This is a genomic window from Bradyrhizobium sp. 26S5, from assembly GCF_036923295.1.
GTDB classification, from domain to species: domain Bacteria; phylum Pseudomonadota; class Alphaproteobacteria; order Rhizobiales; family Xanthobacteraceae; genus Bradyrhizobium; species Bradyrhizobium septentrionale.
The window spans coordinates 1,717,104-1,944,666 of record NZ_CP145948.1; the positions used below are offsets into that span (position 1 = coordinate 1,717,104).

Here is a 227,563-nt window from a genome sequence, read left to right on the forward strand (position 1 = left end):
CACGACACTTAAAGATCACCCGACAAACGGTCGGTTGGTTCAAGCCGGCCAAACCGGAATTGGTGCGTTACGGTGAGTTTCCGGCGTTCATTGTCGAAGGGGAGAAAGGAGTGGTATACGGCTTTCCCGATTTTGAGGGACGAGGCGTGAAGGCTGCACAGCATGACCATGGGCCGGTCGTGGGGGCAGACGCCTGGCACCCGCAGCCGACCGACGCAGAACTGGAGACTGTTGGATTGACGCTCGCCGAATTGGTCCCCGGAGCGGCGGGCCCAATCGTCGAGCGCGATATCTGCCTCTACACGAACACGCTCCGAGCAGACCTGCGACCGGACGAGGGCAACGAATTCATCATTGACCGACTTCCGGCCGATCCCCGCATCATCGTCGCCTCGCCTTGCTCCGGTCACGGTGCCAAGTTCGCCAGCGCGATCGGTACGATGCTCGCGGATTTGGCGCTCGATGCGAAGCTGATAGCGCCGAAGGCATTCCAATTAGACCGGTTCAGCGGCGTCGAGCCGCCAAGCTCCTGACATGTCAATGGCGTCCAATTCTGGTATTGCAGACAATGGCGTAATTGCGGTCGTGGGCTCGGGAACCAATGGAGCTCCCGCAAACAACCGAGTCGCCCGCAGCTCTTGCTGGCCGATTCTAGCGGTTGATCTTGAGAGCAGCACGAGATGATGCAGGTTGCTTACAGTCCAGCGCAACTCTTTGCTCGGCGTAAGACGTCCGTTCGCAGGACGTTCGCGGCCTCGAACAGATAGGTCCGAACCTGGTGGTTGCCGCGCTTGGAGATGCCGCCAGCGCGATCGATCCCGCCGATTGATAACGTGCCGGTGTCAGGCCGGGGCGGACCTGTTTCAAGGATTCGAAGTACGAGCGCCAATCCTTCGTTCCGTTGCAAGCCATCTGGAGCCGGGCCGCAGCAATCTTCGCGCCAATGGTCCGAACCGGTCGTCGGTGGCCCTCAGGATCTGGTCCTTGAGCGCGGTTCCGGCGCGCCGACCGTCCGCGATGGCCGGACGCCTTCGGCGCCCCGGTCGGTCAAACCGCGGCTGGCGATCTCGATCTCGCGTTGAAGCGCCTCGATCGTGCGAGTGTGCCTGGCCTCTTCCTCGCGGCGGGCGTTCCGTTCCGACTCGAGAAGGATCTTCAACACCCGTATCTCGCGGCGCTCGACCGGCAGCATCCGCGCGACCTGTTCGATGTCCGCGATCTGCTCGCCAACGAAGGCATCACGGACGATCTCCGCGAGGCATTCATCATCTACCTCATCAGCCATGACAGGCCGATTTCCGAGGTCGTGGTTCCTCGTCGCAAGGATATCGAGCACGAGTTCACGCACGGCTTCGAGGGCATGAGCGCCGATGAAGTAAGTCTGGACGAGTTGCTCGAAGCCCGAGAAACGCTGATCGCCGAGATCGCGGGAAAAATGCCGCAAGCTCATAAGGATTTCCTCATAGGGTTTAACCGCGGCGAGCCGGATTGGAGACTGCTGGGCGTCCCTGGCGCGACGGAGCTGCCGGCGGTGCGCTGGAAGCAGATCAATCTGGACAAGCTTCCTGCCGAGCACTGGGCGAAGCTCGTCGCGCAACTCGAGGAAGTCTTGCGTAATGCCTGAGGTCGGAGGAGGGGGATCTCCGTCGAGCACGCGCGTGGCAACTCGTTCAGACGACATGTCCAGGGAGCACTCCGCCGCCCAGCAGGACTGGAGATTGCGGCTTCAGCTCAGCCGGCGCGAGCCTGACTGCGACGGTCTCATTGCCCGCATGAAATTTCTGAATCGCTGGCCCGGATTGATTCATTTATTTAATTGGACGGTCGATTCGGTAATTGCGATTCTGGCGCATGTCCGAACTCACGGTGCAATATCTCGTGCTCGAGCGTCGCGATCCGGCCCGCAACATGGCGCGGTTCTATGTGCTCACGATCGAACCGACGCTGTTTGGCGATACGGCATTGGTGCGTGAATGGGGTCCTCTCGGTGGGCGCGGGCGACGGCGGCTCGATCTGTTCAAGGGGCGCGTGCAGCTGTAGAGGCCATCGAGTCTTGGCTCAGGCGCAAGACCCGCCGTGGTTATGTCCAGCGAGAATTTCCGCGTTTGGAGCCAGCGTGCGACATACCGCAAGCTGGCTGATTGGCCCGCATGCCTTTGATCGCGCTTCGCGTCCCCGATGAAGTCGCGGTGGAATTCTCAATTCTTGCCGCGACCCAGGGCGGCAAGTGCGCGCTACTGCGGCGATTTTGGAGAGTGTAGCTATCCACCCCGGGGCCGACATCTCGTTCTGTGAAACCGTCTTGTGGGCAATCGACGATCACGCCAAACCACTCCGCGATAGAGTCTCATGGTCCTCCATGAGGAGCGTCCGCCTTTCAGAAGCCACTGCCGTACCCGAAATAACTGCTATGTCCGATCCAGATGAAAACGCGCCGTATATGAACGCGCTCCGCGCCTACGAGACGGAGCGGCAAGAGCAATTCGCGGCTGAAGTTGACGCGATCCAGTTCGACGTTTCGGATTTGCGCTGCGCCATGAGCCAACTTGTGCGAGGACATGGAAAAACTCGTCGCCGAACTTGGCGGGCCTTCCTTTCGGCCGATTTCAACCTCACACCAGAGGTGAGGGAAGTGCACGCCGCCTATATCGGATCGTGGATTAAGATCTCGAAGAATGTTAAAAGGGTCCTCTTCACCACTTGCTCGTACGCCCAAAAGGCAGCCGAATATCTGCGCAGCTTGCAGCCCATCTGCGGCGAGGCGCCTGCGGCTTCACCGCAGGACCGGGGTCTGCAACTGGTCGGCTAAATCCCGCCGCCAGCTTCGATCTGGTGCGCCCACTGGCGATCGGCAGGGTCGTGCGTCCACAAGGACTAAACCTTTGGGTGATCTGGCAAAAGAAGGGCTTGCGGTCCCCAAACCTAGCGCCACTCTATTTTCAAAGGGGGGCGGGTGCCATGGCGGCGGCGCAGGGCTACAGACCAAGATCTTGCGGCGAGCGAAATCGTACCAGCATTATACCGTCTATCGGGCCGCGCTTGAGTGGGGGCTGACCGATCCAATCGTGATCGAAAGCCGCGACGATTTCAAATCCGAGTTCCGTTGGAAGGACCGACTTGAGCCCTTCCACCACCAGGTACAAAACCTCATCACATTTTGCCGACGTTTGCCGGTGACCCTACTCGCAGACGATGTCGGTCTCGGCAAAACGATATCCGCTGGGCTTGTGGCAAGCGAGCTCATGGCCCGAAATCGGGTGGCGAAGATTCTGATCGTTGCGCCCAAACTGCTTGGCCCACAATGGAAGGACGAGCTCGGGACAAAGTTCGATATCCCGGGCGAGGTCGTTACCGGAGGCAAACTTGTTTCAGCTGACCCTGATGAAATGGGCGCTGTCATTACGACCTATCATTCCGCGCGCGTCCATCTCGACAAGATTCCCGATGACCGTTTCGACATGCTTGTGCTCGACGAAGCTCACAAGCTTCGTAACCTCTATGGCGTTGATCCCACGCCGCAGGTCGCGAAGGTATTTCACAGGGCGCTGCAGCGACGCCGCTTCCGCTACGTGCTGATGCTGACCGCGACACCAATCCAAAATCGGCTATGGGATCTTTATTCCTTGGTCGAACTCCTCACGGTTGCGCGCGGACACGAAAATCTATTCGGCAACGAAGGCGTCTTTGCCCGCCGCTTTATCGACGATAAGCGCGAAAATGCGCGCGTCCTCAAGCCAGAGGCGCGAGAGGAGTTTCGTAAGATCGTCTATGGCTATATGTCGCGCGTTAGACGGGGCGACGCCAATCTGGATTTTCCCGAACGGAAGATCCAGTTGCACAAAGTCACCCCATCGGAGGAGGAGCTTGCGCTCATCAATGCCATAGCCAAACCGATCCAGAAGCTCAATCGGCTCGCCCAGATCAGCATTCTGCAAGCGTTGACGAGCAGTCCACACGCGCTCATGGCGCAACTCCAGACGATGGCCCGTAACGAGATGGTGCCACGCGAACTAGCGGAAACCGTCAAGCGATCGTCACGCCCATGAGAACGAGCGCGAAGCTCGAAGGGCTTCGTCAACTCGTTTCGATGCTCAAGCAGCAAACTCCGACCGGCTGGCGAATGGTCGTCTTCACCGGGCGGCGCGAAACGCAGACCACAATTCAGGCATTCCTCGAAGAACTCGGGCTCAAGGTTGGCATTATCAACGGCTCATCGGGCCAGCGGAACCAAGAGACCATCGCGCGGTTTCGTGCCGACCCGCCCGAAATACGCGCCATCGTCTCAACCGAAGACGCCGCGCTTCTGGCCGGCAGATGAAGACGCGGCGCGGGTTCTGTGCGTCATGGCCGCGAAGCGTGGCCTTGTAACGGAACGTCTTACCGGCGCGACATTTATCCAGCGTCGCTTTCGCGATGCTGAAGAGTTTGAAAGTTGTTTGGCCACCTTGGCGGCTCTTGGCGTCGATACTACCGGTCTTGAGTCGGAAGGGCTGTTTCACGCCGATTTGCTCTTGTCCCGCCCTGAGATGGATGCGCGCGCCACCCCTCTCGAAAACATTGTCACCGTCGCCAGCGGCAGGGGTCGGCCTATCGGGCCCCGTTATGTGCATATTGGAGGCAACGCGGGCTTGCAGGTTGCGTTGGAGCCGTGACGGGTTCCTTTTCCGAGGATAGTTGTGGGTATGCCCCAAGGAACTGTACACCGAAGTGGATCATACCCTGACTTCCTGAATGATTACTTTCTATCAGGTCGGTAGTCTTACAGAGAAGCCTTGGTTATGACTACTTCGCCGATTGCGAATCCATGTGTTGCCGTGCCGTATGATCGAGGTCGCCGCTGCGTCAGATTTCTACGATCGAGTGCGGCGTTGCCGTTTCCAACGTATCGTTCGAAGTGCGGCAAGCGAAGAAGGTCGCACTGCGGCCGACGCCAAGGCTAGGGCGAAATCGATAGCAAGGGTCAGCACGAGCCAGCCGATTAGCGCGCCAGCCAGAGCCTGTTCCAGGCCAGCCAGATCACGCCCGCAATCGCGGCCCAGAAATGGAAGCCGTCGCGTACGAAGACGAATTTGTCGGCCGCCGCAAGAGCCGCGCCGTTGGCCGCGGGGGTATGCACTGTATAGACCGGCTTCGAACGCTCCGCCGAGGATGGACTCTTACTTACAGCATGATCTTCCGGAAACCGGCACGACCTTTTCCGGATCATGCACCCGGAGATCAGCCGCCGAGCTGCCCCTTGGTTGAGACGCCAGCATGCATTCGCTGTGGTCTTCCATGCGAGCCTGCAGGAAGACGCCGTCTTGAGGTCTGAGGTCGCATACCCGAGCTGGTCTCGCATCGGACCCGCCTGACGACAGGAGGGGGGCGCTCCGATTCTGTCGGCACCTCTTCACCGGCCTTCGGTTTGAGCCGACGAAATTCATCGACCGACATCATAATCGATCTGGTTTGCCGTGGTTCATGATTGCGACGCGGCCGGATACGGCAGCCCGCTGCATCTCCCCGGATTGCTGCTGCAAATCCTGAGAGGAGAAGGTTCGAATAAGCGCTCAATGATCTTCACGTATTTATGTATTTTTCTCGAGTAGGTGCGCGGCGCCATTCGAGCGCCTTGCGATCCCCATTCAAGATGCGGCAGGAAGATGTACTACCACTCTGCTTTTTGTTGGGCCGCCAAGCCGAAGAATCCGTCATTGGAGGGATCCTTCGTCGGCGAAGTCTTCTGAGCAGTTTCGAACCGGCTGCACGCCGACCATTTCTCGCTGCCGCACACCGGGCGATCTTCACGGCGGTAGATGCGTGCGGCCCTCAACGGGCCGCGCCTCAGCCTCTGGCTCGAGCGCCAATCGTCAGCTCAAGGATGATGTCGATTGCGGGAATCCATCTTGAAGCAGCCCCATAGAGCAATGAAAATATCCCTGCGGGACTCTTGAGTCTCATTGTTCTAGGCCACGCTCTGCGAGCAGCCGGTGCATGACCTCGCCTTTTATCTCGGCTGCGATTTGGTTTCGGACTTGGGCTCCGAGCACCCGCTCGGCATCGACGTCGCCTACCAGACCATGTTCGGCCAGTCGCTGATCCAGACGGCTTTGAAACTCTTCGCCCATGGCTTCGACAAGCCGGTCCTGCATCGCTGCATGTTCGTCCGGTGCGATGCGCCTCAGCACCGTCTCCCAGGGTTGCCAGCGGGTGGCCATATAGTCGGTGAATTGGTTCGCTTCCCGCTCCCGGACCAGGTCCAGCGCCTCCGTCGCATCATCCTCGCTTACGCGAGAGACCGCCAGGAAGCGCATGTCAGGGGCGACGTGACTGAGCTCCAGCGGCTCGCGCAGCCGATGTTGATAGGCCAAGTAGACTTCCACGTCGTCTATGTCTGGGTCGAGGCTGAGGAGCGAGTTGACCCTGTCGCGCGCGATCTCGTCAAGCGCCTCCAAGCGGAACGCAACACGGCCGCGCTGGATCAGTTCGCCAAGACGATCGTCATATACGCCGCCTTCGACATCAGCGTTGAGGCGCGCGGTCTGCATACCGTTCCAGTGCAAGGTAACTCGATCCTCGCAGCTCGCGTTGGCCTCGGAAGCCTGTGCAAAAAACTGCTCGCGCAATCTCGGATTGGCCGCCGCCTGCCGCAGATCATCAGCCACTCTCTGCCGAAACTCGTGATTGCCATAGTTAACGGTCTCTCGTAGCCTCTCTAGGAGCCGTGCGTAGTCCTGCGCGCCGGGCTCATCCGCAAAGTGCTGCCATTCGGCCAGTGCCGAGGGGGCGTCTCCCAGCCAGTGCGCGGCAGCCTCATACAGAGATTGCTGCGCAAGCTGAGGTGGCGCTTCAGCCGCCGCCAGATTAGCGAGGACGTCGTCCGGCAGCGGGTTATCCCCGAACTCGAGGTTCTCCAAATGCGGGTAGCTAAAACTCGATAAAAGACCCTCAGGTAGGCTGGTCAGCCGGTTACCGCTGAGATTGAGCGATTGGAGCGTGCTCGGAAGAGGGGCGGGGAGGTTGGCCAATTGATTGCTGCTGACATCGAGTTCAATGAGCCCCGATGGGAGGGAGTCGGGGAGGTCGGTCAGCTGATTGCCACTAACCGCGAGCGAGGTGAGCCTGCTCGGGAGAGCGTCCGGCAGGCTAGTTAGTCGGTTGTCGCTTGCGTTCAGGATCTCGAGCCGAGCCGGAAGGTTGGCCGGCAGACTGGTCAAGCTGTTATCGGCCACCTCCAGCCGAGAGAGGGTCGCCGGAAGAGCGTCCGGCAAACTGATCAACCGGTTATGGCTAATGAGAAGATGCTGAAGACCGGTTGGGAAGCTAGCGGGCAGGCTGCTTAGCTCGTTGTGCCTGGCGCGCAGTTCAAGCAATCTTGGCGGCAGGGCGGCGGGCAAAGCGGTCAGGGAGAGGGAGGACAAATCCAGCAAGTGCGAGCCCGCGTTGTCCGAAACCCTAATTCGTGTGCGCCCCTGTCGCCGATTCTCGGCTTCGCCCTGCCCCTCTTCGGCAACCCAGTTGTCCAGGATCTGCGCGCGCGCGGAGGCCGGGGTCCGATATCCTGTCATGGCTTCGACCAAATCCGCCACGGCTCGGCTGAAGCCGCTGAGGTAACTTTCCTGCTCCCCCTCTTCAGAAGCGTCCGAGGAAGAACCTGCACTCCGCTGTGCCTGTCCTGTGTTCATCAATTTCTCCATCGTCAGAACAAGAATGCCCCCGCTTCTCAAGGTCGCGAAGCAGGCTGGTTGTCATGATCATTCGAGAGCCAGCGCACGTGCGCTGCGGCTCCCGCCCCGACTCGAGCCGGTACAGGTTCACATGAGCCCAAATGCGGCAAATGGATCGCTACTGCTGCGAGGCTTCCTGCCATTTCGTTGACCAGATTAAGTCCCGGAGGACCGTCAACGTGGCAGCGTTCTGCCCTTAGCAGGCCTACCTGTCGATCAGCTGACGAGTGTCGCTGCAGAACCCCGGGTCGCTCGGTTGCCAGCGGTGACAGAAGTAAGCCCGCCTCTTTATTCCGAGGATGCTCGCCTTATTTCGGGGCTTGAGGAGGTCCTCCGCAATGGAAGCAGCGCCGGCGCCCGCTGCCAGGGCTCGCTCAGACACTACGGCGGTTTCCATTGGTTGATCTGACTGCGCCCACGCCGTCTATAGCGCGACAATCAGGATGAGAGCGGCGCGTCAATCAAGATGAGACGAGGCGGCCGAGTCAGGAGATAATTGACGCTGGCCGCCTACTTGGCAAGCGTTGATTGACGCTGCGCGACAATCAAGCGGCGCTGCCAGCGTCAATCACAGTCTTGTCGAGTTCGTTGGGGGTCGTGTGAACAGGTGGCCGGCCTGGACCGCGCTTGCGATCGAGGGCAACTTTTCGACGGTAACTTTCGACGTTCATCTCGAGGATCGTGGCGTGGTGGACCAAACGATCGATGGCAGCCAACGTCATTGCCTGGTCCGGGAAGATACGCCCCCATTCGCCAAATGGCTGATTGGCCGTGATCAGCAGCGAGCGTCGTTCGTAGCGGGCGGCGATCAACTCGAACAGCACACTGGTTTCCGCCTGATCCTTGCTCACATATGTGATGTCGTCGAGGATCAGGAGGTCATAGCGATCGAGTTTGGCGATCGCGGACTCCAGCGCCAGCTCGCGCCGCGCGACCTGCAGCCGTTGCACCAGATCAGTGGTGCGCGCGAAGAGAACGCGCCAACCGTTCTCGACGAGAGCCAGGCCGATCGCCGTGCCGAGATGGGTCTTGCCGCCGCCCGGTGGACCGAACAAGAGCAAATTGGCGCCGGCCTTCAACCAGGCGTCGCCAGCGGCGAGCGCCATCGCCTGTGCCTTTGATAGCATCGGCACGCTTTCGAAGTCGAAGGTGGCGAGCGTCTTGCCGGCGGGCAAACGCGCTTCCACCATGTGTCGCTCGATCCGACGGCGGGTGCGATCGGCCGCCTCGTGCTCGGCAAGGGCGGCGAGGAAGCGGGCGGCAGGCCACCCTTCCTTGTCCGACTGTGCGGCGAGCTTCGGCCAGATCGCCTTGACGCCCGGCAGGCGGAGCTCATTGAGAAGCAGCTCGACACGGGCAGCATCGACGGAGGTAGCGATACCGGTCATGCTGCCTCTCCCAGGTTCGAGCGGCCCGACATGACGCTGACGGAGGCGAGTTCATCGTAGACGTCGAGCGGCGCCAGCTTGACGGCGACACGCGGGATCGAGGCCGCCTCGGGTCGGAAGCGGTCGCGCAGCGCGGCAAGATCGGGTAACTGTCCGGCGTCCAGATCCATCGCGATCACCTCGGCGAGTTCTGCTTCGCAGGCGCGCTCGTGAGCCAGCGCCAGAAGCTCGACCGTCACCTTGCAGGCGCGCCGGTCATCACCATGCTCCCGCAAGGTCTCGAACAGACGTTTGTAAGCTGCACGCGGGAAGAGTTGGTCGCGATAAACGAGATTGAGGAGCGCCATCGGCTTGCGCCGCAGGGCATGGATGACGTGCCGGTAATCCACAACATGACCGCCCTGGCTCTCGGACACAGGCCGACCGCGCCGCAGCGTCACGACCGGCGTGACGCCAAGGAAGCATTCGAGCCGGTCGTCGAAGATGCGCACACGCAGGCGATGGCCGATCAATCTTGAAGGCACGGTGTAGAATACGCGCCGCAGGATGAAGCCGCCTGACGACGTCACCGGGATCACTTTCTCCTCGAAGTCGGTCGTGCGGCCTTTTGGCAGCGGCGCCAAGGCCTCCTTCTCGAGCGCGATCGGCTTGGCGAGGTTGGCGTTGCGCCGGCCGACAATCTCGTCGACAAAAGCCCGGTACGCATCGAGACTGGCGAACTCGCGCGTCCCCCGCAGCAACAGCGCATCTTCCAGTGCCCGCTTGAGATGGCCGTGCGCGCTCTCGATCGAGCCGTTCTCATGTGCGATGCCCGCATTGTTGCGCGTTGGCGCCATGCCATAGTGGCCCATCAGCCCGGCGTAGCGCTGCGTCAGATCCCCCCGTGCGTCGGCGGCCAGATTGCGGAATGCTGCCGACAGGCTGTCGCTGCGATGCTCCCGCGGCACGCCGCCAAGCGCCCACAGCGCGTTCTGCAAGCCCTCCGCCAGGGCGACGAAGCTTTCGCCGCCGAGCACGACATGGACATGCTCGAAGCCGGAGAACGCCAACCGGAAGTGATAGAGCCGGTGATCGAGCGGCTCACCCGCGATGGTAATACCGAGCGCGCTCACGTCGGTGAAGTCGGACAGACCCAGGCGGCCGGGCTCGTGCTGCTGGCGGAAGATCACGTCCTGTTCGGGGCCGTTGAGCGCCCGCCAGGCGTTGATGCGCCGCTCCAGCGTGCGGCGGATGTTCGGGTTCAAGTCATGATGCCGTCGGCGCAGCTCGTCCAGCACGCCGATCACGCGGATGCCGGGCGCAGCCTTCAGGATCGGAACGATCTCGGCGTCCCAATACTGCCCGAGCGGATCGGACCGGCGCCGGCCCCTCGGCGTCTTCTTCTGCGATGGCGGGCGACAATCGCCCTCGATTCGATACGCGCTTGCCTTCGAGAACCCCGCCTTGGCCGCGGCGGCCTCGGGGGACAGTGTCAGTCGGTACGTCATGTACAGCCTCATCTGGTGGTCGGTGATGTGGAGGCCAGGCAAGGCATCGATTCCCTCTTGTCGAGACGAACCAACAGCTTGCACCAGCCGCACCCGGCCGCCAGACGGGTCCAAAAACGCGCGACGCCGATGGGGACGGTCCTCCGGTCGGGCTGCGCCCTCCCTTCGGTCCGTCCCCATCGGCGCAGTCTCACCTTGATTGTCGCTGGAGTCTCACCCTGATCGCCGCCGCGCAGCCGTCTGAATCACGCGACGATGCTAATTCTGTACGGCCGTTTCCGAGCACCTCCGCTGATGCTCAGATCGGGGCTTTAGGTCCGACAGCCTCGTCCCACGGCCGCGGGCTGGTGCTCGAGGACACGGAATGGCTGGGCGACGAGCATATCGACAGGGATTACCGGCTCCAGGAGCAGGATTTGCAGAGGTACCATCCAAATCTCGCCGCCCGGACGCGGTTCGTGAATCCCCTCATCGTTCTAAATTATCTGCGCTCTGACGACGATGGCGTCGTGCGAACCGAATTCCAGCGCATCGTCGATGATGATAATGGTAATGATGCAGCCGACTTCCTGTTCCTGCCCGTGATTAATGCCGATCCTGAAGATCCTAATAGCCTCGGCAACCACTGGTCGCTGCTGTTCGTTGATCGCAGCGACCGGGGCCGGCCGGTCGCCTATCACTACGATTCCTACGGCGGACTCAACAACAAGGATGCAGAACATCTCGCAAGTCGGCTGGACCTCCGCCTGGAGCCGGCATGGCCCGGCAGCGGAACGGCTATGATTGCGGCGTCTTCGTGGTGGACGGCACGCGGGCGCTGGTTAGGCAATTGGAGCAAGGACGGGAGCCACACCTGCTGAACCTCAGCAACCTCGTTGCCAATCGGCAGGCACTGCAGAACCGACTCAGGGGCTGATGTCGCCGTGGGCGGATAGCTCGTCGACGATGCCGCCAACGTCATCCTCTCCGCCGTCGGTTACAATTTCCGCCGCATCCTCGCCTGGCTAAGGGCTCTTTGGTACCTCTTCCTGGCTGCCTTCTTCTCAGTCACCAGCCACCGCACACCACTCAAATCGGCTTCTTAACCGACGCGCCGCGACGACGACGATACTGAAGATCTACTCCCTCTCAACTTCCGCAGCGCCGAAAACCCGGCCTGCGCAGCCGCCTGGGCCGGATCATCCGCGACATCCGCCGCAAGATCGAAGGCCAGGATGCGCTCGAAGAGGCGTTCGCACTCCCGTTGAGCCGGGCCACGCAGATCCGCTCGCAGCAGCAGCGCCAGCGCGGCTGGAAGCTGGATTCCTTCCATGCCCCCGAGGTGGAGTGCATCGGCAAGGGTAAGGCCAGCGGCCTTACGAGTTCGGCGTGAAGGCTTCCATAGTCACCAACAACCGGCCTGCTCCCGGCGGCCAGTTCGTGCTGCACGCCAAGCGCTGCCCGATAACCCTTACGACGGTCACACCCTGCGGGACGTCATCGACCGAACCGAGACACTCACCGGCTGCGCGATCGAGCGCGCCTTTGTCGACAAGGGATACCGCGGCCGTGACGCACAGAACCCGCGCCGCGTCTTCATCTCCGGCCAGAAGCGCGGCGTCTTCGGCACTATCAAGCGCCAGCTGCGGCGCCGTTCCGCTATCGAGCCCCGTGATCGGCCATTTGAAGGCTGAAGGACACCTCGGCCGCTGCTACCTCAAAGGCCGCGCCCGCTGGGGCAATTCGGTGAGGACATGTCGCAACCATGCGAAGGGCTCAACGCTACAGGCGCGACAGGTCAGCACCAGGCTATAGACAACGGCACTGGCGCTGGCTCCATCAACGGTATCGCTGAAGAGCCAATTTTTCCTGCCACAGGCGAAGATTCTGATGTCGCGCTCAAGAAGGTTGTTGTGGATCGGCATCTCGCCGTCCTCGGTGTAGCGCGTCAGATATTCCCACTGATTGAGCGTATAGGAGACAGCATCGCCGAGCTTGGTGTCGGGCACGACCTTTGGGGCGATTGCTTCGAGCCATGCCTTGAGAGCGTTCAGGACAGGAATGCTGTGTTGCTGGCGGAAGCGGCGCCTGTAATTGGCCCGCGTTTCGCCGTCATCCGGTTTTTCTTCGCGCACCTGTCTTTCAATCCGGTAGAGTTGGTCGAAGAACTTGAGGGCTTGCGCCGGCGGCCCGCCGGGTTTCTTCCTCGCTTTGAGGGCGTCGACAAAGCGCCGCCTGGCGTGGGCCACGCATCCGATATGCGTGGCGCCTTTCAACGTGCGCCAGGCCGAGTAACCGTGACTCATCAAGATGCCGCGGTAGTCGCCAAGGAAGGTCTGCGGGTGTTCCTGCCCACGACCAGGCTGATAATCGAACAGCACAATCGGCATAGGCCCACATGTACGAGGTGCTGGAGGCTTCCTTGTCCTTTTCGTTCAATACCTGAACCGTTGTTTCGTCGCCGTGGATGAGGGCCTGGCACCTGAGCCGCAGTTTCAGTACATCGTAGATGCGCACATTGATCAGCATCAGGTTCATCGCCCCGCGACCGAGCCAATCCTCCTGCGCCGCCGTTTCCCAGCTCGGGATCGTGACCTCGCCGCCATCCACGCCCCGGACCCGCGGGCGCTCGACCTCGATCTTGCCGCCGTGGAAGCCGATCCGTCCCCGCGTTCGGCCCAAGGTGCGTCCGCCGCGCCGCCTCGCGATCGTGGCGCGGCCCGCCACAACATCCGCCTCCATCATCGTGCCGAGCGCCTCGATCCCTGCCGCAAGGCAGAACCGATCGAAGCTCGCCCGCACTTCTGCAAACGCTTCGTCCACCGCCCCGGTCGCCGGCCAACCAGCCGGTGTGATATCTCTTGTCATGGCGTTGCTCTCCTTTGTGGAATCAGCACCCCGAGCCTACCGGCTCAAGGTGGGCAACGCCGACCTCTTCAGAAATTCAACAGAACCCGGGACATCCCCAGTTCTTGTTCTAAATGGGCGATCTTCTCATCCAGGGACTGCAACTGGTCGACAGCAATCGTAGGATCGATTGGGCCATCGCGGGGGTATCTGCTATCCTATTCAGGAGTTTGGCCGGATTGATCCATCATTCCGATCGCGGCGCCCAGGGCGAACTCCGTCGGAACACCTGTTCTCACTCATGACAGCAACTTGTCCAGCACCTCTGCCGGTTGGCAACATGATAAGGGTCCCAGAGCGGTCGGATCGAAACCGGATCAAATAGTCCTATCCACGTGGTCCACTTCAGATTTCCACCAGATCGGTCGTGTGTGTTGCAGGCGCGCGGATTCTTGAGCGTCTAAAAAGGTGCTTGATCACAGTCTGCAACCAAATTCCAATTTGCAACCGCTTGGGTCACCAGACTGCCTATTTTGTCTTGCCCAGCTGAGGCGCCCGCGCGCCGGTTTTTGCCCGACGCGGCTGCCATTGCGACACGAATCGTAGCTTTGATCGGCCTGGGCGGCAATCAACATCTCGCGGTCGCGCAGCGCCTTGATGTTGTAGGCATAGGCTGGTCCACGGCGGTTACCTTTCTGTTGGGGATGTCCGGCTTGAAGTTGCATCGCGCGGGTCTTGTTGGCGACCAGCGCCGGGTGCGGATGCGCACGAAAAAAGCATGCAGTGGACCGGGCGCCTTGGCCGCTTCCCAGGCCGCCTCGACCAGCATGGCGCGCGCGTGACTGCGCCCGATCTCGCTGATGCGACGTGATGGGCGGCTCCCAGTCCCGACTGCCGCACCCGCGGGTTCAGCCCGAAATAGCTCGCTAGGGGGCGCCGGCCGTCCGGATCGCGGTCGGCACCAGGCGCATACTCCTCCATCCTTCAAGTCAGAGGGACAAGCAGGACTCGATCGCGCCGGGGCGGGATGACAACCGAAGGACGGCTCACGCCATTTAAGGGGCAATCCGTTCTGCGGGTGAGCCTTGGTGTATGTCGTCCGGCAACGTCGTCGCCAAGAATAGGCGTCTCTCCCGCAGGGCCCTGGGGGCTTGGGGCAGCTCAAAAATACCGCAACCCCGTAGGATCCCGCATTGCCAAGCCGCCAATAGAGCAGCATGTTTCCTCTGGAATTGGAGGGAGAACCGTAGTGATCTTCGCAAGCGGACGTCGGAGCGGTCGGCCGATCATTCAGCCGTGCCGGACGATTGAGGAAGCAGAGGCCGTTGCCGCGGAAATGAACGGCGCCGGGTTTAAGAATGTTGCGATCGGGGACACAAGCCGGCCCGCGAAATGAACAGTCGGTGAGCAGTCTTCTCTAGTATGGAAATGCTGCATAGCTTGGGCACCTTGCCCACCGGCGCGTGGTGAACTCATCCACTGATAGGACCGATCCCTCGGGATCACCGAGCGCACGGCCGATGAGGGAGCAAAGCTTGCAGCCGTCTGGCGCTCTCCGCTTCTGTTGCCGTCTGCCGACCAGGGTGATCTGGTTGCTCTCGCTGTGGGTACGGTTTCGCTGTGGGGGACGGTCTGGAGCACGACACGGGATACCGCGCGCAATTCGGGCGCGTGCGAACTGTCGATGATCTGTTGGTAGGTGAGGAGTTCGAGCGCCGCCAGACAGAGTGCGACCTACTCGATCTGGTGCGAAACAACTACGGCTTAAAGAAAGGAGTAGCCACATGCTGTTCTTTGTCGATCTCGCCCTCGCGCCTCTGCAGTTCATGGCCTCGTTTTGCGACGAGATGGTGAGGCCGCTGACGCGGTCGGTGCGCCCTGCCATCGCGGGCCCGGCCCAGATAATCCATATCACCCCAGAGCGTCGGGCGCGCCGAAAGCGGAAGATTCTGCGTCGCCTGCAGCTCGGCTATTGAGGAGGCTGCGCTGATGACCGTGGGGATGTCCCGATCGGTGTTGAACTACGTCGGGCCGACGGGAGTGAATGTTACGCGGGCCTCGAGACGTGGGCAATGGGCTTGATCGTCATGCGATCGTGGCGAGCTTGTGGGCCGCACGCAGAACCGACAATTGCGGGCAGCCGGGCGGCGCGGCTGGCTGACTTCATGGCTGCCGATCTGTCCGCGCTCGACCATCTGGTGGTCCAAATCGACGGGCTGCATCTCGGCGACGATCTCGTGCTGGTCGCCGCAATCGGAGTTGACGGCGAAGGCAACAAGCGTAAGCGCGAAGCCGATACCCTGGCTTCAGAGTTAGAATGAATGTGCGAAGAAGCCTCCGGCTTGGAACGGAGGTTTGGATGGGATTGGACAGCAAAAAGGACGTCCATTTGGGCGGCTCACCGGTAGGGCTGGTGAGCCGGCTGGAGGTCCTCGAAGGACCGTCGGGGCGCCGTGTGCGTTCGGAGGCTGAGAGAGCCCGGATCGTCGCCGAGAGTCTGCTACCTGGTGCCCAGGTGTCCGAGGTGGCGCGCAAGCACGGAGCGACGCGCTGGCATATTTACGATTGGCGACGCCGCTTTCGACAGCGAGGCATGTTGGCGCCGTGCGAGGCATCGCAGTCGACATTCGCAGCGCTGGTCGTGGAAAGCGCGTTGGAGGAGCGTCAGGTTCCGGCGATCAAGCTTGAGATCGCGATCGGCGATGTTGTGCTGCGGACGGACACAGCCATAGATGGCGAGCAGCTGTCCCGGGTGATCCGCGCAGTCCGAGCGTCACGATGATCGCGGCCGGTGCCGATCTGAAGATTTACATCGCGACGCGGCCGATCGACTTCCGCTGTGGCCACGATGGGCTTGCGCGAAGGTGCAGGAGATGCTTCGTCTCGACCTGTTCAGCGGCGCAGCCTTCGTGTTCCGATCGAAACGAGCACAGCTCGTTTCATTGTACGTCCCTTTGTCAGAAGAGCTGGCTCCGCAAATTCGGACAGTAGCTTGAGTGGATTTTCTGCCTGAGAGCGGCGAGGATTCTTGCCGCGAAACAGGAGCGAAGATGACGAAGAGGAGTCGCCGGACGCATTCTCCGGCCTTCAAGGCAAAGGTGGCTTTGGTGGCCGTGAAGGGGGAGAAGACGTTGGCCGAGCTGGCGCAACTGTTTGATGTCCATCCGAACCAGATCACGACCTGGAAGTCCCAACTCCTGGAAGGCGCCGCCGGAGTGTTTGGGCAGGACAACGGACCGGCCGAGGCGCCGGTCGATTTGAAGCGTTACATGCCAAGATCGGCGAGCTTGCGTTGGAGAACGATTTTTTGTCCGGCGCGCTCACCAAGGCGGGCCTGCTGAGCGCAAAGCGATGATCGACCGCGACCATGATCTGTCTGTCGTGCGCCAGGCGAAGGTCCTGAACCTTGCCCGCAGTACGGTTTACTATGAACCTCGGCCGGTTTCGGCCGAGGACTTGTCTTGATGCGCCGGCTCGATGAGCTGCACCTCGATTATCCCTTCGCAGGGGGGCGCATGCTGCGATCGCTGTTGCAGCGTGAGGGCATGCAGGTTGGCGGCCGCCACGTCGCGACGCTGATGAAGCGCATGGGGATCGAGGCGATCTATCGCCGTCCGAACACGAGCAAGCCCGCACCGGGCCACAAGATCTACCCGTACCTATTGCGCGGATTGAAGATCGAGCGGCCGAACCAGGTCTGGGCAATGGGCATCAGCTACATTCCGATGCGACGTGGATTCGTTTACCTCGCGGCGGTCGTCGATGTGTTCAGCCGAAGGGTATTGGTCCATCGCGTATCGATCACGATGGAGACGATATTCTGCGTCGAAGCGCTCCAGGAGGCGTTGGCGAAGCACGGCAGGCCCGAGATCTTCAACACGGATCAGGGTAGCCAGTTCACCAGCCTCGACTTCACCGGCGTGCTGCTGGACGCGAACATCGCCATCAGCATGGACGGCAAGGGTGCCTGGCGCGACAACGTGTTCGTCGAGCGGCTGTGGCGCACTGTCAAATACGAGGAAGTCTATCTGCGTGCTTACGACAGCGTGCTCGAGGCGCGAGCATCGATTTCCAAATATCTGGCGTTCTACAATCGAGGACGTCCTCACTCGAGCCTTGACGAACGCACGCCCGACGAGGCTTACTTCGGCGCGCAAACGATGGTGACGGCCGCATGATCGTCGCCAACGATTTTGCTGCGGCTCTGGTCGGGCTTGCGCCCTCCCGACGCCACAGCAAAATCGTAAAGCCCCGCGTTCAGCATAACCCGGCAGGAATCCACTTAATTTTCGCGGGGCCCTGTCCAAACAACCGAGACCAGCTCTGTTCTCTCAGGCCTGCTTTGGGTTCAAATAGAAAGGGGAACTGTGGTCAACCTCCAACCTTCAGAGCGGCGACCGTACGACTGACTTGCGCAGTATCGGGGATAGGGGCGCGGAGGCTCAAGACGACTGCGTTATTTCCACCACGCATCATTGCCACCACGCATCGCTCGTCGAGGATCCGTCCCTTCTCCGCTCGTTTGGCCGACCGGTAACGCTCCGTTACCGCCGACACCACCTCGCGCCGCGCGCGCATGCTGATCTTTCCCGCATAGACGCCACCGAACCAATTCGATGGCACCGCCCCAATCATCGGCGAAAAGTTGTCCAGTAACATTCTGGGTGAGGCAATGCGGGGGTCAAATTTGCAAACGATGACGTAATTGCGGTCGGCGCCCGCGGCTCGAAAGGTCCGCTATCTTCAAGCCTTCCCGCAATCTCGCGAATCGGAGGGGGCTATGAAGCAATATGTTGGGCTGGATGTCTCGCAAAGAGAAACGTCAGTATGTGTGGTCGACGAAGTGGGTCAGGTCTTGTTCGAGGGAAAGGCCAAGTCCGACCCGGGGGCGCTCACGGCACTGCTTCGCAAGCGGGCGCCACAAGCGGAGCGCATCGGATTTGAGACCGGGGCGATGGCGAGTTGGCTATGGCATGAACTTCGTAGGGTTGATCTTCCGGTGGTCTGCATCGACGCGCGGCATGCCCACGCGGCTTTGTCCGTACGCATGAACAAGAGCGATCGGAATGATGCTCGAGGTCTGGCCGAATTGGTGCGGGTTGGCTGGTATCGAGAAGTCAAAGTCAAGAGTGAGGAAAGTCAGAAGATCCGCGCGATACTCATCGCGAGATCTCGGCTCGTGGCCATTCGTCGAGATATCGAGAACCAGGTCCGCAGTCTTATCAAAGAATACGGCTTGCTCTTCCCACGCGCGATCGGACTGAAGTTTCGCAATCAGGTCTGCGAGCTATTGGGCGAAGATCATCAACTCCTCGGTGTGATCGCGCCGCTTCTGTCGATCCATGAGCAGATCTGCAAGCAGCAAAGCAAGTTCGACGACGAAGTCCGCCAGTTGACGAAGTCGGATGAGACGACGCGCCGCCTGATGACGGTTCCTGGTGTCGGCGTGGTGACCGCCTTGGCCTTCCGCCATACGATCGACGACCCATCGCGCTTCCGATCGGCATCAAGCGTCGGCGCCTATCTGGGTCTTACGCCCCGACGAAACCAGTCTGGTGAAACTGACATCAATGGCAAGATATCACGATGGGGCGACCGTCTTCTCCGAACGTACCTGTACGAGGCGGCGACCGTCCTGCTTTATCGAACGAAGAAATGGTCCTCTCTCAAGGCTTGGGGCATGAAGCTCGCCAATCGGATTGGCATGCGAAAGGCAAAGGTCGCCATCGCGCGCAAAATCGCCATCGTTCTTCACTGTATCTGGGTCGACGGCACATCGTTCGACTGGGGCCAGGCGAAGGAAGCCTGATCCGATCTTGTAAAGTTCCTGGTCCGGGCTGCCGGACTGGCGATGTCCCGCTGGGACGGTGTTGTGGCGACCTCGGTCAATCGGCTGGTGGCGGCTCGTCCGCACTCCGCTGCAAACGTTGAGGCGCCCGACCCGGACATCATCATGAGGCGCTGCGCGACCTCGGAAAGGACCGTGACCCCAGCGAAGACATCAACCAGCCCCGGCGATCCAATGCCTGGCCGGCAAAGCACGTATCAGCCGCGCCCGAGCCGTCTCCGCAACCCGGACCAGCTCCGACGGCGCGAGCACTACCTCCGTGCCGTGGGCGAGTTCAGAAATGTAAGCTTGACAACAAACCGCAATTAAAGGGCCGATTGACAGGTGCGAAAGCAATTCGATGAGAATTTCACGCCCCGTGCACTCCGACATGGGCTTATGCACGAAGTTACCCGACATGTCCGGGTAGAGCCCATAGCCCCACCACACCCACACATTATTCGGCTGTTCGTAAAAGTGCGGTTGCCGATTTAAGGACAATGGTCCCGAGCCAATTGGGATTCTCGCCTTTGACGGCCTTACTGCCGGAGAAGGCTTCTAGCCGGTCGAAGAAGCTCGAGTCGTCCGCGGTGACTGTGAACGATTCCCATTTGGACTGACCGATCCTGGAAGCGAAGGCGGCGGGGTGGCCGAAATCCGGACTCTTGGCAGCCAGGCGCCCACGCCCTCCGGTTCGCTCCGTATTCAGCACGGGAACCGTGTCCATCGAACCGTAGCTCGTATCGGATGTCATTGACCCGTTGGTCACGAACACAAGATCCCGTTCGGCCAGATCGATGGCGCGATCTTCGCCGCAATGCCGATAGCGCAAGCGCGTCGCGGCCTTCTTCCCGCCTTCGGTGACAATATCAACATCGGTCACTTCCGTCCCCATCTCCAGCCGCACGCCCCGCGCCGTCAACCATGCGACGGTCGGACGGACGATGGCGTCGAACTGGTTGAACTGGGTGCGGTAGATCCCCGCGAAAGTGTCGATCGTCGAGAACAGATGCAGGAAGCGCAGACAGTATCGCTTGAACTCGACGGCACTGTGCCATGGCGCAAATGCAAAGGTTGTAGACCAGATGAGCCAGAACTTGCTGCGGAAAAGTGGGGTTCGAACCAGTTCTGGATCGTCCTGGCGTCGAGCACCGATTCTGGAGCCGCGCAAAGCGCGATCAGGTCGAGCCGATCTTTCTCAGTTCGTCCTTCGCCGATTTGGTCTCGTCGGCAATCGAGGGAATGAAGGATAACAAGTCGTAGGTACAGTTGAACTTTTCCTCGAACATGCGCCCGCCGCGCATGACATATCCGTCCTTCGGATCGCCATGTGCGTCGAGGCTTCCGCCGAACTGCTCCATTTGCTCGAACAGGACGACATTCGGGCCGGATAGCCCGCCCTCCTTGACGAGGTAAGCCGCTGCGGCCAGGGCAGGCGATGCCTGTTCCGACCAAATAGGCCTCGCGAGGAGCCGCCTGCTTCGGTGGATTAAGGCGAGAAACGAGAGAAGCAGAGGACATAAAGTTCGCCAGCATCTAGCGGTTGGAATGTCTATGCAATCGGCGCGCCGATGGCGCCGTGCAAAACAATATGATCGCGAAGCACAGCTCCCGGACTGCATCATAATCAACAAGCGCCAGAAGCCCTTCGGGGTGCACAGCCACATGCAGTCGCCGTCGAGCGCCTGACCATAAGCAGCAACGGCGCCGCGATCATCGAATTGGATCAAGCCATACCAGCAGCGGCTGCGCGGCGCGCAAAAGCTGATTGCGGGCTTTGCTTGAAGACGGAATAGGAGCGCCGTCATGTCGGGCTTACAACCATCTCCGTCTTCAACCAGACAAGACAGAAAGCAACCGGACAAGACGGAAATTGAGACGGTGCCAGTTGTCGCTTTTGCCGAAGTCGACCATACGTCAGTACGAAGATGCCCAAGGCGACCTTACAAGGTGCTTGGCCAGCGGCCGGGTTGAGTTCGAGCGCAAGCACGTACCGGTCTTTGCGCATCGCGAAAGTCTTTCGGGATGGCGTGCGCGGCGGCGATCAGGGTGAGACTCCAGCGACAATCAAGGTGAGACTGCGCCGATGGGGACGGACCGAAGGGAGGGCGCAGCCCGACCGGAGGACCGTCCCCATCGGCGTCGCGCGTTTTTGGACCCGTCTGGCGGCCGGGTGCGGCTGGTGCAAGCTGTTGGTTCGTCTCGACAAGAGGGAATCGATGCCTTGCCTGGCCTCCACATCACCGACCACCAGATGAGGCTGTACATGACGTACCGACTGACACTGTCCCCCGAGGCCGCCGCGGCCAAGGCGGGGTTCTCGAAGGCAAGCGCGTATCGAATCGAGGGCGATTGTCGCCCGCCATCGCAGAAGAAGACGCCGAGGGGCCGGCGCCGGTCCGATCCGCTCGGGCAGTATTGGGACGCCGAGATCGTTCCGATCCTGAAGGCTGCGCCCGGCATCCGCGTGATCGGCGTGCTGGACGAGCTGCGCCGACGGCATCATGACTTGAACCCGAACATCCGCCGCACGCTGGAGCGGCGCATCAACGCCTGGCGGGCGCTCAACGGCCCCGAACAGGACGTGATCTTCCGCCAGCAGCACGAGCCCGGCCGCCTGGGTCTGTCCGACTTCACCGACGTGAGCGCGCTCGGTATTACCATCGCGGGTGAGCCGCTCGATCACCGGCTCTATCACTTCCGGTTGGCGTTCTCCGGCTTCGAGCATGTCCATGTCGTGCTCGGCGGCGAAAGCTTCGTCGCCCTGGCGGAGGGCTTGCAGAACGCGCTGTGGGCGCTTGGCGGCGTGCCGCGGGAGCATCGCAGCGACAGCCTGTCGGCAGCATTCCGCAATCTGGCCGCCGACGCACGGGGGGATCTGACGCAGCGCTACGCCGGGCTGATGGGCCACTATGGCATGGCGCCAACGCGCAACAATGCGGGCATCGCACATGAGAACGGCTCGATCGAGAGCGCGCACGGCCATCTCAAGCGGGCACTGGAAGATGCGCTGTTGCTGCGGGGGACGCGCGAGTTCGCCAGTCTCGATGCGTACCGGGCTTTTGTCGACGAGATTGTCGGCCGGCGCAACGCCAACCTCGCCAAGCCGATCGCGCTCGAGAAGGAGGCCTTGGCGCCGCTGCCAAAAGGCCGCACGACCGACTTCGAGGAGAAAGTGATCCCGGTGACGTCGTCAGGCGGCTTCATCCTGCGGCGCGTATTCTACACCGTGCCTTCAAGATTGATCGGCCATCGCCTGCGTGTGCGCATCTTCGACGACCGGCTCGAATGCTTCCTTGGCGTCACGCCGGTCGTGACGCTGCGGCGCGGTCGGCCTGTGTCCGAGAGCCAGGGCGGTCATGTTGTGGATTACCGGCACGTCATCCATGCCCTGCGGCGCAAGCCGATGGCGCTCCTCAATCTCGTTTATCGCGACCAACTCTTCCCGCGTGCAGCTTACAAACGTCTGTTCGAGACCTTGCGGGAGCATGGTGATGACCGGCGCGCCTGCAAGGTGACGGTCGAGCTTCTGGCGCTGGCTCACGAGCGCGCCTGCGAAGCAGAACTCGCCGAGGTGATCGCGATGGATCTGGACGCCGGACAGTTACCCGATCTTGCCGCGCTGCGCGACCGCTTCCGACCCGAGGCGGCCTCGATCCCGCGTGTCGCCGTCAAGCTGGCGCCGCTCGACGTCTACGATGAACTCGCCTCCGTCAGCGTCATGTCGGGCCGCTCGAACCTGGGAGAGGCAGCATGACCGGTATCGCTACCTCCGTCGATGCTGCCCGTGTCGAGCTGCTTCTCAATGAGCTCCGCCTGCCGGGCGTCAAGGCGATCTGGCCGAAGCTCGCCGCACAGTCGGACAAGGAAGGGTGGCCTGCCGCCCGCTTCCTCGCCGCCCTTGCCGAGCACGAGGCGGCCGATCGCACCCGCCGTCGGATCGAGCGACACATGGTGGAAGCGCGTTTGCCCGCCGGCAAGACGCTCGCCACCTTCGACTTCGAAAGCGTGCCGATGCTATCAAAGGCACAGGCGATGGCGCTCGCCGCTGGCGACGCCTGGTTGAAGGCCGGCGCCAATTTGCTCTTGTTCGGTCCACCGGGCGGCGGCAAGACCCATCTCGGCACGGCGATCGGCCTGGCTCTCGTCGAGAACGGTTGGCGCGTTCTCTTCGCGCGCACCACTGATCTGGTGCAACGGCTGCAGGTCGCGCGGCGCGAGCTGGCGCTGGAGTCCGCGATCGCCAAACTCGATCGCTATGACCTCCTGATCCTCGACGACATCACATATGTGAGCAAGGATCAGGCGGAAACCAGTGTGCTGTTCGAGTTGATCGCCGCCCGCTACGAACGACGCTCGCTGCTGATCACGGCCAATCAGCCATTTGGCGAATGGGGGCGTATCTTCCCGGACCAGGCAATGACGTTGGCTGCCATCGATCGTTTGGTCCACCACGCCACGATCCTCGAGATGAACGTCGAAAGTTACCGTCGAAAAGTTGCCCTCGATCGCAAGCGCGGTCCAGGCCGGCCACCTGTTCACACGACCCCCAACGAACTCGACAAGACTGTGATTGACGCTGGCAGCGCCGCTTGATTGTCGCGCAGCGTCAATCAACGCTTGCCAAGTAGGCGGCCAGCGTCAATTATCTCCTGACTCGGCCGCCTCGTCTCATCTTGATTGACGCGCCGCTCTCATCCTGATTGTCGCGCTATAATGGCGCCACACTTCTGAACCAGGGTCCGTGCTACCTCCTATCTCATCTGTGAGGCGCTCCATACCCTGAGAGCCCGGGCTGTGAGGCTGGCGTTCGCCAGTTCTCTCCAGGACTTCCGTACTTCCATCCAACGGATTTTTCGAGCGGGCAAGGTATCAAGCAGTTTTCGGGCAATTGGTACAAACCGCACAGCTTCCGAGTTCGGGTCGCGCTTGGCATCTTCGAGAATTTTGAGAGCGGCCGCTTCGGACCGTCTCCAGCCCGACTCGGTGAACCTGCTCTCCGCGAAATACTCAAAACAGGTCCGGAACCTCAAAGCGCGGCCGATGATCGTATGGGCTGGCAATCCCGCCTCGCTCAGCCACCTCCGAAGATGGTCACACCACCCTTTGCTGCTGCATTCGAGAAGACCACCACCTTCCAAGACCAGAAGCGCTGCCATGCCAGCGATCTCGCATCGTACCTCCTCATTCTGGCCTTCGAACCAGTTCCGGACTGCATGCAGTGGCGTCACCGGCCGATTCACAATCGATACCTGTGCCGCGCCGGCGCGATAGAACGGAACCACGTTTTTCAGCGATGGCAGGCGCGGCCACGGCCTCCCTTCTGCGTCCCACAAGACCCAGCGCTCAGCGATCCTCTTTGCCTCGTCGGGCGACCTGCTTCGCCAAAGCTCTTTGAGCGCCTCATTGACGTAATATGAGACGTCAGCTTTCAGACCGCATGTACGTGCTATTGCTGCGAGGCGACCGGCGTCAATGAGCCGCGCCGCGAAGTTGTTCTCCGCGTTCATTTGCCGACGTGCTTGGTTCGCTGCTCAGTTCCGATCATCAACCTTCACAAGGTACCACAATCTCCAACTTGTCATACCCACCTCATTCGGCACGGCGTGGACGTATGCAAAGCCAATGGAAGTGGGCTGGCTGGGCCTTCGCGCTCTTATTGATTTTCGGAGAAGTCACTGACGGCGAAAAGGACAATCCACTTTCAGGCTAAGAAGTGCCACTTGGACTTTGCCAAGAAATCCTGGTCGAGGTCGTTCCGCGAGGGATCGAAGATGCTGGATCGTCGCAAAACACAGCCACCCTCTGCGGTGAGGTAAGCTATTCACGCATCGCCGCACGAAGGGGACGATTCGCCCTCCCGACCTCGTCGGCCCGCGTCCGTCAAAAAACTTGGGCTTCTGAATGCAAAGACCCCGCTGCTGTCCCGCTCAGAACTGAACGCCATGCCGAATTCGGTTGCTACGATACAGCGCCGCCTCAGGAGCGCGTTGGTTGGGCGTATAGCTAGGACGACTCCACATTCATTGAAGCCAAAAGCAGATTGCGGCGAGGTGGACAAACGCGAGGAAGTTCGGCCCGTCGGTCGAATCGCGTAGCGAAGCGGCGGAAGTGTTTTGAGCTTGTTGAGCAGCGCTCGATGCGGTTTCTCAGCTTGTAGATCGTTTCGTCGTGGGGGATCGGGACCTTGCGAGAGCGGCTGAGGAAATCTGCTTGGGAGTTCCTGTCTGCGATGGTTTTGCGCAGATGTCGTTGTAGTCATAGGCCCTGTCGGCTAGCACGGCCTCGGCCTCAAAGCCTTCGAGCAGGGCTTTCGTAGTGAGATTGCCGTGTCGTTGACCGGCCATGAGACGACCGAGGCCGTTGCGGAGCATCTGGATCTTGGTCGTCAAACAACCTCCGGAGCGCCCGAGTTCTTGAGTTTTGGCCCCCTTCTCCGCTCGCGGCCTGCTGGTGGACGCGAACCAGAGTGGTGTCGAGCATCAGGTATTTATTGTCGCGATCCCGGATCAGTTCGGCAAACACTTTCTCCCACACGCCGCTTTGGCCAGCGGGAAACCGCGCAGGCACGCTGTTCCACTTGCCATAGCGCTCCGGCAGGTGCAGGTGCTGCCAGTAGGCGCCGGACCGCGGAACCCACAACCCCGTTCACGAACAGACGGTTGTCGACACTGCTGCGGTCGCGATCACCCACCTTGCCCGCCAGCATCTGCCCGAGGATCGATAGAACGCGCTGTCCAGGCGCAGGATCACGCAATTGATGAATGGGCGATTGCGGCCGACGTTATGATTCTTCTTCGACTCTTCCTCGACCGGCTGCGCGACTCCCGAGAACCGTCCCAGTTAAGCCGCGCTCCACCTAGAAGGTGCCGGCATAGTCGCTTGCCTGGGTTAGTGCGGTATAGGCGATCTCCGGCAACTGGATTTTACCGAGCTTTTTGAGCAACGAAGAATGCGGCGCGCCTGCTCTACCAGCTTCAGCGCGAACTTTCTGACCGAGAAGCCATTGTCCTGCTCCGGACTCATTCCGAAAAACTTTCTCGCTTTCGCGATGGTCGACGAAGAGAAATTGGTAAGTGGAGCTTCGGATCTGACCTGGAGAATGACAGCGAAAATGAGCGCCACGGCGCGGAGCGCCTGAGGCTAAGCGCGCGAATGAATGAAGCTTACGCGGCAATCACACGATTGCGACCTTCATGTTTTGCGCGATAGAGCCGCTGATCGGCGACGTTCAGCAATCCGTCAAGCGTGTCTCCATCGCGCCCGAACTCCGACACCCCAACGCTGATGGTGACGCCGACCGACGGCTGAGCTTCGACGTCGAATGCAGTGCCTTCAATCGTCGATCGAAGGCGTTCGGCTACCGCGTAAGCCGTGTCGAGCGTCGCCCCGGGCAGCAAGACCATGAATTCTTCACCGCCCACGCGTGCGACAGAGTCATAAGGGCGAATTGCCTCCAGACACTTTCGCACAAATGCGCGGAGCACCCCATCGCCGACGCTGTGACCACGTGAGTCATTGATATCCTTGAAATGGTCGAGATCGAGCGACAGCAGAGATAATGGAGCACCGGTTCGTTTGGCCCGCGCGATTTCGGCGCCGATATGGTCGAGGAAGTGTCGCCGATTTCCGGCACCGGTCAGTGGGTCGGTGGCGGCAAGGCGTTCTAACCTTTGATTGCTCACCTGCACTTGCTGTAGCGCCCTTTGAGTGTCGGCCATCGAATCGGCCAGGCGGGCCATCATTTCTTCCTGGCTATAGATGGTCGAGAAGGATTGCGTCGTTCGGAAAGCCTGGACAACGCCATAGCTGAGCAGGAAGAACCCGCCAGCAAAGATCGCGTGGGCGAGCCACCACATATGATTCCACGGTGCCGCCAGAATGAATGCGAGCGACGATAACGCAAACCACGCGACCGAGATGCCGAAAACAAGCATGAGCGGCGAGTGAATCCCTCGCATGAGCATGACCGCGACGTTCAGCGCGCTGAACACCAGTGCACCGCCCTCCATGGACAAGCGTACCGCCGGGTGTCCCGCATAGGGGGAGTAGGCGATCAATGCGACAGCTATATCCACGGTCAGGAACAGGCCGGTCCACATCAGCCATGTGCGCGCATCCGAACGCTTCTCGACCTCGTCTGATGGCTGGTTATAGCTGAGCAGCCCAACGAAGAGAAGAATCGACATCGCGAGACGCGACGCCGGTCCATAGAGCAGAAACAGCCAGATGTTGCGGTGTGCCATCCTGGTGAAGGCGCCGTGCAGTAAATAGATCAATACGAAGCCGAGAAAACCCAGCGTCAACCAACGCAACAGAGGTTCGCCGGAAGACCGGTAGCAGCGACACGTCACATAGGTGACGAACAGCCCTTCGAGGGTGGCGAGGGCAATCGCGAATTCATGGAATGGGTGATTTTCGAATTTTAGCGTGGAATCCTGCTGGAAATACAGGTAGGCAATGAACTGGGCAGGCATCAAGGCGAAGGCGATGAGGAGAAGGCTCATATACGCCTGTGTCACCAGCCGGAGCGCGTTGCTCGGTTCGTGTACCGCAAGATTGGTGCTCATATGCAATACCGTCTCCCATGATGACGTCAGATCGTTTCGTGGACACTTGAGCGTCTCCGAAGGATACTGTCCCAGAGCACCTTCGGTCCTTGTGTACTAGCCAGTTGAAGGAACCAGGATGCGTCGCGGCCGGAGGCCGTTCAACAACTCGGAGCCCGCGATCACCGCTGCGACGGAGGCATGAGCTTGACCTTTCCGTCCTGCGGCACCCCATCGAGCAGGCGGCGGCGCGGATAGGGTCGGCCTTGTCGTCCAGCAGCGGCCAGCTCCCGCCGCCGCCGGGATCAGCAGCGCCGCGGACTGCGTTTATGTTTCGAGCCCACCGCGTTCAGGCCGCCCGCTCCGCTGGGTCAACGTGTCGTGTCTTCAGCAGATTATTCCGGCCCCTCCCGCGAGTTGTCACGGTCTGCGAGGCGCTCGAAAACGTCCATCGAAAGACAAGGAAATCACGATCCCGTTGGAAAGGAGTCTGCGTATTACCGTACTCAATCGTCTGCCTACCGCCCCCCGGTAGTGCCGCCGCCACAATCGGTCCGTTACCGGTTCGGCTCCGAGTCAACACGCGTAATGAGCAAAACCGTAAGCGTCAGCCCGCTTTGATTGGCGAGTTTCTTGTAGGCCATCTGCGATCTCCTTCGTCTGGGATGTCCCCGCACTGCGCGACCGGGGCCGTAGGATACCTAAGCTGGTTGAGTTAGCCGCCTGCCAAACCTTGTAGGTTCCCTAACGCAACCTGTGAGATTGGCTTACGGCAAGGACGAGTTACTCGATCCGTCATGGATCACGCACGAGGATATATCCGCGAGAAGGTAATCGCCGGTTGGCTCTATCGAATGCTTGGGCGGGGCGGGCAAGTGCTTCGGCCGAGCGGATCTACGCGCGCTGGGCGTTCAACATCTACGACTATGACGATAAAGGTACGCTCGAGATCGGGTTCGTGCTGTGCCCGCTGCATTTGCCGGAAGAGAGGCTCATCGCTGGCGACGCGTCGGTCCGTATCCTGATGGACCGCGTCGAAGCCCATCGACCGTGAGGTCGGCATGCCAATTGGTTGGTTCTTCTTGATAATTCATGGTCATCAGGCTAAGCGAGAGGTTGGCCAAGCGATCGCCAAGGGGCTGCGTAATCTTTGACAGTCACTTCGGAGGAAGGCTCCTTGCTGGTCGATGCATGGATCTGGATCTTCCTCGAGGCCTTCTGCGATTCCAGGCCTGAGAGTGGCAAGCGGGAGCTGCGCCGCCGCTCCGCCATTCTTCCGATTTCGCGTCTGCTCTCCTGACGGCTCAATCGAGCGGTGCAAAGGTCGTCGCTTTGCCCGATTCGGGGGCAGACTTCGCCAATGCCCTGAAGCAGGCTGAGGAGTTCGGGCTCACGCAGAAGCAGCAGCTAGCTCCGCTGGGATTGATGATCAATCAGACGCACAGCATCGGCCTGCAGCCGCTGCAGAATGTACGTCTGACCACCACGTTTTACCGGGATAGGACAGACGAGACGCGCGCCTTCGCGAAGCGCTACGAGGCAGCATTCGATGGCTGATCCCGAACGAGGCGCACGCGAGCACCTACAGTGCAGTTATGCACTATCTCAAGGCGATTGCCGCGGCGCAGACGGACGAAGGCGAGGCGGTGGTGCGACAGATGAAGAACACCCCGGCTAATGATTTCGAGATGAAGAATGTTAGGATCCGCGCCGACGGTCAGGTGATGCGACCGCTCTATGCCGCGCGCATAAAGGCGTCGATCGAGTCAAAATATCCTTATGATTACTACGAGATCACGCGGACCATTCCGGCCGAAGATGCTTGGCGCCCGGCCGCGGACAGCGCCTGCAATCTCCTGAAGACGCAGTAAGTCGGGCGGGCGGGCCAGCCCGATCTGTCTCGATCGGGCTACAGACAGTCAATCCGCCAACAACAATAGTTCTGCCCGACAACAGGGCGCTGGATAGACAACTTGTTCATCGAACGCCTGTGGCGCGCTAAAATATGAGGACATCTCAAGGGTTATTCGGATGGCCATGAGGCTGTAGATATGACGCTTCTCGCAAGCGAGACGCTTGGACAACGCTGCGCGTTGCCCACATCCCCAGGGCCACAACAGCAGCAAGCAAGAGTAGCGTAAGGCTATTGAGAAGAACGAACGGCAGCGGCTCCACTTAAGAAACCGGACCCAGCGGTCCTCAGTGTAGGGTCCATTTCAGTTATCCGAGCTAACCGGGCGAGCGGCGTAAGCGCGGCCGCTGATCCGCTGCAAACTACCATTTCTCATAGGCTTTTCAGGTCACCGAATGTGGTCGAATGGGTATGGCGGAACGCACCATCGCCGGAGACCACCGATGTATTTCCACCTCTATCAGGACGACAAGCGAGAGTGGTGTTGGTCGCTGCACGGCGGGAATCACCATAAGATTGCCAGCTCTGGTGAAGGCTACCATCGCAAGACCTGATGCTGTCCCTGCCCTTGGACTAGTCCAAGGGACGAACGAACGGTAAAGGACTGAAGACTTCGAATTGACCATCGTCGGAGACTTACGATGCATTTCGAATTGTACCGAGACGAGCACCAGGAATGGCGTTGGAAGCTTCACGCGCGGAATGGTCTCTATATCGTCACCTCCGGCGAAAGCTACCACAAAAAGGATGATGCTATTCGCGCCATCAGGCTCGTCCAAGCCACGACTGACGAAACTCCGATCCGTATATCCGCTACCTAGCGTCGGTAGCGTGTCAACCTATCACCTCTCGCTGTTGATAGGGAAATCGACACATGTAACCGTAACTCATCGGCGATCATCAATGCTGCCGATCAAAATCAGGGGAGACGCCTATGCCGATCCATATTAGCTACGCTGAGAAAGAGCTAACCAACGAACGGCGCGCGTTGCAGCCGGCGAACGCCGCGCTAGCTCAAGGAACCCAATACTCGCTGTTGCTCAAGAATCGATCCGCTCAGCCCTGGATATTTTTCGTTTATCAGAGGTTGCCGCGCCTGCACGCGGGATATCTTCTCCTTGGCTTGGTTCTGCTCCCCCTATCAGATCCAAGTCGGCGATCAGATCAGGTTCACGTGGGAAATCGACTAAGTGCGGGGTCAATGTTCAGCGTCGATTCACAATCTAGGTCTCCGGCCTCGACCGCCCCGGCCTGCTCTACCAGCTGACCACCGCGACCTCGAAGCTCAACCTCAACATCGCCTCGGCGCATGTCGCGACCTTCGGCGAGCGCGCCCGCGACGTGTTCTATATCACCGACCTGCTCGGCGCCCAGATCACCGCGCCGACCCGGCAGGCCGCGATCAAGAGCGCTGCTGCATCTGTTGTCGACCGAGGACCAGGCGGCGAAGCCGGCGGCTTGACGCGTCGCCTCTCTCCACTCGTCATTCCCCGATGCGCAATTGCGCATCGGGGAATGACGACGGATGGGACTGCTGCAGGCCCACCTCATTCATACCGCTCTAGCCGAACAGCCGCATCAGCAGGGCCTTGCCGACCGGCGCTGCGCGGACACTGCGGAAGGCGCGGACATATTCGCCGGCATAGAATGCGCGCACGACATTGATCCGCGTCGCAACCGCGTCCTCGAAACGGACGCCGAAGCCATCGCGGGTGCGGCGGACCACGAGCGCGGCCACGTTCTGTCCGTAGACATTGCACTTGATCGAGGCGCCGATTGCGGGAGGGGCGGGATCGATGAAGCGCGCGCCCGAGATCGAAATGTCGACCATCCGGACCAGCCGCGGCTCCGTACCTTCGTGAATCAGGATCGGCTCGTCACGCTCGAAGCGCTCGGCCTTGCGACGCCGCGGCTGCTCGATGCAAATGAAGCACACGATCGCGAGCGCGACGCAATTATAGAGGCTCCAGGCCAGCGCCAGCCCGCCATAGGCGATGCTGTCGCCGCGCAGATGCAGGATGAATGCGTAGGCGATCGCCAGCAGCGTGATGAGCAAGGCGCTGCCATAGAGCCGCAGCAGCGGCCACTCGATGAAGCGGCGATTGCGGTCGCCGCCCTTGGCCGTCACCTTGAACTTGTGGCCTTGCGGCTTGGCGAGGCCGGTCACGACCGCCTTCAAGACCGCGGGGGCTGCGATGTATTGCGACACGTCGGTCATGATCGCGAGCGAGCGACCGCGCGAGATCCAGGCCATGGTGAAGGCGTGCCAGACATAGAACGGCATGAAGTACTTCAGAAGCTCGAACAGATCGGCGTGAACCGCCTTGATGCCGAACAGCAGATAGAGCCACGGCACGACGAGGCCGAAAACCTTGGTGCCATAGACCGCCGCCCAGCTCATGAAGGCGTCGACCAGCGACAGCCGGTCCATGAAGGCGAGCTTCGATTGCCGCGAGAACGGCCCGCTGCGACCCCTGAAGATCTGCATGAAGCCGAGACACCAGCGCCCGCGCTGCGTGATGTATTCCTTCAATCCCTCCGGCGCGAGGCCGATGGTCAGGCGCTCGTTGAGATAGACCGTGCGCAATCCCCTTTCCTTCAGGCGCAGCGTGACGAGATAATCCTCTGTGACTGAATCGGTCGGAAAGCCGCCGATCTGCATCAGGCCGGAAAAGCGCATCAGCGATGAGGTGCCGCAGCAAAATGCCGTGCCCCAGGCGTCCTTGGCCGGCATCAGGATGTCGAAGAAGAAACGCTGTTCGTCGGGCCAGACGTCGGTTGCGGCGAGATTGGTCTGGATCGGATCCGGATTGATGAAGTGCTGCGGCGTCTGCACGACGCCGACGGTGCCGTCCTGCATCAGGCTCATCGCCCGCGTCAGGAAGTCCGGCATCGGGACAAAATCCGCATCGAGGATCGAGACGAACTCCGGCCGGTCCGGCAGCCCGGAAACGTGCTGGAGCGCATGATTGATGTTGCCGGCCTTGGCATGGCGGTTGTCCGGACGGGTCAGATAGTTGCAGCCGAGCTCCTGGGCGAGCCGGCGCAGCCAGAGCCGCCGTCCGTCGTCGAGCACCCAGACGCGATAATTTGGATAGTTCAGCCCAGTGGCGCCGATGATGGTTCGCTCGAGGATCGCCTTCTCTTCATTGTAGGTGCAGATGAAGACGTCGACGCGCGGCGCATCCGTCAATGCCTTGGATTGACGCAGGATGGCATTGACCGCGGGCGAACGGTCGATGGTCCGGCTGAGGAACAGCAACGACAGGCACACCGCGATCATCGAGGCCGCCTCGGCCGCCACGAAGGGATAGCCGACCACCGCGTCGGCGGTGAGCCCCAACGGCGGCAAGGTCTGGGTCACCCGCCAGACGAAGTAGTGCAACAGCAGCAGGAACGATATGCCGGTCATCATGACGCGCCCCAGCGTCTGCTCGCGCCGGAGCATCGGCAGGATCGCAAGACAGGCGCCGAAGGCGACCAGCCCGGGCGCGAATGCCGCCATCATGGCTTTGCCGCGTCCGTGTTGAACACCACCCGCCCGGTGCGGCCGACTGCGCATTCCTTGCCCGTGGTATCGAGCTCCGGCATCGAGACCGTCACCCGGTACGGTTCCTTGTTCAGCGCATCCGGATTGATCGCAAGGTTCGCGGGCGCCCCCGATGCACCGGTGAGGTTGACGATCTCACCCTTGATCGAAGCGCTGCCGTCGTTCGGCTCAAAGCTCGCCTGCTCACCAAGCCTGAGGCGGTTATAGACGCCTTCGGTGACATTGGCGGTGACCACCGCACCGCTGCAATCAAGCAGCTTGAGCAGGGGCTGCCCGGCCCTGACGTCCTCGCCCGGCGACGTCATCATCTCCCAGATGCGCCCGGCGACCGGCGCCTTGATGTCGGCTTCCGCCCGGTTGATGTAGTGCAATTGCTCCGAGGCAATCTCGTGGGTAAGCCAGTCGATCTCCGCATCGGAATGCACCAGATCGGCGCGCAGATCGTTGACACGCTGGCGCATCTCCTCTTCGCGTTGCACGGAACTCGGCCGGTCATTGTAGCTGTCGCCAAGATAGGTGCCGTTCCTTGCCGCGGTGAGTTCGACCTTGGCGGCGTCGAGCCGGCGCTGCGCGCCTATCTCGGTCTGATGGGCGATCGCCTGCTCGCGCGTCAGCCGGGCCATTTCGACCGTCGAGACGCTGCCCGATTTGATCAGCGACGAGGCGCGTTCAACCGCCGCCGTCGCTTCTTCCCGTCGCGCGGCCGCGGCCTCGATCGCGGTCTGGATTTCCGCGATGCGCGCCTCGAGCTGGAGGATGCGGCCGTCGCGGAACTGGGCCGCCTGGCGCGCGAGGTCCTGTTGCGACGTCTCGGCGGCCGCAAGCTTTGCGGCCAGACTCGGGCGCTCATTCTCCATCCGGGACATCTGCCGCCGGAGATCGTCGAGCCGCACCCGATCGCCGCGCGCGTTGACGACATGAAGGATCGTATCGCCTTCGTGGACCACACTGAGCTGCGTGGAGCTCTGCGGCTTCGCACTCACGGTGCCGTCGATCGGCGAGCGCAGGGTCACGATCCTGGCATTGACCACGGCCTCGACGCTCGAGGTCTGCAGCACGGCCTTCAGCGGCAGCCATCCGAAGATCGCGACGAGGGCGAGGCCAATGCCGACCTTGAGCAGGCGTCGAACCCACCGGCCCGAGCCTGCAGGCGCTTGGGGATGGGGGGCGCTATCATTGACAGGCTCGCTGACCGGCTCGTCGTCCGCCGGCTGCAAGCGGTCCTGCAAGTCGCGCTGCAATCCCCGCGCGCCCGCTTCCTCGTCCTTGATGACGGATGTATCGCCTTCGGGAAGCGGCTTCTGCGGCTGTGCCTGATTCATGATGACCGGACCTGAACTGTCAGTGCGCGCGGGGTTCAGAAACCATAATCCTGAACGGCCAATGTGCTTTTGGGGTGCCCCTTAGACATAGGCGCACCGTCCCACCGAACGGGGCCGTTATACGCTGGCCCATTGATGGCCACTGATGCTATCTTAGGTTTCTGAGGCCCAAGCCGAGGGTTGCAAACAACCTATACGTTTGCAACAGTTGGTTTCTACTTAGGGTGCGACGAAACCGCGCGCTCTCGTAAAGCGGTTGCAAGGCTCGACGCTGACGGAAGCCCCTGTGAATCGGCGTGGAATCCGGACGCCGATCGGCGTCCCAAGTGCTTGATTGACTTCGCGCGTGCGGAGTCAATGTTCAGCGTCGATTCACAAACAGGCAGAGCGCTTGTCGTCTCCCTCACACCTGTGAGCGTGCCGCGCTCGATGCCACTTGCAGCGGCCGTTCTCGATTACGTCAAAGCACCCTGGATGGGCACCTGCCGTTCCTGGACGCGCAGTGGTCGTGCGTAGTCCTGCGCGCCGGGCTCATCCGCAAAGTGCTGCCATTCGGCCAGTGCCGAGGGGGCGTCTCCCAGCCAGTGCGCGGCAGCCTCATACAGAGATTGCTGCGCAAGCTGAGGTGGCGCTTCAGCCGCCGCCAGATTAGCGAGGACGTCGTCCGGCAGCGGGTTATCCCCGAACTCGAGGTTCTCCAAATGCGGGTAGCTAAAACTCGATAAAAGACCCTCGGGTAGGCTGGTCAGCCGGTTACCGCTGAGATTGAGCGATTGGAGCGTGCTCGGAAGAGGGGCGGGGAGGTTGGCCAATTGATTGCTGCTGACATCGAGTTCAATGAGCCCCGATGGGAGGGAGTCGGGGAGGTCGGTCAGCTGATTGCCACTAACCGCGAGCGAGGTGAGCCTGCTCGGGAGAGCGTCCGGCAGGCTAGTTAGTCGGTTGTCGCTTGCGTTCAGGATCTCGAGCCGAGCCGGAAGGTTGGCCGGCAGACTGGTCAAGCTGTTATCGGCCACCTCCAGCCGAGAGAGGGTCGCCGGAAGAGCGTCCGGCAAACTGATCAACCGGTTATGGCTAATGAGAAGATGCTGAAGACCGGTTGGGAAGCTAGCGGGCAGGCTGCTTAGCTCGTTGTGCCTGGCGCGCAGTTCAAGCAATCTTGGCGGCAGGGCGGCGGGCAAAGCGGTCAGGGAGAGGGAGGACAAATCCAGCAAGTGCGAGCCCGCGTTGTCCGAAACCCAGTTGTCCAGGATCTGCGCGCGCGCGGAGGCCGGGGTCCGATATCCCGGAGGACCGTCAACGTGGCAGCGTTCTGCCCTTAGCAGGCCCACCTGTCGATCAGCTGACGAGTGTCGCTGCAGAACCCCGGGTCGCTCGGTTGCCAGCGGTGACAGAAGTAAGCCCAGTTTGAGGTTGAACCGGTCAAGATTCGCAAAGACCAGCTTGGCTGTGAATAAGCACCGAAGCGGGACCCCAACTCAGATGAACGCAACGCTCTGATGTCGCACGAGGAAATTCGTTCACGATGAGGTCCGGATCGGCGCCGATCGGCCTCCCGCTATCTTCCAAAGTCACGAACCAGATCAATAGGTTGGCCTCACGTCGCCCCGGAGCGCATTCTGGGGCTTATTTACAGCCGCGTCCCGCGGGCCCATGATGGAACGATCATGACAAGCCGCTCCAATGAGCGCTGGTGTTCAGACGCGATCGAGTTCACCTGCTGGAATGGCGAGATCGCGCGCGGTTGCCTTTGCTCTGGACCGCCATGACTGCGAGGTCATCGCTGAGTGACCACGACGGCCGGGATTTCCGGCGAGATGATCAGGGGCATGATGATCCACTGTGTCGAGCAGCGGTTCGAGGACATCCAGGCTCCTCGCAAGGTGCGATGGCTGACCAATCGCCATTCTTGGCGCGGGTGATTATCGCCAATCCCTTGCAGGTGAAGGCGATCGCCCAGGCTCACGTCAAGACCGACAAGATCGACGCTGGCACGCTCGCCAGTCTGCAGGCGGCGGGATACCTGCCGGAGATCTGGACTCCTGACGCGGAGACCGAACGCAAGCGCAGACTGGTGGCGCGGCGATACCAAATCGTGCGGCACCGCACGCGGCTCAAGAACGAGGTGCATTCGATCCTGCATGCGCACCTGATCCCAAAGTGCCCGCATGCCGATCTCTTCAACGCTCGCGGCCGAGCGTGGTTGGCTGCTCAACAGCTTCCAGACGATGAGCGAGCAGCCATCGATCGGCACGTCCGTGAGCTTGACCGGCTGGCGGAAGATCTGGCCCTGCTCGACCGCGACGTCGCGCAGGATGCCATCGACGATTCCGCGGTCAACAGATTGATGACGATCACCGGTGTGAATCTGGCGGTTGCCGCCGGGATCGTCGCAGCGGTCGGCGACATCAGCCGATTCAACAGCCCGCAGAAGCTGGTGAGCTATTTCGGGCTGAACCCGCGGGTGCGGCAGTCCGAGCTGGGAGCGGCCCACCACGGCCGTATCAGCAAGATCGGCCGCAGTCATGCGCGTGCCATGCTGGTTGAGGCGGCCTGGGCAGCGGCCAAGGCGCCCGGTCCACTGCATGCGTTTTTCGTCCGCATCCGCGCCCGGCGCGGCCATCAGATCGCCGCGGTCGCCGTGGCTCGCAAGCTCACTGTGCTCTGTTCGCATTTGTTGACGAAGGCGGAAGGTTACCTGTGGGCGCGCCCAGCGCTGGTCGCCAACAAGACCCGCGCGATGCAACTTCAAGCCGGACATCCACAACAGAAAGGGAGCCGTCGCGGAGCAGCCTATGCCTACAACATCAAGGCGCTGCGCGACCGCGAGATGTTGATTGCCGCCCAGGCGGAGCAAAGCTACGAACGATTAGTGTCGCAATGGAAACCGAGGCGACCAAAACCCGGCGCGTGGGCGCCTCAATCCGGCAGGACAAAATAGGCAGTCCGGTGACACTTGCAGCCGACGCGTCACGCTTCGCCACGAGGTCGCCCGCGCCCGACAACCATAATCGCGGCTGACGGGAAGATCTAGCCACGCCAGGAACGCAGCCCCGTTCCACGCCAGCGTGCCGTCGTGCTCGGGCCGGTCAAGGCCAAGCCATGCAGTGGCCGCAAACGCGGCCAGCCTTGACCGGCCCTGCGCGCGGCGGGTGCAAGATCGGTGGCCGGGACGGAAGAATGGCCCGCAGCGCGACCGAACAAAAGAATGGACTTACGGCGATCTCCGTAATCGTCGTCTCGGCCATGAAGAAATGGCTTGTCCATCTCATCCGTCGAGTGGAGCTTGGTCCGGTGTTGCGGCGGGAACGCCATATAAGCGAGCACATCGGTCTCGGCTCTCGTCGAGGAAGCCGGCAAGCTTGGGCAGCTTGGGACGAAGCTGGTCGGCGACCTTCCGCCACTTTGCTTGTGCGGCCTCGGCATCGTCCTGGGCGAACGCCGTGGCAATGAAGGCGGAGACGACGCGCCGCCCGCTCTTGCCGGCGCGCGCCAGCGCGTTGCGCATGAAGTGGACGCGGCACCGTTGCCAGCCGGCGTTGAGCACTTGGCGACGGTGGCCTTGATGCCCTCATGGGCGTCGGAGACGACCAACTTGACGCCACGCAAGCCCCGGCGAGCGAGCTTGCGCAGGAACGCCGTCCAGAACGTCTCGGCCTCGGAAGGGCCAATATCCATGCCGAGAACTTCGCGCCGGCCGTCGCTGTTGACGCCAACAGCGACGATCACTGCGACCGACACGATACGCCCCTGCTGGCGTACCTTCACGTAGGTGGCGTCGATCCACAGATACGGCCAGTCACCCTCGATCGGCCGGGCGAGGAACGCCTTCACCTTGTCGTCGGACGCGCTGGCTCATGATCGCCGTGTGCAAGGCGTCAAGCGCCATATGAGGATTCCGCCCGGCCGAAAGCCGTAGGAGAACCCGAGGAAGTCGGCCTCGTAGACGGCGCTCAGCACCTCGGCTACCGCGCTTTGGACAATCTTGTCCTCTAGCGCCGGCACACCGAGAGGCCGCTTACCGCCGTCGGCTTTGGGGATGTAGACTCGTCGCACCGGCTGTGGCCGATAACGACCAGTGTGGACTCGTGCGCAGAGGTCGCGGAGGTTATCCGTGAGCTCCTCTTCGTACTTCGCCACCGTTACCCCATCGCCCACCGCGCTTGCCTGCCGCTTTTGTCGTCGAAACGCCCGAAGCAGAGCGTCCTCGTCGATGTGGTGCAGCAGGGCCGTGAACCGGGTTTGGGCAGCCTGCTTGGCCGCCGCGTTGACCCGTTCGAGGTTCGGCGGCAAAGCACCCGGCTCTCTGTCCGGACTCTGGCCTTCTCGCGCGGGCTCCCCTCGGCTGGTCCTTCTCCATACGTCTCGTTTCCTTCCACGACTTCACAGGTAGTATGGACAAGTCCGACTCCCGACCTCAGCTCGGACGACGGCTCTGGCAGTGCCTTGCCGCTGTCCCCCACTGGAGACCAATCCAATGGACCCGGTCGGGCCTCTCATGTTCCGATGATTACCTTCCAACTGGGTGCTCGATGCCGACATACGCAGCTTCTTCGACTCGGTCGACCACGAGTGGCTGTTGCGGATGGTGGCGCACAGGATCACCGATCCTCGCATCTTACGGCTCATCGAGCTGTGGCTGCGAACTGGCGTTCTTGAGAGCGGCGAGAAGCAAGATACAGACAGGGGTACGCCGCAAGGCGGCGAGCATTAGCCCGCTCCTTGCCAACATCTTCCTGCACTACATCCTCGATCTCTGGTCCACCAATGGCGTCGTCGCCATGCACGCGGTCGCGTCGTGACTGTGCGTTATGCGGACGACTTCGTCATGGGCTTCGAGAACAAGGCAGATGCGCAGGAAATGCTCTTTGCCCTCAAGACGCGGCTGACCGGCTTCGGCCTAACGCTCCATGAGGACAAGACGCGGCTGATCGAGTTTGGCCGGTTCGCGGCCCTCTCGCGTCAGCGGCGCGGCGAGCGGCGGCCAGAAACCTTCGCCTTCCTCGGCTTCACCCACTACTGCGGGCGGACCAGGGACGGCGGGTTTATCGTGAAGCACAAGACGGAAGGGAAACGCCTGACGCGCAAGCTGACGGCGTTGCGCCAGGAGGCCAGGCGGCTCATGCACGCGCCACTGCCTCGCAGCACGAGTGGTTCGCCGCTGTGCTGCGTGGACACTACGGCTACTACGGCAGGCCGCACAATTATCCAGCGCTCAACGGCTTCTACCGCGAAGTGCGTCGGACCTGGATGCGCTGTCTGAGACGGCGCAGCCAGAAAAGTCGGCGCATGGGCTGGTCCGAGTTCGAGACCCTGACGGCACGCTTCCGTCTGCCCGTTCCATGCATCACTCGCACGTGGGCACAGGCGCGGATATGACGCGGGTTACCCTCGGGAAGAGCCGGGTGCGGGAAAGCCGCCTGCCCGGATCTGTGAGGGCAAAGCCAAATGGCCGAGCTACTCGACCACGACGCCGCTCAACTTTGATTGGAGTATGTGGCCGATGCTGGAAGCATCGCCAGCGCACTCTGCCAGGGTTCACTCAGACACCTATGGCGGTCTTGAAGCAGCGGTTAATCCGAATTCGCCCGCATCATTTGAGTTGCGTGACAACGCTTGGAGCCCGCCGCCCGACTTTGCGCCGCCGTTTGCCGGGCCGGTACCGGGTCATCACCATGGCGCTCGACAGCTCGGCTCGCCGCAGCGGCTTTCTCCGATGCCAGCCTCCTCGGACGATGAAGCTTTGGCGTGGTTGAGCGAGGAGTTGTCGCGGCGGCAGATGCAAGCACCGGCGTCACCATCAACTGCGAGGGTTCAGTATCTCGCACTGGTGGATCCGAATCCGTCCGAGTTGCGCGACGATGCTCACTTTGAGCCAGCGCAGGCTGCCAGGGCTCGCTCAAGCACCTACGGCGGTCCTCCATTGGTTGATCTGACTGCGGCCACGGGGGCGCTCTATGGGGCTGACATTAAGGGATCAATCCGCAAAAGGCTGTTTGCGGTCCTGGAAAGGCGAATGTTGGATTGATCGAGAGAGTAGTGGATGCGAGTTTAGGGACGCGGGCTCGGCGACAGATTCCGCAAACAGCTCACGCAGATTGGAAGCGCCATGGGACAAAGCATCCAGCTCGTCTGCCAGGATTGGGCGAATACCAAGGCAGCCTACCGCTTCTTCTCCAATGACCGGGTCAGCGAAGCGGACATTCTGACCGGCCATTTCCAATCGACACGTGATCGTGTCGTCGCCGCTGAAGGTTTGGTTCTTGTGCTGCACGGTACAACCGAGTTCAGCTATCAACGCGAGAAGTCAGAAGCGATCGGCATCACCAAGAGCATAAACAGTGGACGGGATAAGGCGGGAATTGCGTCAAATTCCGCTTACGAAGCTTCTCGCCGAGACCGTTGACGAGCTTCGCGAGGACGTCGGAGAGCCAGTGCTCGGCGCTGACGCTATTGAGCTTACAGGTCTCGATCAACCAAGCTAACCCGTCCTATTCGTGAGAGTGCGTTTTTTTTGGTCCGATTGATGTGGCCGCACATCTGCTCTGACGAGGCGCGCGGGATTGCCTTCGGCTTTTCACCGCCTGACGACCGGTACTTTGCAACGCGCTTGAGGGATGGGTTGGGCGAACGGGGGGTGGACGCCCCGCCGGTCAAGGACCGAGCGGCAGCAGCGCGCCTGGCAAGCCGCGGATCAGGTCGGCTTCGGGACATGCCGCGGCAAACGCAAGGCGAATGCGGCTCGTGGTCTCGACGACACGGGCAGCGAGTTTCAAGAGACGAAGACGCAGCGTCGCGAACTCGGCTGTGGCCAATTCCCGGGCTTTGGGAATCGCGTCGCGCACGGTCAGCATCAGCCAATAAGCGGCGGTGTGGAGAACGAGGCGGACTTGATTGGCGAGCGCCGAACGGCAGCTGGTGCGATCGGAGGCGAGCTGCGTCTTATGCAGCTTGATCAGATTCTCGGCTTGGCCGCGCGCGCAATACAGGCTGTCGTAGATCCACTCGGCCGAGCCGACATCGAGGCTGGTGACGACGAAACGGATGTCGAGGCCGAGCATCGTCGCCTCAGTACGGGCGACGGTACGTCGTTCGCGATCCCAGGACTTTGCCTTGTGGCGCGTCTCGGTATAGCCACGCAGAACCGGCAGGTCCTCGATGGCACGGCGCGTGCGGATGCCGTCGGCGGCCTCGTCGACTTTTCTGGCGAGCGGCTTGGTGCCGGACAGACCGAAGATGTAGTCGATGCCGTTGGTCTCGCACCACGCCATTGCCTCCGGCCGGGCATAGCGCCCGTCGCCACGGAACGTAATTCGCGTGTTGTGCCACCGCGTCCGGATATGCCGTATCAGGCGGCGCAGATGGGCACGCACCTCGACGCCGCCCGGCGTCTTGCCGGGCCGCAGCACGACCGCCACGGGCCGGCTCTTCTCCGTGTCGTAGACGTGGATCGGCAGGAAGCAGCGTTCGTCATAATGAGCGTTGAACAGCGAGAGCTGCTGATGGCCGTGGACGACATCGCAGGTATCATCGATGTCGAGCGTGACGGATGCCGGCTCGCGCGGGTAGCTATCCATCCATGCGTCGAAGGCGCGGAGCATTCTCCAGCCGCGACAGCGTCGGTTGGGAACACAGATCGCGACCCGTGTCCGGCAGCCGTCCGCAGGCCAGCTTGAATGCGGGATCGGACCGCAGATGATCGAGGTCGTCGGCGTCCTCGTAGCCGCAGCAGATCGCGAACATGCGCGCGCGGAACATATCGACAAGGCTGTGCACGACCCGCGTCGGATCGCGCCGATCCGGGAACACGCGGGCCAAATTGTCGGCCAAGCCGAGACGCCGCTCGGCCATCGCCAGAAGCATCACGCCCCCGTTCGAGGTCAGCCGACCGCCATCGAAGGCAGCTGTGACTTTCTTGGCGTGAACGGCTGGAAACGAGAAGGGCAGAATCGTATCATCGGTCATGGCGGGCGTGGTGTTCGCGGCTAAAGGTGATGGGGTTGGCTTTGCAACCGAATCCTACGCCGCATCAGCGCTTTACACCACGCTCGCCAGCCTCTCAGGCGCCAGGCGCCCTCTGACGAATAAGACGGGTTAGCTTCCTTGCCATGGTTGTCGGCACCCCCGCGGCTTTGTCCTAGCGCCGGCGCGCGACCCAGGTGCCGAGTAGGAACGCGACGAAGAGCGAGGACAACGGGGCTTTCGCCGCCACCTTGCGCAGCCGTTCGGCCCAGCGCAGTGCCGCCTCGTTCGGAGGCTGGCGCCGCGAGCTTCGGGTCCCGGCCGACTCCGTCTGGCCGCTCGGCGCGGTGCGCCGATAGCGTCCGGGTCGTCGACCAGGCCAGAGGCTTCGGTCATCGCGGAAGCTTCTTTCACATCCATGCGGCCCTCCTATTCCGACCTCAGGCTGACTTCCGCTGCGGCTTTGCCGCCGGCTCTTCGCCGCCGTCTCCTTCGGCTTCTTGCCCTCGATCGGCATCAGCATTTCCTTCTGCCCGCTCGACGCCTTCCGAGGTTTTTGGGCGGGCTTGGCCGCCTTCGCCGGCGCTGCTTCCCGGCCGACGCTCCGCCGCAGCGCCTCCATCAGATCGACAACGTTGGTCGCGGCGGGCCGCTCCTTCGGCGTGATTGGCTTGCCGGCTCGCTTCTGTTTGATGAGGTCGATCAGCGCGGTCTCATAGTGATCCTGGAACTTCTCCGGCTCGAAGCTTCCGGATTTCTGGTTCACGATGTGCTTGGCGAGATCGAGCATGTCCTTCGTCACTTTGACGTCCTGGACCTCGTCGAAATACCCTGTTCGCCGCGCACTTCGTAGGGGGAGCGGAGCAGCGTGCCGACGAGACCGCATGCCCAGCGGCTCCAGCGCGATGATGTACTCGCGGTTGGTCAGCACCACGCGACCGATCGCGACCTTGTCCATCTCGCGGATTGTCTCGCGGATCACGGCGAAGGCATCGTGGCCACGGATCAGGTAGCGCGGGTCGATGTCGGCCTTGTCGACGAATTCGTCGATCTCGATGGTCCGCGTGGACTCGAGAGCGATCTCCTCGAGCTCGTCTTTGGTGACCTCGATGAACTGGTCCTTCTCGAGCCGGTAGCCTTTGACGATGTCCTCGTTGGGCACCTCGTCGCCGGTTCGGCATCCACCTTCAGGTACTTGATCCGGTGGCCAGTCTTCCGATGGAGTTGGTTAAACGAGATTTTCTCGCTCTCCGAAGTCACCGGATAGAGCGCGACCGGGCAGGTGACCCGGGATAGACGCAGAAAGCCTTTCCAGTTGGCACGGGGGGCAATCAAATCCTACGCGAGGCGCCCCGTGGCGCCTTTCATCCAAGCCTGAAGAATGCCTATCTGATCGGCCGGTGAGTACGTGAAGAAGACGTTCTTGAAGAGCTCCGTCAGTTGTGTGGATTCGGTTTGGAGGCACTCCTGCCAGTGCCAATAGGCATCGAAGTAATTTCTGGAAAGCTCCGTCTGCGCGGCGATAACCTGCTTCGAGAGGTCCTGAAATACGCCGACTGCTATGTCCGTGCCGTCGGTAATGCTGGTTTCGTTTATCATGATGATCTCCTTACGATCTCCATGCGAGGCTGTATGTGCTTGATCAGCCATTATCCTTTATGGAGGTGCTAGTGTCGTGGCTGGCGAACGAATAGCTTCAACTGTGTCGCGGCGTCCGCCAAGGAAGAGGGAGTCGGGCTATTTCTGACTCGAGCTCCCGCCCGCCATTTTGCGACTTCTAAGGACCTCCTGATATTGCGCGTCGCTGACGGTCTCCAAACGGTCCAATACGCGCTCAGCTTCGTCGCGCACGGCGGCGCCATTACGTCGCTTTATATCCTCTATGTTCATGGTCCTCTTCTGGAGGCGTTATATTGCCGGTCCGGTACTCGGCGTTCCCGCATGTTGCGTTCCTATCGACATCTGATACCGCTCTTCCAGCTCCGCCACCGCTGCGAAAAGGGCGTCGAGTTGTTGGCCTAAGCCATACTCCTCGAAGACTTTCTTTTGTGTTTCCGTAATTTTGAGCACTTTCGTTTCGATGTCCCGGGTAACGGTTCCGCTAAGTGGCGCAAAAAACGGAAACATTAGCACGAGTATCAATTCGGGTTCGACATCAGATATCCTCTCAACCTTCGAGGAGGGAGCGCTCTTTTTTGAGGTCGCGCGCGTGCTATCTACGTAGCCCAATCGGCCGCAAAAAGCCGTCACGCGGTTTCGAATTCAAGACATCGGAGGCTCCCGACCGCCGTGAAGCGGTCGTGATTTGCCGACCATACTCGCCCAGCAGCGGCTGGAAATGCTGTCCGCGAGTGAGTGCCCCGACGGGGCACTCATAAGCGCGGCAGGAGCTTTGGTTGGCCCTACGGGGCGAACGTCGCCGAGGTTCCCTGCTTATCGATGCAAGTTGTCCCTATCTTCGGGCCACCGATTGGACCAACCTGATATTCGCCAAGCACGTTGATTGCAGCAGCATGGCTTAGATTCTGCACCAGGATGGGAGGATTGAAATTGCCGTCAGCAACATAGCCGGTGGAGATAGTTGCAGTCCCAGCTTCGTTCAGCACCTCGGCATTTGTCGCGGTTGTACCTTCGACAAGCCTTCCGCGTCCATCAGCGGCGCGTACGACGGCAAAAGGCTTGATTGTCCACGTACCGTCAGCGTTGTATACGACGCTGAAGCTTGAATAGCCCGGCGTCGCATCGCAAACGGCGGCGGTGGCCGAAGATGCCGTGAAGTTCATCACCGTACCAGCGGTGTAATTGCCGGTCTGGACATAGAAGATGCGAATGGGCTGACAATCCAGATTGGTATTCGGCTGGGCTGTCACAAAATTGGATAATGTGACGCCACCGGTAAGAGTCTGCAGGGCCGATCCTGCATTGTAGTTCTCCAGGGTAGGGTTGTAGACCGGCGTTATAATCCGGAAAGAGCCGGCTTGCGGTCCGGACGTGGAAACCGGCGACGAGAGCCCGAGCGATGGAGTTACGGTCATCGTCGTCGTATTCTTGGTTGGTGTTCCGCCGGCCGCCGGCGTTACGTTGATCGCCTGCGTGGCCGAAAGTTGACCTGAGGGTTTACCGACCGTTGGGGGAGTCACCTGCTGTTGAACACCTGCGTAATCCTGCAGAATTAGTGAAAAGGTCAGGATCGCGCCGGATGTCGCATAGGGTAGGAGCGCTTGAGAATACAGACTATTCGTATACACCTCAGGCCCGCCCGTGTAGATAGCCGGCTGCTGGAAGAAGAAGAAGTTCTGAAGCGAGGGGCTGTTGTTTTGCACGTTGATTGTGATTGTCGTAGCCATGACGTTCCTCTCAATTCCGATGTGTTAAGTTTCTGAGACCGGCCATCAAGCATGTGAGCAGGGATCGTCCTCACACCCTGGCTCTGAGTTGGCTCATCTGAGCTTCAGCCCGCAATTGTGAGGCCGAAATGGTCGCACGAATCGGGTCCCAGCGCTTGATCAGCAAGCGGTGTGCCATTGCGGATACTGAGATGCTGTATTTGAAGAGAAGGGAAAGCATGTGCTTAGCCCTACGCTGCCGAAGCGCGTGCTCCGCCAAGTTGGACTTGTGCCATCAAGGTATTAAATCGGACAGGGTAGATTGCGACATGGTCCAAGCGCCAAGGGCGCGCGCCCATCGGAATTGGCGCGCGCATACCGGTCGAGAAGTCTAGCTGAGAAGGTCGTTGTGCCGATCAACTCGACGTGCTCGAGATCGAAGCAAATCCTAGGGCGCGACGGCCTTGCTAGTTCACTGCCAGAATCATTACTCAGGTTATGCGGCCGTTAATGTCGGTTCGGCTCATCAATTTCATGTCGTTAAAGAAGGGGGAGGTCTGTTGACCATCTGCCCCTTGGATAACAACGCCAAAACGGCCCACGCTCCTTACGACGCCAAGGCCCGCCTCGGCAGTCCCTAGCCCTCAAACATAGTCGCCCCGCTTCAATTGCCTTGCCTCGTCTACCGTCATAAGGCATTGACCGCAGAAGTATTGGGTAAAAAAGCACCGGCTAAAGCTGTTGGATGGGCGGACGTCCTCGCCCCGCATCGCCGATCTTCCCGCATCGCGTCTGCTCACGAACTATGCTGCCCTGGGAATGGAAGCTCCTGCGCAAAGCCGACAAACCCGCCGATCAGCAGGCGGCCTGACCTTCACGCAACAAGCCATCATAGAGCTCGACGCTCTCACGTGCATGTGCCAATCTGGCGGCCTTCGTCGTATGCGTACTCTTGATGTGAGCGGCGTAGAATTTCTCAATCATCATGGTCAAGCGCTGGCTGCCCGGACTGTGGGCTTTGAAGGCGCGCGCGATTGCATGTATGCGATCGATCGCAAGGCATTTGAATGGCAAATCACGGCGCTGCTGGACGGCGAAGAATACGATTTGCCCAAGCCGCGAAACGGACGTGCCATAACGGCTGTCGCCTATCCGGCATGTCCGCCTCACTAGGTCTATGGTTCGAATTACCGTTTTTCGCAGGATTGAAGGGCCCGGCTTTGGTCTAGGTCGAGACGGATGCGCGCCACAATCGGATACAGCGGTCCATCGACCCTTTCGCGTGCGCGCCGGGTCTTCTTTGCGTTCGCTCTCTCAAAGGCGCCGTCGGGCTCCTCCTGCCCCCGGCGGCTTGGCCGCCGACGCGGACACTGTTCCGCATCAACATCCCGAACTGCCGTCCGATCACCCGCATGTGCGTGGAGAAGCATCCGGACATGCGCACGCTTATCTGATCGATGACCTGCACCACCGATGGCCTTAGCCAGACCACAGATTAGCCTTGTACGCCAGAAGGCCAAGCGCGACCGTCATCATACGGAGCGGCCCTTTTCCAACTTAACCTCTGGTCCCAAAATCGGGGTCCATTTCAGATGCCCAATGCGGTACCTGCACCAGAGATTTAGTTGCGGCTGTTCTACGCCAGCGCTTGGCCGGCCTTCCAATCCATGACGCCCGGCACAAGCCTTAACTATAGATGAACTGGTTTCTCTCAGGGGGCCCGGCCGGCCCTGCCCCCTGAGGTATGCTAGCGCTCCATCTCGCCCATAAGGATTTCATCTGAAGCGTATCGTGGATTGGAAATGAGAGTCCGCATTTCCGCATTCTTGTCCTCGTCCGTAAACCGGAATCCCTTCTTGTAGAAAAATTCTGAAGCTCCCTCATCTTGAGAGAGAAGGGATAGCGTGGAAAGTCCCGCGGACTCCCTAATGTGATCGGCGACTTCGATCATAGCCGTCCCGACCCCCTTGTACCTCGACCGGCCAACATTCTCTATGGTAAGAATTCGCAAACTGTCGCGCACCGGCGCCACGGTCATAGTCCCCACCTTATTGTGTTGACTGGCATCAGAAAACAAAGAAAGATTTTGGACGTTGCCAAAATTGCTACTTGCTCTGTGTAGCCTGACTGACTCACCTGTCCTCTTCTCAACAGCAAAAGAGGTCGGCCCTTCAGCAGCTAAAGCGGCCGTAAAAGCAGTCATATCTGCGCCAGAAGTGCCCGCCAACGCATCGCGCTGCTGGTCCACACTTTGCCCGTAGGCATTGTTGTAATTGGTTCTCATCGCAACGAGTTGTTATGTAGACAAGCTGACAAAAAGCTGACAAAGCCGACATTTCTTGCCAATGCGCAGGCGTCGCCTGACACGCTCGCTTTGCGTCGTCCAAAGCAGTACTCAGCGCTCTAGGTGTGGACTCTAAGGATTCCCTTTTAGGCGCAAATCAGATTCAAGACTGCTTTTGGGTAGGCAGTCTTGGGTGTGCCGCCGCATTGCCTCATCATTCAGTGGGCGCGCTTGAAGACCCGATGGAATCCGACGAGATCAAAGGGTGGCTTTGCGGGCTTAAGCCATACAGGGATTTCTGTCGCCATCAAAAAGTACGGCCCCCCAGAGTGGGTAGGGTCCCGATCCACTGCTGATGCAGTACCGTCAGTCCTCGTTAGCCTTTTCGAGCTGACTCCGTGGGGCTTACCAGCGGGCAATGTGGGAAGGCCGAGCAAACTATGACAAGCGAAAGCGCGCCTTCAATGCCGATTGAAGCCGCGTGGGAGGCGGTGACACTCGGAGAGGCGGCCAACGTCGCGCTAGCCATCTGGGCCGCAATAGTCGCGGCCCACATCACCGCAGCGTCGGTGTATTTTTGGCGGGAGCAGCGCAGCCCAGCATGGTTGGCCGCTCTTGCGATTTTGGCATACTGGCCGATCTTGGTGCTGATCACATGTCTCGGCCTTGCTTTTAAACATCTAATCCGGCCTCTGATTGAGCAAGTCAAACGAAGAAGGCCCGGTACCAAAAGCCGCCCATTAGTAAGGGCGCCTCAATTGGCGGCCTCTTCGTCATCATCGATGTCGTCGCCGTATTCAAATGATGGCTGAGTTGGTTCAGTAATCGTGGATGCAATCGATCAAGCTTTGCTTTGAAGGCCGTTTCGATTCGGCGCGGGTCATGGACAAACAACCGATACCCATCGGTGAACAGATCATCACCATCGTCTTGCTGGTGATCTTCGCGCTCGTGATTTGGTACGGCACCATGATCTGAGACTTCTTTCTTTGGAGTGGGCCTTGTCTAGCCAGAGACGCCTTTGGCGAAATTGATCACAGAGCTGGTCTCGGTTGTTTGGACAGGGCCCCGCGAAAATTAAGTGGATTCCTGCCGGGTTCTGAACGCGGGGCTTTACGATTTTGCTGTGGCGTCGGGAGGGCGCAAGCCCGACCAGAGCCGCAGCAAAATCGTTGGCGACGATCATGCGGCCGTCACCATCGTTTGCGCGCCGAAGTAAGCCTCGTCGGGCGTGCGTTCGTCAAGGCTCGAGTGAGGACGTCCTCGATTGTAGAACGCCAGATATTTGGAAATCGATGCTCGCGCCTCGAGCACGCTGTCGTAAGCACGCAGATAGACTTCCTCGTATTTGACAGTGCGCCACAGCCGCTCGACGAACACGTTGTCGCGCCAGGCACCCTTGCCGTCCATGCTGATGGCGATGTTCGCGTCCAGCAGCACGCCGGTGAAGTCGAGGCTGGTGAACTGGCTACCCTGATCCGTGTTGAAGATCTCGGGCCTGCCGTGCTTCGCCAACGCCTCCTGGAGCGCTTCGACGCAGAATATCGTCTCCATCGTGATCGATACGCGATGGACCAATACCCTTCGGCTGAACACATCGACGACCGCCGCGAGGTAAACGAATCCACGTCGCATCGGAATGTAGCTGATGTCCATTGCCCAGACCTGGTTCGGCCGCTCGATCTTCAATCCGCGCAATAGGTACGGGTAGATCTTGTGGCCCGGTGCGGGCTTGCTCGTGTTCGGACGGCGATAGATCGCCTCGATCCCCATGCGCTTCATCAGCGTCGCGACGTGGCGGCCGCCAACCTGCATGCCCTCACGCTGCAACAGCGATCGCAGCATGCGCCCCCCTGCGAAGGGATAATCGAGGTGCAGCTCATCGAGCCGGCGCATCAAGACAAGTCCTCGGCCGAAACCGGCCGAGGTTCATAGTAAACCGTACTGCGGGCAAGGTTCAGGACCTTCGCCTGGCGCACGACAGACAGATCATGGTCGCGGTCGATCATCGCTTTGCGCTCAGCAGGCCCGCCTTGGTGAGCGCGCCGGACAAAAAATCGTTCTCCAACGCAAGCTCGCCGATCTTGGCATGTAACGCTTCAAATCGACCGGCGCCTCGGCCGGTCCGTTGTCCTGCCCAAACACTCCGGCGGCGCCTGCCAGGAGTTGGGACTTCCAGGTCGTGATCTGGTTCGGATGGACATCAAACAGTTGCGCCAGCTCGGCCAATGTCTTCTCCCCCTTCACGGCCGCCAAAGCCACCTTTGCCTTGAATGCCGGAGAATGCGTCCGGCGACTCCTCTTCGTCATCTTCGCTCCTGTTTCGCGGCAAGAATCCTCGCCGCTCTCAGGCAGAAAATCCACTCAAGCTACTGTCCGAATTTGCGGAGCCAGCTCTCTGCGTGTGTGTCGCTCTCGCAACGTCACACTTGTTCGCTTGAGTGCAACCAGCCTAAGGCAGGAGACCAGAAACGTCCCGATTACGTCCGTGGTGCTCTTAGCCGTCGCGGGTTTATGCAGCGCAGTTAGGAGACCTTACGCATGTTAACGAGCGATGACATTTATGGAAGTCAGCGCTCGCTGACATTTTCAATTGTCGTCGAACGCGGACATATGGTAATGTAAGCGAACGACAACGTTTTGAATTGCCATGCTCATACGCACATCGGCCGATCTCGGGGCCATCATTCGGGATACCCGCAAACGGCACAAGCTTGATCAGTCCAGCCTCGCCAAGCGCATTGGCGTCAGCCGTCAGTGGGTCATCGAGGTCGAGCGCGGCCACGCGCGCGCCGAACTCGGCCTCGTACTCCGCGCTCTTGACGCTCTCGGCATCCATCTAGACGCAGGCAGCGAACAACCACATGGCCGCGGTTCAGAAAAGTCAGCCGTCGATATCAATGCAATCGTGTCAAAAGCCAAAAGAAGCAGACCATGACCAGCGAACTCGTCGCGCTCCTGGACGGCAGGGAAGTCGGCCGCGTGCACAACGACGCTCGTGGCCGCCTCACCTTCGTCTATGACAGCGATTGGCGTCAAACGAGGGGCGCGTACCCCATTTCGCTCTCCATGCCACTCGCGGCCGAGGAACACGGTCCCGCCGCTGTTCAGGCCTTTCTATGGGGCCTGCTCCCGGACAATGAGCGCGTTCTCGATCGTTGGGCGAAGAAGTTTCAGGTCTCGGCTCGCAACGTCTTTGCCCTGATTTCCCATGTCGGCGAAGATTGCGCCGGCGCCATTCAATTCGTCACGCGCGATCGTTTGGAGGAATTGCGAAGCGGTACGAATGACAAGGTTGAGTGGCTTGACGAAACCGCCGTCGCAAAACGTCTGCAAGCATTGAGAGAAGATCATGCCGCGTGGCGGTTGCCGCGTGACACGGGGCAATTCAGTCTTGCCGGCGCCCAGCCGAAAACCGCGCTGCTTCTGCAAAAGGGGCGATGGGGGATACCGTCTGGAGGCATTCCGACAACCCATATCCTTAAGCCGCCGACCGGCCATTTCGATGGCCATGCCGAGAACGAGCACATCTGCCTCAATCTCGCGCGCAATCTCGGCTTGCCAGTCGCCGGAACCAAAGTCGTGCGGTTTGAGAAAGAGATCGCCATTGTCGTCGAACGCTACGATCGGCAGTTCAGTGGCAATGACGTCATTCGCGTCCATCAAGAGGACGCGTGCCAGGCACGCGGCATCATGCCAACCAAGAAATATCAAAGCGAGGGCGGCCCGTCCGCTGCGGATATTATCGAACTTTTACGCACCTACTCCACCGACAGTGTTGATGATCTCGATACATTCATCGATGCCCTCGGCTTAAATTGGCTCATCGGAGGCACCGATGCACACGCTAAGAACTACTCACTACTCCTAGCCAGCGGCCCCACGGTGCGACTTGCGCCACTCTACGATGTTGCCAGCATCCTTCCCTACGACGATGTCGACTTGCAGAAGATGAAGCTCGCTATGAAGGTCGGCGGGGAATACAGGCTAGCCCAGATAGGTGCGCGCGAATGGCAGAAATTCGCCCGCGAGACCCGTTTCGATGCGGAAAAAGTGATTGCTGGATTGAACTCGCTGGCCGAACTGCTCCCCGACAACGTGAGCGACGTGTGCGCTGCCGCGCAAGCGGAAGGGCTAGATAACGTCATTATCGAGCGCCTTTCCGCCAAGTTGATCGAGCGAGCCAAAGAATGCCAACGCCTTCTGAAAAGGTGAAATGGACCCGCGGAGCGGGGCCGCTTGAGCCGGTTTGTTAGTTGGAAACTGACCGCTCCTGATTACTTCCTATCACGCTGCCAGAGACACTGTCTGCTGCTGTTGCTGTGGGCATGTGGTCAACGCGTCAGCGTTGTCCACCATTCCACAGCCTTCGCGGCCTGCATCCGTTCGCGCCAGACCGCCATCGGCGTGCGATAGCTGAGCGCCTGACGAAGGCGACGATCGTTATAGAAGGCGATCCAGCTCGCGATCCCTGCCTTGGCCTCGCGGCCGTCGGCATAGCCCTTGAGATAGATGTCCTCATGCTTGAGCGACCGCCACAGCCGCTCGATGAAGACGTTGTCCGCGGCCATCCATGGAGATCTTGATCCCTGCGCCCGCCAACGCGCCGGTGAAGGCCGCGCTGGTGAACTGGCTGCCTTGGTCGGTATTGAAAATCTCCGGCCTGCCGTACTTCGCCAGCGCCTCTTCCAGAGCCGCCACGCAGAACGAGACGTCGATCGTGTTCGATAATCGCCACGCCAGAACCGCTCGGCTCGCCCAGTCGATGATGGCGACGAGATAAAGAAAAGCCACGGCCGATGGGCAGATACGTGATGTCGGCGGCCCACACCTGGTTCGGCCGGTCGATCGTCATGTTGCGCAGCAGATAAGGATAGATCTTGTGGCCCGGCGCCGGCTTCGTCGTGTTCGGCTTCGGTCCCAGCGCCGCGATGCCCATCTTGCGCATCAACCGCTGCACGCGCTTGCGATTGACCTGAAGCCCCTCAGCCTTCAGCATTGCGGTCATTCGCCGCGAGCCCAGGAACGGCCAGGCGATGAACAGCTCGTCGATCCGCCGCATCAGGGCAAGGTCGTTGTCGTTGGCCGGCCGGGGCGGCCGGTAGACCCCGGAGCGCGCGATGCCAAGCAACAGGCATTGCCGACGGGATCGACAGCGCCTTGTCGGCGCGATCGAGCATTCCTCGACGGTCCGGCGTGCTCATCTTCCGGACCTCCGCGCTAAAAAATCGCGCTCGACCGTCAGTTGTCCAATCTTGGCGTGCAGCTTCTCGATCTCGCGTTCGCGCGTTTCCTCGCTCTCGCGCCCGACACCCGCATCAAAGGCCCGCGCCGCCTGGTCCAGCAGTTGCTTCTTCCAGGCACAGATCTGGTTCGGGTGAACCTCATAGCGCTGGGCCAGATCGGCCGCCGTCGCCTGCTCCCGCACGGCTTCCAGCGCAATCTTTGCCTTCAGTGCCGCGTCGATCTTGCGTCTCGTCTTCGTCGTCATCATGCCCTCCGTCTATCAAACGGAGCGGCCCTTTTCCAACTAACCTCTGGTCCCAAAATCGGGGTCCATTTCACTCGCGCCCCGTTCGCCCAACCCATCCCTCAAGCGCGTTGCAAAGTACCGGTCGTCAGGCGGTGAAAAGCCGAAGGCACCCGCGCGCCTCGTCAGAGCAGATGTGCGGCCCATCAATCGGACTAAAAAAACGCACTCTCACGAATAGGGCGGGTTAGTCCCGGCATTTGCTGGAGCGGGTTGAGTGTGAATCGTTCTGGCTGGCAAGTCCAGCATTTGCAGATGTGTTCGTAGGGCGTGAGGCCGTTCAGGGTCTTCAAGCGCCGAGCGTAGTTGTAGGCGGTGATGAAAAGGTGAGCTTCGAGCTGATCGTGTCGATCATAGTGGTAGCGTTGGACGGTCGCTTCCTTGATCGTGCGGTTCATGCGCTCGACCTGGCCATTGGTCCAGGGATGCTTGATCTTGGTCAGCCGATGTTCGATCCCGTTTTCTTGGCATCGCATATCGAACATATGCGTCTCGTATCTTGCCGTCGGGCCGTCCGCATAGCGGGGCGGGAAGGTGAACTGGATCCCATTGTAAGTGAGCACTGTTTGGATCTTGTAGAAATAAGCGATCGGATAAGCCTTGAACTTTTTCTTCGAAGGCTTGCCGCCTTCAACCTCCGGCAATCGGCTGATGCCGTGGCGCTGGAGGCAGCGATGCAGGATGACCGCGTCAGATGCGGGATGGTCAGCTGCAAATTCCGTTTGCTATCCTACCCCAGCTCGTTGAGCCGGAGTATCGCCGAAACCTCGTCCAGCTCCAGCGTGACCTCCCTCCGGGGATCTTCGAACCGCAGAGGACCTGAACTGATTCGCTGCATAAACCCCGTTCTGACCGTGTCGCGAGGGGATCAATCCCTCGTCTCGTCAGGGAGCAATTTTCCACGTCGCCCGACAGCGCTCGTCAGGTACTCGACAGCTTCCTCTCATAGCAAAAATTGTGGGGAAGAACATCCGAGTGTCCGACTGCCTGCGGCGCGGACGGTTCGGACCCACGCTGGTTTGTTGCTGGATCCAACGTTGAGAGCACATTCTGTGCTGTGGATTTGGTCGCCGCGCTGCCGTCTCGATTGCCCCGCGCATGAGATCCAAACCGAGCTCTGATGCGCCTATATCTTCGAAAGTGAGAACGGATGGATTTCACCTCAACTAGCCGACTGCAGCAACAATCGAACAGCGCCGCCCAGCAAGAGACTGCACCGGTGTCCCCGTCGACAGACGCGGCGGCCTTTGAGCGGCAGCTAAGCGAGATCACCCGTCCGGGTGATCGTGTGCTGATGCAGACCCCCCCCCATCAAGTCGCCGCATCGCCATCGGAGGCGCAGCCCATCATGCAGGCGAGCGGGCGCGAATGCCCTCCAGCGTCGCAGGGTAAAGGCGGCGGGCCGATGCCAGGCGCCTCGGCGCTGCAGCCTGGCCAGTCAACAGAGGTTTACATAGGTATCAGCAGGCGTCCTCTTTATTCCCAAGATGCTGACCTTATTTTGGGGCTTGAGGAGGCCCTCATCAAAGGGGGGGCTGCCGAGCGCACGGCCAAGAACAATGTGAGCAATCTTCTCACTCTCGACCGCTGGCTCTTTGAAAACAAAAAGCAGGCCATTGCTGCTCGGCTTAACGACGAGTCGCTGACCAATGATGTCCAGGAGTTCATAAGAAAGGGCGGTACCAAGAAGGTCCGTACAGCACTAGATCATCTCCGGACCTCGCAGTCGACGGGCGGAATCGTGCCGATCGCAGGCCTCACTGAGTTGAATCCTTATCCCAAGGACGCGGCTCTCATCAAAGAGTGCAAAAACGAAACACCAACACATATCGTCCAGAACTATGCAACTGCTCTTCGCAGTTTCAGTGACTACCTGCGTGAAAATGACAAGAAGGGCATTGCTGCTCGGCTTTCCGACAAGTCGTTGGATAAAGATGTCGACGGCTATAAGAAAACGCCCGGTCGAGACCCGAAGATCGGGGCCGCTCTAACTTATCTCCGAGGCTCGCGAGCGGGCGCCCGAGCGATGGAACTCGAGCGCGTTATCTCACCCGTTCCTGATTCTGAAGACGCGGTCCTCATGGAGCCGACGCGAGTTAGGGACGCCGCCGCGCCGCGCAGCGCGTGGGAGAGATCTGGCAGCTGGCCAGAGGTCCTCCCCGTGGAAGGTCACGATCAAGATTTGCCTTTGGGGATGATGGACGAAACCCGCCCGTCGTCGCCTCCCGGACCAACCGCGCAAGTCGGTGCATCGCCATCGGAGGCGCAGCCCATTATGCAGGCGAGCGGGCACGAATACCCTCCAGCGTTGCGGGGTGGAGACGGCGGGCCGATGCCAGGCACCTCGGCGCTGCAGCCGGGCAAGTCACCTGGGGTTTTGGTAGGTCGCAGCAAGCGCCCTCTTTATCTCGAAGATAAGCCCCTTATTTTGGGGCTTAGCAAGGCACTCACCGGGGTCGCCGAGCGCACCGCCCAGGACAATGTAGGTCATCTTCTCAGATTGGGCCGCTGGCTCTTTGAAAACAAAAAGCAGGCCATTGCTGCTCGGCTTAACGACGAGTCGCTGACCAACGACGTTCGGGAGTCGATAGGAAAGGGTGATCTCAAGAGAGTCCGTAAGGCACTAGATCATCTCCGGACCTCGCTGTCGACGGGCGGAATCGTCCCGATCGGAGGCCGCGCTAAGCTGAATCCGCACCCCGGGGACGAGGCCCTCATCAAAGAGTACAAAAACGAAGCAACGACAGGTACCGGCATTACCTATACGGTTGCTCTTGGCAGTTTCAGTGACTACCTGCGCGAAAACAACAAGCCGGGCATTGCTGGTCGGCTTCCCGGCACGTCGTTGGATGGAGATGTCGAGGACTATAAGAAGGACGCCGGTGGTTACCGCAACATCAGTGCCGCACTGGCCCATCTCCGAAAATCGTCGGCCGGCGCTAAGGCGATGGAGCTCGATCGCCATATTTCCCATCCTGATCCCGAAGACGCGGCCCTGATGGAGCCGAGGCGGGTCGGCGACGCCGCTGCGGAGCACAGCGCGTCGCAGGAAGCTGGCAGTTGGCCAGAGGAGCTTCCTGCGGAAGCCCACGATCAGGATTTGCTTTGGGGGCTGATGGACGAACCCGGCCCGTCGTCCTCGGCGCTGCAGCCGGCTCGATCAACTGGGGTTCGCAGGAAGCAGCCTCTTTATTCCGAGGACGCTCGCCTTATTTCGGAGCTTGAGAAGGCCCTCATCAAGGGCGGGGCTACCGAAATCACCGCCAAGGCCAATGTGTGGCCCCTTCGCAGCTTTGGCCGCTGGCTTGTCGCAAATAAAAAAAAGTCCATTGCTGCTCGGCTCGACGACAAGTCGCTGACCGATGATGCTGAGTTCTTTGGAAAGGGTAATCCCACGAGACTCCTTACGGCAATTGGTCATCTCCGGACCTCGCAGTCGACGGGCGGAATCGTGCCGATCGGAGGCCGCGCTAAGCCGAATCCTCCCCCCCAGGACGCGGCTCTCATCAAAGAGTACAAAAACAAAGCTGCGACAGGTACCGTACGTACCTATGCAGTTGTTCTTAACAGTTTCAGTGACTACCTGCGTGAAAACAACAAGAAGGGCATTGCTGCTCGGCTTTCCGGCAAGGCGTTGGATGGAGATGTCGAGGATTATAAGGACGCTGGTGGTAATCGGAAGATCGGTGCCGCACTGGCCCATCTCCGAAAATCGCCGGCCGGTAAGGCGATGGAGCTCGATCGCCATATTTCCCCCATTCCTGATCCCGAAGACGCGGCTCTGATGGAGTCGAGGCGGGTCGGCGACGCCGCTGCGCGGCACAGCGCGTCGCAGCAAGCTTTCAGCAGGCGAGAGGAGCTTCCTGTAGAAGGCTACGATCAGGATTTGGTTTTGGGGCTGATGGACGAACCCGGCCCGTCGTCATCTCTTGAGCCAGCCGCGTGCCATGACCAGGCACCGGATCCCGGAGAGTCCGACCGCCAGCAGTTCCCGGACGAGCCGATCGGTGCACTTGCCAAGAGCAACCTCCTGCCAAGCGAGGAGGTCCTCATCAACGATGAGCATGACACAGCTGAATTGAGGCCAGCGAAGAGGCCGAGGACCCTAGACAATCTGCACGGCGTTGCCAGCGAGCGGCAACTGAGCGAGATCGTCGCTTCAGGCGGTCGCCTGCTGACGTCGGCCCCCACCCATCAACCGGGTGCATCGCCATGGCAGGCGCGGCCGACGATGCAGGGGAGTGGGTACCAAGATGCCACGGCGCCGCATGCGGTCGCGACGAACGTCGCCGACGCCCCTGCGCAGCACAGCGCGCCGCAGCGAGCTGTCAGTCGGCCATTGGTCCTCCCGGAAGGTTATGATCAGGATCTGCGTTTGATGGTGGAAGACGGCCCACCGTGGCCCGGGGTTCCCCCGGAGCAGGCGCAGGACATAGTCCAAGCTGGACAGCAGGAACCTGCCTGGTCCGCCTCAACCTGGTCGCCGCAGATGCCGCTCAACTTTGATTGGGGTATGTGGCCGGTCCTGGAAGCATCGCCAGCGCACTCTGCCAGGGTTCACTCAGACACCTATGGCGGTCTTGAAGCAGCGGTTAATCCGAATTCGCCCGCATCATTTGAGTTGCGTGACAACGCTTGGAGCCCGCCGCCCGACTTTGCGCCGCCGTTTGCCGGGCCGGTACCGGGTCATCACCATGGCGCTCGACAGCTCGGCTCGCCGCAGCGGCTTTCTCCGATGCCAGCCTCCTCGGACGATGAAGCTTTGGCGTGGTTGAGCGAGGAGTTGTCGCGGCGGCAGATGCAAGCACCGGCGTCACCATCAACTGCCAGGGTTCAGCATCTCGCACTGGTGAATCCGAATCCGTCCGAGTTGCGCGACGATGCTCACTTTGCGCCAGCGCCGGCTGCCAGGGCTCGCTCAAGCACCTACGGCGGTCCTCCATTGGTTGATCTGACTGCGGCCACGCCGTCTGAATCACGCGACGATGTTAATTCTGTGCCGGCGTTTCCGAGCACCTCCTACGATGCTCAGATCGGGGCTTTAGGTCCGACAGCCTCGTCTCACGGCCGCGGGCTGGTGCTCGAGGACACGGAATGGCTGGGCGACGAGCATGTCCTGAGAGATTACCAGCTCCTGGCGCAAGAGTTGGGGGGGGACAATCCGAATCTCGCCGCCCGGACGCGGTTCGTGGATCCTCTCATAACCCTTGTTAGCCTGCGCTTGGGCACCGAGAGCGAAATGCTACGCGCATTCCAGCGCATCGTCCATGATCAGAATGGTGACGACACAGCCGACTTCCTGTTCCTGCCAGTGAACAATGCCCGTGCTACGAATCTCCCCGGCACCCATTGGTCGTTGCTGTTTGTTGATCGCCGCGACCGCGAAAGGCCGGTTGCCTATCGCTACGACTCCATGGGGGAATACAACAACACGCCCGCAGCAGAGCTCGCAGCAAGGCTGGGCGCCCGCCTGGAGTCACGCGGCATGACCCAGCAGCTGAACACTTATGATTGCGGCGTCTTCGTGGTGGACGGCACGCGGGCGCTGGTTAGGCAATTGGAGCAAGGACGAGCACCACACCTGCTGAACCTCAGCAGCCTCGTTGCCAATCGGCAGGCGCTGCAGAACCGACTCAGGGGCTGATGTCGTACGCATACGACGAAGACCGCCTGATTGAAGCGTGCGCGCGGGCACGACGAACTCTATGATGGTTTGCGTGAAGGTCAGGCGGGCTTGCTGACCGGCGGGCTCGGCGCAGGAGCTTCCATTCCCAGGGCTGCAGTTCGTGCAGATGCGATGCGGGAAGATCGGCGATACGGGCGAGGACGTCGGCGAGTCAGGCCTTGGGATCGACTTTGTTGAGGCGACAGGTCGCGATCATCGTCAGCATGATGGCGGCACGGTCGGCGCCACGCTGGCTGCCGGCGAAGGTCCAGTTGCGCCTTCCCAAGGCGATGCCTCTCAATGCGCGCTCAGCACAATTGTTGGTCAAGCAGATCCTGCCTGTCATTCGGCCCAAACAGGGCTCTGCGTCGAGGGTAGAGGGTACCGCCGCGCTACCGGACAGGGCTGGTATCGGTAGGGTCACGAGATCGGGACGAAGCGCGAAATTGGTTTGCATTTGCACGCCGCCAAGCCGCACCGATCGCGTCCAAGACAAGCCGCCCGAGATCGTATCGCCCCAAGATTGCGCGGCGGCGATCAGGGTGAGACTCCAGCGACAATCAAGGTGAGACTGCGTCGATGGGGACGGACCGAAGGGAGGGCGCAGCCCGACCGGAGGACCGTCCTCATCGGCGTCGCGTTTTTGGACCCGTCTGGCGGCCGGGTGCGGCTGGTGCAAGCTGTTGATTCGTCTCGACAAGAGGGAATCGATGCCTTGCCTGGCCTCCACATCACCGACCACCAGATGAGGCTGTACATGACCTACCGACTGACGCTGTCCCCCGAGGCCGCCGCGGCCAAGGCGGGGTTCTCGAAGGCAAGCGCGGATCGAATCGAGGGCGATTGTCGCCCGCCATCGCAGAAGAAGACGCCGAGGGGCCGGCGCCGGTCCGATCCGCTCGGGCAGTATTGGGACGCCGAGATCGTTCCGATCCTGAAGGCTGCGCCCGGCATCCGCGTGATCGGCGGCTGGACGAGCTGCGCCGACGGCATCATGACTTGAACCCGAACATCCGCCGCACGCTGGAGCGGCGCATCAACGCCTGGCGGGCGCTCAACGGTCCCGAACAGGACGTGATCTTCCGCCAGCAGCACGAGCCCGGCCGCCTGGTCTGTCCGACTTCACCGACGTGAGCGCGCTCGGTATTACCATCGCGGGTGAGCCGCTCGATCACCGGCTCTATCACTTCCGGTTGGCGTTCTCCGGCTTCGAGCATGCCCATGTCGTGCTCGGCGGCGAAAGCTTCGTCGCCCTGGCGGTGGGCTTGCAGAACGCGCTGTGGGCGCTTGGCGGCGTGCCGCGGGAGCATCGCAGCGACAGCCTGTCGGCAGCATTCCGCAATCTGGCCGCCGACGCACTGGAGGATCTGACGCAGCGCTACGCCGGGCTGATGGGCCACTATGGCATGGCGCCAACGCGCAACAATGCGGGCATCGTACATGAGAACGGCTCGATCGAGAGCGCGCACGGCCATCTCAAGCGGGCACTGGAAGATGCGCTGTTGCTGCGGGGGACGCGCGACGCGCGACTTCGCCAGTCTCGATGCGTACCGGGCTTTTGTCGACGAGATTGTCGGCCGGCGCAACGCCAACCTCGCCAAGCCGATCGCGCTCGAGAAGGAGGCCTTGGCGCCGCTGCCAAAAGGCCGCACGACCGACTTCGAGGAGAAAGTGATCCCGGTGACGTCGTCAGGCGGCTTCATCCTGCGGCGCGTGTTCTACACCGTGCCTTCAAGATTGATCGGCCATCGCCTGCGTGTGCGCATCTTCGACGACCGGCTCGAATGCTTCCTTGGCGTCACGCCGGTCGTGACGCTGCGGCGCGGTCGGCCTATGTCCGAGAGCCAGGGCGGTCATGTTGTGGATTACCGGCACGTCATCCATGCCCTGCGGCGCAAGCCGATGGCGCTCCTCAATCTCGTTTATCGCGACCAACTCTTCCCGCGTGCAGCTTACAAACGTCTGTTCGAGACCTTGCGGGAGCATGGTGATGACCGGCGCGCCTGCAAGGTGACGGTCGAGCTTCTGGCGCTGGCTCACGAGCGCGCCTGCGAAGCAGAACTCGCCGAGGTGATCGCGATGGATCTGGACGCGATCTTGCCGCGCTGCGCGGCCGCTTCCGACCCGAGGCGGCCTCGATCCCGCGTGTCGCCGTCCAGCTGGTGCCGCTCGACGTCTACGATGAACTCGCCTCCGTCAGCGTCATGTCGGGCCGCTCGAACCTGGGAGAGGCAGCATGACCGGTATCGCTACCTCCGTCGATGCCGCCCGTGTCGAGCTGCTTCTCAATGAGCTCCGCCTGCCGGGCGTCAAGGCGATCTGGCCGAAGCTCGCCGCACAGTCGGACAAGGAAGGGCGGCCTGCCGCCCGCTTCCTCGCCGCCCTTGCCGAGCACGAGGCGGCTGATCGCACCCGCCGTCGGATCGAGCGACACATGGTGGAAGCGCGTTTGCCCGCCGGCAAGACGCTCGCCACCTTCGACTTCGAAAGCGTGCCGATGCTATCAAAGGCACAGGCGATGGCGCTCGCCGCTGGCGACGCCTGGTTGAAGGCCGGCGCCAATTTGCTCTTGTTCGGTCCACCGGGCGGCGGCAAGACCCATCTCGGCACGGCGATCGGCCTGGCTCTCGTCGAGAACGGTTGGCGCGTTCTCTTCGCGCGCACCACCGATCTGGTGCAACGGCTGCAGGTCGCGCGGCGCGAGCTGGCGCTGGAGTCCGCGATCGCCAAACTCGATCGCTATGACCTCCTGATCCTCGACGACATCACATATGTGAGCAAGGATCAGGCGGAAACCAGTGTGCTGTTCGAGTTGATCGCCGCCCGCTACGAACGACGCTCGCTGCTGATCACGGCCAATCAGCCATTTGGCGAATGGGGGCGTATCTTTCCGGACCAGGCAATGACGTTGGCTGCCATCGATCGTTTGGTCCACCACGCCACGATCCTCGAGATGAACGTCGAAAGTTACCGTCGAAAAGTTGCCCTCGATCGCAGACGCGGTCCAGGCCGGCCGCCTGTTCACACTACCCCCAACGAACTCGACGGCGGCCAGCGTCAATTATCTCCTGACTCGGCCGCCTCGTCTCATCTTGATTGACGCGCCGCTCTCATCCGGATTGTCGCGTTATAAACGATAGGCGCTCGGTATCCGAATACGCCCATTGGAGGCGAGGCGCGTCAGACCGCCAAACTCCTGTGATACAAAACCGCCCCGGGTTTGCCGGAGGCCATTTAGTTTAAGTTCTGCCGCCATGGCGGATTGTTCCAGCATGGCGTAGTAGCGTTTTCTCGGCTTCGGCCGGCGGTATGTTGCCGATGGGCTCGAGGAGCCGTCGGTTGTTGAACCAATCCACCCATTCCAGGTCGCATGTCGCAATCTCGACGGCCTCGAAGCTGCGCCATGGGCCGCGCGGGATCACCTCGGCCTTGTAGAGACCGTTGATGGTTTCGGTGAGAGCATTGTCATAGGAATCTCCGAGGCTGCCGACAGAAGGCCCCACACCAGCTTCAGCCAAGCGCTCGATGTACTTAATGGATACGTATTGGCTGCCTCTGTCGCTGTGGTGCACGAGCCCGCCACGATGGACCGGCCGTCGATCTTGCAGTGCCTGCTCCAGCGCATCGAGCACGAAGCTGCATGCGCCGCGCGCGAGGCTCGCCAGCCCACAATCCTGCGGGCATAGGCGTCGATGACAAAGGCGACGTAGACAAAACCCGTCCAGGTCGCGACATAGGTGAAGTCGGAGAGCCAGAGAACGTTCGGCCTTGGCGCCTTGAACGGGCGATTGACGTGATCCAGCAGGCGTGGCGCATCTTGTCGCTGATCGTGGTCTTGATGGGTTTGCCGTGGATCACCCTTGCAAACCCATGTTCCGCATAAGTCGCGACACCGTGCAACGGGCAACATCGAAGCCTTCGCGCTTGAGCTGGCGCCAGACCTTGCGCACGCCGTAGAGGGAAAAGTTTTGATCGAAGGCGCGCCGAACCTCGATCTTCAGTGCGGCGTCCGGCTTGGCGCACGTCGACAGCCTGGCGGGATCGCGCCGTTTGGCCCCGTGGGCGTGGTAGGTCGAGGGGGCGATCAGGCAACACCTGACAGATCGGCTCGACCCCATGCGCCCCACGATGATCGTCAATGAAGGCGATCATGGCTTGGACCGGCGGTCGAGCTCCGCCATCGCAAAATAAGCGCTCGCCTTGCGCAGGATCTCGTTGGCCTGTCGAAGCTCACGGTTCTCCCGTTCCAGGGCCTTCAGCTTCTCGGCCATCTCCGTCGGAACGCCGGTCCGCTGCCCGCTGTCGATCTCGACCTTCTTGACCCAGTCATGTAGCGTCTGCGGTGTGCAGCCAATCTTGGCGGCAATCGATCTCACCGCCGCCCACCGCGAAGGGTGCTCGCTTGGCGTGATCCGGAACCATCCGAACCGCACGGGCCCGAACCTCGGGTGAAAACTTGTTCGTCGTCTTGCTCGTCATGGCTCCATCCTCTCGGGAGTTGGAGCCTCCGGCAAACCCGGGGCGGTTCAGACTGCAACAAAAGTGAGTCAGAGCCAATTTTTACGTCGCCCGACAGCGCTCGTCAGGTACTCGACAGCTTCCTCTCATAGCAAAATTGTGGGGAAGAACATCCGAGTGTCCGACTGCCTGCGGCGCGGACGGTTCGGACCCACGGTGGTTTGTTGCTGGATCCAACGTTGAGAGCTCATTCTGTGCCGCGGATTTGGTCGCCGCGCTGCCGTCTCGATTGCCCCGCGCATGAGATCCAAACCGAGCTCTGATTCGCCTACATCTTCGAAAGTGAGAACGGATGGATTTCACCTCAACTAGCCGACTGCAGCAACAATCGAACAGCGCCGCCCAGCAAGAGACTGCACCGGTGTCCCCGTCGACAGACGCGGCGGCCTTTGAGCGGCAGCTAAGCGAGATCACCCGTCCGGGTGATCGTGTGCTGATGCAGGCCCCCCCCCATCAAGTCGCCGCATCGCCATCGGAGGCGCAGCCCATCATGCAGGCGAGCGGGCACGAATGCCCTCCAGCGTCGCAGGATGGAGGCGGCGGGCCAATGCCAGGCGCCTCGGCGCTGCAGCCTGGCCAGTCAGCAGAGGTTTACGGTACCCGCAGGCGTCCTCTTTATTCCCAAGATGCTGACCTTATTTTGGGGCTTGAGGAGGCCCTCATCAAAGGGGGGGCTGTCAAACGCACTGCCAAGGAGAATGTAGGTCATCTTCTTAGATTGGGCCGCTGGCTCTTTGAAAACAAAAAGCAGGCCATTGCTGCTCGGCTCGACGACGAGTCGTTGACCGTTGATGCGTGCGAGTTCTTCGGAAAGGGTAATCCCACGAGACTCCTTACGGCAATAGGTCATCTCCGGACCTCGCAGTCGACGGGCGGAATCGTGCCGATCGCAGACCGCGCTAAGCTGAATCCTTATCCCCAGGACGCGGCTCTCATCGAAGAGTACAAAAACGAAGCAACGACAGGTACCGCCAGTACCTATGCATTTACCCTTAGCAGTTTCAGTGACTACCTGCGTGAAAACAACAAGAAGGGCATTGCTGCTCGGCTTTCCGGCAAGGCGTTGGATGGAGATGTCGGAGACTATAAGAAGGACGCCGGTGGTAATAGGCGGATCGGTGCCGCACTGACCCATCTCCGAAAATCGCGGGCCGGCGCTAAAGCGATGGAGCTCGAGCGCCATATTTCCCCCGGTCCTGATCCCGAACGCGCGGCCCTGATGGAGCCGAGGCGGGTCAGCGACGCCGCTGCGGAGCACGGCGCGTCGCAGCGAGCTTTCAGTCGGCCAGAGGAGCTTCCTGCAGAAGGCTACGATCAGGATTTGGTTTTGGGGCTGATGGACGAACCCGGTCCGTCGCACTCGGCGCCGCAGCCGGCTCAGTCAACTGGAGTTTTGAGAAGGCAGAGGAAGCAGCCACTTTATTCCGAGGATGGTCCCCTTATTTCGGGGCTTGAGAAGGCCCTCATCAAGGGCGGGGCCACCGAAATCACCGCCAAGGCCAATGTATGGCCCCTTCGCAGCTTTGGCCGCTGGCTTGTCGCAAATAACAAAGAGTCCATTGCTGCTCGGCTCGACGACGAGTCGTTGACCGTTGATGCGCGCGAGTTCTTCGGAAAGGGTAACCCCACGAGACTCCTTACGGCAATAGGTCATCTCCGGACCTCGCAGTCGACGGGCGGAATCGTGCCGATCGCAGACCGCGCTAAGCTGAATCCTTATCCCCAGGACGCGGCTCTCATCAAAGAGTACAAAAACGAAGCAGCGACAGATACCGCCATTACCTATGCATTTACCCTTAGCAGTTTCAGTGACTACCTGCGTGAAAACAACAAGCCGGGCATTGCTGTTCGGCTTTCCGGCAAGGCGTTGGATGGAGATGTCGAGGATTATAAGAAGGACGCCGGTGGTAATAGGCGGATCGGTGCCGCGCTGGCCTATCTCCGAAAATCGTCGGCCGGCGCTAAGGCGATGGAGCTTGAGCGCCATATTTCCCCCTTTCCTGATCCCGAAGACGCGGCCCTGATGGAGACGAGGCGGGTCGGCGACGCCGCTGCGCGGCACAACGCGTCGCAGCGAGCTTTCAGTTGGCCAGAGAAGCTTCCTGCAGAAGGCTACGATCAGGATTTGGTTTTGGGGCTGATGGACGAACCCGGCCCGTGGCCGGGGGCCGCGCAGCGCGCTCACATGCGCCTCGCATCGTCCTCGGCGCTGCAGCCGACTCGATCAACTGGGGTTCGCAAGCAGTCTCTTTATTCCGAGGACGCTCCCCTTATTTCGGGGCTTGAGGAGGCCCTCATCAAGGGCGGGGCCACCGAAACCACTGCCAAGTACAATGTAAATCGCCTTCTCAGCTTTGGCCGCTGGCTCTTCGCAAATAACAAAAAGTCCATTGCTGCTCGGCTCGACGACGAGTCGTTGACTGTTGATGCGCGCGAGTTCTTCGGAAAGGGTAATCCCACGAGACTCCTTACGGCAATAGATCATCTCCGGACCTCGCAGTCGACGGGCGGAATCGTGCCGATCGCAGACCGCGCTAAGCTGAATCCTTATCCCCAGGACGCGGCTCTCATCAAAGAGTACAAAAACGAAGCAACGACAGGTACCGCCAGTACCTATGCATTTGCCCTTAGCAGTTTCAGTGACTACCTGCGTGAAAACAACAAGAAGGGCATTGCTGCTCGGCTTTCCGGCAAGGCGTTGGATGGAGATGTCGAGGACTATAAGGACGCCGGTGGTAATAGGCGGATCGGTGCCGCACTGACCCATCTCCGAAAATCGCAGGCCGGCGCTAAAGCGATGGAGCTCGAGCGCCATATTTCCCCCGGTCCTGATCCCGAAGACGCGGTACTGATGGAGCCGATGCCCGCCGGCGGCGCCGCTGCGCAGCACAGCGCGTCGCAGGACGCGGGCAGTTGGCCAAAGGAGCTGCTTCCTGTAGAAGGCTACGATCAGGATTTGCTTTGGGAGCTGATGGACGAACCCGGCCCGTCGTCATCTCTTCTTGAGCCAGCCGCGCGCCATGACCAGTCATCGGATCCCGGAGAGTCCATTCGTCCCTTGAACTGGGGCTACGACCGCCAGCAGTTCCCGGACGAGCCGATCGGTGCACTTGCCAGGAGCAACCTCCTGCCAAGCGAGGAGGTCCTCATCAACGATGAGCATGACACAGCTGAATTGAGGCCAGCGAAGAGGCCGAGGACCCTAGACAATCTGCACGGCGTTGCCAGCGAGCGGCAACTGAGCGAGATCGTCGCTTCAGGCGGTCGCCTGCTGACGTCGGCCCCCACCCATCAACTGGGTGCATCGCCATGGCAGGCGCAGCCGACGATGCAGGGGAGCGGGTACCAAGATGCCACGGCGCCGCAGCGAGCTGTCAGTCGGCCATTGGTCCTCCCGGAAGGTTATGATCAGGATCTGCGTTTGATGGTGGAAGACGGCCCACCGTGGCCCGGGGTTCCCCCGGAGCAGGCGCAGGACATAGTCCAAGCTGGACAGCAGGAACCTGCCTGGTCCGCCTCAACCTGGTCGCCGCAGATGCCGCTCAACTTTGATTGGAGTATGTGGCCGATGCTGGAAGCATCGCCAGCGCAGGCTGCCAGGGCTCGTTCAAGCACCTACGCTGGTCTTGAGCCATTTCTTGCTCTGAATGCGCCGACACCGTCCGAGTTGCGCGACGACGCTCACTTTGCGCCAGCGCACTCTACCAGGCTCCCTCAGACATCTACGCTGGTCTTGAGCCATTTCTTGCTCTGAATGCGCCGACACCGTCCGAGTTGCGCGACGATGCTCACTTTGCGCCAGCGCCGGCTGCCAGGGCTCGCTCAAGCACCTACGGCGGTCCTCCATTGGTTGATCTGACTGCGGCCACGCCGTCTGAATCACGCGACGATGTTAATTCTGTGCCGGCGTTTCCGAGCACCTCCTACGATGCTCAGATCGGGGCTTTAGGTCCGACAGCCTCGTCTCACGGCCGCGGGCTGGTGCTCGAGGACACGGAATGGCTGGGCGACGAGCATGTCCTGAGAGATTACCAGCTCCTGGCGCAAGAGTTGGGGGGGGACAATCCGAATCTCGCCGCCCGGACGCGGTTCGTGGATCCTCTCATAACCCTTGTTAGCCTGCGCTTGGGCACCGAGAGCGAAATGCTACGCGCATTCCAGCGCATCGTCCATGATCAGAATGGTGACGACACAGCCGACTTCCTGTTCCTGCCAGTGAACAATGCCCGTGCTACGAATCTCCCCGGCACCCATTGGTCGTTGCTGTTTGTTGATCGCCGCGACCGCGAAAGGCCGGTTGCCTATCGCTACGACTCCATGGGGGAATACAACAACACGCCCGCAGCAGAGCTCGCAGCAAGGCTGGGCGCCCGCCTGGAGTCACGCGGCATGACCCAGCAGCTGAACACTTATGATTGCGGCGTCTTCGTGGTGGACGGCACGCGGGCGCTGGTTAGGCAATTGGAGCAAGGACGAGCACCACACCTGCTGAACCTCAGCAGCCTCGTTGCCAATCGGCAGGCGCTGCAGAACCGACTCAGGGGCTGATGTCGTACGCATACGACGAAGCTTTCAATTACCCATAATTTCGTCGACTCGCGCTGATCCGCGAAATCTTGAATCGAAAGTATCACTTGTGATTCGGGGATGTCCCGGGTTCTGTTGAATTTCTGAAGAGGTCGGCGTTGCCCACTGTCAATCGGCGTTCGACTGGGACCCCCTATCGGCATCCAAAAGGGACCCCTTTGATCGGCGTGCTCTGCTGGTAGCGCTCGGGTCGTCGGAGCTGGTCGGGGTTGCGGAGACGGCGCGAGCGCGGGTTGTTTGAACATCGTCGCGGCTTTTGAATCGCCAGCTGTCGTTGCCGGTCTCGACGATGTCGCAGTGATGGGTCAATCGGTCGAGTAGCGCGGTGGTCATTTTGGCATCACCGAACACACTGGGCCATTCGCCGAACGCAAGATTGGTGGTGACAATGATGGAGGTGCGCTCGTAGAGCCGGCTGATGAGATGGAACAGGAGCTGACCGCCGGATTGCGCGAACGGCAGATAGCCCAGCTCGTCGAGAACGATGAAGTCCATGCGGGTCAGATGCTCGGCGAGCCGTCCCTGCCGACCGTTGCGGGTCTCGGTCTCGAGCCGGTTGACGAGGTCGACTACGTTGTAGAAGCGTCCTCTGGCGCCATCGCGGATGCAACTTCTGGCGATGGCAATGGCCAAGTGGGTTTTGCCTGTACCGGTGCCGCCAACCAGCACGACGTTGCGTTGTTGGGCGATGAAGCCGCCGCCAGCGAGATCATTGACGAGAGTCTGATTGATCGGCGTGCCGTCGAACTGGAAGTCGGCGATGTCCTTGGCGAGCGGCAGCTTGGCAATGGTGAGCTGGTATTTGATCGACCTGGCTTGCTTCTCGTTGATCTCGGCGTTGAGCAGGTCGCCGACAATGCGTTGAGGCTCGTGCTGGCGCTTGACGGCAGTTGCCATGATCTCGTCGAAGGCAGCCTTCATGCCGTAGAGCTTAAGTTCGCCCATGAGGTCGAAGATTTGGGTTCGTTCCATCAGATGGTCCTCCGGAGGTTGTCGTAGCGGGCACAATCGGCGATCGGTGCATGACGGAGCGTCAGTGCGGCCGGCGTCATGATGTTGGCCGGTGGGGCGGGTTCACGTTGACGGGCCAGGATATTGAGAACGACATCGGCGGAATGGACGCTGTGACTGAGCGCTTCGGCACAAGCCGCTTCCACCGCGGACAGACCGTCAGTCAGCACCGCGGTGAGGATGTCGACCATCTGCCGATTGCCATCGTCGGTGCTGGCCAGCTTGCGCCGGATCCGCTCGATCGCGGCCGGCAGCACCCAGTCTTTGAAGGGAGCACCGTTGCGCAAGGCGCCGGGTTTGCGGGCGAGCACCGGCACATAATGCCAGGGGTCGTAGACGGTATCGCCGCGGCCAAAGGATCGCGGGTGCTCGGCAACGATACGTCCATCCTGACGGATCACGATGCGATCGGCATAGGCTTGAACCTCGACCGGTCGTCCGACTGCACTGGCTGCGACCGAGTACTTGTTGTTGTCGAAGCGCACCAGGCAGGTCTTCGAGACCGATGCTGTCACCGCATGGAAGCCGTCGAAGCGGCCGGCATAGGGAACGAGTTTGGGGCGTTCGGCTTCGAACACGTCCCAGATCGTCTGATCGACCAGCTCCGGATGGCGATGAGCCTTGGCGTAGGCGATGCACTTGTCGAGCAGCCAGGCGTTTAACTCGTCGAGGTTTTTGAACCGCAGCCGCGGCGTGAAGAAGCGCTCCCGGACCAGCCCGACCTGGTTCTCGACCTGCCCCTTCTCCCAGCCCGACGCTGGCGTACAGGCGACCGGATCGACCAGATAGTGGCTGCACATCTGCAGGAAGCGGCGATTGTAGAGACGGCCTTTACCGACAAAGATCGTCTCCACCGCGGTCTTCATGTTGTCGTAGATGCCGCGGGTGCAGGTGCCTTTGAACAGGGCGAATGCCCGGTCGTGGGCGTCGAACACCATCTCCTGCGTCTCCCGCGGATAGGCCCGCACGAACAGCATGCGACTGTGACAGAGCCGAACATGAGCAGCCTTCACCATCACCGTGGTGCCGCTCAGCAGGACCACCTCGTGGCTCCAGTCGAACTGGTAGGCTTCGCCTGGTGCAAAGCTCAGCGGCACATAAGCCGACGCTGTCGAGGTGCCGCGTTCCTTGGTCCACCGTCGGGCGTATCGACGAACCGCATCATAGCCGCCGGCATAACCCAGGCCGCGGAGTTCCTCGAATAGCCGGATCAGCGTCAGCCGTTCCCGCGCCGCCTTGCTCTCATTCCCTGCCAGCAACCGATCAAGCTCGGCACTCCAGGCACCCATCTTCGGGAGCGGCTGCGTCTCGCGCTCGTACCGGAACTCCGTCGCTTGAGAACGAATGACCTTGCGAACCACCTTCCGCGATACGCCAAGTTCTCGGCAGATCGCCTTGATCGGACGACCATCAACAAAGTAGGCGCGACGGATCTTACCAATCGTCTCCACCACCAGCATCCCAACCTCGGCTTCCATGACTCGATGGAAGCCACTGTGGACCCTTATCCCGGGGTCCCGATTGGATGCCGATCACCCCGAAACGGGGTCCTTATTCCATGCCGAAACACAAATCAGAAGCTGAAGGCGTGGATCATGCGAAAGTACAAGCGCTTCCGGCTCCACAAAACCGGTGCTTCGCTGTTCTTGCGAAAGCTGGCTCGGAATAACGCGGAGCTGTTCGTACACTGGCAGTTCTTCGGAACGACCACGTTCACCTGACGGGAGCGGTGTGAACCGAGAGGTTCACGCACCGTTCTGCGAGAGGCCGGGGGTGAAAATCCCCCGGCCTACTCACCCCTGGGCCAAAACCAACATGGCCGCTGGCGGACGCTGACCTTCCTAGCCGCCTGCGCCATGATCGCATCGACGCGCCCTGCGTGATCGATGGTCCCATCAACGGTGAGAGCTTCCTGGCTTACGTCGAGCAGATGCTGGTTCCGACGCTCAAGCCTGGTGACATTGTCATCATCGACAACCTCGGCAGTCACAAAGGCAAGACCGTCCTGCGCGGCGGCGATCAGGGTGAGACTCCAGCGACAATCAAGGTGAGACTGCGCCGATGGGGACGGACCGAAGGGAGGGCGCAGCCCGACCGGAGGACCGTCCCCATCGGCGTCGCGCGTTTTTGGACCCGTCTGGCGGCCGGGTGCGGCTGGTGCAAGCTGTTGGTTCGTCTCGACAAGAGGGAATCGATGCCTTGCCTGGCCTCCACATCACCGACCACCAGATGAGGCTGTACATGACGTACCGACTGACACTGTCCCCCGAGGCCGCCGCGGCCAAGGCGGGGTTCTCGAAGGCAAGCGCGTATCGAATCGAGGGCGATTGTCGCCCGCCATCGCAGAAGAAGACGCCGAGGGGCCGGCGCCGGTCCGATCCGCTCGGGCAGTATTGGGACGCCGAGATCGTTCCGATCCTGAAGGCTGCGCCCGGCATCCGCGTGATCGGCGTGCTGGACGAGCTGCGCCGACGGCATCATGACTTGAACCCGAACATCCGCCGCACGCTGGAGCGGCGCATCAACGCCTGGCGGGCGCTCAACGGCCCCGAACAGGACGTGATCTTCCGCCAGCAGCACGAGCCCGGCCGCCTGGGTCTGTCCGACTTCACCGACGTGAGCGCGCTCGGTATTACCATCGCGGGTGAGCCGCTCGATCACCGGCTCTATCACTTCCGGTTGGCGTTCTCCGGCTTCGAGCATGTCCATGTCGTGCTCGGCGGCGAAAGCTTCGTCGCCCTGGCGGAGGGCTTGCAGAACGCGCTGTGGGCGCTTGGCGGCGTGCCGCGGGAGCATCGCAGCGACAGCCTGTCGGCAGCATTCCGCAATCTGGCCGCCGACGCACGGGGGGATCTGACGCAGCGCTACGCCGGGCTGATGGGCCACTATGGCATGGCGCCAACGCGCAACAATGCGGGCATCGCACATGAGAACGGCTCGATCGAGAGCGCGCACGGCCATCTCAAGCGGGCACTGGAAGATGCGCTGTTGCTGCGGGGGACGCGCGAGTTCGCCAGTCTCGATGCGTACCGGGCTTTTGTCGACGAGATTGTCGGCCGGCGCAACGCCAACCTCGCCAAGCCGATCGCGCTCGAGAAGGAGGCCTTGGCGCCGCTGCCAAAAGGCCGCACGACCGACTTCGAGGAGAAAGTGATCCCGGTGACGTCGTCAGGCGGCTTCATCCTGCGGCGCGTATTCTACACCGTGCCTTCAAGATTGATCGGCCATCGCCTGCGTGTGCGCATCTTCGACGACCGGCTCGAATGCTTCCTTGGCGTCACGCCGGTCGTGACGCTGCGGCGCGGTCGGCCTGTGTCCGAGAGCCAGGGCGGTCATGTTGTGGATTACCGGCACGTCATCCATGCCCTGCGGCGCAAGCCGATGGCGCTCCTCAATCTCGTTTATCGCGACCAACTCTTCCCGCGTGCAGCTTACAAACGTCTGTTCGAGACCTTGCGGGAGCATGGTGATGACCGGCGCGCCTGCAAGGTGACGGTCGAGCTTCTGGCGCTGGCTCACGAGCGCGCCTGCGAAGCAGAACTCGCCGAGGTGATCGCGATGGATCTGGACGCCGGACAGTTACCCGATCTTGCCGCGCTGCGCGACCGCTTCCGACCCGAGGCGGCCTCGATCCCGCGTGTCGCCGTCAAGCTGGCGCCGCTCGACGTCTACGATGAACTCGCCTCCGTCAGCGTCATGTCGGGCCGCTCGAACCTGGGAGAGGCAGCATGACCGGTATCGCTACCTCCGTCGATGCTGCCCGTGTCGAGCTGCTTCTCAATGAGCTCCGCCTGCCGGGCGTCAAGGCGATCTGGCCGAAGCTCGCCGCACAGTCGGACAAGGAAGGGTGGCCTGCCGCCCGCTTCCTCGCCGCCCTTGCCGAGCACGAGGCGGCCGATCGCACCCGCCGTCGGATCGAGCGACACATGGTGGAAGCGCGTTTGCCCGCCGGCAAGACGCTCGCCACCTTCGACTTCGAAAGCGTGCCGATGCTATCAAAGGCACAGGCGATGGCGCTCGCCGCTGGCGACGCCTGGTTGAAGGCCGGCGCCAATTTGCTCTTGTTCGGTCCACCGGGCGGCGGCAAGACCCATCTCGGCACGGCGATCGGCCTGGCTCTCGTCGAGAACGGTTGGCGCGTTCTCTTCGCGCGCACCACTGATCTGGTGCAACGGCTGCAGGTCGCGCGGCGCGAGCTGGCGCTGGAGTCCGCGATCGCCAAACTCGATCGCTATGACCTCCTGATCCTCGACGACATCACATATGTGAGCAAGGATCAGGCGGAAACCAGTGTGCTGTTCGAGTTGATCGCCGCCCGCTACGAACGACGCTCGCTGCTGATCACGGCCAATCAGCCATTTGGCGAATGGGGGCGTATCTTCCCGGACCAGGCAATGACGTTGGCTGCCATCGATCGTTTGGTCCACCACGCCACGATCCTCGAGATGAACGTCGAAAGTTACCGTCGAAAAGTTGCCCTCGATCGCAAGCGCGGTCCAGGCCGGCCACCTGTTCACACGACCCCCAACGAACTCGACAAGACTGTGATTGACGCTGGCAGCGCCGCTTGATTGTCGCGCAGCGTCAATCAACGCTTGCCAAGTAGGCGGCCAGCGTCAATTATCTCCTGACTCGGCCGCCTCGTCTCATCTTGATTGACGCGCCGCTCTCATCCTGATTGTCGCGCTATACCGTCCGTCGCGCCATCCGCGCCGCTGGCGCAAAGCTGTTCTTCCTGCCGCCCTACAGCCCAGATCTCAATCCGATCGAGCAGGTCTTCGCCAAGCTCAAGACCTTGCTCCGAAAGGCTGCCGAGCGAACCGTTAAAGCAACCTGGATGCGCATCGGCGCTCTATTGGACTGCTTCACGCCGCATGAATGCGCAAACTACATCTCTAATGCCGGATACGCATCAACATGAAGCAATCACGCTCTAAGCAGCGTACTCGCCGCCGAGGTATCGGACTTGAACTGGGGCGGGGGCGAGCGCCTCTCTCCTGACTATTAAAAGCCCCGACCCCTCGCGGGCTACCTTGAACTAGGAATGGACTCCGGCTGCCTCCTGGAAGAAATCCGGGCGCGGGCCGGCGCCAGCATGCCCCGGCCTTTGGGCCGGTAAGGCCGCGACGTGTTCTGCCCAACGTTCGAGCGCCTCGCGCATCTCGGCTGCGTACCGCGCGCGGTTATATACACCAGCAACGCCCGCCCGGTGGCCGCTGACGTGGTTTAGGATCGCCTCCACGATGTGTGGCAACACGCCTAGTCGGTCGGCCATCACAGTGGACGCCGATCTGCGAAGATCATGAACGGTCCAATGGGGTAGGGATTCGCCCAGGGCCTCGGCGATGCGCTCATCAAGCGCTGCCTTCGACTTTGACCAGCCGGAGAACCCACGATGCGGGTCACCGCCGCGTCGGGGTCCGTCACCAAAGAGGTAGTCTCGGCCGCTTCGGCGGGAAGGGAGTAGGGCCAAGGCGGCGGGAACCAACGGTATCAAGTGCTCGCGACGATTCTTGGTTCGGGCGCCTGGCAGCGTCCAGAGCCCCGAAATAGTATCAAGTTCGGCCCATTGCATGCTGCCTACTTCATCACGGCGTTGGGCTGTGAGTAGCAACAAACGTACAATGCGTCCGTAATCGTCATCGCCACAGGCGTGCCAGATGGCTGATAGTTCCGTCTCCGTGAGGACCCGTTCGCGACTTCCAGGCTGCGCGGGTCGGTTAGTGCCGAGAACCGGGTTCGCAGCGATCTCAAGGCCCTCGCGTATTGCCCAGTTGAACATTGAGGACAGGGCTGTACGGGCGCGGGCTGCTGAGACCGCTCCATGAGCTGATGCGAAATCAGCGATACGTGCCGAGATATGGCGGCGAGTGATCTGGAAGACCGAGACCGGATGCAGGGGCTTCCAACTGACCAACAAGTAGCGTTCTATCTCCGAATAGGTCCGGGGCTTCAGCCTTTGTTTGGCGTTCCGGAGATATTGATCCGCGATTGCTCGGAGGGGGTCGGCCGCCTGCAGGCGCTTCTTGGCTTTCTCGTCCGCCGGGTCTTTGCCATTGGCAACCACGCCCAAAAGCCGCTTGGCCTCCTTGCGTGCAAGCTCTGGTGTCCAAGGGGCTCCGTGAGGACCGATCGTCACGAAGCGCTGCCGACCGAACACTCGGTACTTGAGAACGTAGGTCGCTTGATCGCGTTGACGCCTAACGCCAAAGCCCCGCACCGCTTCGCGGTGGTCTGCGTCCCAGATGGTCTCGCCCGGCTTGAGTGCTTGCACGGCGCGGATCGTTATATTTGAGACAGCCATCGATCACCTCTGTAGCTACCACATAGCTACCACCATAGCGCCAATTGCAGCGCAGGTAAGGCGGGAGGCGGCGGCCTTGTTTGGTGATAATGCTGTGATTTTTGTGCGAAAGGCGGGATTGGCGTAGTATCGGCGAAGCTCTCGCGCTGTCTGTGGAACAGGAGGTCGGTGGTTCGAGCCCACCCAACTGTACCATTGCAGTTGAGTTACCCGCATCTCCAGCAGCTTTGCTGATAAGCCTGACGGATTTGCGCGGCTTGTTCCCGTTGACAAAATCTGATTGCCTGAAGGCTATGGGCATCGGTCGCAAACTGGAAGGTGATTTTCCACCAGGTGTGAGCGACGTCGCCGCACTCATTCGCGCCTTCGATTGGTCCGCCACAAGCTTGGGGTCGATCATGGAGTGGCCTGCGCACCTCAAGAGCGCAGTCAGCCTCATGCTGCCGGCCAAAGCACAGATCGTGCTGTTCTGGGGGCCGGAGTTTGTGGCGCTATACAATGACGCCTATGCACCGACGATAGGCCAGAAGCATCCGAGGGCTCTTGGACGACCTGCTCGCGAGAATTGGACCGAGCTGTGGGAAGACTTGGAACCCTTGCTCCGACGCGTCCTCGACAATGGCGAAACAGTCTTCGCCAAGGATCGCCCCTTCTACATCGAGCGCCATGGCTACCCGGAGACAGTTTACTTCGACATCTCCTATTCTCCTGTTCAAAACGAAGCCGGTGAAATTGGCGGTGTTCTTTGCATCGTTAGCGAGACGACCGAGCGTGTAGTTGCGCAAGAGCGCCAACGGTTGCTCGCGCGCGAGGCGAACCACCGCGTGAAGAACATGTTCGCCGTCTTCCACGGCATCATCAATCTGAGTGCTCGGTCAGCCCGAACGCCGCAGGAAATGGCTCAATCGCTACGGGGCCGTCTGAACGCTCTCATGCAGGCTAAGGATCTCATCCGTCCTGGGATCATGGGTACGGAGGCGCATAGCGAGCGAACAACGGTGGGTGACGTCGTGCGAACGGTGTTGCGGCCTTACGAAGATGACGCGTCTCGCGAACGCACCATGGTGAGAGGACCTAATGTGCCCGTGGGTGCGATGGCCGTGACAAGTCTCGCTCTCGCCCTGCATGAAACAACGACGAATGCGGCCAAATACGGCGCGCTATCGGAGCCGACTGGTTCGGTCAGCATCACATGGGAGACGCATGGCGGGGATCTCCATCTTGAATGGGAGGAGACAGGCGGGCCCGTGATTGTCGCCCCACCGTCAGCTAAAGGCTTTGGTAGCGTGCTTGCCGAGCGCAGCATTGCTGATCAGCTCGGCGGCAAGGTTGAGCATGATTGGCTGCCTAGCGGGCTCAGGTTGAGGGTTTCGGTCCCTTTGGATCGTCTTGCAGTCTGAGGCCCTGCCTCAAAGTGGTAGCCCGCAAACGACGGGACTAGTTGAACGCAAACCAGGCCTTGGCAACGAAGGCCGCGCCGCACCAGTTCGACACCAGGCCGCCCGGGTTGGTGGCGAGATCGACGCGGCCGCCCGGCCGCGCGTTTGGATCGCCCGTGAAGACGAAGCAATTTTCCTTCGACAGATTGGTGTCGTAGTAGCGCAGGTCGAGGTTGAAGGCCTTATGGGTGAAGGTCACACCCGCCTGCCAATTGAGATAGGCAGGTAGCGGGAAGCCGCCGAGTTGCGAACTCTGGTTGCCGAACCAGGAGTAGCCGGCAGCGGTCGTGAATGATACTGCCAGGTCGTTCGGCAGCAAGCGGCCCGGCACGTCGAAGCCAGCCCCGGCCGCCACATATTGACTCCAGGCGCCGGTGTTCGAGACGTTCGGCGAGTAAGCGTAGCCGGCGGCGATGCGGACCTGTTCGCCGATCTTTCGATCGCCGCGGATAACCGCCTCCCAATAATTGATGCCGTTGGTCTCGCCGGGAAGCCGTTCACCGGGGTAGGCGAAATAGGTCACGCCAAGATCAAGATCTATCGTAGCGATCGTCGGGCGGATACCGCCGGCGAAAGTGAGTTCAGCCGCCGGCTGGGTCGGCAGCTTGACGGTGGCGACCGTGGTGCCGGCGTAGAGCGAGCCAAATCTTGCTTCGAAGGCGGCGCCGACCGCAGGCCCATGATCGGACAGCGTGGTCCCTCGATAGATATAGTCGGACGCAGCCCCGGCGCGGGCGCTGAATTCGAACTCGTTCGGAGACGTTGCCTGGTTGGCGCCGGCTGCCGACCAGCCGCGATTGCCAAGGCCGATCGCGCCGCCCGGACTGGGGTTTTCTGTCTGCGCAAGACCCGCGGCCATTGGTGAAAGCCACAACCAGATCAACGCAGCGATCGAGGCACCACTTGCACGCCGAACAGATGCAATGCCCCGCTGCCGCACTGTCGATCATCCTCCAAGAGCCACCGCGACACCTACCAGCGCACTGCCAACCGCCACCATCGCAAGACCCGCCGCCCAAGGCCGCAGCCCGCTACGAACTCCGAACACGTAACCACAGCCGAAAAGCATGACGATGGCAATGGCGTAGGAGATGCGCAGCGCCAATCTGGCGTCACTAACGAACAGGAACGGGATCACCACAGGGAAGGTCGAAAGGAAGCTAAGCAGGCAAAGCCCCAGCGCTCCGGTCCAGTCGCGCTTCGTCAGTCCTCGACAACCCGACGGTTCGGGCGATTGCAGCAGTTTCTGCCGCATCAAATCGATCTGGTCCGGAGGCAACAGCGCCACCAATTCGGGCGACAGCGCGTTGGCGATGACGCGCCGCGCTGTTTCGGGATTCGGTGCCTGCCGTATCGCGCGGAGCGTCAAGAGCTTGTCTCCCCGATCGTTGATGCGAGCCAGCAGATAAAGGCCACCGTCGACAATACCCCACGCCAGATTGCAGCCGAGCGCACCGATCAGCAGTGTTTGAACATTGACGCCGGCTCCCGTCGCGACACCGAGCGAGCAGATGAAGGTGAGCGCCATGATCAGGCCGAACAGGGTTTCCGAGATCCGCTCCATCGGATCAAGGATGCTACCGGCAGGCGTATCTGAAATCTGCGACATCCCAGCCCCGAAATTCGCTCGATAGGCGACTATGCGAGCGAATGCGTCGGTCTGATGTGTTGATCTATCTCAAACATTCTGACACCGGATCAAAATGTCTATCAGAAAATCTTGCTTCTCTCGCCACTCACCAGGAGGCCGGAAAGGCCTTCAAGCCGCGGCGGAATTCGCGCAACCGCGAATTCGAGCGCAATCGTGGTGGTGGTCGGGCCGGTTCGCACGTCGCAATCCCCGCCGCCCCCTCAGCTGAACTTGAACATCCCCGCGCTCAGCTGTCCGGGGGCTTCGCCGATCAGCCACACCGCGTTGCCTGCGGCGTCGGTGATGATGGTGGTGTTGATGCCGGCCGCGTAGAACTCGGCGGCCTGGACGTCCGCGAACGAATGCAGCGACGTGCCTGCGAAATTGACGAAGTCGTTGACGCCGCCGGCGTTGAAGTCCTCGACGACCATCACTTCGGTATCGGACGCCTTGTCGTTGAGGTTGAAGATATCGCTGCCGCCGCCACCCCAGGCGTAGTCGACGCCTCCGCCGCCTGTGATGTTGTCTGCGCCCGAGCCCATCAGGAAGACGTCGACGCTGGTGCCGCCGGTGACGGTGTCCCCGCCGTTCGAGCCATAGACATAGTTCTGGCCGGAGCCGCCATAGATCAGATTGCCGTCGGTCTCGCCCGACGAGATGAAGATGTTCAGGCCGGAGCCGCCATACATCGTGTCGACGCCGGTGCCGCCATAGAAGTAGTTGGTCCCGGCGCCACCGAAGAGATAATCGGCGCCGTCGCCGCCATACATCACGTTGACGTCGCTGGCCGACGTGCCTCCCGCGCCGACCAGCGTGTCGTTGCCGCTGCCGCCGAACAAATAGTTGAAGCCGGTGCCGCCGTAGATCGCGTCATCGCCGTCTTCGCCGAGCAACACGTCGTTGCCGTTGCCGCCGCTCAAGACGTCAGCGTCGGCGCCCGCGTAGACGTAATCGTTGCCGTCACCGCCATCGATGGTATCGAAGCCGGCACCCGCAACGATGATGTCATTGCCCGCGCCGCTCGAGATCAGGTCGTTCAACGTAGTCCCGTACAGCGAGTCCGCGCCGGCTGTGCCGTTCATGGTGTCGTCGGCATAGCCGCGCACGCTGTATCCGAGGTCCTTCAGCACCCCGAGATCCAGCGGCGAGATGGCGTATTGGTAGTCGTCGAAGAAGACGATGCCATTCATCAGATCCAGCGTGAGCGGATCCGCGACTGTCGATGGCGAGGCGGTGAAGTCGGATTGCTGGTTGCCGAAGTGATAGTAATTCTGCGTGGTGCTGTCCGTCGTCAGCGGCACCGGGCCGCCATACGCGGCCTCCGCATGCGAACCGGTAAAATAGGCCAACGTTCCGGACTTCTGGATAAAGGTATCAAAGGTCGATTCATAGGCGCCGGGGAGCTGGCCGCTCTGGCTGTACCAGCCCGTCATACCGAGCCCGTGCATCACCTCGTGCAGGAATACGTCGATGGGGTTGAGCTTATTGTACGGGACTGAGCTGCCCCAACTCAAGCCGTAGTCCAGATCCAGATATTGCAGATAAGCGGTATCGACATTGATGGTGATATCGCTCGTCGTGCCGCTGACGTGTTGTCCCGTCGTCAGCTCGTACTGGCTCGAAGGTTCATAGACGGCCAGGCCATTGCTTGTTCCGACGTAGTAAGACGACGTCGGCCCGCCATCTGCCCGCCCCACGGCGGTGGTCGTGATATTGAGATCGACAACCAGATTCCCGATGCCGCCGACGTACTGTTGCCAGACGCTTAACGCCTGTTGCAGGTCGTAAACCAGGGCCGAATCCGTTGCCGCTCCAGCGCCACCGGCGTCGTTGAGCTGAACAGTATAAGTCCACGCCATCTCATAGTCCCTTTAATCTAATCGCCCGTCTAATCTAATCGCCCGTCGAAAGATGCACTTAAATAGTCTGGCCTTACTGGCGCTTGGTACCATTTTTGATTGATTGTAGGCGAAAAAATTCTCTCAACGCGCGAGACTTTGGGGGTGCCCAGAACGGGCAATCCCCCCTTGAACAAGGGTGACTTTAGCTCACGATCGAGAAGTTCGAGGCCGGGACGATGCTGATCGTGGCGCCGTTCATCTAGACGACAGTGCAGCCATTGAATGCACCACGGAATTGCACCACGCCGCGGGGCGAATCCCGGTCCTGGATCACCCGGACGCCCGGCGCATCGTTGAAGGCGTGATGTGAGGTCATCCGCAATGCGCAGCAACGAACAGCAACATTTGCCCGCAGCCCGTAGATACTTCGTCCTGGCCGAAGCGCTCAGCTGAACTGAAACATGCCCGCGCTCAGCTGTCCCGGCGCGACACCGGTGAGCCAGACCGCATTGCCCGCGGCATCGGTGATGATGGTGGTGTTGGTGCCGGCCACGTAGAATGACGCCGCCTGGACATCCGCGAACGAATGCAGCGAGGTGCCGGCGAAATTGATGAGGTCGTTGACACCGCCGGCATTGAAGTCCTGGATCACCATCACTTCGGGGGTCGAGTCGTTGATGGTGAAGGTATCGCTGCCGAGGCCGCCCCAGGCGTAGTCGACGCCGCCGCCGCCGGTGATGCTGTCCGCGCCCGAGCCCATCAGGAAAACGTCGACATTGGTGCCGCCCGTGACGGTGTCACCGCCGTTCGAGCCATAGACATAGTTCTGGCCCGAGCCGCCATAAATCACATTGCCGTCGGTCTCGCCTGTCGAGATGAAGATGTTGAGGCCGGAGCCGCCATACATCGTGTCGACGCCGGCGCCGCCATAGAAGTAGTTGGTGCCGGCGCCGCCGTAGAGCAGATCGGCGCCATCGTCGCCGTACATCACGTTGACGTCGCTGGGACCGGCGCCTCCCGAACCGACCAGAATATCGTTGCCGTTGCCGCCAAACAGGTAGTTGAAGCCGGTGCCGCCGTAGAGAACGTCGTTGCCGTCTTCGCCCAGCAGCACGTCGAGGCCTGCATCGCCGTACAAAATGTCGTTTCCGGCACCGGCATAGAAATAATCGTTGCCGTCGCCGCCATAGCCGATGTCGTCACCGCCCTGGCCAACAAGAATATCATTGCCGGTGTAACCATACAGCGTGTCCGCACCGGCATGGCCGTAGACCGAGTCATTCGAAATGCTGCCGACCGCGGTCGGTTGCGCGGCTGTCGCGAAAAACGTCGTCGTGTTGCGATCGTCGTAGATCGATTCCTGCAACGTATCGGCAAAGCCGGGCTGGCGCTGGTCCCAGATGATCTGTTCGCGTCCGTCGCCGTACATGCCGATCGCGGCAGCGCCGATCGCGGACGTGTTGGTCGACGTGGTCGTCACCGTGCTGGCATCTGCAAGCGTTCCGGTGCTCGCAATGTGGTAGCGGCTGACCGCGGTCAGGCCAAGGAACGCATCATTGTCGCTATAGGTCACGGTCACGCCGCCGTCGGTCGCCGCGGCTGCGTCGATCGACGTGATGAAATAGCCGGTGCCGACGCCGTCGATCTGGAGGGCCGGTGCGACCGCCGTTCCCGTCGCGTCAAAAATCTGGACGTCGATCACGGGATTGAGGGCGATGATGATCGAATTGGTGTAGTCGCGAACCAGCGCGAAGCCGCCGCCTGAGAGCGCGACGACCTTGTTATAACCGACCGAAGCGCTGGGCCCGGGCGCAGTCGACAGCGTGATCTCCGTCCCGACAGGGACGCCTGCCGAGGTGTAGATCTGTGCTTCGACATTGGCGCCGCTGATCCAGCTGACCAGGATGTTGCCATTGGTGAGCGTCGTCGCCGAAGGGGTGGTCTGACTCCCTGCGGTCGTCGTGTTGACGGTGAATTGGGTGCCGACCTTGTTTCCGGCGGCATCGAACAGCTGCGCGCTGATGCCCGAGCCGGCGCCGTCGCCGCCGACGCCGCCCGGTCCAGAGGAAACAGCGTCTTGCCAGACGGCAAGGAATCCGCCGCCTGCCACGGCCGTGATCGTTGCGTTGGTTTCGTTGCCCGCGGTGGTATTGAGTTTGATTTCCGCTCCTAGGGTACCGTCGGGCGCGACAATCCTCGCGAACACATCGGTCCGCAGCGTGCCCGCGTTGTAGGATCCGAACGTGTAGGAAACGGCGACCGATCCATTGGAAAGCGTGGTCACGTCGGGCGTCGAAACGACCGAGCCGATCAGGGTCGGGCTGACAGCACTGCTGGCGATCGTGATCGGGGTCCCGCTGGTATTGCCGAGCGGATCGACCCGCTGCAGCACGACGGATTGGTACATGAGGTCCGGGAAGTTGGCATAGCCACCTTGCAGGTAGACCATCGCCATCTGGTCGTTGCCGATGGCGGCCAGCGCGGTTGAACCCAGGCCATTGGTGCCGTTGTCGACGCCGTTGGCTGGAGGGTTGGGCTGCACGCTCGCGATGAGCACCGGGGGCCGCCAAACGTTACCCATGACTCATTCCTCCAGCTAGGCACGGTCGATGCGATCAAAAATGGGGTCGCAATTTCTTGCCGTGCAGTGAGACCCGCCGGCCTTCAAATTCACCAGCGGGATGATTTCGAACATGCTTGAACACTGTTTGCAACGGGACGCGCAATATCCAGGGTAGTTTTGGTCCCGATGAGCGACCATGGGTCGCACCAACTTTCGAATGACGATTGCTCTCGGCGACGACGAAACTGCCGATGGTGGAGGTGAGGCATCCTCGTGCGGTGCAGCAACTGTTCCGGCCGTGTCATCTCGCCCGCTTGCGATTCAATGTGTGTTCACCCACTATCGGTGAAACGACGCCTTAAACGACGCCTTTATGACACCTTTGGGGGGACGCGCATGGGGACCGCCGGTGCAAGGAGTTTTTCGTTTGCGTTGATGCTCGGGCTTGCAGCGCTGCTGCTGCCGGACCGGGGCGAGGCTTACACACCCGACCAGCAGCAGGCCTGTACGCCTGACGCGTTTCGGCATTGCGGGCCGGAGATTCCCGATGTCGATCGCATCACCGCCTGCATGATCAGGAACAAGGCGCAGCTTTCGCCGGCCTGCCGCGCATTCTTCCGCGCCGGTCCCGAGGCGCGCGAGCGCGTGGAGCGACGGCCTGTTGCCGCCAAGCGCAAGGTCACGAAGTCGCGCAAGGCGAAGAAGCCGGTCAACTGACCCGGTTCCCATCCTGCGTACGGTCAATTTCCTTGCTTGACGCGTTTTCTTCACGCGAACCGGCGTCCATCCCGCATCACGTGCGGGGCAGGCTCCGTTCGAAAACGCTATGGATTACGTGGCGGCCATTTCAAGGCCGCGATGCGCGACAGACTGACGCCTTGTGACGCTGTCACGCAGCATCATCTGTGGGGCTGTGTTCATTGCAGACTCCGTTTCCGCGATGGGCGAAACGGGTGGAGTGGGACGGGTGAGCGAATACTACAAGCAAGAGATCGATCGGCACTTCGCCTGGTTCGAGGCCAAGCTTCCGCGTGGCCCCTCGCGCTTCGTCGCGTGGCTGCGCAAGCCGTCGTCGCGCTATGTGCGGATTCCGTTGGCGTTCCTTTTGATCATCGGCGGCATCTTCAGCTTCCTGCCGGTGCTTGGACTCTGGATGCTGCCGCTCGGACTCCTTTTGTTCGCACAGGATGTGCCGTTGCTGCAGAAACCCACAGCGCAATTGCTCGGCTGGATCGAGCGCAAATGGACAGAGCGCGAGCGGGCCAAAGCTGCCGAAAAACGCTAGCGATGAGTCAAATCAAGCGCTTAGCGCTTCCATTTGCAGTTGTGTCATAGATGAAGTGTGACTCAAAAAGCAGAATGCACCGGTAATCTTGGCCACTTTGCGGATTGCAAGAAGTTTCTTCTTTCGCGAATCAGCGCGCTGATTCATTTTCGCCTCCTGGGGTCAATCTGGAGGCCAAGGTATGAACGTGATTGTTTTCGCTTCGCGTAAGGGGGGCTCGGGGAAAAGTACCCTGGCTGCTCACCTCGCCGCGCAAGTGCACAAGGCAACGAAGCCATGTCTGCTGATCGACGCCGATCCGCAGGGCTCGCTGACTCTCTGGCACAAGCTGCGCGGCACCAACGAGCCCGCGATCAAGACGGCGGTGAATTCGGTCGCCGGGATCATCGCTCAGGCCAAGCGTGACGGCATCGAGTGGGTGTTCATCGATACGCCGCCGAATCTCTCGGCCGTGGTCGACGACTCCATCAAGAACGCCACGATGGTGATCATTCCGGCGCGGCCCGGCGTGTTCGACGTCAACGCGGTGCAGGAAACGATCCAGACCTGCCGCTCGATGCGCAAGCCCTACGCCGTCGTGATCAACGGCGCGCCCGCGCAGCGTGACAACGCCGAAAGCCGGATCGTCGCGATCGCGCGCGAGGCGCTGGCGAAATTCCGCGCTCCGGTGTGGAGCGGCCAGATCACCAACCGCGCCGACCTTCTGATGGCGCTCGGCCAGGGTGAAGGCGCCCGCGAATATTATGCGGAAGGCCGCGCCGCCGCCGAGGTCACTCGGCTGTGGGCCGCGATCGAACGCTCGATCAAGGCGATCCGCGGCACGGCGTCGGCCTCCGGCGCGATGCACAAGCAGGCGGCGTAACAACGCCGCTTCCGTTCGAACTGGAAGAACGCGCGGCTCTCGCGCGTTTTTTGCGCGATCATGCTTGAACAGTGAGATGTCATTCCGGGGCGATGCGTGAGCATCGAACCCGGAATCTCGAGATTCCCCGATGCGCAATTGCGCATCTGAGGTTCATGCTTCGCATGCCCCGGAATGACAGGGCGCTACGCCACCATCAGCAGATAGAATACGATCACCGGCGCCAGGGTCAGGATCACCGACCAGATGCCGACAGCCCATAAAATATCCTCGGTCGTAAAGCCCGGCTCGGCAGCCGGCCTCACGGCAAAACCATTCCTCGAATTCACGACGCCCCCGCGTTGGTCTTAAGCGCAATGCAGAGGCTGATACGCGAGCGGCTTTAAAATCCCGGTCGGAAATTCGCGGGCATTTTCGCGCTTGTGCTACTTCGGATTAACCAAGGCTCGCCCGGCAGGCCGCGTCGGGCCGGAGGCGTTGCGCCTCAGTGCATCGCTCCGTCCCGGTCGCGGATCGCGCCGAGATGCTCGTTGATCCGGAACACGATCAGGATGAATTCGGCGGCGATGCGCGAGAACACGATGCCGACGAACATGCTGGCGATCGACGCGAGCAGCTGGATGAAGCCGACGAACGGGCTGATCGCCATCGCGGTGAGGCTCCACAGGATGCCGGAGATCCCGAACAGCACGATGACCGCGATCACGAGCCAGTAGAACGTCTTGATGATCGTGGGCGTGATGAAGCGGTCCCACTGAAACAGATCCTGGAAATCGAACATCGTGGTTCTCCCGGCCGCCGAAATATGATTCGCATCGCATCCTACTGCGTCATCCCCGGCGTTAGCACTTCATCCCCGCCGCCTGCGGGGAAGCGTCCATCAGGACGAGGCCTTTGGCCGGACCAACGGTTCGGGACGGCGCCACAGCGCCGGCCGCACCATCGGGATCGATACCGCAGAAGCCCAGTCTGTCCCGCCAAAGGCGAGCCCCGGACCGGGCGCCGGCAGTCCAGGGGCGAGCTATGCGAGTGGGTCGGTTGTGATTGCCGCAAATAACGGCCACAATCGGGCTTCCTTCCGGCATATCCTCACCCCATGACCACACTGACCTTCGAAGACTTCAAGCCCGGCCATTTCGGTACCTTCGGCCCGCGCCATGTGTCGCGCGAGGAAATCCTTAGCTTCGCCACCGAATTCGACCCGCAGCCGATGCATCTCGACGAGGAGGCGGCGAAGAAGTCCATGCTCCGCGGCCTGTCGGGCTCAGGCTGGCATCTCGGCTCGCTGATGATGCGGATGCTGTTCGACGGCTTCATCGGCCGCACCGCCTCGCTCGGCTCGCCCGGGGTCAACGAGATGCGCTGGGTGGCGCCGTTGCGTCCGGGCGACGATTTGACGCTGGATGTCGACGTGGTCGAGGCGCGCGTCTCGAAGAGCCGGCCCGAGACCGGCATCGTCACCTTCAAGGGCACGATCCGCAACGCGAGCGGCGAGATGCTGTGCGAGATGGAGTCGCCGATCATCGTCAGCCGCCGTGACGCTGCGAGCGCATAGGAGAGGTCATGCGCTTTTTTGAAGACATCGAGATCGGCGCGCGCCGCGAGTTCGGTTCATTCACCTTCACGCCTGAAGACATCAAGCGCTTTGCCGCGCAGTTCGATCCGCAGCGCTTCCATCTCGACGAGGAGGCGGGGCGCAACTCGCTGTTCGGCGGGCTTGCTGCGTCGGGCTGGCATGTCGCCAGCGTCTGCATGAAGCTGCTGGTCGCCGACGGCAAGCGGCTCGCCGCGGAAGCTGCCGCGCGCGGCGAGACGGTCGCGGTCTGGGGACCCTCGCCGGGCTTCCGCGAGCTGCGCTGGATCCGTCCGGTGCTGGCAGGCGACACCATCAGCTTCACCAACCAGATCGAGACCAAGCGCACCTCCGAGAAGCGGCCCGAATGGGGCATCCTTCAGGCGCGCAATACCGGCGTCAATCAGCGCAATGAGGTGGTGTTCTCGTTCCTGGCGACCGCCTTCGTGCCGCGGCGCAATCCCGGTTCCTGATGTTGCCCGCACGCCTCTGATGTTGCACGGACGCCATGGTTAGCAGATTACTTCTGCTGGCCGACGCAGTTGTGCATTGCCTGGAACTCATTTTTTGCTAACGCATTCTGAACCTTTGTCCCTGCCTTATGGTTTGAGGGCACGAACTCCTGACAAGACTTTGGGGATGACAATGGCAGATCGCAGCGCGCTGAAACTCGTCGGCATTATCTTCGCGACGGTCACGGTTGTGGTGATGCTGGCGACCGGAATGGTCGTGAAGGGCTTCGCCGACGGCAATTATTCCTTCGAGACCACCGCGAGCATCGATCGCTGATTCAGCGTCCATAGCCCTCGGCGCTCAGGGAGCGCCCGGTGGCCGAGTTTACTTTTTCAATGTGATCTATCGGCAGGCTGCATCACACTTCCCCGGATCAAGCTCAGCTTCTCGTCGAGCGCATTCCAGTCACGCGAAGCGCTTTTAGCGATTCCAGATCAGCACCATCACGACGGTCGCGGCCGCCAACAGTCCGATAAACCGGATCATGATCGTGCCAATGCCTTGCCGCGGCTGGCGCAGCGGAATCGGATCGGCGTTATCCGGCCGGACGCTCTGCATGAATTGTCTCCAAATGGGCGCCCCACCAGGCGCGGTCCGGACGTCTGCTCCGGATTGGACGCGGGCTCGGCATCTAAAGTTCAAATCAAGTTCTGCAAGAATTGACGTCGCGGAATTTACACCGCGCTGAATAACGAACCGTTCTGCGTTGATATCAGGGCATGAAATACGAAGCCGCCGCCTCCGGTTCGGGGGGCGGCGGCTTTCAGTCTTGACGACTGGTCCGGATCAGCTGTTGCGCAGGCCGTCGGCGGCGCGCTTCCACTGCGAGACGTTGTCGGCGATCATGCGCGTCGACTTCATCGCGGCCTGGCTGAGCTGGGCATAGCCGGAGATCTCGCGCTGGACGCGCTGGCCCTCGGCGTGCAGCAAATCGCGCAGGCTCTCGAGCTCGCCGATCAGCTTCTCGATCTCGGCGAGCGAGGTGCCGGCGACGCGCTGGATCAGCGAGTTGACGTTGTTGACGGTGGCATCGGTGTTCGGATCGGTCGGCGCGGTCTCCGGGCTCGCCACCGGGCGGCGCAGATAGGCGATGTCGTTGCGGACGAAGTCGCGGATGCCGGCTTCGACCTCCGAGACCGCGGCGAGGTTGGTGTCGACCTCGGAAGTCTCCGTTTCGGCTTCCTCGGTACGGTTGGTGGCGTTCATCGGCTTTCCCCTGGTTCGCAATAGCGAAGCGCGGCTTGTCCCCCGCACGACGAATTGATGAAGTTACGGACCTATCAGTGCCGCCGAATTTGACCGCATCTGGGCCAAGTTGGGGCAATGCCTGATCATTAGCGCGACAGGGCTAACAGATCGTTCACCACGTTCGCTTGTAGCCGGCGCTGATGCTCTTGCTGGTCGTGCCCTGGGAGGTCTCGCCGACCGAGCCGGAGACGGTGACGCCGTCGAACAGCTTCTGCTCGGCGCCGATCCGGCGCAGCCATTTGTCGTCGGAGGTCGACTGCGTCTGACCTGCGGTGATGCTGGTGCCGGAGTCGTTCACGGAGAGGGTTGCCGACTGATCGGTGTCGTAGCTGCGCGACGGGTGGCTGGCGATGCCGGGCACCGGGACCACGCCCTGCTGGATGACGTTGTAGCCGTTTTGCAGCGTCAGCGAATACTGCTCCGACAGCGGCACCGACTTGCTCAGGGAGGTGCCGATCTTGCTCTGGTCCGCGCCCGGATCGACCCGTGCCTCGACCGAGGTCTTGTCCCAGATCGAAGCCACGCCGCCCGCCGAGATCGACGCCCAGGCCGAGCCGCCGGATTGCGGCAGGCTGCCGCCATTGGCGAGCCGTTCCGACAATTGCTCCGATGTCGTCATCGTGCCCTGTTTGGCGACCGTCATGTCGGCGCCGATGCGGGTGTCGAGGAACGGCGAGACCGACTGCTTGACCGACACCGCCGACGAGCCGTTGCCGTTGCGGTTGGTGGACCAGGACGGATCGTTGGCGGCGACGCTGCCGCGCTTGGCCGCGTTCTTCGGCGCCAGCGCGGGCAGGCTGGTGGAGTCGGTGTCGAGCTGGCTCCAGTCGAGCTTGCTCTCGTCGATGTCCTTCAGGATGTCGGCGTCATTGGCATCGGCCGCCGGCGGTGCCTCGTCGGCCGCAGCCCCGGCGTCGGCCGCAGCGCCATCTTGAACGTTATCCTGGGCCGGGGGAGTGATCTGCAAGGGCGGGCTCTGCGCGGCGGCCGCAAGCGCCATCGCCATGCTGAAGCCGGCCGCCGCTACCGGCAGCCGCGCCCAGCCAAATCGTGATGTAGAGGTCATTCCCAGCCCGCAATTCCAGAGCCGCAGTATGCGGTTTTCGTGGTGCGAAATTGTGGCAACGGGCCGCTGGAGGCAAGTGAGAGCGGCGTGATCGCAAGTGACTGCCAATGTGACCGCCAATGTGATCGTCATGTCCGGGACGAGCGCGAGCGCGCCCACAAGGCGTCCCCGTGCGGCCGGTTCGGGGCTGGCAAAACCGGCCGCGTGCCGCCCGGAGCGCCGAACGCGAAGGCGCGCTTCGCGCTTGAGCCCGGACATGACGAAGGCGTGAAGCCGGGGGCGGCGTTAGACCGCGATCCGGGGCAGGTGGATCGGATAGCCGACGGTCTGCTCGACCAGGTCGAAACTGTCGACCAGGACGCGGAAGCTCGTGAGCTTGCCGGCCTTGAACTGCGCAAAATGCGCGATCCGGAGCGAGATCGGCTTGTTGGAGTCCAGGGCCGTCAGCGAATAGCGCAGCATCGAAGCCGCCGTATCCGCTCCCAGCATGATGGACTCCCGGTCGAAGCGGTGAACCCTGAGGTTCTCACCGATCTGCTTGATCACCTCGAGGACCGCGGCCTTGCCGCGGCGCGAGCCGAAGAAGGAAAACAGGTCGATCGGCCCATAGATGGCCCATTCGACCTCGTCATCGAGCAGCGGCTCGACGTCTGCAAGCTGGCGTTCGTTGATCGCGCGATGCAACGCGCGCGAAAAACGCCAGAGGCTGTGCTCTGTCATTTTGATCTGGTCCTGGAAACTGGAGTTTCAAAGCAAACGAATGGCAGGAGGTCAGCGCCGACGCCCGCCAGGTTGCTGCACATCGCTATTGCTGCCTGAAATAGTCCGGAAGGGCGAAAACGCAAATGACATTTTTGCAATGCACAATTGCGCGGAATTTTACCGGAATGTGACCGCCGCCTGCTGGCGCATCAGGCGGGCCAGTGAGGGACGCACCGGCGGCAGGGTTCCCTCCCCCCTTGCGGGAGAGGGTTAGGGAGAGGGGTGGCCACTCGGCAATCTCTCTCAAATTGCATCTCAACGATGCGGGGCTGGAATTGCAACATCGACGCTGACGTCGACCGTCTCGCCCGGGACTCACCCCTCTCCCCAACCCTCCCCCGCAAGGGGGGAGGGAGCCTGACGTGCGTGCTCACCTTACGTAACGAGTGAGATTCGCTTTCGCAATTCAGCGGTCGCGCTGCCGCACCGGCTGCCGCTCGATCACGATCTCGGCGTCGCGGATCGCGACCACCGCGAACAGCAGCGCGCCGCCGACACCGCCGATCGCGGCGCCGAGCGGCATGAAGGTGAAGAACACCAGCGTTCCGCTGTCGATGCCCGAGGTTCGGGCCAGTCCGATCCAGCTGAGCCCGGCGCCGATGCCGAGCGCGGCGCCGCCAAGGGCGCCCAGTGCAAGACCAAGCACAGCGAGCAATGCGATTTTCATGGTGATTTCAGCCCCGACCGCAACAAGCCCAGTGATAGGTCTTTGCCGGGCCTTCGAGGTTCAACGCCGGCGTGCAAAATTGCGTGCCTGACGGCGCCGGGATCTTCTCTGGCTTTCGGGACTACTCCGCGTTCTGGCCGAGCAGCGCCGCGGCGAGATCGCGCTCCAGCACCTGCTGGATCAGGTCGTAGGTGTCGATGATCTCGCGGATCTCGATGATCTTGCCGTCGCGCAGCGTGTAGAACACGGCGACGTCGAACTGCACCACGCGCCGGTTGTGGCGCTTGCGGAAGAACACGCGCAGCTGCGCCGCCACCCGGTCACCCTGGGCCACCACGATCGGCGCCTCGTAGCGCATCTCGGAATAGCGCTCGTGGATCGTGGTCCACATCTGGCGCAGCGCGGGCTTGCCGCGGTGCTGGCCCATATGCGGCAGGATGTCGATCGGCGCATTGGCGAGAAAGGCGACGTCGTCGCTGCAGTGCTCGAGCGCGCCCTCGATGCCGCCGGCATAATAGACGTCGAGGAAGTTCAGGATACGTTGCCGGTTCAAATCCTCGCCCATGATCGACTCCGCCGGTTCCATCCGACTCGCCCTCGGCTCACATTGTGAACCGAAGCGTTCCACAATCAACCACATGTTTGACGCGCGAAACGCGATTAGGTTCGGCAACTTGCGCGTGCATTGTGGCGCAAATCCATGCGGGGCGCCGCGCCGCTCCCGGCGGCCGTTATGGCGCGGCATCTCATCCGACGGCGTGGCTTTAATCCGACGGCGCGGCCTTGCCGGTCACGAGGTCGATGATGAACCGCTTCTTCTTCTCATAGCCTTCCGGCACGAAGGCCTCGCCGGGCAGCAGGTCGTGGTACAGCTCCTTCGGCTTCGGAAAGCCCTCGCCGCAGGCGGTGCGGATGGTCTCGTCGTCGGCATAGTCGACGTCGACTGCCACGGTGTTCTGGCGCGGGCCGGCGGCGAGGTTGGAGAGGCCGAAATATTTCGGCCCTTCGTTGCACATCACGACGTTGGAGCCATAGGCGCTGACCGCATCCTCGGCCCTCATCAAAAAGTCGGGCGCAATCTCGATGCGCTTGCCGGACTTTTGGGAAAACGCCAACCGCGCCACGGCGCTTTCGAGGATGCCCTGGCCCATGTGACCGACCGCGCAGATCAGCGCATCCTGCCGCTCGTCCTTAGGCGTCACGATGCAGTCATGGCCCTGCGCGCCGGGCAGGAAGCGGATGAAGCGGGCCGTCTTGCCGCCCTGCTCGAACAACGCGACGCCGCCGAAATCGGTCGCGTGTGGCTCGCACTCGCTTTCATAGTTGACGACAAGCAGCGCATGATCAGCGAGGAAGCGTCCGGCATAGCGCTCCTCGGTCAGCTTGACGTCGCAGGCTCGGCCTTCGCCGTGCGGATAGGATGTTGCCCGCGTGCAGGCCGATCCCTTGATGTTGGCGGCCGCGCAGAATGTCGAAAGCAGGGCGCGGTCCTTGTCCTGTGCGCGGGCGGGGCTCGCGATGAGGAGGATCGCCGCGCAAAGTGCCGGCGCGAGGAGGGCAATCTTCGATTTACGCATGTTTCTGAAACGCGATGTCCGCAATGCGGTGGCATTTAGAGCATGATCCGGAGGAATCCGCAGCGCTTTTTCTGTAGAGACGGGGGCGGGAACCGGCGGGGCCGCTTCGCCGTTGATGCGGCAGCATTGCATTGGAGCCACATCATGAAATCGATCGTTCTCGCGTCCGTCATTGCCGCCACTGCGCTTGCCGCCACGTCGCCCGCCGACGCCAAGGGCTGCATCAAGGGCGCGGTCGTCGGTGGTGTCGCCGGCCACTATGCCGGCCATCACGGCGTACTCGGCGCCGCCGCCGGCTGCCTCTACGGCCGCCATCACGCCAAGGAGCAAGCACGTCAGCAACAGCAGCGCCAGGCGCAGCCCTCGCAGCAGGAGAAGCTGTAGAGCACGATCCGTTGTGAAGCCGCGTTTCCGGAACGTGAAGTTACGTTCCGGGAACGCCGCCCGCATCGGCGGCGTTGTCTCGTTGCGTAACGGAGACGATGATGACGAAACCAAAGACTGGAAACATCCAGCCCGTTCCCGCCGACAACCAGAGCCACAAGGGCCCGGGCAGCGCCCCCGGCGTTCCCCTCGACACCACCAAGGGCCATCGCGACGACGAGAAGCACAACATCCGCGAGCAGGCCGCGCACGGCAATCTGATCCAGAACACCAGCAACAGGCGGTCGGGGTAGAGCATAGCCGCGCGACACCCTCCGCTGTCGTCCTGGCGAAGGCCAGGACCCATAACCACCGCATTTGGTGATGAGCGGGATCGTGGCCCCAGTGTCGCGCAGCAATCGAGATTTGGGGTAATGGGTCCTGGCTTTCGCCAGGACGACGATGAGATTCCGATTTACATGTCAAACAGCTTGTACGGTGTCATCACCCGCGAAAGCGGGTGATCCAGTATTCCAGAGACGCCGGTGCTTGAGCCGAATGGCCGCGGCGTACTGGATCGCCCGGTCAAGCCGGGCGATGACAGATGTGGTGGGGACGCGCCTTCGCATTCTCGCGACACGAATTGCCCGAGCTTTGCTCTTCGTCTCACCCTCTCTTGCAGAGGGCGCAGGGAAAGCCGGGTGCCGATCGCACCCATGGGCCCCGAGCAATGGGTAGAAAGCTCGGGGGTAGGACCACAGGTGAACCGGAAACAACCCGGCTTTCCCTGCGCGATGGCTTACGGCTTACTTCGTGCTCTCCCCGGCGAGACTTGGCTTGTTTGTCACCGCCTTCACAAAACGCAATTGCGTCTTACAAGGGGACACCTGCCACTAGGGCGTCGGGACCACACGACTTCACCGTCCGCTTTGCGTACTCTCGTCAGCACCACGCTCGGCGTCCACCGCATCCCACACCGCGTTCGTGACGACCGCGAAGCGCCCCTCGATCGGGTGAGACGGGAGCATTGAACATCTGAGTTGGGTCAGGTGTCAAGTTAAATTCTGAAAAGCCGAACAATTCAGCGAGGATTGACGGCGGCGTAGCTCGTAGGAGGGTAGAGCCCAGCGAAACCCATCAAGCTGCTGACCTATGGCGGCGCGCCGAGCACGTACTTCTGGTGCTGGAAGGCGAGCCGCCCAAGGGGATGTCAGCTATCATCCGGCGTTCCACGTGAACTGAGCACGCGAGACGTTCCCACACCTAAGTAGAATCAGTCGATGCCAGAAACTCTTCCGCTTGCGCACGTGTCGGAAACCGACCCAGTTCGCGATAATCCGGACCAAGCTCGGCTGAGGCCGGTGACCGAATAGCGACGAATTCATCACCTTCTTGCGCGACAAGTTCGGTCAAGTCTTCGCTGTTGAACGGTGACATATGCCGCGCGCCGCAATGCGGGCAATCGTCGTCGCAAGTGCAAGACCACTCGTCAGTCCAGATTTTCTTGCAGCGCGCGCATCGATAGAAGTTCAGAAACCAGGCCATGGTTGCCCTCACGATTTCAGTCGGTAATTGCCTCGCGACAGGAACTCGATGAATCCGCGATCACGCAAATACTGGAGTTGTTGGCGTATCTTCGGCCGGACATTCTGGTTGCCCGGATACAGATCGCCGAGATGACGCTCGAAGGCGTAGACTTCGTCAAGCGCAAAGTCGCGCTTACCCAGCGACTCCACGCATTTCATGACGTCGAGAAGCCAGCCGCGCGATTCCAGCGACTCGCTTCTCAGAAACAGCGTCTTCTGCCATTCGGCAAGAACCAGCTCCTTGTCACGTATGACGCCGTTTCGGACGATATGGATTTTTCCCGACTCCGGGACCTTTCCGAGCAGGATATTGGACCCGATCCAGCCAGCGCGCCTAGCGGTCGCCTTGAGCGGCTTCCGCTCTTCGATAATGTCTCGTACGAAGAAGTGTTTCGGGACGATCAACAGATCGACGACCGCGAGCGTCTTCAGGTCGTAATTCATCAACAGAAGATTCGGATTGTTGCTTGCCGCGAGACGCTCGCACTTCGTCTTGTATGCGCCATCAGCGACACTCGGGCCAAACCTTCGCTTCTGGCTCTTGAGTTCGAACTCCTCGCTGCACGATCCGCATAGGAAGTCGGCCAGCGGACTGTTATTGGGAAACTGCGACATCTTTGCATTGCCGCAGTGCGGACAATATGCCCAAGTCTTGACCCAGGCCTCCGTCCAGGTACGGGCGCGTTGCGAGCCGCTGGTGTAAGAGGTTTGTGATTCTTCGAAGCCGAGTTTCATGGGGGTAGCGTAGCGCAACCGAACTAAATTTCTAGCGCCACGTATCTACCCTAATTCGACCTCCTCGATCCGCGCTGGCACCGCACCAAAATCGCTAAATCGCACCCACGTCGGCCGCACCCGTACGTATCCGATATTCGGCCACGTCTCGCGCTCTGGCCCATCGGGCCACGCTGCGAAATAGACCTGCTTGCACGCATCGAGCTCCGCGCCGGTTGGAAAATCAGCTACGCCTTCAACCTGCGCGGTCTGCTCGGCGTCCCAGCCGATCACCAGCGCGGCACGAGGATCGGCGAGCAGGTTCTGGTATTTGCGCGAGGTGGTCAGGGTGTCGAAGATGATCTCGAGGTCGTCGCTGACGGCGATGCCGACGACGGCCGCCTGCGGCGCGCCATTGTTAACGGTGCTGACGACCGCGAGCCGGTGTTTCCTCAGGAATGTGAGAATCTCGGCGCGCGTCATGGCTCTACCGCTTCTTCCACCCACCCCGCTTCCCCGGGGCACCTCCGCTGCTCCGCGGCGCCGGCCCGAACTCCGGCCCCGACTGCCGCGAGTCGGTCGGCTGGATGATCCGGCTCGTCGTGCCGAACGGTTTTGCCGGCAGCGCGCCGCTCGGGCGGAAGGGCAGTGATTCCGGGCCGTGCATCTCGTCCAGATCGGGCTTGTGCACCCGTGAGCCGGACTTGCCGCCGCGGCTTGCCTTGATCGAGGTCTGCGCGGTCTTGTTCTTCAGCGCGGCCACCGGCAGGTTGGCGGCGTCGCCGTATTTCCTGGTGCCGGCATAGGCGCCGGCCTGCTTCTGCACGTTGCGCTGCTTGGCGGTGGGGTCGTCGACCACGGCCATCTCGGTGGCGCGCAGCCGCTTGACCTCGTCGCGCAGGCGGGCGGCTTCCTCGAAGTTCAGATCGGCGGCGGCCTCGCGCATCCTGGTTTCGAGGTCGCTCAGCACGGCCTCGAAATTGTGCCCGATCGAGATCACGTCGTCGGCCATGCCGCCGTCGCCGATCTCGACCAGCACGTGGTCGCGCTCGTAGACCGAGTTGAGGATGTCGCCGATCGACTTCTTGACGCTCTCCGGCGTGATGCCGTGGGCCTCGTTGTACTCGACCTGCTTCTCGCGGCGGCGGTTGGTTTCGGCGATGGCGCGCTCCATCGAGCCGGTCATCTGGTCGGCATAGAGGATCACCTTGCCGTCGACGTTGCGCGCGGCGCGGCCGATGGTCTGGATCAGCGAGGTCTCGCTGCGCAAAAAACCTTCCTTGTCGGCGTCGAGGATCGCGACCAGCGCGCATTCGGGGATATCGAGGCCCTCGCGCAGCAGGTTGATGCCGACCAGCGCGTCGAAGGCGCCGAGGCGGAGGTCCCGGATGATCTCGATGCGCTCGATGGTGTCGATATCCGAGTGCATGTAGCGGACGCGGATGCCCTGCTCATGCAGATATTCGGTGAGGTCCTCCGCCATGCGTTTTGTCAGCACCGTGATCAGCGAGCGATAGCCGGCCTGCGCGGTGGCGCGGACCTCGCCGACGAGGTCGTCGACCTGGGTGCGCGCAGGGCGAATATTGACGGGAGGATCAATCAGGCCGGTCGGGCGGATCACCTGCTCGACGAACACGCCGCCTGACTCGTTGAGCTCCCAGCCGCTCGGCGTCGCCGACACCGCAACCGACTGCGGCCGCATCATGTCCCATTCCTCGAAGCGGAGCGGGCGGTTGTCCATGCAGGAGGGCAGGCGGAAGCCGTATTCGGCCAAGGTCGCCTTGCGGCGGAAGTCGCCGCGGAACATGCCGCCGATCTGCGGCACAGTGACGTGGCTCTCGTCGGCGAACACCAGCGCGTTGTCGGGCACGTATTCGAACAGCGTCGGCGGCGGCTCGCCGGGAAGCCGCCCGGTGAGGTAGCGCGAATAGTTCTCGATGCCGGCGCAGCTTCCGGTCGCTTCCATCATCTCGAGATCGAACGTGGTGCGCTGCTCGAGCCGCTGCGCTTCCAGCAGGCGGCCCTGGTCGTTGAGCTGGTCGAGCCGCATCTTCAACTCGCTCTTGATCGACTTGATCGCCTGCACCAGCGTCGGGCGCGGCGTCACATAGTGCGAGTTGGCGTAGATCTTGATGAATTCGAGCTCGTCCTGCTTGTGGCCGGTGAGCGGATCGAACTCCTCGATATTCTCCACGGTGTCGCCGAACAGGTTCACGCGCCAAGCGCGGTCCTCATAGTGCGCCGGGAAGATGTCGATGACGTCGCCGCGGACGCGGAAGGTGCCGCGGGTGAACTCGGCCTGGGTGCGCTTGTATTGCAGCGCCACGAGATCGGCGATCAACTGCCGCTGGTCGATGCGCTCGCCCTTCTTCAGCGCGAACGTCATCGCGGTGTAGGTCTCGACCGAGCCGATACCGTAGATGCAGGAGACAGAAGCGACGATGATGACGTCGTCGCGCTCGAGCAGCGCACGCGTCGCCGAGTGGCGCATGCGGTCGATCTGCTCGTTGATCGAGGAATCCTTTTCGATGTAGGTGTCGGTGCGCGGAACGTAGGCTTCCGGCTGGTAGTAGTCGTAATAGCTGACGAAATACTCGACCGCGTTATCGGGGAAGAAGCTCTTGAACTCGCCATAGAGCTGGGCGGCCAGCGTCTTGTTGGGCGCGAGGATGATGGCGGGGCGCTGCGTCGCCTCGATCACCTTGGCCATGGTGTAGGTCTTGCCCGAGCCGGTGACGCCGAGCAGCACCTGGGTGCGGTCGTTACGCTCAATGCCTTCGACCAGCTCCGCGATCGCGGTCGGCTGGTCGCCCCTCGGCTCGTAGGACGACTTGATCTCGAAGCGCACGCCGCCTTCGGATTTCTCCGGGCGCGGCGGGCGGTGCGGGGTCCATACCCGCGTCGAGCCGTCGTCCTTGCGGAATTCCGGACGGCCGTCGCGGATCAAATTCTCCAGCGCGTCGGCGGTGGCCTTGACGCCGAGCGCCTCCATCTTGCTGCGCGGCGGCCGCGCCAGAGCCTCGTCGTCATCCTCGGCGGTCGGCAGCCCAAGCTGCCGCGCCAGCTCCGGATCGAGGGTCGGGATGGTGGCCGAGGTGCCGTAATTGGCCTGCGGGGCCTCGCCGAGGCCTGTCGTATCGCGCCTCGCCACGTCTTCGCCGGTCTCGCGCGTCGAGGCCCGCGCGCGATGCGCGGCGGCCTCGCCGCCGGCGCGGCGGTCCCAGGAATTGTCCGGCGGCGGCTGCAGGCCGGTGCCCGAACCCATGCCGGCATCGCCGCGGTTGATCGCGGGATTGAGCAGCTCAGCCAGCGCCGGCCCGATCGGTTGGACGTCGGGCCGGTGCGCCTTGGATTTGGGGGATTTGCCGGGCTTTTTCGGAGTGTTTGGTGTCTTCGCCATACGCCGAATATGGGACGAGTCCGGCAGCGAGAAAAGGGCAAAGGGGGCTTGGATTGGCGTGTTGGCGAGGCTGCTGACAGCAGGGTGTCAGCAGAGCTTCGGTCCGTGATGCCGCCGCATCGGAACTCGGCTCCCTCTCCCGCAAGCGGGGGAGGGCTGGGGTGGGGGCTCTCTCCACGGTACAGACCGGATAGATACCCGACAGTTTAGACCGGCATGATTGCCGACAGGTTTCTAGAAGCATCGGCGGGAGGGCCCGACGATGCCGTTCAGAGAGACCAGTCGGATGGAAGAGCGTATCCGGATGCTTATGGAGTACGAGAGCGGGAACTGGAGCGTGTCGGAGTTGTGCCGCCGTCACGGTATCTGCCGCGACACGTTTTACGCATGGCGCCAGCGGAAGCAGAGCGGCGATCCGGAGTGGTTCAGGGACCGTTCGCACGCGCCGCAGCAATGCCGACAAACGACCGATGCGGCGATTGCAGAGAAGGTGATCGCGGCTCGGCAGCGCTTTCCCTATCTGGGACCGCGCAAGCTGCTCGCCCTGCTTGACCGCCAGGCGCCGGAGATCGATTGGCCGGCGGCGTCGACGATTGGGAGCATTCTCAAGCGCGCGGGGCTGATCTCGCCGGTGAAGCGCCGCCGCCGTCCGCTCGACCAGCGGCGTCCCTGCACGCCGGTGCAGGAGCCGAACGACGAGTGGAGCGTGGACTTCAAGGGTTGGTTCCGCACCCGCGACCAGTGCCGGATTGATCCGTTGACGGTGGCTGACAGCCACAGTCGCTTCCTGATCGAACTGCAGATCGTCGCACCGACGACCGAGGGCGTCCGCCCCCGCTTCGAGAGGGCTTTCCGCGAGCATGGCCTGCCGCGGGCAATCCGCTGCGACAATGGTTCGCCGTTCGGCTCGCGCGGCGCCGGCGGTCTCACCACATTGTCGGTCTGGTGGCTGAAGCTCGGCATTACGCCGCACTTCATCCGTCCGGCCTCGCCGCAGGAGAACGGTCGCCATGAGCGCATGCATCGCACCTTGAAGGCGCAAACATCGAGCCCACCGGCAGATAATGCGTCCGAGCAACAGGCCCGCTTTGACGCCTTCCGAGAGCATTACAATAAGGAACGTCCTCACGAAGCGCTGGGCCAACGGCCGCCGGAGGACGCCTATCGAGCATCTCAACGCACCATGCCGGATCGCGAGCAAGACCCCTGGTATGACGCCGATCACCAGGCCCGCCGTGTTCGCGGCAATGGGGAGATTAAATGGAAAGGCAAGTTCGTCTTTATCGGTCAGGCGCTGGTGAACGAACTTGTCGGCATCGCCGAACTCGATACCGGTGACCACGTCGTCCGCTTCTGCGACCTCGACGTCGGTCTCATCGACCGCCGCGGCCTGTTCACCCGGTTCGCTCCGCCTCGTGAGGGGCTGCGCGAACCGGGCGAACAGACCGCTTAACCCAAACTGTCGGGGATCATGCCGGTCCAAAATGTCGGGAATCATGCCGGTTGAACACACGAGTCGCGTTGTGGAGAGAGCCCCCACCCGGATCGCATCTTTCGATGCGATCCGACCTCCCCCGCAAGCGGGAGAGGTGCACGGTGTGCGTGGTGAGAGTTGGTGGGCCTCAGGCCCGCGGCCGGTCGACGATGTCGAGATGGATGCCGCCGCAGCCGTCGCAACGCATGGTCCAGTAGTCGGCGGCGCGGCCGGGAATGACCCGCAGCAGCGACAGCGGCGCGGCGCATTCCGGGCAGCTGGTTCTGACCTGCGCCGGCCAGACCGGATCCGGCTCGCATTGCGGGACGACGGCGACCACCACGTTACCGGTCACGCCGATACCTCGGCCACCGGCAGTGTCATGCCAGACCGCTGTGGGAACCGGTCGATAGTTTTCTTCGCGTCGGCGATCGCCGCATCCGGATCGGACCACGCAAAGCCGATGTCGAGCATCGGAAACAGAATGCCATCGATGACGACCGGCCTTTGATCGATCCGTTGAATCCTGGCGTGCCATTGCCCCTTCCCCACCTCAAACGACTTGATCTCAAAACCGCTGTAAATCATTGCGCGACCTCGGGATGCCCTGCTCAAGGGAAACACGGGCGCGCGGGGGTAAATGTGAAGCAGATCACAAGCCGCCGGGTTTATTTGTGCGGAGCAATGGAACCCGGACTCCAGCTTTCGTTTTGACGTTTTCTTCGCGCGAACCGATACCCACTTCGCTCGAAAATGCTCTAGCCGCGGGCGGCGATGTGATCGGCGAGATCGGCGGCATCGTCGCCGACGCCGGACAGGAACGAGGATTTCATCCGCGACAACCATTGCAGGCCGAGGAAATAGAGGCCGGGCACGTCGGAGACGCCGTGGCGGTGTCGCGGTGTTCCGTTGGCATCCAGCACCGGTATATCGATCCAGTTCAGATCGAGGCCGTAGCCGGTGGCCCAGATCACGGCGGTGATGCCCTCAGTGCGCAGGTCGAGCTCGCGCAGCGGCGCAGTGAGGCAGGCCGGGTCGGGCAGGCGGGCGCGGGCGGCGGGATCAGGCGGGCAATCGAGCCCGCGCGCGGCGATGAAGTCGTCGACCATGGCGAGGAACGTCGCGTAATACGCATCACCATTGCCGATGTTCTCGGCAAGGTCGGGCGCGATCGTGATGACGCCGCCGCGAGTGGCGCTGACGCGGCCAAGCAGGGTGATGCCTTCGGCCGCGAAGCGGCGGAAGTCGACGGTATGGCCGCCATGGGCGCCCGAGATCACCGGCAGCAGGCGCGACGGGCCGCGTTCCTCGACCGGCCGCTGGTCGATGCCCATCTCGGCGAGCCACCAGATCAGGTCGCGGCCGCGATAGCGGCGCGGCAGCCGGCTGTGCTGTCCGACCGACAGCAGCACGCGGCGGCCGGCGCGCGCGAGCTCCTCGGCGATCTGCGCGCCGGAGGCACCGGCCCCGATCACCAGCACGGCGCCGTCGGGCAATTGCGTGGGATTTTTGTAACCGCTGGCGTGAACCTGGAAGATGTCAGCGTCGCGCAGGATGTCCGGCCGCAGCGGCCGCTGGTAGGGGCCGGTGGCGACGACGACGTTTCGTGCGGTGACGCGTCCGTCCGTGGTCTCGGCGATGAAGCCGCCGCTGTCGTTACCGCGCAGCCGCGTCACCGCGACGCCGCAGCGGATCGGCGGCGCGACGAAGGCAGCGTAAGCCTCGATGAAGTCGACGATCGCTTCTGCCGGCGAGAAGCCGTCGGCATCGCTATGCGGAAACGCAAACTCCGGCAGCCGCACCGACCAGTTCGGAAACTGAAACATCAATCCGTCCCAGCGTTCGCTGCGCCAGCGCTCGGCGATGCGCTGCCGCTCCAGCACCAGATGCGCGATGCCGCGCTGCTTCAGGTGGTGGCTCATGGTGAGCCCGGCCTGGCCGCCGCCGATCACCAGCGTATCGATCGTCTCGTCAGGCACTGCGCGTCCCCTTGCGGCGGGCGGCGGGCTCCGCCGCGGCGCGGATGATCCAGCGTCGGAACGCGGCGAAATCGCGCTGCTCGGCGTGGAAGCCGCGATAGACCAGATACCAGCGCATCCCCTTCGGCACGCTGAGCGCGAACGGCGCCACCAGCCGGCCGGCGGCGAGATCGTCATCGATGTAGGGCCGGATCCCCATTGCGATGCCGAGCCCGTCGACCGCGGCCTGCAGCGCCTGGCCGTAGAACTGGAATTCCGGTCCGCGCGCATTCACCCGCGATACGCCGGCGGCCTTCAGCCAGGACGGCCAGTCGTCGGGCGAATGCGCGACGCGGATCAGGCTCGGCCCCTTGAGGTCGGCGGGGCGCTTCAAGCTGTTGGCGAGCCGCGCGGTGCACACCGGCATCAGGTCGGCGGCGAACAGCGGCTCGGCGACGAGGCCCGGCCACTGGCCGTCGCCAAGCTGGATGCCGCAGCTCCAGTCGTCACCAAACGGCGCCGCCATGCCGCCGGTGGTGATCCGCACCTCGATGTCGGGCTCTTCTTTGCGGAATTCGGCGAGGTGCGGGATCATCCATTTCATCGCGAATGTCGGGCCGACGCCGACGGTCAAGACGCGCGCGCTGGCGGACGCCGTGACCTGCGCGGTGAGGCTCGCCAGCGCGTCGAAGATCGGCGTCAGCCCGCCTTGATAGGCGCGGCCGGCCGGTGTGGTGACCAGGCGGTTCGCCTTGCGCTCGAACAGCGCGACGCCGAGCCGCTCTTCCAGGAGGTGCACCATCCGGCTGATCGCAGCCGCCGAGACGTTGAGCTCGTGGCCGGCGGCCGCGAAGCTGCCGGTCCGCGCCGCGGCTTCGAACGCCTTGATGCCGTTGAGAAAGAGCAGCCGCCGCATGAACCCTCAGGAAAACTGATGCAACGGCAAGATAACTCAGTTTGCGGGAGTTGGCCAAGCGCGGCAGAAATATTGGCGGAGATACAGCATGAGCCCCCTCCTGATCGCAGCACTCGGTGCCCTCATGGTCGCGACGGCGTTCCTGTCGGGACTGTTCGGCATGGCCGGCGGGCTGATCCTGATCGGCGTGCTGCTGGCGATCCTGCCGCTGCCGTCGGCGATGGTGCTGCATGCGATCACCCAGATGGCTTCCAACGGCTGGCGCGCCTTGCTGTGGCGGCGGCACATCCGCTGGCGGCCGGTCGCGGTCTACCTGATCGGCTGCGCGCTGGCGCTTGGGCTGTGGTCGATCACCCGCTACGTGCCGGACAAGCCGGTCGCGCTGCTCCTGCTCGGCGTCACGCCGTTCCTGGCGCGGCTGGTGCCGAAGGGCATCAAGCCGAATCCGGACAGCCTCTGGCAGGGCACCTTCTACGGCTCGGTCTGCATGGGGTTGATGCTGATGACCGGCGTCTCGGGTCCTTTGATGGACACCTTCTTCCTCGGCGGCAATTTCGGCCGGCGCGAGACGGTGGCGACCAAAGCGACCTGCCAGGTCGCGAGCCATTTCACCAAGCTGATCTATTTCGGCGGCATCATCGACCAGGCGGCGTCGCTCGATCCGGTGCTGGCGCTGGTTGCGGTCGCGGCATCGATGCTCGGCACCTCGCTGGCGCGGCGGATCCTGGAGGCGATGAGCGATCAGCAGTTTCGCAGCTGGGCCAACCGCCTGATCACGACGGTGGCGAGCTACTACATCCTTTACGGCGGCTGGCTGATGTTCGCGGGCAATAGCGCCGTCGCGCAGTAGCAACGGGAGACGTCCGATGGCCGAGACCACCGATGCCCTGGTACTCGACCTCGTCGAGTGGGTCGCGCGCGAGCCGCGGCGCTATGCCGAGGTGCTCGAGGTGTGGCGCACCTCATGCCCGCGGCTGACGATCTGGGAGGATGCCGTCGACCGCGGCTATGTCGCGCGCCGCCCCTCGGTCGAGGGCATGCGGGTGATGGTGACCGAAAGCGGCGAGACGTTTCTGCGCGCGCATGGACGGATGCATTGAGCGGATGCATTAAGAGGTGCGCGGCCTATCCGCGAACTCGCTTCACCTCTCCCGCTTGCGGGGGAGGTCGCATCGCATCGAAGATGCGATGCGGGTGGGGGCTCTCTCCACGAAGCGACTCGCGGTGATACCCCCACCCCGACCCTCCCCCGCAAGCGGGAGAGGGAGGGCGATCCCGTTGCGGCACTAGGTGGTGTGGACACTAGCGCATCCATAGAACGATGGCTGCGAGAGTGACGACGGCCCGGTAGTTCCGGGCCGTTTTTTCGAAGCGGGTTGCGACGCGGCGGAACTGCTTGAGCTTTGAGAAGCAGCATTCGACGAGATGACGCTGGGCATAGAAATGCTTGTCGAGTGGATATTTGAGCGCGCGTGACGGGTTGTTGGGGATCACGGCGAGCGCGCCTTTGGCGGCGATGGCTTGGCGCAAGTGATCGGCGTCATAGGCCGTATCGGCCATGACGACCTCGGCGGATAAGCCTTCGATCAATGCGGCGGCTTGCGGTGCATCGCCCTTCTGACCTGCGGTAAGCGTGAACCGCACCGGACATCCCAAGCCTCGAACGGCCATATGTATCTTGGTGCTCAGGCCGCCGCGCGAGCGGCCGATCGCTTGATCTTCCGCTTGATCTTCAGACCCCCCTTTTTGGCGCCGGCGGCGTGCTGATGCGCCCGAACAATGGTGGAATCGACGATCAGATATTCGAAGTCCGGATCATCGGACATCGCCTCGAAGATCCGCCACCAAACACCCTTGATGCTCCATCGACTGAAGCGCCGGAACACGCTGTTCCAGTCCCCAAACACCTCCGGAAGATCGCGCCAGGGAGACCCCGTACGCACGATCCACAGCACACCTTCCACGAACATCCGGTTGTCGCGCCCGGTGGAGCCCTTCTGATCGGGGCGCCCTATGATCAGCGGCGCTATCCGCTCCCACGCCGCGTCGCTCAATACCAAACGGTCCATCACACCCAAGGCGGCCTCCCCAAAAGCAGCCTTGAATCTGATTTGCTCCTAAAAGGGAATCCTTAGAGTCCACACCACCTAGCGCGCCGGCTCGGCGAGCCTCGGCCGGATGATCTCGACCATGCGGTCGGCCGACGTGCCCGGCGGGAAGAAGCCCAGATAATTGCCGTCACGGTCCATCAGATAGATGTAGGCGGTGTGATCGACGGTGTAGTCGCCGTCTTTCAGCGGCACCCTGGCGTAGTAGACCTTGTAGGCATCGGCCACCTGGCGGATTGCGTCGGCGCTGCCGGTGAGGCCGATCAGCCGCGGATGGAACAGCGGCACATATTCTGCCAGATGCGCGGCGGTGTCGCGCTCGGGATCGACCGTGATGAAGATCGGCTGCACCTGATCGCCGTCAGGGCCGAGCTTGTCGAGCACGAGCGCGATCGCCTGCAGATCGGTCGGACAGACGTCGGGGCAATAAGTGAAGCCGAAATAGACCAGCATCAGCTTGCCGCGGAATTCCTTGTCGGTGCGCGCATGCCCGGCCTGATCGGTCAGCGCGAACGGGCCGCCGACCGGCTCCCGATTCCACATCAGGATGTCCATGATCTCGGCAGCCGAGCGCGTCGATTGCCCCAGTGCATCGCCGGCGAGTGCTGATGCCAGCGTCAGCCACAGGCCGGCGCCGGCGCACGCGATGACGCGCAGGATGTTTCGGCTCATATGCCGAAGGAGAGGCGGCTGCCGGTGGTGGTGACCAGCACCCTGTCGCCCATTTGCGCGGTCGCCTCCTGCACGAAGTTGAGCCCGGAGCAATGCATCGGGATCAAGACGTCGGGGTCGAGCTTCTTGATCTCGGCGACCACCTCGGTGAGGTAGTCCTTCGGCGCCGGTCCGAGATGGAAGCCGCCGACGATCGCGTGCACCTTCTGGATGCCCGAGACCTCCTGCGCCTGCTTCACCGAATTGACGATGCCGACATGGCCGCAGGACGAGATCACGACCAGGCCAAAATCCTTCACATTGAAGCAGGTGGCGTGCTCGTGGATGTGCTCGTCGGGCACGATCTTGCCTTCCATCTCGGCCGGCAGATAGTGGCTGGCGTTGCAGCCGAGCCCGTCCTTCATGCTGAACTCGACCCAGGTCTGCGGCAGGATGCGTTCGATGCTGCGGCGGGTGATCTTGCCGGTCGTGAAGGCGTGGCCGGCGATCACGGTCGGGGTCTCGCACAGCACCGTGGTGACGCGCTGCGCGGCGAGCTGGCGGCGGTCCAGCGTGCCGAAATCGGCGAACTGGCCCTTGGTCGGCGTCGCGTTGACGCGGTGGCAGAAATTGTCCTCGCCGCCGGCATAGAGCTTCACATCGGCCGGCAGTCTGTCGCGGAATTTGTCGAGGAAGCCGTTGAGGCCGCCGAAATGGTCGTAGTGACCGTGGCTCACGATCAGTGCGTCGAGCTTGGCGGGATCGACGCCGACCAGCTCCATGTTGTTGAGCAGAACCTCGGGCGTGTAGCCATAGTCCAGCATCAGCGTGCGCTGGCTGCCCGCGGCCTCCGATTCCAGCCACAGCGACAGGCCCCATTCATTGTGCAGCGATTTGCGGAAGTCGGCGCCGCGTGCCGCCGGCGCGATCGAGACGCCGTGCGCCTGTTTGGGCCGCAGGAACAAGTCGAAGCTGGAATCGACGAGGACGCGGATCGACAGCTTGTCGACGGTCGGCACCTGGATCGGCGCCGCGCTCGCGATCTCGACGCAGGAGAATGCGCCCGCGGCTGCGGCGCCGGCGATCGCCGCCGAGCCCTTCAGGAAATCACGTCGTGCCAAATCTCGTGTCATTGCAATGCCCCGTGTTTTGAAAATTCATCAGCGCGAACCGAGGCGGAGCCTAGGAGCAATCGAGGCGCGGCTCAATCGCGCACTTGCGTTGTCTGCAGATCACATTCGCGCGCGGTGCAATGCGCGCGCCATTGACTTGGGTGCGGCTTTGCGGGCAAATCCATGCAATCGCATCTTTCTCATCAGATGCACGATATCAGCAATCTCTGGAAACGCAGGATCGCGCCATGATCGACCTCCATTACTGGTCCACGCCGAACGGTCACAAGATAACGATGTTCCTCGAAGAGACCGGATTGGAGTACAGGATTTTCCCGGTCAACATCGGCAAGGGCGATCAGTTCAAACCGGACTTCCTGCAAGTCGCGCCGAACAACCGCATCCCCGCGATCCTTGATCACGCGCCGAAGGGCGGCGGCAAGCCGATCTCCCTGTTCGAGTCCGGCGCGATCCTGCTCTATCTCGCCGAGAAGACCGGAAAATTTCTGCCTGCGGATCTCTACGGCCGCTATGACGCGATCCAGTGGACGTTCTGGCAGATGGGCGGGCTCGGGCCGATGGCCGGGCAGAACCATCACTTCCGCAACTATGCGGTCGAGAAGCTGCCTTACGCGATCGACCGCTATGTCAACGAGACCAACCGGCTCTACGGCGTGCTCAACAAGCGGCTTGCAGACCGCGAATTCATCGCCGGCGACTACTCGATCGCCGACATGGCGAGCTATCCCTGGGTGGTGCCCTACAAGAATCAGGGCCAGGAGATCGAGAACTTCCCGCATCTGAAGCGCTGGCTGGAGACGATCGGCAAGCGTCCCGCGACCGAGCGCGCCTATGCCAAGGCGAAGGAGGTCAACCCGAATTTCGGCCAGCCCGCGATCCGCACCGAGGAAGAGCGCAAGCTGCTGTTCGGGCAGACCGCGGCGGTGGTGCGGTAGGACACACTCTATCCCTCGTCATGGCCGGGCTTGTCCCGGCCATCCACGTCTTGGGGCATGCGCGGGAGGACATGGATGCCCGGGCCATAGGCGAGCGGAAGCGACGCCGTCCTTCGGACGGCTGTGCCCGGGCATGACGAGTTGATAAAGCGCGCCTCACGCCCCGACATACTTCGCCGGCCGCCGCTCCTTCCACGCCGCCAGTCCCTCGGCAAGATCACGACCCGGCACCAGCGTCGCGAATTGCTCGCTCTCGATCAGCAGGCCCTCGGTAATCGGCATGTTGAGCCCGCGCGTCACCGCGGTGATGGTGCTGGCAACGGCACCGGGTGAATGCCTGATGATGCGGCCGGCGAGCTCGCGCGCTGCGATCAGCAATTGATCGTGCGGCACGATCTGGTTCACGAGTCCGATCTCGCGTGCGTGCTCCGGCGAGAACGGATCGCCCGCCAGCAGCAACTCCAGTCCGCGCTTGCGTCCCGCCAGCCGCGGCAGCCGCTGCGTGCCGCCGAAGGTCGGGGGCATGCCGAGCTTGATCTCGGGTTTTGCAAATAGCGCGCGATCGCTGGCGATGGCGAGATGCACGGCTTCCGTGATCTCGCAGCCGCCGCCGAAGGCGAGCCCGTTGACCGCGGCGATCACAGGCTTCCTGAACGCCTCCAGCCGCGCGGTCATCGTCTGTCCGCGGCGGACGAAGTCGCGTACCGCGACGGCCGCCCCCTGTTTGACGCTACCGGAGAATTCGTGGATGTCGGCGCCCGCCGAGAAGGCGCGCTCGCCGGCGCCGGTCAGGATCACGGCGCGCACCGCGGCATCGCCCTCGATGCGGTCGAGCGCCGCCATCAGCTGATCGATCAGCGCGTAGTTCAGCGCGTTGAGCTGCGCGGGACGGTTCAGGGTGATCAGTGCGATCCCGTCTTGGGGCTCGAGCAGGATGGGTTCGGGCATAGGCAGTCTCCGGCATTGCTGTCGCGGCGCCGAATGTAGGGTCAACCGCGATTTGTGTATATTCACTGGTCAGTATACATACGGGCCATGCCCAGACCCTCCGAGCTCACCCGCGCGCGCATCGTCCAGGCGGCAAGCGCGCTGTTCTACAATGAAGGCATCCGCCGCGTCAGCGTCGACGAGGTCGCCGCCAAGGCCGGCCTCACCAAGCGCACGCTGTATTATCACTTCAAGAGCAAGGACGACCTGGTCGCCGCCTATCTCGCCGCGCGCGACCAGCCTAACCTCGCGCTGTTCCGGACATGGTTCGCCGAGGCCGAAGGCGGCCTGCCGGCGAAAGTCGAGGCGATCTTCAAGAACCTCGCGCGCTCGGCGCGGCATCCGAAGTGGAAGGGCTGCGGCTTCCTGCGCACCTCCGCCGAGCTCGCCAACCTGCCCGGGCATCCCGCGATCAGGATCGGCGCCGCGCACAAGAAGAAGTTCGAGGACTGGCTGCGCGCGACCTTCGCGGAACAGGGGATTGCCGATCCGCCAAAACTGGCGCGGCAGATCCTGCTGCTGCTGGATGGATCGTTCGCGGTGGTGCTGCTGCATCGCGATGCGAGCTACATGGAAACGGCCGGCGAGGCCGCGCGCACGCTGATCGAGACGGCGTTGGGCAAGCCGGGGCGTAAACGAGGCTAGGCGTGTACCATAAAGGCCGCGTCCGCTGCGCTCTGAAATGGCGACATAAAATCCGGTCTGAGTGAACGTCGGCATTGGGCCAAACTCGGAAGTGGCACCGGTATTCAACCGCCTCGTCGATTGACGGGGCAAGAGGGGACAGGATCACGCGCTTCAGCCCAGCATCCGCCGCGGAGCCCGCTGCTTCGAGAAAAGTGGAATCCCCGATGGTCATCGACCCGCGCGAGATTGATGAACATCTCAGCGTTCGTAGCTTGCTGCTGTTTCATGATGGGATACTTGAGGCTTGCCGTTCCTTCGCTTCGTAGTATTCGGCCGAGAACTGAATTGACCATCGCGAGAAGAACGAACGCAATTTCTGAGTGGGCTTTTCGACGCCGAGATGTTCGGTGACATGCGCCTCGCGCAGCCACCTTACCGCCGTTGCAAGGCCGGCGGTGCGCTCGAGCCTCTCAACCGCCGCGACGCCGGCGGTCTCTGCCTGCCGATAGCGAAAACCGGCCTTTTTGATCACATACAGGGACTTGATGGTTTCATAGCTCTTGAATGCGAGCTGAACGAACGAGTGTTTTTTGGCCTGTGGCCAGGCTGCCGGGTACACCGGCAGCACCAAAAGCTTGCTCTTGGCGATGACCGTTGCCAGCGGATGCAAGAGCTGCATCCAAGCTGGCCAGGACGTGACCTTGGCAAACAATACCGCGTGCATCGCCGTTGCAGCCCCGAAAGAGATGGGGAGCCAAAGTACCGCGCCCAGGATCACGAGCAATGCGGTGTTCGGCGTGAGATGCCGGCATTTTCGGAACACCCATGCCATGCCGCTTTCAAATGCAATGTACACAGCATGTTCGAACGCCCGATAGCTAATCTTCCGCCGGAGCCACGACCAGTTCCGGCGGATCGATGTATTCCACTGTCGACGTTTCGACTCGGAAAGGGGAAGGAAGCGCAACGCGCCGTTCATGACAGTAAAGATGACATTGCCAAGAACCCTGGCCGCGAAGAGCGGAAGCCAGACAATCTGCATTGCTAACGGGAAGGCGTAGTCGAGCAGTCGCATCAAGATCGAAAGAATGAAACGCAGGATTTTGTTTGCGGCGAGCGCGACAAAAACAAGTGGGATGATTATCACATCGTCGAGGGCACCGCGGAAGCGGCTTTCTTCGGTCCATGCCGGGTCATGGTAATGGATCATGGTGCAACGGTTCCGGCTGGAGACGGGGGAGCGTGCCGGCTCAAAGTAGCACATTGTAAGGGTCAGGGCGTGGCCCCAGGTACCGGTCGTTGAGCGACAGCCCGATGTCCGCAACGGGGTTTGCAGAACATCCGCTTTGCGCCACTAACGTTCGGCCGCGAACAATCTGACGCTTTCTGTGAGACCCTTCAGGGCATGACTACCTTCGTCATGAAACCTGATGTTTGATCCTGCGACAAGATCACGGACTGTATTCGACACCAGAACCTGCCCGGGCTTTGCCATCGTCGCGACCCGCGATGCAATGTGGACCGCGATGCCGCTCAGATCATCATCGGCCATTTCGACCTCGCCGGTATGAAGGCCGGCCCTTACCTGCAGCCCAAGAGCTTCAAGGCCTTCATTGATCGCCAGAGCGCACCGGATTGACCGAGCGGGCCCGTCAAAAGTTGCCAGGAAGCCGTCTCCCATTGTCCTCACCTCGTGCCCTCTATATCGCGAAATCTCCCGCCGCACGAGCGCGTTGTGCCGATCAAGCACATCGTGCCATGCACGATCACCGATCGTCTCGGCACGCCTGGTTGAGTTAACAATGTCAGTGAACAGAACGGTGGCGAGCACGCGATCAGATTCGATTGCGGACCGTGAGCCTGTCAGGAACTCTTCAACCGCATCCAATACCCGTTCTATTTCGCCAGTCCACAACGCGTGATCACTGCCGGGCAGTTCGAGATATTTCGCGTTTGGGATTTGCCGGGCCATGAACCGCCCGGCTTCAACGTTGACGCGAACGTCCCCTTGTCGATGAATAATGAACGTCGGCACCCGTATCGACGGAAGGATTGGACGAATATCGATTTCGCTGTTCATTCGCATAAGCGCGACAACTGCGGAAGGACTTGCACCCAGACGTTCAAAACGGGCCCATGACAGCTTGAACGTCTCATCTGATGCCATACTGGGGGCGAACAAACGGAGGCTCTCGCCGGTCCCCCAATTTTTTTCCATGCGATCCAGGGCGGCATCTATCATGTCCGGGGGCACAACCCACGAACTGAAGTGGCCATAGGCGCCGTACAGGACCAACGCTCGGGTACGCTCTGGGTAGGTGGCCGCGAACAAGACTGACATCGCACCGCCTTCAGAGATGCCGAACAGGGCAGCCTGTTGCGAGCCCACGGCATCCATGACCGCGCGAACATCGTCCATGCGCTCTTCCAAGGTTGGCACACCAACCGCTCTGTCGGAAAGCCCGGTGCCGCGCTTGTCGAACATGATCAGGCGTGCGAAGGCCGCCAAGCGGGTCCAAACCCGCGCACGATAGGGCTCCTCCCAAGCGACATCGAGGTTTGAGATGAAACCAGGAACGAACACGAGGTCGAAGGGCCCTTCGCCGACGACCTGATAGGCGATGCGAACATCACCGCTCTTTGCGTATTGGGTTTTCGGAACCATTGCACATCACTTCACGTAGAGTGGCGTGATCGGCTTCGTCGACTTCCCGGTGAGCAGGTTCGATCTGAATCTTACCAGTTTGCCGCGGTTCGCGGAAGCCAAAACCGCGTAGCCAGCCTTAGCATGCGCTAATCGGCTGCTTTCTCGACCAGGTATCACACAAGCCAATAGCGCCGCTGGTACGTCCCACGCGCAGCAATGTGAGGGACCACATCAATTCATGCCTTCCGCCGGTCGTGCAACTGAGATAGGCTGCTCATGAGCTGCCGAGCGGGACGTGCCGAAGTCCCTTTTCTCTTAGCCGCAGCGCTCATGCCGTCGGCAGGCGTGCATCGAAATTAAGCCAGCGTCTGTGTGTGCGGCCTCCCGTGCGGCTCCGCAGAGATTCCGCATGCCAGCAGTTTGGGGAGGCCGCAATGAAACTTCCACGCCGTCATTCCTGCATCTGGCAGCGGCCGCTGCCACGCTTCCGGCATTATCCCAATTCGCTAGCGCGCAGAGCTACCCGACCCGACCGGTGCACTTACTCAAAGGCTTTGGCGTCCGCGCAGCACCTGACATCGTCGCGCGATTGATCGGTCACTCGCTGTCGGAGTGACTTGGACAGTCATTTGTCATCGAGCCCGTAACGTCCGCTTCACCGCCGATACCGGACTTTCGATAGCCAGCGCGGCACTTGCGAAAGGAGCCCACTTTTAGACCTATGTAACACCTTGCCGCGACAGTCTGGATTCCCGCGATAGTTGGGATAAGGTTACGCTGCCTGCGCAGAAAAAATGTAAACGACATCCGGGAGGAAGTGATGCTCGACACCACGCTTAGCGCGCGCGTCCAGGTTTTCCTCGACAAGTTTGAAGCCGCGCTTGCGGCGGGCGATCTCGATGCCGCCGTCGAAATGTTCGCTCCGGAATGCTACTGGCGCGACCTTGTTGCCTTCACCTGGAACATCAAGACACTGGAAGGCCGCGATCAGATCCGCGATATGCTCGCGCATTGCCTCGCGTATGTGAAGCCGCGCAACTGGAAAACCGTCGAGGGCGAAGCGCCAACCGAGGCTGGCGGCGTGACCGAGGCTTGGATCTCGTTCGAGACCGAGGTCGCGCGCGGATATGGACTCATCCGCCTGCAGAATGGCCAGATCTGGACGCTCTTGACGACCGTAGCCGAACTCAAGGGCCACGAGGAAAAGGCTGGCTTCAGTCGACCGCTCGGCGCCAGGCACGGCGTCAATCCCGGCGCCAAGACCTGGAAGGAGCTGCGTGACGAAGAAGTCGACAAGCTCGGCTTCAAGACCCAGCCCTACGGACTTATCATCGGCGGCGGGCAGGGCGGCATTGCGCTCGGGGCGCGGCTGCGCCAGCTCGGAGTGCCGACGATCATCGTCGAAAAGAACGCACGCGCGGGTGATTCCTGGCGCAACCGCTACAAGTCGCTCTGCCTCCACGACCCCGTCTGGTACGATCACTTGCCCTACATCGATTTCCCCAAGAACTGGCCAGTGTTCTCGCCAAAGGACAAGATCGGCGATTGGCTGGAGATGTACGCCAAGGTTATGGAGTTGAACTACTGGACGAACACCACAGCCAAACACGCCAGTTGGGACGAGACCAGGAAGGAATGGACCGTCGTCGTCGAACGTGATGGCGGGGAAATTGCGCTACGGCCCAAGCAACTTGTGTTCGCGACCGGCATGTCGGCCAAGCCGAACATGCCAAAAATCAAAGGTATGGAAACCTTCAAGGGCGAGCAACACCATTCCTCACGTCATCCCGGTTCCGACAGTTACAAAGGCAAGAAGGTGGTGGTGATCGGCTCGAACAATTCCGCCCACGACATCTGTGCTGCGCTGTACGAGACCGGCGTCGACGTAACGATGGTGCAGCGCTCGACGACCCACATTGTGCGCTCGGATTCGCTGATGGAGAGCCTCGGCGATCTTTATTCCGAACGTGCCGTCCGCAGTGGAATGACGACGGCAAAGGCCGATCTGATCTTCGCCTCACTGCCCTACCGGATCTTGAATCAATTTCAGAAGCCGGTCTACGACAAGATCCGCCAGGATGACGCCGCTTTCTATGCCGGGCTGGAGAAGGCCGGCTTCAAGCTCGACTTCGGTGACGACGATTCCGGGCTGTTCATGAAATATCTGCGCCGGGGCTCGGGCTATTATATCGACGTCGGTGCTTCGCAGCTTATTATTGACGGCAAAATCAAACTGTTCACTGGCCAGGTCGAGGAGATCACGCCCAACGGCGTCAAGCTCGACAACGGCAAGGAATTGCCGGCGGACGTAATCGTCTATGCCACCGGCTACAGCTCGATGAATGGCTTTGTCGCCGATCTCGTGAGTCGGGAAATGGCCGACAAAGTCGGCAAGGTCTGGGGTCTCGGCTCGAATACGACAAAGGACCCCGGTCCATGGGAAGGTGAACAGCGCAACATGTGGAAGCCGACGCAGCAGGAGGGGCTATGGTTCCATGGCGGCAATCTGCATCAGTCGCGACATTACTCGCAATTCCTTTCCCTCCAGTTGAAGGCTCGCTACGAGAGAATTCCGACGCCGGTCTATGGCCTGCAAACTGTCCATCACAAGGCCTGAAGTTGCTAAGTGCACGCCAAGTGCACAGCGGGGCTCGCGATTGCGAGCCCCGTGTTATTTCCATCTCTGCACTCGCCAATACAATGTCCAATTTGTCCCGCTAAGCCGAGGGGTGCCCCGTGAGGCAGGGTATCCCGTACGGCGCGGGTCTCCTAGAATACTAGATCACCCGCCCAAGCCCAAGCGGGCGATGACCATCACGGCATATCCGCTTCGGGGTAGGGGCCGATGGGACGTTCCTGAGTTTCGTCTGCCTTGCTTCCCAAAGCGGACGTTCGCGGCTCATGCGGGCGGGTCTACTTTGGGCACATCCGGACTCATGCACCGCAGCAAATAGCTGCTTCGTTCGATTACGTGGTGCCGAAGCAGCGAAGGCGGGTTGGGCTTAGCCCAAACTTAGTGCCGAAACTGCCGTGCTGCTTGGGCATATCCAGTCCGGCGTTCGGGCGGAATTGGATATCGCGCCGTACCCCGAGCGAGTATCAGGCGCACGTCGTCGCCAAAGACTTGCTCCAGAACGTCCTGTTGCGCGGGACTTCCTCCGAGACGGTGCATCCTGTCGAGGATCGGTTTCATGAGGTCAACGGCACGGGAGTGTTCACCTCGCCGATTCGCCAGCACCCCCCCAGATATGGGCAAAGCTATAGTTCCAACGACGGCCCCCGTCGCCAAGACCGAACGAGCGCATCGCATCAAGCGTCCCACTGGCGCGGAACTTGCGGACGCGCCACTTTGCCCTATGGCCACTCCATTGCTAATGCCCTCGCTCGGGGACAATCTCGACTAAAAAGCTGGTCATTCGGTGGATTTCGGCTTTCGAGGATCATGTGTCCGCTTTTCCGAATTTGCAGATCTCACACAAGCTCATGGTCGCGTTTGCCGCAGTAGTTGCGATCATATTTGTGAGCAGCGCGATCGTATACGACAGGCTTCGCGTGATCGAAGCGGCCAAAATTTTGCGGGTTCACACCACTGACGTGTTGGACACGCTAGACATGGCACTGGAGGCAATGTTGGATCAGGAAATCGGTGTGCTCGGCTATTTGCTCACCGGCGACCAGAAATTTTTGGAGCCCTATCATAAGGGCGGCCAAGTCTTCGGCGCGGCGATCCGGAGGCTAAGGGACCTCACCTCGGACAACCGCGCTCAGCAGAGCCGGCTTGATGAATTAAACGAGCTGGCGACGAAGTGGCGCTCGGAGGTCGCCGAGCGGAAGGTCGCGCTGATGGCGAACCCAAAGACGCGCGAGGAGGCACACTCGGTGACGGCCTCGGAGGTCAGCAAAACCGCAATGGACCTCGTCCGCGGCAAGCTGGACGAAATCGACACGGTTGAGCGCGACTTATTGGCAAAACGCGACGTCGTGCAGAAACAGGCGTACGCGACTGCATACGCAATGACCATTCTCGGCGGCGCAGCCTCGCTCATGACCGCAGTGCTGATGGGCGTTCTACTCACGCGCACCATCACGATGCCGATCACCCGCATGACCAGCGCCATGGCAGCACTGGCCAGGGGCGACACCAGCATCGCCGTCCCCGGGGTTGGCCGGGGCGATGAAATCGGTGCGATGGCGGCGGCGGTTCAAGTGTTTAAAGAGCGCATCATCGAACGCGAGCGGACCCAGGCAGAGCTCGCGCACTTCAATCGCATCGCGACGGTGGGGCAGCTGACGGCCTCGATTGCCCATGAGGTCAATCAGCCGATTTCCGCGGCGGTCACCAACGCCGAGGCGGCTCTGCGCTGGTTGGGTGCCCACCCGCCCAACCTCGACGAGGTCCGTCAGGCCCTCACCTGGATCGCCGCGGACGGGAAACGGGCCGGGGACATCATCAGCCGGATCCGAGCCCTGATCAGGAAGGCGCCACCGCCCAGGAGCCGTTTCGACCTCAACGAAGCCGTCCTCGACGTCATTGCCCTGGTCCGGAACGAAGTGCTGAGGCATCGCGTCTCGCTGCAGACGCAACTCGCCGGGGACTTGCCGCAGATCGAAGGTGATCGCATTCAGCTGCAGCAGGTGATCCTCAACCTGATCGTCAATGCCGTCGAAGCCATGGCCAGCCTCGACGAGGGGGAGCGCGAGCTGCAGATCAGAACCGAAGCGGACGCCGTTGGCGGCGTGCTCGTCAGCGCGCTGGATTCCGGCATGGGATTCGAAGCGTCGAGCGTGGACCACATCTTCGAAGCCTTCTACACAACCAAGCCCCATGGCATAGGCATGGGCTTGGCCATCTGTCAGTCGATCGTCGCGGCGCACGGGGGACGGATGTGGGCCACCGCAAATAAACCTCGGGGCGCCATATTTCAGTTCACCCTACCTCCGAAGCAGGCCGGGACTGCTTCCGCCGAGCACGATGGCCAAATGCCGGTGGGGTGAGGTTGCGGATCTGGGGGAGCGAAAGCGTTGTTAGCGACGGCAATGTCTGCTGCGGTCGCCTTGCGCTCGGCCGCCCAGATCAGGTCGGGCTTGTCCCGTTTCAGCCAGATGACAGATTCCGAAATCCTCGCGCACAGCTTCAAGCTGGGCGATGCGCAGGAATTGGTCGCGCGGCAGCACGGGTTCGAGAGCTGGCAGGCGCTCAAGACAGGATCCTTGACCATGACCGATCGTGCAGACGTTCAATCGACCAGACCCTTCATCACCGCTGCCGAGCCGCAGCTGTTCGTGGCCGATATCAATGCGGCGTGCGACTTCTTCGTCGGCAAGCTCGGCTTCACCGTCGCCTTCACCTATGGCGAGCCGCCGTTCTACGCGCAGGTCGTGCGCGACGGAGCAAAACTCAATCTGCGCTGCGTCGCGGCGCCGCTGATTGACGGCGCGCTACGCGATCGCGAGCAGTTGCTGGCGGCGTCGCTGACGGTCGCCAGCGCCAACGAGATCAAGGCGCTGTTCCTGGAGTTTCAGGCGGCTGATGTGAACTTGTTCCAGACGCTGAAGCGGCAGCCATGGGGCGCGCGGGATTTTATCGTCAAGGATCCGGGCGGCTGCTCTTCGCGGGACCCGCTGAATAGCCTCCGTCATTACGAGCAGCGAAGCGACGAAGCAATTCATGTATCCAGTGGATAGGTGGATTGCTTCGCTTCGCTCGCAATGACGGCTAAAGCGCGCCGCGCTCCTGCAGCAACACCAGCACCGCATTGAGGTCCGGCAGCACCGCCGCGCATTTCGCGCGCGTCGCTTCGGTCGGCGGCGCCATGTCCGGCACCATCAGCGTGATGGCGCCGGCGGCGTGGGCGGCAGTGACGCCGTGGTTGGAATCTTCCACGGCGATGCAGGCCTGTGGCGTCACGCCGAGCCGCGCCGCTGCCTTGAGATAAAGCTCGGGGTCCGGCTTGCCTTCGGCGACGTCGTCAAGCGTCAGCAGCGTCTCGAAACGGTCGCGAATGCCGGCAAGCGTCAGGTTGCGGTCGGCCGAGCGGCGCGAGGACGAGGTGACGATCGCCATCGGTCGCTGCGCGGTGGCGATTGCATCCAGCAGATCGAGCGTGCCGGGCTTGAGCGGCAGGCCTGACCGCATCATCCGATCGCGATGTTCGAGGAAGGCGCGATTGACGTCGTCGAGCGGAAACGCCGCGCCGTAGTGGCCGCGCAGCATCGCCTCGCAGACCGGGCCGGGCAGTCCGACCATGGAATGGCACAGCGCAACGACGTCATCGGTGTAGCCGCATGCGTTCAGCGCCGCGACCAGGCTGTCGAAGTAAACCTTCTCGGTGTCGAGCAGCGTGCCGTCCATGTCGAGCAGGACGGCGTCGACGGCCCAGCGTGCGTTCACGTTGCGCCCACCGTTGCCTGCTGCTTCGCCAGTTTCCGTAAGCATGAAGGGCACAGGCAGTCGCCGCCGTCGGTCGGCAACGGCAGGCGAAAGTCTTCGTCGGAACACCAGCACGGTCCGCCGAGCGAGCAGGAGAAGTCGCTGCCACATGCCGTACAGGCTAGCCGGCGCGGCGACGTTTGTTCGGAACGATCGTTCGACGAGAGGTCCATTTCTAACCGCGATTTAATGCGCGAATTAATCTCGGGTTCATCCCGAACCGCGCTATGATGCCGTGCACTGATATAGCCGGGATCGGCCGCCAAGGGAATTGCTGAGGACACTGTGATGGCCCGTGATTCGCACGCCGCGCTGGTTGCCCTCAACCGGTTTGGATTTGGTGCCCGCGGCGGGGCGGCCGGCGACTTCATCAACGCCGCCTCCGATCCGCGCGGATTCGTGCTGGCGGAGCTGGCGCGTCCGAACGGCGCGCTGCTCGAAGTGCCCGGCCTGCTCTCGACGCCGGAACTGGGCAAGCAGGTGTTCGACTATCAGTTCGAGATCCAGCAGGCGCGCAACGCCGCGAAGGCCGCGCAATCAGGCGCCAGCGAGACGCCGCAGGGGCCGGACGCCAAGCCGCAGCAGCGGCGCAATCTGTCGCTCTCTTCCGCCGCCAAGGAGATCGATCCGGCGATGCAGGCGCAGGCGGCCGACAACGCCAATGCGGCGATGACGCCGTCGCCGACGATGCAGCCTCCGACGATGCAGCCGGTGGCCGGTCCGCCCAAGCCGCCGGCGCAACCGCTCAACATCATCCAGAAGACGTTCCGCGCCGAGGCGCTGGCGCGGCTGCAGCGCGGCGTGGTCGCCGATTGCGGCTTCGTCGAGCGGCTCGTGGTGTTCTGGTCCAATCACTTCTGCATCTCCGCCAACAAGGGCGCGCTGGCGCGGATGTGGGCCGGTTCGTTCGAACGCGAGGCGATCCGCCCGCATGTGCTTGGCCGCTTCGGCGACATGCTGAAGGCCGTCGAGCAGCATCCGGCGATGCTGTTCTTCCTCGACAATCAGCAATCGCTGGGGCCGGAGTCGCGCGCCGGCATCAACCGCAACCGCGGCCTCAACGAAAACCTCGCCCGCGAGATCATGGAGCTGCATACGCTCGGTGTCGGCGGCGGCTACACCCAGGACGATGTGACTTCGCTGGCGCGGGTCATCACCGGCTGGACCTTTGCCGGCCGGCAGGGCCAGCTCGGCACGCCCGGCAGTTTTGTGTTCAATGCCAATGCGCACCAGCCCGGTCCGCAGCAGGTGCTCGGCAAGACCTATGCGCAGGCCGGCGTCGCGCAGGGCGAGGCGGTGCTGTCCGATATCGCGCGGCATCCGTCGACGGCAAAATTCATCGCGACCAAGTTCGCCCGCCACTTTGTCACGGATGATCCGCCGCCGGCGCTGGTGGCGAAGCTGCAGGATACGTTCAGCAAGACCGACGGCGATCTCAGGGCGCTCGCCACCGCGCTGGTCGGGTCGAATGAAGCGTGGCAGGCGCCGCTGACGAAGATGCGCTCGCCCTACGAATTCCTGGTCGCCTCCGGCCGCCTGCTGGCGCGCAATCCGGAGGATCCCGGCCGCTATCTCAACGGGCTCAATGTGCTCGGCCAGCCGCTGTGGTCGCCCGCCGGGCCGAACGGTTTCCCAGACACGAGCGCGGCCTGGGCGGCGCCTGAGGGCCTCAAGCTCAGGCTCGATATTTCGGCGCAGCTCGCCTCGCAACTCGCCGACCGGTTCGATCCGCGCGATCTGCTCGAGCTGGTGGTGGCGGATGCCGCCTCGCCGGAGACGCGGCGCACCATCGAGCGCGCGGAATCGCGGCAGCAGGCGCTGGCGCTGCTGTTGATGTCGCCCGAATTCCAGAGGAGATGACGATGGATTGCTCCGAGAGCCTGATGCTGCAGGCGACGTCGCGGCGCGCGCTGCTGCTCGGCGGCGCTTCCTTTGCCGCCTGGGCCTACTTGCCGAAATTCGCGCGCGCGGCCGACGGCCGCGATCCCCGCTTCATCGTCGTCATCCTGCGCGGCGCGCTCGACGGCCTCGCCACCGTCGCGCCGATTGGCGATCCGGACTATGCGGGCCTGCACGGTGCGATCGCGCTTCGCGCAGATGGACCGAACGCGGCCGTGATGCTCGATCCGTTCTTCGGCCTGCACCCGGCGATGCCGGAATTCGCGCGGATGTATCGCGCCAAGCAGGCGGCGGTGGTCCATGCGGTGGCGACTTCCTATCGCGACCGTTCTCACTTTGATGGCCAGGATGTGCTGGAGAGCGGCTTCCCCGGTCCAGGCCGCGTGCAGTCCGGCTGGCTCAACCGCGCGCTGGAGGCGTTGCCGAAAGGCGAGCGGGTGACGAGTGCTCTCGCGGTCGGCCCGACCACGCCCTTGGTGTTGCGCGGTGCCGCGCCAACGGTCGGCTGGGCGCCGACCGCGTTGCCGCAGGCCGCGGACGACACCGCGATGCGGCTGCTCGATCTCTACCAGCACCGCGATCCGACGCTGGCGAGCGCACTGACGCAAGGATTGCAGCTCGACAAGCAGGCCCGGGGCGACGAGATGAAGCCGAAGCCGGGCGGAGGCGGCGTGGCGGCGATGCGGCTGGTGGCGCGCGGCGCCGCCAAGCTGATGGCGGCCGATGACGGCCCGCGGATCGGCGCGCTCGCCTTCGACGGCTGGGATACGCATGCCAATGAAGGCGGCCCGGTCGGCCGCCTCGCGCAGCTGCTCGGCGGACTCGATGGTGCGCTGGCGGAATTTCAGAGTGGCCTCGGCGCGCGCTGGCGCGACACAGTGATCGTGGTCGCCACCGAGTTCGGCCGCACCGCGCGCATCAACGGCACCGAGGGCACCGACCACGGCACCGGCACCATCGCGCTGCTCGCCGGCGGCGCTGTCAACGGCGGCCGGATGATCACGGACTGGCCGGGCCTCAAGCCGGCCAATCTCTACCAGGCCCGCGACCTCGCCCCGACCACCGACCTGCGCGCCGTGATCAAGGGCGTGCTGCACGACCAGCTCGGCCTCAGCGAGCGGGTGCTGGCGGAGACGGTGTTTCCCGACAGCGCCCCGGCGAAGCCGATGAAGGGGCTGGTGGCGTAAGCGGCAGCCACATACTCGGTGTCGTCCCGGCGAAAGCCGGGACCCATTACCACCGACCTCGATTGTTGGAAAACGCCGGGGCCCCAGCACGGCATAACCATGCAGATTTGTGGTTATGGGTCCCGGCCTACGCCGGGACGACGCTGTGGTTACACGACCGCGGTGTCTACCCCTTCGTAATCCTGTCGATCTCCGCCATCTCCTCGGCACTCAGCTTCCAGCTGATCGCCTTCACGTTCTGCTCGATCTGCTCGGGACGCGTCGCGCCGGCGATCACGCTTGCGACTTGGGGGCGCGCGGCGAGCCAGGAGAAGGCGAGCTCGAGCATGGTGTGGCCACGCTCCTTGGCGAAGACCTGCAACTGCTCGACGATGTCCTCGTTGCGCGGCGTGACGTAGCGATCCTTCAGGGCCGGCGCCTTGGCGAAGCGGGTGTCGGCGGGCGCAGCAGTGCCGCGCTGGTACTTTCCGGTCAACAGACCGCTGGCGAGCGGGAAGAACGGCAGCAGGCCGAGATTGTACTGCTGCGCCGCGGGCAACAGATCCTTCTCGATGCCGCGCACCACGAGGCTGTATTCGTCCTGGCAGGAGACGAAGCGGTTCACGTTCATCTGGCGCGCGACGTATTCCGCTTCCGCGATCCGCCATGCCGGGAAGTTGGAGTTGCCGATGTAGCGCACCTTGCCCTGGCGCACGAGATCGTCGAGCGCGCGCAGCGTCTCGTCGATCGGCGTCAGCGGATCGTAGTCGTGCTGCTGGTAGAGATCGATGTAATCGGTCTTCAGGCGGGTGAGGCTCGCTTCGACCGCCGCCATGATGTAGCGCCGCGAGGCGCCCTGCCTGGTGCCGTCGGTCGCCATCGGCTTCGAGTATTTGGTGGCGAGCACGATGTCCTTGCGGCGGTCGCCCAGCACGGTGCCGAGCACGGTTTCCGAGCCGCCCATGCCGGCATAGATGTCGGCGGTGTCGAACAGGGTGATGCCGAGGTCGATCGCCTTGTGGATCACCTTGCGCGAAGTTTCCAGATCGGTGCGCTGGCCGAAATTGTTGCAGCCGATGCCGACCGCGGACACGCGCAGGCCGGAGCCGCCGAGATTACGAATTTCCATGAGATAATCCTGTGGGATAGGCGAGGGGACGGCGCGCATAGTGGCGTGCACGCCGGAGCGCGGCAAGGTGCCGACCTACCGCGGGTGACGCATGGCACCTATCACGCACGGCAATATCGCAAAAAAAAGCGGTCCCGGTCAGACGCGGCGACTGACGGGGACCGCTCGGGGCGCAGGATCTGAGACGGGGGGCCTGATCTTACGCGAGCGAAGCCTAGCCGGGCTTTGTAACGCGCCGGTGACATCCCGGTTAATCCACAGGTTGCGCAACGGTGCTCAGAGAATCTTGCGGTAGATCACGAAGCCCGGCCTGTCGGCGACCTTGTCATAAAGCTGCATCGCGGTGTGGTTGGTCTCATGCGTCTGCCAGTAGACGCGCGGCGAACCCACCAGCTTCGCCTGCGTGTAGACGCCGTTGATCAAGGCGCGGCCGACGCCCTTGCCGCGCGCGGCCTCGCTGGTGAAGAGATCCTGCAAGTAGCAGGTCGGCGCGATCGCCGTGGTCGAGCGGTGAAACAGATAATGCGTCAGCCCGAGCAGTTTTCCGCCGGCGTCGGCAACCAGCGCATGCACCGGCTCATAGGCGTCGAAGAAGCGCTCCCAGGTCATCGCGGTGATCTCGGGCGCGAGCGCCGTCGGTCCGGACCGCTCGTAGAAGGCATTGTAGCCGTCCCACAGAGGAAGCCATTGGGCGTAATCGTCGCGCGTGACGAAGCGGATGGTGACGTCGTCGGACATGAATGATCCCGCGTTGCGCGATGCGTGCGCATCGCTTGGCACGTTCTACCGTCGCTGTGGTGCCGGATCAATTGCGGAGGAAGTCGCGCTTCACTCGGCGGCGCGGAGCAGCCGCGCCAGATGGCGTTCGCGCCCGGCGCGCTGCGCCCGGTATTCGTCGGCCTTGGCGGGATCGTCGGTGTGGCGCACCAGGTCCGTCACCGGCGTGTAGCTCAGCATGCGGCCGCCGTCGGGCAACGCCGTGCAGCTGAAGCGCAGCACCTGGCCGTCGGCGAGATTGAGGTTGATCGGCGTGGAATCGCCTGCGCGCATCATCTCGATGCGCTTGGCGACGAATGCACTCAGTTCGTCTTCCGGCAATTCATAGGCGCCGGTGTCGCGGCCGTGATACATCAGCGCGACGAAGGGCGGCTTGCTCTCGGCCTGCGCATCCGACAGCGCGAAATAATCGCGGAAGGCGCGGTTGATGAACTCGGCGCGGGTGTCGACGTCGAGCAGCACGATGCCGATGTCGACCTGGTCGAGCGCGGCGGCGAGCCGGGCCGCGGTGGCGTGATGCTGCTGCTCCGCGGCAAAGGCATCGATCCATTTCTGCCGCAGCATCCCGGTGATCAAGGCGGTGCCGGCCGTCGTCGCGACCAGCATCAGCATCCGCGCGACGTCGGCGGTGTCATAACCGGGCAGCGCACGATGATCGAGGAAGAACAGCGCCGAGGCGACGACCGCGATCGCGGCGGAGATCAGCCCGGAGGTGATGCCGCTGACGGAGCTCGCCAGTGCCACGATGCAGACGAACAGCGGCGCGGGATTGGGGACGGCGACGATCAGGCGATCGATCAGGAAGGCGGCGAGCGCCGTGATCGCCGTCAAGGCCGGTCCTGAAATTGCACGCCAGTCGAACCGCATGCGCGTTCTCATGTCTCTCAAACGAACGATAAAGCCGTAGTTTGACGACAGAGCCGCAATGGTGCCGGGATTTTGCCCCCGACCGTTAAGGTGGCCTTGTCCCATCCGAACCAGCTTTCGCTGCTTTCAAATCAAATGATATGCAGATCGGCATGGAACCCGGTTTCGTGCCTGCGGGTTACCGCCTGCTTTGCTCAAGAGGACATCGATGCCCACCATTTCGCCTTCGCTGCTGCCGATCCTGATGCTGTTCGCCTCGAACGTCTTCATGACCTTCGCCTGGTACGGCCATCTCAAGTTCAAGGATCACTCGCTCCCGATCGTCATCATGGTGAGCTGGGGCATCGCCTTCTTCGAATACTGGCTTGCGGTGCCGGCCAATCGCTGGGGCAGCGCGGTCTATTCTGCGGCGCAGCTCAAGACCATGCAGGAGGTGATCACGCTGGTCGTGTTCGCCGGCTTCTCGGTGCTGTATTTGAAGGAGCCGCTGGGCTGGAATCACGCGCTCGGCTTTGCCTTCATCGCTGCCGGCGCATTCCTGATCTTCCACAAATGGGGTTAGCGCATTCGCTCTGGTTAGTTGTGCGGGGCCGGCTTGGCGGCAGGCGCCGTGAGCTGCGCAGGGTGCGCGCGGTCCTCGCCCTGGGTGCCGGTCACGATCAACAGCGAAGCGGCCAGCAGGATCGCCGCCGACAGCGTCACGGTCACCAGTCCGACGGGGGTCTTCAACATGTCGCGCCGCTGTCTCTCCCGCGCCTTGCCGCGGATCAAGGTGCCAAGTGGAATTGCTTGATTACGCCGGGAACGCCGTTGCCATGCTGATGTTGCTCGACAGCACCGTGACGGCGACGACCAGGCACAGCGTCAGCGCGCCAAGCGCGAGCAACGCCGCGATCGCGTGGGTCAGCCGGGACGATGCCACTGGGGCAGGGCGGCCATGGAAGCCTGCCGTGCCGGACCACCGTGTCATGGTGTAAATCCCTCAGGCCGCGAGCGAATCACTCGCGACATCCGAGCAAATCTGCCCGTTGTCACCGGCAAGATTGCGGCGGTGACGCCCCCCGAAAACGGCAGAAATACGGCAACGACAGGGGTTTTGCCCGCTATTTGGGCAGTTTCCCCGCTATTCCCGATATTCAGACCCGGTTGTTCAGACGCCTGCCGCGAGGCGGGCCTCAGGCTCGGCATCGGTCCCGGGCCGCCAATCCATCGAGACAAATCCGGGGGTCTGCTCGACCCGTTTCAGCCAGGCGCGGACCGACGGAAAGGTCGCGAGGTCGAAGTCGCAGCGGTCGGCGACATGGGTGTAGCCGTACAGCGCGATGTCGGCGACCGTGAACTGGTCGGCGGCGAAATAGGCGTGCCCCTTGAGGTGATTTTCCATCACCTGCAACGCGGCGTAGCCGCGCTCCATCCAGTCCTCCAGCGCGTGCGTCTGCAGGTCGCGCCCGCCCTTGACCAGCGACAGCCAGAAATAGGCGGCGCCGATGTTCGGCTCCAGCGCGTGCTGTTCGAAGAACATCCACTGCAGCGCCTCGGCGCGCTCGATCCGCGACTCCGGCGCCAGCGGCGTGCCGATCGCAACGTACCAGAGGATGGCATTGGACTCGGCGAGATGGCGGCCGTCGACTTCCAGCAGCGGCACCTGGCCGCTCGGATTCTTGGCCAGGAATTCCGGGGTACGGCTCTCGCCGCGCAGGATGTCGATCTCGATCGCCTCGTACGGCGCGTTCAACACGGCGAGCGCCAGCCGGACCTTGTAGCTGTTGCCGGAGCGCTGCATCGAATAGAGCTTGTACATTGCGTCGGTGTTCACTCGGTGCGTCGGGTTCACTTGGTCTGAGACGGTACGCTTGAAAAATTGCGCGGCCTGTCACACCGCAACGCGCTTAAACAATGATGCCGACAGCGGTGCGTCGCAAGCCCTGCACAGTGGAAAAAGTCGAAACGTCTACCGCACTGCACGCGTTCAGAACGATTCCATCAACACGGCAGAACAACTCGGATCACGGCTGCGCGACGCTGTGCACGGTGCCGGTCGATGCGGTGGCGGACCCGCGCCAATTCACAAACCTTAACGCGCGACGGGCCCGCCGGACCGCGCGTCATCGGCACCCTCAGGCAGCCGCCGCGCGGCACATTGTCCTCGGAGCAATCCGCGCGGGCGCAGGCCGCCGGAAGCCTTGCCGGCAAGGCTGCAGCGGCCCCGCGGGGTTTGCCGGATATGAGCCATTTGGCTCCGGAACTTGCGGAATGTTGCGCGCGTTGCGGGCCATGCGCGAAAGTTTTCGTGCTTTGCCGCCAAGCTTCTTGCGATGCAGCGGCGACAGGCCTAGGGTGCCGCGATCCCATTCAAATCAAGTCGTGGCCGAACGGCTCACGACGTTTGCCAGGAGATGATTATGGCCTTCCTGTCCGCTGCGCTCGACCGTGTGAAGCCGTCCGCGACGATCGCGGTCACGGACAAAGCACGCGCGCTGAAAGCCGCGGGCCGCAACGTCATCGGCCTCGGTGCCGGCGAGCCGGACTTCGACACGCCTGCCAACATCAAGCTGGCTGCGATCCACGCCATCGAGGCCGGCAAGACCAAGTACACCGATGTCGGCGGCATTCCGGAGCTCAAGGAAGCCATCATCAACAAGTTCTCGCGCGAGAACGGCCTGAGCTACAAGCCGAACCAGATCATCGTCGGCACCGGCGGCAAGCAGGTGCTCTACAATGCGCTGATGGCGACCATCAATCCGGGCGACGAGGTCATCATCCCGGCGCCGTACTGGGTCAGCTATCCCGAGATGGTGGCGCTCGCCGGCGGCGAGTCGGTGCCGGTGATCTGTCCGGCGTCGAGCGGCTTCAAGCTGCGCCCGCAGGATCTCGAGAAGGCGATCACGCCGAAGACCAAGTGGGTGATCCTGTGCTCGCCATCGAACCCGACCGGTTCGGCCTACACCAAGAGCGAGCTCAAGGCGATCACCGACGTGCTGGTCAGGCACCCGCATGTCTGGGTGATGACCGACGACATGTACGAGCACCTCGTCTATGACGACTTCGTCTTCACCACGGCGGCGCAGGTCGAGCCGAGCCTCTACGATCGCACGCTGACCGTGAATGGCGTGTCGAAGGCCTACTGCATGACCGGCTGGCGCATCGGCTACGCCGGCGGCCCGGCGCAACTGATCAAGGCGATGGCGACGATCCAGTCGCAGTCGACCTCGAACCCGTCGTCGATCGCGCAATGGGCTTCGGTCGAGGCGCTGAACGGACCGCAGGACTTCATCGCTGCGAACAACAAGGTGTTCAAGGAGCGCCGCGACCTCGTGGTGTCGATGCTCAACCAGGCCAGCGGCATCGAGTGCCCGCGGCCGGAAGGCGCGTTCTACGTCTATCCGTCCTGCGCCGGCACGATCGGCAAGACGGCGCCGTCGGGCAAGGTGATCGACAACGACGAGACCTTCGTCACCGAGCTGCTCGAGAGCGAGGGTGTCGCCGTGGTGCAGGGTTCGGCGTTCGGTCTCGGACCGGCGTTCCGCATCTCCTACGCCACCAAGACGTCCGATCTCGAGGACGCCTGCAAGCGCATCCAGCGCTTCTGCGGCAATCTGCGCTAGTCGTTACGAAACTCAGGAAACGCTCCTGCACCAGGTGTGGGAGCGTTTCTATTTGTGTACGCAGATCGCGCGCCGGTAAATTCGACGAGTCAAATCACATCCCGCTCATCTCACGCGCGTGTGCGCGAACAACGATGCCACACGCGCGAAGTTTTTAGGGCGTCTTTGCGGACTGCCTTGTTTTGGACACGAGCCTTCCCTTCTGTCCGCCGCGCTAATTCAGTTCATCTTGCGGAGACAGACCAAATGCGACTTTCGACTCTCACCCTTGCAGCGCTTGCGTTGCTGGCGCCGTTCGCCACCGCCAATGCGGCGCCCGAGGTTCAGGCCGGGGTCCTGCAATGCCAGGGCGGCGAGAATGTCGGCTTCGTCGTCGGCTCCGTCGCCCGCCTCGAATGCGTGTTCCAGAGCGCCAACGCCCGCCGGCCGGAGCCGTATGTTGCGACCGTGAAGCGGATCGGTCTCGACCTCGGCGTCACCGCGACGACGCAGCTCGCCTGGGCCGTCAGCGCGCCGACCACGCAGCTCCCGCGCGGTGCGCTCGCCGGCAGCTACGGCGGCGTCGGCGTCAACGCTTCGGTCGGCCTCGGCGCCGGCGGTAACTTCCTGTTCGGCGGCCCGAACAACGCATACGCGCTGCAGCCGATCAGCGTGCAGGGCCAGACCGGCCTCAACGTCGCGGCGGGCATCGCCGGCATCGATCTCGAGCCGGTCAGCCTCGCTGGTCCGCGCCGTCATCATCATCACCACCGTCATCACCACCACCACTAAGCCGGTCGGTGTTTGATCAAAGGGGCCCGCGAAAGCGGGCCTCTTTTTTTGCGTCTGTCGTTTGTTGTGTTTTGCGCGGCAGGTTCTGCACGGCAGCGGGATCATAGCAACATCGCCACATCCCGTAACAATCGGTGGCCGGACACCGCAAATTCTGGCTGTGCATCCGATGTTATGGCATAGGAAGCGACAGGCGCCGCAGACACGGCGCCGTTCTGTTCTCTGCTCGCGTCACGCCTTTCAGCCGGAGACCTCCAACATGCGTCGCTTCATCCTCCTCGCCGGTGCCGCCCTCGCCTCGCTGGCGATCGTTGGCGCCAACGCCCAACAGCCGATCCAGCGCGTGCAGGTCGGTGTCCTGGAATGCCGCGGCGGCGCGAGCGTCGGATTCATCGTCGGCTCCGTGACCAATCTCGGCTGCGTGCTGCGCGTCGATGGCGCGCCTGAGGACCGTTACATCGCGACCATTCGCAAGGTCGGCATCGATCTCGGCATCACCCAGGAGTCGGCGCTGGCTTGGGGCGTCTACGCGCCGGTGGCCCAGCTTGGGCCTGGCGCGCTCTCCGGCAACTACGCCGGCGCGCAGGGCAGCGCGACGCTCGGCGTTGGCGTCGGCGGTAACGTGCTGGTCGGCGGTTCCGACAACACCATCGCCTTGCAGCCGCTCAGCGTGCAGGGTCAGGTCGGCGTCAACATCGCCGCCGGGCTCGAGAGCCTAGAGCTGCGTCCGGGGCGCTAACTCAAGCTGCACCGTTTTGTATTCCGCCGAAGAAGCTGCGGGCTTCCTCGGCAACCACCTCGGGCGCCTCGGCGTGGACATAGTGCCCGGCCTCGACGAACCTGATCGAAGGTTCGGTCCAGTATTGATCCAGCCGGTCCGACCATTCCGGCGCGATCAGCGGATCGCGGCGGCCCCAGAGAAAGCGCGACGGGATTTCGATGCGCGGCTGCGCCGGCAGCCTGCCTTCCAGCCAGAGCCGGCGATTGGGTGCCGACGAGAGATACCAGTCGAAGCGCCCTGGATGTTGCCGGGCTTCATGAAGTTATCGACATAGGCTTCCAGCAGGTCGCCGAACACGGCGGAATTGTCGCCCGACCAGTGATCGAGGAAGTGGCGGAAATAGAGTCGGCATGACTCGCGCGAGCTTCCGACCAGTTGCGCCGCCCATGGCAGCTGCTGGAAGTATTGATACCAGACTTCGATCAGGTGGCTGGGCTGGCCGTAGCGGTTGCCGAGGCCCGGATAGGGCGTGCACAGATAGAGCGTACCCGTCAGCCGCTGCGGCTGACGATGCGACATCGCCTGCATGACATAGGCGCCGAGATCGCCGCCGATCACGCCGAAGCTGTCATGACCGAGCGCATCCATCACCGCGAACATATCCAGCGCGTGGCGCTCCGCGGTGGCGGACGCATCCGGGCCAGCCGCCGGCTTGCCGGTGTCGCCGCAGCCGCGCAGGTCCGGCGCGATCAATTCGAAACTGTCGCCGAGACGCAGCATCACCGGACGCCACACCAGCCAGAATTCCGGCCAGCCGTGCAGCAGGAGCAGCGGCGGGCCCTTGCCGAAGCGCGCGACGTTGACGCTGCTGCTCGCCGAAGCGGGGCTTGCCCAGCGCCTCATCCTCGATGAGCCCTATGTCGCAGCGCTGCCGCGCGCGCATCCGCTCGCGTCGCGAAGTGACATCGCGCTCGCCGAATTGTCCGACGATGCCTTCGTGCTCTATCCGGCGCGGCCGGAGCCGTCGGTCACCGGCCTGATCGTGACCGCCTGCCAGGTTGCGGGATTCACGCCGCGTCTGGCGCAGGAGGTGCTTCATCTGCAGACCGCGATCGGTCTGATCGCAGCCGGCGTCGGCGTGTCGCTCGTTCCGGAGGCCGCGGCACGCGCGCAGACCGGTCGCGGCGTGGCTTACGTACCGCTTGCCGCACCGTCGGTGATGGCGCCGCTCACGATCGCATGGCGTGATGAAGACGTCTCGCCTGCCGTGCAGCGCCTGCTCGACATCGCGACGCGCTGGCGCGAGACAGCGGCGGCACCGGCCTAAGGAACTGGCGCACCGGATACGTTCGTCCGGACAATAGTGGTAATTCCCGCCGTCGTGGCCATGGTTAAACGACGCCGCACCGCAGCGACGTTTTCCCGCTTGCCAAACGCGAAACGCAGGCAGAGCATGAATGGTCGCCGACCCAATCATGGGCCGAGCTCCAAAACGAGGAGGCGGCAATGGGACAAGACGTCAGAAGTCCCCGAGGTCCACGGTGCATCGCGCTGGTGGGCCCTTTCCAAAGCGGTAAAACCACACTTTTGGAAGCAATCCTGGCGCGCACAGGCGCCATCAAGTCTGCCGGCAGCGTCGACGCCGGAACTTCCGTCGGCGATGCCAGCCCCGAGGCGCGTCAGCACAAGATGGGCGTAGGCCTGACCGCCGCCACCACCACCTTCATGGGCGACAGCTACACCTTCATCGATTGTCCCGGCTCGATCGAATTCGCGCACGACATGCGCGCCGCGCTGCCGGCGGTCGATGCCGCGGTCGTGGTCTGCGAAGCCGATGAGAAGAAGCTGCCGCAGCTGCAGATCATCCTGCGCGAGCTCGAGGAGCTCGGCATTCCCCGTTTCCTGTTCCTGAACAAGATCGACCGCGCCAACAAGCGGGTCCGCGAGACGCTTGCGACGCTGCAGCCGGCCTCGCGCGTGCCGCTGGTGCTGCGCCAGATCCCGATCTGGAACGGCGATCTGATCGAAGGTTTTGTCGATCTCGCGCTGGAGCGCGCCTTCGTCTATCGCGAGCACAAGCCGTCGGAGGTGGTCGCGCTGGAAGGCGGCAATCTCGACCGCGAGAAGGAAGCGCGCTTCTCGATGCTGGAGAAGCTCGCCGATCATGACGATGCGCTGATGGAGCAGTTGCTGGAGGATATCCAGCCGCCGCGCGACGCGGTGTTCGACGATCTCGCCCGCGAATTGCGCGAAGGGCTGATCTGTCCGGTGCTGCTTGGCGCGGCGAGCCGCGAGAACGGCGTGCTGCGCCTGATGAAGGCGCTGCGCCATGAGGCGCCCGGCGTCACCGAGACCGCTAGCCGGCTCGGCGTCAAGGATCAGAAGGACGCGCTGGCCTATGTGTTCAAGACCGTTCATCTGCAGCACGGCGGCAAGCTGTCGCTGGCGCGCGTGCTTGCGGGCCGGCTCGACGATGGCGCGACGCTGCAATCCTCAAGCGGCGAGACCGGGCGCATCTCCGGCATCCTCGCGGTCTCGGGCACGCATGACAGCAAGCGGCCGCAGGCCGAGGCCGGCGAGACCGTCGCGCTCGGCAAGCTCGACGCGATTACGACCGGCGATACGGTCTCGAGCGGCAAGACGGCCCCGGCCTCGCTGGTCAAGGTCGAGCCGGTGGCGGCGGTGCTGTCGATCTCGATCGCCGCGACCGACCGCAAGGACGACGTCAAGCTCGGCCAGGCGCTGCTGCGGCTCAACGAGGAGGATCCCTCGCTGACGATGATCCAGAACCCGCGCACCCACGACACCGTGCTGTGGGGGCAGGGCGAGATGCATCTGCGGGTGGCGCAGGAGCGGCTCAAGGACCGCTACGGCGTCAACGTCAAATCGCATCCGCCGGCGATCGGCTACCAGGAGACCATCCGGAAAGCCATTACCCAGCGCGGCCGGCACAAGAAGCAGTCCGGCGGCCACGGCCAGTTCGGCGATGTGGTGCTCGACATCAAGCCGAAGCCGCGCGGCTCAGGCTTCGAATTCCACGAGAAGGTGGTCGGCGGCGCAGTGCCGCGCAACTATATAGGTGCGGTGGAAGAGGGCGTCGTCGACGCGCTGGCGCGTGGACCGCTCGGCTTCCCCGTGATCGACCTCGATGTCACGCTGACCGACGGCTCCTATCACAGCGTCGACTCGTCCGATCTCGCGTTCCGCACCGCGGCGCGGGTCGGCGTCAGCGAAGGGTTGCCGCAGTGCCAGCCGGTGCTGCTGGAGCCGATCCATCTGGTCGAGATATTCTGTCCGAACGAGGCGACTGCCAAGGTCAACGCGATCCTGTCGGCGCGCCGCGGCCAGATCCTCGGCTTCGACACCCGCGAAGGCTGGAGCGGCTGGGATTGCGTTCGCGCCACGATGCCGGAATCCGAGATCGGCGACCTCATCGTCGAGCTGCGATCGGCCACCGCCGGCGCCGGCACCTTCACCCGCCAGTTCGACCGCATGGCCGAAGTGACGGGCCGCGCCGCCGACCAGATCATCGCCGCGCATCGCGACGCGGCGTGATGGTGTGATCTCATCCCGGGTGCGCGAAACGCGCGCCCGGGACCCAAGGTCAACGTTCGATCCTGCTGCAAATCGGCCTGCTACGATGTGCAATTACACATTGTAAAGCGGCCGACACTGTCTCGCCATGGATTGCGCCTACGTCCTCGGTCGCCGTTTGGACGGTGAGGGCAAGGCAGTGCGGGTGTGGTGGAAATTTGCCGCGTTGGCTGGCGTGATGCTGGTGCATGGCGCACTTGCGCAAGACAGGCCGATGGAATTGACGCCCGCCGGCAAAGCCAATTTGCAGGACACGATTGCGCAGGATGGCCGGCCACTCTTTGGCCGCCCCGGGCCTAGCCAGCCGATGACTTTCCCTCTGGCGACGTGCATGTTTCCTGGCGGCCTGTGTGGTGCGGTCTACCGCGACGGCACGGTCGCGGTCTTTCCGCGATACGACTGGGTCGGCACATTCTCGGATCATCGGGCCGCCGTCCGCATCGGCGGTCTCTACGGCTTCATCGACGAGGACGGCCGTGAAATCGTCAGGCCGCAATACCGTATCGTCGACGATTACAAATTCGGCTTCGCGCAGGTCGATGTGGACGGAAAGTCCGGCCTGATCGACGAGGACGGCAAGATGGTGGTCGAGCCGAAATATGGGTTCATCCGCGCGATCGGTCCGGACCGTTTTGCCGTATCAGAAGATCGACGGCTTGGCGGAATGCCTGGCGGGGAGGATTTTTCCAATAGCAGGATCGGCTTCGGCGGACTGAGCGACGCTATCTTCGAACCGATGCTGACCGACGTCATCGACATCCAGGGCCGACTGATCGAGTCGCGCAAGCTGCCGATTCCTTCGTTCGACAAGGACGATCCGTCACTCCGCTGGGTGCAAAAGGAGAAGCTTTGGGGGCTGGCACGGGCCGATGGAAGCTGGCTCGTCGAGCCGAAATTCCAGCAGGTGGATGCGTTGAAGAACGGGCTCGCGCGGGTGACGCTCAACGGCAAGATCGGCTTTATCGACCGTACCGGTAGCTTCGCCATCGAACCGGTGTTTGATAAGGCCTGGTGGTTCGTACCGGGTTTCGATCGCACGTCGGCCGAGCGCGACGGCAGCTTCGGCGTGATCGACAAATCCGGCACATGGATATTTCAAACGCACTATCAGCAGATTCATTTTGCTATCAACTACGATCACCCAGCCACTGTGTTCGGCTGGCACTTCAGGACGGCCGACCGGTGGGGGCTTCTGGACCTTGATGGCCACGTGGTCATCGGCGCCGAATTCGATCAGCCGATCCAGCAATGTGCCGATGGCCGGCTCGACGCCTACAAGAACAAGGAATGGCTCTACTTCAAAGCGGATGGCAGCCCGCTGCAGCCGCCGGACGGAAGGATTATCGACGCGTCATGCGGCGCGCCGCCCCCGTACGTTCTGAAAATCGGCGACAAATTCCGTTTGGTGGATGCTGACTCAAGCCCTGTGACGCCCGTGCTCTACGACGCGATCTTCGGAGCTGGACGAGGCGTCAAGAATGCCAAGCTCGATGGCAAATGGGGACGCCTTGGTCTCGATGGACGTTGGGTGCTCGAACCCAAATTCGACTACCTCTCAACCGGCACCGATCTCTTCGTTGCATCGATCGATGGCAAGCGCGGCTTCATGCGCTCGGACGGATCATGGCTGATCGCGCCGAAATTCGATGCTGCCGCGCTGCGTCGCGACAATGCTACTTCTTTCGTGACGCTTGCCGGCGCGACCGGCGTGCTGCGGCTTGCGGATCAATCCTGGGCCATTCCGCCGCGGCCGGGCGTTCTGTGCGATGTCAGTATCAGCCACGTGATCATGTCCGAAGCCGCGGGCAAGCGCGCGATCCTGTCGCAAACCGGGGAGACCTGGATCGATGTTGGTGCCGAGCGGGTTGGGGCCAACCTCGATTTCGGCCTTGTGACCTTTCTCAGGAACGGCAAATGGGGGCTGGTCGACACCGCTGGGCAGGTCATGGTCGAGCCGCAGTACGACGAGCCGGTTTATTTCATGCCGCGCCAGCGCGGCGTGGCGTGGGCCAAGCACGACGGCAGATGGTGCGCGATCGACCGGCACGGTCACCCGGTCCCGGGCATCGCCTGCGCCGACACCAACCCCCTAGGTCGAGATGACCGCTTCGCGTGCAAGGTCGAGCGCTAACGATCACGCCCCAAGGGGGCGTGATCGTTGGCAGGATGGCCGGAGGCCGCTAGCCTTGCGTCCCTGATGGGGGCGCAACGACATCATGCTTGAATCCCGCCGTAACTGGCGCTGGCCTGCGCGCTTAGCGCGCTGGCCGGCTATGTCGACGGCATCGGCTACCTGCATCTCGGCGGGCTGTTCGTCTCCTTCATGAGCGGCAACTCGACGCGGCTTGGCGTGACGCTGGCCGCGGGGCATTGGCAGCACGCCCTGGAGGCGCTGGAGCTGATCGTGCTGTTCGTCGTGGGTGCCGCGGCCGGCAGCCTGATCGTGCTCAGCCGCATCGGCCATCGCCAGCCGCTGATCCTGCTCGGCGAGGCCTTGTTGTTGACGGCGGCCGCCTTGGCCTATGCCTATGGCCTGCCGAACGCCGCGGTCGCCGCCATCGTGCTGGCGATGGGGCTCGAGAACGCCGTATTCCAGCTCGAAGGCGGCGCCGGGCTCGGCCTCACCTATGTCACCGGCGCGCTGGTCAAGGCCGGCCAGCTGATCGCCGCCGCGCTGACCGGCGGAGCCGGCTGGGCCTGGCTGCCGAACCTCCTGCTGTGGGCGGCGCTGGTCGCAGGCGCGCTTGCCGGCGCATTGGCCTACCACTGGATCAACCTTGCCGCGATCTGGTTTGCCGCGGGCACGGCGCTCGGGCTCAGCGTGCTGGTTGCCGCAACCGCGAAGCGGACGGATTGACAGCGCGGCTGCCTTGGCCGATGTCACGGCCATGACATCATCAAGCAAAACCCGCGCCGCGTGCCTGATCGGCTGGCCGGCGGCGCATTCCCGTTCGCCGCTGATCCATCGCTACTGGCTGCGTACGCTCGGCATCGAGGGCGGCTATGTGATCGAGGCGGTGCCGCCGGAGGATTTCAAGGATTTCCTGTTCCGCCTGTCGCTGCGCGGCTTCGTCGGCGCCAACGTCACCATCCCGCACAAGGAGCAGGCGCTGGCGCTGTCGGCGCCGGACGAGCGCGCCCGCGCCGTCGGCGCCGCCAACACGCTGTGGTTTGCCGATGGCGAGCTGCGCTCGACCAATACCGATGTCGAAGGCTTCATCAACAATCTCGACGCCTGCGCGCCCGGCTGGGACAACACCGAGGATGCGCTGGTGCTAGGGGCCGGCGGCGCGGCGCGTGCGGTGGTGTTCGGCCTGATCGAGCGCGGCATCAAGCGCGTGCATCTGGTCAACCGCACCATCGACCGCGCTCGCGCGCTGGCCGATCAGTTCGGTGCGCGCGTTCATCCCGCGACGTGGGACACGGTCGGCGATCTGCTGCCGCGAGCCGGGCTGCTCGTCAACACGACGTCGCTCGGCATGCACGGCCAGCCCGCGCTCGAGATCGATGTCGGCCTGTTGCCGCAAGGCGCGGTTGTGACCGATCTTGTCTATGTGCCGCTGGTGACGCCATTGCTTGCGGCGGCGCAGGCGCGCGGCCTGAAGACCGCCGATGGCCTCGGCATGCTGCTGCACCAGGCGGTGCGCGGTTTCGAATTGTGGTTCGGGCAGCGTCCGCAAGTGACGCCGGAACTGCGTGCGCTCGTTGAAGCCGATCTCACAAAGACTTGAGGCCTGGAATAGCGTGATACGGCTGGGGTCAGTGTTACATCACCTGCGCCCCTCCCGGAGATCCCCCAATGTCTGCCAGCCGTTCCTCGCTCATTCGCCCGTTCATTGCATTCGCGATGGTGACGGCATCCACGCTCTACGCACTCGCGCAGCAGCCGCCGACGCCGACGCGGGTGCGTGGAACCGTCGAGAGCGTCGACGGCGACACGCTCGCGGTGAAGTCGCGCAGCGGCGAAGACGTCAAGCTGCACATGGCGAGCAATATGCTGGTGCTCGGCCTCACCAGGATCGCGCTGTCCGACATCAAGGTCGGTTCCTTCATCGGCACGACCACGGTGCCCGGGCCCGATGGCGTGCCGAAGGCGGTCGAGGTGCATGTCTTCCCGGAGCACATGCGCGGCACCGGCGAAGGCTCGCGGCCCTACGATCTGAAGCCGAACAGCAGCATGACCAACGCGACCGTCGCGCAATCCGTGGTCAGCAATGACGGTCATACCTTGATGGTGAAGTACAAGGATGGCGAGAAGACGGTGCAGGTCGCGCCCGATACGCCTGTCGTGACCTATGTTCCCGGCGACAAGGCGGATCTGAAGGCCGGCGCCAAGATCATCGCCTTCATGAAGAAACTGCCCGACGGCTCGCTCGAAACCGACCGCGTCAGCGTCGGCCGCGACGGCCTTACGCCGCCGATGTGCGCGGTTTCATCCTCTCTTCTTTGTGAAGAGCCTGGCTTCGATGAACGGTTGTTACACGGTAACAGACCCTTCGTCTGGCGCGTAGTTTACCGAGCGAGCCACCTCTCCTGCGAACAGGACGATGGCTCGCACGGAATACCTCCAATTCCCCGGTGTTCCTGACTCCGCCAGCCAAACCCATGAGGGACATCATGCCGAAATCGACGCTATTCGCCGCATTGCTTCTCGTTGCCTTTGCCTCGGCCGCATCGGCGCAGCAGCCGCCGACGGTGCGCATTCGCGGCACCATCGAGGCCGTCGACGGCGCCATGCTGTCGATCAAGTCGCGCGACGGCGCCGACATGAAGGTGCGGACGACCGACAACGTCGCGGTATTCGGCGTCGCCAAGACCGATCTGTCGCAGATCAAGCCCGGTTCCTATATCGGCGTCACCGCGATGCCCGAGCCCGACGGAACGCAGAAGGCGATCGCGGTTCACATCTTCCCGGAAAACCAGCGTGGCGCCGCCGAAGGCTTTCGTCCCTGGGACCTGCGCGCCAACTCGACCATGACCAACGCCACCGTCGCCGAAACGGTGGAGGGCACCGACGGCCAGAACATCACGGTGAAATACAAGGACGGTGAGAAGAAGGTCGTGGTGCCGCCGGGCACCCCGGTCGTCACTTTCGTCGCCGGCGACAAAGCGGAGCTGAAGCCGGGCGCCAAGATCATCATCTTCGGCGCGGCGAAGAAGGAGGACGGCACCCTGGAAGCCAACCGCGTCAATGTCGGCCGCGACGGCATCGCGCCGCCGATGTGACGCGAAGCGTCATCCCGGGGCGATGCGCAGCATCGAACCCGGGATCTCGAGCGACGAACTCCGTTGTCGTCCCGGCCTAGGTGGTGTGGACACTTATCGCATCCATAAGACGATGGCTGCGAGAGTGACGACGGCCAGGTAATTTCGGGCGGTCTTTTCGAAGCGGGTTGCAACGCGGCGGAACTGCTTGAGCTTTGAGAAGCAGCATTCGACGAGATGACGCTGGGCATAGAAATGCTTGTCGAGTGGATATTTGAGCGCACGTGACGGGTTGTTGGGGATCACGGCGAGCGCGCCTTTGGCGGCGATGGCTTGGCGCAAGTGATCGGCGTCATAGGCCGTATCGGCCATGACGACCTCGGCGGATAAGCCTTCGATCAATGCGGCGGCTTGCGGTGCATCGCCCTTCTGACCTGCGGTGAGCTTGAACCGCACCGGACATCCCAAGCCTCGAACGGCCATATGTATCTTGGTGCTCAGGCCGCCGCGCGAGCGGCCGATCGCTTGATCTTCCGCTTGATCTTCAGACCCCCCTTTTTGGCGCCGGCGGCGTGCTGATGCGCCCGAACGATGGTGGAATCGACGATCAGATATTCGAAGTCCGGATCATCGGACATCGCCTCGAAGATCCGCCACCAAACACCCTTGATGCTCCATCGACTGAAGCGCCGGAACACGCTGTTCCAGTCCCCAAACACCTCCGGAAGATCGCGCCAGGGAGACCCCGTACGCACGATCCACAGCACACCTTCCACGAACATCCGGTTGTCGCGCCCGGTGGAGCCCTTCTGATCGGGGCGCCCTATGATCAGCGGCGCTATCCGCTCCCACGCCGCGTCGCTCAATACCACACGGTCCATCACACCCAAGGCGGCCTCCCCAAAAGCAGCCTTGAATCTGATTTGCTCCTAAAAGGGAATCCTTAGAGTCCACACCACCTAGGGCGCAATTGCGCGCGGGAGCCGGGACCCATAACCACCGATGGTTTTTGTTGAGATAAGCTGTGGCCACAGTCGTGTTCTAATCTTGCACGGCTGTGGTTATGGGTCCCGGCCTGCGCCGGGACGACGCTTGTGGGCCGGATGGCGATTGCCTCACACCGCCAGCACGTGATCGTCGATCTCGGCGATGGTGTTGACGCCGCACAGCCCCATCGTGGTGGTGAGCTCCTTGCCCAGGATGTCGAGCGCCTTGGCGACACCTTCCTGGCCGCCGGCGCCGAGGCCGTAGGCATAGGCGCGGCCGATCATGCAGGACTTGGCGCCGAGCGCCAGCGCGCGCATCACGTCCATGCCGGTGCGGATGCCGCCGTCGAACATGATCTCGAGCTTCGAGCCGACCTCGTCGACGATCTCCGGCAGCACCTCGATCGAGGACGGCGCGCCGTCGAGCTGGCGGCCGCCATGGTTGGACACCACGATCGCCTGCGCCCCGGTCTTGGCGGCGAGCTCGGCGTCCTCGACATCGAGGATGCCTTTGAGGATCAGCTTGCCCGGCCAGATGCTGCGGATCCAGTCGATGTCCTTCCAGTTCAGCGTGGTATCGAACTGCGATGCCGTCCATTCCGACAGCTTGGTCAGATCCTCGGTGCCTTTGACGTGACCGACGATGTTGCCGAAGCTGCGGCGTTTGCCGCGCAGCACGCCGGCGACCCATGACGGCTTGCTCGCGAAGTCCAAGAGCTTCGACAGCGACCATTCCGGCGGCACCGTCATGCCGTTCTTGATGTCCTGGTGGCGCTGGCCGATCACCTGCAGGTCGACGGTCAGCACCAGCGCCGAGCATTTCGCCGCGATCGCGCGCTCGATCAGCGACTTGATGAAGCCGCGGTCCTTCATGACGTAGAGCTGGAACCAGAACGGCTTGTCGACGGCAGCCGCGATGTCCTCGATCGAGCAGATCGACATCGTGCTCTGGGTGAAGGGAATGCCGGCCGCCTGCGCCGCGCGGCAGGCGTAGATCTCGCCGTCGCCATGTTGCATGCCGAGCAGGCCGACCGGCGCCAGGATCAGCGGCATCGCGGCCGGCTCGCCGAGGATCGTGGTCGCCAGGGTCCGCTTCGAGACATCGACCAGGATGCGCTGGCGGAACTTGATCTGCTGCAGGTCCGCGGAGTTGGCGCGCAGCGTGTCCTCGGTGTAGGAGCCGCGGTCCGCATAATCGAAAAACGCCTTCGGCACCCGGCGCTTGTGCAGCTGGCGCAGATCTTCGATGCAGGTAATGTGCTTCATGGACGTTCCCGGCCCTTCTTCTATGACGCAAGTCGTATGCAGCGAAGTCTTAATGCCGCGAAGTCTTGCGGGTGTTCGCGCTTGCCGTCATCTAGCATGGTTGGATGGCCTGCCAAATCCAAGACGAATACCAGGATGAATGCCAAGACGGATGGGAGAGCACGATGACGCAATCAGGCTCCAAGGCGAACTCCAAGCCGAACTCCAAGCCGAAAGCAGACGACAACGCCGAGAAGCGCCGGCTCGACGAGGCCCTGGAAGAGGGGCTGGAGGAGACGTTTCCCGGTTCCGACCCCGTCAATGTCACCCAGCCGGCCCCCAGCAAGGGCGACCAGCACGTCAAGCGAGGCGGCAAGGGTTAGGGCCGGCCCGCGTTTACGGGATTGCGGTTAAGGAGAGAATGTTATATTTTTCAGTGTCTTAAGCTCGAACCATGGGGTTCGATGGCGGTAATGATTCATCATATTTTTTGAAGTCATCTTAGCGCCTGACAGTCTATAAGGCCGATGCACGCTAGACTGGTGGGCGTTCGGGACTCTCTCGCCGGGTGGTTCGAGAGGTCCGTGTTGGGGGTACCATGAGCCGCAAATATTTCGGGACCGATGGAATTCGGGGCCGCGCCAATGGGCTGATCACGCCGGAGCTCGCGCTCAAGGTGGGGCAGGCCGCAGGATTGGTGTTTCAGCGTGGCGACCATCGCCATCGCGTCGTGATCGGCAAGGACACGCGGCTGTCCGGCTACATGATCGAATACGCCATGGTCGCAGGCTTCACCTCGGTCGGCATGGACGTGCTGCTGGTCGGCCCGATGCCGACGCCGGCGATCGCGATGCTCACCAAGTCGATGCGCGCCGATCTCGGCGTCATGATCTCGGCGTCGCACAATCTCTTCGAGGACAACGGCATCAAGCTGTTCGGCCCGCAGGGCTTCAAGCTCTCCGACGATGTCGAGAAGCAGATCGAGCAGCTGCTCGACGAATCGCTCGACCGTCGCCTGGCGCAGAGCGCAAGCCTCGGCCGCGCCCGCCGCATTGACGGCGTCCATGACCGCTACATCGAATTCGCCAAGCGCACGCTGCCGCGCGATCTCTCGCTCGACGGCCTGCGCGTCGTGGTCGATTGCGCCAATGGCGCCGCCTATAAGGTGGTGCCGGAAGCGCTGTGGGAGCTCGGCGCCGACGTGGTGCCGATGGGCGTCGAGCCCGACGGCTTCAACATCAACAAGGAATGCGGCTCCACCTCGCCGGAAGCGCTGTCGCGGAAGGTGCGCGAGATGCGCGCCGACATCGGCATCGCGCTCGACGGCGACGCCGATCGCGTCATCCTGGTCGACGAGCGCGGCCACATCGTCGACGGCGACCAGCTGCTCGCGGTGATCGCGCAGAGCTGGAAGGAAGAGGGACGCCTCTCCAAGCCCGGTATCGTCACCACCGTGATGTCCAATCTCGGGCTGGAGCGCTTCCTGCAGGGCCTCGGGCTGCAGATGGTCCGCACCCCGGTCGGCGACCGCTACGTGCTCGAGCAGATGCTGAGCGGCGGCTACAATCTCGGCGGCGAGCCGTCCGGCCATATCATCATGTCGGATTATTCGACGACCGGCGACGGCTTCGTCGCCGCGCTGCAGGTGCTGGCGGTGGTGCAGAAGCTGCGCCGCCCGGTGTCGGAGATCTGCCGGCGTTTCGATCCATTGCCGCAGATCCTGAAGAACGTGCGCTATCGCAGCGGCAAGCCGCTCGACGACGCCGAGGTCAAGTCCGCGATCACCGACGGCGAGAAGCGCCTCAACGGCCATGGCCGTCTGTTGATCCGTCCCTCCGGCACCGAGCCGGTGATCCGCGTCATGGGCGAGGGTGACGATCGCATCCTGGTGGAAGAGGTCGTCGACAACATCGTCAGCGCGCTCGGCCACGCCGCGGCGGCCTAGTCAATCGATCGACGAACGCCGCTCCAGCCTCGCCCCGCGTGCGGGGAGAGGCCGGAATTCAAGCTGCGCTTGAATTTCGGGTGAGGGGGCTCTCCGCGAATCCAGCTTTCACCGTCCGTCCTGAAACAGCCCCTCACCCCAACCCTCTCCCCGTGAAGAACGGGGAGAGGGAGCAGGCTTTCGTCGCGGTTCACACAGCGCATCGCTGCTATCGGCTAACGCAACTGGTCCGCCTGACCTCCGCGTCGTACGACACGGAGGTATCCGTCCCGGGAATGCTGCATTGAACAAGTCCGTCGTGAGCGAACAGGCACTGGGCGAACCGGTGCTGGTGCCGGAGTTGTCGCCCTCGCTGGCCGCAAAGGCGGCTGCCGCGGGGCCGGCCTATGTCGTGCTTGCCGGCATCAGCTTCTCGCACTTCCTCAACGACACGATGCAGTCGCTGATCGCCTCGGTCTATCCGATCCTGAAGGACAATTACGCGCTCGACTTCGCGCAGATCGGCATGATCACGCTGGCGTTCCAGTTCACCGCCTCGCTGCTGCAGCCGCTGGTCGGTCATTTCACCGACAAGAAGGCGCAGCCGTTCTCGCTTTCGATCGGCATGGGCTTCACCTTCTTCGGGCTGTTGCTGCTCAGCGTCGCGCATAGTTACGGGATCATCCTGATCGCCGCCTCGCTGGTCGGATTGGGCTCCGCGGTGTTTCATCCGGAATCGTCGCGCATAGCGCGGCTGGCGTCAGGCGGTCGTTACGGCTTCGCGCAATCGGTGTTCCAACTCGGCGGCAGTTTCGGCACCTCGATGGGACCGGTACTGGCCGCGTTGATCGTGGTGCCGTTCGGCCAGCCCTCGATCGCCTGGTTCTCCTCGATCGCGTTCCTCGCCATCGTGATCCTCTGGCGCATCGGCGTCTGGTACAAGCCGCAGATATCAGGCAAGAAGGCGGCCACCATCGCGCGGCATCCTGACCATCCAGATCAGCGCCGCGTGATGCTTGCGCTGATTGTGCTGGTCGCGCTGCTAATCTCCAAGCAGCTCTATGTCTCGAGCCTGTCGAGCTACTACATCTTCTATCTGATCGACAGGTTCGGCGTCTCGACGCAGGCGGCGCAGCTCTATCTGTTCATCTTCCTTGCCGCCAACGCCGTGGGCGCGTTCATCGGCGGGCCGCTCGGCGACCGCTTCGGCCGCAAATACGTGATCTGGTTCTCGATCCTCGGCGCGCTGCCGTTCACGCTGGCGCTGCCCTATGCCGGCCTGTTCGCAAGCGCCGTGCTGACGGTCGTGATCGGCCTGATCATCTCGTCGGCGACCTCGGCGATCATCGTGTTCGCGCAGGAACTGATGCCGCACCGCTTCGGCATGATCTCCGGCGTGTTCTTCGGCGTCGCGTTCGGCATCGGCGGTCTTGGCGCCGCGGTGCTCGGCAAGCTCGCCGACCACACCTCAATCGCCTTCGTCTATCAGCTGTGCGCATTCCTGCCGGCGATCGGCCTGCTCGCGGTGTTCCTGCCGAAGATGCCGAAGGCTGCTCGCTGAACCTCTGTCGCGAGGCCCCCGCATTAAGCGTTCGCTAACGCACGCGGCCTGCGTGCGCCGCTAACGGCGCGCAATCATCAACGCTTCATTAGCACTTGTGGCGGGATCGCCATCTTTCGCTGCTGCACGCGCGTATTGATGGACCCATAAGCACCAGCCGCAGAAAAAGGTCAGAGAAAATCAACCTTAAAAATTAGGGTTAAGTGCCGCTTAAACATTTGCTGGCATCGTCCGCCCGTGAGTTTCAGACGTGGGGCTTTCGTGTCGCCTCACTTGGCCCAAAAGGACGAAGCCAATGCGTAGCGTAAAGACCCTGATTGCCGCAGGCGCGGCATCCCTGCTGTCTTCGGTGGCGTTCGCTGCCGACATGCCGATCATGCCGCCGCCCCCGATGGCGTATGCTCCCCCGCCGGTCCAGGATTTCGGCGGCTGGTATCTGCGCGGCGACATCGGCATGACCAACACCAAGGCCAGGCTGCACGTCAACGCGTACGACACGCTGCCGGCCGGCACCGCGTTCAATCAGTACGGCACCGGCTTCGACAGCGGCATGCTGTTCGGCATCGGCGTCGGCTATCAGTTCAACAGCTGGTTCCGCGCGGACATCACCGGTGAGTACCGCTCGAAGGTCAGCTTCAACGGCACCGACTTCTTCACGTTCCCCGGGCCGAGCTCGCTGGGCGACACCTATCATGGCGGCATGCAGAGCTGGGTCGGCCTCGTGAACGTCTACGCCGATCTCGGCACTTGGGGATGCTTGACCCCGTTCATCGGTGCCGGTGTCGGTGCCGCGACGATCAAGACCTCGGCCTTCTCGGACATCGCCACGTTCCCGAGCGGGTCTGGCCTGACCAGCTCCTTCATCGCCGACGGCGCCACCAAGACCAACTTCGCCTGGGCCGTGCATGCCGGTGTCGCCTACAGGGTCACCAACAACTTCACGGTCGAACTGGCCTATCGCTACCTCGACATGGGCACCGCCGGCCAGGGCCAGGGTCACTTCTTCGACGGCACGCCGGCCGGTCCCTCGAGCTTCCAGTACCGCGACATTACCTCGCAGGACGTGAAGCTCGGCGTGCGCTTCGCCTTGCCCTGCTGCGACGTGCTGCCCCCGCCGCCGCCGCCCCCGCTGATCCGCAAGGGTTAATTTCGAGCCTTCACGGTTAACGATTGCAACGGCGCGGGACCATCCCGCGCCGTTTTTCTTTGCCGCGCGACGTCACGAGCTACTGCAACTTGGGTGGTCGAAAGCGTGTGACGACAACGATTGGTTAAGGTTAACAGGCGATGATCAGCGCGCATTCGATGAGTGGGATGGAGCGTTGCGATGCGTATGTTCTTGCTGACGGCGATGATGATGGGCGCGGTGACGGCTGCGCACGCGGCCGATCTGCCGGACTTCCCGGCCCTGCGCGGCGGCTTCAGCGACGCACCCAGCGCACCCGTCAACTGGCGCGGCTTCTATATCGGCGGGCAGGGCGGCTACGGTTCGTCCGATGAGAATTTCAGCGGCACGAATGCCAACATGCTCGCGGCCCTGCTCGATCACAACGTGATCCAGCAGATGGACGTCTCGAACTGGAATCTCGGGCTCGGCAAGGCGTCCCAACGTTCGGCGGCCTATGGTGCGTTCGCCGGCTACAACTGGCAATACGACGACGTCGTGGTCGGCATCGATGCGAGCTACATGCACGGCAAGTTCGGCGGCTCGTCCACCGCGAGCAAGGAATTGGTCAGCGGCACCGCGCTGACCGACACCCTGTTCCACGACGTGCGCGTCGATTCGTCGGCGGCGATCCAGATCAACGACATGGCGACGATCCGCGGCCGCGCCGGCTACGCCTGGGGTTGCTTCCTGCCGTATATCTTCGGCGGCGTTGCGTTCGGCAATGCCGACATCTCGCGCTCGGTCACGGTTCACGACGCCGTCAGTGCCACCATCTCGGGGCCGTTCACGCCGCTGGCGACGTTGAACGCGAACGACGTCCAGCATAATCACCTGGTGTACGGCTACACCGGCGGTCTCGGCTTCGACGTCAATATCACGGGCGGGCTGTTCATGCGCGCGGAGTGGGAATACGTTCGCTTCACGTCGACCGTCGACACCACCATCAATACAGTGCGCGCCGGTCTCGGTTACAAGTTCTGAGGCCAAGCCGCGCGGCTTGACAGTGCATGGCGTGACTGGTCGGATATCGCTCCGCAAGCGGAGCGACCTCACATGAAAATCCTCGGCGATTCCAATTCAGGCAATTGCCTGAAGGTGAAATGGGTGTGCGACAAACTGGCGCTGCCCTACACATGGGTCGAGATCGACACCATGAAGGGCGGCAGCCGGACGGCGGAATTCCTCAAGCTCAACGGTTGGGGGCAGGTGCCGACGGTGGAGCTGGATGACGGCCGCACGCTCGCGCAATCCAACGCCATCATCCGCTACCTCGCGCGCGGCAGCGATCTGATCCCCGGCGATCCCTATCGCGCGGCGCAGATGGATGCCTGGATGTTCTGGGAGCAGAACAGCCACGAGCCCTATGTCGCGGTCTGCCGGTTTCAGACCGTGTATCTCGGTAAGGCCGTTTCCGAGATCGATTCGAACCTGTTGAAGCGCGGCTATGTGGCGCTCGATCATCTGGAACGGCATCTTGCGGCGACGCAATTTTTGGTCGGTGATGCGTTCTCGCTCGCCGACGTTTCGCTGCTTGCCTATACGCGGGTCGCGGAGGATGGCGGCCTCGCGCTCGAACGCTATCCCATTATCCGCCGCTGGATCTCCGATGCCGAGCATGTGCTCGGCCTGCCGCCGGTCGGCTGACCTCTGGTGAAGATCGATATGACTGAAGCCTCATCCATCACGATCCGCCGTGCCCGCCGCGAGGATGTCGCGGTCATCGTCGGCATGCTGGCGGACGATCCGCTCGGCCGCGCGCGCGAGCGGATCGAGGATCCGCTGCCGCAAAGCTATTACGAGGCCTTCGCGCGGGTCGAGCGCGATCCCAACCTTCAGCTCGTGGTCGCCGTCGACGGCGAGGGCACCGTGGTCGGCTGCCTGCAGCTCGCGGTGCTGCCGGGCATCAGCTCGCAGGGCGGCTCGCGCGGCTTGCTCGAGGATGTCCGCGTCGCAACCCATTGCCGCAGCCGCGGCATCGGCGAGCAGCTGGTGCAGTGGGCGGTCGCGGAAGCGCGTGCGCGAGGTTGCATGCTCGTCGAGCTCTTGACGCATCACACACGCGTCGATGCGCAGCGCTTCTATGAGCGACTCGGATTCGCGCGCAGCCATGTCGGCATGACGTTGCGCTTCTGAGACGTTGCACTTCTGAAATGTGTGCGCGAAGTTGTGCCATCCACATGGCAATGCCTGCGGTAGCTGTTGCTCCGCTATCCGGTTAACAGCCAATAAACTAAGCCGGCCTCCGCGAATTTACGGGTCGGAACGAGTCCGCTATGTCGGACGTCTCCCACGGGGGCGCGGGCAACTGGGGATTTCGATGTCGGATTATTCGATCGTGCGGGTCGGCAACGAGTACATCGTGCAGGCCGGCGAGAAGAGCATTTTGAAAATATCGAGCCGGCGCAGGGCGGTTAAGATCATGACTCTCGCGGCAGATTTGCTCGATCAGGAGACGGTGCAGCAGGTCGAGGACTCCCCATCAATCAGCCGTGATCCCCCCATCGTTCCGGACCCTTCTGAACTTCCTTGACGTTTGGGCGCCCGTCCACTATCTCCGGCAGCGGGAAACCTCTCCCCACCGAGAGGCAGCTATCTGGAAGGGTAGATTATGACTGCAGCGAAGCCCGCTTCGCGGCCTGATGTGCCGCATTTCTCCTCCGGCCCCTGTGCCAAGCGCCCCGGCTGGAACCCCAACAATCTGAAGGACGCCGCGCTCGGCCGCTCGCATCGTGCGAAGGTCGGCAAGGCCAAGCTCAAGCTCGCGATCGAACTGACGCGTGAAGTGCTTGAAGTGCCTGCCGATTACAAGATCGGCATCGTGCCGGCGTCGGACACCGGCGCGGTCGAGATGGCGCTGTGGTCGCTGCTCGGTGCGCGGCCCGTCACCACGCTCGCCTGGGAATCCTTCGGCGAGGGCTGGGTCAGCGATATCGTCAAGGAATTGAAGCTGAAGGACGTCACCAAGCTGAACGCGGCCTACGGTGAAATCCCCGATCTCGCCAAGGTCGACCCTGCGTCGGACGTCGTCTTCACCTGGAACGGCACCACCTCCGGTGTGCGCGTTCCGAACGCCGACTGGATCAGCGCGACCCGTGAAGGCCTGACGATTTGCGACGCGACCTCGGCCGCCTTCGCGCAGCCGCTCGATTTCGCCAAGCTCGACGTCGTCACCTTCTCCTGGCAGAAGGCGCTCGGCGGCGAGGCGGCGCACGGCATGCTGATCCTGTCGCCGCGCGCGGTGGAGCGGCTCGAGACCTACAAGCCGGCCTGGCCGCTGCCGAAGATCTTCCGCCTCACCAAGGGCGGCAAGCTCAACCAGGGCATCTTCGAGGGCGAGACCATCAACACGCCGTCGATGCTCTGCGTCGAGGATTATCTCGATGCGTTGAACTGGGCGAAGTCGATCGGCGGCCTGAAGGCGCTGATCGCGCGCGCCGACGCCAACACCAAGGCGCTCGCCGACTGGAAGGCGAAGACGCCCTGGATTGACTTCCTGGCCAAGGATCCCGCGATCCGCTCCAACACCTCGGTGTGCCTGAAGTTCACCGATCCCGCGATCACCTCGCTTCCATCAGATGCGCAGGCCGACTTCTGCAAGAAGCTGGTCGCGCTGGTGGAGAAGGAGAACGCCGGCTTCGACTTCGCGTATTACCGCGATGCGCCGGCCGGCCTGCGGATCTGGTGCGGCGCCACCGTCGAGGCAAAGGACGTCGAGCTGCTGACGCAGTGGATCGACTGGGCCTTCGCCGAAACCAAGGCAGTGTTGCCCAAGGCGGCCTGACGATGTTCGCCAATCCGCTGACCGAAAGGCTCGCGGATTTCATCTGCGGCATCGGGATCGACGTGCGTCCGGCGCACTTGCCGGACGCGACGTTCCTGCCCGGACTTCGCATCAGTGGCGGCGTCATCTTCGTCGATGAGGAGAAGCTCGCTCATCCCGGCGATCTCCTGCACGAGGCCGGTCATCTCGCGGTGACCGATCCGTCGATGCGGAACACACCGGAGCTGGCAACGCCGTCGGAAGGCGACGAGATCGCGGCCATTGCCTGGTCCTACGCGGCGGCGAAGCACCTCGATATCGATCCGGCGATCGTCTTCCACGAGCACGGCTATCGAGGCAGCTCGAAGGCCCTGGTCGCGGACTTCGACGCCGAACGCACCTTCGGTCAGCCGCTGTTGCAGTACTACGGCATGACCTTCGAAAAGCGGCAGGCCGCCGAGAACGGCGTCCCGCCATTTCCGTTCATGGTGCGCTGGCTGCGCTGAGCGCCCGCGCATTCGTTGCAAGCACGCATTCAAGGGCCGCCGCTCGCGGCTTAACCGGACTGATCACAAGGATTGCAATCATGGCACCCAAAGTTCTGATTTCCGACGCGCTGTCTCCCGCCGCCGTGCAGATCTTCAAGGATCGCGGTGTCGAGGTCGACTTCCAGCCCAACCTCGGCAAGGACAAGGAAAAGCTCGCCGAGATCATCGGCAACTACGACGGTCTGGCGATCCGCTCGGCCACCAAGGCGACCGCCAAGATCATCGAGAAGGCGACCAGGCTGAAGGTGATCGGCCGCGCCGGCATCGGCGTCGACAATGTCGAGATTCCAGCCGCGACCGCCAAGGGCATCATTGTGATGAACACGCCGTTCGGCAATTCGATCACGACCGCCGAGCACGCCATCACCTTGATGCTGGCGCTGGCGCGCGAGATCCCGCAGGCCGATGCCTCGACCCAGGCCGGCAAGTGGGAGAAGAACCGCTTCATGGGCGTCGAGATCACCGCCAAGACGCTCGGGGTGATCGGCTGCGGCAATATCGGCACGATCGTCGCCGACCGCGCGCTCGGCCTGCGCATGAAGGTGATCGCGTTCGATCCGTTCCTGTCGCCGGAGCGCGCCAAGGACATCGGCGTCGAGAAGGTCGAGCTCGATGACCTGTTGAAGCGCGCCGATTTCATCACGCTGCACACGCCGCTGACCGAGAAGACCCGCAACGTCATCGACGCGGCCGCGATCGCCAAGATGAAGAAGGGCGTGCGCATCATCAACTGCGCCCGCGGCGGCCTGGTCGACGAGCAGGCGCTGGTCGATGCGCTAAATTCCAAGCATGTCGCGGGCGCCGCCTTCGACGTGTTCGTCGAGGAGCCGGCGACCTCGAACGTGCTGTTCGGTCATCCCAACGTGATCTGCACCCCGCATCTCGGCGCGTCCACCACCGAGGCGCAGGAGAACGTCGCGCTGCAGGTCGCCGAGCAGATGTCGGATTACCTGCTGTCGGGCGCGATCTCGAACGCGGTCAACTTCCCGTCGATCACCGCGGAAGAGGCGCCGAAGCTGAAGCCGTTCATCGAGCTCGCCGAGAAGCTCGGCTCGTTCGCCGGCCAGCTCACCGAGAGCGGCATCCTCAAGACCCAGATCACCTATGAGGGCCACGTCGCCGAGATGAAGATCAAGGCGATCACCTCGGCGGTGCTCTCGGGCCTGCTGCGGCCGATGCTGGGCGAGGTCAACGTGGTCTCGGCGCCGGTTGTCGCCAAGGAGCGCGGCATGGTGGTGGACGAGGTCGTCCGCGCCGCGCAGAGCGACTATGAAAGCCTGATCACGGTCACCGTCACCACCGAGCGCCAGGAGCGTTCGGTGTCCGGCACCGTCTACGCCGACGGCAAGCCGCGCCTCGTCGACATCAAGGGCATCCGCGTCGACGCCGAATTCGGCAAGTCGATGATATACGTGACCAACGAGGACAAGCCGGGCTTTATCGGCGCGTTCGCGAGCCTGCTCGGCGATGCCAAGATCAACATCGCGACCTTCCATCTCGGCCGCGTCAAGCAGGGCGGCGACGCCATTGCGCTGGTCGAGGTCGACGGCGCGGTGCCGGCCGAGCTGCTTGCCAAGGTGCAGGCGCTGCCGCAGGTGAAGCAGGCCAAGGCGCTGACGTTTTAACCCGGTTCGGGCGACGCCGGGCCACAGGTCCGGCGTCGGCGGACCGTCTGCATGGACGTTTGCTTGTCCCGAGATGGTTTCGCCCTTCCATCGGGTCGCGTGAGCAGGCCCGACGGTATCGATTTCAGCGGCGAGGCTACGCGCGCTCCATCAGGTCACCCGAAGTATTTTCGGACGATGTCCTTGTTCACCTTGCAGATATAGGTGTATTTCGGATTGACCACCTGCGTGCATCGCGCCTCCGCGATTTGACCGAGCAGCATGTAGCTTTCGGCTGCGGGTATCTTCCATTCGTCTTCAAGCCAGTAAACCATTTCTTCGAATGCAAGCCGCATGGCGTCTTCGAGCGGACGCGCACAGCCGAGCGTGCAGATGTGGGTTGGCGTTTCGATTCGGGGATGGTTCAGGCGCGCCGGAGCTTTTTCGAGCGACACTTTGACAGTGAGGGTGGCTGCGATCTCGATGGCGCCCATGCCGTTGCATTCCCCGTCCCCCTGGATTGCGTGGCAGTCGCCGAGGAACAGATGTGCACCGTCGGCATGGACCCGGAGCATGACGGTGTTGCCGGTGGTGATTTCCTGAACATCCAGGTTTCCACCGTGCGTGCCGTTGTCCACGGTGAGAACCGCGCCATGAAGCGGTGCGACTCCGATCACGCCTATCATCGGTTTGACCGGAAGTTTTAGATGCTCGTTCCAGTGCACAAGGCCATCCTTGACCTCGACAACACGCGTCTGGATGCCGAACTCCCTGCGGCGCACCCAGTCCGGGAACATACCGATGCCGGGCCACAGCGCCGTAAATCCAAGCCCCCCAACCTCCATGTTGACGATCTCGACCTTCAGCATGTCGCCGGCCTTGGCGCCGCGAACCTCGATGGGCCCCGTCGCCCCGTTGACGAACGGCATGGTGATGTCGGCTTCGATCAGTTGCTGCCCGAGATGACGGATCGTTCCGTCGTTGGCATTGATCGCGCATTCGACGACGAACGTTTCGCCGGGAGAGACGCTGGCAATGAAACGGTCCAGGCCCGACAGGGCATACTTGATATTGCCTTCTTTGGCGACGCGCTGCGACATCTCCACGTTCCTTTTCTTGCTGTTGCCGAAATAGGGGAATCTATTGAACCTTGCGCCAGGGCATGAGCAGCCGTTCAAGGCGGCCCACCACGAACGTCAGCAGCAATGCCAGGCCGATCGTTGCAATCAGCGCTGCAAACACCTTGGGAATGATGTAGAGCGAGCCGGCCTTGAAGATTGCGTGTCCCAGACCTTCTGACGACGACATGAATTCGCCGACGATCGCACCGATCAGCGCAAATCCGACGGTGAGCTTCAATCCTGCAAAAATATCGGTGAGCGATGCGGGCACCACCAATTTGCGGAATATCTGGAACTTCGAGGCTCCCAGTGTCCGCATCAGGTTGACCTGGTCGGCGTCAACGCCCGTCGCGCCCTTGTAGGACGTCACGAGCGCCACGATCACGACCGACAACGTCGACATCGCGACTTTCGAGATCAGGCCTGTGCCGAACCAAATGATGATGATCGGCGCAAGCGCGATGATGGGAATCGATCCCAAGGCGATGATGAAGGGTTCGACAACGCGCGATACGAAACGCGAGTACCAGAGCAGAAGCCCGATCAGCGTTCCGAAGAAATTACCGACCACGAAGCCGAGCAGGGTTTCGAAGCCGGTGACATAGATATCGCGCCACAGCGAGCCATCGCGCGCCGACTGGCCCAGAAAGCCGAAGATCGCCGAGGGCGACCCGAACATGAAGGCTGCCTGCTTGTCCTGCCCTGTCGCGCGCTCCCACAACACAAGCAGCGCAGCCAAGAGCGCGACCTGAGTGAGCAGGACGAGTCCGGCTACGCGCCAACGCTTCCAGTGGTGCGCCGGCGGAGGCGGTGATCCTTGCACAACGTTCCCAAAATCGTCCTGTGCATTCGCGGTCATTGGAGTACGACGTCGAGATCGGCCCATATCTGCCGAACGTAGGCGCTGAATTGCCGGCTTTCGCGAGCGGCGATCATGTCAGTTCGTTTACCGTCCAGATCTATGTCGTACGTCGCCTTGACGGTTGTCGGCCTCTTCGACAGCACGATGACCCTGTCCGCCAGAGAGACGGCCTCCTCGATATCGTGGGTAATCAGCAACAAGGAGCGCCCGCGCTCGCGAACCAGCTTTGCAGTGTCACTTTCGATCAGCAGCTTGTTCTGAAAGTCCAACGCGGCAAACGGCTCGTCGAGAAGCAGCACCTCCGGATCATTGACCAATGTGCGGGCGAGTGCCACCCGTTGGCGCATGCCGCCTGACAATGTCGACGGATAGTGATCGGAGAAGCCGTGCAATCCGAGTTGATCCAGCATCGCGCGGCTGCGGTCATGCGCTTCGCTCGCCGCAAGGCCGCGGATTTCCAGTCCCAGCTTGACGTTGCTCAATGCAGTGCGCCAGGGAAACAGCAGATCCTTCTGCAGCATGTAGCCTACGTTCTGCGGCTGGCCGACGATCTCGTGCCCGTACCAGCGGATTCGCCCGGAGTCAGCCGGTATCAGTCCGCACAGCGTATTGAGCAGTGTCGTCTTTCCGCATCCCGATGGACCAACGATGCTGACAATCTCGCCCTTCTTCAGCGTCAAGCTAAGATTGCCGATCACCGGGACAAATCGCCCCGCAACATCGTAGCCTTTGGCGACGCCTTCCACGGTCAACGGCACCAAGGACGCTGCGGATGTTCCGGTGCCGCCGTGGCCGGTGGTGATCGCAACTGTCATTTCAGACTGGCGACGGCCTTGTCGGCAAAGGAATTGTCGATGATCTGGTCGAACGGGATCGTGCCCTTGGCGTTGCCGAGGTAGACCTGCATCTCCATTAGATTCTTCCATTGATCCGGCTTGGTCACCACGGACTGTGCCGGGATCAGATACTGCAATTCGGCATCGATCGCCTTGTCGACAACCGCGCCCGGCAGATCCGGAAATTCCTTGCGGGCGACTTCCTTTGCGAAGGCGGGGTCTGCGTAGGTCTTGCGCGAGGCCTCCTCGAACGATGTCACCAGGGCTTGAACCATCGCGGGGTCTTTCTGGATCGTCGATGGAAGGACCATGATTCCCGTATTGCAGAACGGGCCGATGTAGGTGGAGAAGTCGAACACCACCTTGGCTCCCTGGGCCTCGGCCGCGGCCACGCTGGGCTGATACGCGATGGCAATATCCGCCTGACCGGCCAGCATCGCAGCAATTTCGGTTCCAGGATTCACTGGCACGATGGTGGCATCGACGCCGACCTTGAGGCCGGCTTTTTCAAGCAGGCGCTTCGCCACGCTGAAATTCGTATTCGGTTCCGGCGAGGTTACGATCTTCAGGCCCTTGAACTCTTTCGGGTCGGTGATGGGCTTTAACGTCTTTGAGACGCCGAAATAGTGTGCGCGCTGGACGACCGTGCCGACGACGACGCCCGGGCCACCGTTCTCCCGCGAGATCTGCGCCATGGTCGCATCGCCGATGGCAAAGTCAGCCGATCCGCCAAGCACTGCAGCGAACGTTTGCGTGTCGCCTCCAGCGGCGCTGACCTTCATGTCGAGACCGTTCTTTTCGAAGATCTTTGCATGCATGCCGACGTAGAGATTGATGTAACCGAGGTTGTGGACTGCTTCGCTGAAACGAACTTCTTTCAAGCCGGCCGCCGCGGCCGTCCTGATCGCGATCGGTCCGCCGAGCGCGAAACCACAAGCAAGACCAGCGGAAGCGGTCAGGATGTTGCGGCGGCTGACGCCGGTCTTGACGTCGGTAAAATCGCGGACAAGGCCAGTCATGATCTCAACTCCCTGCAGGACCGTTGGCGTTCGCGGCGAGGGTAATCGGTCGTTCGGATTTGCGACAAGAAGAAAGTACAGACAGCTGCTGCCGGGTTTTGTGCAAGATTTGGATTTGCGTCAGCGGCGTGCCAGTTCTTGCCGGGAGTGTGCCCCCGGATCGAAAAATTGCGCTCGATGCAGGGGCAGCTTGATCAAATCCCCGCCACGGTGCAGCGCATTATGTCACTTTTGCCAGAATGGCTGCCTGAATTGTTCTCGTCGAGATCAGCGATTGACACGGATTGATGCGAAGCGGCCCGTCACAGCGCCTCCGCACTTTTCCGCGGCGATGCTGATCGCACGACGGCCCCGGCCGTCGACGTCCTTCGGCGCGTTCGTTTGCGGCGTGCTGCCGCTTGCGATTTCGCCGGCCGGCGTCGCCTTCAGGCAGGCAGATAGATTGTCGATGACGTTTCGCAGCCTGACATTCTCGACGGCAAGTCCGCGCATGTCGAGCACGGCTGGGTGGTCTAGACCGCCATACCGCCGCCTCCATCGGTAGAATGTTCGAAGCGAGATGCCGGATGTCGTGCAAATCTCGGCCACCGAGACGCCGGTATTCGCCTCGTATAGGAGATGCCGGATCTCATTTTCCGTGAATTGAGACCGCCTCATCAGAGTCTCCATTTGTCGCGCGGCCGCACGGAAAGGTGGCGCATGGCGTCCGCGCATCGGGTTACCAGGGCCACCCTACCATGGACCAGGAATGCTCAAAGGGCCCAAGCCTGCGGCTGTTTTTGACACCAAGTCTTGCCTAGGATGATGGCCGACATTTCCCGAGGGCAACTGCTTTGGAGGAGCGATGCCGCGCCGCCATGAAATTCCCGCCACTCCTGAGAACATGGTATGGGGGTACCTAGACAGTGCCAGTCCACCGGTTCTTACCGTGGAGTCCGGTGACTCGGTCACGCTGCATAGTTTCCCGGCGGGTGGGAAAGAAACCTTGCCGGACGATTTCAGTCGGGTCCCTGCCGATTATCTCCATGCGCTGAATACGCTGCCGCCGGGACCCGGACCGCATTTCATCACCGGGCCGGTCTACGTGAAGGGTGCCCAGGTCGGCGACACGCTTCAGGTCGACATTCTCGACGTGAAGGTCAGACAGGACTGGGGATTTGTTTCGATCCTGCCTTTGCTCGGCACGCTGCCGGACGAATTCACCGACTACGAAACCATTCATCCGACCATCGACCGCGATGGGAATTTTTGTACGATGCCCTGGGGCAGCAGGATCGAGCTCAGTCCGTTTTTCGGAATCTTGGCAACCGCGCCACCGCCGGCGTGGGGCCGGTGCGGATCGCCGGTCCCGCGCGCGTTCGGTGGCAACATGGACAACAAGGAGCTTCGCGCGGGCACCACGCTGTATCTGCCCGTATTCAATGAGGGCGCTCTGTTTTTCGCCGGCGATGGGCACGCCGTTCAGGGGGATGGCGAAGTCTGCATCACGGCCCTGGAGACCGGAGTCACAGGCACGGTCCGCCTGACCGTGCGGAAGGACATGCGGGTCAAATGGCCGTTTGCAGAAAATGCAACCCACCTCATCTCGATCGGACTGGACGAAGACCTGGACGACGCCGCCAAACAAGCCGTCCGCGAGATGGTCAACCACATCTGCGCGCGCACGAATCTCACGCGCAACGAGGCGTATATGCTGTGCTCTCTCGCAGGCAATCTGCGCGTAACGCAATTGGTCGACGGCAATAAGGGAATTCACATGATGCTCGCGAAATCGGCCCTGTGAGGAGCACCTTGGAATTCCAGGCACGTTTGTAGGCTTCATCCGCGCCGCCACGTGATCCTGCTTCGTCGGTTGCGTCGGGCCGCTTCCGTTCCGCAGAGCGGTATTTTGATGGCGCTTATTTCTGTTGCCTTGACGCGCCATGTGTACGAAGACAGCATCCAAGCTGAAATCATCCACTCAGAGGGAGAAAACAATGCGTGAAGCCGTAATCGTTTCCTACGCGCGCACCGGCCTGGCGAAGTCCGGCCGTGGCGGATTCAACATCACCCCGCCGATGTCGCTGGCTGGGCACGCCATCAAGCACGCGGTCGAGCGCGCCGGCGTCGACAAGGATTATGTCGAGGATTGCTATCTCGGCAATTGCGCGCATGGCGCGCCGAACATCGGCCGTCAGGCGGCGCTGCTCGCCGGCCTGCCGAAGACCACCGCGGGTGTCTCGGTGAACCGCTTCTGCTCGTCGGGCCTGCAGACCATCGCGATGGCCGCCAACTCGATCCGCTCCGACGGCTCCGATTGCATCGTCGCCGGCGGCGTCGAGAGCATCTCGATTCCCGGCGGCGGCTCGCCGAAGGAGTCGATCGATCCGGACCTGCTCAAGACCGCGCCTGACATCTTCATGGCGATGATCGACACCGCCGACATCGTCGCCGAGCGCTACAAGCTCAGCCGCGAATACCAGGACGAGTATTCGCTGGAGTCGCAGCGCCGCATGGCGGCCGCGCAGCAGGCCAACAAGTTCAAGGACGAAATCGTCCCGATGAAGACCAGGATGAAGGTGGTCGACAAGGCGACCAAGGCCGAGTCGATCGTCGATTACGTCGTCGATCGCGACGAGTGCAACCGCCCCGAGACCACGCTGGAAGGTCTTGCCAAGCTCGAGCCGGTCAAGGGCCCGGGCAAGTTCGTCACCGCCGGCAATGCCAGCCAGCTGTCCGACGGCGCCGCTGCCGTGGTGCTGATGGAAGCCAAGGACGCCGAGAAGCGCGGCCTCAACCCGCTGGGCCGCTTCGTCGCCTGGGCCTCGGCCGGCTGCGAGCCCGACGAGATGGGCATCGGTCCGGTCTTCGCCGTGCCGAAGCTCTTGAAGCGCCACGGCCTGAAGATCGACGACATCGATCTCTGGGAGCTCAACGAGGCCTTCGCCAGCCAGTGCCTCTATTCGCGCGACCAGCTCGGCATCGATCCCGAGAAGTACAACGTCAATGGCGGTTCGATCGCGATCGGCCATCCCTTCGGCATGACGGGTGCCCGGCTCACCGGCCACCTGCTGCAGGAAGGCCGTCGCCGCAAGGCCAAGTGGGGCGTCGTGACCATGTGCATCGGCGGTGGTCAGGGCGGCGCCGGCCTGTTCGAGATCTACAGCTAAACGCGATCGATCCGGATCGTGCGAGAACGAGCGGCCCGGCGGCAACGCCGGGCCGCTTTTCGTTGAAGCCGGCTATGACGTCGGCAAATCCGCCGCGCGTTCGCCAAATTCGAGCGCGGCCACCAGTTCGAGCGCCTGCCTGAGATCGGCGGCCTGCTTCGCGCCAAAGGCGGTCTCGAAACGGTCCTGTGCCTCACGCCAGGCGGCCTGCGACTCGTCAAGCCTGGCTTCGCCGCGCTTGGTCAGCCGCACCAGTCGGCTGCGGCGGTCGTTGTTGTCGACCGTGATGGTCAGGAGGCCGTCGCGCTCGAGCGGCTTGAGGTTGTGGTTGAGCGCGGTGCGGTCGAGCACCAGCGCTGCTGCGAGTTCCCCCATCGTCGGGGATCCCGACCGTCTGACATAGACCAGGATAGCCCGCTGCGTGCCGCGCAGTCCTGACGTCGCGAGGATCGAATCGTAGAGCTGTGACACGCGCCGCGTCGCCTTGCGCAACGCCGTGAGATTGCACCGGCTGGTATCGATTTTCGCCATGCTGCCTCCAGACTGGACTTGACATATACATGCATATGCACCTATTTGCAATAGATGCATATGCACGTATCCGGAGGGTATGATGTCGGAGGTAGAGGCGGAGACCATCGACCTGGTGGTCGGGACTGACGCGCAGCGGCGGCCGCGCGCGGCGACGGCATCCCCGCGCCAGGTGCTCGCGATCGTATCGGTCGGGATCTGCCTCGCCAATCTCGACCTGTTCATCGTCAATGTCGGGCTGCCGAACATCGCGCAGGAATTCCGCGGCGCCTCGCTCGAGGATCTGTCCTGGATCCTCAACGGCTATGCGATCGCTTATGCAGCGTTGCTGGTGTTCTTCGGCCGGCTGGCGGAGCGGCACAGCCGCAATCTGAGCTTTCTGCTCGGCGTTGCGCTGTTCACCGCAGCGTCGGCGGCGTGCGCGCTTGCGCCCAACGTCGAATTGCTGGTCGCCGCCCGCATCGCGCAGGCCGCCGGGGCGGCGTTGATGACCCCGACCTCGATCGGCCTGCTGCTGGCGTCGTTTCCGCCCGAGCAGCGCCCTGGCGCGGTGCGCACCTGGACCGCGATCGGCGGCCTTGCCGCCGCGCTCGGGCCGCTGGCGGGCGGTGTGCTTGTGACCTTCGACTGGCGCTGGATCTTCATCGTCAACGTCCCGATCGGCGTGGTCGCGCTCATCATCGGCTGGCTGAAATTGCCCGAAGTGCCCGGCCACGACGTGCCGCGTCCCAGTTTCCGGGCGGCACTGCTGGTGACCTCTGGCATCGGTGCGCTGACATTTGCGATCGTGAAGGCCAATGACTGGGGATGGAGTTCGCGCGGCGTCATGCTCGGCTTTGCCATCGCAGCAATCTCGCTTGCCGCCTTCGCGTGGCACTGTCTCAGATCGAAGAACCCGTTCGTCGATCCTGCGCTGTTCGCGGTCAGGCCGTTCACCGGCGCCACGCTGGTGATGGCGCCTTACTCCGCGGCGTTTGGCGCGATGCTGCTGTCGGTGGCGCTGTGGGACCAGACCGTATGGGGCTGGTCGGCATTGCAGACCGGACTTGCGATCGCGCCGGGGCCGCTGCTTGTCCCGTTCACCTCACTGTTGTTTGCCGGCCGCCTGATCGCGCGATTTGGCGCGGCAGCGGTCGTGTCCGCCGGAATCCTGTCCTTTGCGGGCGCCCTCGCGATCTGGGCGACCTGCATGGGTCCTGAAGCCAACGTGCCTGCCGCTGTGGTCGGCATGATGTTCACCGGTATCGGTGTCGGGCTGACCTTTCCGACCCTGATGGGCGTCGGCGCCGGTTCTCTGCCGCCGTCGTCATTCGCCACCGGCTCCGCCGTCATCAACATGATCCGGCAGGCGGCGCTAGCGATCGGCGTCGCGATCTTCGTCGCGATCCTCAACGCCGGTCTCGATGGCCGAGCGGATCGCGGCGTTTCAGCGCGGATGGTGGATCATGATCGCCATCACCATGGCCGCTTGCGTGCCGAATTACCTGTTCATCCGGCGCAAAACGGATCGCTAACGGCGGAAACCCCGGCCGCGCCATACCGCAGCCGCGACGGCGCCATTGTGGCGCCGCACCGAAACCTCAATCGAACCAGTCCCTTCCTCGCTGCGTCTCACCACGAGAAACGGCGCGCCTGCGAGCCCGGCGTGCCGTTCGGCTCGTGCGATGCGACGTTTTCCCGGAGGGATGTCATGCGAAAGATTGCGAATTGTCTTGTGACCACCAGCCTGGTGCTGGCGGGAGCGCTGGTTGCCGAGCCGCTGCATGCGGCCAATCTCGATGCGGCCTCGCAGGTCGACGCCGTCACAGTCTATCCCGATGGCGCGAGCGTCACCCGCGTCATCACGCTGGACCTGCCCGCAGGTGACAACACGCTCATTGCCAACGACTTCCCGATGGGGCTCGATCCGTCCTCGCTGCGGGTCGAGGGCGAAGCGGGCGGCAGGCTGACGATCGGGGCGATCGACGCCCGGCCGCCGCGCCCGCTGCCGCCGGCCAACCTGCCCGAGATCGACAAGCGGATCGAGGCGCTCAGGGATCAGCGCGAGGATCTGCAGGGCATCATCGGCGCCGCGGAAGCGCGGCGCAAATTCGCCGAGCACTTCGCCGAGGCCGCACCGGTCGGCATCGGCGAGAAGGGCGAGGCGCGTCCGGTGAGCGAGTGGCGCACCGCATTCTCGGCGGTCGGGGATGAAGTCGCAACCGCCGACACCGCGATCCGCGACGCTACCCGCAAGCAGCGCGACATCGACCGCGAGATCGCCCGGCTTGAGGCCGATCGCGCCGCCAAGCCGCCGAGCAAGCTCGAGGTGCGGATCGAGCTTGCCTCCGCCGCCGCGACCCGCGCGACGCTGCGGGTGACCTATGCGGTGCGCAACGCGCGCTGGACGCCGCTCTACGACGCCCGTCTCGACACCGGCGCCAAGGACCGCAAGCCGGCGATCGAACTGGTGCGCCGCGCCGAGATCACCCAGTCGACTGGCGAGGATTGGTCGAACGTGGCGCTCGTCGTCTCCACCGTGCGCGTCGCTCGCGGCGGCAACGCGCCCGACCTCAATTCGCTGATCGTGCAATATCCGCAGCCGCCGCGGGCATCGCGAAGCAGGGAGGACGGCGTGCAACAGCGCGCGGCGACCCTGGCACCCGCTCCGGCCGCGGACGCGCTCAAGGAATTCCGCTTTGGTGGGGGGACAACCTTTGGGGAACTGGAGGCGACCCCAGAGATCGGCGCGTTCCAGGCCACCTTCAAGATTCCCGGCCGCGTCAGTGTCGTCGCCAATGAGGGCGCCAAGAGCCTGCGCATCTCCACGGCGACGATCACCCCCGATCTCGCGGTGCGCGCCGTCCCGGTGATCGATCCGGCCGCGTTCCTGGAAGCGAGCTTCGTGCAGGCCGACGATGCGCCGCTACTGCCCGGACAGGTCGCGATCTATCGCGACGGCATCCTTGTCGGCCGCAGCCGGATGGCCACGGCCGCCAAGGACGAGACCGTGCGGCTCGGCTTCGGTGCCGACGACAAGGTCAAGATCGAGCGCACGGTGGTGAAGCGCAATGAAGGCTCCGCCGGTCTGATCGTGACGACGTCGAAGACCGACGAGCGCGCGTTCAAGACCGCGGTGCGCAACGGCCACGACTTCCCGATCAAGGTCGCGATCCAGGATCAGCTGCCGGTCAGCGAGAACGACGACATCGTGGTCGAGATGCTTCCGGCGTCGACGCCTGCCACCACCACCAATCTGCGCGACAGGCGCGGGGTGCTGGAATGGGCGTTCGAGGCCAAGCCGGGTGACGTCAAAGACATCAATTTCGCCTGGCGGATGCGCTGGCCCAAGGACAAGGGCGTCGTGATGGTGCCGGCGGGCTAGAGGTGTCATGCCCCGCCTTGAGCGGGGCATCCAGTACGCCGCGGCTTATCCGTTGAACTCGGACGCCTCTGGAATACTCGATCGCCCGGTCAAGCCGGGCGATGATACCGTATTTGGTGAGAAGCAATTTCCTCACTTCGCCTTCAGGAAATCGCCGACTTCGAGCAGCACGAACTCGTCGTCATCGGCCTTGTTCGGATCGCGGCTCGAGGAGAACGGCAGATTGTTGTCGTTGCCGACGATGATGTGGGTCTCGTCGACCCGGTCGACATTCTCGATGGTGAAGAACGGGAAGGTGTAGACGCCATCGTTGAGCGGCTTCTTCGCCTTCTTGTTCGGATCACGGATCTTCAGGAGGTCGATATAGGCGATCTTGCGCCGGGAAGCAGTTCTCGCCGCGGGCGCCTTGCGGGCAGGCCTTGTCGGCGGTGCCTTCGCCATTGTCGCGCTCGATCACGAGACCCTGGGTCGGGTCGATCATGTTGAAGTCGCCGATCGCATTGCTGTTCTGCTCGAACACATATTGCCAGTAACGTCCGGTGAACTTCTCCGCGGCGACGTCGAATTCCAGGATGCGCGAGGCTTCCTTGCCGTCGACCTTCTCCCAGTCCTTCTTGTCGGCATCCCATAGCGGTCCCTCGAGCAGGCCGTAGAGGAACTTGCCGTCCTTGGACGAGGCAAAGCCCTCATAGCCCTTGGAGCGGCGCAGATTGACGTTGGTGTAGCTCGCACCGGGCGCGCCCGGCGACTGCACCGCCCAATGGTCAGGCGAACGCACCGGCTTGCCGTCGGCGACGGTCTCGAACACGGCAAGGATCTTGCCGGTCTTGTCGGCCTTCAGGATATAGGGTCCGAATTCGTCGCCGATCCAGAACGTGTCGTTGACGATCTGGAAGCCTTCGGTATCGAAGTCTGCGCCGGTCAGATAACGCTTGGCGGTGTCCTCATGCACGATGCGGAACGGCACCTTCTTGTCGGGATCGTGCAGGAACACGGTCTCCTGGCGCTCGATCTTGCCGCTGGTCCAGTCGATCTTGTGCTGGTTCAGGTACAGCATCGAATCCGCCGAGTTGTAGCGCGAGCCCATGCCGTTGTCGGTGATCACCCAGAACGAGCCGTCCGCCATCACCTTGATGCCGGAATGGCCCTGCAGCGGCTGGCCCTTGAACGGCAGCGACACACCGGTCGGCCGCTCGTAGGATTTCCCCATCACGGTGCCGATGGCGTCGACGCGCTTGCCAGTGGTGTATTTGCCCGAGGTCTTGAGATCATCAGGCGCATCCGCGGGGGCGTCGATGAAGCTCTCCGCCGGCATCACGGCGTGTCCCGCCAGCGTCGCCGGGAATTCGCCCTCGCTCTGCGCGAACGCGGATGTGGCGAGCAGGACGGTGGCGACAGAGCAAAGCAATGACAGGCGCATGGTTGGTCTCCCAAGGAAAGATACGAAGGAACAAACGATGCGGTGTTCTCGGAGGCGCCTGTTACAGGCGCCTGACAGTTTTGTGAATCGCCGGCGTTGCCCCGGGATAAGCCTTGCGGCGTTACGTCGCCTTGCCCGCCGGCCGCATCGTCTGCGGCAGCAGGAACGGCACGCCGTTCGCGGTGTAGTCGATCGCAACGTCGATCTCGAAGATCTTGCGCAGCGTCTCGGCCTGCATCGCGGCGGCGCGATCGCCGTCGACGGCAAGCCGGCCGCGGTGCAGCAGCAGGATGCGGTCGGCGAACCGCATCGCGAGGTTGAGGTCGTGCAGGATCGCGATCACGGCGGTGCCGCGCCCGGCGCGCCGCCGCGCGGTCTCGACGAGGTCAATCTGGTGCCGCAGATCGAGGCTCGATGTCGGCTCGTCCAGCAGCAACAATCCGGGCCCGTGCAGCGCCTCGCCGCAGGCGAGCTGCACCAGCACGCGGGCGAAATGCGCGCGTTGCTGCTCGCCGCCGGACAGCGTCGGCAATTGCCTGGAACGGAAATGCGCCAGCCCGACCTCGTCCAGCGCCGCCTCGACGAGGTTACGCGCCGCCGTGCGCGGGCTTTCGCCGGCGCCCATGCTGACGATTTCCTCGACGGTGAACGGGAAGGTGACGTTGACATGCTGCGACAGCATCGCGCGGTGCTGCGCTAGCTCGCGCGGCCCGTAGCCGTGCAGGTCACGCTGCTTGAGCCTGATCGAACCGCGGGACGGACGGAGGTCGCCGGAGAGCATCCGCAAGAGCGTTGATTTGCCGGCGCCGTTGGGACCGACGATCGCGACCATTTCGCCGGCGCCGATCCGCAGGGAGACTGCATCGACCAAGGTCGTGCCACCGACCGTCATCGACACCGATTGTGCTTCGAGCAGCGCGCTCATAGCGACACCAGCCCACGCTGGCGCAGCAGCATGGCGAGGAAGAACGGCGCGCCGATCGCCGCGGTCAGGATGCCGATCGGCATTTCGGCAGGTGCCACGATGGTGCGCGCCACCGTATCGGCACCGACCAGGAGGATGGCGCCAAGCAGTGCGGAGGCCGGCAGCAGCAGCCGGTGCGCGGGCCCGATCACCAGCCGCAGCAGGTGCGGCACCACAATGCCGACAAAGCCGACCACGCCGCAGACCGAGACCGCAACGCCGGTCATCGCCGACACCAGCACGATCGAGATCCGCTTCAACCGTTCGACATCGACGCCGCTGTGGAACGCCTCGGCCTCGCCGAGCACCAGCACGTCGAGCCCACGCGCGATCGCGAGGCAGGCGATCAGGGCAATAGCCAGCACCGGCGCCAGTGCCGTGAGCTTGGTCCAGGTCGCGCCGCTCAGCGAACCCAGCAGCCAGAAGGTGATGTCGCGAAGCTGGCGGTCGTCGGCGACGAACACCAACAGGCCGATGCCGGCATTGGCGATCGCGGCAATCGCAAGCCCGGCCAGCAGGAAGATCGCAATCGACGTCCGGCCGCCGCGGCTGGCGATGCCGTAGAGCACGATGGTCGTGAGCAGCGAACCGGCAAAGGCCGCGATCGGCAGCAACTGATGCTGCAGGAAGCGCAGGCTCTCGCCGAGATGGCTGTCGGTGAACACGATCGCGACCGCTGCGGCAAACGCGCCGCCGGATGAGACACCAACCAGCGCGGGGTCGGCGAGGGGATTGCGGAACAGGCCCTGCATGATCGCGCCGGAGACCGCGAGCAGGGCGCCGACCATGGCTGCGGCCGCGATCCGCGGAATCCGGATCGACCACACCACGAGCTGGTCGCGCGCGAGCAGCGGAGTGGCGGTGCCGTCGCCCCACAGGCCGAACGCGGCCGGAAGCCGCGACAGCGGAATGCCGGCGGCGCCGACCGTCAGCGCAATCAGCGCGGTCGCTGTGAGCGCCGCAAGCAGGCAGAGCAAAGTGAGTGTCGCCGCCGGCCGCTGCGACATGCCGGCGCGCCGCTCGGCCAGCACGCTCATTGCCGGCAATTCGCGGTCAGCGCTGCCGGCTTGAAGTTGTCGGCCTCCGGCGCCAGCGCCGGATAAAGCTTGACCGAGAGGTCGCGTGCCGCGGCCGCGGTGCGCGGCCCGAAGCCGAGCAGATAAAGCCCTTCCATCGAGATGAAGGCCTTGTTGGCGGCGACCGGCGTCAGCTCGAAGCCCGGATGCGCAAACACCGCGTCAGCAGTCAGCGAGTCCTTGCCGCGATCGATCGACAGCACGACATCCGGTTTCGCCGCCACGGTGGCCTCGTCATTGACCGGCTTGTAGCCGTCGTAGCCATCGATTGCGTTGACGCCGCCGGCGAGCTGGATGATCTCGTCCGCGGCGGTCTTGTGACCCGCGGCCATCGCGCGGCCGTTCAAGAGCGACATCACGAACATCACGCGCACCGGCTTCGTCACCTTGGCGCGCAGCACGCGCAGTTGAGCGAGATCGCTTTCTACCGCCGCGGTCAGGCAGGCGGCGCGCGGATCGGCGCCCATGGCGTGGCCCACCAGCCTGATCTTCTCGATCAGCCCGGCCTCCGAGAAGGTCTCGGGCACCAGCACCAGCGGCACCTTGGCCGCCTCCAGCACGTCCATGGTCTCCTTCGGCCCGGAGCCCTGCACTGCGAGCACCAGCGACGGGTGCAGGCCGAGCACGCCTTCGGGCGACAGCTGGCGCATGTAGCCGACGTCGGGTTTCTCGCGCAGCGCCGCCGGTGGATAGAGGCTGGTGGCATCGACGCCGGCGATGCGGTCCGCGAAGCCGAGCGCATAGAGGATCTCGGTGATCGCACCGCCGATCGAGACGATCCGTGTGGGATCGTCGATCACGACGTCGCGGTCGCGCGCGTCGTGCACGGTGATGCCCTCGGCAATAGCCGCGCCTGATGGCAGCCAACAGGAGAATGCGAGCAGAGCGAGCGTGCGACAAATTGTCATCGGGGCCGTCACTTGGTGAGGATCAGTTTGTTCTGCGAGGTCAGCCGCAGCCGGTAATGCTCTTCGCCATGCACGATGATGATCTCGCGCTCCGTCGAGAACAGGTCGCGGCTGTCGAGACGATTTCCGCGCATGATGAGCGATTTCGCCGCGTCAGACGCTGATGCGGCCTGCTTTCCGGCCGCGCCGATACTGTCTCCGGATGATGCCGACATTCTCTTGGTGCTGCGCCTGCGAAATTTTCAAATGCTGTTTGCTTGTATAAGCGGGCGAACGCGCATTCCAACGGCTGCACTTTACAATCGATGTAAACAGCGCCGCCGCATTCTTGACCGTTTTGTTGCCGGCTCGTAACCAATCATCACGCGATGCGAGCGGATGGCTCGCATCGCAACGTAGCCAGCAAGCCGCTCACCAGAGCGCACGCCAGCCAAACCAGAAAAGCGATGATCGGGCTGGGGCTAGAATGGCTGACGGGGCTAAGATTTCGCGCGCCCTGATTTTGGGCGCGTCGGTGTTTTCATTTGCGGCTGCATTGCCGGAGAACGGTCTCGCGCAAACCGCCGATGCTTCGGCTGCGCGTCCCGCAACCGAGCGGCCGAAGCAGGCCAAGCGGAAGCCGAAGCCCCAGGTTGCGCAGCAGCCCGCAACGTCGCCGGCAATGAATGCGCGCGCGCAGATCGGCGCAGTGCCGGTGCAGTCGCTCGACACCATCACGGCGGTGGCATCAAAGACCGAGGAGCGCGCGATCGATGCGCTGGCGCCGGTCAGCTCCGTCACGCTGGAGAAGATCCAGGGCCTGCAGCCGAACCGACTGTCGGACATTTTCTACGCCGTGCCTGGCGTCTCGGTCCAGGAACGCGGCGACGATCCGGCGACCATCATCAACATCCGCGGCTTGCAGGATTTCGGCCGTGTCGCAGTCGTGGTCGACGGCGCGCGGCAGAACTATCAGCGCACCGGCCACAACGCCAACGGCTCGTTCTTCCTCGATCCTGAACTGATCGGCGGCGTCGACGTGGTACGCGGACCGACCGCGAACATCTACGGCTCCGGCGCGATCGGCGGCGTGGTGTCGTTCCGCACCAAGGACATCGACGATGTGGTGCGGCCCGGCGAGCGCTGGGGCGTCGATATGTCGGGCTCCTACGGCACCAACAAGGACCGTGGCATGGGCTCGGTGTTCGGCGGCGTGCGCGTCGATCCCAATGTCGACGTGTTCGGCGGCACGGTCTATCGCACCCAGGGCAATTACAAGGACGGCGCGGGCACCGAGATCGGCAACACCGGCAATGACGTCGCGGCCGGTCTGATGAAGGTGACATTTCGCCCGGCCGAAGGCCACGAGTTCAAGATCGGCGGCATCTTCCAGGACTACCAGTACAATATCGGTCAGCCGAACCGCGGCTCGACCACGACGGCAGCGCCGCTGGCGGCGATCGCGGGCTCCTCGGTCTACGCTTCCGACGCCAAGAACTACACGGGCACGCTGAGCTGGAGATATTCCAAGCCCGACGACATGCTGTTCGACTGGAATATCTCGGTCTACGGCAACCGCACCGACAACGACCAGGTCAAGACCTACAACAACCGCATCACCACCGGCGGCGGTGTCTGCACGCTCGCCAATCCCGGCAACAACATCTCCGGCTGCGTCGGCGACAAGCGCGGCTATTTGCTCGACACCGTCGGTATCGACGTCAACAACACGTCGCGGTTCAATTTCGGCGACTGGCGCAATGCCGTGACCTACGGTTTCGACGCCTTCCGTGACGATGTCGAGACCTTCGATTCGCGCGGCAACTCCAACATCACAACGCCGGGCGGTCAGCGCACGGTGTCCGGCGGCTTCGTGCAGCTGAAGCAGAATTACTCGACCTGGCTCGAGCTGGTCAGCGCCGTCAGATACGACCACTACGAGCTCAACTCGATCAACACCACGACCAGCGGCGATCGGCTGTCGCCGAAGATCACGGTCGGCGTCACGCCGGTCGCCGGCTTCACGCCCTATGCGAGCTACGCCGAGGGCTATCGGGCGCCGTCGATCACCGAGACCCTGATCGCGGGCGGCCACGCCACCGGCGGCGGGCCGGCGTTGTTCAACTGCCTTGATGGCACCAGCGGCCTGTTCTGCTTCCTGCCCAACGCGGCACTGCGGCCCGAGGTCGGCAAGAACAAGGAAGTCGGCATCAACCTGAAATATGACGGCATCTTCTCGGCCAAGGACTCGTTCCGCGGCAAAATCAATTTGTTCCGCAACGATGTCGACGGCCATATCGATCTCGTCGCCTCGGCACCCACCCTGACGCCGTTCGGTCCGTTCAGCCAATTCTACCAGTACCAGAACATCGCCCATGCCCGCATCGAGGGCTTCGAGCTCGAGACGATGTATGACGCAGGCGACTGGTTCCTCGGCGTCGCCGGCCATCTGATGCGCGGCCGGAACACCCAGACCAATGTCGGGCTCGCCACCATCACGCCGCGCAAGGTGACGACGACGGGCGGCGTGCGCCTGCTCGACCGCTCGCTGATCATTGCCGCGCAATGGTCCTCGTTCGGCGCCAACAACGACTTGCCGGCGGGCTATCTGCCCTCGACCGGCTACGAGCTGGTCAATCTTTACCTGACCTGGAACGCCACCAAGGACATCACCTTCACGGCGTCGGTCGACAATCTCTTGAACCAGTATTACCGGCCCTATGCGATCCCGGGTTCCTCGACCGATGGCACGACGCAGAACGACGTGCTGTTCTCGAGCCCCGGTCCGGGCACCGTCTACAAGGCCGGGCTCAGGATTCACCTAGGTGGAGCGTAACGCGAGACGCCGATCATTCCATCCGGGTTGCTCCGGCCGCGCTGGTGCCCCCAGCGCGGCCTTGGCGCATTCCTTGGCGCATTCATGATATCAACGAGATCGACCGGCAGGATCCCATGCATCCGCCGCCAAACAGGAGAAGGCTTTCATGTTCATCGCAATGAACCGGTTTCAGGTGATCAAGGGCAAGGAGCAGGCGTTCGAGACGGTCTGGAAGACCCGCGAATCCTATCTCGGCGATCTACCCGGCTTCATCGAGTTTCATCTGGTGAAGGGCCCCGAGGCCGAGGACCACACGCTGTATGCGACCCACACGGTGTGGGCCAGCAAGGCGGCGTTCGAGGACTGGACCAAATCGGATGCGTTCCGCCGCGCCCATTCCCGCGCCGGCAACGAGACCGGCGGCAGCCTCTATCTCGGCCATCCCAGGTTCGAGGGCTTTGAGGTGCTGATCACCGAGCGCGCAAAGAGCCCGGCGTGACGGAGGCGATCGTGCAGAACGCGGAGTTAGCCGGATTGAAGGCCTTTATGGCCGACAATCCCGGCGCTGTCATCGAGGACGTCGCGCGCGAGCGCAAGGTGACGCCGCGTGCCGTGCTTGAGGCGCTGCCCGCCAGCATGGTGCGGATCGGCGCCGGCGAATTCGCCGCCGCGATGCAGGACATCGCGGAGTGGGGCGAGGTGACGCTGATCGTGCACACCGATGACGCGATCTTCGAGTTCACGGGCGCCATTCCGAACGGCGAGGTCGGCCGCGGCTATTTCAACCTGATGCAGCCGAAGGGCCTGCACGGCCATCTCCGGCATGAGCGCTGCGCGGCGATCGCGTTCGTCGAGCGGCCCTTCATGGGCAAGGTGTCGGCCTTCATCGCCTTCATCAATCTCGACGGCGGCATCATGTTCAAGGTGTTCGTCGGCCGCGACGAGACGCGCGCGCTGCGCGGAGATCAGCTGGAGCGCTTCCACGCGCTGGCGGACCGCCTCGCGCCGAAAGCAGGCTGAGACCAACGTAGGACGGGAGGCGACCATGTCGCATCGCTGGCTTGGGCGGAGCATCTGGATGGTGGCTTCCAGCGCACTCGGCATGCTGCCGGGCGCGAGCCTTGCCGCATCCGACGCCGCGCTGTTGCCGCGCAACCTCTCGCCCTGGGGCATGTTCGAGAGTGCCGACATCGTCGTGAAGGCGGTCATGATCGGGCTCGCCTTTGCCTCGCTCGTCACCTGGACGGTCTGGCTCGCCAAGACCGTCGAGATACGCCGCAAGACCGCGCTCGCGAAGCAGCGGATCGGTCTGCTCGAGCGCGACACTCAGCTTGCCGAGGTCGAGCAGGCGAGCCGCGACGGCAGCGATGCCGTGGCGCAGATCGTGCAGTCGGCGTCGCGCGAGGCCGCGCTCTCCGGCGGCATGTTCGACGACGGTTTCAAGGAACGCATCGCGCTGCGGCTGGAGCGGGTCGAAGCGGCGATGTCGCGGCAAATCGCGCGTGGCACCGGCGTACTCGCCACCATCGGCGCCACCGCGCCGTTCGTCGGCCTGTTCGGCACGGTGTGGGGCATCATGAATTCGTTCATCGGCCTCTCCGAGGCGCACACCACCAATCTCGCGGTGGTCGCGCCCGGCATCGCCGAGGCGCTACTCGCGACCGCGCTCGGCCTGGTCGCGGCGATCCCGGCGGTCGTGATCTACAATCATCTGACCCGTTCGATCGCGGCCTACCGCGCGCTGCTCGGCGACGCCTCCGTCATGGTGATGCTGCTGGTCAGCCGCGAGGGCGATCGCAGCCTGTTCCGCCTGGCGCGCGCCGCGGAGTAGGCGATGGGCGTCAAGCTGGGCAGCAGTGGCGCGTTCGGCGGCCGGCGTCGCGGCGACGACGACCTCGTCGAGGCGCATGAGATCAACGTCACGCCGTTCATCGACGTGATGCTGGTGCTGCTGATCATTTTCATGGTGGCGGCGCCGCTCGCGACCGTCGATCTCGGTGTCAATCTGCCCGCCTCGACCGCCGAGCCGCAGCCGCGGCCGGACAAGCCGGTGTTTGTCACGGTGAAGCTGGACCTCTCGGTCGCGGTCGGCGAGGATGTGATCGCGCGCGCTGCGCTGACTGCGACGCTCGACGGGGTGACCCAAGGCAAGAAGGACGAGCGCATCTTGCTGCGCGCCGACAAGGCGGTCAGCTATGGCGATCTGATGGAGGTGATGAACCTGCTGCGCAACGCCGGCTATCTCAAGATCGCGCTGGTCGGCCTCGATGGGCGCGGCTAAAGGCGGATTGGCCTTGATTGAAGCGATGCGCCAGGGACTCGGTTCACCTCTCCCGCTTGCGGGGGAGGTCGCAGCGCATCGAAGATGCGATGCGGGTGGGGGCCCTCTCCACATCATCGGTCCGACTCGCGGTGAGACCCCCACCCTAACCCTCCCCCGCAAGCGGGAGAGGGCACGCCTCTGCGGAACGGGGCGAGCGTCATGAACGCCTATGCCCTTCATGATACGGGTGGCGAAGTCCGGCTGCGGCGCTGGGGCCTGTCGGCGGCCGCGATCCTGGCGGCACATGCCGCCCTGCTCGCGCTCGGCATGAACTGGGTCTCGGCGCCGCCGCCGGGCGTTGCCGTGCCCACGGTGCTGGTCGACTTGACGCCGATCACCTCTTCGTCCCAGATTTCCGACACTGAGCTGCCGCCGGGGCCGGCGATGCAGGAGGCCGATGCCTCGCCGCCGGAGCCTGCCGCCGCGCAGGCTGTGCAGCAGGAGATCGCGCCGACGCCGCTGCAGGAGAAGCCTGAGGTCGCAGCCCCGCCGGAGCAGAAACAGCAGGACAGGCCGCCCAAGCCCGAGCCCGCGAAACTCATTCCGGAGCACAAGCCAGAACCGGTCAAGCCGAAGGTGGTGCGCCGCGAGGCCAAAAAAACGTCCGAGGCGACGCCGGCGCCGCGCACCAGCGCGCCGAGCCGCGCCGAGCGCCAGGCACCGACGGCGTCCGCGATCAGCGCCGGCGCTGCGGCATCGGCACTCGCGGCGTACAACGCACGGGTCCGCGCGCATTTGCTGCGCTTCCACTCCTATCCGGCCGGCGGCAACGGACAGCGCGGCCTTGTCCGGCTGGTGTTCACGCTCGGCCGTGGCGGGCAGGTGCTGTCGAGCCAGCTCGGCGGCTCCTCCGGCAATCCGACTTTCGACGCGCGGGCGCTGGCGATGGTTCGGCAGGCCCAGCCGTTCCCGGCATTTCCGTCAGAGATCACGCAGGGCTCGATGGGTTTCAGCGTGCCGGTGGCGTTCGTGCCGCGGTAGGGCGAGATCTCATTGAGAGAGGCCGCACTCTCTATCTCCGTCATCCTGAGGTGCGAGCCTTGCGGTGCACTTGCACCGCTGGGCGAGCCTCGAAGGATCGACGGCCACCGGCAGGGCCGTGCATCCTTCGAGGCTCGCCGAAGAGGCTCGCACCTCAGGATGACGGGGATAGTGTTGCGCGCCCCGCTACTCCTTCACCGCCCCCGTCAGCGACGACACGTAGTAGTCGACGAACAGCGAATAAAACAGCGCGACCGGCAGCGAGCCGAGCAGGGAGCCCGCCATCAGCGCGCCCCATTGGTAGACGTCGCCGGTGACGAGCTCGGTCAGGATCGCGACCGGCACCGTCTTGTTGGCGCCGCTCTGGATGAAGGCGAGGGCGTAGATGAACTCGTTCCACGACAGCGTGAAGGAGAAGATGCCGGCCGAGATCAGGCCGGGCACTGCGAGCGGCAGCGTGATCCGCCACAGGATCTGCAGCCGCGTCGCGCCGTCGACCAGCGCGCATTCCTCGAGCTCATAGGGGATCGACTTGAAATAGCCGATCAGAAGCCAGGTGCAGAACGGCACCAGGAAGGTCGGATAGACCAGGATCAGCGCCAAGGGTGAGTCGAACAGGCCGAACTGCACGATCACGGTGGCGAGCGGAATGAACAGGATCGACGGCGGCACCAGATAGGCAAGGTAGATGCCGAGGCCGACATAGGGGCTGCCGCGGAAGCGCAGCCGCTCGATCGCGTAGGCGGCGAGCGTCGAAGCGAACAGCGACAGGAAGGTCGAGCCGATCGCGACCAGCATGGTGGTCTTCAGCCAGCGCGGATACGAGGTGTCGAACAGCAGATGCTTGAGATGCGCGAGCGTCGGCGAGGTGATCCAGAACGGGTTGTGCTCCTTGTAGTTCAGAAGCTCCGCGTTCGGTTTGAACGAGGTGATCGCCATCCAGTAGAACGGGAACAGCAGGATCAGGATGAAGCAGGCGAGCGGCAGATAGATCATCACCACGCGCCGGGCGCGGGAGTCCCACGCCATCGTATCGGGCGTCGCGCTGGCGACGTTGGAGGATTGGGCCAATACTTGAACGTTTTGGTCAGTCATTGGCTTCTCCCTGCTGCCATTTGCGGCGCGCGAGGCCGAAGTAGCTGAACAACGTCGCGAACACGAGGAACGGGATCATCGACACCGCGATCGCAGCACCCTCGCCGAGCTCGCCGCCGGCGATGCCGCGCTGGAACGCCAAGGTGGCGAGCAAATGGGTCGAGTTGACCGGGCCGCCGCGGGTGATGGCGTAGACCAGCTGGAAATCGGTGAAAGTGAAGATGATCGAGAACGTCATCACGATCGCGAGAATCGGCATCATCATCGGGAAGGTGATGTAGCGGAAGCGCTGCCAGGCGGTGGCGCCGTCGAGCATCGCGGCCTCATAGAGCGAAGGCGAAATAGTCTGCAGCCCGGCCAGGAGCGAGATCGCGACGAACGGGATGCCGCGCCAGATATTGGCCGCGATCAGCGAGAACCGCGCCGGCCAGGGCGAGCCGAGGAAGTCGACATTGCTGGAGCGCAGATGCAGCACGTCGACCAGCAGATAGGAGATGATCGAGAACTGCGGATCGTAGATCCACCAGAACGCCAGCGCCGAGAGCACCGTCGGCACGATCCACGGCAGCAGCACGATGGCGCGGATCAGGCTCTTGAACGGGAAATGGTTGTTGAGCAGCAGCGCCAGCCAGAAGCCGAGCGCGAATTTCCCGAAGGTTGCGATCGCGGTGTAGAAGACCGAGTAGAACACCGCGTTCCACCACAGCGGATCCTTGAGCAGGTACTGGAAATTCTCCAGCCCGATATAGACGCCGCGCTGGCCGATCGTGGTGTCGGTGAAGGCGAGCCAGATGCCGAGGCCCAGCGGATAGGTGAGGAACACCAACAGCAGGCCGATCGCGGGCGCGAGGCACATCACGACCAGGAACGGCTTGTAGTCGAACAGGCGCGCCAGCCAGCCCGGTTGGTGCAGCGCGTGTCCGCGTGAAGGTAGTGTCGTTACAGACATCAGATCCTTTTCCCGGTCTGACTTTCAAGGTCATTCCGGGGCGATGCGCAGCATCGAACCCGGAATCTCGAGATTCCCCGATGCGCACTTGCGCATCTGTGGTCTGGTGCTAGCGCACCATCCCGGAATGACAGCTGTCATAGCAATGACGGCTGCTCTGTTCGGCGTTACCGGCCTTGCCGCCGGAAGTACCGCTTGGCGCGCTGCTCGGCTTCCGCGGCGGCGGCTTCCGGCGTTGCGGCGTCGGTCGCCACCGAGGCACACATCTGCACCAGCACATAGTCGGCGTTGACGGCGCCGGTCGCGGTCGAGATCGGCCCCTTGTAGCCGTTGTAATAAGGGCTCTTCATGGTGTCCTTGAAGATCGCGACCTTGGGATCGCCCGACCACACCGCTGCATCGGCGTAGGCCGCGAGCGGCTGCGACCAGTAGCCGGAGTTGGCGTTGAGCCACGGCTCGTACTGCTCGTGCTCCAGCATGAATTGCAGGAAGGCCTTCGCGGCGTTGGGGTACGGGCTGTGCTTGAACGCCATCGCGTTCAGCGTCAGGCCCGACATCGGAGAGACCGGTGCCAGCCCCTTGGGCAGGAACTGATGCTGGGTATCGTCGGCGACCGCCTTGGTCGCGGGATCGTTCTTCAGCGAGAAGTACAGCGAGACGCCGTTGGCGGTCAGGCCGATCTCCTGCGATGAGTAGGCGCGGTTGTTGGAGACGTCGTTCCAGGACGGCGTGCCGGCGATGAAGTTCGGATAGAGTTCCTTCAGATACTTCAGCGCGGCGATCGTCTCCTTGCTGTTGATGATGATATTGCCTTCATCATCGAGCAGCGCGGCGTTGTGCGACCACAACAGCCAGTTGGCGAAGCCGTTGCCGTCGCCGACCGCGTTGCCGAGCGCGAAGCCTGCCGGCTTGCCGGCCGCTTTCAGCTTCTTGCAGAGCTCGAGGATGCCGGCATGGTCTTCCGGTACCTTGTCGAAGCCGGCCGCATTGACCAGCGACTTGCGGTAGACCAGCGGGCCGCCCGAGGCGCCGAACGGCAGGCCGACCCAGCTCTTCGACTTCGAGCGCATGCCGTAGCGGCGCGCCAGCGTCAGCCATCCGCCGTAGCGCTTGTCGAGATAGTCGGCGATGTCGGTCAGCTCGATCAGCTTGTCGATATAGATGTGCGGCGCGTCGCCGAAGCCGATGATGATGTCGGGGCCGGCGCCGGAGTTCGAGGTCACCGCGGTCTGCTGGTTGATGTCCTCCCAGCCGACGAAGTCGACCTTGACCTCGACGCCGGTCTTGTCGGTGAAGCGCTTGGCATTGGCGCGGAACACGTCCTCGTCGGCCTGCACGAAGCGCACCGGCCGCAGCATGCGCAAGGTCGCGCCCTTTTCGATCGGCAGCGACGGCGCCGCCACATCGGCAGCCTTGACCTTCGACCCTTCCTGCGCCGAAGCGCCGGTGACTGCCAGTGCTGCTGCGGACGCCCCCAGCGCCAGCGCGTCGCGGCGCGAGATCTCGTACTTCATGTCGTTCGTACTCCCCTTTTTCTTGTTTCCTCCCGGCGTTTCGCCGCCGGTGAGGGGTCTTGTGGTCAAGGATCTTGTGGTTCTTGGCGCCCGCCACACGAAGGGCCCGTATCGTCAGCGAGACGGGCCCTCGTGCGAAGAACGCATTCCCGCCTAGCTGTTCGGACCGCGATCCATGCTGACGGGCTGCCAGCGACGCAACGCGGTGTTTTGCAGCACCGACGGGTTGACGCAGCTTACCGGCCACATGCCTTGCAGCACTAGTGACAATTCGTAGCCCACCCGGCGCTTGCGCGCCTCGTCAAAACGTGCCGACGCCGACGCGACATGGGCGGTCAAGGTAACATTGTCCATCCCGAGCATCGGATTGTTGTGCGACGGCGGCTCCTTTTCCAGCACGTCGAGCGCGGCGTGGGCGATCCAGCCGTCCTGCAGCGCCTTGACCAGCGATTCCTCGTCGACGGTGGCGCCGCGGCCGGTATTGATGAAGACCGCCGATTTTTTCATCTGGCGAAAATGCTTCTCGGTCAGCATGTGGTGCACTTCGGGCCGCGCCGGGGCGTGCATCGAGACGAAATCCGACTGCGACAGCACTTCCGACAGCGTCGAGGGGATCACGCCATGGTCGTACATCAGCGTTTCCTGGATGAAGGGATCGTAGGCCATCATCCGAAGGCCGAACGGCGCGGCGCGCTTGGCCACGGCACGGGCGACCCGGCCGAACGAGATGAAGCCGAGGGTCTGGCCCATCAGCCGCGGAATCTTCAACAGCGCCGGGCGGCCCTCGGCCCAGCGGCCGCTGCGCACCATCTTGTCCTGCTCGATCAGGCGGCGGAAGCCTGCGAGCAGCAGCATCATGGCGTGGTCGGCGACCTCCTCGATGAAGGTGTCGGGGATGTTGGTGACGGGGATGCCGCGCGCGGTCGCGGCCTTGACGTCGACCGAGTCGACGCCGACGCTGCCGAGCGTGATCACCTTGCAATTCTCCAGCGCGTCGATGACCGTTTTCGTGATCGGCATGCCCTTGGCGTAGATCGCGTCCGCGGTCCGTGCCGCGGCGATGAATTCGGCCTCGTTGGCCGGCGCCTCGACGATCTCGGCGCCGATCAGATCGAGCGCCTCGCGCTCATAATCGTAGCCGCCGCCGGCGACCGTGAAGCTCGCGCCCTTCGGCGTCACCACCCTGAATTTCGACATTGTCTGCTCCCGATGTGAGGTCTTCTGTTCTTGCTTCTTGCTGGTTCGGTTCTTGGTCTTGTTGCTTCTTGGAGCGCGGCTTGCGTCACCGCTTTCCCATACTTGTACGCGAGCTGCGCCATTCCCTCTACAATTGCCGGTTGGTCCGCGGCCCGATTCTCCGGGCTTCTACGGGGAACCTCCGTAACTATCGGGTAAAGGGTCTCACATTACGGTGAACCGAATCAATCCGCCAATCGCGTCGCGTTCCCCGCCTCCTGGAGACCCCCGTGAAGCTGTCAAATATGAAGATCACCCCCAAGCTCGGCATTCTGGTGGGGGTGGCCCTGATCGGCCTGTGCACTGCCGGCATCCTCGCGATCAATCTGATGCAGCGTGAGATGACGAATGCGCGCATCGACCAGGCCAAGGCCATGGTCGAGATGGCGAAGAACATGGCGGCGGGCCTGAAGAAGGATGTCGATGCCGGCAAGATGACCAAGGAGGCGGCGCTCGCAGAGTTCGGCAAGCGCGCCAACACCATGACCTATGACAACGGCGCCGGCTATCTGTTCGGCACCGACTACAACGGCATCACGGTGCTGGCGCCCGATCCGAAGCAGGTCGGAACCAACCGCATGGACGTCGTGACCAACGGCCGCAAGCTCTCGCAGGAATTGATGGACGGCGTGAAGTCCAAGGGCGAGATCCTGCTGTTCTATGAATATGTGAAGCCCGGCCAGGAGACCCCGATCCGCAAGGTCGGCTATGCTGTCGCGGTTCCCGGTTTCGACATGTATCTCGGCACCGGCGCCTATCTCGAGGATATCGACGCCAAGATGCGGCCGATCGCGTGGCTGCTCGGCCTTGCGATCCTCGGCATCGGCATCATTTCCGGCTCGGTCGCCTGGCTGATCGGCCGCAGCATCTCCCGGCCGCTCAATCTGCTCGGCAGCCGCATGCGCGACATTGCCGACGGCAAGCTTGACGGCGACATCCCCGGCGTCGGCCGCGGTGACGAGGTCGGCGGCATGGCGGCGACCGTGCAGATCTTCAAGGACAATGCGGTTCGTATCCGCGGTCTCGAACAGGCCGAGGCCGAGACCCAGGCGCGCGCCGCCACCGAGCGACGCTCGGCGATGCAGAACATTGCCAGCGATTTCGAGCGCAGCGTCAACGGCATCGTCCGGACGGTAGCTTCCGCCGCCGCCGGCATGCAGACCACGGCGCAGTCGATGACCGCGACCGCCAGCGACGCCAGCGCGCGTGCCGCGACCGTCGGCGCCGCATCCGACTCTGCCTCCAACAATGTCGGCACCGTCGCTGCCGCGGCCGAGGAGCTCTCCAGCTCGGTTGCCGAGATCTCCCGCCAGGTGGCGCGCTCAAGCGAGGTCGCAAGCCAGGCGGTGGCCGATGCCGAGCGTACCAATGCCACCGTGCAGGCGCTCTCCACCGGCGCCGAGAAGATCGGCGAGGTGGTCAAGCTGATCCACTCGATCGCCGCCCAGACCAATCTGCTCGCGCTCAACGCCACCATCGAGGCGGCGCGCGCCGGCGAATCCGGCCGCGGTTTCGCGGTGGTCGCCTCCGAGGTGAAGGCGCTGGCCAACCAGACCGCGAAGGCGACCGAGGAGATCTCGGCGCAGGTCGCCGCGATGCAGGCCTCCACCGGCGAGGCGGTGACCTCGATCGGCGGCATCACCGCGACCATCGCGCAGATGAGCGAGATCACGGCCTCGATCTCGACCGCGATCGACCAGCAGGGCGATGCGACGCGCGAAATCGCCCGCAACATCCAGCAGGTCGCGGCCGGCTCGAGCGAGATCTCCGCCCATATCGGCGGCGTCACCACCGCAGCCGCCGCAACCGGCACCGCGGCGGGCGACGTGCTGTCGAATGCGCGCGAGCTCGACACCCAGTCCGGCATGCTGCGCAACGCGGTCGACGAGTTCCTGCAGAAGGTCCGCGCGGCTTAATGGATGCGTAATTGCGTAGGGTGGGTTAGCCGAAGGCGTAACCCACCGCAGGTCCGCGAAGAAGGTTGGTGGGTTACGCTACGCTAACCCACCCTACAATTTCTAACCCACCCAATTCCATAGCCCCGTCATCCTGAGGTGCGAGCCTTGCGGTGCACTTGCACCGCTGGGCGAGCCTCGAAGGATGTACGGCCCGGCCGGTGGCCGTCGATCCTTCGAGACGCACGCAAGAGCGCGCTCCTCAGGATGACGGAAATGGCAGGCCTCGCGGGAGAGTAAAGCGGAGGGTGTGCCCCGCTCTGCAACGCTACATTTTCTCACTGCTTCTCGATCCCGGCGTCGGCGATCAGTTTCTCCCACAGCACCAGCTGCTCCTTGAGGAACGCCTCGAACTCCTCGGGCGTGCCGGAGAACGCCTCCATGCCGCGCTCGGCGAGCTGGTTCTTGATATCAGGCCGCTCGACGATCTTGCGGATCTCCGCATTCAGCCTGACGACGACATCCTTCGGCAGGTTGGCGGGGCCGAGATAGCCCTGCCAGGAGGTGATGTCGAAACCCTTCACGGTCTCGTCCATGGTGGGCAGGTCCGGCAGCAGCGCGGATTTCCGCTTGGTGGTGACGGCGAGCGGCTTCAGTGCCTTGGCATTGACGTGCGGCAGCCCGGTCGGGACGTCGATGAACATCATCGAGATCCGACCGGCGATGACGTCGGTCAGCGCCGGCGGCGAGCTCTTGTAGGGCACGTGCAGCAGGTCGATGCCGGCGAGGCGGGCGAAGGTCGCGCCGGAGACGCTCGCCGACGACGAGCCGCTGGCATAGGTGTATTTGCCCGGCTCCTTCTTGGCGAGCGCGATCAGCTCGGCCACCGAGTTCGCCGGGATATCAGGATGGATCACCAGCATGAAGGGCAGGTCGCCGGTGCGCGCGATCGGCGTGAAATCCTTGATCGGATCGTAATTCATGGTTTTCAGCAGATACGGATTGGCCGAGTGCGTCGTGTTGGTGGTGACGAACAAGGTGTAACCGTCGGGGGCGGAGCGGGCGACATAGTTCGCCGCGATCGAGCCGTTGGCGCCGGCCCGGTTGTCGATCACCATGCCGACGCCGAGCGCAACCCCGAGCTCCTTGGAAATCAGCCGCGTCGTGGTGTCGGTGCCGCTACCGGCGGCGAACGGCAGCACCAGCGTGATGTTGCGGGTGGGATAGGTCTGGGCAAGTGCCGTCTCGGACATCGCCACGAGCACGGCGGCGGCCGCCAGGCACCAGTATCGTCGCAATCCCATGATCATGTCGTCGTCCCCCCGCGCAGGCCCTGAACAGGCCCATTGCGGCCGAAGCTAGCCCGGCCGCCATGGCTGCGGAAGCCGTGCCGGGAGCAGCCTTTCGCCGCATGGCCACTCCCGGACGCGGGTGGGGACGCTAGGATCCCGCCGGGAACACCTGCGCGACGTGAAAAGCTTTGGTGGTGACGAGCCACCTGCCGTCGATCAGATGAAACACGAGATGGTCGATGAAGCCGGTTTGGCCGGCCCTGACGCGCACCTTGGCGATGGCCAGATCGGACGCGGTCTGGTCGATGCTGATGATGGCCTCCTCGCGCGGCGATTTCATCGATGCCGGCGAGGGACGGCTGCCGATGAAGTCGCGGAATTCCGCGGCCGACCGCACCGTGTGCTTGCCGTCCCGGATGCCGTGCACGATGCAGGCATCGGAGAAGACGTCGCGGAACCGGCTATCGTCGACGTCATACATCAGGTTGAAATATCCTTCGATCGCGGATGCGATGGCCTGGATGTCGCTCATGGCAAAATCTCCGTAGCGGATGATGTGGCGGTGGCCTCACCGGATCGAACCGGATCGGTCTGCGCCGACAGTGGCCGATACGGTGGCGGAGTGCTACGACTGGGCTGTCATCTCATGGATGACTGAGAGGCATCGACATGGACGAAGTTGACGGTCGGCTCGTCGGCGGGCTTGTGATCCTCGCGGCCGTTGCGGACGCGCGCAGCTTCGGCAAGGCGGCTGAACGGCTCGGCATGACGCAGTCCGGCGTCAGCAAGGCGATTGCCAAGCTCGAGGCGCGCCTCGATGCCAGGCTGGTTCACCGCACGAGCCGCGCCGTCGAGCTCACCGAGGAAGGACGCGCGCTGTACGAGCGGGTTGCGGCGCATCTGGCCGGGATCGGCGAGGCGGCGGCGGAGACCTCGAAATCGCGCGATGCGGTCCGCGGCAGGCTGCGGGTCAATGTCGACCCGCTGTTCTCCCGCATGGTGCTGTCGCCGAAGCTGAGCGAGTTCCTGCTGCAGAATCCAGGCATGGATCTGCGTATCGAGACCCGCGACCGGATCGCCGATCTGGTCAGCGACGGTTTTGATCTGGCGGTGCGCTTCGGCGAGCCGGCGCCGTCGGCGCTGATTGCGCGCCGCGTACTCGATGCGCGCGTGCTCACCGTGGCCTCGCCGATCTATCTCGAACGACACGGCCGGCCGCTTGATCCGCGGGAGCTGGCGAGCCGCGACCATCAGTGCATCCTGGCAATCGACGCGGCGACCGGGCGTCCGTTCGATTGGGAGTTTTGGCGCGGCGGCGAGGTCGTGCCGGTCGCGGTCAACGGGCGGCTCACCGTGACCGATTCAGGAACCAAGCTCGGCGCTTGCCTGGCCGGCTTCGGCATCGCGCAGGTGATCGATCTCGGGCTCGACGATCACCTGAGGAGCGGCGCGCTGATTGAACTGTTTCCGGACTGGCCCGACGAGCGTTTTCCGCTCTACGTCTATTACGCCTCGCGTAACCACGTGCCGGCCAAGGTGAGGCGGTTTATCGACTTCATCACGGAAACGCTGGCGGCAAAGCCACATTTGCCACGCAAATCCGCCGGCTTGCGCAAGGTAGGCTAGGTGGTGTGGACACTTATCGCATCCATAAGACGATGGCTGCGAGAGTGACGACGGCCAGGTAATTTCGGGCGGTCTTTTCGAAGCGGGTTGCAACGCGGCGGAACTGCTTGAGCTTTGAGAAGCAGCATTCGACGAGATGACGCTGGGCATAGAAATGCTTGTCGAGTGGATATTTGAGCGCACGTGACGGGTTGTTGGGGATCACGGCGAGCGCGCCTTTGGCGGCGATGGCTTGGCGCAAGTGATCGGCGTCATAGGCCGTATCGGCCATGACGACCTCGGCGGATAAGCCTTCGATCAATGCGGCGGCTTGCGGTGCATCGCCCTTCTGACCTGCGGTGAGCTTGAACCGCACCGGACATCCCAAGCCTCGAACGGCCATATGTATCTTGGTGCTCAGGCCGCCGCGCGAGCGGCCGATCGCTTGATCTTCCGCTTGATCTTCAGACCCCCCTTTTTGGCGCCGGCGGCGTGCTGATGCGCCCGAACGATGGTGGAATCGACGATCAGATATTCGAAGTCCGGATCATCGGACATCGCCTCGAAGATCCGCCACCAAACACCCTTGATGCTCCATCGACTGAAGCGCCGGAACACGCTGTTCCAGTCCCCAAACACCTCCGGAAGATCGCGCCAGGGAGACCCCGTACGCACGATCCACAGCACACCTTCCACGAACATCCGGTTGTCGCGCCCGGTGGAGCCCTTCTGATCGGGGCGCCCTATGATCAGCGGCGCTATCCGCTCCCACGCCGCGTCGCTCAATACCACACGGTCCATCACACCCAAGGCGGCCTCCCCAAAAGCAGCCTTGAATCTGATTTGCTCCTAAAAGGGAATCCTTAGAGTCCACACCACCTAGAGCGTTTTCGAGCGAAGTGGACCCCGGTTCGCGTGAAGAAAACGCGTCAAAACAAAAAGCTAGAGCTTCGGTTCTGATTCAATCAGAACCGAAAATCTCTAGCCATATCCTCGGCGTCAGCTAGCGCTTCGCCGAGCCCTGCCGCGAGGCGATGATGACGCCGGCGAGCACCAGCGCGTAGCCGATCAGATGAAACGGCGCGAGCGTCTCGCCGAGCAGCAGGATCGCCATCGCCGAGCCGAACACCGGCACCAGATGGAAGAACGGCGCCGCGCGGTTCGGGCCGATCAGCGCGACGCCGCGGTTGAAGAACAGATAGGCGAGCGTCGACGGGAAGATCAGCGTATAGCCCAGCGTGGCAAACGTCAGAACGTCGAGCTTCAGCGTCACGCCATTGGCGAATTCCCAGGCCGCCACCGGCAACAGCATCATCGCACCACAGCAGGTGGTGAACGAGATCAGCGAGAGCTGATGGATTTTCGGCCGGCGCGGGATCAGCGCCGAATACAGCCCGAACGACACTAGCGAGGCGCCGAACATGATGTCGCCCCGGTTGAAGCTGATGCTGGCGAGCGCCGAGAAGTCGCCGCGCAGGATGATGGTCAGCACGCCGGCCAGCGAGATGGCGATGCCGGCGAGTTGCGCCGGCGTCAGCCGCACGCCGAACAGGATCAGCGACCACAGCGCCACGAACAGCGGCCCCGCCGACTGGATCAAGAGCGCGTTCAGCGCCTCGGTATACTGCATCGCCCAGTACGAAATCGCATTGTTGAAGGCGAAGCCGACCGCGGACAACAGCAGCATCAGCGGCAGCGCGCTGCGCAGCTTCGGCCAGTCCTTCTTCAGATGCGGCCAGGCGAACGGCAGCAGGATCAGGAACACCCCAAACCAGCGGATCGTGGTCAGCGTGACCGGCGGCACATGGCTGCCGACATGGCGCGCCAGCACGATGTTGGCGGCCCAGAACAGCGACGTCAGGCTGAGCAGCAGATAGGGCTGGTTGTTGAGCCAGTGCAGCGGCTGATGGCGTGGGGTTGCGGCAGGTGCGGGCAAAGCGGTCATTATCTGGTGGATGTTGTGCCCGAATCCGCTGCCGCGACAAGACGAAAGAGCGGATTGGTGCCATGCGCGGCCAAGGCTCGTCGTCGCTCGCAGCGTCATGAACACTTGATTCCGTCACCCTGAGGAGCGCGGCACGCGCGTCTCGAAGGGTCGACGGCCACCAGCGGGGCCGTGCATCCTTCGAGGCTCGCTCCGCTCGCACCTCAGGATGACGGAGATAGATATTGCGCGTGTCTCCGTCGCCACGCCTATTTCTGCGGCCCTGACAGCGAGATGTCGCGCTCGGCGCGAAACACGTTGCTGTAGAGATTGGCGATCCATTGCCGCCCGCTGGAGGTGACGTTGAGGTGACGGATCGCCGGCTGCACATGCGGCGCGGCGCTGTCCCAGTAGAAGCGCGGATAGAGGTCGACGAGATCGGCCGGCGAATCGTAGCCGAGCTGGCGGTTCAGCCCGGCCTCCTCGAACTCGAGGTACAGCGCGTTGGCCTTGCGGATGTAGTGGGGGTCGCCGAGCTGGCCGATCAGATCGGCGGCGCGCAGCAAGGCGGCCTCTTCGCCGAAATCCTCATCGTCATCAGGGGCGGTGAGCGGAAAGCGGGTGCCCTCGATGGCGCGGGCGATGCGCTCCTTGTCGAGCTGGGCGACGCCCTTGATCCGTTCCATCACGAAGATCTTGGAGCGGTCGACGTGATAGGACATCAGCGCCGCATCCGACGAGCCGCGCGGCAGGATCACCTTGCGGCCATCGGCATTGATCAGATAGCCGTCCTGGCCATCGGCCTCGAACAGCCCCCGCACATAGCCGATGTCATGGGTGAGGCAGGCGATGATGACATGCGCATAGTCCTCGGCGCTCATGTGCGAATGCAGCGCGCGGCCGCGCAGGATGTCGTGGCCGGCCAGCGTCACCAGCATGGTGTGCTCGACATTGTGATAGAGCGCGTCGCTGTTGCCGATGCATTCGATCGCGATCCTCGCGATCGAGGGCACCATCTCCACCAGCTCGGTTTGCGAAGAGCCAAACCTGCGCTGCATGTATTCGCCGAGGAATTTGCCGAGCGCGTCGGCTGCAAGTTCGGGAAGGGTCATCACGGCCTTGACCTCCGAGAGCAGGGGTAGCTTAGGGCTCGGCGGCATTTCAGGCTAGTCCCGCGATGTGACATAATGTTTGCGGGCGTATCGATGCGGCTGGACCGTAGAGGCTTTGGGCGGGAGCGGGTGATGGGTGTCGATCTCTTGAACGTCAAAGGCCTGAACGAGCTGGATCGCCAGGCTCCGGTCGTTATGGTCAATCTGATGCGGTTTCGGGAGCGATCGCTCGACGGCGACGGCTCGGGCTGGGATGCGTACCTGCGTTACAGCGCGCTCACCGTGCCGATGATCAAGGCGCGCGGCGGCACGCTGCTGTGGACCGGAAACGCCGAGACGGTCGTGCTGGGAGAGCCTGCCGGCCAGCGCTGGGATTATCTCGCGCTGGTCTACTATCCAAGCGTCGCGGCGTTCATCGACATGATGACCTCTGCCGACTACGAAAACCGCTGCGACCCGCATCGTCGCAACGGCTGCGAACAGCACGTCATCATCGCGACGCGCGAGGCGTACAGCAAGTTCAAGGTCGGGTGAGGCGGCTTAGAGCGCGCCTTTTGCAACTCCACCACCGTCACCCTGAGGAGCGCGTAGCGCGCCTCGAAGGGTCGACGGCCCGACTGTGGCCGATTCATCCTTCGAGGTCGCAAGAGCTCGCACCTCAGGATGACGGGTCTGACAGATTGGCAATGGCCGCTCGGCAGGCCGCCTGCAGTACCCGGCAAACCTCATCCCTCGACCGCCCCGCGCTCAGCGAGGCGAAGGTTGGATAGCTCGTCAGCGCGAAGATCAGGTCGACGGCGTCCCTGCGGGCCTGCGGCGACGCGCTTTTGGCCGCGATACGGTCGATCAATGCGGTGACGCCGCGGCGGCGGCGTTCGTTGCGCTCGCGCACCGCTTCGGCGAATTCGGGATCGGTCGCCATTGCGTCGTGCAGCCGGGCGACCGCGGAATCGCGGCTCCAGAAGCCGCAGAAGATCTCGACCATGCGGTCGAGCGCGGCACGCGGATCGGCCATCGTCATGGCGTCGGCGAGCTGATGCAGCCCGCCGTGACGGGCGATCTCGTCGAACACGGCCTCGAGCAGCCCGCGCCGCGAGCCGAACTGGTTGTAGACGGTGAGCCGGGTCACGCCGGCCGCCTTCGCCACCGTATCCAGCGAGAAGCGCGCGATGCTCTCGCCCTCACGCAGGGTGCGCGAGGCGGCCTCGATCACGCGCTCGCGCGTCTCGGCGGCGGCTGCGCTACGTGCCGGGCTCACATAGCTTCGCGGCGGCATCGGCTGGCCTTGCTTTCGTCAGATTGACTATACATTATGTATATCTAATTTCCAAGGCCCTTTGGAGCAACATCATGCAGATCGTCCTCATCATAGCCCTGTCCCTTCACGTCCTGTCATCGGTGTTTTGGGCCGGCTCCAGCTTCACCTTGGCGCGCACCGGCGGCCTCGGCGGCGAAAAGCTGCTGGGCCCGCAGATCGGCGCCGCGACGGTCGCGATCGTCACCGGCGTGACGCTCTGGCGTCTGGTCCATGAAGGGTCGTTCGCGCTGTCGGAAAAGATCCTGGCCGGCGGCGCAATCGCAGCGCTGGCCGCGATCGCGGTGCAGATCTTCGTCGGCGGCGGCGCGATCAGGCAGCTGCGCAACAGCGCCGGCGATCCGTCGGCGGCGCGCGCGCGGCTCGCGCTCGCCCAGCGCATCGCGGCCGGGCTGCTCGCGATCACCGCGCTGTGCATGGGCGCAGCGCGCTATGCGTGAACTTAATACTTCCGCACCAGGTCCGGGGTGATCTCCTTCAGGCTCCGGATGCCGAGCAAGGCGAGGTCGCGATCGATCTCGTCATGCAGCAGTGAGATCGCGCGCGCGACGCCGGCTTCGCCCGCAACCACGGCGGCATAGAGGAACGGACGGCCGACCCAGACGAAGTCCGCTCCCAGTGCCAAGGCCTTGATGACGTCGGTGCCGCGACGGATGCCACCGTCCACCATCACGGTCATGTTGCCCTTCTGCGCCGCGATCTCAGGCAGCGTGCGCAAGCCGGAGACGGTGTAGTCGAGTTGGCGGCCGCCATGGTTGGAGACCATCACGCCGTCGCAGCCGTGCTCGCGCGCCAGCCGCGCGTCTTCCGGCGAGATCAGCCCCTTGACCACCAGCTTGCCGCTCCAGCGCTTGCGGATCAGCTCGACATGCTTCCAGGCCAGCTGGTCGCGGCTGCCGATGTTGCGCATCAGGTTCTTGGACAGCACCGGCGGGCCCTGCTTGGCGTCCATGTTCTCGAAATGCGGCATGCCGTGATTGAACACGGTGCGCGCCCAGGTGTTCAGCAGCCAGTCGGGATGGGTGATGGTGTCCCAGAACACCCGCGGCGTGATCGCAAGGGGCACCTGGAAGCCGTTGCGGATGTTGTTCTCGCGGTTGGGCGGCACCGGGACGTCGGCGGTGACGACGAAGGTGTCGTAGCCGGCCGCCGCGACGCGATCGACCAGCGGCTCGATGCGTTCGTCGAGGCCGGCGAGATAGGCCTGGTACCAAGCCAAAGGATTGGCCGCGCGGACGTCCTCCAGCGTGATCAGCGAGGAGGCCGAGAGGATCATCGGGACGTTGGCGGCGGCCGCGGCCCGCGCCAGCACGATGTCGCCGCGATAGGCGCAGAGCGCCGACGAGCCCATCGGCGGAATCCCGAACGGCGAGGCGTAGGTCTTGCCGAACAGCGTCGTGGTCTGGTCGCGGCCGGAGACGTCCTTCAGCACCCGCGGCACGAAGCCGTATTCGTCGAACGCCCGGCGATTGTCGGTGCGGGCCGCGTCGGTCTCGGCGCCGCCCGAGATGTAGCCGTAAAGGAATTTCGGCAGCAGCCGGCGGGCCTGCGGCTCGAAATCGTCGAGTGTGAGATAGTGCCGCAAGCGCCGCGGCACGGCGGGAGCGGCGCGGTTGACGGTTGCTGGAGGCGGGGAAGAGGCTGCGGTCCGGTCGTGCACGTCTGGCGTTTCCGTTGTTCTTGGTTCTTGGTTGGAGCTTCCAGGTTAGCGCCTGCCCCCTGGACCGACAATCTTCCCGTTGAATTTGTTGATGGACTGGCTGACGTCGATGAGTGTCTTGCGGGTCTCGGCAATCACGGCGCCGGATTTCTTGTCAAAACTCTGGATCAGCTCGCGCAGCGAGATCACGGTCGGCAGCAGCTCGCCGCCATATTTGTCGCTGCCAAAACTCTTCAGGAACTTGTCGGCCGAGGTCATCTTGTCGTCGACCGCGCTGACGCCGGCGTCGGCGGCGTCGATGAAGGCGGCGATCAGCTCGCCATTGCCCGACAGCGAATTGGTGAAGTTCTCGAGCCCGAGCAGCGAGTCCTTGATGTCGGCCTCGTTCTCGGTGATGACGCGGTCGACATTGCGCAGCGCGACGCGCAGCTTCTCCTGTATGCCCATCGTGCCTTCGGCGTCGGCGGTCAGCTCAGGAATGCCGTCGGCGCCGACGGGCGGCGCCGCGGCGTCGTCGGTGCCGCCGGTGAAGGAGATCGAGGCGATCCCGGTCAGGCCCTGGAATTCGAGGCCGACCTGGGTATCCTTCTTGATCGGGGCGTTGCCCTCGATCCGCGTCATCGCCACCACACGGCGGCGGTCGAGCCTGATCGAGACCACCTCGCCGATCCGCACGCCGGCGAAATTGACGCTGGCGCCGCGGCGCAGGCCCGACGCCGAGCCCTCGAACACGACACGGAACGGCACCATGCGCTTGATGCCGGCATAGCGCTGATAGCCCAGCCAGCCGCCGAGCGAGCCGGCGATCAGGGCCAGCGTCAGGGTGCCGATCAAGAGATTGCTGGCGCGCGCCATATGTTGGGACCTGTCCGCAAAGCAGACCCTAGGAGATAGCGGATTTGCCGCCGATAGTCACCGCAGGCTTTCTTCACCTCGCCCCGCCTGCGGGGAGAGGTCGGATCGCATCGGAGATGCGATCCGGGTGAGGGGGAGTCTCCGCGAGTACGTCTGGCGGTGCCGTCGCCGAACGAGCCCCTCACCCCAACCCTCTCCCCGCGAAGAGCGGGGAGAGGGAGTGGAGAGTTACGCGCGCTGCTTCCGCGACGCCGCGAAGACGCCGGCCAAGACCAGCGCGAAGCCGATGAAATGGAAGGCCTGCGGATGCTCGCCGATGAACACGATCGACATGATGGTGCCGAACACCGGAACCATGTGGAAGAACGGCGCGGCGCGGTTGGCGCCGATCAGCTGCACCCCGCAGTTGAAGCACAGATAGGCCAGCGTCGAGGGGAACACCGCGACATAGAACAGCGATAGCAGGTTGTTGGTGGTGAGCTGCATCACCGGACGCGCGCCGAGTTCCCAGATGAAGAACGGGACCAGGAACAGCGCGCCGCAGCCGAAGGTGAAGGCCGCGACCGACAGGCCGTGGATGTTGGGCCGCTTCAAGGTCAGCACCGAATACAGCGCGAAGATCACCAGCGCGACGGTGAAGATCAGGTCGCCCTTGTTAAAGTCGATCTTCGACAGCGTGGTGAGGTCGCCATGCAGCAGGATCACCAGCACGCCGCACAGCGACAGCAAGACGCCAAGCAACTGCGCCAGCGTCAGCCGCGTGCCGAGCAGGATCAGCGACCACAGTGCGACCACGAGCGGCGCCGCCGATTGCAGCAGCAGTGTGTTAAGCGCCTGGGTGTGCTCGAGCGCCCAGTATTGCAGCGTGTTGAAGGCACTGATGCCGGTGATCGACAGCAGCATCATGATGCCGAGATTCCTGCGGATCGCGGGCCAGTCCCGGGCGAGGTGCTTCCAGGCGAACGGCAGGATGATCAGGAATGCCGCCGACCAGCGCAGGAACGACAGCGTCACCGGCGGAATGTGGCCGGCGGCGAGCCGGCCGACGATCGCATTGCCGGCCCAGCACATCGCGGTGATGCAGAGCAAAAGATACGGCTGGTTGGCGATCCAGGAGCCGGACGCAGGCGTGGTGGTGGAATCGGAGGCAGACATGCGACAGGCCCGGGTTCACGACGCCGCGGCCTGCCCGGCTGGCATCACCGGGCCGGTATGGATCTCCCCGGCCCCTGTCACAGACACGGATTCCGCCGATCCATCAATGGGGATGGACGCATCGCGACCATGCGCGAAGGCCCCTTTCGCGGCGGGCGACGGCGGTTTCGCTACGGCGCTCTGCGGGCCGGGATGAACCTCTAACCGGTCTGCGGCGGCGCGGTCTGGCGCTTGACGATCTGCTCGGCGAGCTCGATCAGGATCCGCTTGGTGTCGGGATCCTGCACCTCGCGGAACACCCGCAGCATGCGCAGTTCGAGCAGCGACTGCAGCGATTCCGCGGTCTGGCCGCCGCCTTGTGCCGGCGCGGTGGTTGCGCTCCGCCGGTTGAGGATGTCGGCGGCGATCCCGAGCATCTCGGCGACGGTTGCCAGACGGCCGGTATCGATTTTCACCGTACCGCTTACGCCGTTCTTTTGCAGCGAGGCGCCCGCGCACAGGATCTCGGCGAGATCAGCCTGCGACAGACCGATCTCGCGCCAGCGCGCCTGCACCAGTTGGTCGATCTGGTCGTCCTGCGATGTGCTCATGGTGCGTTCAGACCATCTCCGGCAATGACTGTGGACAGCAATTCGTCGACGAAGGCTGCCGGCAAATGGCCAGCGCGGCCGCAATGGGACTCCGGCGGATCATTCGGATGGACAAATGGTCCCACCGAACCGGGCGACGCGCAGGACGATCCGTACCTGGACTTCAGCCGCCCAATCGCGCGGCCCGCGCACCTCGTGGCCTGAGATGCTCGCATCCGCGTCATCCGGCCTTCGCTTTTTTATCAAGACTGTCCGCGAATGCAATCAGGGGGCGACGCGTGTGGTGAACCCAACCCGGATATATGACCTTGCCACATAATGCCGCGTTTCCTGTTCGCGGGGCCATGCGTTGGGCGCGGCAGCAGCCCTGAGCACGCTGCGATGGCCGCGCGGCGCCGCTCACAGGTCGATGATCCCGAGCGCGATGCTCTTAGCCACGCCATGCGTCTTGTTGGACGCTTCGAGCTTGCGCAGCGCCTGCTTGATGAAGCCTTCCACGGTCTCCGGCGAGATGCCGAGGATCTGCGCGGTGTCGACCACGGTCTTGCCGCGCGCCGCCCACGCCATCACTTCCTTTTCGCGGCCCGTGAGTTTGATCGTCTCGGCGGCGTCGGCGGGCCGCAGGATGGTCGGCGTGTTGCGCTGGTCGCGGTTGACGATGTCCATCGCCCGCTGCACCCAGTAGATCATCAACAGATGCAGTTCATGCCGATGGCAGATGAACAGTTTGTCGAAATCGCGCGGTTGGTCTTCCCAGAAAAACACCGTCGAGCTCGAATGGACGGCGCCGAGCCGGTCGCGATAGTGGAACGGCACGACGAAGCCGTCCTTGAATCCGAACTCCCGGGCGGCATCCATCGTTTTGACCTCGGGCGCCCGCTTGTGTCCGCTTCGCTCCGGCAGCTTCAGGCTGCTCCAGCTGAATGGCGTGTTGGTGCGTCGCGACCGCGCCAGCGCCGGATCGGCATGGACGAACTCGTTCTGCACATACGCCCGCTTCCAGGCGTCGGGAAATGTGCCGATATGGTAGGGCAGATCAAGATCGGGCCGGCCGGCATCGACAAAGGCGAAACCCGAGAAGCCGTAGTTCTGGACAATACGATGCAATGACGAGCTGAGCTCGTCGATGGTATCTGACGCCTCGATGGTCGAAATCGCGTCTACCAGGCCCATTGACTAAAACCCCCGGTTTCCGGGGGTACCACAGTTGGCCCCTTTTGTTCCAGATGTTCCGCATTTGGAGGAAGGGATAATGCCGCATTCATTGGACGGCCTTCACGCACTCATCACCAGAGAAGAGCTTGATCCGGCGCATGTCGGAGCGATGTTGCGGCTGCGCAAGCGGCTGTTCGTCGACCATTGCGGCTGGCTTCTGACCACGGTCGGGGATGTCGAACGCGATCAGTTCGACTGCTGGTATACCGAGCACTGCCTGTTGTTCTCCGGCGTCGAGCTCGTCGGCGGCTTCCGGGCGATCCGCACCGACTATCCCTATCTCACCAAGTCGGTGTTCCCGCAGCTTGCGGTGCGCCGCTTTCCGAGCCGCCGCGACGCCTGGGAGATCAGCCGTTTCGGCGTGCTGCCTGGTGTCGCGAGGTCGCAGACTGCACGCGTGAACTACGCGCTGATGTTCCGCTTCGCGGAGCTTCGCGGAGCGAAGGCGCTCGTGGCGCTGGCCGACCTCTCCTATGAGCGTTTTCTCACCCGCATGGACATCCGCACCCGCCGCTACGGCCCGCCGCAGGTGATCGGCAATGATCGCATGGGCCGCCCGCTGACGGCGCTCGCCGGAGAAATCCCGCTTGGTCTTGCCGACAATCCCGGCCTGACCAAATTCCTCGACCTTGGACGGCAATTGGAGATCCACGATGCTTCACATGTTCTCGGACGTTCGAGCATTCCAGCATGATCCGCTGCGTCTGTTGCTGACGCGCGGCAACGAGGCAGAGCGGGGGCTGGTGCCGTTGCGGCTCGGTCCTGCGCCCGTCTTGCTGGTGAACGATCCCGATCTGCTGCGCCCGATTCTCAAGGCGCCGGAGACCGACATTGGAAAGGGCAAGCTGATCAAGAAGCTGACGCCGGTGCTCGGCCGCAGCTCGCTGATGCTGAGCGGCGAGGAGCACAAACGGCGGCGGGCGGTGCTGCAGAAGCACATGGCCAAAGGCAGCGTCGAGAAATTCCTGCCGCATATGTGCGCCGAGATCCGCGCGGTCGGCGCCAGCCTGGCGCGGCTCGGATCGTTCGATCCGCACCACGTCACCGCGATGCTGGCGCTGCGGACGATCTGCGTCGCGATCTTCGGCTCCCAGGTGATGTCGTCTGGCGACGAGGAAGCCCTGGTTCAGGCCGTCGGCGCGATCGAGGACGATCTGGCGGAGGAGATGTTCCGCGCGTTGCCGTTCGGTCCGGTGGCGTGGTACCGCCGCCGCAAGAACCGGGTCTGCGCCAAGCTTGCCATGTCGACGGTGGTGCAGCGGCTGCGCCGCAAGGCGGGCTCGAGCAGCGCGCTGCGCGATCTCGAGGCGCTCGGTCTGAGTGATCGCGATCTCGAGGACGAGATCCTGACATTGCTGCTGGCCGGCCATCACACCACAGGTTCGACTGCGGCATGGATGTTCTACCACATGGCCGCCGATCCCGCGCTGATGGACGACATCGCCGACGAGGCCGCGGAGTGCCTGGGCGACGACGGCGAGCTGCGACTAGACGCGGTGAAGCGCGCCAATCTGAGCGCGACGCTGGTCAAGGAGGTTTGCCGGCTCTATCCCAGCGCATGGTGGTTCTCGCGTGAGGTGATGCAGCCGGTGACGATCCGCGGGCACGACCTCAAGGTCGGCACCTCGCTGTTGATCTGCCCCTGGCAATTGCAGCGCGATGGCAGGCATTTCGAGGATCCCGACCGCTTCCTGATGACGCGGCGCTACAACACCGATGCCTACATCCCGTTCGGTGCCGGTCCGCGCGCCTGCGCCGGGATGGGGGTTGCGATGCTGGAGCTGCAATTGCTCGCGCTCGAGATCGCCGCCGCCTATCGCTTCACCGCCGTCACGCCAAATCCGGCGCCGTGGCCGAAAGCGTCGGTGACGCTTATTCCGCCGCCCATGACGATCGACATCGAAGTCCGGGAGGTGCCCTCGCGCATCCTGCATCCGGGCGAGGAAGCGCAGCACCTGCCCTACATTCCGTCCGCCGCCACGGCATCCATCAGCACACTACAATCGGTATCCCAATGACAACACACATCACAACGGCCAGCATCGGGCAGAGGGCCATGGATCAAGTGCAAGTGCGCAGTTTGCGCGACGTCATCACGGTGTTGCTCGAGCAGCGCAGCATCGTGAGGGCGGCCGGCGCAACCTTTGCCGCACATTTGCTCGACCTCGCGATCATGCAGCTCCGGCTCAACGTCAACGATATTTCGGCGGAGGAATTGTCCGGCCTGTCCGACCTCGTTGGCGCTGAGTTCGGCAGGGACAAATCCCCGCATTGATCGCGCAGAGCGTTTTCAAGCGAAAACGATCATGCTCAGAACAAGGAGATAGAGCGGGACGACGTTTCGAAGAAAAGTCATCCCGCTCTAGTCTTGCGTCGCCACCAGCGCCTTCATCGTGGCGCCGGCGGCGAGCGCGGCGTCGTTCGGATCGATCTCGATCTGCAGGCCGCGCTGGCCGCCATTGACGAACACGGTGATGTGGGTGAGGGCGGTCTCGTCGATCGCGGTCGGCACCCGCTTCTTCTGGCCGAACGGGCTGATACCGCCGACATGGTAGCCGGTCAGCCGCTCGGCATCGGCCGGGCGCATCATTTTGGCCGACTTGCCGCCGAGCGCGGCGGCGAGCTTCTTCATGCTGACCTCGCAGTCGGACGGCACCACGGCGCACACCGGCTTGCCGTCGACCTCGGCCATCAGCGTCTTCAGCATCCGGTTCGGCTCGACGCCGAGCGCCTCCGCCGCCTGCAGCCCGATGCTCTCGGCGCTGGAATCGTAGACATAGGTGTGGAGCTTGAAGGCAAGGCCTAGCTTCCGCAGCGCCATGGTTGCTGGTGTCGAATTGGGCATGGACCCTGCCGGTTAATCCAGCTGAATGATCGCCGCAATGGCGGCTGCGATCAATCGGCCGATCGTGTCGCACCGGGCCGCGCCAACATTAAATTCCGGCCAGGGCGCCGCCGCTGCGCACGGGGTGGAATTTTTAGGGGATATCAAAGGGTTGTCGTTCGTCTAAAAGGCATAAACGACCCCCTTCTTGCTTGCGAAGCCGGGCCGCTTCCGTTATCCGGTAGGCGCCTTGCGTGCGCGCGGCCGGGCGCCGTGATTTGGGCTGGGCATATCATGCAGGATCGCTGTGGGCGGACGCGTTTTCGCCGCGATCATGGTCTGAAACACCTGAAGGGAACATCTTCGAAATGGCCAATGTTGTCGTCGTCGGCGCCCAGTGGGGTGACGAAGGGAAGGGCAAGATCGTCGACTGGCTGTCGGAACAGGCCGACATCGTCGTGCGCTTCCAGGGCGGCCACAATGCCGGCCATACGCTCGTGATCAATGGCGAGACCTACAAGCTGGCGCTGCTGCCGTCCGGCGTGCTGCGCCCGAACAAGCTGGCGGTGATCGGCAATGGCGTGGTGTTCGACCCGCAGGCCTTCCTCGACGAGGTCGCCAAGCTGAGGGGGCAGGGCGTTGCGGTCGGGCCGGACAATCTGCGCATCGCCGAGAACGTCACGCTGATCCTGCCGCTGCATCGCGAACTCGACTCCCTGCGCGAATCCGGCAACGCCATCACCTCGATCGGCACCACCCGCCGCGGCATCGGCCCGGCCTATGAGGACAAGGTCGGCCGCCGCGCCATCCGCCTGATGGACCTCGCCGACCTCGACACCCTGCCGCACAAGATCGAACGCCTGCTGGCGCATCACAATGCGCTGCGCCGCGGCCACAATCTGGAGGAGATCGACGGCAAGGGCATCCTGACCGAGCTGACGGCGATGGCGCCGAAGCTTTTGCCCTATGCCGAGACGGTGTGGCGGCTGCTCGACCTCAAGCGCCGCGAGGGCAAGCGGATCCTGTTCGAGGGCGCGCAGGGCGCGCTGCTCGACGTCGACCACGGCACCTATCCCTATGTGACGTCGTCCAACACGGTGGCGGCGCAGGCCGCGACCGGCACCGGCATGGGCCCGGGCGCGGTCGGCTATGTGCTGGGCATCTGCAAGGCCTACACCACCCGCGTCGGCCAGGGTCCGTTCCCGACCGAGCTGAACGACGAGATCGGCGAGGAAATCGGCCGCCGCGGCAAGGAATTCGGCGTCAATACCGGGCGCAAGCGCCGGGTCGGCTGGTTCGACGCCATGCTGGTGCGACAGACTGTCCGTACCTGCGGAATTGCCGGGCTGGCGCTGACCAAACTCGATATTCTGGACGGGTTCGACAGCATCAAGGTCTGCATCGGCTACAAGCTCGATGGCAGGGAGATCGACCATCTGCCGGCCGGCGAGGGCGCGCAGGCCCGGGTCGAGCCGATCTACGAGATCATCGAGGGCTGGAAGCAGCCGACCGCCAACGCGCGGTCCTGGGCGGACCTGCCGGCCCAGGCCATCAAATACGTTCGCCGGGTCGAGGAACTGGTGGGGTGCCCGGTCACCCTGCTGTCCACCAGCCCGGAGCGTGAAGATACTATTCTGGTACAGAATCCGTTCGAGGCTTAACGGGATATTACCTATATCCCACCAATTGTGTGGAAATGGCTGACTACTACCCGCTGATCGCCCGTGCCATCGCCGGACTGGACCCCAACGCTCCCGGCGAAGCCCGCCGCGCGCTGTACGCGCGGGCGCGGACGGCGTTGATCCAGCAACTCCGTGGCGTGCAGCCGCCGCTCTCGGAGTCCGAGATCACCCGCGAACGGCTGTCGCTGGAAGAGGCGGTTCGCAAGGTCGAGTCCGAGGCCGCGCAGCGCGCCCGCGAGGCCTCCCGCCCCGGTGGCGGCGCCTCCGCCCGCAGCAGCGATACGCTGCGCCGCGCCAATCCCAGGCCGCCCGAGGCCAATTCCGCCGACGCTGCCGCGCGCCCGCGGCCCCCGGCCGACCCCCGTCCGCCGCGCAATTTGCGCCCCGATGCGCCGCCGGCCTCGCCGCGGCCGCAGAACCCGCAGATTCCTCCTAACGTCCCGCCCGGCCTCGATACCCAGCCGCCACAGGCCCGGCCGGGTCCGCCGCGCCGCGGTCCGGAAGGCGCGCAGCCGCCGGTGCCGCCGGCCGCCCCGGGCGTGCGCGGTTTCCGCGACATCACCGCCGACGCCGACGATCTCGGCCGCGCCGCGGCGCAGGCCAGCCGCAACGCGCGCAAGACCTACGCCAACGTGCCGTCGCCCTCGCCGGAATTCGACCGGCTCGAGCCGAGCCTGGAGAACCGCGGCGCCGATCCCGACGCGCCGTATTCCTATGAGGAGTCGGTCGAGGAGCCGGAGCGTTACACCCCGCAGCCGCCGCAGGCGCCGCCGCCGCAACGGTCGCGCATTGGCAATGGCGAGCGCGAGCCGAGCAAGCCGCCGCGCGTCCGGTCGATGTTCCCGTTCAAGACCGCGATCGCGATCGGCATTCTGTTGATCCTGGTCGGCACCGGCATTCTGTTGCGGCAGCAGGTCACCACCTTCGTCAGCAGCCTGTTCAAGTCGTCCGCGCCCGTCGAGGCGCCGAAGGATGCCGCCGCGACGCCTGCGAGCAAGAAGATCACCGACCGCGTCGGCCAGCCCTCGTCGTCGGGCGAGCCGGTCGCTCCGGTGGCGCAGCGCGTGGTGCTCTATGACGAGGACCCGTCGGATCCGAAGGGCAAGCAATATGTCGGCTCGGTGGTCTGGCGCACCGAGCAGATCAAGGGCTCCGGCAACCAGAAGCCCGACATCGCCGTGCGCGCCGACATCGACATCCCCGACCGCAAGTTCAAGATGACGATGTCGTTCCGCCGCAACACCGATTCATCGCTGCCGGCGAGCCATACCGCGGAATTGACCTTCATTCTGCCGCAGGACTTCGCCAATGGCGGCGTCGGCAACGTGCCGGGCATCCTGATGAAGTCCAACGAGCAGGCGCGCGGCACGCCGCTGGCCGGGCTCGCGGTCAAGGTCACCGACGGCTTCTTCCTGGTCGGCCTCTCCAACGTCGACGCCGACCGCTCGCGCAATCTGCAGCTGCTCAAGGAGCGCTCCTGGTTCGACGTGCCGCTGGTCTACACCAACCAGCGCCGCGCCATCATCGCGATCGAAAAGGGCGCCCCCGGCGAGCGGGCCTTCAACGACGCCTTCGCGGCGTGGGGTGAGTAGCGGCCTTAGCGCTCACCTCGCTGCTCACGATGTCATCGCCCGGCTCCGTCCGGGCGATTCCGTATCGCAGCGACATCGCGGCGGCCGTCTGTTGCAGCGCATTCGACGCGCAGAGCGCCGGAACATTGCCGGGCGTTTTCGATTTTCTCTAGCACCGTCGCGCGACTGCGTTACACTCGCCTGACGTCGGGCAAGGGCACGCCATGAAACGCTATCTGATCTTCGCAGCCATCGGGCCGTTCATCGGCGGCTTCCTGCTGCTGCTCATGACCACCTATCAGTCCGGCTACTGGACCGAGACCAATGGCGGCGAGGTGGCGAAGCTGCTCGTCGTGTTCGTGAAGTCGCTGCAATACAATTATCTGTTCGGCATCGTGCCGTCGCTGATGTTCGGCGCGATCGACGACATCCTGATGCATGTCAGGCGGATCGCGCCAACGGTGCGGATGCTGATCGTAGGCGCGGTGGCGTTCGTCGGCGCGGCGCTGATGTACGCCTCGCACGGCTCCGAGAGCGGAGCGGTGCAGTTCATCCTCTACGGGCTGGTCGGCTTCATCCCCGGCGTGATCACGTCCTGGCTGGCGCACAAATATGCCGAAGAGCTCTACCAGCCGGCGACGACGGCAGCCCAGCACTAGGCACGCACTCACAAGCGACAGTGTGCAACGGGAAGGCGGAAGTCGCCGGCTTCGGCGTGATCGACGGCTCGGGACCGAGCGGCGAAATGAGCGCGCCGCAATCGGACGAGCAGCCGGGTTGAGCGCGCGGCGAGCAACAGATCGCACCACTACGGTAATCTTATCGGTGCACAGACGCCGGTCGCGAGCCGGGCGCGTTGCTTTCACACAACTGTCATACCGTCGTCATCCAAGTGTAGTCCCAATGTCACGCGTCCGCATCGTCCTCATGAGCCGGCGGCTGTGGGGGCGATCGATGAGCGCGTCCATGGCCTCGGTCCTGACCTTGCCGATGGCGATGCTGATCTCGGGCCTGCCGTGTTTTGTTTTATCGCATTTGTTTTAGCCGGAGCGGCAGACGACCGGGACGTATGAGACCTGCGTCCAGCTTCGGGGAAAGGGTTCATAGTGGTAGATGCAAGCTTTAGCCTTCTGACGGGCAACAGTATCGAAACGCGTCTGGTCCGAGCCGGAGGCATCATTTTTCGCGAGGGCGAGCAAGCCAACGAGCTCTTCGTGGTCAAGAGCGGCTACGTGCGCATTCAGGTCGGCAACAAGACCGTCGCGGACCTGGCGGCTGATACGATCTTTGGCGAAATGGCATTGATCGACAACGAGCCAAGGAGCGCGACCGCCACAGCTCTCACCGATGTCGAGCTCGTCCCGGTCTCGGAAAAGCAGTTTCTCTTCCTCGTCAGCCAGACGCCGCATTTTGCCCTGAAGGTGATGAGGACGCTGGCCCACCGACTCAGAACCATGAACAAGGTCGTCGACTAAGCAAGGCGATCGAAAACCGCCGCTTCCGCCGCCGCTTCGGCGCGCGGTGCTTGATGCGGCCGTGAACGTGACGGAGCCTCAAACGTGACACAGTGGTAATGTGACGCAACTTGAACCGCTTGCCTGCGTTACCATGTGATGGCCATGCCCGAGGACGACATTTTCATGCCCCACGCTGCGCGATCGCGGCCGCCTTTCGGCGGGGCGCAGGCGCGCGGCAAGGTCATCGACCAGGACGGGCGCGAATTCTCCGACGCCACGCTGCATCCGCAGTTCGAGGGTTTCCAGTTCGACTTCCGCAACGCCAGCGCCAATCCGTTCGGCAATCTGACGCGCGAAGAGCGGCTGGCGCGGCTGGAGATGATCGCAAAGCTGCTCGACGTCGCCTTCATCGTGCCGGGCACCAATGTCCGTTACGGCATCGACGGGCTGATCGGCCTGATCCCCGTGGTCGGCGACATCATCACCACCGCGATCTCGCTGTGGCTGGTGCGCGAGGCCCGCTTGCTGGGCGCGCCCTGGCACATCACGGCGCGGATGCTCGCCAATGTCGCGGTCGACGGCGTGATCGGCATGGTGCCGGTGGCGGGCGACGCGTTCGACGTCATGTTCCGCGCCAATATCCGCAATGTGCGGATGCTGCGGCGCTGGCTGGACAAGCAGCCGCGGATCTAACGAACTCCCCAAAACAAAAGCCCCCGGATCGGTCCGAGGGCTTTTCGTTTTAAGAGGAGCGGAAAGGTTACGCGGCGTCGGCGTCGGTCTGGCTGGCGGCGGGGCGCGGACGACGCGGCAGCGGGAAGCCTTCGCTCTCATACAGCGAGCGGATGCCGTTCTGGTCGAAACGGGCTTCCTCGACCTGCAGATAGGCGCCGTTCAGCGAATCCGCCGGCAGCTCTTCCATCGCAAAGCGCACGGCTTCGGCGGCAGTGCCGAAACGGCGATAGGCGAAACCAGCCCGCTTCTTCTTGCGGATGGCGGCAGGAAACAGCTCGGCAGACGTGTTGTAGTTGAACGGACGCAGGGGACGCATGGTCGACGACCTCTTGTGTTCTTGGCGCGATGCGGCGAAAGGGATTTTGGGGACGGCGGCCTACCATCGGCGGCGCGCCGTACGTGTCATTTCGACCCCTAATATAGGCCTCTTTGACAAAAATGCGACCCCAGAAGCGGCCCCGGCAAGGCACATGCTGAATCCGCGCATAGCACGCGATCGGGCTGAATAATCCCTTTCATTTCAGAGTCTTAAGGCTCTCATATCTTGTCGAGCCAGGCCAGGATCGCGACCACGATCAAAATCACCCCGAAAAGGCCCATTCCGGAGTGGCCGAGGCCATAGCCATAGCCGCGGATCCGGCCGCTATAGCCGCCTAGGAGGATAATCAGCAGGAGGATGATGAGGATCAGTCCGAGCGACATGGCGCCCTCCTCAGAATAGGCGGCAGCCGCACGGCGAGACGCCGACGGCCCCGCGAATTCGGAGCAAAGCACATTCCGGCCCGCGAGTCGTTAACTTCAGTCCTCATTCCGGGGCGATGCGCAGCATCGAACCTCAGGTGCGCAATTGCGCACCGGGGAATCTCGATATCCCCCGATGCGCGATTGCGCATCTGAGGTTCAGTCCTGCGGACTGCCCCGGGATGACGGCTTCACCGTCACTTCTTGCTTTCGTCGATCGGCAGCACCTTCAGCGGGGTCGGATAGGGCTCGACCCGCAGAGAGTCGCTGGCGATCAGGCCGATCTTGTGCAGCGGCGCCTGTTCGAGATCGCCGGAGGCCGACTTGTGCACGGCGTATTGCCAGACGCTCATCGAGCCCTTGGCGACCAGCATCTTGGCGATGCCGCCGGCATTCTGGCCCTCGACCTGCGCGAGATCGGCATCGGTCAGGCCGATGACGATTTCGTCCTTCGAGGTGATGACCTTGAACAGCGAGATCTTGTCGGCGGCGAACGCTGGCATGCTCAAAGTGCTCCCCATGATCAGGCCGGCAAGACCGAGACCCAACAAAAGCTTTCCTGGAATCCGTGACATCAAAATTTCCTCATGTTCAGGCGCGCGAGGGCCGCCGCGGCCAAAACAAACCCCGCGCGACCGGTTCTTGGTCGCGCGGGGCGGAGAAATTGTTCGACGTGAGGGCGGGATATTTGCCGAACCCGCTATCGTCATTGCCGGGCTTGACCCGGCAATCCATCGTGATGAAAGACTCATTCCTTGATGGATGCGCGGGTCGAGCCCGCGCATGACGAGTTGTTACTTCTTCTCGTCGAGCTTCAGCGCCGCCGAGTTGATGCAGTAGCGCAGGCCGGTCGGGCCGGGGCCATCGTTGAAGACATGGCCGAGATGGCCGTCGCATTTCGAGCACAGCACCTCGGTGCGGATCATGCCGTGGCTGACGTCGCGCTCCTCGTCGACATGGCTCTCGATCGCGGGCTTGGAGAAGCTCGGCCAGCCGCAGCCGGAGTCGAACTTCTGGTCGGATTCGAACAGCGTCTGCCCGCAGCCGGCGCAGACATAGGTGCCCTTGCGGGGATCATGCTCGTATTCGCCGGTGAAGGGGCGCTCGGTCGCCTTTTCCCGCAGCACCGCATACTGCATCGGCGTCAATTCCTTGCGCCACTCGGCCTCGCTCTTGTGAACCTTGCCGTCGGTTTTGGTGTCGGACATTCAACCTCCTTTGCGAGATGTCTAGTTGGTGGCCTTGGTGCTGCTCACCAGCGTCGGCTTCTCGATGTAGTTCTCCGCGAAGATCTTCTTCAGGTTCTCGACCTTCGGGATGTCGTTATAGGCAATATAGGGTTGGGTCGGGTGCAGCGTCAGATAGTCCTGGTGGTAGCCCTCCGCCGGATAGAACGCCTCGAGCGCGCCGACCTTGGTGACGATCGGCTTCTTGTAGACCTTGGCCGCGTTGAGCTGGGCGATATAGGCGTCCGCGACCTGCTTCTGCTCGTCGCTGGTGGTGAAGATCGCCGAGCGATACTGGGTGCCGGAGTCGGGGCCCTGGCGGTTCAGCTGGGTCGGGTCGTGCACGACCGAGAAGAAGATCTGCAGGATCTTGCCGTAGGAGATCTTCTGCGGGTCGTATTTGATCTCGACCGATTCCGCGTGGCCGGTGGTGCCGGTCGACACCTTCTCGTAGTCGGCATTCGACTTGCTGCCGCCGGAGTAGCCGGACACCGCACTGACGATTCCGGCGGTGTGCTGGAACACGCCCTGCACGCCCCAGAAGCAGCCGCCGGCGAGCACCGCGGTCTTGATGCCGGCCTCCGGCGCGCTTGCCGCGGGCGGCGGGATGATCACGGCGTCCTCGGCGGCAAGCGAGGGCGCAACGGCAAAAGCGGCGACGGCCAGCGCGCCGATCGCGGCGGCGCAAAGCGAGAGGCGGCTGAGGGAGCTTTTGGGCATGGGTTCCTCGTGGGATCGCAATTGGGGGCCAGTCTAGAGCGGCAGCCGGCATTCGCAAATCGGGCCGGGCTGCTCCGACGCTTAAAAATACGGGCGAGGGCGCGTTTTGTTACGCCGCCGGCCACACGGTTTCGTGAGCAAAATCGCGCTCGGGCGAGACCTTAGGCGGGCGGCCGCCCCACGAGGACTTCTACTGCGTCGCGGCGAAATCGTCATCTCGTCATTGCGAGGAGCGATAGCGACGAAGCAATCCATGTCTCAACAAGCGGGATGATGGATTGCTTCGCTCCGCTCGCAATGACGATGGATAGGGCGTCACACCACAATGCTCAGCCGCTTCGCAGCCCGCGTGATGCCCGTGTACAGCCACCGCGCGCGCGAATCCTGGAACGCAAAGCTCTCGTCGAACAGCACGACGTCGTCCCATTGCGAGCCCTGCGACTTGTGCACGGTCAGCACATAGCCGTAGTCGAACTCGTCATAGGGCTTGCGCTGCTCCCATGGAACGCCCTCGACGCCGCCGTCGAAGCATTCGCCGCGCACCGAGACTTTTGTGACCTTGTAGCCGAAATCCTCATCCGGCATCACGCGCATGGTGATGATCTTCGATTTCGACTGCGCGCGTGCCTTGACCCGCCACAGCCCGCCGTTGAACAGGCCCTTCTTGCGGTTGTTGCGCAGGCAGACCAGCTTGTCGCCGGCGACGGGGAGCGGGTCCTCGATGTTTTGCCGCTGCCGCACCCGCATGTTGTAGGCGCGGCGGGTGTTGTTGCGGCCGACCAGCACCTGGTCGGCGCGCATCACGCGGTCCGGATCGAGCTCCTTGCGCGACACCACCTCGCTCTCGCCGTGGCGGCCGATCTCGAGCTCGCGGCCCTCGCGGATATCCATCGACATCCGCACGATCGGATCGTCCTGCGCCTGGCGGTGCACCTCGGTCAGCATCGCGTCCGGCTCGGCATCGGTGAAGAAGCCGCCGCCCTGGATCGGCGGCAATTGCGCGGGATCGCCGAGCACCAGCAGTGGGCAGTCGAACGACATCAGATCGCGGCCGAGCTCGGCGTCGACCATCGAGCATTCGTCGATCACGATCAGCTTCGCTTTTGACGCGGGAGCGTCGTCCCAGAGCTCAAAACTCGGCTGCTCGACGCCGGATTCACGGGCGCGATAGATCAGCGAGTGGATCGTGGAGGCGCTGTCGCAGCCCTTGTTGCGCATCACCAGCGCCGCCTTGCCGGTGAAGGCCGCGAATTTCACCTCGCCGTCGACGCCTTCCGCGATGTGGCGGGCGAGCGTGGTCTTGCCGGTTCCGGCATAGCCGAACAGCCGGAACACCGGCGGAGTGGCGCCCTTGCCGGGCTTGGCTTTGAGCCAGTCGGCAACTGCTTTCAGCGCGGAGTCCTGATGCGGCGTGAAGGTGGTCATGTGGCTTTCGGAGGAATGAGCGCGCGACCGATAGCGCCGCGACTCGTGCCAGCACAAGCTAAACATTCATGCGGTCCGATCAAGCTATCTCCCGCTGCACGGAATTGGAGTTTCGCCCCCGAGGCTGGACTTGGGTCGCGCCGCCACTAGACTGACCGAAAACAACAAGCGGTCGGGACCACAACAAGTGGTCGGGAGCGCGACCTTGGGAGTGACGCCATGAAATTCGGCATCTTTTACGAGCTGCAACTGCCGCGCCCGTGGAACGACGGCGACGAACTCCGCCTCTACCAGAACGCGCTGACGCAGCTCGAGACCGCCGACCGGCTCGGCTACGACTATGCCTGGGTCGTGGAGCATCATTTCCTCGAGGAATATTCGCATTCGCCGGCGCCAGAATCCTTCCTCGCCGCCGCGAGCCAGCGCACCAAAAACATCCGGCTCGGCCACGGCATCTTCCAGCTCACCACCAATCATCCCGCCCGCGTCGCCGAACGGGTCGCGGTGCTCGATCTGCTCTCTAACGGCCGCTGCGAGTTCGGCATGGGCGAGAGCGCCTCGATCACCGAGCTGACGCCGTTCGGCCGCGACATGGAGACCAAGCGCGAGGTGTTCGAGGAAGCCGTGCAGGCGATCTTCCCGATGTTCACCAAGATCGGCACCGAGCATCACGGCAAGTATTTCGACATCCCCTTGTGCAACGTCGTGCCGAAGCCGGTGCAGAAGCCGCATCCGCCGCTCTGGATGGCCTGCTCGCAATTGCCGACCATCGAGCGCGCCGGGCAGAACGGATTTGGCGCGCTCGGCTTCCAGTTCGTCAGCGCCGAGGCGGCGCATGCCTGGGTGCATGCCTATTACAACGCGATCACCAAGCGGCTGAAGAAGCTCGCCGACTACGAGATCAATCCGAACATGGCGCTGGTCTCGTTCTTCATGTGCGCCGAGACCGACGAGGAGGCGCGCAAGCGTGCCGATGGCGCGACCTTCTTCCAGTTCGCGCTGCGCTATTACGGCCAGGCGCAGAACCGGCAGCGGCCGGCGCCGGGCACCGTCAACATGTGGGACGAGTACAACAAGTGGAAGCGCGAGAATCCGGAGGCGCAGGAGGCGGCACTGCGCGGCGGCCTGATCGGCTCGCCGGAGACGATCGCGAAGAAGCTGCGGCGCTTCCGCGCGTCGCATATCGACCAGGTGATCCTGCTCAACCAGGCAGGCAAGAACACCCATGAGCACATTTGCGAGTCGCTCGAGCTGTTCGGCAAGGAAGTGATGCCGGAGTTCCAGCACGATCCGGAGCATGATGCCTGGAAGAAGGGCGTGTTGAGTGGTGCGATCCAGCTCGAGGAGATCGACACCCAGGCGTTCTCGGATCGCTATGGCAAACTCGCGGTCAATGTCGCGCCGAAAACCGCCGCCGCGGGCTGATCGTTTGTTGTGCAGCGACCTCGCGATCTCGTGAGGAAAATAATTCGCTACGCGCGATCCGCGCTTTAAAAGAAACCACCCGCGCGATGCCTGCACAGAAGTGCAGGCATCGCTATTTTTGTGCGGTGCTCGACAGCTTCATTCGCGCGCCCCATCATCCTGACAACGCATGATCGCGTGTTGAGAAACGCGCTTGATCGTCAGGAGAGTTTTGGAATGAAGCGTCGTGAGTTCCTCCAGCTGTCGCTCGTCACAGCCGCCGCTGCCGCGCTGTCACGGGGTGCGCAGGCCCAGGCGGACGCGAAGGAAATTCGTATCGGCTACCAGAAGAACGGCGTGCTGGTTATCACGCGCCAGCGTGAAGCCCTGGAAAATCATTTCAAGCCGCAGGGCATCAGCGTGAAATGGGTCGAGTTCTCCTCGGGCCCGCCGATGATGGAAGCGATGAATGTCGGCAGCGTCGATTACGGCGCCGTCGGCGATTCCCCGCCGATCTTCGCCCAGGCCGCGGGCGCGGCCATCGTCTATGCCGCGGCCCAGCCGATCATCAATGGTTCAGGCATCCTGGTGCCGCAGAATTCGGCAATCACAGGCATCGCCGATCTCAAGGGCAAGCGCGTCGGCTTCACCAAGGGATCCAGCGCGCATAACGTCGTGATTCAGACGCTGGAGAAAGCCGGGCTGACCTATGGCGATATCACGCCGGTCTATCTGACGCCCCCCGACGCCGGTCCGGCTTTTGCCAATGGCGGCATCGATGCCTGGGCGATCTGGGATCCGTATTTTGCGATCGCCGAGACCAAGCAGAACGGTCGCATTCTGGTCAAGACCCGCGACATCACCAAAACCAACTCGTTCTACATCGCCAACCGCGACTTCGCCCGAAATCACGGCGCACTCCTGCAGCAGATCGTCGATGTCACGACGTCGTCGGCGGCGTGGGCGCAGGCGCATCCCGATGAGGTCGCGAAATCCCTGGCCGCCGTCACCGGCGTGCCGCTCGATATCCAGACCATCGCGGCGCGGCGGGCCGGCTTCTCGGTCGGGCCTGTGACTGACGACATCATCGTGACCCAGCAGGGCGTCGCCGACCGCTTCTTCAAGCTCGGCCTGATCCCGAAGCAGATCGCGATCCGCGACATCGTCTGGCGTAATCCCCAGACCTGATCGCTCCTTGGTCAATTGGTCAATTCAATGCAGAGGACATTCCCATGACGCGTTTATTTCGACGCTGGATCGCCCGCGCGGTGCTGTCGGTCAGCATCGTCGCAGCGCCAGCGTCGGCGTTTCCTACGGCCAGGACAAGGTCGTCCGCATCGGCTTCCAGAAATACGGCAAGCTGGTGCTGCTGAAGAGCAAGGGCTCGCTCGAGGATAAGCTGAAATCGGTCGGCTACAAGGTCGTCTGGACCGAGTTTCCCTCGGGTCCGCCGCTGCTCGAAGCACTCAATGTCGGCGCGATCGATTTCGGCAACACCGGCGAGGCGCCGCCGATCTTCGCGCAGGCCGCAGGCGCACCGATCCAGTATGTCGCCTATGAGCCGCCGGCGCCGAAGGGCGAGGCGATCCTGGTGCCGAAGGACAGCCCGATCAAATCGGTCGCCGAGCTGAAGGGCAAGAAGGTCGCGCTGAACAAGGGCTCCAACGTCCACTATCTGCTGGTGAAGGCGCTGGAGAAAGCCGGCGTGAAATATTCCGACGTCGAGGTCGCCTATCTCGCGCCCGCCGATGCGCGCGCGGCGTTCGAGCGCGGCGCGGTCGATGCCTGGGTGATCTGGGATCCGTTCCAGGCCGCGGCGGAGGCCGCGACCGGCGCCCGCACGTTGGCCGACGGCACCGGCGTCGTCGCGAACTATCAGTTCTACTTCGCCTCGAAGCAGTTCCTGCACAGCGACCCGAAGATCGTCGAGCTGGTGCTGGCGCAGCTCAGCGAGGTCGATGACTGGGCCAAGGGCGATATCCACGCCGTGGCCGAACAGCTGGCGCCGAGCATCGGCCTGTCGGTGCCGGTGGTGGAGGTCGCGCTGAAGCGGCAGTCCTACGGCATCAAGCCGGTCACCGACAGCGTGGTCGCGGATCAGCAGCAGGTCGCCGACACATTCTTCGCGCTCGGCCTGATCCCCAAACAAATCAAGATTTCCGACGTCGCATGGAGACCGGGCACGTGAGCACCCCAACCAACGCCAACATCCTCTGGTTCTTGCCGACCCACGGCGACAGCCGCTACCTCGGCACTGCGATCGGCGGCCGCGAGGTGAACTTCAACTATCTGCGCCAGATCGCGCAGGCCGCGGATCAACTCGGCTACTACGGCGTGCTGCTGCCGACGGGGCGGAGCTGCGAAGACTCCTGGGTGGTGGCGTCAGCCGTCGCGCCCTGGACCGAGCGGTTGCGCTATCTCGTGGCGGTCCGGCCCGGCCTGCAATCGCCGAGCGTCGCCGCGCGTATGACCGCAACGCTGGACCGGCTGTCGAACGGGCGTCTCCTGATCAATGTCGTCACCGGCGGCGATCCGATCGAGAACAAGGGCGACGGCATCTTCCTGGATCATGACGAGCGCTACGCGGTGACGCGCGAGTTCCTCAACGTCTACAGCGATCTGCTCGCGGGCAAGACGGTCAATGTCGAGGGCAAGCACATCCGGATCGAGGACGGCCGCCTGCTGTTCAATCCGGTGCAATCGCCGCGGCCGCCGCTCTATTTCGGCGGCTCGTCGGACGCCGGCATCGACGTCGCGGTCGACACCGTCGACAAATATTTGACCTGGGGCGAGCCGCCGGCGCAGGTCGCCGAGAAGATCGCCAAGGTCAAGGCGGTGGCGGCGCAGCGCGGCCGCAAGCTCTCGTTCGGCATTCGCCTGCATGTCATCGTGCGCGAGACCAATGCGGAGGCGTGGCGCGCCGCCGACGAGCTGATCCAGTATGTCACCGACGACACGGTCGCTGCCGCCCAGAAGATCTTTGCGCGGATGGACTCGGTCGGCCAGCAGCGCATGGCGCAGCTGCATGGCGGCCGTCGCGACCAGCTCGAGATCAGCCCGAATCTCTGGGCCGGCGTCGGCCTGGTGCGCGGCGGGGCCGGCACCGCGCTGGTCGGCGATCCCCTGACGGTTGCCGCGCGCATCAAGGAGTATCAGGACATCGGCGTCGATACCTTCATCATGTCGGGCTACCCGCATCTCGAGGAAGCCTATCGCTTCGCCGAGCTGGTGTTCCCGCTGCTGTCGCTGGCGCAGCCTGGCAATGTGACGCCGATCCGCGTCAATACCGGGCCGTTCGGCGAGACGATCGGCAATGACTACCGTCCGCACAAGCAGGCATCGCAATCATGAGTCTCATCGACAGTCTCCCGCGCGTCGGCGCGCCCAAGCTTCCGAAGGTCGACGGTCTGATCCCCTGGATCGTGCCGCTCGCCATCATCCTGATCTGGCAGCTGGCCTGCGTCACCGGTTTTGTTCCCTCGCGCGTGCTGCCGGCGCCGTCCGACGTCGCACTGGCGGGATGGAAGCTGCTGCTGTCAGGTGAGCTGATCCGCAACATCTGGGTCAGCTTCTGGCGCGCCTCGATCGGATTTGTGATCGGCGGCAGCATCGGCTTCGCCTTCGGGCTCGCCAATGGGCTGTCGCAGCTGTCGGCGAAGCTCACCGACACCACGCTGCAGATGGTGCGCAACATTCCGCATCTGGCGTTGATCCCGCTGGTCATCCTGTGGTTCGGCATCGACGAGTCGGCAAAGCTGTTCCTGGTCGCGCTCGGCGTGTTCTTCCCGATCTATCTCAACACGCTGCACGGCATCCGCACCGTCGACCCGCAGCTGATCGAGATGGGCCGCATCTACGGCATGAGTGACGGCGAGCTGTTCCGCCGGGTGATCTTCCCGGGCGCGCTGCCCTCGATCTTCGTCGGCCTGCGCTTTGCGCTCGGCATCATGTGGCTGACCCTGATCGTCGCCGAGACCATCGCGGCTTCGTCGGGCCTCGGCTACATGGCGATGCAGGCGCGCGAGTTCATGCTGATCGACGTCGTCGTGCTCTCGATCCTGATCTACGCCTTGCTCGGCAAGCTCGCCGACAGTGCCTCGCGGGCGCTGGAGCGGCTGACGCTGTCGTGGCACCCCGCCTTCCAGAAGAAGTGAGAATGAGAATGCAAGAAGCGCTTCGTTTCCAGCCCGTCGACGCCGAGCCGGTCGACCGCGCCGATATTGTCGTGCAGGCACGGCAGCTGCGGCGCGGATCGGAAGGTGCGACCCGTGGCCTGTCGCTGACCATTCGCGGCCTGCGCAAGGCGTTCGGTGACAATGAGGTGCTGCGCGGCATCGACCTGCACATCCCGGCCGGCCAGTTCGTCGCGATCGTCGGCCGCAGCGGCTGCGGCAAGAGCACGCTGCTGCGCCTGATCGCCGGCCTCGACGCGCCGACGGCGGGCAGCATCGCCTTTGGCGAACAGCCCCGGGCGCAGGATGTCCGCGTCATGTTCCAGGAGCCGCGCCTGCTGCCCTGGGCGCGGGTGCTGTCCAATGTCGAGGTGGGTCTGGGACGGGAGCGCTCCTCCGCCGACGCGCAGGCGCGTGCCGAGCGCGCGCTGGTCGAGGTCGGCCTCGGCGACAAGCGCGGGCAGTGGCCGTCGGTGCTCTCGGGCGGCCAGAAGCAGCGCGTGGCGCTGGCGCGCGCGCTGGTCAGCCAGCCGCGCGTGCTGGCGTTCGACGAGCCGCTCGGCGCACTCGACGCGCTGACCCGGATCTCGATGCAGCAATTGCTGGAGCGCGTCTGGCGCGACCAGGGCTTTACCGCGATCCTGGTGACGCATGACGTCGCCGAGGCGGTCGCGCTCGCCGACCGCGTGCTGGTGATCGAGGACGGCCGCATCGCGCAGGACGTCACGATCGACCTGCCGCGGCCGCGCCGGCGCGGTTCGGCCGAACTCGCCGCGTTGGAAGGCGAGATCCTGAAGCATCTGCTCGAAGGCAGCGAAGACACCCTGTGAGGTCGCCATGAATTCCGTCGTCCGCAATGTTTCGATCGAGCCCGTGGTGGCGGCCGCCGAGTTCCGCGGCGCGATGCGCCATCTCACCGGCGGCGTCAGCGTCATCACGGCCGGACGGGCTAAGGACATTTCGGGGATGACGGTGACCTCGGTGTCGTCGCTGTCGGTCGAGCCGCCGTCGCTGATCGTCAGCATCAACCGCGCTGCCTCGTCGTGGCCGCTGATCGCGCGCCATGGCGTGTTTGGCGTCAACATCCTCACCGCCGATCAGCTCGAGATCGCCGAGCGCTTCACCGGCAAGGGCGGCCTGAAGGGCGCGGACCGCTTCACTGGCGCCGAATGGACGACGCGCGCCTCCGGCGTTCCGCTGCTGGTCGGCGCGCTTGCCGCTGTTGATTGCGAGGTCGAGGAGATCATCGAACGGCATTCGCACGCGATCGTCATCGGTCGCGTGCTCGACGTGATTGCCTCTGAGCGCACCGCCGCGCTGGCGTACTGGCACGGCGAGTATGTCGCGATCGACAAGGAAGAAGACGCCGCCAGGCTGGCCGAAGTCAGCCTGCCGTCACGTCACGTCCATGCGAGGGGCGTGCGCTAGGGCCCCCAGATCAGGCTTTAGAGGATTGCGGTCAGCGTCGCCGGGCTGTCGATGATCACGGTGCTGCCGCGGACGCCGTACCAGACCGCCTGGACGGTCTGAGCCGCATTGCCGAGCGGGATGCCGACGACCAGCGTGGTCGGAATGCGGCCAAAGCTCGACGGAGTCCCTTCGTTATAGGTAAAGCTCGCGGTAACCGTGGAGACCGCGCCATTGAGGGCGATGCCGAACGTGCCGCCGGGAATATCAGTGCCGGTCGCGTAGGGCATCGGAACATTCAGGATGATGATGGCGGTGGTGCCGACGCCCTCGGGAATCGTCAGGGTGAGGCCTTGGATCGGCGTGAAGGTCGAGGAATTGGTGGACAGGGTGCCGGCGGTCTGCGCGTAAAGGGCCATATCTCTCTCCAGTTGTCAAAGGACGCTAAAACAATAGGAGATTGAGTAAGGCAAATGGCTGCTAGATACAAGAGATGACAGGCGGCGGGGCCGGCGCGGCATGTTGGCCGTGGCGCTTTCTTGATCAGCGCATTAAATGCCGGTCGGATTTCAGAGACGTGACGGTTCGATGAAGCGCGCAGGAACCTGGCTGTTCTATCTCGTCGGTGCAATAGCCGTCGGCTATCTTGCGCTATATGCGTATGCGACCTTTACCGGCCGCGACATCACGCCCGGCGATCCGATCCGAATCTTCCGTAAGCCCGACGCTCCAAGCTACTCGTGACGTGAGGCAATCGCGGCAGGAGGGCCCTGCCGCGTGCGGTCCTCAACCAGCGCTGGCCATCCGCTGATAGTCGGGAGCGCCATTGCCGGCCGGGGTGATCGGGATGCCGCCGTCGGCATATTCGTTGAGCTTGTTGCGCAGCGTGCGGATCGAGATGCCGAGGATGTTGGCGGCATGGGTGCGGTTGCCGAGGCAGTGCTTCAGCGTTTCCAGGATCAAATCGCGCTCGACGTCCGCGACGGTGCGGCCGACTAGCGCGCGGGTGACCTGCTCGGCGGCAAGCGTGGCGTGCGCGACGGCGGGCGCGGTCTTGGCGAGGTCGAGCCGGTCGCCGTCGGGGGTGAGGATCGCCTCAGCACCGATCTCGTCGCCCTGCGCCATCAGGACGGAGCGATGGATGGTGTTCTCGAGCTCGCGGACGTTGCCCTGCCAGCGGTTCGCGGTCAGGACGCGGCGGGCCTCGGTCGAGACCGGGCGGACCGGCAGGCCGTTGGCCTCGGCATATTTCTTGGCGAAGTGCTGCGCCAGTTCGAGGATGTCGGCCGGGCGGTCGCGCAGCGGCGGGATCTTCAAATTGACGACGTTGAGGCGGAACAGCAGGTCCTCGCGGAAAGAGCCTTCGCGCACCGCCTCCGACAGATTGCGGTTCGAGGTTGCGATGATGCGGATGTCGACCGGGACCGGCTTGGTGCCGCCGACGCGGTCGATCACGCGCTCCTGGATCGCGCGCAGCAGCTTCGACTGCAGGCGGACGTCCATCTCGGAGATTTCGTCGAGCAGCAGGGTGCCGCCGGTCGCTTCCTCGAACTTGCCGATGCGGCGCGCCACCGCGCCGGTGAAGGCGCCCTTCTCATGGCCGAACAGCTCGGATTCCAGGAGGTGCTCCGGGATCGCCGCGCAGTTGATCGAGATGAACGGCCGCTTGGCGCGGGCCGAGCGGGAGTGGACATAGCGCGCCAGCACCTCCTTGCCGGTACCGGATTCGCCGGTGATCATGACCGAAGCGTCCGAGCCCGCGATCTGCTGCGCGAGCTTGATCACCCGGCCCATCGCCTCGTCGCGCCAGATCAGGTCGCGGGCGTCGTTGGCGACCGCGGCGAGCACCGCTGCGATCAATTCGGGATCGGGCGGCAGCGGGATGTATTCCTTGGCGCCGGCATGGATCGCGGCGACCGCGGCGCGGGCGTCGTTGGAGATGCCGCAGGCGACGATCGGCACGTGGATGTGCTCGGCCTCGAGCCGCATCACGAGGTCGCGGATGTCGAGGCCGACGTCGACCAGCAGGAGGTCGGCACCCTTGCCGCCGCGCAGCACGTTCATCGCCTGTTCGATGGTTTCGGCGTGGGTCACGGAGGCGCCGTTGTCCATCGCGATCTTGGTCGCGGTCGTGAGCTGGCCCTTCAGGGTGCCAACGATGAGAAGCCGCATGATGATCTCCTGTTCGTCTGGTCGCGCAGGTTCCGCGCGCTACCGTTGGGTCCGTTTAAGAACGTTCAGTCTTGATGATTTCGGTCATGGTCACGCCGAGCTTGTCTTCCACCAGCACCACTTCGCCACGCGCCACCAGGCGGTTGTTGACGTAGATGTCGATCGCCTCGCCGACGCGGCGGTCGAGTTCGAGCACGGTGCCCGGTCCGAGCTTCAGGAGGTCGCCGACGTCCATCTTGGAGCGGCCGAGCACCGCCGAGACCTGCACCGGCACGTCGAACACGGCCTCGAGATCGGCCGCGATGCGCGCGGCATTTTCGTCCTCGTTGTAGCCGATGTCGTCGATCCCGGGCGCGTCGGCGGAATTGAGATCGGGAAGCGGGACGTGGGTGTCGGTGTCGCTCATGGTTCAGCCCTCAATCGCCGTCAGCCGGCCTGGCCGCGGGACGCCAGATAGCGCCCGACGAGTTCGTTGATCTTGCCTTCGATCGCGGCACGTTCCAGCACCACGCCGCCGTCAGCCCATTCGATCCGGCAGTCGCCGGTCGCAATCGTCGGCTCGGCCAGGATCACCAGCCGTCCCTGGAAGCCGCTCTGCGCCGCCATCCGCTCGATATTGTCGTGCGCCGCCTCGTAGAGCGCGTCATTGATGCGGACCACGAGATGCGGCGTCGCCACCAGATGCGAGAAGCAGTCAGAGACCAGCGCGGTGATCTCGCCGAGCGGCTCGCGCGCAACCAGTTCGGTGCAGAGCTTGCGGGCGACTGCGACCGCGACGTCCACGGCCTCGGTCTCCATCCGCGTCTCGATGCCGGCAAAGCGCGCCGCGATGCCCTTGATCGCGGTGCCGATCTCTTCCAGCGCCTGCGCCGCGCGGCGGTCGCTCTCGACCTTGGCCTCGCGTAGCGCAGCTTCATAGCCGGCACGATACGCCCGCGCCTCGGCGTCGGCGACCTTCTGCGCGACCTCGGCCGGGGTCGGCGCGCGCTCGCGGGCGCGGTCCGGCGCCGAGAAATCCGTGTCGAACAGGAATTTCGCGGGCGCGGCCATCAGTACACCAGTTCGTCGTCGGCGCGGTTCTTGGTCAGCGTGATCTCGCCGCGGGCGGCGAGATCCTTGGCGAGGTTGACCAAGAGCGCCTGCGCCTCGTCGACGTCGCGCAGGCGCACCGGACCCATCGCGGCCATGTCGTCCATCAGCATCTTGCCGGCGCGGGAGGACATGTTGCCGAGGAAGAAGCTGCGCACCTCCTCGTTGGCGCTCTTCAGCGCGACGCCGAGCTTGTCCTTGTCGATGTTGCGCATCAGCGTCTGGGCCGAGGCAGCATCGAGCTTGATCAGATCGTCGAAGGTGAACATCAGCGCCTTGATGCGCTCGGCGGATTCGCGGTTTTCCTCTTCCAGCGAGGTGATGAAGCGGGTCTCGGTCTGGCGGTCGAAATTGTTGAAGATCTCGGCCATCACCTCATGGGCGTCGCGGCGGCGGGTCTGCGACAGGTTCGACATGAACTCGGTGCGCAGCGTCTGCTCGACGCGCTCGATGACTTCCTTCTGCACCGCCTCCATCCGCAGCATGCGGCCGACCACGTCGAGCGCGATGTCCTCGGGCAGGATCGCCAGCACGCGGGCGGCGTGCTCCGGCTTCAGCTTCGACAGCACCACGGCGATGGTCTGCGGGTATTCGTTCTTGAGGTAGTTGGCGAGCACCTCTTCCTGCACGTTGGAGAGCTTCTCCCACATGTTGCGGCCGGCGGGGCCGCGGATCTCGTCCATGATGCCGGTGACGCGCTCGGCCGGCAGGTACTGCTGCAGTAGCCGTTCGGTGGCGTCGAAATTGCCCATCAGCGCGCCGGAGGCCGACATCCGCGAGACGAACTCCAGCATCAAATCCTCGACCACGTCGGCCTCGACGGTGCCGAGCGTCGACATGTGGACCGACAGCTCGCGGACCTCCTCGTCGTCGAGCATCGACCAGATCTTGCCGCCATACTGCTCGCCGAGCGCCAGCATCAGGATCGCCGCGCGCTTCGGGCCGGGCAGCGGCTTGCCCTTGGGCCGGGCACTCTGCCGGTTCGCCAGCGTCGACAGGACGGTGGCGATGTCGTTGGCGTTGGTGGTCTGGGGTACTGCGGCCATCTCAGCTCTCTACCGGCTCGCTCAGCCATTGACGGACAATGGAGACGGTTTCGTTCGGATTGCGTTCGGCGAGCTCGCCGACCCGGTGCACGGCCTGGGCGTGGACCTGGCCCTGGATCTGGGCGACGTCGATCAGTTGCGCTGCGCCGCTGCCGCTCGGGATCAGCGCCTGGCCGGTCGTACCGGCGCTCTCGGCATGGGCTTCGGCCATCGCCGGCACACCCGCGCCGATCAGCGCCGGAATGGCGTCGGCCGCCACGATGCGCTTGACCAGCGGGCGGACCACCATGAACAGCACGACCAGGCCCAGCATCATCATCACGCCGAGCTCGATGACGTACATCACGTCATCCTTGGTGAATTGCAGCATGCCGAGCAGGCCGGTCGGCTCGGCGATCGGCTGTGTGGCGGGCGGTTCGGCGAAGCGCAGGTTGACGACCTCGACCTGGTCGCCGCGCTTCTGGTCGAAGCCGATCGCGGAGCGGACCAGGGTGGCGATGCGGTCGAGCTGCTCCTTGGTGCGGTCCTGATAGACCATCTCGCCTTTTTCGTTCTTGGAATAGGCGCCGTCGACCAGCACCGCGACCGAGATGCGGTTGACGCGGCCGGCCTCGGTCACCTCGGTCTTGGTGGTGCGGGAAATCTCGTAATTGTTGGTTTCCTCGCTCTTCTTGCTCTGGTCGCGGGCGCGGACGGCGTTGTCCTGGTTCTGGTTGCCCGGCAGCTCGTTGTTGACGGTGACCTGGCCGGAATTGTCGGCGGTGGCGCTGCTTTCCTCGCGGGTCTGGGTCGAGCGCAGCACGCGCCCCTCGGGGTCGAACTTGTCCGAGGTCTGGGTGATCTTGTTGTAGTCGAAGTCGGCGGAGAGCTGGACGCGGGCGCGGCCCGAGCCGACCACCGAGGAGACGATGTCCTCGACCTGCTTGCGCATCCGCTTCTCGAACGCGGCGCGGCGCTCGTCGCCGACCGTGGCGTCGGCATCGGATTGGGCGCCATCGGCCAGCAGCGAGCCGGCCTCGTCGACGATCGAGACCCGCTGCGGCTTCAACCCGTTGACCGCGGAGGCGACGACGTGGCGGATCGCCCGGATCTGCTGCGGCTCCAGCGCGCCGCGCACCCTGAGCACGATCGAGGCCGAGGGTTCCGGCGTTTCGCGCGAGAACAGCGGCTTTTCCGGCAGCACCAGGTGGACGCGCGCGGCCTGGACACGATCGATGGCGCGGATGGTGCGGGCGAGCTCGCCCTCCAGCGCGCGCAGATGATTGATGTTCTGCACGAAGCTCGTGGTGCCCAGGGCGTCCGACTTGTCGAAGATCTCGTAGCCGACGCCGCCGCCCTTGGGCATGCCGCCCTCGGCGAGCTTCATCCGGAGCCGCGTCACCTTGTCCTTCGGCACCATGATCGCGGCGCCGTCATTGCGCAGCTCGAACGGGATCGCCTGGCGCTCCAGCTCCTTGATGATTCCGGAGGAATCCTCGGTCGACAGGTCGGTGAACAGGGTGGTCATCTGCGGCGTGGTGACACGCATGATGACGAAAGCGAAGAAACCGATCAGGGCTGCGGTGACCGCAACCATGGCCCCGAGACGGGCCGCACCAAGACCTCTCAGGAAAGCAACCAGACTTTGCACCAACGGCCCCCAGGGATTCGGCCCAAGCGGGTCCGACTGGGCAAATATTGCCTAGGGTATGGTTTCCATATGGTTAACGAAGGTTAAGAACCGCGGCAAAATCGCGGACATGAAAAAAAACCGGCTTCGAAAAGCGAAGCCGGTTTTCGTCAAATGCCACGAGTACGGGCGGATTTACTGCCGGTACTGCTGGATCCGGGTGGTGCGCAGCCCGGCCAGACCATGCTGGTCGATCGAGAACTGCCAGGAAAGGAATTCATCGACGGTCAATGTGTAGCGGCTGCAGGCCTCCTCAAGGGAGAGCAGGCCGCCGCGGACCGCAGCGACGACTTCGGCCTTGCGGCGGATGACCCACCGTTTGGTACCGGGGGCCGGCAAATCCGCAATCGTTAACGGGCTGCCGTCAGGCCCGATGACGTATTTCACCCTCGGGCGATGGGGTTCTGTCATGGCGTACTCACAAACTCTCAACCACTGAACTCGCAAGAGGTAACCTACGCCCACCGGTTTAAAATTTGCCTAAGCCCAAGCGTTCAATACGAATCTCGTTGGACCGGCCGGGAACTGGGGGCGGATCGGGTGCCCGGGGGCCGATTGTTGGCCTGTCATCAGGCTCCGGAGCGAGCGGCACCCCTCTCCCTAACCCTCCTCCACAAGGGGGCGGGAACCCTTCTGACGGTGCGTCCCTTACGTCGCTTACCCGCAATTCCCTCGCATCTCACACGCTGTGCAATGTGAGGTAAGCACACTGCTCAGGCTCCCTGTCCTCTTTGCGGGGGAGGGGTGGGGGGAGAGGGGGTCCCGGGCGAGATAATCGACGTGAGACTCGCTTCCGCAATCATCTCGCGTGTGACAACATGTGTCGAAAGATTGCCGGACGGCACCTTGGTCAATTTTCCTTGACCAACACGACAGCCCCGCGCCGTAACGACGCGCGACCGCCTGCGTAGGAGAGATTGTCCGTTCACCGCAGGTGGACGCGCCCCTCCACTCACTCGATCCGAGCACTTGTCATGATGATGAACAGACGCACTTTCTCGACCGCCTTGCTTGCCGGCGCCGCGGCTTCGCTGGTGTCCTCGCGCGGTATGGCCGCAACCACGCCGCCGGTGAAGGCGCGCAACGTCGTGCTGGTGCATGGCCTGTTCGCCGACGGCTCCTGCTGGACCGAGGTCATTGCGCGCTTGCAGGCCGCCGGGCTCAATGTGACGTCGGTGCAAAATCCGTTGACCACGCTGCCGGAAGCAGTCGCCTCGGCGCAGCGCGTGCTCGATCGCCAGGACGGCCCGACGGTGCTGGTCGGTCATTCCTTCTCCGGCATGATCGTCACCGAGGCCGGCGTGCATCCGAACGTCTCGGCGCTGGTCTATGTCGCCGCGCGCGCCCCCGATGCGGACGAGGACTATACCGCGTTGGCAAAAACCTATCCGACGCCGCCGGCCAGCGCCGGCATCGTGTTCGATGGCGACGAAGGCCGGCTGTCGGAAGAGGCCTTCCTGCGCGATTTCGCCGGCGACCTGCCGGAAGCGAAAGCAAAGGTGCTCTATGCCGTGCAGCAGCCGTTCCACAAGCAACTGCTGGCCGGCAAGGTCAGCCACGCGGCCTGGCGCAGCAAGCCGAGCTACTACGCCGTCTCGACCGAAGACCGCACCATCAATCCGGATCTCGAACGCTTCATGGCGAAGCGGATGGGCGCCACCACGATCGAGGTGAAGGCGAGCCATCTCGCACTGATCTCGCAGCCCGACGCGATCGCGCGGCTGATCCTCGACGCAGCGGGACAATCGAAGTGAGCGTGGGCGCTAACCGTCCTTCGGAGCGCGCCCGCTTCCCCCACGCGCGATAACGAAAGCAGCCCTGGGGTGTGGCGACGCTCCCAGGGCCGCTTTGCGACTCGGTGCCGCCTAGAGGATGTGCGCGCCATGGCTGTCGAGGATGCCGTGATGGCTCGCGCGTGGAATCAAATCATGCACGACGGCATCGACGTCGACCTGTCGCTTGCGCTTGGTGCTGAGCGCGTTCAGTAGCGTGGCGACGAGGATCATCACCAGGACGCCGGCAAGACTGAGCACGATCTGCATCGAAAGCCGGTTCGAGATGTCGAACAGATCAAACCGGCTGACGAGCGCCAGCAGGACGCCGAGACAATAAATCGGCAGCGAATTCTCGCCACAACACCGCGCGCTGCGTAGAATCGGTGTCGATAGCCCCCGCCAGCCCTCGGGAACCAGCCATAACGCCACGATCGCAAGCGCCAGAAAATGCAGCAGCCGCAACGGACTCAAATTCGATTTGTCCAATGGAAACAATAGATCCGTCAGGGTCGGCGGGACCAGCTTGATGTCCTGGCCCAGCGCAAGGACCAGGCTGAACGCCAGATAGAGAGCAGAAAGAACGAGCGCAGGGCGCGACGTCACCCATCCTCGGATCCTCTTCCTCTCGATGACGTACCACGCGCCCAGCACGACCGGCAGCTGCCACGCCAGCGGATTGAAGAACCAGACGCCATCGGGCCAGGCAGGAACGCTCCAGCCGAAGACGTGCACCAGCACATAAAGCAACAACGAGATGCCAAGCGTCACGTTTGGAGCTCGCAGCAGCAGCCACAACAGCGGCGCGAACAATACGTGACAGATCACAAAGACCGGCAAGACATCGGTATTGACGGGGCGGTACTGCAGGACCGCCGCGTGCGCAAGCGTGGCGCCCGGACGCTCGAACAGAACCCGCGTATTGCTCTCGTCGGCAAGACGATCGCTGCCCGTGAGGTAGACGAGGATGGCGCAAGCGAGCGTAAGCAGCAGAAAGGCGGCATAGATGTCCCATCCCCGCCGCAGCGAACGGCCGATCATGCCGCTCCAGCCGTCACGCTGACGCGCCCTGCCGTAGGCCAGTGCGCAGGTCACGCCCGAGATGAACATGAATATCTCGGCGGCATCGCAGAAGCCGTAGTTGCGCAGTGTCAGCCAACTTCCGACGTTATTTGGAATGTGATCGAGAAAGATCCACCATAACGCGATCCCGCGGCAGACGTCGATGCGCGGGTCGCGGCCGGTCGATCTGAACTCCGGCGGAGTTTCGCCGATCAATCGCTTCGAAGTGTGGGTTCGATCAAGCATTTGTTGATCTGTCTGGCGTGCGCGCACGGCCTGATCGGGCACAGGTCCGTGAGACGATCGGATGCTCCGAGGCGTGCGCGTGCTGGACTAGCCTCCGGTCAACCTATGGGATTGCGCGCTGCAGCTATCCGATGGTTGGCGGCGCTTTCGCCGGCCAGCCACGTTCGTCGGGGCCAGAAGGATCATCGTCCTCCGACGGCGCCAGCAAGGTTCCGCCGATGACCGGTATCAAAAGCTGTTTCCGCATTTCGGCGAGGCGGGCACGGCAGTATTCGTGATAAAGCATGTCGAATATGGTGGACATGATCGAACCCTTTCCTGATCACTAAGGCTGACTTCCCATGTGACAGATTTCGACCATTTCAACCGGGGCCAAAAAACCAACGGTGCCGCCGGCAGTCCAACGAATACTGATAGCGATTTGGCCGGAGCGACCAAACAAAATCGAGACCAGTAGTTCTACAAGGGAGCCTTAGTGCGGCTCCTTAAGCTGGATCAATCGCAAACAGGGTCGTAGGGCTGATTTGCGCTTGCACTCTGCCAGGAATGTTTGAACTGGATCCGATGGCAGCAATCATAAATTGAGCCGTCACGACCGTATCCTCTTAAAGGAGAAAAATCGGCTGCGACTTTCGCGGATATCATACACGTAATATTCTGGCCACTGAGTGAACCAGTTCACACTACTATCAATCACAGGCAAATCAGACTAGCAGACCGATAGCGTGGCTTCTTGGACTCATGCGCACGGATCAAGAGCAGGCCGGTGCGTGAATTGCAAAATGCAGATTCGACGTTGGTGTGCCGCAGTACTTCATTCTGATGTTCTGTGAAGGCTGGAGGTCCCCATGCCTACGGACGCAGCCAATTTCATATCGTATCGATTTTCAACGCGCGATCTTCCGGAGCGGATTCGCATCCCCGCATGGCGCGAGCACTTTGGGCGATGCGTCGTGCATGCAGATATCGAGCCTCTATCGAACGTTCCGTTCGAGGCCGATGCGTCCCTGTATGCGGTTCGGGGTTTGCGTACGCTCGCGCTGAAAGGCACTTCCATGCGTTTCAAGCGCTTGCAAGCGAACCTTGCCGATGGTGATGACTCAATCGGCGTAATCTTCTGCTCTTCCGGCGGAAGCCAGCTGTCGCAGCGCGGCGGGGAAGTTGAAGTTCGCGGCAGCGATGCAATCGCAATTCTGCATTCCGAGCCCGTCAGCGTTACTTATGTCGAGGGATTGCAATTTGGTCTGGCCGTGCCGCGCGAGGTGCTTGCGCAGCGCTTGACTGACGTCGAAAGCCTGGCTATGCGGCCGATTTGGCACCGAACCGAAGCATTCCGGCTGTTCACGGCATATCTGAAGTCGGTCATTAGGACGAGGGCGCTGTCCGCCCCCAGGCTTCATGATACGGTCGTGACCCACATCCATGATCTCATCGCGCTCGCAATCGGCGAGGGGCCTGCCTTGGGCGAGAGCAGCGCGAGCGCCGTCGTGGCCGCTCGGCACAACGCAGTGCTCGACTACCTGGCCATACACTTTCAGGAGCCCGGGCTCAACGTTCAAACGGTCGCCCGTTGCCAGGGCATTTCACCTCGCTATCTGCAGCGCCTGATGGCGTCATCGGGGTCATCGTTCACCGAGCGCTTGAATGAATTGCGTCTGCAACGGGCGCTCAAATTGCTAACCGAGTCTCACGCCAGCCGTCAGCGAATTTCCGATATCGCGCTGGAGGTCGGTTTCTCGGATGTATCTTATTTCAATCGCCTGTTCCGAACGCGTTTCGGCGATTCGCCGCGCGGCGTCCGCCTCGCCCGAAAGGATTCTCACTGAGCCGATCCAGGCGATCGGCGTGCGGCGTGCCACGCTACTTGTTCAGGTCCCAGAAAAATACCCTGTCGCTTGTCACTGCCGAATACCAACTGCCAAAGTACATGTCAGCATCGTGTATCTGGCCATTCACCCAGATGTCGGTATGACCGATGTTACTGGTGTCAGTTGGTTCAAATATGATCACCCCGTTTCGGGCACCGATCTTTGATGTATTCGAAAACATTTCCCCTGAGCCGTACCGGTTATTGAGGTACTGCCGGAAATCGAGGGTGGAAAAAATATACTCCCAGCCATCCTTATCGATGAGAAACCGCACCTTTTTGACGAGTACGCCGCCCTTGCCGTAGTCGCCGTCGCAATTGATGTAGTGACCATCAACGTGGTTGAACGCCCAACACATTTTCGAGACGCACGTATTCTTGTGCCCGGGTTCGTCGTGAAACTTCTTTATGGGACCATTGATCATGGTCTTGAATTCGTCGGTCATGCTTGGGTGGTTAGCCAGCAAAGTGTTGAAGCTAATGTTGACGAAACCCATACTCTTTTCTCCGCAGCGCCGTTGCGCCCGAGCCTTGCAGCTCCGACGGGAAAAATTTGGCTTCTGGGACGACATCTGGAGGCGTCGTCGAAATGATGCATCCTAAAGCCGTGACCGTTACAGTGTCCACCGATGAGGGGCGCGACATCGGGACGCCGCGCCGCATGCCGACAGTCGTTTGGACGCTCAGCAGATAGTTGCCGAAGTCGGCTTCAGGTGAAAAGCAGATGGTGGGCAATGCCTGCCAGAGCACGATCCGCAAAAAGTGCGAAGCGGCATTCCGAAAAGATCATGCTTAAACAACGAGCTACAGCGCGATGACGATCTCATAGCGCTGTAGAGGCCGACGGAAGAACTGGCGCCGCTATCGCTAGATCGTTCTTCATTGCGGACGCGGTGTCGGTCGCCAGGAAAGATCGTCGGACCACAGGTAGATCGCGATCGCTGCGAGGCACAGTGCGATGCCGATCCAGAAGATTGGCGAATGGTGGATCGGCCGTCGATGGCCCGGAGCTGGCTTCATTCGATCAACTCATCTCGCGCGGGAGCAGTGAGGTGGCAATCACCCGGAATTGAGAGTGTCGCTCAGGCAGGACGTCCTCCGCAAGACCTTCATCACAGGCACGCCGCCAGCGCGGCTTCCATTTGCTGCAACATGCCAAAACGGACGCCAGGCGGCTCCTGCTCCCCGGGCGGCGTCAACCGGAGATGGATTCCGGGCTTCGCCGGTAGGATGAGTGGAGCGCAGCGATACCCAGCATTTTTATCCGCGCGGTGAGATGATGGGGTTTCGCTGCGCTCTACTCATCCTACGATGGACATCGTGATGGTAACCGGTGTTGCCAATTCGACACGACGGGCAACTCAGCAAAACCTGTCAATCCTCTGTAATAAAAATATTTCGGTTTTACGGAATGACAACTCGGTGTATGGTTCGCCCGTCTCACCCGATCGAGGGGCGCTTCGCGGTCGTCACGAACGCGGTGTGGGATGCGGTGGACGCCGAGCGTGGTGCTGACGAGAGCGCGCGAAGCGGACGGTGAAGTCGTGTGGTCCTGACGCCCTAGCGGCAGGTGTCTCGTCGCAACACGCGAACGCGTTTTGCGAAGGCGGTGACAAGCAAGCCCAGTCTCGCCGGGGAGAGCACGAAGTAAGCCGTAACCCATCGCGCAGGGAAAGCCGGATTGCTCCGGTTACACCTGTGGTCCTACCCCCGAGCTTTCTACCCTTTGCTCGGGGCCCACGGGTGCGATCGGCACCCGGCTTTCCCTGCGCCCTCTGTTCGAAGAGGGTGAAATGAAGAGCAAAGCTCGGACAAATCATGTCGCGAGAATGCGAAGCTGTGTCCCCACCCACACTGTCATCGCCCGGCTCGACCGGGCGATCCAGTACGCCGCGGCCATTCGGCTCAAGCACCGGCGTCTCTGGAATACTGGATCACCCGCTTTCGCGGGTGATGACACCGCGATGCTTGATCGTGAATCGAGAACAATCGCGTCCGTCGGCGCGGCGCAAGTCGGGACGACGTAGCTTAACTGCTGCCGCTCGACGTGCCGCGCACCACGCGCTTGATCTTGTCGGTGGTGTAGGTTTGCCCGCCGATCGAGAGCAGCGGTGGCGAGGCGGTCAGGTCGACGGAGTCGACGACGCCCTGCACTTCGGTGGAAATCGCGAGGTCCTTGCCACTGGAATCCTTGCCGGTGGCGGTCAGCGTGTAGGTGCCGGCCGGCCACTGCGTGCCGTCATTGCCCTTGCCGTCCCAGACGAAGCTGGCGTTGCCCTGCTTCAGGCTGAAATTGCCGGAATAGGCGGTTTGGCCGGTCGAGCTCGTGATCGTGATGGTGGCGCTGGTGGCTTGCGGGGACACCAGATTCCAGGTCGCCGATTTGTCGAACTGCGTCTTGCTGCCGTCGACCGCGACGGTGTTGCCGACATAGACCAGCGCCTGGGTCGACTGCGCGCTCTTCTCGATCTCGATCAGCGACTTCAGCTGGTCGTTGGATTTCAGCTGCTGCTCGACGCCGGCGAACTGCACGAGCTGCTGGGTGAACTGGTTGGTGTCGAGCGGATCGAGCGGGTTCTGGTTCTGCAACTGGGTCGTGAGCAACGTCAGGAAGGTCTGGAAATTGTCGGCAATGCCCTGCGACGACGTCGTCAAGCCGCTGCCGGAGCTGCTGCTGCTTCCGGAGCTCGTTCCGTTGCTGGTGCCCGGTGCTGAGACGACGGGCGTCGGCATGGTTGCATCGACTGACATCGTGAACTCCTTACACTCTGATATCGACGCCGCCGAGGGCGCCGGTTGTGCGTCCGTAGGAGCGGCCCGCCACCGCGGCAGGAACGCTGTCCTCCTCGGCGACGATCAAACGGTGGGCGTTCGGGTTGGGCTGGCCGTTGTTGTTCTGGCCCGACTGCGACTGGTCGCGCAGGCTGAACTGCAATCCGCCATTGCCGGTCGAGAGGCCGGCATTGTCGAGCGCGCGCTGCAGCTGGTTGGCGTCCTGGCGCAGCATCGACAGCGTCTCCGGGCGTTCGACCGTGAGATGCGATGTCACCTGGCCATTGCGATCGACATCGATGCGGACGTCGATGCGGCCGAGCTCGGCGGGGTCGAGCCGGATCTCGAAGCGGCTCTTGCCGCTCTTGGCGGAGGCTGCGATCTGCATCGCAAGCCCGCTGAGCGGCACGGCGGCGCTTTGCGCAGCGTTGGTCACCGTCAATTGCGCGGTCGCGGACGGCGGCGTCTGCGTGGTCGTCAGTTGCGGCTGGATTGCATTCGCCGCCTGCGCGGAGGGATCGGGCGTGGTGAGCTGGGTCGACGCAGCCGTGTGTCCGCCTACCGGCGGCGTTGGCGCGGCGCTGCCGTCGCCGCTCGCATCGGCCTTGATCGCATCGGCGGCACCGTCCACAGCCGCCTTCGCCTTGCCGGCGACAGCGGCGGCCGGCGCGGCTGCAGGAACGATGGTCGTCGGCGCAGCCGGTGCGGCGCCGCCGCTGCCCGTGGCTGCGCTGTCCTGGTCCGCAGGTGCCGTGGCGGTCGCGTCCTTTGCGGCCACCTGGACCTTGGCCTGCGTCGTCTTCGTCGGTGTTCCGGCGGCAATTGTTGCAGCGAGCGTCGCGTCGCCGGTCGCTGTCGCTGCGCCCTCGGCCGTTGTTGCATCGGCCGTGGTGATGACTGGAGTCTCGGTCTTGACGCCGGCCGCCTTGGCGACCTTGCCGGCATTCGCCGTCGTGGCCGCCGCCGTTGCGGTGTCGGCGCCGGCAGGCGCGCCGCTGCTGCCCGGCGCTCCCGTGCCGGCGATGGCCACGCTTGCCGCAATCGCCGCGGCCGCGATCGCAAGCGGTGCGGCCGGCTGGTCGGACGGCGTGGTGGCCGTCACTGCCGGGTCAGCCGCCGGAGCAGCGGTAGCGGCAGCAATCACCGCGGCGGCCGTGGCAGCACTGGATGGATTTGGCTGCGCAACGGCTTGCGTCGTGGCCGGCGTGTCATCGGTGGATGGCGTATCGGTGCTCGCGTCATCCGACTTGGATTTCGACTTGGTCTTGCGCGGCGCGTCGCTGTCGCTATCGACCTTCTTGTCGTCAGGCGAACTGCTGGAATCCCGCGTCCGGTCGGGGGCCGTCGTGGTGTCGCGGGAGCGCGTATCCGTCGTCGAGGACGAATCGTCGGAGCGGCGCGACGGCGCCGGTTGCGAGTCGTAGCGGCTCGAGTCGTTGCTGGACGAAGTGCTGCTGTCGACCAGCGCGGCAAAGCCGTCGTTCCCCGCCTGCGCGGCGGGGTCGGGCCGCGACGACCGCGGCGTCGTGCCCTGAAAAGACCGGCTTGCCAATGCTTCCGACGTGACGCTGACCACTGCCAACCCTCGCAAATGAGACTTCCGGGCTTTTGTCAGCAAGGAGCGGGCCAATCATGGCGTGCAATAAATACTCAGCTATTTCAGATGGTTACGTGTCGCCTTCATGGACTGGAACAGGTTCCCGACGGGTCTCCTTTTTGCCCGGCGGCAAGATTTGCCGTCCGCGCGCGGCAACGCGTCGTTTCCGCCGGATTGCCTCACCGGAATACGGCCTATATTAAAGGTGGCCTCCGACGCGTCCTGAACCGACCGAAGCCGCCGTGGATGCGTTCTAAGGCATTCTGGATAAAAGGCTTTTCCAATTTCGTCGCGGAGTGCGTAAGCTCGCCGCGACACTGCTCAATGACCCCTTGAAGATGCTCAACAGTCTGGATCTCGAAAGGCGCCCTGAAGACACACGGATCGTCGTCGCCATGTCCGGCGGCGTCGACTCGTCGGTGACGGCTGCGCTGTTGAAGTCGCAAGGCTATGACGTGGTCGGGATCACGCTGCAGCTCTACGACCACGGCGCCGCGACCCATCGCAAGGGCGCCTGCTGCGCCGGCCGCGACATCCACGACGCGCGCAATGTCGCCGAGCGGATCGGCATCCCGCATTACGTGCTCGACTATGAAAGCCGGTTCAAGGAATCCGTGATCGACAATTTCGCCGACAGCTACGCGCTCGGCGAGACGCCGGTGCCGTGCATCGAGTGCAACCGTTCGGTCAAGTTCCGCGATCTGCTCGCAACCGCGCGCGAGCTCGGTGCGCAGGCGCTCGCCACCGGACACTATGTCGCCTCGCGCCGGCTGGCCGACGGATCGCGCTCGCTGACTTGCGCGGCGGATGCCGACCGCGACCAGAGCTATTTCCTGTTCGCCACCACGCGCGAGCAGCTCGACTTCCTGCGCTTCCCGCTCGGCGACATGACCAAGCCGCAGACC

At 63.0% G+C, this 227,563-nt stretch carries 200 protein-coding genes, 29 pseudogenes and 1 other annotated feature (2 of these 230 only partly in view); of the genes and pseudogenes, 116 read left to right on the top strand and 113 right to left on the bottom strand.

Features of this window, described 5'->3' with window-relative positions; genetic code table 11:
- The 7 genes and pseudogenes from solA to V5279_RS08110 form a co-directional block, all read left to right on the top strand.
- Window positions 1–533 carry the 3' portion of an N-methyl-L-tryptophan oxidase gene (solA, locus tag V5279_RS08080; protein WP_166104023.1) on the top strand. Its footprint begins 616 nt before the window's first position, so 533 of the gene's 1,149 nt are visible here — the last part of the coding sequence; its start codon lies off the left edge, out of view; it ends in the stop codon at window positions 531–533.
- 545 nt (window positions 534–1,078) lie between these two features.
- On the top strand, window positions 1,079–1,624 hold the full coding sequence (locus V5279_RS08085; protein ID WP_338696311.1) for a nucleotidyl transferase AbiEii/AbiGii toxin family protein: 546 nt from the start codon (window positions 1,079–1,081) through the stop codon (window positions 1,622–1,624).
- Between the two features lie 227 nt (window positions 1,625–1,851).
- Window positions 1,852–2,040, top strand: a complete 189-nt coding sequence (locus tag V5279_RS08090) for a WGR domain-containing protein (protein WP_321576397.1) — start codon at window positions 1,852–1,854, stop codon at window positions 2,038–2,040.
- A gap of 370 nt (window positions 2,041–2,410) precedes the next feature.
- Window positions 2,411–2,809 carry a hypothetical protein gene (locus V5279_RS08095; protein ID WP_338696315.1) on the top strand — a complete coding sequence of 133 codons (399 nt, stop codon included), beginning with the start codon at window positions 2,411–2,413 and terminating at the stop codon, window positions 2,807–2,809.
- 73 nt (window positions 2,810–2,882) lie between these two features.
- Window positions 2,883–4,046: an SNF2-related protein gene (locus V5279_RS08100; RefSeq protein ID WP_338696317.1), complete on the top strand. Its 1,164-nt coding sequence runs from the start codon at window positions 2,883–2,885 to the stop codon at window positions 4,044–4,046.
- The gene (locus V5279_RS08105) at window positions 4,043–4,318 is read left to right on the top strand and encodes a hypothetical protein (RefSeq protein ID WP_338696319.1); all 276 of its coding nucleotides are present in this window, start codon (window positions 4,043–4,045) and stop codon (window positions 4,316–4,318) included. Before V5279_RS08100 ends, V5279_RS08105 begins: the two co-directional genes overlap by 4 nt.
- Before the next feature lie 31 nt (window positions 4,319–4,349).
- Window positions 4,350–4,652 (top strand): annotated as a pseudogene (locus V5279_RS08110) (class I SAM-dependent methyltransferase); the annotation flags it as partial.
- Window positions 4,653–4,978: 326 nt separating this feature from the next.
- On the opposite strand, the gene V5279_RS47040 reads toward V5279_RS08110, so the two are convergent.
- The 4 genes from V5279_RS47040 to istA (V5279_RS08130) all read right to left on the bottom strand — a co-directional run bounded on the left by V5279_RS47040 (window position 4,979) and on the right by istA (V5279_RS08130) (window position 10,623).
- The gene (locus tag V5279_RS47040; protein WP_414645697.1) at window positions 4,979–5,116 is read right to left on the bottom strand and encodes a DUF2628 domain-containing protein; all 138 of its coding nucleotides are present in this window, start codon (window positions 5,114–5,116) and stop codon (window positions 4,979–4,981) included.
- A gap of 820 nt (window positions 5,117–5,936) precedes the next feature.
- Complete coding sequence (gene nopM / locus V5279_RS08120) at window positions 5,937–7,664, bottom strand: T3SS effector NEL-type E3 ubiquitin ligase NopM (RefSeq protein ID WP_338696321.1); 1,728 nt, start codon at window positions 7,662–7,664, stop codon at window positions 5,937–5,939.
- Window positions 7,665–8,251: 587 nt separating this feature from the next.
- Window positions 8,252–9,094 (bottom strand): IS21-like element helper ATPase IstB, encoded by an 843-nt coding sequence (istB, locus tag V5279_RS08125; RefSeq protein ID WP_176535476.1) that lies wholly within the window; start codon window positions 9,092–9,094, stop codon window positions 8,252–8,254.
- Complete coding sequence (istA, locus tag V5279_RS08130; protein ID WP_422389058.1) at window positions 9,091–10,623, bottom strand: IS21 family transposase; 1,533 nt, start codon at window positions 10,621–10,623, stop codon at window positions 9,091–9,093. Before istA (V5279_RS08130) ends, istB (V5279_RS08125) begins: the two co-directional genes overlap by 4 nt.
- 305 nt (window positions 10,624–10,928) lie before the next feature.
- Between istA (V5279_RS08130) and V5279_RS08135 the strand changes: the two genes are divergently transcribed.
- The 3 genes and pseudogenes from V5279_RS08135 to V5279_RS08145 form a co-directional block, all read left to right on the top strand.
- Window positions 10,929–11,441 carry a Ulp1 family isopeptidase gene (locus V5279_RS08135; protein WP_338696323.1) on the top strand — a complete coding sequence of 171 codons (513 nt, stop codon included), beginning with the start codon at window positions 10,929–10,931 and terminating at the stop codon, window positions 11,439–11,441.
- A gap of 84 nt (window positions 11,442–11,525) precedes the next feature.
- A pseudogene (locus tag V5279_RS08140) lies at window positions 11,526–11,666 on the top strand (IS5/IS1182 family transposase); the annotation flags it as partial.
- 53 nt (window positions 11,667–11,719) lie between these two features.
- A pseudogene (locus V5279_RS08145) lies at window positions 11,720–12,291 on the top strand (IS5/IS1182 family transposase); the annotation flags it as partial.
- On the opposite strand, the pseudogene tnpC reads toward V5279_RS08145, so the two are convergent.
- Together tnpC and V5279_RS47205 are read right to left on the bottom strand one after the other, a co-directional pair.
- Window positions 12,273–13,074, bottom strand: a pseudogene (gene tnpC, locus V5279_RS08150) (IS66 family transposase); the annotation flags it as partial. The pseudogenes V5279_RS08145 and tnpC overlap by 19 nt on opposite strands.
- An 809-nt stretch (window positions 13,075–13,883) precedes the next feature.
- Window positions 13,884–14,337: pseudogene (locus tag V5279_RS47205) on the bottom strand (transposase); the annotation flags it as partial.
- An 854-nt stretch (window positions 14,338–15,191) separates the two neighbouring features.
- Here V5279_RS47205 and V5279_RS08165 point away from each other — a divergent pair.
- The 5 genes and pseudogenes from V5279_RS08165 (at window position 15,192) to V5279_RS08185 (ending at window position 19,216) form a co-directional block, all read left to right on the top strand.
- Window positions 15,192–15,383 carry a hypothetical protein gene (locus V5279_RS08165; protein WP_166104006.1) on the top strand — a complete coding sequence of 64 codons (192 nt, stop codon included), beginning with the start codon at window positions 15,192–15,194 and terminating at the stop codon, window positions 15,381–15,383.
- Between the two features lie 96 nt (window positions 15,384–15,479).
- On the top strand, window positions 15,480–15,728 hold the full coding sequence (locus V5279_RS08170; protein ID WP_338701911.1) for a hypothetical protein: 249 nt from the start codon (window positions 15,480–15,482) through the stop codon (window positions 15,726–15,728).
- A 38-nt stretch (window positions 15,729–15,766) separates the two neighbouring features.
- Window positions 15,767–16,189 (top strand): transposase, encoded by a 423-nt coding sequence (locus tag V5279_RS08175; protein ID WP_338696331.1) that lies wholly within the window; start codon window positions 15,767–15,769, stop codon window positions 16,187–16,189.
- A 268-nt stretch (window positions 16,190–16,457) separates the two neighbouring features.
- Window positions 16,458–17,585: pseudogene (locus V5279_RS08180) on the top strand (IS3 family transposase).
- 602 nt (window positions 17,586–18,187) lie between these two features.
- Window positions 18,188–19,216, top strand: a complete 1,029-nt coding sequence (locus V5279_RS08185; protein WP_338696333.1) for an IS110 family transposase — start codon at window positions 18,188–18,190, stop codon at window positions 19,214–19,216.
- A 192-nt stretch (window positions 19,217–19,408) separates the two neighbouring features.
- Here V5279_RS08185 and V5279_RS08190 read toward each other — a convergent pair whose 3' ends face one another.
- Genes V5279_RS08190 through V5279_RS08200 form a run of 3 tightly spaced genes read right to left on the bottom strand, consistent with a single transcriptional unit; the run spans window position 19,409 to window position 21,042 of the window.
- Window positions 19,409–19,690: an oleate hydratase gene (locus V5279_RS08190; RefSeq protein ID WP_338696335.1), complete on the bottom strand. Its 282-nt coding sequence runs from the start codon at window positions 19,688–19,690 to the stop codon at window positions 19,409–19,411.
- Window position 19,691: 1 nt separating this feature from the next.
- Window positions 19,692–20,405, bottom strand: coding sequence for an oleate hydratase (locus tag V5279_RS08195; protein ID WP_338696337.1), 714 nt, complete (start codon window positions 20,403–20,405; stop codon window positions 19,692–19,694).
- 7 nt (window positions 20,406–20,412) lie between these two features.
- Window positions 20,413–21,042: an oleate hydratase gene (locus V5279_RS08200; protein WP_338696339.1), complete on the bottom strand. Its 630-nt coding sequence runs from the start codon at window positions 21,040–21,042 to the stop codon at window positions 20,413–20,415.
- 416 nt (window positions 21,043–21,458) lie between these two features.
- On the opposite strand from V5279_RS08200, the gene istA (V5279_RS08205) reads away from it, so the two are divergent.
- Both istA (V5279_RS08205) and istB (V5279_RS08210) read left to right on the top strand, forming a co-directional pair.
- Window positions 21,459–22,991 (top strand): IS21 family transposase, encoded by a 1,533-nt coding sequence (gene istA / locus V5279_RS08205; protein WP_422389058.1) that lies wholly within the window; start codon window positions 21,459–21,461, stop codon window positions 22,989–22,991.
- Window positions 22,988–23,830: an IS21-like element helper ATPase IstB gene (gene istB, locus V5279_RS08210; protein ID WP_176535476.1), complete on the top strand. Its 843-nt coding sequence runs from the start codon at window positions 22,988–22,990 to the stop codon at window positions 23,828–23,830. The genes istA (V5279_RS08205) and istB (V5279_RS08210) overlap by 4 nt, the downstream gene beginning before the upstream one ends.
- Before the next feature lie 158 nt (window positions 23,831–23,988).
- Here istB (V5279_RS08210) and V5279_RS08215 read toward each other — a convergent pair whose 3' ends face one another.
- Together V5279_RS08215 and V5279_RS08220 are read right to left on the bottom strand one after the other, a co-directional pair.
- Window positions 23,989–24,744 (bottom strand): hypothetical protein, encoded by a 756-nt coding sequence (locus tag V5279_RS08215; RefSeq protein WP_173640836.1) that lies wholly within the window; start codon window positions 24,742–24,744, stop codon window positions 23,989–23,991.
- Between the two features lie 1,656 nt (window positions 24,745–26,400).
- Entirely contained in the window at window positions 26,401–27,804 is a 1,404-nt protein-coding gene (locus tag V5279_RS08220) for a GGDEF domain-containing protein (RefSeq protein ID WP_338696342.1), read from the bottom strand.
- Window positions 27,805–28,624: 820 nt separating this feature from the next.
- Here V5279_RS08220 and V5279_RS08225 point away from each other — a divergent pair.
- The 6 genes and pseudogenes from V5279_RS08225 to V5279_RS08245 form a co-directional block, all read left to right on the top strand.
- Window positions 28,625–28,837: a hypothetical protein gene (locus V5279_RS08225; RefSeq protein ID WP_338696344.1), complete on the top strand. Its 213-nt coding sequence runs from the start codon at window positions 28,625–28,627 to the stop codon at window positions 28,835–28,837.
- A 123-nt stretch (window positions 28,838–28,960) separates the two neighbouring features.
- Window positions 28,961–29,083, top strand: coding sequence for a hypothetical protein (locus V5279_RS08230; RefSeq protein WP_338696346.1), 123 nt, complete (start codon window positions 28,961–28,963; stop codon window positions 29,081–29,083).
- 32 nt (window positions 29,084–29,115) lie between these two features.
- On the top strand, window positions 29,116–29,340 hold the full coding sequence (locus V5279_RS08235) for an ABC transporter substrate-binding protein (RefSeq protein ID WP_414645909.1): 225 nt from the start codon (window positions 29,116–29,118) through the stop codon (window positions 29,338–29,340).
- A gap of 38 nt (window positions 29,341–29,378) precedes the next feature.
- Window positions 29,379–29,654 (top strand): ABC transporter substrate-binding protein, encoded by a 276-nt coding sequence (locus V5279_RS08240; RefSeq protein WP_338696348.1) that lies wholly within the window; start codon window positions 29,379–29,381, stop codon window positions 29,652–29,654.
- 682 nt (window positions 29,655–30,336) lie between these two features.
- Window positions 30,337–30,516: a YegP family protein gene (locus tag V5279_RS47045; RefSeq protein WP_414645700.1), complete on the top strand. Its 180-nt coding sequence runs from the start codon at window positions 30,337–30,339 to the stop codon at window positions 30,514–30,516.
- Window positions 30,517–30,922: 406 nt separating this feature from the next.
- A pseudogene (locus V5279_RS08245) lies at window positions 30,923–31,157 on the top strand (hypothetical protein); the annotation flags it as partial.
- Window positions 31,158–31,256: 99 nt separating this feature from the next.
- On the opposite strand, the gene V5279_RS08250 reads toward V5279_RS08245, so the two are convergent.
- The 3 genes and pseudogenes from V5279_RS08250 to V5279_RS08260 all read right to left on the bottom strand — a co-directional run.
- Window positions 31,257–33,203 carry a glycosyltransferase gene (locus V5279_RS08250; protein WP_338696350.1) on the bottom strand — a complete coding sequence of 649 codons (1,947 nt, stop codon included), beginning with the start codon at window positions 33,201–33,203 and terminating at the stop codon, window positions 31,257–31,259.
- On the bottom strand, window positions 33,200–34,567 hold the full coding sequence (locus tag V5279_RS08255; protein WP_338696352.1) for an HlyD family secretion protein: 1,368 nt from the start codon (window positions 34,565–34,567) through the stop codon (window positions 33,200–33,202). The genes V5279_RS08250 and V5279_RS08255 overlap by 4 nt, the downstream gene beginning before the upstream one ends.
- A gap of 506 nt (window positions 34,568–35,073) precedes the next feature.
- A pseudogene (locus V5279_RS08260) lies at window positions 35,074–35,856 on the bottom strand (E3 ubiquitin--protein ligase); the annotation flags it as partial.
- Between the two features lie 611 nt (window positions 35,857–36,467).
- On the opposite strand from V5279_RS08260, the pseudogene V5279_RS08265 reads away from it, so the two are divergent.
- Window positions 36,468–37,497, top strand: a pseudogene (locus tag V5279_RS08265) (IS110 family transposase); the annotation flags it as partial.
- 328 nt (window positions 37,498–37,825) lie between these two features.
- Here V5279_RS08265 and V5279_RS08270 read toward each other — a convergent pair.
- A pseudogene (locus V5279_RS08270) lies at window positions 37,826–38,410 on the bottom strand (IS256 family transposase); the annotation flags it as partial.
- 12 nt (window positions 38,411–38,422) lie between these two features.
- A complete protein-coding gene (locus V5279_RS08275; RefSeq protein ID WP_338696358.1) occupies window positions 38,423–38,860 on the bottom strand; it encodes a hypothetical protein in 438 nt (145 codons plus the stop codon).
- A 232-nt stretch (window positions 38,861–39,092) separates the two neighbouring features.
- Here V5279_RS08275 and V5279_RS08280 point away from each other — a divergent pair.
- The 3 genes and pseudogenes from V5279_RS08280 to V5279_RS08290 all read left to right on the top strand — a co-directional run bounded on the left by V5279_RS08280 (window position 39,093) and on the right by V5279_RS08290 (window position 40,973).
- Window positions 39,093–39,830 (top strand): annotated as a pseudogene (locus tag V5279_RS08280) (reverse transcriptase domain-containing protein).
- Between the two features lie 240 nt (window positions 39,831–40,070).
- Window positions 40,071–40,595, top strand: coding sequence for a hypothetical protein (locus V5279_RS08285; protein ID WP_338696360.1), 525 nt, complete (start codon window positions 40,071–40,073; stop codon window positions 40,593–40,595).
- 81 nt (window positions 40,596–40,676) lie between these two features.
- Window positions 40,677–40,973 (top strand): transposase DNA-binding-containing protein, encoded by a 297-nt coding sequence (locus tag V5279_RS08290; protein ID WP_338696362.1) that lies wholly within the window; start codon window positions 40,677–40,679, stop codon window positions 40,971–40,973.
- On the opposite strand, the pseudogene V5279_RS47050 reads toward V5279_RS08290, so the two are convergent.
- The 5 genes and pseudogenes from V5279_RS47050 to V5279_RS08310 form a co-directional block, all read right to left on the bottom strand.
- Window positions 40,966–41,052: pseudogene (locus V5279_RS47050) on the bottom strand (transposase domain-containing protein); the annotation flags it as partial. The gene V5279_RS08290 and the pseudogene V5279_RS47050 sit on opposite strands and share 8 nt — an antisense overlap.
- Window positions 41,053–41,220: 168 nt before the next feature.
- Window positions 41,221–42,532, bottom strand: a pseudogene (locus V5279_RS08295) (IS1380 family transposase).
- 437 nt (window positions 42,533–42,969) lie between these two features.
- Window positions 42,970–43,861: pseudogene (locus V5279_RS08300) on the bottom strand (Ku protein).
- Window positions 43,862–43,867: 6 nt separating this feature from the next.
- Window positions 43,868–44,128, bottom strand: a complete 261-nt coding sequence (locus V5279_RS08305; RefSeq protein ID WP_338696364.1) for a hypothetical protein — start codon at window positions 44,126–44,128, stop codon at window positions 43,868–43,870.
- 803 nt (window positions 44,129–44,931) lie between these two features.
- Window positions 44,932–45,876 carry a hypothetical protein gene (locus V5279_RS08310; RefSeq protein WP_176396269.1) on the bottom strand — a complete coding sequence of 315 codons (945 nt, stop codon included), beginning with the start codon at window positions 45,874–45,876 and terminating at the stop codon, window positions 44,932–44,934.
- Window positions 45,877–46,596: 720 nt separating this feature from the next.
- Between V5279_RS08310 and V5279_RS08315 the strand changes: the two genes are divergently transcribed.
- Window positions 46,597–47,028 carry a hypothetical protein gene (locus V5279_RS08315; RefSeq protein ID WP_338701913.1) on the top strand — a complete coding sequence of 144 codons (432 nt, stop codon included), beginning with the start codon at window positions 46,597–46,599 and terminating at the stop codon, window positions 47,026–47,028.
- Between the two features lie 574 nt (window positions 47,029–47,602).
- Here V5279_RS08315 and V5279_RS08320 read toward each other — a convergent pair.
- Entirely contained in the window at window positions 47,603–48,139 is a 537-nt protein-coding gene (locus V5279_RS08320; protein WP_166103967.1) for a GNAT family N-acetyltransferase, read from the bottom strand.
- A gap of 831 nt (window positions 48,140–48,970) precedes the next feature.
- On the opposite strand from V5279_RS08320, the gene V5279_RS08325 reads away from it, so the two are divergent.
- Window positions 48,971–49,117, top strand: a complete 147-nt coding sequence (locus V5279_RS08325; RefSeq protein WP_166051656.1) for a hypothetical protein — start codon at window positions 48,971–48,973, stop codon at window positions 49,115–49,117.
- A 204-nt stretch (window positions 49,118–49,321) separates the two neighbouring features.
- On the opposite strand, the pseudogene V5279_RS08330 reads toward V5279_RS08325, so the two are convergent.
- Window positions 49,322–50,449, bottom strand: a pseudogene (locus V5279_RS08330) (IS3 family transposase).
- Window positions 50,450–50,789: 340 nt separating this feature from the next.
- Here V5279_RS08330 and V5279_RS08335 point away from each other — a divergent pair.
- Together V5279_RS08335 and V5279_RS08340 are read left to right on the top strand one after the other, a co-directional pair.
- Window positions 50,790–51,077 (top strand): helix-turn-helix domain-containing protein, encoded by a 288-nt coding sequence (locus tag V5279_RS08335; protein WP_029084072.1) that lies wholly within the window; start codon window positions 50,790–50,792, stop codon window positions 51,075–51,077.
- Window positions 51,074–52,354, top strand: coding sequence for a type II toxin-antitoxin system HipA family toxin (locus V5279_RS08340; RefSeq protein WP_338696374.1), 1,281 nt, complete (start codon window positions 51,074–51,076; stop codon window positions 52,352–52,354). Before V5279_RS08335 ends, V5279_RS08340 begins: the two co-directional genes overlap by 4 nt.
- Before the next feature lie 119 nt (window positions 52,355–52,473).
- Here V5279_RS08340 and V5279_RS08345 read toward each other — a convergent pair.
- Together V5279_RS08345 and V5279_RS08350 are read right to left on the bottom strand one after the other, a co-directional pair.
- Window positions 52,474–53,630: pseudogene (locus V5279_RS08345) on the bottom strand (IS3 family transposase).
- Between the two features lie 194 nt (window positions 53,631–53,824).
- A pseudogene (locus V5279_RS08350) lies at window positions 53,825–54,384 on the bottom strand (integrase core domain-containing protein); the annotation flags it as partial.
- 435 nt (window positions 54,385–54,819) lie between these two features.
- Between V5279_RS08350 and V5279_RS08355 the strand changes: the two are divergent.
- Window positions 54,820–59,313, top strand: a complete 4,494-nt coding sequence (locus V5279_RS08355; RefSeq protein WP_338696376.1) for a Ulp1 family isopeptidase — start codon at window positions 54,820–54,822, stop codon at window positions 59,311–59,313.
- A gap of 115 nt (window positions 59,314–59,428) precedes the next feature.
- On the opposite strand, the pseudogene V5279_RS08360 reads toward V5279_RS08355, so the two are convergent.
- Window positions 59,429–59,674, bottom strand: a pseudogene (locus V5279_RS08360) (transposase domain-containing protein); the annotation flags it as partial.
- A 375-nt stretch (window positions 59,675–60,049) separates the two neighbouring features.
- On the opposite strand from V5279_RS08360, the pseudogene istA (V5279_RS08365) reads away from it, so the two are divergent.
- Both istA (V5279_RS08365) and istB (V5279_RS08370) read left to right on the top strand, forming a co-directional pair.
- Window positions 60,050–61,574 (top strand): annotated as a pseudogene (gene istA, locus V5279_RS08365) (IS21 family transposase).
- Window positions 61,571–62,434, top strand: a complete 864-nt coding sequence (gene istB, locus V5279_RS08370; RefSeq protein WP_338696378.1) for an IS21-like element helper ATPase IstB — start codon at window positions 61,571–61,573, stop codon at window positions 62,432–62,434. Before istA (V5279_RS08365) ends, istB (V5279_RS08370) begins: the two are co-directional and overlap by 4 nt.
- A 147-nt stretch (window positions 62,435–62,581) precedes the next feature.
- Here the strand turns inward: istB (V5279_RS08370) and V5279_RS08375 are convergent.
- Window positions 62,582–63,813 (bottom strand): annotated as a pseudogene (locus tag V5279_RS08375) (IS3 family transposase); the annotation flags it as partial.
- Window positions 63,411–63,528: a sequence feature (AL1L pseudoknot), on the bottom strand. (Overlaps the previous pseudogene by 118 nt.)
- A gap of 529 nt (window positions 63,814–64,342) precedes the next feature.
- On the opposite strand from V5279_RS08375, the pseudogene V5279_RS08380 reads away from it, so the two are divergent.
- Window positions 64,343–68,400: pseudogene (locus V5279_RS08380) on the top strand (Ulp1 family isopeptidase).
- Between the two features lie 147 nt (window positions 68,401–68,547).
- Here the strand turns inward: V5279_RS08380 and istB (V5279_RS08385) are convergent.
- A complete protein-coding gene (istB, locus tag V5279_RS08385; RefSeq protein WP_166107168.1) occupies window positions 68,548–69,411 on the bottom strand; it encodes an IS21-like element helper ATPase IstB in 864 nt (287 codons plus the stop codon).
- Complete coding sequence (gene istA, locus V5279_RS08390) at window positions 69,411–70,910, bottom strand: IS21 family transposase (RefSeq protein WP_166309211.1); 1,500 nt, start codon at window positions 70,908–70,910, stop codon at window positions 69,411–69,413. Before istA (V5279_RS08390) ends, istB (V5279_RS08385) begins: the two co-directional genes overlap by 1 nt.
- A 354-nt stretch (window positions 70,911–71,264) precedes the next feature.
- Between istA (V5279_RS08390) and V5279_RS08395 the strand changes: the two are divergent.
- The 4 genes and pseudogenes from V5279_RS08395 to V5279_RS08410 all read left to right on the top strand — a co-directional run.
- Window positions 71,265–71,455: pseudogene (locus tag V5279_RS08395) on the top strand (transposase); the annotation flags it as partial.
- Window positions 71,456–71,649: 194 nt separating this feature from the next.
- Window positions 71,650–73,182: an IS21 family transposase gene (gene istA / locus V5279_RS08400; protein ID WP_422389058.1), complete on the top strand. Its 1,533-nt coding sequence runs from the start codon at window positions 71,650–71,652 to the stop codon at window positions 73,180–73,182.
- Window positions 73,179–74,021, top strand: a complete 843-nt coding sequence (gene istB / locus V5279_RS08405) for an IS21-like element helper ATPase IstB (protein WP_176535476.1) — start codon at window positions 73,179–73,181, stop codon at window positions 74,019–74,021. Before istA (V5279_RS08400) ends, istB (V5279_RS08405) begins: the two co-directional genes overlap by 4 nt.
- Window positions 74,022–74,143: 122 nt before the next feature.
- Window positions 74,144–74,371: pseudogene (locus V5279_RS08410) on the top strand (transposase); the annotation flags it as partial.
- Window positions 74,372–74,488: 117 nt separating this feature from the next.
- Here V5279_RS08410 and V5279_RS08415 read toward each other — a convergent pair.
- Window positions 74,489–75,754, bottom strand: coding sequence for a tyrosine-type recombinase/integrase (locus V5279_RS08415; protein ID WP_338696380.1), 1,266 nt, complete (start codon window positions 75,752–75,754; stop codon window positions 74,489–74,491).
- 152 nt (window positions 75,755–75,906) lie between these two features.
- Between V5279_RS08415 and V5279_RS08420 the strand changes: the two genes are divergently transcribed.
- A complete protein-coding gene (locus V5279_RS08420) occupies window positions 75,907–77,154 on the top strand; it encodes an HWE histidine kinase domain-containing protein (RefSeq protein WP_338696382.1) in 1,248 nt (415 codons plus the stop codon).
- 37 nt (window positions 77,155–77,191) lie between these two features.
- On the opposite strand, the gene V5279_RS08425 is transcribed toward V5279_RS08420, so the two are convergent.
- The 4 genes from V5279_RS08425 to V5279_RS08440 all read right to left on the bottom strand — a co-directional run bounded on the left by V5279_RS08425 (window position 77,192) and on the right by V5279_RS08440 (window position 83,245).
- Window positions 77,192–78,052, bottom strand: coding sequence for a TorF family putative porin (locus V5279_RS08425; protein WP_166298906.1), 861 nt, complete (start codon window positions 78,050–78,052; stop codon window positions 77,192–77,194).
- An 87-nt stretch (window positions 78,053–78,139) separates the two neighbouring features.
- Window positions 78,140–78,721: a VIT1/CCC1 transporter family protein gene (locus tag V5279_RS08430; protein WP_338696386.1), complete on the bottom strand. Its 582-nt coding sequence runs from the start codon at window positions 78,719–78,721 to the stop codon at window positions 78,140–78,142.
- 323 nt (window positions 78,722–79,044) lie between these two features.
- On the bottom strand, window positions 79,045–80,682 hold the full coding sequence (locus V5279_RS08435; protein WP_338696388.1) for a calcium-binding protein: 1,638 nt from the start codon (window positions 80,680–80,682) through the stop codon (window positions 79,045–79,047).
- Between the two features lie 427 nt (window positions 80,683–81,109).
- Window positions 81,110–83,245 carry a calcium-binding protein gene (locus tag V5279_RS08440; RefSeq protein ID WP_338696390.1) on the bottom strand — a complete coding sequence of 712 codons (2,136 nt, stop codon included), beginning with the start codon at window positions 83,243–83,245 and terminating at the stop codon, window positions 81,110–81,112.
- A gap of 378 nt (window positions 83,246–83,623) precedes the next feature.
- Between V5279_RS08440 and V5279_RS08445 the strand changes: the two genes are divergently transcribed.
- Together V5279_RS08445 and V5279_RS08450 are read left to right on the top strand one after the other, a co-directional pair.
- Entirely contained in the window at window positions 83,624–83,944 is a 321-nt protein-coding gene (locus tag V5279_RS08445) for a hypothetical protein (RefSeq protein WP_338696392.1), read from the top strand.
- 223 nt (window positions 83,945–84,167) lie between these two features.
- Window positions 84,168–84,512, top strand: a complete 345-nt coding sequence (locus V5279_RS08450; protein ID WP_338701065.1) for a hypothetical protein — start codon at window positions 84,168–84,170, stop codon at window positions 84,510–84,512.
- Between the two features lie 12 nt (window positions 84,513–84,524).
- On the opposite strand, the gene V5279_RS08455 is transcribed toward V5279_RS08450, so the two are convergent.
- Complete coding sequence (locus V5279_RS08455) at window positions 84,525–84,659, bottom strand: hypothetical protein (RefSeq protein ID WP_256375189.1); 135 nt, start codon at window positions 84,657–84,659, stop codon at window positions 84,525–84,527.
- A 34-nt stretch (window positions 84,660–84,693) separates the two neighbouring features.
- Between V5279_RS08455 and V5279_RS08460 the strand changes: the two genes are divergently transcribed.
- Window positions 84,694–85,374, top strand: coding sequence for a ParA family protein (locus tag V5279_RS08460; protein ID WP_029083498.1), 681 nt, complete (start codon window positions 84,694–84,696; stop codon window positions 85,372–85,374).
- A 185-nt stretch (window positions 85,375–85,559) separates the two neighbouring features.
- Here V5279_RS08460 and V5279_RS08465 read toward each other — a convergent pair whose 3' ends face one another.
- Both V5279_RS08465 and V5279_RS08470 read right to left on the bottom strand, forming a co-directional pair.
- Window positions 85,560–85,703 carry a hypothetical protein gene (locus tag V5279_RS08465; RefSeq protein ID WP_165127734.1) on the bottom strand — a complete coding sequence of 48 codons (144 nt, stop codon included), beginning with the start codon at window positions 85,701–85,703 and terminating at the stop codon, window positions 85,560–85,562.
- A gap of 155 nt (window positions 85,704–85,858) precedes the next feature.
- Window positions 85,859–86,155: a DUF4282 domain-containing protein gene (locus tag V5279_RS08470; protein ID WP_029083497.1), complete on the bottom strand. Its 297-nt coding sequence runs from the start codon at window positions 86,153–86,155 to the stop codon at window positions 85,859–85,861.
- 315 nt (window positions 86,156–86,470) lie between these two features.
- Here V5279_RS08470 and V5279_RS08475 point away from each other — a divergent pair, with 315 nt between their 5' ends.
- The 3 genes from V5279_RS08475 (at window position 86,471) to V5279_RS08485 (ending at window position 87,736) form a co-directional block, all read left to right on the top strand.
- On the top strand, window positions 86,471–86,929 hold the full coding sequence (locus V5279_RS08475) for a MaoC family dehydratase (RefSeq protein ID WP_338696397.1): 459 nt from the start codon (window positions 86,471–86,473) through the stop codon (window positions 86,927–86,929).
- An 8-nt stretch (window positions 86,930–86,937) separates the two neighbouring features.
- The gene (locus tag V5279_RS08480; RefSeq protein WP_338696399.1) at window positions 86,938–87,420 is read left to right on the top strand and encodes a MaoC family dehydratase; all 483 of its coding nucleotides are present in this window, start codon (window positions 86,938–86,940) and stop codon (window positions 87,418–87,420) included.
- Window positions 87,421–87,592: 172 nt separating this feature from the next.
- A complete protein-coding gene (locus V5279_RS08485; protein WP_016841369.1) occupies window positions 87,593–87,736 on the top strand; it encodes a hypothetical protein in 144 nt (47 codons plus the stop codon).
- 144 nt (window positions 87,737–87,880) lie between these two features.
- Here the strand turns inward: V5279_RS08485 and V5279_RS08490 are convergent, their stop codons facing one another.
- From V5279_RS08490 to V5279_RS08520, 7 genes are all read right to left on the bottom strand, one after another.
- Window positions 87,881–88,018 carry a hypothetical protein gene (locus tag V5279_RS08490; RefSeq protein ID WP_165127736.1) on the bottom strand — a complete coding sequence of 46 codons (138 nt, stop codon included), beginning with the start codon at window positions 88,016–88,018 and terminating at the stop codon, window positions 87,881–87,883.
- 228 nt (window positions 88,019–88,246) lie between these two features.
- Window positions 88,247–88,666, bottom strand: coding sequence for a hypothetical protein (locus V5279_RS08495; protein WP_029083494.1), 420 nt, complete (start codon window positions 88,664–88,666; stop codon window positions 88,247–88,249).
- A gap of 154 nt (window positions 88,667–88,820) precedes the next feature.
- Entirely contained in the window at window positions 88,821–89,774 is a 954-nt protein-coding gene (locus V5279_RS08500; RefSeq protein WP_338696403.1) for a hypothetical protein, read from the bottom strand.
- 285 nt (window positions 89,775–90,059) lie between these two features.
- Window positions 90,060–90,494, bottom strand: a complete 435-nt coding sequence (locus V5279_RS08505; protein ID WP_029083492.1) for a nuclear transport factor 2 family protein — start codon at window positions 90,492–90,494, stop codon at window positions 90,060–90,062.
- A 448-nt stretch (window positions 90,495–90,942) separates the two neighbouring features.
- Entirely contained in the window at window positions 90,943–91,203 is a 261-nt protein-coding gene (locus V5279_RS08510; RefSeq protein ID WP_029083491.1) for a hypothetical protein, read from the bottom strand.
- A gap of 121 nt (window positions 91,204–91,324) precedes the next feature.
- On the bottom strand, window positions 91,325–91,768 hold the full coding sequence (locus V5279_RS08515) for a nuclear transport factor 2 family protein (protein WP_338696406.1): 444 nt from the start codon (window positions 91,766–91,768) through the stop codon (window positions 91,325–91,327).
- A 199-nt stretch (window positions 91,769–91,967) separates the two neighbouring features.
- Complete coding sequence (locus V5279_RS08520; RefSeq protein ID WP_338696408.1) at window positions 91,968–92,780, bottom strand: hypothetical protein; 813 nt, start codon at window positions 92,778–92,780, stop codon at window positions 91,968–91,970.
- A gap of 144 nt (window positions 92,781–92,924) precedes the next feature.
- Between V5279_RS08520 and V5279_RS08525 the strand changes: the two genes are divergently transcribed.
- Window positions 92,925–93,164: a hypothetical protein gene (locus tag V5279_RS08525; RefSeq protein ID WP_338696410.1), complete on the top strand. Its 240-nt coding sequence runs from the start codon at window positions 92,925–92,927 to the stop codon at window positions 93,162–93,164.
- A gap of 101 nt (window positions 93,165–93,265) precedes the next feature.
- On the top strand, window positions 93,266–93,457 hold the full coding sequence (locus V5279_RS08530) for a hypothetical protein (RefSeq protein ID WP_338696412.1): 192 nt from the start codon (window positions 93,266–93,268) through the stop codon (window positions 93,455–93,457).
- A 949-nt stretch (window positions 93,458–94,406) separates the two neighbouring features.
- Here V5279_RS08530 and V5279_RS08535 read toward each other — a convergent pair.
- From V5279_RS08535 to uvrB, 4 genes are read right to left on the bottom strand one after another with little or no spacing between them, the layout of a single operon-like run.
- On the bottom strand, window positions 94,407–94,688 hold the full coding sequence (locus tag V5279_RS08535) for a hypothetical protein (RefSeq protein ID WP_338696414.1): 282 nt from the start codon (window positions 94,686–94,688) through the stop codon (window positions 94,407–94,409).
- 8 nt (window positions 94,689–94,696) lie between these two features.
- Window positions 94,697–95,464 carry a DpnI domain-containing protein gene (locus tag V5279_RS08540; protein WP_338696417.1) on the bottom strand — a complete coding sequence of 256 codons (768 nt, stop codon included), beginning with the start codon at window positions 95,462–95,464 and terminating at the stop codon, window positions 94,697–94,699.
- A 45-nt stretch (window positions 95,465–95,509) separates the two neighbouring features.
- Window positions 95,510–95,926 (bottom strand): pyridoxamine 5'-phosphate oxidase family protein, encoded by a 417-nt coding sequence (locus tag V5279_RS08545; protein WP_338696419.1) that lies wholly within the window; start codon window positions 95,924–95,926, stop codon window positions 95,510–95,512.
- Window positions 95,927–95,930: 4 nt separating this feature from the next.
- Window positions 95,931–98,843, bottom strand: coding sequence for an excinuclease ABC subunit UvrB (gene uvrB, locus V5279_RS08550; RefSeq protein WP_338696420.1), 2,913 nt, complete (start codon window positions 98,841–98,843; stop codon window positions 95,931–95,933).
- Between the two features lie 262 nt (window positions 98,844–99,105).
- Here uvrB and V5279_RS08555 point away from each other — a divergent pair, with 262 nt between their 5' ends.
- Window positions 99,106–100,296 carry an integrase core domain-containing protein gene (locus tag V5279_RS08555; RefSeq protein WP_166203831.1) on the top strand — a complete coding sequence of 397 codons (1,191 nt, stop codon included), beginning with the start codon at window positions 99,106–99,108 and terminating at the stop codon, window positions 100,294–100,296.
- A gap of 169 nt (window positions 100,297–100,465) precedes the next feature.
- Here V5279_RS08555 and V5279_RS08560 read toward each other — a convergent pair whose 3' ends face one another.
- The 4 genes from V5279_RS08560 to V5279_RS08575 all read right to left on the bottom strand — a co-directional run bounded on the left by V5279_RS08560 (window position 100,466) and on the right by V5279_RS08575 (window position 103,191).
- Window positions 100,466–100,672 carry a hypothetical protein gene (locus V5279_RS08560; RefSeq protein ID WP_249817996.1) on the bottom strand — a complete coding sequence of 69 codons (207 nt, stop codon included), beginning with the start codon at window positions 100,670–100,672 and terminating at the stop codon, window positions 100,466–100,468.
- On the bottom strand, window positions 100,669–100,905 hold the full coding sequence (locus tag V5279_RS08565) for a hypothetical protein (protein ID WP_166298891.1): 237 nt from the start codon (window positions 100,903–100,905) through the stop codon (window positions 100,669–100,671). The genes V5279_RS08560 and V5279_RS08565 overlap by 4 nt, the downstream gene beginning before the upstream one ends.
- 170 nt (window positions 100,906–101,075) lie before the next feature.
- Window positions 101,076–102,296 carry an NAD(P)-binding domain-containing protein gene (locus tag V5279_RS08570; RefSeq protein ID WP_338696423.1) on the bottom strand — a complete coding sequence of 407 codons (1,221 nt, stop codon included), beginning with the start codon at window positions 102,294–102,296 and terminating at the stop codon, window positions 101,076–101,078.
- Window positions 102,289–103,191: a LysR substrate-binding domain-containing protein gene (locus tag V5279_RS08575; RefSeq protein WP_338696425.1), complete on the bottom strand. Its 903-nt coding sequence runs from the start codon at window positions 103,189–103,191 to the stop codon at window positions 102,289–102,291. Before V5279_RS08575 ends, V5279_RS08570 begins: the two co-directional genes overlap by 8 nt.
- 88 nt (window positions 103,192–103,279) lie before the next feature.
- Between V5279_RS08575 and V5279_RS08580 the strand changes: the two genes are divergently transcribed.
- Both V5279_RS08580 and V5279_RS08585 read left to right on the top strand, forming a co-directional pair.
- Window positions 103,280–104,041: a sulfite exporter TauE/SafE family protein gene (locus tag V5279_RS08580; protein ID WP_338696427.1), complete on the top strand. Its 762-nt coding sequence runs from the start codon at window positions 103,280–103,282 to the stop codon at window positions 104,039–104,041.
- Between the two features lie 16 nt (window positions 104,042–104,057).
- Window positions 104,058–104,291, top strand: coding sequence for a hypothetical protein (locus V5279_RS08585; protein WP_338696429.1), 234 nt, complete (start codon window positions 104,058–104,060; stop codon window positions 104,289–104,291).
- A 202-nt stretch (window positions 104,292–104,493) separates the two neighbouring features.
- Here V5279_RS08585 and V5279_RS08590 read toward each other — a convergent pair.
- From V5279_RS08590 to V5279_RS08600, 3 genes and pseudogenes are all read right to left on the bottom strand, one after another.
- A pseudogene (locus V5279_RS08590) lies at window positions 104,494–105,269 on the bottom strand (IS5 family transposase).
- 69 nt (window positions 105,270–105,338) lie between these two features.
- Window positions 105,339–105,971, bottom strand: coding sequence for an SCO family protein (locus tag V5279_RS08595; protein ID WP_338696431.1), 633 nt, complete (start codon window positions 105,969–105,971; stop codon window positions 105,339–105,341).
- A complete protein-coding gene (locus V5279_RS08600) occupies window positions 105,968–107,083 on the bottom strand; it encodes an MBL fold metallo-hydrolase (RefSeq protein WP_338696433.1) in 1,116 nt (371 codons plus the stop codon). The genes V5279_RS08595 and V5279_RS08600 overlap by 4 nt, the downstream gene beginning before the upstream one ends.
- Window positions 107,084–107,310: 227 nt before the next feature.
- On the opposite strand from V5279_RS08600, the gene V5279_RS08605 reads away from it, so the two are divergent.
- Window positions 107,311–108,018 carry a glutathione binding-like protein gene (locus tag V5279_RS08605; protein WP_166298912.1) on the top strand — a complete coding sequence of 236 codons (708 nt, stop codon included), beginning with the start codon at window positions 107,311–107,313 and terminating at the stop codon, window positions 108,016–108,018.
- A gap of 156 nt (window positions 108,019–108,174) precedes the next feature.
- Here the strand turns inward: V5279_RS08605 and V5279_RS08610 are convergent, their stop codons facing one another.
- Complete coding sequence (locus tag V5279_RS08610; protein ID WP_338696437.1) at window positions 108,175–108,966, bottom strand: crotonase/enoyl-CoA hydratase family protein; 792 nt, start codon at window positions 108,964–108,966, stop codon at window positions 108,175–108,177.
- Between the two features lie 87 nt (window positions 108,967–109,053).
- Here V5279_RS08610 and V5279_RS08615 point away from each other — a divergent pair, with 87 nt between their 5' ends.
- On the top strand, window positions 109,054–109,650 hold the full coding sequence (locus tag V5279_RS08615) for a TetR/AcrR family transcriptional regulator (RefSeq protein ID WP_338696439.1): 597 nt from the start codon (window positions 109,054–109,056) through the stop codon (window positions 109,648–109,650).
- Between the two features lie 265 nt (window positions 109,651–109,915).
- Here V5279_RS08615 and V5279_RS08620 read toward each other — a convergent pair whose 3' ends face one another.
- Both V5279_RS08620 and V5279_RS08625 read right to left on the bottom strand, forming a co-directional pair.
- Window positions 109,916–110,842 carry a hypothetical protein gene (locus tag V5279_RS08620; protein ID WP_338696441.1) on the bottom strand — a complete coding sequence of 309 codons (927 nt, stop codon included), beginning with the start codon at window positions 110,840–110,842 and terminating at the stop codon, window positions 109,916–109,918.
- Window positions 110,843–110,986: 144 nt separating this feature from the next.
- Window positions 110,987–112,297: an adenylate/guanylate cyclase domain-containing protein gene (locus V5279_RS08625; protein WP_338696442.1), complete on the bottom strand. Its 1,311-nt coding sequence runs from the start codon at window positions 112,295–112,297 to the stop codon at window positions 110,987–110,989.
- Window positions 112,298–113,099: 802 nt separating this feature from the next.
- Between V5279_RS08625 and V5279_RS08630 the strand changes: the two genes are divergently transcribed.
- From V5279_RS08630 to V5279_RS08640, 3 genes are all read left to right on the top strand, one after another.
- A complete protein-coding gene (locus tag V5279_RS08630) occupies window positions 113,100–114,896 on the top strand; it encodes an NAD(P)/FAD-dependent oxidoreductase (protein ID WP_338696443.1) in 1,797 nt (598 codons plus the stop codon).
- An 827-nt stretch (window positions 114,897–115,723) separates the two neighbouring features.
- Window positions 115,724–117,274: a CHASE3 domain-containing protein gene (locus V5279_RS08635; protein WP_338696444.1), complete on the top strand. Its 1,551-nt coding sequence runs from the start codon at window positions 115,724–115,726 to the stop codon at window positions 117,272–117,274.
- A gap of 60 nt (window positions 117,275–117,334) precedes the next feature.
- Window positions 117,335–117,964, top strand: a complete 630-nt coding sequence (locus V5279_RS08640; RefSeq protein ID WP_338696445.1) for a VOC family protein — start codon at window positions 117,335–117,337, stop codon at window positions 117,962–117,964.
- Between the two features lie 31 nt (window positions 117,965–117,995).
- Here V5279_RS08640 and V5279_RS08645 read toward each other — a convergent pair whose 3' ends face one another.
- A complete protein-coding gene (locus tag V5279_RS08645) occupies window positions 117,996–118,670 on the bottom strand; it encodes an HAD family phosphatase (protein WP_338696447.1) in 675 nt (224 codons plus the stop codon).
- Window positions 118,671–118,997: 327 nt separating this feature from the next.
- Here V5279_RS08645 and V5279_RS08655 point away from each other — a divergent pair, with 327 nt between their 5' ends.
- Both V5279_RS08655 and V5279_RS08660 read left to right on the top strand, forming a co-directional pair.
- Complete coding sequence (locus tag V5279_RS08655) at window positions 118,998–120,569, top strand: DUF1800 domain-containing protein (protein WP_338696451.1); 1,572 nt, start codon at window positions 118,998–119,000, stop codon at window positions 120,567–120,569.
- A complete protein-coding gene (locus V5279_RS08660; RefSeq protein WP_338696453.1) occupies window positions 120,566–121,795 on the top strand; it encodes a DUF1501 domain-containing protein in 1,230 nt (409 codons plus the stop codon). Before V5279_RS08655 ends, V5279_RS08660 begins: the two co-directional genes overlap by 4 nt.
- Window positions 121,796–121,961: 166 nt before the next feature.
- Here V5279_RS08660 and V5279_RS08665 read toward each other — a convergent pair whose 3' ends face one another.
- From V5279_RS08665 to V5279_RS08675, 3 genes are all read right to left on the bottom strand, one after another.
- A complete protein-coding gene (locus V5279_RS08665; RefSeq protein WP_338696455.1) occupies window positions 121,962–122,903 on the bottom strand; it encodes an aldo/keto reductase in 942 nt (313 codons plus the stop codon).
- A gap of 276 nt (window positions 122,904–123,179) precedes the next feature.
- Window positions 123,180–123,641, bottom strand: a complete 462-nt coding sequence (locus tag V5279_RS08670) for a GNAT family N-acetyltransferase (RefSeq protein WP_338696457.1) — start codon at window positions 123,639–123,641, stop codon at window positions 123,180–123,182.
- Window positions 123,642–123,731: 90 nt separating this feature from the next.
- A complete protein-coding gene (locus V5279_RS08675; RefSeq protein ID WP_166302834.1) occupies window positions 123,732–124,547 on the bottom strand; it encodes a PAS-domain containing protein in 816 nt (271 codons plus the stop codon).
- Between the two features lie 208 nt (window positions 124,548–124,755).
- On the opposite strand from V5279_RS08675, the gene V5279_RS08680 reads away from it, so the two are divergent.
- A complete protein-coding gene (locus V5279_RS08680) occupies window positions 124,756–125,109 on the top strand; it encodes a DMT family protein (protein ID WP_166302837.1) in 354 nt (117 codons plus the stop codon).
- Between the two features lie 14 nt (window positions 125,110–125,123).
- Here the strand turns inward: V5279_RS08680 and V5279_RS08685 are convergent, their stop codons facing one another.
- From V5279_RS08685 to V5279_RS08695, 3 genes are all read right to left on the bottom strand, one after another.
- Window positions 125,124–125,279 carry a hypothetical protein gene (locus tag V5279_RS08685; RefSeq protein ID WP_165127744.1) on the bottom strand — a complete coding sequence of 52 codons (156 nt, stop codon included), beginning with the start codon at window positions 125,277–125,279 and terminating at the stop codon, window positions 125,124–125,126.
- A gap of 61 nt (window positions 125,280–125,340) precedes the next feature.
- Window positions 125,341–125,517 carry a hypothetical protein gene (locus tag V5279_RS08690; RefSeq protein ID WP_338696461.1) on the bottom strand — a complete coding sequence of 59 codons (177 nt, stop codon included), beginning with the start codon at window positions 125,515–125,517 and terminating at the stop codon, window positions 125,341–125,343.
- A 180-nt stretch (window positions 125,518–125,697) separates the two neighbouring features.
- Entirely contained in the window at window positions 125,698–126,348 is a 651-nt protein-coding gene (locus tag V5279_RS08695; RefSeq protein ID WP_338701068.1) for a glutathione S-transferase family protein, read from the bottom strand.
- 601 nt (window positions 126,349–126,949) lie between these two features.
- On the opposite strand from V5279_RS08695, the gene V5279_RS08700 reads away from it, so the two are divergent.
- The 3 genes from V5279_RS08700 (at window position 126,950) to V5279_RS08710 (ending at window position 129,662) form a co-directional block, all read left to right on the top strand.
- Window positions 126,950–128,152, top strand: coding sequence for a pyridoxal phosphate-dependent aminotransferase (locus tag V5279_RS08700; RefSeq protein ID WP_166302840.1), 1,203 nt, complete (start codon window positions 126,950–126,952; stop codon window positions 128,150–128,152).
- Window positions 128,153–128,398: 246 nt separating this feature from the next.
- Complete coding sequence (locus V5279_RS08705; protein WP_338696465.1) at window positions 128,399–128,923, top strand: DUF992 domain-containing protein; 525 nt, start codon at window positions 128,399–128,401, stop codon at window positions 128,921–128,923.
- Between the two features lie 259 nt (window positions 128,924–129,182).
- Complete coding sequence (locus V5279_RS08710; protein ID WP_338696467.1) at window positions 129,183–129,662, top strand: DUF992 domain-containing protein; 480 nt, start codon at window positions 129,183–129,185, stop codon at window positions 129,660–129,662.
- 156 nt (window positions 129,663–129,818) lie between these two features.
- Here the strand turns inward: V5279_RS08710 and V5279_RS08715 are convergent, their stop codons facing one another.
- Window positions 129,819–130,547 carry an alpha/beta fold hydrolase gene (locus V5279_RS08715; protein WP_338696469.1) on the bottom strand — a complete coding sequence of 243 codons (729 nt, stop codon included), beginning with the start codon at window positions 130,545–130,547 and terminating at the stop codon, window positions 129,819–129,821.
- On the opposite strand from V5279_RS08715, the gene V5279_RS08720 reads away from it, so the two are divergent.
- The 7 genes and pseudogenes from V5279_RS08720 (at window position 130,504) to V5279_RS08750 (ending at window position 138,464) form a co-directional block, all read left to right on the top strand.
- The gene (locus tag V5279_RS08720; protein ID WP_338696471.1) at window positions 130,504–130,971 is read left to right on the top strand and encodes a LysR family substrate-binding domain-containing protein; all 468 of its coding nucleotides are present in this window, start codon (window positions 130,504–130,506) and stop codon (window positions 130,969–130,971) included. The two genes, V5279_RS08715 and V5279_RS08720, sit on opposite strands and share 44 nt — an antisense overlap.
- Window positions 130,972–131,150: 179 nt before the next feature.
- Complete coding sequence (locus V5279_RS08725; protein ID WP_338696472.1) at window positions 131,151–133,199, top strand: elongation factor G; 2,049 nt, start codon at window positions 131,151–131,153, stop codon at window positions 133,197–133,199.
- 127 nt (window positions 133,200–133,326) lie between these two features.
- Complete coding sequence (locus tag V5279_RS08730; protein ID WP_338696473.1) at window positions 133,327–135,369, top strand: WG repeat-containing protein; 2,043 nt, start codon at window positions 133,327–133,329, stop codon at window positions 135,367–135,369.
- Window positions 135,370–135,501: 132 nt separating this feature from the next.
- Window positions 135,502–136,095, top strand: coding sequence for a YoaK family protein (locus tag V5279_RS08735; protein WP_338701070.1), 594 nt, complete (start codon window positions 135,502–135,504; stop codon window positions 136,093–136,095).
- 31 nt (window positions 136,096–136,126) lie between these two features.
- Complete coding sequence (locus V5279_RS08740; RefSeq protein ID WP_166302864.1) at window positions 136,127–136,969, top strand: shikimate dehydrogenase; 843 nt, start codon at window positions 136,127–136,129, stop codon at window positions 136,967–136,969.
- Between the two features lie 116 nt (window positions 136,970–137,085).
- Window positions 137,086–137,661: pseudogene (locus V5279_RS08745) on the top strand (hypothetical protein); the annotation flags it as partial.
- Window positions 137,662–137,855: 194 nt separating this feature from the next.
- Window positions 137,856–138,464: a hypothetical protein gene (locus tag V5279_RS08750; RefSeq protein WP_338696478.1), complete on the top strand. Its 609-nt coding sequence runs from the start codon at window positions 137,856–137,858 to the stop codon at window positions 138,462–138,464.
- Between the two features lie 93 nt (window positions 138,465–138,557).
- Here V5279_RS08750 and V5279_RS08755 read toward each other — a convergent pair.
- Window positions 138,558–139,324 (bottom strand): annotated as a pseudogene (locus V5279_RS08755) (IS5 family transposase).
- Window positions 139,325–139,558: 234 nt separating this feature from the next.
- Window positions 139,559–140,695 (bottom strand): alpha-hydroxy acid oxidase, encoded by a 1,137-nt coding sequence (locus V5279_RS08760; protein ID WP_338696480.1) that lies wholly within the window; start codon window positions 140,693–140,695, stop codon window positions 139,559–139,561.
- Between the two features lie 164 nt (window positions 140,696–140,859).
- Here V5279_RS08760 and V5279_RS08765 point away from each other — a divergent pair, with 164 nt between their 5' ends.
- From V5279_RS08765 to serA, 11 genes are all read left to right on the top strand, one after another.
- Complete coding sequence (locus V5279_RS08765; RefSeq protein ID WP_338696482.1) at window positions 140,860–141,057, top strand: hypothetical protein; 198 nt, start codon at window positions 140,860–140,862, stop codon at window positions 141,055–141,057.
- Between the two features lie 215 nt (window positions 141,058–141,272).
- Window positions 141,273–142,619, top strand: a complete 1,347-nt coding sequence (gene glmM, locus V5279_RS08770) for a phosphoglucosamine mutase (protein ID WP_166302879.1) — start codon at window positions 141,273–141,275, stop codon at window positions 142,617–142,619.
- Between the two features lie 283 nt (window positions 142,620–142,902).
- Complete coding sequence (locus V5279_RS08775) at window positions 142,903–144,159, top strand: MFS transporter (RefSeq protein WP_338696485.1); 1,257 nt, start codon at window positions 142,903–142,905, stop codon at window positions 144,157–144,159.
- A 295-nt stretch (window positions 144,160–144,454) separates the two neighbouring features.
- Complete coding sequence (locus V5279_RS08780) at window positions 144,455–145,306, top strand: outer membrane beta-barrel protein (protein ID WP_029079207.1); 852 nt, start codon at window positions 144,455–144,457, stop codon at window positions 145,304–145,306.
- Window positions 145,307–145,486: 180 nt separating this feature from the next.
- Entirely contained in the window at window positions 145,487–146,308 is an 822-nt protein-coding gene (locus tag V5279_RS08785) for an outer membrane protein (protein WP_338696488.1), read from the top strand.
- Window positions 146,309–146,380: 72 nt separating this feature from the next.
- Window positions 146,381–146,971: a glutathione S-transferase family protein gene (locus tag V5279_RS08790; RefSeq protein WP_338696491.1), complete on the top strand. Its 591-nt coding sequence runs from the start codon at window positions 146,381–146,383 to the stop codon at window positions 146,969–146,971.
- An 18-nt stretch (window positions 146,972–146,989) separates the two neighbouring features.
- On the top strand, window positions 146,990–147,460 hold the full coding sequence (locus tag V5279_RS08795; protein WP_166302888.1) for a GNAT family N-acetyltransferase: 471 nt from the start codon (window positions 146,990–146,992) through the stop codon (window positions 147,458–147,460).
- A 184-nt stretch (window positions 147,461–147,644) separates the two neighbouring features.
- Window positions 147,645–147,857 carry a hypothetical protein gene (locus V5279_RS08800; RefSeq protein ID WP_166302891.1) on the top strand — a complete coding sequence of 71 codons (213 nt, stop codon included), beginning with the start codon at window positions 147,645–147,647 and terminating at the stop codon, window positions 147,855–147,857.
- 78 nt (window positions 147,858–147,935) lie between these two features.
- Window positions 147,936–149,108, top strand: coding sequence for a phosphoserine transaminase (locus V5279_RS08805; RefSeq protein WP_338696494.1), 1,173 nt, complete (start codon window positions 147,936–147,938; stop codon window positions 149,106–149,108).
- Between the two features lie 2 nt (window positions 149,109–149,110).
- A complete protein-coding gene (locus V5279_RS08810) occupies window positions 149,111–149,593 on the top strand; it encodes a hypothetical protein (RefSeq protein ID WP_338696496.1) in 483 nt (160 codons plus the stop codon).
- A 77-nt stretch (window positions 149,594–149,670) separates the two neighbouring features.
- Window positions 149,671–151,260 carry a phosphoglycerate dehydrogenase gene (gene serA, locus V5279_RS08815; RefSeq protein WP_029079200.1) on the top strand — a complete coding sequence of 530 codons (1,590 nt, stop codon included), beginning with the start codon at window positions 149,671–149,673 and terminating at the stop codon, window positions 151,258–151,260.
- Between the two features lie 155 nt (window positions 151,261–151,415).
- On the opposite strand, the gene V5279_RS08820 is transcribed toward serA, so the two are convergent.
- The 4 genes from V5279_RS08820 to V5279_RS08835 are packed head-to-tail and all read right to left on the bottom strand — an operon-like array spanning window position 151,416 to window position 154,840.
- Entirely contained in the window at window positions 151,416–152,339 is a 924-nt protein-coding gene (locus tag V5279_RS08820) for an acetamidase/formamidase family protein (protein WP_338696498.1), read from the bottom strand.
- A gap of 40 nt (window positions 152,340–152,379) precedes the next feature.
- Window positions 152,380–153,183: an ABC transporter permease gene (locus tag V5279_RS08825; RefSeq protein WP_414645747.1), complete on the bottom strand. Its 804-nt coding sequence runs from the start codon at window positions 153,181–153,183 to the stop codon at window positions 152,380–152,382.
- A gap of 32 nt (window positions 153,184–153,215) precedes the next feature.
- Complete coding sequence (locus V5279_RS08830; protein WP_338696500.1) at window positions 153,216–154,037, bottom strand: ABC transporter ATP-binding protein; 822 nt, start codon at window positions 154,035–154,037, stop codon at window positions 153,216–153,218.
- A complete protein-coding gene (locus tag V5279_RS08835; protein WP_338696502.1) occupies window positions 154,034–154,840 on the bottom strand; it encodes an ABC transporter substrate-binding protein in 807 nt (268 codons plus the stop codon). The genes V5279_RS08830 and V5279_RS08835 overlap by 4 nt, the downstream gene beginning before the upstream one ends.
- 30 nt (window positions 154,841–154,870) lie before the next feature.
- Between V5279_RS08835 and V5279_RS08840 the strand changes: the two genes are divergently transcribed.
- Window positions 154,871–155,122 (top strand): hypothetical protein, encoded by a 252-nt coding sequence (locus tag V5279_RS08840; protein WP_338696504.1) that lies wholly within the window; start codon window positions 154,871–154,873, stop codon window positions 155,120–155,122.
- A 222-nt stretch (window positions 155,123–155,344) separates the two neighbouring features.
- On the opposite strand, the gene V5279_RS08845 is transcribed toward V5279_RS08840, so the two are convergent.
- On the bottom strand, window positions 155,345–155,734 hold the full coding sequence (locus tag V5279_RS08845; RefSeq protein WP_029079195.1) for a transposase: 390 nt from the start codon (window positions 155,732–155,734) through the stop codon (window positions 155,345–155,347).
- 187 nt (window positions 155,735–155,921) lie between these two features.
- On the opposite strand from V5279_RS08845, the gene V5279_RS08850 reads away from it, so the two are divergent.
- Window positions 155,922–156,860 (top strand): acetamidase/formamidase family protein, encoded by a 939-nt coding sequence (locus V5279_RS08850; protein ID WP_338696506.1) that lies wholly within the window; start codon window positions 155,922–155,924, stop codon window positions 156,858–156,860.
- 193 nt (window positions 156,861–157,053) lie between these two features.
- Complete coding sequence (locus V5279_RS08855) at window positions 157,054–158,226, top strand: thiolase family protein (RefSeq protein WP_166302923.1); 1,173 nt, start codon at window positions 157,054–157,056, stop codon at window positions 158,224–158,226.
- Between the two features lie 72 nt (window positions 158,227–158,298).
- On the opposite strand, the gene V5279_RS08860 is transcribed toward V5279_RS08855, so the two are convergent.
- Complete coding sequence (locus tag V5279_RS08860) at window positions 158,299–158,757, bottom strand: MarR family winged helix-turn-helix transcriptional regulator (RefSeq protein ID WP_338696510.1); 459 nt, start codon at window positions 158,755–158,757, stop codon at window positions 158,299–158,301.
- Between the two features lie 82 nt (window positions 158,758–158,839).
- Here V5279_RS08860 and V5279_RS08865 point away from each other — a divergent pair.
- Together V5279_RS08865 and V5279_RS08870 are read left to right on the top strand one after the other, a co-directional pair.
- Window positions 158,840–160,111 (top strand): annotated as a pseudogene (locus tag V5279_RS08865) (MFS transporter); the annotation flags it as partial.
- 336 nt (window positions 160,112–160,447) lie between these two features.
- Entirely contained in the window at window positions 160,448–162,121 is a 1,674-nt protein-coding gene (locus V5279_RS08870; RefSeq protein ID WP_338701073.1) for a mucoidy inhibitor MuiA family protein, read from the top strand.
- A gap of 132 nt (window positions 162,122–162,253) precedes the next feature.
- On the opposite strand, the pseudogene V5279_RS08875 reads toward V5279_RS08870, so the two are convergent.
- The 5 genes and pseudogenes from V5279_RS08875 to hemP all read right to left on the bottom strand — a co-directional run bounded on the left by V5279_RS08875 (window position 162,254) and on the right by hemP (window position 166,704).
- A pseudogene (locus V5279_RS08875) lies at window positions 162,254–163,541 on the bottom strand (esterase-like activity of phytase family protein).
- Between the two features lie 121 nt (window positions 163,542–163,662).
- The gene (locus V5279_RS08880; RefSeq protein WP_338696511.1) at window positions 163,663–164,466 is read right to left on the bottom strand and encodes a heme ABC transporter ATP-binding protein; all 804 of its coding nucleotides are present in this window, start codon (window positions 164,464–164,466) and stop codon (window positions 163,663–163,665) included.
- Entirely contained in the window at window positions 164,463–165,542 is a 1,080-nt protein-coding gene (locus tag V5279_RS08885; RefSeq protein WP_338696513.1) for an iron ABC transporter permease, read from the bottom strand. Before V5279_RS08885 ends, V5279_RS08880 begins: the two co-directional genes overlap by 4 nt.
- Entirely contained in the window at window positions 165,539–166,489 is a 951-nt protein-coding gene (locus V5279_RS08890; RefSeq protein WP_338696515.1) for a hemin ABC transporter substrate-binding protein, read from the bottom strand. Before V5279_RS08890 ends, V5279_RS08885 begins: the two co-directional genes overlap by 4 nt.
- Window positions 166,490–166,497: 8 nt before the next feature.
- Window positions 166,498–166,704 carry a hemin uptake protein HemP gene (gene hemP, locus V5279_RS08895; protein ID WP_166302950.1) on the bottom strand — a complete coding sequence of 69 codons (207 nt, stop codon included), beginning with the start codon at window positions 166,702–166,704 and terminating at the stop codon, window positions 166,498–166,500.
- Between hemP and V5279_RS08900 the strand changes: the two genes are divergently transcribed.
- The 7 genes from V5279_RS08900 (at window position 166,622) to V5279_RS08930 (ending at window position 172,590) form a co-directional block, all read left to right on the top strand.
- Window positions 166,622–166,843 carry a hypothetical protein gene (locus tag V5279_RS08900; RefSeq protein ID WP_166293487.1) on the top strand — a complete coding sequence of 74 codons (222 nt, stop codon included), beginning with the start codon at window positions 166,622–166,624 and terminating at the stop codon, window positions 166,841–166,843. The two genes, hemP and V5279_RS08900, sit on opposite strands and share 83 nt — an antisense overlap.
- A 112-nt stretch (window positions 166,844–166,955) precedes the next feature.
- On the top strand, window positions 166,956–169,304 hold the full coding sequence (locus V5279_RS08905) for a TonB-dependent hemoglobin/transferrin/lactoferrin family receptor (protein WP_338696518.1): 2,349 nt from the start codon (window positions 166,956–166,958) through the stop codon (window positions 169,302–169,304).
- Between the two features lie 148 nt (window positions 169,305–169,452).
- Window positions 169,453–169,785 carry an antibiotic biosynthesis monooxygenase family protein gene (locus V5279_RS08910; protein WP_097673166.1) on the top strand — a complete coding sequence of 111 codons (333 nt, stop codon included), beginning with the start codon at window positions 169,453–169,455 and terminating at the stop codon, window positions 169,783–169,785.
- 47 nt (window positions 169,786–169,832) lie between these two features.
- Window positions 169,833–170,306 (top strand): heme utilization cystosolic carrier protein HutX, encoded by a 474-nt coding sequence (gene hutX / locus V5279_RS08915; protein WP_414645939.1) that lies wholly within the window; start codon window positions 169,833–169,835, stop codon window positions 170,304–170,306.
- A 58-nt stretch (window positions 170,307–170,364) separates the two neighbouring features.
- A complete protein-coding gene (exbB, locus tag V5279_RS08920) occupies window positions 170,365–171,117 on the top strand; it encodes a tonB-system energizer ExbB (RefSeq protein WP_414645940.1) in 753 nt (250 codons plus the stop codon).
- 3 nt (window positions 171,118–171,120) lie between these two features.
- On the top strand, window positions 171,121–171,567 hold the full coding sequence (gene exbD / locus V5279_RS08925; RefSeq protein WP_338696525.1) for a TonB system transport protein ExbD: 447 nt from the start codon (window positions 171,121–171,123) through the stop codon (window positions 171,565–171,567).
- A 201-nt stretch (window positions 171,568–171,768) separates the two neighbouring features.
- Window positions 171,769–172,590: an energy transducer TonB gene (locus V5279_RS08930; protein ID WP_338696527.1), complete on the top strand. Its 822-nt coding sequence runs from the start codon at window positions 171,769–171,771 to the stop codon at window positions 172,588–172,590.
- Between the two features lie 186 nt (window positions 172,591–172,776).
- On the opposite strand, the gene V5279_RS08935 is transcribed toward V5279_RS08930, so the two are convergent.
- The 4 genes from V5279_RS08935 to V5279_RS08950 form a co-directional block, all read right to left on the bottom strand.
- A complete protein-coding gene (locus V5279_RS08935; protein WP_371261142.1) occupies window positions 172,777–173,619 on the bottom strand; it encodes a carbohydrate ABC transporter permease in 843 nt (280 codons plus the stop codon).
- Window positions 173,620–173,677: 58 nt separating this feature from the next.
- Window positions 173,678–174,634, bottom strand: coding sequence for a sugar ABC transporter permease (locus tag V5279_RS08940; RefSeq protein ID WP_338696532.1), 957 nt, complete (start codon window positions 174,632–174,634; stop codon window positions 173,678–173,680).
- A gap of 167 nt (window positions 174,635–174,801) precedes the next feature.
- Entirely contained in the window at window positions 174,802–176,148 is a 1,347-nt protein-coding gene (locus V5279_RS08945) for an ABC transporter substrate-binding protein (RefSeq protein WP_338696534.1), read from the bottom strand.
- 153 nt (window positions 176,149–176,301) lie between these two features.
- Window positions 176,302–177,345, bottom strand: a complete 1,044-nt coding sequence (locus V5279_RS08950; protein WP_338696536.1) for a C-terminal binding protein — start codon at window positions 177,343–177,345, stop codon at window positions 176,302–176,304.
- Between the two features lie 269 nt (window positions 177,346–177,614).
- Between V5279_RS08950 and V5279_RS08955 the strand changes: the two genes are divergently transcribed.
- The gene (locus V5279_RS08955; RefSeq protein WP_338696538.1) at window positions 177,615–179,300 is read left to right on the top strand and encodes a methyl-accepting chemotaxis protein; all 1,686 of its coding nucleotides are present in this window, start codon (window positions 177,615–177,617) and stop codon (window positions 179,298–179,300) included.
- Window positions 179,301–179,617: 317 nt separating this feature from the next.
- Here the strand turns inward: V5279_RS08955 and V5279_RS08960 are convergent, their stop codons facing one another.
- Together V5279_RS08960 and V5279_RS08965 are read right to left on the bottom strand one after the other, a co-directional pair.
- Window positions 179,618–180,583: a Bug family tripartite tricarboxylate transporter substrate binding protein gene (locus V5279_RS08960; RefSeq protein ID WP_414645910.1), complete on the bottom strand. Its 966-nt coding sequence runs from the start codon at window positions 180,581–180,583 to the stop codon at window positions 179,618–179,620.
- 136 nt (window positions 180,584–180,719) lie between these two features.
- A complete protein-coding gene (locus tag V5279_RS08965) occupies window positions 180,720–181,103 on the bottom strand; it encodes a nuclear transport factor 2 family protein (protein WP_166302977.1) in 384 nt (127 codons plus the stop codon).
- Between the two features lie 137 nt (window positions 181,104–181,240).
- Here V5279_RS08965 and V5279_RS08970 point away from each other — a divergent pair, with 137 nt between their 5' ends.
- Window positions 181,241–182,197, top strand: coding sequence for a LysR family transcriptional regulator (locus V5279_RS08970; protein WP_338696540.1), 957 nt, complete (start codon window positions 181,241–181,243; stop codon window positions 182,195–182,197).
- Between the two features lie 13 nt (window positions 182,198–182,210).
- Here the strand turns inward: V5279_RS08970 and V5279_RS08975 are convergent.
- The 3 genes and pseudogenes from V5279_RS08975 to V5279_RS08985 all read right to left on the bottom strand — a co-directional run bounded on the left by V5279_RS08975 (window position 182,211) and on the right by V5279_RS08985 (window position 185,215).
- Window positions 182,211–182,977, bottom strand: a pseudogene (locus tag V5279_RS08975) (IS5 family transposase).
- Window positions 182,978–183,179: 202 nt separating this feature from the next.
- A complete protein-coding gene (locus tag V5279_RS08980) occupies window positions 183,180–184,121 on the bottom strand; it encodes a DMT family transporter (RefSeq protein ID WP_338696542.1) in 942 nt (313 codons plus the stop codon).
- Window positions 184,122–184,369: 248 nt separating this feature from the next.
- Window positions 184,370–185,215 carry a metal-dependent phosphohydrolase gene (locus tag V5279_RS08985; RefSeq protein ID WP_338696544.1) on the bottom strand — a complete coding sequence of 282 codons (846 nt, stop codon included), beginning with the start codon at window positions 185,213–185,215 and terminating at the stop codon, window positions 184,370–184,372.
- Between the two features lie 129 nt (window positions 185,216–185,344).
- Between V5279_RS08985 and V5279_RS08990 the strand changes: the two genes are divergently transcribed.
- Complete coding sequence (locus V5279_RS08990; protein WP_338696546.1) at window positions 185,345–185,746, top strand: DUF1330 domain-containing protein; 402 nt, start codon at window positions 185,345–185,347, stop codon at window positions 185,744–185,746.
- Window positions 185,747–185,870: 124 nt separating this feature from the next.
- On the opposite strand, the gene V5279_RS08995 is transcribed toward V5279_RS08990, so the two are convergent.
- Entirely contained in the window at window positions 185,871–186,470 is a 600-nt protein-coding gene (locus V5279_RS08995; RefSeq protein ID WP_338696548.1) for a TetR/AcrR family transcriptional regulator, read from the bottom strand.
- 92 nt (window positions 186,471–186,562) lie between these two features.
- Between V5279_RS08995 and V5279_RS09000 the strand changes: the two genes are divergently transcribed.
- The gene (locus V5279_RS09000; RefSeq protein ID WP_338696550.1) at window positions 186,563–186,967 is read left to right on the top strand and encodes a hypothetical protein; all 405 of its coding nucleotides are present in this window, start codon (window positions 186,563–186,565) and stop codon (window positions 186,965–186,967) included.
- Window positions 186,968–186,969: 2 nt separating this feature from the next.
- Here the strand turns inward: V5279_RS09000 and V5279_RS09005 are convergent, their stop codons facing one another.
- The 5 genes from V5279_RS09005 to V5279_RS09025 form a co-directional block, all read right to left on the bottom strand.
- Entirely contained in the window at window positions 186,970–188,124 is a 1,155-nt protein-coding gene (locus V5279_RS09005; protein ID WP_414645941.1) for an alpha-hydroxy acid oxidase, read from the bottom strand.
- A gap of 108 nt (window positions 188,125–188,232) precedes the next feature.
- Complete coding sequence (locus tag V5279_RS09010; protein ID WP_338696554.1) at window positions 188,233–189,042, bottom strand: MlaD family protein; 810 nt, start codon at window positions 189,040–189,042, stop codon at window positions 188,233–188,235.
- A 228-nt stretch (window positions 189,043–189,270) separates the two neighbouring features.
- Window positions 189,271–190,197, bottom strand: a complete 927-nt coding sequence (locus V5279_RS09015; protein ID WP_338696555.1) for a DMT family transporter — start codon at window positions 190,195–190,197, stop codon at window positions 189,271–189,273.
- A gap of 200 nt (window positions 190,198–190,397) precedes the next feature.
- A complete protein-coding gene (locus tag V5279_RS09020) occupies window positions 190,398–190,787 on the bottom strand; it encodes a hypothetical protein (RefSeq protein ID WP_166303000.1) in 390 nt (129 codons plus the stop codon).
- 399 nt (window positions 190,788–191,186) lie between these two features.
- Window positions 191,187–191,960 carry a LuxR family transcriptional regulator gene (locus tag V5279_RS09025; protein WP_338696556.1) on the bottom strand — a complete coding sequence of 258 codons (774 nt, stop codon included), beginning with the start codon at window positions 191,958–191,960 and terminating at the stop codon, window positions 191,187–191,189.
- 79 nt (window positions 191,961–192,039) lie between these two features.
- On the opposite strand from V5279_RS09025, the gene V5279_RS09030 reads away from it, so the two are divergent.
- From V5279_RS09030 to V5279_RS09040, 3 genes are read left to right on the top strand one after another with little or no spacing between them, the layout of a single operon-like run.
- Window positions 192,040–192,696 (top strand): acyl-homoserine-lactone synthase, encoded by a 657-nt coding sequence (locus V5279_RS09030; RefSeq protein ID WP_338696557.1) that lies wholly within the window; start codon window positions 192,040–192,042, stop codon window positions 192,694–192,696.
- The gene (locus V5279_RS09035; RefSeq protein ID WP_338696558.1) at window positions 192,656–194,020 is read left to right on the top strand and encodes a cytochrome P450; all 1,365 of its coding nucleotides are present in this window, start codon (window positions 192,656–192,658) and stop codon (window positions 194,018–194,020) included. The genes V5279_RS09030 and V5279_RS09035 overlap by 41 nt, the downstream gene beginning before the upstream one ends.
- A 38-nt stretch (window positions 194,021–194,058) precedes the next feature.
- Complete coding sequence (locus tag V5279_RS09040) at window positions 194,059–194,277, top strand: hypothetical protein (RefSeq protein ID WP_338696560.1); 219 nt, start codon at window positions 194,059–194,061, stop codon at window positions 194,275–194,277.
- Between the two features lie 87 nt (window positions 194,278–194,364).
- Here V5279_RS09040 and ybaK read toward each other — a convergent pair whose 3' ends face one another.
- Entirely contained in the window at window positions 194,365–194,847 is a 483-nt protein-coding gene (gene ybaK, locus V5279_RS09045; RefSeq protein ID WP_338696562.1) for a Cys-tRNA(Pro) deacylase, read from the bottom strand.
- Window positions 194,848–194,884: 37 nt separating this feature from the next.
- Between ybaK and V5279_RS09050 the strand changes: the two genes are divergently transcribed.
- The 6 genes from V5279_RS09050 (at window position 194,885) to V5279_RS09075 (ending at window position 200,229) form a co-directional block, all read left to right on the top strand.
- Window positions 194,885–195,013, top strand: a complete 129-nt coding sequence (locus tag V5279_RS09050; protein WP_338696564.1) for a hypothetical protein — start codon at window positions 194,885–194,887, stop codon at window positions 195,011–195,013.
- 181 nt (window positions 195,014–195,194) lie between these two features.
- The gene (locus V5279_RS09055; protein ID WP_166303015.1) at window positions 195,195–196,487 is read left to right on the top strand and encodes an adenylosuccinate synthase; all 1,293 of its coding nucleotides are present in this window, start codon (window positions 195,195–195,197) and stop codon (window positions 196,485–196,487) included.
- 35 nt (window positions 196,488–196,522) lie between these two features.
- Window positions 196,523–198,100, top strand: a complete 1,578-nt coding sequence (locus V5279_RS09060) for a hypothetical protein (RefSeq protein ID WP_338696566.1) — start codon at window positions 196,523–196,525, stop codon at window positions 198,098–198,100.
- Window positions 198,101–198,303: 203 nt separating this feature from the next.
- Window positions 198,304–198,738 (top strand): DUF5413 family protein, encoded by a 435-nt coding sequence (locus V5279_RS09065; protein WP_166303019.1) that lies wholly within the window; start codon window positions 198,304–198,306, stop codon window positions 198,736–198,738.
- Window positions 198,739–199,185: 447 nt separating this feature from the next.
- Entirely contained in the window at window positions 199,186–199,554 is a 369-nt protein-coding gene (locus V5279_RS09070; RefSeq protein ID WP_338696569.1) for a cyclic nucleotide-binding domain-containing protein, read from the top strand.
- 138 nt (window positions 199,555–199,692) lie between these two features.
- Entirely contained in the window at window positions 199,693–200,229 is a 537-nt protein-coding gene (locus V5279_RS09075; protein WP_338696571.1) for a DUF4112 domain-containing protein, read from the top strand.
- 67 nt (window positions 200,230–200,296) lie between these two features.
- Here V5279_RS09075 and V5279_RS09080 read toward each other — a convergent pair whose 3' ends face one another.
- The 6 genes from V5279_RS09080 to V5279_RS09105 all read right to left on the bottom strand — a co-directional run bounded on the left by V5279_RS09080 (window position 200,297) and on the right by V5279_RS09105 (window position 204,383).
- The gene (locus V5279_RS09080) at window positions 200,297–200,587 is read right to left on the bottom strand and encodes a hypothetical protein (RefSeq protein WP_029079152.1); all 291 of its coding nucleotides are present in this window, start codon (window positions 200,585–200,587) and stop codon (window positions 200,297–200,299) included.
- Window positions 200,588–200,808: 221 nt separating this feature from the next.
- Window positions 200,809–200,973, bottom strand: a complete 165-nt coding sequence (locus tag V5279_RS09085; RefSeq protein WP_016844323.1) for a DUF3309 family protein — start codon at window positions 200,971–200,973, stop codon at window positions 200,809–200,811.
- 236 nt (window positions 200,974–201,209) lie between these two features.
- Entirely contained in the window at window positions 201,210–201,587 is a 378-nt protein-coding gene (locus V5279_RS09090) for a hypothetical protein (protein WP_338696574.1), read from the bottom strand.
- A gap of 219 nt (window positions 201,588–201,806) precedes the next feature.
- Window positions 201,807–202,220, bottom strand: a complete 414-nt coding sequence (gene msrB / locus V5279_RS09095) for a peptide-methionine (R)-S-oxide reductase MsrB (protein WP_166214137.1) — start codon at window positions 202,218–202,220, stop codon at window positions 201,807–201,809.
- Window positions 202,221–202,241: 21 nt separating this feature from the next.
- Complete coding sequence (gene msrA, locus V5279_RS09100; RefSeq protein ID WP_166303028.1) at window positions 202,242–202,958, bottom strand: peptide-methionine (S)-S-oxide reductase MsrA; 717 nt, start codon at window positions 202,956–202,958, stop codon at window positions 202,242–202,244.
- Window positions 202,959–203,273: 315 nt separating this feature from the next.
- Window positions 203,274–204,383 carry an ATP-dependent DNA helicase gene (locus V5279_RS09105; RefSeq protein WP_166303031.1) on the bottom strand — a complete coding sequence of 370 codons (1,110 nt, stop codon included), beginning with the start codon at window positions 204,381–204,383 and terminating at the stop codon, window positions 203,274–203,276.
- A gap of 219 nt (window positions 204,384–204,602) precedes the next feature.
- On the opposite strand from V5279_RS09105, the gene V5279_RS09110 reads away from it, so the two are divergent.
- The 7 genes from V5279_RS09110 to V5279_RS09140 all read left to right on the top strand — a co-directional run bounded on the left by V5279_RS09110 (window position 204,603) and on the right by V5279_RS09140 (window position 211,387).
- Window positions 204,603–205,808, top strand: coding sequence for an LLM class flavin-dependent oxidoreductase (locus V5279_RS09110; RefSeq protein ID WP_338696580.1), 1,206 nt, complete (start codon window positions 204,603–204,605; stop codon window positions 205,806–205,808).
- A gap of 216 nt (window positions 205,809–206,024) precedes the next feature.
- Window positions 206,025–206,975, top strand: a complete 951-nt coding sequence (locus V5279_RS09115; RefSeq protein WP_338696582.1) for a sulfonate ABC transporter substrate-binding protein — start codon at window positions 206,025–206,027, stop codon at window positions 206,973–206,975.
- A gap of 7 nt (window positions 206,976–206,982) precedes the next feature.
- Window positions 206,983–207,975 carry a sulfonate ABC transporter substrate-binding protein gene (locus tag V5279_RS09120; RefSeq protein WP_338696584.1) on the top strand — a complete coding sequence of 331 codons (993 nt, stop codon included), beginning with the start codon at window positions 206,983–206,985 and terminating at the stop codon, window positions 207,973–207,975.
- Entirely contained in the window at window positions 207,957–209,138 is a 1,182-nt protein-coding gene (gene ssuD, locus V5279_RS09125; RefSeq protein WP_338696586.1) for an FMNH2-dependent alkanesulfonate monooxygenase, read from the top strand. The genes V5279_RS09120 and ssuD overlap by 19 nt, the downstream gene beginning before the upstream one ends.
- A complete protein-coding gene (gene ssuC, locus V5279_RS09130) occupies window positions 209,135–209,941 on the top strand; it encodes an aliphatic sulfonate ABC transporter permease SsuC (RefSeq protein WP_166303043.1) in 807 nt (268 codons plus the stop codon). Before ssuD ends, ssuC begins: the two co-directional genes overlap by 4 nt.
- A gap of 8 nt (window positions 209,942–209,949) precedes the next feature.
- Window positions 209,950–210,789 (top strand): ATP-binding cassette domain-containing protein, encoded by an 840-nt coding sequence (locus V5279_RS09135; protein WP_338701078.1) that lies wholly within the window; start codon window positions 209,950–209,952, stop codon window positions 210,787–210,789.
- Window positions 210,790–210,796: 7 nt separating this feature from the next.
- Entirely contained in the window at window positions 210,797–211,387 is a 591-nt protein-coding gene (locus V5279_RS09140) for a flavin reductase family protein (protein ID WP_338696589.1), read from the top strand.
- A 17-nt stretch (window positions 211,388–211,404) separates the two neighbouring features.
- Here the strand turns inward: V5279_RS09140 and V5279_RS09145 are convergent, their stop codons facing one another.
- On the bottom strand, window positions 211,405–211,785 hold the full coding sequence (locus tag V5279_RS09145) for a hypothetical protein (protein WP_166303049.1): 381 nt from the start codon (window positions 211,783–211,785) through the stop codon (window positions 211,405–211,407).
- 169 nt (window positions 211,786–211,954) lie between these two features.
- Here V5279_RS09145 and V5279_RS09150 point away from each other — a divergent pair, with 169 nt between their 5' ends.
- Window positions 211,955–212,110 carry a hypothetical protein gene (locus V5279_RS09150; RefSeq protein WP_029079140.1) on the top strand — a complete coding sequence of 52 codons (156 nt, stop codon included), beginning with the start codon at window positions 211,955–211,957 and terminating at the stop codon, window positions 212,108–212,110.
- A 42-nt stretch (window positions 212,111–212,152) separates the two neighbouring features.
- Here the strand turns inward: V5279_RS09150 and V5279_RS09155 are convergent, their stop codons facing one another.
- The 6 genes from V5279_RS09155 to V5279_RS09180 all read right to left on the bottom strand — a co-directional run bounded on the left by V5279_RS09155 (window position 212,153) and on the right by V5279_RS09180 (window position 217,753).
- A complete protein-coding gene (locus V5279_RS09155) occupies window positions 212,153–213,538 on the bottom strand; it encodes a sigma-54 interaction domain-containing protein (protein ID WP_166214148.1) in 1,386 nt (461 codons plus the stop codon).
- A gap of 55 nt (window positions 213,539–213,593) precedes the next feature.
- Window positions 213,594–213,944 carry a flagellar motor switch protein FliN gene (gene fliN, locus V5279_RS09160; protein WP_166303052.1) on the bottom strand — a complete coding sequence of 117 codons (351 nt, stop codon included), beginning with the start codon at window positions 213,942–213,944 and terminating at the stop codon, window positions 213,594–213,596.
- 20 nt (window positions 213,945–213,964) lie between these two features.
- Window positions 213,965–214,588, bottom strand: a complete 624-nt coding sequence (locus tag V5279_RS09165) for a FliH/SctL family protein (RefSeq protein ID WP_166303055.1) — start codon at window positions 214,586–214,588, stop codon at window positions 213,965–213,967.
- The gene (gene fliG / locus V5279_RS09170) at window positions 214,588–215,673 is read right to left on the bottom strand and encodes a flagellar motor switch protein FliG (protein ID WP_029079136.1); all 1,086 of its coding nucleotides are present in this window, start codon (window positions 215,671–215,673) and stop codon (window positions 214,588–214,590) included. The genes V5279_RS09165 and fliG overlap by 1 nt, the downstream gene beginning before the upstream one ends.
- 1 nt (window position 215,674) lies before the next feature.
- On the bottom strand, window positions 215,675–217,303 hold the full coding sequence (gene fliF, locus V5279_RS09175; RefSeq protein WP_338696596.1) for a flagellar basal-body MS-ring/collar protein FliF: 1,629 nt from the start codon (window positions 217,301–217,303) through the stop codon (window positions 215,675–215,677).
- A 174-nt stretch (window positions 217,304–217,477) separates the two neighbouring features.
- The gene (locus tag V5279_RS09180) at window positions 217,478–217,753 is read right to left on the bottom strand and encodes a DUF1153 domain-containing protein (RefSeq protein ID WP_002714638.1); all 276 of its coding nucleotides are present in this window, start codon (window positions 217,751–217,753) and stop codon (window positions 217,478–217,480) included.
- Window positions 217,754–218,316: 563 nt separating this feature from the next.
- Between V5279_RS09180 and V5279_RS09185 the strand changes: the two genes are divergently transcribed.
- Window positions 218,317–219,096 (top strand): alpha/beta fold hydrolase, encoded by a 780-nt coding sequence (locus V5279_RS09185; RefSeq protein WP_029079134.1) that lies wholly within the window; start codon window positions 218,317–218,319, stop codon window positions 219,094–219,096.
- A 111-nt stretch (window positions 219,097–219,207) separates the two neighbouring features.
- Here V5279_RS09185 and V5279_RS09190 read toward each other — a convergent pair whose 3' ends face one another.
- Entirely contained in the window at window positions 219,208–220,422 is a 1,215-nt protein-coding gene (locus V5279_RS09190) for an OpgC domain-containing protein (RefSeq protein WP_338701080.1), read from the bottom strand.
- A 124-nt stretch (window positions 220,423–220,546) separates the two neighbouring features.
- On the bottom strand, window positions 220,547–220,726 hold the full coding sequence (locus tag V5279_RS09195; protein ID WP_166202918.1) for a hypothetical protein: 180 nt from the start codon (window positions 220,724–220,726) through the stop codon (window positions 220,547–220,549).
- Window positions 220,727–221,270: 544 nt separating this feature from the next.
- Here V5279_RS09195 and V5279_RS09200 point away from each other — a divergent pair.
- The gene (locus tag V5279_RS09200; protein WP_166303070.1) at window positions 221,271–222,248 is read left to right on the top strand and encodes a helix-turn-helix transcriptional regulator; all 978 of its coding nucleotides are present in this window, start codon (window positions 221,271–221,273) and stop codon (window positions 222,246–222,248) included.
- Window positions 222,249–222,282: 34 nt separating this feature from the next.
- Here the strand turns inward: V5279_RS09200 and V5279_RS09205 are convergent, their stop codons facing one another.
- From V5279_RS09205 to V5279_RS09215, 3 genes are all read right to left on the bottom strand, one after another.
- The gene (locus V5279_RS09205; RefSeq protein ID WP_166303072.1) at window positions 222,283–222,786 is read right to left on the bottom strand and encodes a T6SS effector amidase Tae4 family protein; all 504 of its coding nucleotides are present in this window, start codon (window positions 222,784–222,786) and stop codon (window positions 222,283–222,285) included.
- 1,531 nt (window positions 222,787–224,317) lie between these two features.
- On the bottom strand, window positions 224,318–225,040 hold the full coding sequence (locus V5279_RS09210) for a flagellar hook assembly protein FlgD (protein WP_166303078.1): 723 nt from the start codon (window positions 225,038–225,040) through the stop codon (window positions 224,318–224,320).
- 10 nt (window positions 225,041–225,050) lie between these two features.
- Window positions 225,051–226,637, bottom strand: a complete 1,587-nt coding sequence (locus V5279_RS09215) for a flagellar hook-length control protein FliK (protein WP_338696604.1) — start codon at window positions 226,635–226,637, stop codon at window positions 225,051–225,053.
- A gap of 359 nt (window positions 226,638–226,996) precedes the next feature.
- Here V5279_RS09215 and mnmA point away from each other — a divergent pair, with 359 nt between their 5' ends.
- Window positions 226,997–227,563, top strand: partial view of a tRNA 2-thiouridine(34) synthase MnmA gene (mnmA, locus tag V5279_RS09220; RefSeq protein WP_338696606.1) — the start only. It continues 630 nt past the right edge of the window; 567 of the gene's 1,197 nt are visible here — the first part of the coding sequence; it begins with the start codon at window positions 226,997–226,999; its stop codon lies off the right edge, out of view.

Excerpts from the sequence above, each read along its gene's own strand:
- V5279_RS08090 (WP_321576397.1), top strand. The coding sequence starts at position 1,852 with ATGTCCGAACTCACGGTGCAATATCTCGTGCTCGAGCGTCGCGATCCG.
- V5279_RS08095 (WP_338696315.1), top strand. The coding sequence starts at position 2,411 with ATGTCCGATCCAGATGAAAACGCGCCGTATATGAACGCGCTCCGCGCC.
- V5279_RS08105 (WP_338696319.1), top strand. The coding sequence starts at position 4,043 with ATGAGAACGAGCGCGAAGCTCGAAGGGCTTCGTCAACTCGTTTCGATG.
- nopM (WP_338696321.1), bottom strand. The coding sequence starts at position 7,664 with ATGAACACAGGACAGGCACAGCGGAGTGCAGGTTCTTCCTCGGACGCT.
- istB (WP_176535476.1), bottom strand. The coding sequence starts at position 9,094 with ATGACCGGTATCGCTACCTCCGTCGATGCTGCCCGTGTCGAGCTGCTT.
- V5279_RS08165 (WP_166104006.1), top strand. The coding sequence starts at position 15,192 with ATGCTGTTCTTTGTCGATCTCGCCCTCGCGCCTCTGCAGTTCATGGCC.
- V5279_RS08170 (WP_338701911.1), top strand. The coding sequence starts at position 15,480 with ATGGGCTTGATCGTCATGCGATCGTGGCGAGCTTGTGGGCCGCACGCA.
- V5279_RS08175 (WP_338696331.1), top strand. The coding sequence starts at position 15,767 with ATGGGATTGGACAGCAAAAAGGACGTCCATTTGGGCGGCTCACCGGTA.
- V5279_RS08185 (WP_338696333.1), top strand. The coding sequence starts at position 18,188 with ATGAAGCAATATGTTGGGCTGGATGTCTCGCAAAGAGAAACGTCAGTA.
- V5279_RS08200 (WP_338696339.1), bottom strand. The coding sequence starts at position 21,042 with ATGACGGCGCTCCTATTCCGTCTTCAAGCAAAGCCCGCAATCAGCTTT.
- istB (WP_176535476.1), top strand. The coding sequence starts at position 22,988 with ATGACCGGTATCGCTACCTCCGTCGATGCTGCCCGTGTCGAGCTGCTT.
- V5279_RS08215 (WP_173640836.1), bottom strand. The coding sequence starts at position 24,744 with ATGAACGCGGAGAACAACTTCGCGGCGCGGCTCATTGACGCCGGTCGC.
- V5279_RS08220 (WP_338696342.1), bottom strand. The coding sequence starts at position 27,804 with ATGAGCACCAATCTTGCGGTACACGAACCGAGCAACGCGCTCCGGCTG.
- V5279_RS08240 (WP_338696348.1), top strand. The coding sequence starts at position 29,379 with ATGCACTATCTCAAGGCGATTGCCGCGGCGCAGACGGACGAAGGCGAG.
- V5279_RS47045 (WP_414645700.1), top strand. The coding sequence starts at position 30,337 with ATGCATTTCGAATTGTACCGAGACGAGCACCAGGAATGGCGTTGGAAG.
- V5279_RS08250 (WP_338696350.1), bottom strand. The coding sequence starts at position 33,203 with ATGATGGCGGCATTCGCGCCCGGGCTGGTCGCCTTCGGCGCCTGTCTT.
- V5279_RS08255 (WP_338696352.1), bottom strand. The coding sequence starts at position 34,567 with ATGAATCAGGCACAGCCGCAGAAGCCGCTTCCCGAAGGCGATACATCC.
- V5279_RS08285 (WP_338696360.1), top strand. The coding sequence starts at position 40,071 with ATGCTGGAAGCATCGCCAGCGCACTCTGCCAGGGTTCACTCAGACACC.
- V5279_RS08290 (WP_338696362.1), top strand. The coding sequence starts at position 40,677 with ATGGGACAAAGCATCCAGCTCGTCTGCCAGGATTGGGCGAATACCAAG.
- V5279_RS08305 (WP_338696364.1), bottom strand. The coding sequence starts at position 44,128 with ATGATAAACGAAACCAGCATTACCGACGGCACGGACATAGCAGTCGGC.
- V5279_RS08310 (WP_176396269.1), bottom strand. The coding sequence starts at position 45,876 with ATGGCTACGACAATCACAATCAACGTGCAAAACAACAGCCCCTCGCTT.
- V5279_RS08320 (WP_166103967.1), bottom strand. The coding sequence starts at position 48,139 with ATGAGAACCAATTACAACAATGCCTACGGGCAAAGTGTGGACCAGCAG.
- V5279_RS08325 (WP_166051656.1), top strand. The coding sequence starts at position 48,971 with ATGCAATCGATCAAGCTTTGCTTTGAAGGCCGTTTCGATTCGGCGCGG.
- V5279_RS08335 (WP_029084072.1), top strand. The coding sequence starts at position 50,790 with ATGCTCATACGCACATCGGCCGATCTCGGGGCCATCATTCGGGATACC.
- V5279_RS08340 (WP_338696374.1), top strand. The coding sequence starts at position 51,074 with ATGACCAGCGAACTCGTCGCGCTCCTGGACGGCAGGGAAGTCGGCCGC.
- V5279_RS08355 (WP_338696376.1), top strand. The coding sequence starts at position 54,820 with ATGGATTTCACCTCAACTAGCCGACTGCAGCAACAATCGAACAGCGCC.
- istB (WP_338696378.1), top strand. The coding sequence starts at position 61,571 with ATGACCGGTATCGCTACCTCCGTCGATGCCGCCCGTGTCGAGCTGCTT.
- istB (WP_166107168.1), bottom strand. The coding sequence starts at position 69,411 with ATGGAACGAACCCAAATCTTCGACCTCATGGGCGAACTTAAGCTCTAC.
- istA (WP_166309211.1), bottom strand. The coding sequence starts at position 70,910 with ATGCTGGTGGTGGAGACGATTGGTAAGATCCGTCGCGCCTACTTTGTT.
- istB (WP_176535476.1), top strand. The coding sequence starts at position 73,179 with ATGACCGGTATCGCTACCTCCGTCGATGCTGCCCGTGTCGAGCTGCTT.
- V5279_RS08415 (WP_338696380.1), bottom strand. The coding sequence starts at position 75,754 with ATGGCTGTCTCAAATATAACGATCCGCGCCGTGCAAGCACTCAAGCCG.
- V5279_RS08425 (WP_166298906.1), bottom strand. The coding sequence starts at position 78,052 with ATGGCCGCGGGTCTTGCGCAGACAGAAAACCCCAGTCCGGGCGGCGCG.
- V5279_RS08430 (WP_338696386.1), bottom strand. The coding sequence starts at position 78,721 with ATGGCGCTCACCTTCATCTGCTCGCTCGGTGTCGCGACGGGAGCCGGC.
- V5279_RS08435 (WP_338696388.1), bottom strand. The coding sequence starts at position 80,682 with ATGGCGTGGACTTATACTGTTCAGCTCAACGACGCCGGTGGCGCTGGA.
- V5279_RS08440 (WP_338696390.1), bottom strand. The coding sequence starts at position 83,245 with ATGGGTAACGTTTGGCGGCCCCCGGTGCTCATCGCGAGCGTGCAGCCC.
- V5279_RS08445 (WP_338696392.1), top strand. The coding sequence starts at position 83,624 with ATGGGGACCGCCGGTGCAAGGAGTTTTTCGTTTGCGTTGATGCTCGGG.
- V5279_RS08450 (WP_338701065.1), top strand. The coding sequence starts at position 84,168 with ATGGGCGAAACGGGTGGAGTGGGACGGGTGAGCGAATACTACAAGCAA.
- V5279_RS08455 (WP_256375189.1), bottom strand. The coding sequence starts at position 84,659 with ATGAATCAGCGCGCTGATTCGCGAAAGAAGAAACTTCTTGCAATCCGC.
- V5279_RS08460 (WP_029083498.1), top strand. The coding sequence starts at position 84,694 with ATGAACGTGATTGTTTTCGCTTCGCGTAAGGGGGGCTCGGGGAAAAGT.
- V5279_RS08470 (WP_029083497.1), bottom strand. The coding sequence starts at position 86,155 with ATGTTCGATTTCCAGGATCTGTTTCAGTGGGACCGCTTCATCACGCCC.
- V5279_RS08475 (WP_338696397.1), top strand. The coding sequence starts at position 86,471 with ATGACCACACTGACCTTCGAAGACTTCAAGCCCGGCCATTTCGGTACC.
- V5279_RS08480 (WP_338696399.1), top strand. The coding sequence starts at position 86,938 with ATGCGCTTTTTTGAAGACATCGAGATCGGCGCGCGCCGCGAGTTCGGT.
- V5279_RS08485 (WP_016841369.1), top strand. The coding sequence starts at position 87,593 with ATGGCAGATCGCAGCGCGCTGAAACTCGTCGGCATTATCTTCGCGACG.
- V5279_RS08490 (WP_165127736.1), bottom strand. The coding sequence starts at position 88,018 with ATGCAGAGCGTCCGGCCGGATAACGCCGATCCGATTCCGCTGCGCCAG.
- V5279_RS08495 (WP_029083494.1), bottom strand. The coding sequence starts at position 88,666 with ATGAACGCCACCAACCGTACCGAGGAAGCCGAAACGGAGACTTCCGAG.
- V5279_RS08500 (WP_338696403.1), bottom strand. The coding sequence starts at position 89,774 with ATGACCTCTACATCACGATTTGGCTGGGCGCGGCTGCCGGTAGCGGCG.
- V5279_RS08505 (WP_029083492.1), bottom strand. The coding sequence starts at position 90,494 with ATGACAGAGCACAGCCTCTGGCGTTTTTCGCGCGCGTTGCATCGCGCG.
- V5279_RS08510 (WP_029083491.1), bottom strand. The coding sequence starts at position 91,203 with ATGAAAATCGCATTGCTCGCTGTGCTTGGTCTTGCACTGGGCGCCCTT.
- V5279_RS08515 (WP_338696406.1), bottom strand. The coding sequence starts at position 91,768 with ATGGGCGAGGATTTGAACCGGCAACGTATCCTGAACTTCCTCGACGTC.
- V5279_RS08520 (WP_338696408.1), bottom strand. The coding sequence starts at position 92,780 with ATGCGTAAATCGAAGATTGCCCTCCTCGCGCCGGCACTTTGCGCGGCG.
- V5279_RS08525 (WP_338696410.1), top strand. The coding sequence starts at position 92,925 with ATGAAATCGATCGTTCTCGCGTCCGTCATTGCCGCCACTGCGCTTGCC.
- V5279_RS08530 (WP_338696412.1), top strand. The coding sequence starts at position 93,266 with ATGACGAAACCAAAGACTGGAAACATCCAGCCCGTTCCCGCCGACAAC.
- V5279_RS08535 (WP_338696414.1), bottom strand. The coding sequence starts at position 94,688 with ATGGCCTGGTTTCTGAACTTCTATCGATGCGCGCGCTGCAAGAAAATC.
- V5279_RS08540 (WP_338696417.1), bottom strand. The coding sequence starts at position 95,464 with ATGAAACTCGGCTTCGAAGAATCACAAACCTCTTACACCAGCGGCTCG.
- V5279_RS08545 (WP_338696419.1), bottom strand. The coding sequence starts at position 95,926 with ATGACGCGCGCCGAGATTCTCACATTCCTGAGGAAACACCGGCTCGCG.
- uvrB (WP_338696420.1), bottom strand. The coding sequence starts at position 98,843 with ATGGCGAAGACACCAAACACTCCGAAAAAGCCCGGCAAATCCCCCAAA.
- V5279_RS08555 (WP_166203831.1), top strand. The coding sequence starts at position 99,106 with ATGCCGTTCAGAGAGACCAGTCGGATGGAAGAGCGTATCCGGATGCTT.
- V5279_RS08565 (WP_166298891.1), bottom strand. The coding sequence starts at position 100,905 with ATGATTTACAGCGGTTTTGAGATCAAGTCGTTTGAGGTGGGGAAGGGG.
- V5279_RS08575 (WP_338696425.1), bottom strand. The coding sequence starts at position 103,191 with ATGCGGCGGCTGCTCTTTCTCAACGGCATCAAGGCGTTCGAAGCCGCG.
- V5279_RS08580 (WP_338696427.1), top strand. The coding sequence starts at position 103,280 with ATGAGCCCCCTCCTGATCGCAGCACTCGGTGCCCTCATGGTCGCGACG.
- V5279_RS08585 (WP_338696429.1), top strand. The coding sequence starts at position 104,058 with ATGGCCGAGACCACCGATGCCCTGGTACTCGACCTCGTCGAGTGGGTC.
- V5279_RS08595 (WP_338696431.1), bottom strand. The coding sequence starts at position 105,971 with ATGAGCCGAAACATCCTGCGCGTCATCGCGTGCGCCGGCGCCGGCCTG.
- V5279_RS08600 (WP_338696433.1), bottom strand. The coding sequence starts at position 107,083 with ATGACACGAGATTTGGCACGACGTGATTTCCTGAAGGGCTCGGCGGCG.
- V5279_RS08605 (WP_166298912.1), top strand. The coding sequence starts at position 107,311 with ATGATCGACCTCCATTACTGGTCCACGCCGAACGGTCACAAGATAACG.
- V5279_RS08610 (WP_338696437.1), bottom strand. The coding sequence starts at position 108,966 with ATGCCCGAACCCATCCTGCTCGAGCCCCAAGACGGGATCGCACTGATC.
- V5279_RS08615 (WP_338696439.1), top strand. The coding sequence starts at position 109,054 with ATGCCCAGACCCTCCGAGCTCACCCGCGCGCGCATCGTCCAGGCGGCA.
- V5279_RS08620 (WP_338696441.1), bottom strand. The coding sequence starts at position 110,842 with ATGATCCATTACCATGACCCGGCATGGACCGAAGAAAGCCGCTTCCGC.
- V5279_RS08625 (WP_338696442.1), bottom strand. The coding sequence starts at position 112,297 with ATGGTTCCGAAAACCCAATACGCAAAGAGCGGTGATGTTCGCATCGCC.
- V5279_RS08630 (WP_338696443.1), top strand. The coding sequence starts at position 113,100 with ATGCTCGACACCACGCTTAGCGCGCGCGTCCAGGTTTTCCTCGACAAG.
- V5279_RS08655 (WP_338696451.1), top strand. The coding sequence starts at position 118,998 with ATGGCCCGTGATTCGCACGCCGCGCTGGTTGCCCTCAACCGGTTTGGA.
- V5279_RS08660 (WP_338696453.1), top strand. The coding sequence starts at position 120,566 with ATGACGATGGATTGCTCCGAGAGCCTGATGCTGCAGGCGACGTCGCGG.
- V5279_RS08665 (WP_338696455.1), bottom strand. The coding sequence starts at position 122,903 with ATGGAAATTCGTAATCTCGGCGGCTCCGGCCTGCGCGTGTCCGCGGTC.
- V5279_RS08670 (WP_338696457.1), bottom strand. The coding sequence starts at position 123,641 with ATGTCCGACGACGTCACCATCCGCTTCGTCACGCGCGACGATTACGCC.
- V5279_RS08675 (WP_166302834.1), bottom strand. The coding sequence starts at position 124,547 with ATGCGGTTCGACTGGCGTGCAATTTCAGGACCGGCCTTGACGGCGATC.
- V5279_RS08680 (WP_166302837.1), top strand. The coding sequence starts at position 124,756 with ATGCCCACCATTTCGCCTTCGCTGCTGCCGATCCTGATGCTGTTCGCC.
- V5279_RS08685 (WP_165127744.1), bottom strand. The coding sequence starts at position 125,279 with ATGTTGAAGACCCCCGTCGGACTGGTGACCGTGACGCTGTCGGCGGCG.
- V5279_RS08690 (WP_338696461.1), bottom strand. The coding sequence starts at position 125,517 with ATGACACGGTGGTCCGGCACGGCAGGCTTCCATGGCCGCCCTGCCCCA.
- V5279_RS08695 (WP_338701068.1), bottom strand. The coding sequence starts at position 126,348 with ATGTACAAGCTCTATTCGATGCAGCGCTCCGGCAACAGCTACAAGGTC.
- V5279_RS08700 (WP_166302840.1), top strand. The coding sequence starts at position 126,950 with ATGGCCTTCCTGTCCGCTGCGCTCGACCGTGTGAAGCCGTCCGCGACG.
- V5279_RS08705 (WP_338696465.1), top strand. The coding sequence starts at position 128,399 with ATGCGACTTTCGACTCTCACCCTTGCAGCGCTTGCGTTGCTGGCGCCG.
- V5279_RS08710 (WP_338696467.1), top strand. The coding sequence starts at position 129,183 with ATGCGTCGCTTCATCCTCCTCGCCGGTGCCGCCCTCGCCTCGCTGGCG.
- V5279_RS08715 (WP_338696469.1), bottom strand. The coding sequence starts at position 130,547 with ATGAGGCGCTGGGCAAGCCCCGCTTCGGCGAGCAGCAGCGTCAACGTC.
- V5279_RS08725 (WP_338696472.1), top strand. The coding sequence starts at position 131,151 with ATGGGACAAGACGTCAGAAGTCCCCGAGGTCCACGGTGCATCGCGCTG.
- V5279_RS08730 (WP_338696473.1), top strand. The coding sequence starts at position 133,327 with ATGGATTGCGCCTACGTCCTCGGTCGCCGTTTGGACGGTGAGGGCAAG.
- V5279_RS08740 (WP_166302864.1), top strand. The coding sequence starts at position 136,127 with ATGACATCATCAAGCAAAACCCGCGCCGCGTGCCTGATCGGCTGGCCG.
- V5279_RS08750 (WP_338696478.1), top strand. The coding sequence starts at position 137,856 with ATGCCGAAATCGACGCTATTCGCCGCATTGCTTCTCGTTGCCTTTGCC.
- V5279_RS08760 (WP_338696480.1), bottom strand. The coding sequence starts at position 140,695 with ATGAAGCACATTACCTGCATCGAAGATCTGCGCCAGCTGCACAAGCGC.
- V5279_RS08765 (WP_338696482.1), top strand. The coding sequence starts at position 140,860 with ATGACGCAATCAGGCTCCAAGGCGAACTCCAAGCCGAACTCCAAGCCG.
- glmM (WP_166302879.1), top strand. The coding sequence starts at position 141,273 with ATGAGCCGCAAATATTTCGGGACCGATGGAATTCGGGGCCGCGCCAAT.
- V5279_RS08780 (WP_029079207.1), top strand. The coding sequence starts at position 144,455 with ATGCGTAGCGTAAAGACCCTGATTGCCGCAGGCGCGGCATCCCTGCTG.
- V5279_RS08785 (WP_338696488.1), top strand. The coding sequence starts at position 145,487 with ATGCGTATGTTCTTGCTGACGGCGATGATGATGGGCGCGGTGACGGCT.
- V5279_RS08790 (WP_338696491.1), top strand. The coding sequence starts at position 146,381 with ATGAAAATCCTCGGCGATTCCAATTCAGGCAATTGCCTGAAGGTGAAA.
- V5279_RS08795 (WP_166302888.1), top strand. The coding sequence starts at position 146,990 with ATGACTGAAGCCTCATCCATCACGATCCGCCGTGCCCGCCGCGAGGAT.
- V5279_RS08800 (WP_166302891.1), top strand. The coding sequence starts at position 147,645 with ATGTCGGATTATTCGATCGTGCGGGTCGGCAACGAGTACATCGTGCAG.
- V5279_RS08805 (WP_338696494.1), top strand. The coding sequence starts at position 147,936 with ATGACTGCAGCGAAGCCCGCTTCGCGGCCTGATGTGCCGCATTTCTCC.
- V5279_RS08810 (WP_338696496.1), top strand. The coding sequence starts at position 149,111 with ATGTTCGCCAATCCGCTGACCGAAAGGCTCGCGGATTTCATCTGCGGC.
- V5279_RS08820 (WP_338696498.1), bottom strand. The coding sequence starts at position 152,339 with ATGTCGCAGCGCGTCGCCAAAGAAGGCAATATCAAGTATGCCCTGTCG.
- V5279_RS08830 (WP_338696500.1), bottom strand. The coding sequence starts at position 154,037 with ATGACAGTTGCGATCACCACCGGCCACGGCGGCACCGGAACATCCGCA.
- V5279_RS08835 (WP_338696502.1), bottom strand. The coding sequence starts at position 154,840 with ATGAAGGTCAGCGCCGCTGGAGGCGACACGCAAACGTTCGCTGCAGTG.
- V5279_RS08840 (WP_338696504.1), top strand. The coding sequence starts at position 154,871 with ATGCATGCCGACGTAGAGATTGATGTAACCGAGGTTGTGGACTGCTTC.
- V5279_RS08845 (WP_029079195.1), bottom strand. The coding sequence starts at position 155,734 with ATGAGGCGGTCTCAATTCACGGAAAATGAGATCCGGCATCTCCTATAC.
- V5279_RS08850 (WP_338696506.1), top strand. The coding sequence starts at position 155,922 with ATGCCGCGCCGCCATGAAATTCCCGCCACTCCTGAGAACATGGTATGG.
- V5279_RS08855 (WP_166302923.1), top strand. The coding sequence starts at position 157,054 with ATGCGTGAAGCCGTAATCGTTTCCTACGCGCGCACCGGCCTGGCGAAG.
- V5279_RS08860 (WP_338696510.1), bottom strand. The coding sequence starts at position 158,757 with ATGGCGAAAATCGATACCAGCCGGTGCAATCTCACGGCGTTGCGCAAG.
- V5279_RS08870 (WP_338701073.1), top strand. The coding sequence starts at position 160,448 with ATGCGAAAGATTGCGAATTGTCTTGTGACCACCAGCCTGGTGCTGGCG.
- V5279_RS08880 (WP_338696511.1), bottom strand. The coding sequence starts at position 164,466 with ATGAGCGCGCTGCTCGAAGCACAATCGGTGTCGATGACGGTCGGTGGC.
- V5279_RS08885 (WP_338696513.1), bottom strand. The coding sequence starts at position 165,542 with ATGAGCGTGCTGGCCGAGCGGCGCGCCGGCATGTCGCAGCGGCCGGCG.
- V5279_RS08890 (WP_338696515.1), bottom strand. The coding sequence starts at position 166,489 with ATGACAATTTGTCGCACGCTCGCTCTGCTCGCATTCTCCTGTTGGCTG.
- V5279_RS08900 (WP_166293487.1), top strand. The coding sequence starts at position 166,622 with ATGATGAGCGATTTCGCCGCGTCAGACGCTGATGCGGCCTGCTTTCCG.
- hemP (WP_166302950.1), bottom strand. The coding sequence starts at position 166,704 with ATGTCGGCATCATCCGGAGACAGTATCGGCGCGGCCGGAAAGCAGGCC.
- V5279_RS08905 (WP_338696518.1), top strand. The coding sequence starts at position 166,956 with ATGGCTGACGGGGCTAAGATTTCGCGCGCCCTGATTTTGGGCGCGTCG.
- V5279_RS08910 (WP_097673166.1), top strand. The coding sequence starts at position 169,453 with ATGTTCATCGCAATGAACCGGTTTCAGGTGATCAAGGGCAAGGAGCAG.
- hutX (WP_414645939.1), top strand. The coding sequence starts at position 169,833 with ATGGCCGACAATCCCGGCGCTGTCATCGAGGACGTCGCGCGCGAGCGC.
- exbB (WP_414645940.1), top strand. The coding sequence starts at position 170,365 with ATGGTGGCTTCCAGCGCACTCGGCATGCTGCCGGGCGCGAGCCTTGCC.
- exbD (WP_338696525.1), top strand. The coding sequence starts at position 171,121 with ATGGGCGTCAAGCTGGGCAGCAGTGGCGCGTTCGGCGGCCGGCGTCGC.
- V5279_RS08930 (WP_338696527.1), top strand. The coding sequence starts at position 171,769 with ATGAACGCCTATGCCCTTCATGATACGGGTGGCGAAGTCCGGCTGCGG.
- V5279_RS08935 (WP_371261142.1), bottom strand. The coding sequence starts at position 173,619 with ATGGCGTGGGACTCCCGCGCCCGGCGCGTGGTGATGATCTATCTGCCG.
- V5279_RS08940 (WP_338696532.1), bottom strand. The coding sequence starts at position 174,634 with ATGTCTGTAACGACACTACCTTCACGCGGACACGCGCTGCACCAACCG.
- V5279_RS08945 (WP_338696534.1), bottom strand. The coding sequence starts at position 176,148 with ATGAAGTACGAGATCTCGCGCCGCGACGCGCTGGCGCTGGGGGCGTCC.
- V5279_RS08950 (WP_338696536.1), bottom strand. The coding sequence starts at position 177,345 with ATGTCGAAATTCAGGGTGGTGACGCCGAAGGGCGCGAGCTTCACGGTC.
- V5279_RS08960 (WP_414645910.1), bottom strand. The coding sequence starts at position 180,583 with ATGGGATTGCGACGATACTGGTGCCTGGCGGCCGCCGCCGTGCTCGTG.
- V5279_RS08965 (WP_166302977.1), bottom strand. The coding sequence starts at position 181,103 with ATGAGCGACATCCAGGCCATCGCATCCGCGATCGAAGGATATTTCAAC.
- V5279_RS08970 (WP_338696540.1), top strand. The coding sequence starts at position 181,241 with ATGGACGAAGTTGACGGTCGGCTCGTCGGCGGGCTTGTGATCCTCGCG.
- V5279_RS08980 (WP_338696542.1), bottom strand. The coding sequence starts at position 184,121 with ATGACCGCTTTGCCCGCACCTGCCGCAACCCCACGCCATCAGCCGCTG.
- V5279_RS08990 (WP_338696546.1), top strand. The coding sequence starts at position 185,345 with ATGGGTGTCGATCTCTTGAACGTCAAAGGCCTGAACGAGCTGGATCGC.
- V5279_RS09000 (WP_338696550.1), top strand. The coding sequence starts at position 186,563 with ATGCAGATCGTCCTCATCATAGCCCTGTCCCTTCACGTCCTGTCATCG.
- V5279_RS09010 (WP_338696554.1), bottom strand. The coding sequence starts at position 189,042 with ATGGCGCGCGCCAGCAATCTCTTGATCGGCACCCTGACGCTGGCCCTG.
- V5279_RS09015 (WP_338696555.1), bottom strand. The coding sequence starts at position 190,197 with ATGTCTGCCTCCGATTCCACCACCACGCCTGCGTCCGGCTCCTGGATC.
- V5279_RS09020 (WP_166303000.1), bottom strand. The coding sequence starts at position 190,787 with ATGAGCACATCGCAGGACGACCAGATCGACCAACTGGTGCAGGCGCGC.
- V5279_RS09025 (WP_338696556.1), bottom strand. The coding sequence starts at position 191,960 with ATGGGCCTGGTAGACGCGATTTCGACCATCGAGGCGTCAGATACCATC.
- V5279_RS09030 (WP_338696557.1), top strand. The coding sequence starts at position 192,040 with ATGCCGCATTCATTGGACGGCCTTCACGCACTCATCACCAGAGAAGAG.
- V5279_RS09035 (WP_338696558.1), top strand. The coding sequence starts at position 192,656 with ATGCTTCACATGTTCTCGGACGTTCGAGCATTCCAGCATGATCCGCTG.
- V5279_RS09040 (WP_338696560.1), top strand. The coding sequence starts at position 194,059 with ATGGATCAAGTGCAAGTGCGCAGTTTGCGCGACGTCATCACGGTGTTG.
- ybaK (WP_338696562.1), bottom strand. The coding sequence starts at position 194,847 with ATGCCCAATTCGACACCAGCAACCATGGCGCTGCGGAAGCTAGGCCTT.
- V5279_RS09050 (WP_338696564.1), top strand. The coding sequence starts at position 194,885 with ATGGCGGCTGCGATCAATCGGCCGATCGTGTCGCACCGGGCCGCGCCA.
- V5279_RS09055 (WP_166303015.1), top strand. The coding sequence starts at position 195,195 with ATGGCCAATGTTGTCGTCGTCGGCGCCCAGTGGGGTGACGAAGGGAAG.
- V5279_RS09060 (WP_338696566.1), top strand. The coding sequence starts at position 196,523 with ATGGCTGACTACTACCCGCTGATCGCCCGTGCCATCGCCGGACTGGAC.
- V5279_RS09065 (WP_166303019.1), top strand. The coding sequence starts at position 198,304 with ATGAAACGCTATCTGATCTTCGCAGCCATCGGGCCGTTCATCGGCGGC.
- V5279_RS09075 (WP_338696571.1), top strand. The coding sequence starts at position 199,693 with ATGGCCATGCCCGAGGACGACATTTTCATGCCCCACGCTGCGCGATCG.
- V5279_RS09080 (WP_029079152.1), bottom strand. The coding sequence starts at position 200,587 with ATGCGTCCCCTGCGTCCGTTCAACTACAACACGTCTGCCGAGCTGTTT.
- V5279_RS09085 (WP_016844323.1), bottom strand. The coding sequence starts at position 200,973 with ATGTCGCTCGGACTGATCCTCATCATCCTCCTGCTGATTATCCTCCTA.
- V5279_RS09090 (WP_338696574.1), bottom strand. The coding sequence starts at position 201,587 with ATGTCACGGATTCCAGGAAAGCTTTTGTTGGGTCTCGGTCTTGCCGGC.
- msrB (WP_166214137.1), bottom strand. The coding sequence starts at position 202,220 with ATGTCCGACACCAAAACCGACGGCAAGGTTCACAAGAGCGAGGCCGAG.
- msrA (WP_166303028.1), bottom strand. The coding sequence starts at position 202,958 with ATGCCCAAAAGCTCCCTCAGCCGCCTCTCGCTTTGCGCCGCCGCGATC.
- V5279_RS09105 (WP_166303031.1), bottom strand. The coding sequence starts at position 204,383 with ATGACCACCTTCACGCCGCATCAGGACTCCGCGCTGAAAGCAGTTGCC.
- V5279_RS09110 (WP_338696580.1), top strand. The coding sequence starts at position 204,603 with ATGAAATTCGGCATCTTTTACGAGCTGCAACTGCCGCGCCCGTGGAAC.
- V5279_RS09115 (WP_338696582.1), top strand. The coding sequence starts at position 206,025 with ATGAAGCGTCGTGAGTTCCTCCAGCTGTCGCTCGTCACAGCCGCCGCT.
- ssuD (WP_338696586.1), top strand. The coding sequence starts at position 207,957 with ATGGAGACCGGGCACGTGAGCACCCCAACCAACGCCAACATCCTCTGG.
- ssuC (WP_166303043.1), top strand. The coding sequence starts at position 209,135 with ATGAGTCTCATCGACAGTCTCCCGCGCGTCGGCGCGCCCAAGCTTCCG.
- V5279_RS09135 (WP_338701078.1), top strand. The coding sequence starts at position 209,950 with ATGCAAGAAGCGCTTCGTTTCCAGCCCGTCGACGCCGAGCCGGTCGAC.
- V5279_RS09140 (WP_338696589.1), top strand. The coding sequence starts at position 210,797 with ATGAATTCCGTCGTCCGCAATGTTTCGATCGAGCCCGTGGTGGCGGCC.
- V5279_RS09145 (WP_166303049.1), bottom strand. The coding sequence starts at position 211,785 with ATGGCCCTTTACGCGCAGACCGCCGGCACCCTGTCCACCAATTCCTCG.
- V5279_RS09150 (WP_029079140.1), top strand. The coding sequence starts at position 211,955 with ATGAAGCGCGCAGGAACCTGGCTGTTCTATCTCGTCGGTGCAATAGCC.
- V5279_RS09155 (WP_166214148.1), bottom strand. The coding sequence starts at position 213,538 with ATGCGGCTTCTCATCGTTGGCACCCTGAAGGGCCAGCTCACGACCGCG.
- fliN (WP_166303052.1), bottom strand. The coding sequence starts at position 213,944 with ATGAGCGACACCGACACCCACGTCCCGCTTCCCGATCTCAATTCCGCC.
- V5279_RS09165 (WP_166303055.1), bottom strand. The coding sequence starts at position 214,588 with ATGGCCGCGCCCGCGAAATTCCTGTTCGACACGGATTTCTCGGCGCCG.
- fliG (WP_029079136.1), bottom strand. The coding sequence starts at position 215,673 with ATGGCCGCAGTACCCCAGACCACCAACGCCAACGACATCGCCACCGTC.
- V5279_RS09180 (WP_002714638.1), bottom strand. The coding sequence starts at position 217,753 with ATGACAGAACCCCATCGCCCGAGGGTGAAATACGTCATCGGGCCTGAC.
- V5279_RS09185 (WP_029079134.1), top strand. The coding sequence starts at position 218,317 with ATGATGATGAACAGACGCACTTTCTCGACCGCCTTGCTTGCCGGCGCC.
- V5279_RS09190 (WP_338701080.1), bottom strand. The coding sequence starts at position 220,422 with ATGCTTGATCGAACCCACACTTCGAAGCGATTGATCGGCGAAACTCCG.
- V5279_RS09195 (WP_166202918.1), bottom strand. The coding sequence starts at position 220,726 with ATGTCCACCATATTCGACATGCTTTATCACGAATACTGCCGTGCCCGC.
- V5279_RS09200 (WP_166303070.1), top strand. The coding sequence starts at position 221,271 with ATGCCTACGGACGCAGCCAATTTCATATCGTATCGATTTTCAACGCGC.
- V5279_RS09205 (WP_166303072.1), bottom strand. The coding sequence starts at position 222,786 with ATGGGTTTCGTCAACATTAGCTTCAACACTTTGCTGGCTAACCACCCA.
- V5279_RS09210 (WP_166303078.1), bottom strand. The coding sequence starts at position 225,040 with ATGTCAGTCGATGCAACCATGCCGACGCCCGTCGTCTCAGCACCGGGC.